The following is a 177,227-nucleotide window of genomic DNA, read 5'->3' on the forward strand; positions in this document are numbered from 1 at the left end:
GTCCGCTGTGGCTGGCCGCGCACCGCGCGATCGCCGAGGTGACCGCGTCGAAGCACGCCGACCCGGTGGGAATGACGGCACCGCTGGGCGCCGAAGCGACGCGCTTCGAGCGCGAGATCGAGCGAGCCGGGCGCGACCCGGAGGACTACGTCCTGGTGCCCGTCCACCCGTGGCAGTGGCGGGAACGCCTGGCCCGCGCGTTCTCCGCCCAGCTGTCCACCGGCGAGCTGATCCCGCTCGGCGAGGATCCGCACGAGTTCCGCGCGCAGCAGTCGATTCGCACGTTGAGCTGCCGGGATGAACCGGACCGGCCGTACCTGAAGCTGTCGATGTCCATCGTGAACACCTCCACCGGACGCGGCCTCGCCGCGCACACGGTGCGCAACGCGGCCCCGCTGACCGACTGGCTGCGCGAGGTGGTGCGCGGCGACGACTACCTGCGCGACGAGCTGCAGCCGGTGCTGCTCGGCGAGGAGTTCGGCGTGGCGGTCACCCCGGAGTCGGAGCTGCTGCGCGAGGACACCTACGGCGCGCTGGCCTGCATCTGGCGCGAGAGCCTGCACCCGCGGCTGCGCGCCGGGGAAGCGGCCATGCCCTTCACCGGACTGACCGCGGCCAACGACGGCGAGCTGCTGATCGCGCCGTGGCTGCGCGCCCATGGTGCCGAGCGATGGGTCCGGGACCTCGTGCGCGTCGCCGCGCTGCCGCTGGTGCACCTGCTGTGCAAGCACGGCATCGCCCTGGAATCGCACGCGCAGAACGTGGTGCTGCTGCACCGCGACGGATTGCCCAGCCGCGTGGCGCTCAAGGACTTCCACGACGGTGTCCGGTTCTCCCGCGAACACCTCGCCGATCCGCAGCGCTGCCCGCGCCTGGCGGAGACCCCGGCGCACCACACCAACCGGAACTCCTTCGTCGAGACGGGCGATCCCGGCCTCGTCGCCGACTTCCTGCTGGACGCCTTCTTCTTCATCAACCTCGGCGAGCTGGCGATCGCGCTGGACGACGTGCTGCCCGAACGACGCTTCTGGCAGCTGGTCGCCGAGGAGATCCGCGGTTACCAGCAGCGCTTCGGCGAGCTGTCCGATCGCTTCGACCTGTTCGACGTGTTCACCCCGACGATCGAGGTGGAGAAGCTCACCACCCGGCGCCTGCGGCCGGAGACCGAACTGCGCCTGCACACCGTGCCGAACCCGCTGGCGGAGGTCGCCGGATGCTGAGACCCAACACCGTCAAGGCCCGGCTGGCGGCGGGGGAGGAGGTGCACGGGCTGTTCTGCTCGATCCCGTCACCCCCGCTGGTGGAGATGATCGGCTGCGCGGGCTACGACTTCGCGGTCCTCGACAGCGAGCACGCGCTCGTCGACCCGCAGCAGCTGGAGAACCTCATCCGCGCCGCCGAGGCCGTCGACCTGGTCCCGTTCGTGCGGGTCCCCGAGGCCGATCCGGGCGCGATCCTGCGCGCCCTCGACGCCGGAGCGATGGGCGTGGTCGTGCCGCACGTGCGCCGGCGCGCCGATGTGGACGCGGCGATCCGCGCCGCCCGCTACGCCCCGGAGGGCATGCGCAGCCTCAACGGCGGACGCGTGCCCGGTTTCGGACGCCTGGAGCTCACCGAGTACGTGCGCCGGGCCAACGAGGAGACCATGCTGATCGCGATGATCGAAGACGCCGAGGGCGTCGAGGACCTGCCCGCGATCCTCGGCGGCGGGGGCATCGACATGATCTTGGAAGGCGCGGCCGATCTGTCCCAGTCCTACGGAATTCCCTGGCAGACCCGCGATCCGCGGGTGCGGGAGGCGCTGCGGCGGGTGCACGCCGAATGCGCGGCGCACGACGTGCCGTTCTGCGCGATCCCGCGAACCCCCGAAGACCACGCCGGATGGCGTGCGGCCGGGGTGCGCTCCTTCGTCCTCGGCGAGGAGCGCGGGCTGGCCGCACGCGCGCTGCGCGACCACCTCGAACGGCACCGGGAGGCGCCCGATGGATGACCGGCTGGAGAAGATCGTGCGCGAGCGCACCGGTGGCGAGCCGGTTTGCCTGTTCGCCTACGACCTGGATCGGCTCGCCGAGCACGTGCGCGCGGTGGTGGATTCGCTTCCGCCGCGCTGCCGGATGTTCTACGCGATGAAGGCCAACAGCGCCGACCCGCTGCTGCGCGCGCTCGCACCGCTGGTCGACGGGTTCGAGGTCGCCTCCGGCGGGGAGCTGGACAAGGCTCGCGCGGTGGACGCCGAGATTCCGGTGCTCTTCGGCGGTCCGGCGAAGACCCCGGCCGAGATCGACCGGGCGCTGCGGTGCGGCGTCACCCGCCTGCACGCCGAGAGCGCGCTGGAACTGCACCGCATCTCCGAGGCGGCCACGCGACTGGGCACCACGGCGGAGGTGCTGCTGCGGGTCAATCTCGCCGGCCCGTTCCCGAGCGCGACGCTGGCGATGGCCGGACGACCCACCCAGTTCGGCATATCCGAGCAAGACCTGCCCGCGGCTGTGGCGCGGGCACGCGCTCTCCCGGGGCTGCGGCTGACCGGATTCCACCTGCACTCGCTGTCGAACAACCTCTCCGCCGAGGCGCATCTGGAGCTGCTGGCGCACTACGGGCGCACGGTGGCCCGCTGGGAGGCCGAGTTCGGGATGCGTTGCGAGGTGGTCAACGTCGGTGGCGGCATCGGCGTCAACTACGCCGACCTCGACGCGCAGTTCGACTGGCCGCGCGTGGTCCGCGAGCTGCCCGCGGTGCTCGACGAGTTCCCGGAGCAGGTGCGCGAGATCGACTTCGAGTGCGGTCGCTACCTGGTGGCCGGCTGCGGTGCGTACGCCGTCGAGGTGCTCGACGTCAAGCACAACCACGGCGTCGACTACGCGCTGGTGCGCGGCGGGACCCACCAGTTCCGGCTGCCGTCGTCCTGGCAGCACAGCCACCCGTTCGACGTCCTGGAGGTCGACGAGTGGAACTCCTCGGCACCTCGCCCGGAGCTGCGCGACGCGTTGCTGACGGTGGTGGGCGAGCTGTGCACGCCCAAGGACGTCCTGGCCAGCGAGGTGCGGGTGCCCCGGGTGCGAGCGGGCGATGTGCTGGTGTTCGGCCACGCGGGCGCCTACGGCTGGGAGATCTCGCACCACGACTTCCTCAGCCATCCCCACCCGGAGCACGTCTTCCACACCGACGCGGGGTGAGGGGGCACTTCAGTTCGCCGTGCGGGTGGCGGGTTCTGCCGCGTCGTGCGGCTGCGGGATCCGCTCCTCGAGTAGCGGCCTGCGCGTCGTCGCGGCTGTGCTCGCCGCACGCCGCGGCAGAACCCGCGGCGGTGCGGGTTGAGTCCCGCACCTGGGACAGCGGTTCCGCCGCGCACTGCGAGGATCCCTGTAACCCGGCCGCCACGGCGGAACGGCGCCGTGGCGGCCGGGTCCGGGTCAGGCCGCTCGGATGTCCTCGGCCAGGACCCGGTCGATGTTGCGCTCGGCCAGGGCCGTGATGGTGACGAACGGGTTGACGCCGGTGCTTCCGGGGATCAGGGATCCGTCGGTGACGTAGAGGTTCCGGTAACCGTTGACCCGCCCGTAGAGGTCGGTTGCCTCGCCCAGGACCAGACCGCCCAGCGGGTGGTAGGTGAACCGGCTTTCGAACGCCCGGGTGTCGCCGAAGAGGTCGTAGCGGTAGCTCGTGCCGTTGACCTCGTTGATCCGGTCGAAGACCCGCTTCGCCGCGTCGATCGAGGGCTGCCCCTGGGATTCGCTCCACTGCAGCACCGCGCGGTCGGCACCGGGGTCGTAGCGGAACGTCCCGCGCTCCGGGTTTCGGGTGATCGCCAGGTACAGGCTGGCGAAGGTCTCGATTCCGGCCGGAACTGGAGCGATCTCGGCGAACACCGGGCTGACCGGGTCGTCCCAGTTGTCGATTCCCAGTGCGGGCATGCCCGATTCCAGCTCGCCCACCGGGTCCCAGGAGTGGTTCGCGCGCCCGAGCATCACGTTGCCGTTGGTGCCCCATCCCCGGCCGATCTCCTCGCCGAGATCGGGCAGCTTGCCGGTGTCGCGGGCGCGCACCAGCAACTCGGTGGAGCCCAGGCTGCCCCCGCCCAGGAACAGGTACTTCGCGGTCAGCTGCCGGACGCCGAGCACCGTGCCGTGCTCGTCGATGCGCCGCACCGACAACGAGTAGGTGCCGTCCTGCTGCTGGGCGATGTCGCGGACCTCGGTCAGCGTCTCGATGGTGACGTTGCCCGTGCCCAGCGCCGCGGCCAGGTAGGACTTGTCCAGCGAGCTCTTGCCGTGGTTGTTGCCGTAGATGACCTCCGAGGCCAGCGCCGAGCGCGGCACCAGCTGCTCCTCCTCGCGGCGCATGTAGTCGAAGTCGTAGACGCTCGGCACGAACGCGGTCTGGAAGCCCGCCTCGTGCGCGGCTTTCCGGGATACCCGGGCGAACTGGTAGGCGCGGCTGGTCTCGAACCACTCGGGGTCGATGTGGTTGGTGCCCAGCATCGAGTTGGCCAGCGGGAAGTAGCGCCCGTACATCTCGTCGGCGTCGACGCGCGGCAGGATCTGCTCGAAGTAGGAGCGCTTGGGCGTCACGGCCATCGCGCCGTTGACCAGCGAGCCACCGCCGACGCCACGTCCGACGTAGACCGACATGTCCCCGTAGTTGACCCGGTCGAGGACGCCGGCGTACCGATCGATGTCGCGGTTGACGAGGTCCAGCCAGAGGAAGGATGCCAGCGGCGCCTCGGTGCGGTCCTTGAACCACATCGCCCGCCGATCCGGGTTGAGCATGTCGGGGAAGATGTTGCCGTCTTCGGCCGGGGTGTTCCAAAGCTGGCCCATCTCCAGCATCACGGTCGGGATTCCGGCCGCGCCGAGCCGCAGCGCGGTGACCGCGGCGCCGTAGCCGGTTCCGACGATGACCGCGGGCGAGTGTTCGGCGGCACCGGCCGCGCGGGTGGAGACGGTGGTCAGGCCCAATGCGGCGGCCGAGCCGAGGGCGCTCATGCCGAGGAAGCGGCGGCGGGACAGTGCGGACAAGCTGGCTCCACTCGTTGGCAGTTCCTTGGGAGGTACTCAGTTGCGGTTGGCGTGGCGGAACCTCGGACGTCGCCGCGCTGCGGGATCGGCCCGGCGACGTCCGGGAACCCGCGGCGGTGCGGGTTGAGCCCCCACCGCGTGCGGCTGCGGCCGCGCACTGAAAGACCCCTTACAAAAACTGTCAACGATGTAAAGATCAGGAAGTGACGCCCAGCCCCGGAACCAGCCGACGGTGCAGGTAGGCGCGCAACTTCTCGTCCGAACGCGAGATGGCGCTTTCGAACATCACCAGCGAGATGAGGAACCGCAAGGTCGTTTCGGCGATCTCGTCGAGGTCGGCTTCCAGGCCCGGCTCGAACTCCAGCAGCGGTAGCAGGAACGACCGCGACAGCTCGAGCGCTTCGGGTCCGACCGGATCGCCGTCGAAGAGCACGGTGCCGCGCTGCGGGAACGCGATCGGGGCCAGCGCGGGCTGGTGGCGGAACTCGGTCCGCGCGGCGACGATGACCTCCACGACGTAGTCGGCCGCCGTGGCTGCCGAGCGCGCCCGCTCGACGACCCGCGAGATCACCTGGACCGCGGCCCGCTCGAGCGCTTCGGAGGCCAGCTGTTCGAGCGAGCCGAAGTGCGCGTAGATCGTCGGCCGCGACACGCCGGAGAGCCTGGACACGGCGCTGATGGACAGCCCGTCGTAGCCCGCGGTGGCGATCCGGTCGATCGCGGCTCCGACGATCTTGGTGTGGACATCCATCGGTCCAGTATCCGGCTTCACCCTTTCGGGGGTTCGACGGCCGGTTGACCGATGAGTTCTGCGTGCCCGGGTCGTCCTAACCGCAGGACACCTTCTCGTCAGCCGACGGGCACCGGGAGACGCAGGACATGCAGGACGTCGCAACGAAGGCCGCGCGCTTCATCGCTGCGCACGCCGAGGAAGCGATCACCTTGGGGGACGTGGCCGATCACGTCGGCTACAGCCCCTTCCACCTCGCGCGCTCGTTCGAGCGGACCTTGGGCCAGCCGCCCGGGCGCTTCCTGGCCGCGCACCGGTTCCAGCGGGCGAAGCGGCTGCTGCTCGACACCGACGACCGCATCGGTGACATCTGCTGCGCGATCGGCTTCAGCTCGCAGGGCACCTTCACCCGCCGGTTCACCGCGGAGGTCGGAGTGTCCCCGGGGGACTTCCGCAGGCTGCCCGACCGGCTCGCCGACGCCCCGCCGCGCTCGGTCGCGGTGCCCGGAGCGGCTCCGGCGGGCGGCACCGTCGCCGGTTCCGCTGCGATCGGCCCGGCGGCGCGCGCTGCCCTGGGCGGGCCCGCCGCCGTCTACGTCGGACTGTTCGCCCGTCGGGTTCCCGGCGGTGTGCCGGTCAGCGGAGCGCTGCTGGACGACGCGGGAGGGTTCCGGCTCACCGGGGTTCCGCCGGGGACCTACTGGCTGATGTCGACGGCTTTCGCCGCAGGCGCCTGCCCGAGCGCGCACCTGGTGCCGCCCTGGAACGTCGTCGGCGGTTCGCCCGAGCCGGTGCGGGTCGCGGCGGGCTCGTTCGAGCACCGCGAGATCGAGCTGGGCGTGGTGCCGCCGTGGTCAGCTCCGGTGCTGGTCGCACTTCCGCCGCTGGCCTCGCCGATGGCGCAAGATCGGAGAAGACAGCTCGCCGCAGCAGGCCTACCTTCAGGTTCACCAGTGCACGCAGGGTCACCAGGGAGCAGACAATGAGCAGCGTCCGAGTCCTCGTCGGCACCACCAAAGGTGCCTTCATCCTCACCGCCGACGGAAAGCGCGAGTCGTGGCAGGTGGAAGGGCCGCTGTTCGGCGGCTGGGAGCTCTACCACCTCAAGGGTTCACCGGCGGACCCGGACCGGCTCTACGCCTCGCAGTCGATGGGCTGGTTCGGGCAGCAGATCCAGCGCTCCGACAACGGCGGGCGGACCTGGGAACCGGTGGACAACCACTTCGCCTACGACGGCGACCCCGGCACCCACCTCTGGTACGACGGCACGTCGCGGCCCTTCGAATTCACCCGGGTGTGGCACCTGGAGCCCTCGGCGACCGATCCGGACACCGTCTACGCCGGGGTCGAGGACGCCGCGTTCTTCCGCACCACCGACGGCGGCCAAAGCTGGACCGAGCTGCCCGCGCTGCGCACCCACGAATCGGCGCCGAGCTGGCAGCCGGGCGCGGGCGGGATGTGCCTGCACACGATCATCCAGGCGCCCAACGACCCCGAGCGCTTCTACATCGCGATCTCGGCGGCCGGGGTGTTCCGCAGCGAGGACGAGGGCAAGTCCTGGACCCCGATCAACCGCGGTCTGCAGTCCGGCGAGATCCCGGCGCCGCAGGCCGACGTCGGCCACTGCGTGCACCGCATCGCGCTGCATCCGGACCGGCCGGAGGTGCTGTTCATGCAGAAGCACTGGGACGTGCTGCGCAGCGACGACGCGGGGGACAACTGGTACGAGATCAGCGGTGACCTGCCCAGCGACTTCGGCTTCCCGATCGCGGTGCACGCCCACGAGCCGGAGACGGTCTACGTCGTGCCGATCCACAGCGACGAGCAGCACTACCCGCCGGAGGGCAAGCTGCGCGTCTACCGCAGCCGGGTGGGCGGCAACGAGTGGGAACCGCTGACCGAGGGCCTGCCGCAGAGCCACTGCTACGTCAACGTGCTGCGCGATGCCATGGCCGTCGACCGGCTCGACGACTGCGGCATCTATTTCGGCACCACCGGTGGCCAGGTCTACGTATCGCCGGATTCCGGCGATACCTGGCGGACGATCGTCCGCGACCTGCCGCGCGTGCTGTCCGTGGAGGTGCAAACCCTGCCATGATCCGCATATCCGTGCCCGCGCACCTGCGCACGCTCGCCAAGATCCCGGATCACGAGGTGCTGGTCGACGTCGAGGGTGCTGCCACTCAGCGCACGGTCCTGGACGCGCTCGAGGCGCGGTACCCGGCGCTGCGCGGCTGCGTTCGCGACCACGACACCAAGAAGCGCCGGGCCTTCATCCGCTTCTACGCCTGCGAAGAGGATCTCTCCAACGAAGGCATGGACGACCCGTTGCCGGAGGAAGTCCTCTCCGGCAAGGAGCCCTACATGATCATCGGTGCCATGGCCGGCGGCTGAGCCGCGGAGGTGTCGCGCCGCTTCGGTGCCCCGCCCGCCGCTGCACTCGTGCGCGGTGCGGGCTGAAAGCCTCTGTCGACCGGGTGCTCGGCGGGCACATGCTGGTGTGGTCGGTCTCCTCTCGGAAAGGAGCGGATCATGGTCGCGAAGAGCGCTGGAGCCGTTGAACTGCGCGAGTTCGGCAAGCCCGACGACGTTCGCGAGTTCGAGAACGGGCGCGCCGAAGTCGTCAACATGGCCGGAGGAGCCATCGGCCGTCTGGTGCTGCACCCGGGGTGGCGGTGGAGCAACGACGTCAAACCCATCGCAGGCACCGATTGGTGCGAAGCACCCCACTTCCAGTACCACGTCTCCGGGACCCTGCACGTGCTGATGTCCGACGGCCGCGAGTTCGACGTCGGACCCGGCGCGGTCAGCTCGCTGCCCCAGGGCCATGACGCCTGGGTCGTCGGTGATGACGACGTCGTGCTCGTCGACTGGTACGGAGCCAGCGAGTACGCCAAGCAGGCCTGATTCGGGAGGGCGTTCGGTCCTGCCCGGAACCACCCAGCGTGGTCCGGGGCAGGACCGCGCTTGCACCCCCGGCGGTGGAATTCGTTTGACGTTGCGAACGATCCTGGCAAGACTGATCGACCGCGCGTTGAATCGATTCGACAACTGGGGGAATACCGTTGGTGCTGCACGCACGTCCGGAGCAGGTCGTGCTGCGGTCTCGCAATGCGGTGGCGGTCGTGTTCGCCCTCAACGGCTTCGCGGCGGCGAACTGGATGGCCCGCATTCCCGAGGCCCGCGACTCCCTGGAGATCAACCCGGCGCAGCTGGGCACGCTGCTGCTGGCCATTTCGTTCGGCGCGATCAGCGCGTTGCCGCTGGCCGGGGCGCTGGTGCACCGGTGCGGAGCCCGGGTGGTCATCACCGGCGGTGCCGCGGTCCTCGCGTTCGGCTTGGCGCTCTCCGGCTTCGCCTCGGCGGCGTTGGCGAACTATTGGCTGACCGGTGCGGGACTGCTGGCGGTCGGGCTCGGCTCCGGTGTCTGGGACGTGGCGATGAACATCGAGGCCGCAGCCGTGGAGCGGGAGCTGGGCCGCACGATCATGCCGCGCTTCCACGCCGGATTCAGCTTCGGCACCGTGCTGGGCGCCGGTTCCGGTGCGGCAGCGGCGGCCGGGGGAGTGCCGCTGGCGGTGCACCTGGCCATCGTCGCGGTCGTGATCACAGTGGGGCCGGTACTGGTCTCGCCGGCCTTGCCGCCCGCGCACGAGACCGCGGACGAGCCGCTCGGCCGGGCGTGGCGGGCTTGGGCCGAGCCGCGGACGCTGCTGATCGGCCTGATGGTGCTGGCCATGGCGCTCACCGAGGGCACCGCCAACGACTGGCTCACGGTGGCCCTGGTCGATGGCTACGACCTCCCGCACTGGTTGGGCGCGGTCGGTTTCGCGGTCTTCCTCGGCGCGATGACGGCAGGTCGCATCGCGGGCACCCGGCTGCTGGATCGCTTCGGTCGCGTCAAGGTCCTCTGGACCACCATGGCCACCGCCGGTTGCGGCGTGCTGCTCGTGGTGTTCGGCGGCTGGCCGCTGGCGCTGGTCGGCGCGGCGATCTGGGGAATCGGCGCGTCCCTGGGCTTCCCCGTCGGCATGAGCGCGGCCGCCGACGACGCCGAGAACGCCGCGGCCCGCGTCAGCGTGGTGTCGACCATCGGCTACACCGCGTTCTTGGCAGGCCCGCCGGTGCTGGGCTACCTCGGCAACCACGTGGGAACCCTGCACGCGTTGCTGGCCGTGGCCGTATTGCTGGTTCCCTCCGCGCTGGCCGTGCCCGCGGCCAGGCCGACCGGGAACCGGCGGTGACAACGCGACCGGTCGGACTCGGGGGACGCATGCCAGAGCACGTCGTCATCAGCGGAGGGGGCATCGCGGGCACGACGGCCGCGCTGGCGCTGCGCACCGCAGGCATTCCCGTCACGGTCCTGGAGAGCAGGCCCGCGCGGCACGGTGAAGGATCGGTCGTGCGGCTCAATCCCAACGGGATGGACGCCCTGCGCGCCGTCGGGGCGCACCAGCCGATCATCTCCGAGTCCTTCCCGCTGGTGCGCACCGAACGGGTCAGTCCCGACGGTGAGCGCATCGGCTACGCGCTCGCCGCCGATCCGGCCTCGGAACGCGGACTTCCCCGCGTGCTGCACTGGGCGGTGCTGTCGCGGTTGTTGCGCGAGCAGGCGATCGAGCGCGGTGCGACCTTCCGCCACGGCAGCACGGTCGTCGACGCGGACGACGGCCAGGCCGTTCTCGACAGCGGCGAGCGGGTGGAGGGCGACCTGCTCGTCGGTGCCGACGGTGTGCACTCCATGGTGCGCGACAGGATCGATCCGAACGCGCCGAAACCCGAACGCATCGGCACGCGAACGGTTTACGGCTTCGCGGCGCGGCCGAACTGCGAACCGCCGCCCCCGGAGATCCTGCGAGCCCAGCTCGGTGCCAAGGCGTTCTTCGCCGCCACCCGGGAAAATCGCTCCGGGGGCTGCTTCTGGTTCACCAGCCTGCCCGCGCCGGAACGCGGCGAATCCGGCGACGTCGAGCGCTTGCGCGCGGAACTGCTCGAGCTCTACGCCGACGACGGTGGTTTCGCGGCAACGATCGTGGCGAACTCGGACAGCATCCTGTCCTTCGACGACCACGCCCTGCCCAGCCTCCCGCGCTGGCACGACGGGCGGATGATCGTCATCGGCGACGCCCTGCAGTGGCTCCTCCCGCCTCCGAGCAGGGTGCCGCGCTGGCGGTGGAGGACGGGGTGGAACTCGCGCGCTGCCTGCGCGATCTGCCCGCCACCGAAGCGCTGAACACCTTCGAGGCGTTGCGCCGGGAGCGCGTCGAGGCGATCGTCGCCCAGGGCAGGGCGGGGACCAGCCGGGCTCATCAGCCCGAGCTCAGGAAGAAGTTCCGAGATCTGCGCAACAGGGCCGGGCGGCTGCTCGACTGGCAACGCCGTCCGCCGACCGGTGGAGGGTGGGCGTACGATCACCACATCGACTGGGGCGAAAAGCTTTCCGCGTCGCGATGATCCGCTGTGGGCACTTCGGGAAACAGGACCGAAATGCCGACTTCTGCGGGCGATGAACACGATCGGGGAGGTCACAGCCCGGTTGCGGTGTCGGCCTGTCTTGGACGACATGAGAGTGTTCGCGTACACGTGGAACGAACACAGCCGTGTCAACCCCAGGAAGGTGTTCATGACCTCTCCGAACGAGCCCGGTCGCGACGACGCTGAGCGGCAGCAGCGCGACGGGCAGGACTCCGCCGCCTCGACGCCCTCGGAGGAGCAGGCGGAGGCGCAGCCGAACGCGGAGACGCCGGAGCAGGCCGACGGGGCCGAGGCGGCCTCCGCGGAGCGGGCTGAGGACACCGAGGCGACCCCCGCGCAGGAGTCCGCGGAAGACGCCACGAAGACCGAGGCCGCTGCTGAGCGGTCCGAGAGCGCTACCGAGCAGACCGAGAGCGCCGCTGAGCAGGCCGAGCAGACCGAGAGCGCCTCTGAGCAGGCCGAGCAGACCGAGAGCGCTACCGAGCGGACCGAGGGTGCCGCCGTGGCGGAGGAGGCTCCGGCGGCTGCCGCGCAGGCCGATCAAGAGCAGACCGCGGTCGCCGGTCAGGACCAGGCCTCCGGGCTCGGTGAGGAGCTGGCCGGTGACGCCCCGAAGAAAAAGAAGACCGGCTTGATCGTCGGCGTCGCCGCCGCGGCCGTTCTCGTTCTCGCGGCCGCGGGTGTCGGGGCCTACATGCTCTTCTCGGGCCCTTCGGCGCAGAAGGTCGCGGAGGACTACGCGGCGGTGTCGAACCAGGAGACCCAGGACCCCGCCAGCGTGAGCGTCGATGACTACCGCTCGCTGGTGTGCAGCAAGGCGATGCCGCAGATCGAGCAGATCCAGAAGCAGAAGGAAGCCTTCCTCAAGCAGGCCAAGCCGCAGGACCTGGACATGCTCAAGCAGGTGCACACCTCGGTGAAGAACGTCCAGGCCGATGGCGACAAGGGCAAGGTCACCCTGGAGCAGACCGTTCCCGGTCAGCAGGCGCAGGAGCTCAACCTGAACCTGATCAAGGAAGACGGCTGGAAGCTCTGCGCGTGAGCGAACACCTCCGGTAACCGGGTGTCAACCGGGTGTGAATATGTTGATCTCCGGTTGGCGCCCGGCGCGGGTGTTGTGCGAGTTGGGAGTCATGGCGATGCGAGTGCCCAACCCTGCCGATGTGGTCGGCATGGCGAAGTCCGCGGCGGGGTGGGCTGTCGGCTCGGCGACGGCGGTTGCGGCCGTGCCCGGTCGCGTCTTCGGCATGCTCGACGACGTCGAGGCGGTGATCAGCCGCGTCAACGGCGCCGTCGATCGCGTCGAGGCGATCGTTGAGCGTGCCGAGCACGCGGCCCGCGGCGCGGAATCCACGGTTTCGCAGGCTCGCGCGGTCGCCGACGAGGCGGAGGTGGCGGTGGTCGACGCCCGCCGCGTGGCCGCCGAGGCCGCAGGCGTGGTCGGCGGCGCGCGGGTCGTCAGCGACGAGGCGAGCAAGACCGTCGCGACCGCTCGGCGCACCGCGGACACCGCCGACGAGCTGCTGGAGAGCTACGCGCCGACCGCCAAGCGCGCCGCGCCGCTGCTGGAGCGCTTCGTCGAGGAGTTCTCCGAGGACGAGGTCGACGCCGCGATCAAGCTGGTCGACGAGCTGCCGGTGCTCACCGAGCACATCCGCACCGACGTGCTGCCGATCCTGCACACCTTGGACCGCGTCGGGCCGGAGATCCACGAGCTGCTCGAGGTCACCTACGACGTCCGCCGGGCGCTCATCGGCATCCCCGGCTTCCAGTACTTCCGCCGCCGCGGCTCGAACCGCGTCGAGGAGCGCGAGCAAGCCGTTGAGGAGCCCGGAGGCTCCTGACGAACGGACCGGCGGGGCACGACGACGAGATCGTCGTGCCCCTTTTTTGCGCCCCGCTACTGCTAACGACAATCGTTTTCAAGTAGGCTTCGGCCGCGTCCAGATCGGGCGCGGACTCCGGAGGAGGATCGATGTCGTTGAGCAGGAGCCGCGCGATGACGGCGGCCGCGATGGCTCTCGGGCTGGCGCTGTCGGCGCTGACCGGGTGCGCGGTGAGCCGGTCGGCGCCGAAGTCCGGCAAGATCGAGGTGGTGACCTCGACGAACGTCTACGCGAGCATCGCGCGGGCGGTCGGCGGGGACGCGGTCGAGGTGCGGCCGGTCATCAGCGATCCGATGACCAATCCGCACCTCTACGAGACCTCCCCGCAGGACGCCGCGGAGGTCGCCGACGCCGACCTCGTGGTGTTCAACGGCAACGGCTACGACCGGTTCGTCGGCAACGTCCTGGAGTCCGCGCCGCGCGAGGGCTCCACGATCGAGGCGTTCGCCGTCGCGCATCCGGAACTAACGGCCGGAACGCAGCACGACGAGATCAACGAGCACTTCTGGTACGACTTCGATACCGTCGCCGGGGTCGCCGATCGCATCGCCGCCGAGCTGGGCGAACGCCGGCCCGGTCAGGCGGAGCGCTTCACCGCGAACGCCGAGCGCTTCCGCTCCGAGGTGCGCGGGCTGGCCGACCGGACCGAGCGGATCGCCGCGCAGCGGTCCGGGACCGAGGTCGTGGCGACCGCGCCGGTGGCCGACTACCTGATCGAGCGGGCGGGCCTGTCCGACATCACGCCGCCGAGCTTCGTGCACGCGGTGGAGGACGGCAAGGACGCACCCGCTGCCGCCGTCGCACGGATCCAGGACGCCCTCGACGGGCGTCGCGCCACGGCTCTGGTGTACAACCCGCAGACCGAGGACCCGCTGACCAAGCGGTTGCGCACCCGAGCCGAGCGGCTGGGCATCCCGGTGGTGGAGGCGACCGAGACCCTCACGCCGGGCGCGAGCTACCTGGAGTGGATGGGCGGCCAGGTCGACGCGCTCGCCCGCGCGGAGGGCGTGTCCCTCGAGAGCGATCCTGGGCGGTAGGCAGCTGCTCACGTCGCCGACCCCGCGCCCGCACGGCGCGCCAGAACGCGCCACCCGCGCTGCCACGCAAGCCCCGGACCGAAGTATCTCCTCAGGAACCGGGCGGGTTGATCGTTCGCTCGGCGCGCACCTGCTCGCGCACCGCGGGCGCCACCTCCGCGCCGAAGGCGCGAATCGCGTCGGGGTCGTCGGTGGCCAGGACGAAGGCGCTGATGCCCTCCTCCAATGCGAGTTCGGCGAGCTCGTCGGCGCGATGCGGGTCGCTGGAGGCGTTGACGTTGTACAGCCGTCGCACCGAGCGCGGGTCGCGGCCGGCGGCGACGGCGGCCGCGTCGATGCGCGCGTTGCCTTCGGCGAGCCGTTCCGGTGGCACGTACATCTCGCTGGGCAGCCAGCCGTCGCCGAGCCGTCCGGTCAGCGCCAGCATGCGCGGACCGACGGCACCGAGCCAGATCGAGATGTCGTGCGCGGGCGCGGGCCCGGTGCGCGCGCCGTCCACGCGATAGTGCGTGCCGCGCACGCGCAGCGATCGCTGCCGCGTGTCCCAGAGGCCGCGGATGATGGTGATGGCCTCCTCGAGCGCGGTCACGGCTTCGCCACCGGTCCTGCGGGGCCCGCCCGCCGCGGCGATGGCGTCCCAGAACGCTCCTGCGCCGAGACCCAGTTCCACGCGGCCGCCGCTGAGCAGGTCGAGGCTCGCCACCGCCTGCGCCAGGGGAAGCGGCGGGCGCAGCGGCAGGTTGGTCACGTTCGCCGTCGCCCGCAACGTCGAGGTGCGGGCGAGCACCGTGGCCACCAGCGCCCACGCGTCGAGGTGCCGCGCCTGGTACGGGTGGTCCTGGAAGGTCACGAGGTCGAGCCCGGCCGCTTCGGTGCGCGTGCTCAGCTCGACCACGCGTTGCGGGTCGGCGGCGTCCGGCGTCGGGAAGGTGCCGAAGAGCAGGTCGTGGCCGTAGTCGCTCATGGAACCCCGTGCGGTCAGGCGCCGACGTATTCGGCGAGGTGCCGGGCGGTGAGGGTGGAGCGGTCCGCGACGAGCTCGGCGGGCGTGCCCTCGAAGACCACCCGGCCGCCGTCGTGGCCCGCTCCGGGGCCCAGGTCGATGATCCAGTCCGCGTGGGCCATGACGGCCTGGTGGTGCTCGACCACGATCACCGACCTGCCCGAGTCCACCAGCCGGTCCAGGAGTGCCAGCAGCTGTTCCACGTCGGCCAGGTGCAGGCCGGTGGTCGGCTCGTCGAGGACGTAGATCCCGCCCTTGTCGCCCATCCGGGTCGCCAGCTTGAGCCGTTGCCGCTCGCCGCCGGACAGGGTGTTCAACGGCTGGCCGAGGTGCAGGTAGCCGAGCCCCACGTCGTCGAGGTTGCGCAGGATCTTGTGCGCGGCAGGTGTTCTCGCCGCGCCCTCGCCGAAGAAGCCCGCGGCTTCGGTCACCGACATGGCCAGCACCTCGCTGATGTCGCGGCCGCCGAGCTCGTGCTCCAGGACCTCGGGCTGGAACCGCTTGCCCTCGCACTCCGAGCAGGTGGTGGCCATGGTCTCCATGATCCCGAGGTCGGTGAAGATGACGCCGTTCCCGTTGCAGTTCGGGCAGGCACCCTCGGAGTTCGAGCTGAACAGCGCGGGTTTGACGCCGTTGGCCTTCGCGAAGGCCTTGCGGATCGGGTCGAGCAGCCCCGTGTAGGTGGCCGGGTTGGAACGCCGCGAGCCGCGGATCCCGCCCTGGTCGATCGAGATCACGTCCTCGGCCGGGATCGATCCGTGGACCAGGGAGCTCTTGCCGGATCCCGCGACACCGGTGATCACCGTGAGCACGCCCAGCGGGATGTCGACGTCGACGTCGCGGAGGTTGTTCGCATCGGCCCCGCGGATTTCGAGCGCGTCCCGAGGTTCGCGCACCTCCTCCTTGACCGCCGCCCGGTCGTCGAGGTGCTCACCGGTGATGGTGTCGCTCTGGCGCAGCCCGTCGACGCTTCCTTCGAAGCACACCGCGCCACCGTCGGATCCGGCTCCCGGCCCCAGGTCGACGACGTGATCGGCGATGGCGATGGTCTCCGGTTTGTGCTCCACGACCAGCACGGTGTTGCCCTTGTCGCGCAACCGCAGCAGGAGTCCGTTCATCCGCTGGATGTCGTGCGGGTGCAGGCCGATCGTGGGCTCGTCGAAGATGTAGGTGATATCGGTCAGCGAGGAACCGAGGTGCCGGATCATCTTGGTCCGCTGCGCCTCACCACCCGAGAGAGTGCCCGCCGGGCGATCCAGGGAAAGGTAGCCGAGCCCGATCTCGACGAACGAGTCGAGGGTGTGGCGCAGCTTGGCCAGCAGCGGTTCCACTTCGGGCCTGTCCAGCGAGGAGACCCATTCGGCCAGGTCGCTGATCTGCATCGCGCAGCAGTCGGCGATGTTCACGCCGTCGATCTTCGACGACCGCGCTTCGGCGCTGAGCCGGGTGCCGCCGCAATCGGGGCAGTCGGTGAACTTGATCGCCCGGTCCACGAACGCCCGGATGTGCGGCTGCATGGACTCGCGGTCCTTGGCCAGCATCGATTTCTGGATCTTCGGGATGATCCCCTCGTAGGTGAGGTTGATGCCCTCGACCTTGATCTTGGTGGCTTCCTTGTGCAGCAGGTCGCGCAGCTCCTGGTCGGTGAACTCGCGAATCGGCTTGTCCATGTCGAAGAAGCCGGAACCGGCGAAGATCCGCCCGTACCAGCCGTCCATGCTGTAGCCGGGGACGGTCAGCGCGCCCTCGCCGAGCGACTTCGAGTCGTCGTAGAGCGCGGTCAGGTCGAAGTCGCTGGTCTGGCCGCGACCCTCGCACGTGGGGCACATACCGCCGGTGACGCTGAACTCGCGCCGCTCCTTGACGGTTTGGCCGCTCTTCTCGAACTTCACCGCCCCGGCGCCGCTGATCGAGGCCAGGTTGAACGAGAACGCCTGGGGCGAACCGATGTGCGGCTTGCCGATCCGGCTGAACAGGATCCGCAGCATCGAGTTCGCGTCCGTCGCGGTGCCGACGGTCGAGCGCGCATCGCCGCCCATGCGCTCCTGGTCGACGATGATCGCCGTGGTGAGCCCGTCGAGCAGGTCCACGTCCGGCCGGGCCATGTTGGGCATGAACCCCTGCAGGAAGGCGCTGTAGGTCTCGTTGATCATCCGCTGCGACTCGGCGGCGATCGTGGCGAACACCAGCGAGGACTTGCCCGACCCGGACACCCCGGTGAACACGGTCAACCGGCGTTTGGGCAGCTGCACGCGGACGTCGGCGAGGTTGTTCTCCCGCGCTCCCTGGACGCGGATCAGATCGTGGCTGTCGGCGATGTGGGTGCTGGCCATGTCCTCGGAACTCCATCGTTCGGGGCGGGAATCGGTCGGTTCGTCCGGGGAGCAGTCTGCCGGTGCTCACCGACGCTGCTGGACGCGCAGCAGGTTGCCCGCCGGGTCGCGAACCGCGAAGTCGCGCACTCCCCAGGGCTGATCCGCCGGTTCCTGCACCACCTCGGCTCCGCCTGCCCGGACCCGGTCGAACGCGGCATCGACGTCGGAGGTGGCCAGCAGAACCCCGGCGTAGTTGCCCTTGGCCATCATCTCGGAGATGACGCGCCGCTCCTCGTCGGTGACTCCCGGGTCGGCGGCGGGCGGTTGCAGCACGATGGACGTGTCCGGCTGGCCCGCTGGCCCGACGGTGATCCACCGCATGTCTTCGTGCCCGACGTCGAGCCGGACCTCGAAGCCGAGCACGTCCCGGTAGAACTGCAAGGCCGCGTCCGGGTCGTCGTGCGGCAGGAAGCTCGAGCTGATGCTGATGTCCATGACGTCCAGGCTAGGCCCGCCTGGCCGGCGCTGCTTCTCGATTCCTGACCGGTCGGGTGGCGGCCTTGACCAGGCAGGACGGAACTCCGGCCAGGTCGAGGGCCCGTTTCCGGTACTCGCTCGGCGACATCCCGACGAGCTCGCTGAAGCGGGTGGAGAACGTTCCCAGCGAGCTGCAGCCCACCTCGAAGCAGACCTCGGTGACGCCGAGGTCTCCGCGCTGGAGCAGCGCCATCGCCCGCTCGATCCGCCGGGTCATCAGGTAGGAGTACGGGGATTCGCCGTAGGCGGCCTTGAACTGCCTGCTCAGGTGCCCGGCGGAGATGTGCGCGCCCCGGGCGAGCGCCTCAACGTCCAGCGGCTGCCGGTACTCGCGGTCGATCCGGTCCCGCACCCGCCGCAGCCGTGCGAGGTCCTGCAGCCGCTGGTCCGATGAGTTCGCCACGCACGAATCCTGGCACATCGACCGGGGCGCGGTCCGCTGGTCAGGTGTTCGAAGGCGAGCCCGCGAGTTCGGTCAGCGCCTCCCGGACGCACTCCGACCACGTCCGGTCCTCGAGCTCGGTGAATCCGGAACCGTCGGCCACCGCGCTGGAAACGATCACGTCCGGGTCGAGCTCGGCGAGCACCTCGAGCGTGTCGGTCAGCGCGTCCTTGTCGGAGTGCCCGGGTATGTACCCGGCGAACCAGTTGCCCTCGGCCGCGCGCACGATCGTGTCGCCGGTGAACAGGTACTTCTTGCCGTCGGAGGAGGGGACCAGGAAGCAAGCGCTGCCCGGTGTGTGCCCCGGGGTGGGGATCACCTCGAAGCCGTACTCGGCCTGGCGCCGGTCGAACGTGCCGTCGACGGCGCAGATCTCCTCGGCCACCGGGGCCTCGGCCGCCGTGATGTGCAGCGTCGAGCCGAACCTCTGCTTGATCGTCCGCAGCGACGGTCCGATCTCGTCGCGATGGCTGAGGTACTGCCGGTCGACGCCGCCCAGCTCGGCCAGCTCGTCGATCTCGCTCTGCTGCGACGTGTTGTAGAACAGCACGTTCCCGCGCGGCCCGGCCCACAGGTAGGCGCGGGTGCTGAGCCCGGGAATGGGGTGCTCGATCTCGGTCGCCCACAGGTCATGCCTGATCTTGCGCATCTCAAACCTCCGTAGTCGGTGATGCGCCGAGGCTAGGAGTTCTAGTTAACTCGAAGTCAATGATTCTGGCCGGGGCAGGGCGAGCAATCCCTCCGCGACCTCGACGAGGTCGGCGCCGGTGACATCTGCGGGGGTGAAGATGCTGCCGTAGCCGCCCTCCAGGCGGCTCGCCCATCCGGTGGTCAACCCGGCGCGGGCGGCGCCGTGGCAGTCCCAGGCGTGCACCGCCACGAGCGCCACCTCATCGGCGGGCAGACCGAGGACCTCGAGTGCGTGCTGGTACACCCGTGCGGGTGGTTTCCACGAGCTCACCGCGGCCGTGGGCACGACCTGCTCGATGTGCGAGTCCAGCCCGGTGCGCGCGAGGAACGACTCGGTGGTGGCCGCAGCGCCGTTGGTCAGGCAGATCATCCGCACCCCGCCGTCGGCCAGCGCCCGCATCGCGGGCGCGGCATCGGGGTGGGCAGGCAGCTCGCCGAACCCGGCGAGCACGTGGTCGACGTCGTCATCGGACAACCGATACCTGCCGACGCACCGGAGCGCCTCGGCCGCGGCCTCCGGAAACGGCGCGTAGTCGCCGGCGGCGGAGAGCCCGAAGCCGTACATCAGCGTCCGGGAGAACCACTCCCGCACAGCCCCGGCGGGCAGTCCTACGCGCTCGAACCGCTCGCCCAACGGCTCCAACGACATCAACGTCTCCACGACATCGAACGCGACGGCGGTAGGTCGCATGGACATCCCCACTCCCGCACAACCGAGACCCGGACTTCCCGCCAGGAGCCTAAACCAGCACATCCCCACCCAGCTCACGCCGCACCCGGGTGGCCGGTGACAGTTTTGCCTAAAACTGTGCATGATCAATGTCCGTTCTGCCGGGACAGTTTTAGGCAAAACTGTCACCACCCGAGCCGAGCCCGCGGGAGAGCGTCTTCGGGTGGTTATTCGTCCTCCTGCTGTCCGGTCTGATCGTCGCCGTCGTTCAGCTTGACGGCCCGCAGAGCAACCGAGAGGCTCCGACCACGTCCGGGCATATCGGGATGTTCCACCCCAACGCCGAGGCCGATTGACGCTGTTCCTGGCGGAACAGCGCATGAAGCCGGGATGGCCTGGGTATTGAGCTATTTCGAACTCGGTTCCGGAGCTCAACGCCGAGGTGACCGCTGAGCCGTCGGCGGCCAGCCATCGGCCATGATGACCTGGACAGCGAGGTGGCCTGGCTCAGCCGGGTCTCCCGCGCGTACGGCGCCCTGCAGAACGTCCCGGAGCCCAGCACGACATGAGCAACATGACCCCCCACGACACCCGGAACGCGAACGCGCGCGGAACTGCCCGGATCATCACCGAGGTACTGGCGCCGTGGGTGATCGTGCTGACCCTCCCTCTGGCCGTGGCCTGGGCCGCTACTCGCTCCCTGGCCTCCACCCTGGGCTGGGGCCTGATCGTGTCGCTGACCAGCAGCATCATCCCGATGGGAGTGATCGTCTGGGGCGCCAAAACCGGACGTTGGGACAGCCACCACGTCCGCAACCGCGCAGGGCGTCTCGTGCCCTTCATCGCCCTCATCGTCTCCAGCGGCCTCGGGCTCGCGCTTCTCCTGGTGCTCGGCGCGCCCTGGATGCTGATCGCGCTGGATGTGGCGATGCTGGTATCGCTGTTCGCCACCGGCGCGATCACCGCGAAATGGAAGATCAGCATGCACTCGGCCGTCGCGGCCGGCGCCGTGGTCATCCTCGCACTGGTCTTCGGCCCGCTCTGGTGGATCGCCGCGTCCGCAGTAGTCGCAATCTCGTGGTCCCGAGTTGAGCTCGGCGACCACACCGCCGCTCAGGTGGCGGTCGGCGTGGCCGTCGGTGCCGTGGTCGGCGGCACGGTCTTCATAGCGATGTTGTGATCCCGCTGATGGGATAGGAACGATGCCGTGGTGTAGCAGGGGCTCGACGATGCTTTCCAGGACCGAGGCTGCGGGCCCAGTGTCAGCGCCGCGTCGACGACCTCATCGCGCGCACGGGCTTCCGGCGCCGTGGTGCCATGGACCGCTGGCTGGATCGGCTGGAGCGTCACCGCGACCGCCCGATCGACCTCTGCGCCATCAGATGGGCCCAGGGCAACGCGTTCGGCGCCTAGCGCGCAACACGATCAGCCCGCTAGCACCACCACAACCCACGGGGCCCGCGCAACACTAGCGCGGGCCCCGCTTTGCGTCAGAGCCCAGCTTGCTGGCTCGCTAGCAAGCAACGTTGGTACTCAGCAGCAAGCAAGGACCCGGGCTCGATCTCAACTCGAGGCGTACGAACCTGATTCTCACTCGGATCCCCGATTACGCGCCGGGACTGAGGGGCCGTTTTCGTCCGTGCAGAGCGGTTTTCGCGCCCATGCCGGTGTGATGAATCGGGTGGTCGGAACGCTCCGTTGGTCCGAACGTAGGAAATAGGACCAAAACGGTCATACGGGAAACGGGTGCGTGGAAGGCTGCGCCGCGGATCATGCCACTGACGTGAGGAGATTCGCTCATGCGCAAGTTAGTTGTTGCTGGTCTCGCCGTTGTGGCCAGTGTGGTGTTCGTGCCCTCGGCCTATGCCGGCGATAGTTCCGCGGCGTGTACGACCGAGGGGCAGTGCAGCGGTCATGCCGCATTCGATCACAACGGCGACCACCTCTACGCGGCCGACACCGATAGCGATGGCTACGGGGTGTACGTCAAGTACTACCGCGCCGATGTGGACACCTGGGGTGAATTCACCAACCGCAAAGGTTCCGGAACCACGGTCGACCACAACATGAACATGCGCGAGGGAAGCAAGATCAGGTACAGGGTGTGCCGGCTGAGCTCCTCGGGCGGAACAATTAACTGTTCCGGGTGGACATACGGCACCGCCTGACCCCGGTTGCGGTGACGAAAGGCCTCACGTCGCCGGGACGTGAGCCCTTTCGTCACCAGCACGAAATCGCTGGGACCGCCTCGATCTCGCAGCGAAGGCGCTAGCTGTATGAGGGGCGTGCGGATCATCCGAACGAAAACTGGCGCTAAGCGGTATCTCTGCTGTTCCCGTGAGGTGCGTCCCGGAGTATGACGTCGACGACGACACGCTCGACGAGTTCCTGCGGCGCACGTTGCTGCCGAGTGTGAACGCGTCGCCCCACGCCTCACATGGGAAGGTCCCGGTCCCGTCTTTTACGACAGGGCCGGGGCCATTCTCATGTCCGTGTCCACTCGTTGAACAGCCGCTCGGTCTCACCGGGCCGTGCCGGTGTAGCCGAGCCCGGCGATCAGGTCGGCCACGGCGTGTTGCTGGTCCTTGGCGTAGCGACCGGTGTCGCCGCGGTGGGGCAGAGTGACCCCGGCGGTGTCGCGGGCGATCCAGCCGCTGTGGTCGAATCAGGGACGCGCGATCGTGCCCAACACGTCGCCGGCGACGAGCACGCGATATTCGAGGATCTGTCTCGTTGCGCACCTTCTCGAGCTGGTAGGCGTTGATCTGCTCGTGGGTGTAGCGCTGGCGTCGCTGCCCGCTGGACTTGGCAGCCGGTTTCGTGCGCGACGACGGGGTGCTCGGCCGCGGGGACGTGGTCCTGAGTGCTGAAGTCTGCTGGGCTGGCGGGGGAAGCCTGCTCGGTGGATTCGCCGCGGTCCGGCGCCCGGCCCGCGGCCTCGGGGTGGCTGGGTGTGGTGCCGGTGGTGAGGTGGTTGTAGAGAGTGGTGCGGGGCACGCCGTAGAGCTCGGCGATTTGGCCGACCGTCCACTCGCGGGAGTCGTACTTGGCCTGGGCATCTCGCACTTGAGCTGGGCTGAGTTTGGGTTTTGCGGCCGCCATTGCGGCCCCGGGCGCGGGCGGCGGACAGGCTCTCGTGGGTGTTGGTCTGGATGAGGTCTTTCTGGAACTCGGCGACGGCGGTGAGCATCCGGTAGAGCATGCGCCCTTCGGCGGTGGTGGTGTCGATGCCTTGCTCGAGGAACCGGAAAGGCGACACCGCGCTGGCCGAGTGCCTGCAAACAGCCATTTCTCGACGTCTGGTGGGGCTACGATCTTGCCGCCGGCGCGTGTTGATCAGCACGCCGCCGTGCATGGCGAGGCTGCGTCCGTGAGCGGTGGCCGTTTACTGCGGTTCAACAGCACACTGGCTCGCGAACGGGCGCGGTTACCAGAATGGGAGAGGGGCAGGAGCTAGAACACCAGACCGTGCTTCTCGACCAGCGCCATGGTCGATTCCATGTCCACCGAGCACCCGTACGGAGCTGCCTTCTGCTCGAGTTCCTCGGGACTGAGCTCGTCCGACAACTGGTCGAGCCATTCGAACAGCTCCTCCAGCCCTCCAGGAGAGATGATCTCCAGCAGGCGTGCCGGTGTCTCTCCCGCGTTCCAGAACGTGTGCCACTCCTCGCGTGGCTTGAACACCAGATCGCGTGGGCTGGCTACGACTTCCTTGTCCCCGAACCTCGCACCAACCGTTCCCTCGAGGATGAAGCTGAACTCGTCCTCGCGTGTGTGCTTGTGCAGCGGAGCCGCGAGCACCCTCGGGGGCAGGCGGTGCTCAACCAACGAGAAGCGCCCGCCCCACTCACGGCTGTTGATCAGGAACCGGTCACCACAGGCCCGCTCCGGCTCATAGAGATCGCCGTCCTCGGGACCCAGAATCCGATGCTTGGCCACTGTCCACACCGCCCTCGCCCTCCGCGGCTACCAGCGAACTGAGTCGACGATACGCCAAGGCCAGGCTCATCGCGGGTTGCCGAGGCGAGCTCTAGGGGTGCGAGCTGAACCTGAGCGTGATCGGTGGCAACGCCTACCTGGCCGTCGTCCTGCTGGACGGTCAGGGCAACGGTTTCGTGCCGGCGCAGGCATGGCGTCTGTGCTCGACGCCGCGATCGCTGCGGACCAGACGCCCACACCACGTCGCGAGTCCTCGTAATCGCAGCACACAACGCAAGAGGCGCTGATTTTCGCTGTGTGACCAGCACAGAAAGGTCTCCCGGTCCATCTGACCGGGGTGGTCGTCTCGTCGCGCCTGTAGGCATCGACATCATCGGGTCTCGACCGTGACTGCCCGTCCACGATGAGCCCACGGCATCCTCACTCGGCACGACGACGGCGCTGGGGTCGATGTCGGTGAAGACGCCACGTCACGAGGGAGCACGGAGGCGCCCGTCGCGGGTGAGTTCCTTTAGTTGACCTCGACTACCAGCGGCTGCACCCAGTGAGCGCCTCGTACGTGCTCGACCGGCGGGGTCGGATCGAACGGGCACTCGGTGATCTCCAGCGGCGGCAGTCCCTCGTCAAGAACTTGTCGATGCTTCTGGGCAGGCCGCTGGCGACGTGCCCGAGAAAGGCCAGGCCGGGTCGCGCTTCTTCGAACACCTCGGCGCCAAGCGCGTCGACCCGCTGGCCACTGTTCCGGCGATCCGGTTCCTGGAGGCCGATGGCTCGCTCGGGTCTCGACGATTCCACCTCGCCGACGATCAGTGGTACGAGATCGGAGAGCGTTCCCGAGGTCCGAAAGACCGTCGCGAGGGTGATCACCGCGGCGGCATCGGTGCGGCTGCCGTCCTGGCCCGCCGGTTACAACGAGGGTGACTACAACGACCGCGTCCCCCGCGACTGCCCGGAAGAGGGCTATGTGCGCCTGGACAAGCACAGCGTGGCGAACCCGCTCAAGAACAGGGACTCCTTCGAGGTCTGCGACCTGCTGGCCGCCGACGGCACGGTGGTCATGGTCGAGAAGGCCAAGGCATCCAGTTCGCTGAGCCACCTATTCTACCAGGGCCTGGTGTCCGTTCAGCTCTTGCTCAACGACGCCGACGTCCGGGAACGCTTCGCGGACGAGATCGCCGAGCTCGGCGGCCACGTCCCGCCGGACTACCGCCCCAAGCGCGTGGTCTTCGCGATCCTGCTCGAGCACGGGCGCGAGCTCACCCCGGACACGCTGTTCGCGTTCTCCCAAGCCGCTCTCGCCCGGGCGGTGAAGGCCCTCGAATCCTGGGACGTCGACGTCGAGGTGGTGGGAATCAAGACGGCCGAGGACGAGCAGCAGGCCCGGATCGCCCGGCGGCTACGTCACCACGCGGACCCGATCGCTTTCGCCGCCGGTGAGGAAGGCGACCAGCGCGCTGCCGTGCTCGCGCACAGCGGTGCGAGCGGAGCGCGAAAGTCCGTGCAGCGCGGTCACGATCAGCGTGCGTTCCGCGACGTACCAGGTACCGGCGACGCGGCCGTCGACGAGGACGACGCGGTCACCAGCGACCGAGAGCCCCCGGTTCTCCTGGTCGATGATCCGGCTGCGGTCGTCGTAGCCGAGCACGGCGTTGTCGAACGCGGGCAGGAACCGCACGGGAGCCGGGGTGTTGGGATCGGGTCTCGGTGCGTCGGGAAGGTCCAGGAGTTCCCGGCCACGCTCGTCGCGGAAGGAAACCAATTCTCCGCGAAGAGATTTGACCGCGCCGGGCAATCCGGCCAGTCCCGACCAGGCGCGGATGTCGGCGGTGGCTGCAGGCCCGAAAGCCGCGAGATATCGTCGCACCAGCTGCTTTCCCGCCTCGTCGTCGGCCGAACGCCCGTCGATCTCGCGCCCGAGCCAGGACGAGACCGTCAGATACCGCGCACCGCCACGCTGCCGCCACAACCCGCGTGGTGGCAGCTGCACAGCGGGGATCAGCGCACCGAGCAGCACTTCACCCAGCGCGCGCACGCTCACCCCGGGCCAGCGATCGCTGACCGCGCGCGCCAGCTCACCCATCGATCGCGGCTCGCCGTCGGCCAGCACCTCCCGCCCGGCGGCCGCGAGTTCGTCCAGGTCCACCTCGCCGAGCTCGCCGCGATAGACCCCGATGACCCGCTGCCGCAGCATCGCGTCGTGGCGCGACCGCCAGGCGAGGAGATCGTCCGCGGTGAGCAGATGGATGGTTCGGCGCATCAGATGGGTGCGCACGACCTGCCCGCCGGTCAGCAGCCCGGAGAGCTCTGCCGGGTCGAACGAGCGCAGCCTGGACCACAACCCGGTGAACGGTTCCTGCGGTTCCTGCGCCTGCAGGCCGCACAGGTGCGCCACCGCCTCCCGCGGGGCGAGGTCGCTCGGTTCGAGCAGCAGCTGCCGGGCCAGCGTCGCGCGGTTGAGCGCCCGTGCGTCCAGCACGGTCACGTGGACGTCTGCCCATCGATGGTTTCGCGGATGATGTCGGCGTGTCCCGCGTGCTGCGCCGTCTCGGAGATCACGTGCAGCAGCACGCGACGCGTGCTGTGCTCGGTGCCGGGCTCGTTCCAGGGCACGTCCGGCAGCGGATGCCGCGCGTCGAGGCCGGGGAGCGAGGCGACGATCTCCTCGGTGCGCGCGGCCACCTGCTCGTAGCGTTGCAGGATCCCGTCCAGCGTGTCGCCGGGCAGCATCCGGAAGTCGTTCTGCCGGTCGATGATCCATTGCGGGAGCTCGCGCGCGGTGCCTGCCATGAGGTCGTCCCAGCCGACCCCGTCGGGCAGCGCGAAGTCCATCGTCGAGTTGTCCAGCACGAACCGCAGCCACGCCTCCTCGGTGGAGGCCACGTGCTTGATCACCCCGCCCAAGCACAGCTCGCTGCTGGTCGGACGTTCGCTCAGCTGTTCGTCGGTCAGACCGCGCACGGTGCCGATGATCTGGGATCGGACGGTGGCGAGCTCGTCGAGCAGTTCGCGCTTCTCGGTATCGGTCATGGGTGGAGCATGACAGCAGTAGCGGACAGGTTTTGTCCGCTGCTCGCGGCATGATGGAACCCATGCGGAAAACCTCGGCGCGACTGCTGTCGCTGCTCTCGTTGCTGCAGGCTCGTCGCGACTGGCCGGGTGCCCTGCTGGCCGAGCGCCTGCAGGTCAGCGACCGCACGGTCCGCCGCGATGTCGACCGGTTGCGCGAACTCGGCTACCCGATCGGGACGATCAAGGGTCCCGATGGCGGGTACCGGCTGGAAGCTGGCAGCAACCTGCCGCCGCTGCTGTTCGACGACGAACAGGCGATCGCGCTGACCATCGCGCTGCGCAGCGCCACCACCGCGGGCGCGGGCATCGAGGAGGCCGCGGAGCGTGCCCTGGCCACGATCCGCCAGGTGATGCCGTCCCGGTTGCGGAACCGGATCGACTCCCTGCAGGTCACCGCCGTCGAACGACGTACCGCTCACCGAGTCGGCAGCGAGGTCCTGATGGCCCTGAGCGCGGCGGTGAACGCGCGCGAGCAACTGCGCTTCGATCACGCAGGTTCCGAGCACCCGCGCCGGGTGCACCCGCACCACCTGGTCACCTGGGGTGGGCGCTGGTACCTCGTCGCCTGGGACCTCGACCGCGGGGACTGGCGCACATTTCGCGCCGACCGGATCACGCCGCGAATCCCGACCGGGCCCCGCTTCGTGCCCCGCGAGCTGCCCGAGGGCGACGTCGCCACCTTCATCCGCAACCGGTTCCAGGGCGACGAGACCTGGCCCTGCCAAGGCGAGGTCGTGCTGGGGCTACCCGCTGCCGCGGTCGCGCGGTACAGCCACGACGGCATCGTCGAGGAGGTCGACCCGGAAACTTGCAGGCTCACCCTCGGGTCCTGGTCCTGGCGAAGCCTCGCGGCGGAGTTCGCCAAGTACGACGTGGACATCGAGGTCGTCGGTCCGCCGGAACTGCGGGAGGCCTTCGCCCAGCTCGCGGACCGCTTCGCCCGAGCAGCGGGCACTCCGTGACCGCGAGCGTTCGGCGCCGGTCCGCACGCAAAACGCCCCGACGCCGGACGCGTCAGGGCGTTCATCACGGCCGGTCCAGCGACCGTCAGAGGCGATCGAGGCGCGCCCGGAGCAGGCAGAACTCGTTGCCTTCCGGGTCGGCGAAGACCTGCCACGGTTCCTCGCCGGTCTGGCCGACGTCGGCGGGCTTGGCACCGGCGTCGAGCAGGCGTTGGCGCTCGGCTTCGTAGTCCTGGTCGGTGGGATTGAGGTCGATGTGCAGCGGCAGCGGACCGCCGGTGGGCTCGTCCCGGTAGCTCAGGATGATCGTCGGCTGCAGACCGCCGAAACCCTCGCGCGGTCCGACCTCGACACAACCTTCCTCGCGATCGAGCACGACGAAGTCCAAGATCTCGCACCAGAACTCCGCCAGCGCCTCGGGATCGCGGCACTCGAGCACGAGTTCACTGATACGACATGCCATTGCAAAACCTACTTTCAGCATCGGAGCGATCGGACTATAGCGGTCGAGTCGGACAGTCCGCGAGCGAATTTCCGTCGCCGCGGTTCGAGCGGCGAACAGCGGACCGTGCGGGCGGTCTAGACGAGGCGAGTCGCTCCGGCCGTGAAGAGCGCCAGCGCTTCCTCGACGGCGGATTCCATTTCGCCGGTGTCGGCGATGATTCCGGGATCGATGGAGGAAACCAGGAGGACCCGGTCCGCGTAGGTGTAGAGCGTGAACGCGACCGGACAGCCCACCGCCGGCGATACGGCGGTGAAAACCGAAACCTCGGCGCGGCCGACGTGCATCCGCTCGCCGCCGCCGACGTTGCTGGCGACCAGGTCGGACCTGCTGAACAGCCGAAGGTTGAGCAGTCGGCGAAGTTTTCCGGGCAGCAGCTGCATCAGTTCCGGGACGACGGGTCGGTAGGACGAGTCGAGCGCGTCGTCCCGAGCGGCCCTGGTCGCGTCGCCGATCCTGGTCAGTCGGCCAGCCCGGATGTCGTCGCGGTCGAGGACCACGACACCGCTGGCGAGCGCGATCGATCCGTCCTGCTCCGTTCCGGTGTCCGGGTTGGGCCGCATGCTGATCGGCATGATCGCGATCGAGTGCCCGTCCGGCCAGTCCCGGTACGCGGACTCGGCGTAAGACGCGATCAGCACGAAGAGGTCGTTGCGCCGCACGCCGTTCTCCCGCGCGATGCGCGCCCAGTCCTCGGTCGGGACGGTCCACATCGCGATTCGCTGTCCACTGCGCGTTCGGTCCATCCGTCCGGGAGGCGGGGGAGTGGACCAGATCTGGAACTCGTCGCGCAGGCCCGCGCGCCCGCTCGGTACGAGCGCGTGCGCGACCGCGCGTCCGGCTGCTGCGGTGGTTCGGCACACCTGCTCCGCCAGAGCTCGTGCGGCCCGCCCGAGGCCACCAGCTGCCTCGATCGCGGTGAGCCCGGCCTCGGGATTCCCGAACGCTTGTCGGAACGCGGCGACGTAGGTCAACCCATCGCCCATGCAGTGGTGCAAGCGCAGAATCAGGAGACTGCGCCCATCGGGCATGCCGTGGAAGTACAGCGCCTGCCACGGAGGCTCGCCGTAATCGAACGGCCGGTCCAGCAGAGCGGGTAGCTGGGCGAAGGCCGCGTCGAGACCGCCCTCGCCGACCGCGATCTCGGTGAGGTGGGACTCGACCCGGACGTCTTCAGCGGCCGACCAGTTGATGGCCCAGGGCGACTCGCGCACGATCCGCTGGCGGAACCTCGGAACGGTCGCGGCGAGCTCAAGCAGCTCCTCGCGGATCTCTTCCGGGCGCAGTTCGGTGTCCAGGACCAGCGGGAAGACCATCGAGACGTTCACGTCGTGAGCGCATCCCACAGTCAGGTAGGTGAGTTCCGCCGCGCTCATCTTCGGGTGGAAGACCAAGCGCAACTAGCCACTCCGTCCTGCTCGGTTCGCGCTGCGGGCGCTGACGACCAGAACGACGATCACCGTCGCGAATCCGAGCGCGTGGACCATCAGAGCAAGCGGGAACGCGGAGCCGGTGAACAGCTGCAGAACCGCGAGCGCGCCCATCGCGCAACCGACCCGCGCGGTGGCGAGCAGCCACGGCCGCGCTGCGCGGTGACCCGCTTGCCAGGCTCGCTCGGAAGACATCGTCACCTGAGCCCAAATCTTGCTGGGCTCTCCTGCGAACGGATTCGACGTGTCCCGGCCTGCGCGAGCGCCCGAGGCCTTGGCCCCGGGCGCTCGCGGGGCACGTCAGGCTCCGAAGGGCTTGAAGATGTTGGTGAACTCGTACTCGGTCTGCTCGATGCTGCTGCAGGTCGGCGAGACGGCGCCACCGGGGCAGCTGCCGTTGTCCCGGCCTGCCGACCAGAACGAGAGCATGCCGATGCGGTTGGCCGTGGCCCAGTCCACCAGCTGTCGGGCGTGGTCCTGGTTGAAGATCTTGCCGTTGTAGTTGGCGCCGATCATCGGGGTCACGCCCAGGCGTGCCTTGAGCTCGGCGTCGCCGAGTTCCGGCCAGATCTCGCTCATCTGGCCCAGCACGCTCTCGGCCGCGGCGATGACGGCGTCGCCCCAGGGCTTGTCCGAGCCGAACTCCATGGTCATCGGGTTGACCAGCACGTCGACGCCGTGCGCCGCGGCGCTCTCCAGCACCTGCACCGAGTACGGGTCGAGGCCGTAGTCGTCGCCCTGCACGCGCAAGGTGTAGCTGACCTGCGTCCCGCGCTCGTCCTGCAGCCTGGCCAGGGCCTCGTTGACCATGTCGTGCTCGATGTTGGATTCGACGTCGACGTCCAGGCTGTTGGAGCCGGTGACGTCGAGGATCGTCTTGTAAGCGGTCAGCAGCTCATCGGCGGAGCCGCAGGCGTTCTCGAGGTACGGTCCCATCGCACCACCGGTGGCGACGGTGACCGAACCACCCATGTCGCGAATCGTGTTGAACTGGCCGATGATTCCGGCGTCGTCGACGGGACGCTCGCCGCCCCACATCGGGGTGCAGCCCTGCGCGCTGCCGAGCACGAAGGCGGCGGTGTAGTGCAGCTGCCCGGTGGCCTCGGCGACCTCGGGCATGGTCGGCGCGTCCTGCATGACGTCGATGTAGGGCGCGGAATGCGGCTCGACCTGCGGCTCGGCGTTGGCCGAGGTGGCGGTCAGCGGCAGCATCGTCCCGGCCACGACCACTGTCAGGAGCTTGGGCAAGGCCCGCATGTTCGTTCTCCTCGCTCGGATTCGGGTGTTGACGACGTTCGCGGCCGCAGCGCTGCGTCGTGCGTGCGAGGAACCTACGAAGGGCTGCACTGGAGGGCAATGGGTCTGGACCTGTTTGGCGGGAACCCGCAAGCACTGGTTCGGCCGGAGCGGGGAAGGCCTGCCCTCGGGTGGTGCAGCGGGTTCGGGACAGGTGCGCTCAGCCGACCGCTTCCGCCAGAGCCGACAGGCCCCGGTGCACCTCGGCGAAGCTGGTGCTCAGCGGGGACAGGCCGATGCGGATCGCGTCCGGGCTGCGGAAGTCCGGGATGACGCCCTTCTCCCACAACCGGTCGTTGATCTCGCGGAAGTCCGCTCGCCGCAGCGTGATGTGGCTTCCGCGCAGCGTTTCCGCCCGGGGCGAGACGAGTTCCACACCTCGGTCCAGCAGCCAGGTGTCGGTGAGTTCGAGGGCGAAGTCGGTGAGACTCAGCGACTTCGCGCGCACCGCTTCGATACCCGCTTCCTCGAGCGCGTCCAGCGACGCCATCATCGGCAGCATCGCCAGGATCGGTGGTGTGCCGCTGAGCACCGACCGGATTCCGGCAGCGGGCCGGTAGCCGGGGCCCATGGTGAACGGCTCGGCGTGCCCCATCCAGCCCCAGATCGGCTGCTGGGCCTGCCCGTGGTGGGTGCGGTTGACGTAGCCGAACGCGGGGGAGCCGGGGCCGCCGTTGAGGTACTTGTAGGTGCAGCCGACCGCGAAGTCGACCTGCCACTCGTCGAGGTCGATCGGGACCGCTCCGACCGAGTGGCAGAGGTCGCACAGCACGAGCGCGCCCGCGGCGTGCGCGGTCCTGGTGATGGCCGCGGCGTCGGCGAGGTAGCCCGAGCGGTAGGCGACGTGGCTGAACACCACCAGCGCCGTGTCCGGGCCGGTCACCTCGGCGACCTGCTCGTCGGTGATCCCGCGCGCCGGGTCGGTGCTGATCCAGCGCAACCGCAGATCCCGCTCGGCCGCGATGCCCTCCAGCACGTAGCGGTCGGTGGGGAAGTTGTCGGTGTCCAGCACGATCTCGCTGCGGTCCGGCCGGAGGTCCACCGCGGCGCGGGCGAGCTTGTACAGCAGCACGCTGGTCGAGTCGGCGACCGCGACCTGGCCGGGCTCGGCACCGAGCGCGATGCGGCCGAGGCGATCGCCGACGTTCAGGGCCTGGTCCATCCAGCCCTCGCCCCAGCCCCGGATCAGCCTGCCGCCCCACTCGTCCTCGATGAACTCGGTCATCCGGTCGGTGGTCGTGCGCAGCGGGCGGCCCAGCGAGTTCCCGTCCAGATATGCCACCACGTCGCCGGCGTCGACGAACCGCTCGCGGAAGTGGCGCAGCGGATCGGCCGCGTCGAGTCCGCGGGCCCTGGCCTCGAAGTCCTCCATCACGCTCCGATCTCCGTGCGCACCGCGTACAACTCCGGGAAGAAGGTCAGTTCCAGCGCTTCGCGCAGGAACTCGACTCCGCTGGATCCGCCGGTGCCGCGCTTGTGGCCGATGATGCGTTCCACGGTCTTGAGGTGCCGGAACCGCCAGAGCTGGAAGTTCTCCTCCAGGTCGACCAGCTCCTCGCAGGTCTCGTAGGCGTCCCAGTTGTCCTCGCGGTTCTCGTAGATGCCGCGCAGCACCGGGACCAGCTCCGGGGTGAAGGTGTGCGCGAGGCGGACGTCGCGCTGGAGCAGCGATTCGGGGACCGGGTGCCCGCAGCGGGCCAGGTAGCGCAGGAACTCGTCGTAGATGCTCGACTGGTCGCGCAGCGCGGTCAGCATCGCGCGGGCGTGCTCGTCGTGGCCGAACACCTCGAGCATCTCGCTGTTCTTGTTGCCCAGGACGAACTCCACGGCGCGGTACTGCACCGACTGGAAACCCGAGGAACTTCCCAGGAAGTCGCGGAACTCCAGGTACTCCGACGGGGTGAGCGTGGCGAGCACGGACCACTGCTCGGTGAGCGTGCGCTGGATGTGCTTGACCCTCGCCAGCGCCTTCAGCGCGGATCGCAAGCGGTCGGCGGCCAGGTGGTCGTGGGCCGCGCGGAGCTCGTGCAGCACCAGTTTGAGCCACAGCTCGGTGGTCTGGTGCTGGACGATGAACAGCAGCTCGTCGTGATGCTCCGGCTGGCTGATCGGCTGCTGCGCCGCCAGCAGCAGGTCCAGCCGCAGGTAGTCGCCGTAGGTGAGCCTTCCGCGCAGGTCGCGAACGACCTGCTCCTCCACGGGCCGGGTGTTGGCCGGATCAGCCATGCGGCCGACGCTACCGCCGCGAGCGGCTCGGCGCGGGCTTTCGACACCGGACGTCGTGCCGGGCAGCGGAAGAATCGCTTGTGCTCAGTCAGTCGTGGTCGCCGTCGACGTAGTACCACTGCCCGTCTTCGCGGGCGAAGCGGCTGTGCTCGCTGACGGCGTGGTTCTCGCCGCGCAGGCGGTAGTGCGCGCGGAAGCGCACGGTGCCCCGGTCGTCGAACGGGCCGCCGCCGGTGTGCTCGAGGATCTCCAGTCCGATCCAGCGCTGCTCGTCGTCGAGATCGAGCTCGGCGGGCCGGGTGCAGGGGTGCCAGGTCGCCAGCAGGTATTCGGCGTCGCCGACGGCGAAGGCCGTGTAGCGCGAGCGCATCAGCTGCTCGGCGCTGGCCGCTCGCTTCTCGCCCGCGTGCAGCGGGCCGCAGCACTCGGCGAAGGGCTCGCCGAGCCCGCACGGGCAGTTGCGCGAGGTGCTCATCCGGCAAGCCTCTCATCGGTGGCGCTCGCCGACGTCGGGGAGCCCGCGAACCGAGGATGGCGAGCGGGCGGGCCGGTGGTACCGCCCGCTCGCCGATGGGTCACCCGGATTCCGGGAGTTGGTCGCGCAGGCGGTATTTGAGGATCTTGCCGGAGGAGCTGCGGGGGAGTGCCTCGGTGAACTCCAGGCGAAGCGGGATCTTGTAGCCCGCCAGCTTGTCCTGGCAGAACTCGCGCAGCTCCTCGAGGGTGAGGGTGCTGCCGGGTTGCGGAGCGACCACGGCGGTGACCGCTTCGCCCCAGCGCTCGTGCGGCGTGCCCAGCACGGCGACCTCGGCGATGGCCGGGTGGTGGTAGAGGACGTCCTCGACCTCGGCGGGGTAGACGTTCTCGCCGCCGCTGATCACCATGTCCTTGACCCGGTCGACCACCCAGACGTAGCCGTCCTCGTCGGCCTGCCCGATGTCGCCGGTGTGGAACCAGTCCTCCTCGTCGATCACGGCCGCGGTGGCCTCGGGGTTGTTCCAGTAGCCCGCCATGACCTGCGGCCCGCGCACGCAGATCTCGCCGCGCTCGCCCGCGCCGACCGGGCGGTTCGCGGCGTCCACCAGCCGCACGTCCGACAGCGGCAGCACCTTGTGCCCGGCAGCGCCGACCTTCACGTCCACCTCGTCGGTGCGCAGGATCAGCGCCAGCGGGGCGGTCTCGGTCAGGCCGTACCCCTGGGCGAACGGGACGCCGCGCTTGGCGTAGGCCTTGATCAGCGTCTCCGGCACCGGGGCGCCGCCGCAGATCAAGTACCGCAGGCTGGAGAGGTCGGCGGTCTCGAATCCGGCACCTGGGTCATGAACAGGAACATCGCCGGCACGCCGAACATCGTGGTCACCCGGTGCTCGGGGATGAGCCGGAGCACCCCGGACGGGTCGAAGCCGGGCATCAGCACCACGTGCCCGCCCTTCTGCAGGGTGATCAGCGTGGTGACGTTGAGCCCGCCGATGTGGAACAGCGGGGCGCACACCAGCGTCACGTCGTCCTGGCTCGGGTCGAAGGCCAGCATCGAGCCCACGTTGTTCCAGAACAGGTTCCCGTGGGTGAGCATGGCGCCCTTCGGGCGTCCCGTGGTGCCCGAGGTGTACATGATCACCGCGACCTCGTCGGCGCCCGGGAACACCGGTTCGGCCAGCGGCTCCCGTGCGGTGATCAGGTCCTCCAGCGACTCCCAGCCCTCGACCGGGGTCAACGCGATCGCGCGCCGCACGCCCGCGTTCGCGCGGACCGGGTCGACCGCGGCGGTGTGCTCGGCGTCGGCGACCAGGGTGTGCACGCCGGCGTCGGCGAGGATGAACTCGAGCTCGGCCGCGGTGAGGCGGTTGTTCAGCGGAACGAAGATGCCCCCGAGCCGGGCGGTGGCGAACAGGGTGACCAGGAAGTCCGGGTGGTTGAGACCCACGTAGCCCACCCGGTCGCCCGCGCCGATCCCGCCTGCGGCCAGCTCCGCGGCGAAGCGGTCGACGCGACCGGCGAGGTCGCGGTAGGTGAGCGTGCTTCCTCCGAAGGTGATCGCGGGCAGGGTCGGCGTGGCCGCGGCGCGGCGAGAGATCCAGGAGCCGAGGTCCATCGGCGGGGTCACGGTCATCGGTTGCTCCCTTGCCTCGACGATGCGGGACGCGAAGTGTGGCGCACGTCATAATCCGCGATGGTAGGCGGAATGCCAAACAGAAACAATCAAGCGTGCTTGATTTATTTTTGCTGGCTTGCCATGCTGAGCCGCATGCCGAAAGACGACGCCGTTCTCGGCGATCTCGCCGCCGAGGGCGCGGAGCTCGAGGCCCTGGTCGCAGGGCTGAGCGAGGAACGCTGGCGGCTGGCCACGCCAGCCGAGGGCTGGACCATCGCCCACCAGATCGCACACCTGGCCTGGACCGACGACGCGGCGTTGTGGTCGGCGACCGAGCCGTCGCGCTTCGCCGAACTGCTCGAGCAGGCAGCCCAGGACCCGTTCGGGTTCGTGGACGCGGCCGCCGAGGAGCGCGTCCGGACCAGCCCGCCGGAGCTGCTCGCCGAGTGGCGCGCGGGACGCGCCCGGCTGCTCGACGCGCTGCGGGACGTGCCGGAGGGACGCAAGCTCGACTGGTTCGGCCCGCCGATGAGCGTCACCTCGATGGCCACCGCGCGACTGATGGAGACCTGGGCGCACGGCCAGGACGTCGCCGACGCGCTCGGCGTGACACGAGCCCCGACGGCCAGGCTGCGCAACGTCTGCCACATCGGCGTGCGCACCCGCGACTTCGCCTACGCCGTCCACCAGCAGACCCCGCCGAGCGAGCAGTTCCGGGTCGAGCTGACGGGTCCCGCGGGCGAGGCGTGGAGCTGGGGGCCGGAGGACGCCGATCAGCGCGTGACCGGCCCCGCGCTGGACTTCTGCCTGCTGGTGACCCAGCGCAGGCACCTCGAGGATCTCGCCGTGGAAGCCGCCGGTGCCGAGGCCGCGCACTGGCTGACCATCGCGCAAGCGTTCGCCGGGGCGCCCGGATCCGGCAGGAAGGCGGGGCAGTTCGCGTGACCGAGCCCAGACCGCTGGCCGCCGACACCGAGGTCATCCGCATCGGCAACTGCTCCGGCTTCTACGGCGACCGGTTCTCCGCCATGCGCGAGATGCTCACCGGTGGTGACCTGGACGTGCTCACCGGGGACTACCTCGCCGAGCTGACCATGCTCATCCTCGGCCGGGACAAGCTCAAGGACCCGGATCGCGGCTACGCCAAGACGTTCCTGCGGCAGATGCGGGCGTGCCTCGCGCTCGCGCTGGAGCGCCGCGTGCGGATCGTGGTCAACGCGGGCGGCCTCAACCCCGCGGGTCTGGCGCAGCGGTTGCGCGAGCTGGCCACCGAACTCGGCGTCGAGGCCGAGATCGCCCACGTCGAGGGCGACGACCTCACCGCCCGGGCAGGCGAACTCGGACTCGGTCAGCCGCTCACGGCCAACGCCTACCTCGGTGCGTGGGGCATCGTCGAATGCCTCGGCGCCGACGCCGACGTCGTGGTCACCGGGCGGGTCACCGACGCGTCGCTGGCGGTCGGTCCGGCGGCCGCGCACTTCGGCTGGTCGCGCGAGGACCACGACCGGCTGGCGGGTGCGGTCGTGGCCGGGCACGTCATCGAGTGCGGTGCGCAGGCCACCGGCGGCAACTACTCGTTCTTCGGCGAGATCGACGATCTCGTCCACCCGGGTTTCCCGATCGCCGAGATCCGTCGCGACGGCACCGCGGTGATCACCAAGCACGCGGGTACCGGTGGTGCTGTCACCGTGGACACCGTTACCGCGCAGCTGGTCTACGAGATCCAGGGCGCGCGCTACGCCGGGCCCGACGTGACCGCGCGGCTGGACACGATCGAACTCGACCAGGACGGCGCCGATCGGGTGCGGATCAGCGGAACGCGTGGTGAGCCGCCGCCACCGACGCTCAAGGTCGGGCTCAACGCGGTCGGCGGGCACCGCAACGAGATGTCCTTCGTGCTCACCGGTCTGGACATCGAGGCCAAGGCGGCCCTCGCGCGGGAACAGCTCGAAGCGCACCTGACCCGGCGTCCCGCTGAGCTGACCTGGTCGCTGGTGCGGTTGGACCAGCCGGACGCGGCCAGCCAGGAGCAGGCCAGCGCGATCCTGCGCTGCGTGGTCCGCGACAGCGATCCGGACGTGGTCGGCCGGGCGTTCTCCGGCATCGCGGTGGAGCTGGCGCTGGCGAGCTACCCGGGCTTCAGCCTGACTTCGGTCCCCGGAAACGCCTCGCCGTACGGGGAATTCAGCTCCGGCTACGTCGATGTCGACCGGGTTCCGCACATCGCGGTGCTGCCCGACGGCGGCCGCGCCGACATCGCTCCCAGCGCGCGGACGCAGCAACTGCGGGAAGTGCCCGAACCCGACTTGCCGGCCCCACCGGTGGACGGGCCGAGCAGGCGGGAACCCCTGGGCGCGGTCGCGGCCGCGCGCAGCGGTGACAAGGGCGGCGACGCCAACATCGGCGTGTGGGTGCGCACCGACGAGCAGTGGAGATGGCTGGTGCGCGCGCTGACCGCCGACCGGGTGCGCGAAATGCTGCCCGAGACGGCGGAAATGCCGATCACGCGCACCGTGCTGCCGAACCTGCGGGCCGTCAACTTCGTCGTCGAAAGCGTTCTCGGTCGCGGCGCCGCTTACCGAGCGCGGTTCGACCCGCAGGCCAAGGGCCTGGGGGAGTGGCTGCGGTCCCGTCTCATCGACGTGCCCGAGACGGTCGTCGACACGACCTGCGAGGAGTTGCGGTGAACCCGTGGGAGACCGACGAACGGCGCGAACTGCGCGCCACCGTACGGCGATTCGTCGAAACCGACGTGCTGCCGCAGCTCGACGAGTGGGAACGGGCCGGTGAGCTGCCCCGGTCCCTGCACCGGCGAGCAGGCCGGCTGGGGCTGCTCGGAGCGGGCTTCCCCGCCGAGGTCGGCGGCGGGGGCGGTGATCTCATCGACGCCTCGGTGATCACCGAGGAGATGCATTACGCGGGCGCCTCAGGCGGTTTGTTCGCGTCACTGCTGACCTGCGGCATCGCCGTGCCGCACCTGGCCGCGGCGGGAAATCCCGAGCACGTCGAGCGCTGGGTGCGCCCGACGCTGGCCGGGGACAAGATCGGATCGCTGGCCATCACCGAGCCCGACGGGGGTTCGGACGTCGGCCACCTCAAGACCCGCGCCGAGCGCGACGGCGATCACTACGTGGTCAACGGCGCCAAGACGTTCATCACCTCCGGCTGCCGCGCCGACTTCGTGGTCACCGCCGTGCGCACCGGAGGTCCGGGGGCCGAGGGGGTTTCGCTGCTGGTCGTGGAGAAGGGCACGCCGGGCTTCGCGGTCACCGGCAAGCTCGAGAAGATGGGCTGGCACGCCTCCGACACCGCCGAGCTCTCCTTCGACGACGCCCGGGTGCCGGTGGAGAACCTGGTCGGGCCGGAGAACTCCGGGTTCCTGCAGATCGCGCAGGCGTTCCTGAGCGAGCGCCTGTCCCTGGCGGTGCAGGCCTACGCCAGCGCGCAGCGCTGCTTGGAGCTCGCCGAGCGGTGGTGCCGCGACCGGGAGACCTTCGGGCGGCCGCTGATCAGCAGGCAATCGGTGCAGAACACGCTGACCGAGATGGCGCGCAAGATCGACGTCGCCAGGGTCTACACCAGGAACCTCGCCGAGCGGTCGGTGGCTGGCGAGACCGACCTGGTGGTGGAGACCTGCTTCGCCAAGAACACCGCGGTCGAAGCGGGCGAGTGGGTCGTGAACCAGGCCGTGCAGCTGTTCGGCGGGCTGGGCTACATGCGGGAGAGCGAGATCGAGCGGCAGTACCGCGACATGCGAATCCTCGGGATCGGTGGCGGAACCACCGAAATCATGACGGGTCTGGCCGCGAACAGGTTGGGGTATCGGGCATGACACGACTTCGAAGCACGATGGACGCGGACGCACCGGAGTACAGGGAAGCGGCCGAGGCGATGAGCACCAAGCTGACCGAGATCGACGAGGAGCACGCCAAGGCCATCGCGGGCGGCGGGCCTGAGAAGGTCGAGAAGCACCGCAAGCGGGGCAAGCTGACGGTGCGCGAGCGCATCGAGCTGCTGATCGACGAGGACTCGCCGTTCCTGGAACTGTGCCCGCTGGCCGCCTGGGGCAGCGATTTCAAGGTCGGGGCCTCGATGGTGATCGGCATCGGGGTCGTCGAGGGCGTCGAGTGCATGATCGTGGCCAACGACCCGACCGTGGCCGGTGGCACCAGCAATCCGTGGACGCTCAAGAAGTCCTTCCGCGCGCACGAGATCATCGAGCAGAACGGGCTGCCGGTGATCTCGCTGGTCGAATCCGGCGGTGCGGATCTGACCACCCAGAAGGAAGTGTTCATCCCGGGTGGCAAGATGTTCCGGGATCTCACCCGCGCTTCCGCGAGCGGGATTCCCACCATCTCACTGGTCTTCGGCAACTCCACCGCGGGTGGTGCCTACATCCCGGGCATGTCCGACCACGTGGTGATGGTCAAGGAGCGCTCGAAGGTCTTCCTCGGTGGCCCTCCGCTGGTCAAGATGGCCACCGGCGAGGACTCTGACGACGAGTCGCTCGGCGGTGCCGAGATGCACGCCCGCACCTCCGGGCTGGCCGACCACTTGGCCGAGGACGAGTCGGATGCGCTGCGCATCGGACGCAACATCGTCAAGCGGCTGAACTGGCAGAAGCGGGGTCCGCGACCGCGCGCCGAGGTGGCGCCGCCGCGGCACGACCCGGAAGAGCTGCTCGGGGTCGTCCCGGCTGATCTGAAGGTGCCGTTCGACCCCCGCGAGGTCATCGCGCGCGTCGTCGACGACTCCGACTTCGACGAGTTCAAACCGCTCTACGGCAACAGCCTGGTCACCGGCTGGGCGGAACTGCACGGCTACCCGATCGGCATCCTCGCCAACGCCCACGGCGTGCTCTTCAGCGAGGAGTCGCAGAAGGCGACCCAGTTCATCCAGCTGGCCAACCAGAGCGACACGCCGCTGCTGTTCCTGCACAACACCACCGGCTACATGGTCGGCAGGGAGTACGAGCAGGGCGGGATCATCAAGCACGGCGCCATGATGATCAACGCGGTGTCCAACTCGACCGTCCCGCACCTGTCGGTGCTGATGGGCGCTTCCTACGGGGCTGGGCACTACGGCATGTGCGGGCGCGCCTACGACCCTCGGTTCCTGTTCGCCTGGCCCAGCGCCAAATCCGCCGTGATGGGTGCGGCTCAGCTGGCCGGTGTCGTCTCGATGGTCAGCCGCGCGGCGGCCGAGGCCAGGGGAAAGCCGTTCGACGAGGCCAACGACGAGGCCATGCGGGCGATGGTCGAGCAGCAGGTGGAAACCGAGTCATTGCCGATGTTCCTGTCCGGGATGCTCTACGACGACGGCGTCATCGACCCCCGGGACACGCGCACGGTGCTCGGCATGTGCCTGTCGGCGATCCACAACGCGCCGGTCGCGGGTACCGAGCGCTTCGGCGTCTTCCGGATGTGAGGCCGCAGATGAACTCTCCTTCCTCGTCCAGTTCGTCCAAGGGGTCAGCATGATCACGAACGTGCTCGTCGCCAACCGCGGCGAGATCGCCCGGCGGGTGTTCGCCACGGCCCGCCGGATGGGTTTGGCGACCACCGCGGTGTTCTCCGACGCCGACGCGGCGGCACCGCACGCGGCCGAGGCCGAGGCCGCCGTTCGGCTGCCCGGCAACTCGCCGGGCGAGACCTATCTGCGCGCCGAAGCCGTCATCGCCGCGGCGCGGGCGGCCGGTGCCGACGCCGTGCATCCCGGATACGGCTTCCTCTCGGAGAACGCCGCATTCGCCCGCGCCGTCGGTGAGGCCGGGTTGACCTGGATCGGGCCACCGGCCGCGGCCATCGAGTCGATGGGTTCGAAGGTCGAGGCCAAGAAGCTCATGGCGGAGGCCGGAGTGCCGGTGCTCGGCGAGCTCGACCCCGGATCCGTCACCGAGGACCAGCTGCCGGTGCTGATCAAGGCCTCCGCGGGCGGCGGTGGTCGGGGCATGCGGGTCGTCCACGATCTGGCCGAGTTGCCCGGGCAACTGGAAGCCGCCCGCCGCGAGGCCGAGTCGGCTTTCGGCGATCCGACGGTGTTCTGCGAGCGGTACCTGGCCACCGGCAGGCACATCGAGGTGCAGGTGCTGGCCGACCGTCAGGGCGCGGTGTGGGCGCTGGGCGAGCGCGAGTGCTCCATCCAGCGACGCCATCAGAAGGTCGTCGAGGAGGCGCCTTCGCCGCTGGTCGAGCGGATTCCGGGCATGCGGGAACGGCTCTTCGAGGCCGCCCGGCTGGCCGCGGGCGCCATCGGTTACGAGGGAGCCGGGACCGTGGAGTTCCTGGCCGACGATCGCGGCGATTTCTTCTTCCTGGAGATGAACACCCGCCTGCAGGTCGAGCACCCGGTCACCGAGAACGCCACCGGGCTGGACCTGGTGCGTTCGCAGCTGCGGATCGCCGACGGTCACCCGCTACCGGACGAGGAGCCCGAGTCGCGCGGCCACTCGATCGAGGTCCGGCTCTACGCCGAGGACCCGGCGCGCGACTGGCAACCGCAGAGCGGAACCCTGCGGCGCATCGAATTCCCAGGCGCGGCAACGGACTTCGCGGTGCTGCGCGAACCGGGGGTGCGGCTGGACGCCGGTGTGGCCGATGGCAGCGAGGTCAGCGTCCACTACGACCCCATGCTGGGCAAGGTGATCTCCTACGGCGAAACCCGCGCCGAGGCCGCGCGCCTGCTCGCCGCCGCGCTGACCCGGGCGCGCCTGCACGGGCTGGTCACCAACCGGGATCTGCTGGTGCGGGTGCTGCGTCACGACGCGTTCCTGGTGGGTGAGACCGACACCGCGTTCTTCGACCGGCACGGTCTGGAGGTCCTCGCGAGCCCGCTCGCCGACGAGAGCGCGACGGAGCTGTGCGCGGTGGCTGCGGCGCTGGCCACCTCGGCGGCCAACCGGCGCTCCGCGCGGGTGAACGCGGCCATCCCGGCCGGGTGGCGGAACGTCCCGGCGGAACCGCAGGTCAAGGTCTACGAAACGTCCTCGGGCGCGGACGTCGAGGTCCGGTACCGGTGGACCCGGCGGGGCATCGAGGTGCACGACCACCCGGGCCTGCGAGCCGTGGAGATCGCGCCGGACCGGGTGGTGCTGGACGTGCCGGGCGAGCACGGGCCGGTGCGGCGGATTTTCGAGGTCGCCGGCTACGGCGAGCTGGTCTGCGTGGACTCGCCGCTGGGACCGGTGGCCTTGACCCGCATGCCGCGCTTCGTCGACCCCGCCACGCTGGTCGCGGCCGGCTCGCTGCTGGCACCGATGCCCGGCAGCGTCATCCGCGTCGCCGCCGAGGTGGGGGACCGGGTGCGGCAAGGCGAACCGATCCTGTGGCTGGAGGCGATGAAGATGGAGCACACCATCGCCGCGCCTGCCGACGGAGTGCTCACCGAGATCGGCGTCACCGCCGGTCAGCAGGTCGACGTCGGCGCCGTTCTGGCCGTCGTCGACGACGGTGCGCAGTAGACGACCGCGCGGTCGGGAAGAGGAGAACGATGAGCTTCGTCGAAACCACCGAGCAGACCCAGCTGCGCGCGGCCGTGGCCAAGCTCGCCGAGCGCTACAACTACCTCGATTACGCCCTGCCCAAGGCGCGGGCCGGTGAGCCGCTGACCGAACTGTGGCGGGAAGCGAGCCAACTCGGCTTCCTCGGCGTCAACTTGCCCGAGGAGTACGGCGGGGGAGGCGCCGGTGTTTACGAGCTGGCGCTGGTGCAGGAGGAGCTGGCCGCGCAGGGCGCGGGTCTGCTGCTGGTGGTCGTCTCACCGGCGATCTGCGGCACGATCATCGCCAAGTACGGCACTCGGGACCAGAAGTCCGCATGGCTGCCGCGGCTGGCCGACGGCACAGCGAAGATGGCCTTCGCCATCACCGAACCGGACGCCGGGTCCAATTCGCACAAGATCACCACGACCGCGCGCCGCGACGGTGCGGACTGGCTGCTGAGCGGCCAGAAGGTCTTCATCTCCGGGGTCGACCAGGCCGATGCGGTGCTCGTCGTGGCGCGCACCGAGGACGCCAGGACCGGCAAGCTCAAACCCGCTCTCTACATCGTGCCGACCGACGCGGCGAACTTCACCGCGCAGCGCATGGAAATGGACGTCGTCGAGCCCGATCACCAGTACACCCTGTTCTTCGACGAGGTGCGGCTGCCCGCCGAAGCCCTGGTCGGGGAGGAGGACGCGGCGCTGGACCAGTTGTTCGCCGGGCTCAACCCGGAGCGGATCCTGGGTGCGGCGATGGCCGTCGGCATGGGGCGCTACGCCCTGGACCGGGCCGTGGAGTACGCGGGCAGCAGGCAGGTCTGGAAGTCCCCGATCGGCGCGCACCAGGGCATCGCGCACCCGCTGGCGCAGCTCAAGATCGAGCTGGAGATGGCCAAGCTGATGATGCAGAAGGCGGCCGTGCTCTACGACAGCGGAGACGACGGGAACGCCGCCGAGGCGGCCAACATGGCCAAGTACGCGGCCGCCGAGGCCAGCATCGGCGCGCTGGACCGGGCCATCCAGACTCACGGCGGCTCCGGACTGACCAGCGAGCACGGTTTGGCGGCGATGCTGGGCGCGGCGCGCATCGCGCGCATCGCACCGGTCAGCCGCGAGATGGTGCTCAACTTCGTCGCCCAGCACAGCCTCGGCCTGCCGAAGTCGTACTGAGCGGCTTCGGCCCCGCCGCGCAGCGTCGGGTTCGTCGCGAGGAGGAATCATGGATCGGATCGTGCGCCGCGTCCGAACCGCCGGCACCGCCACGTCGGTGCTCGGTCGCCCGCACGACCGGAGCACGCCGCCCAACGGGCTCGGCGATCAACGGGAACCGGTCGAGGCGTTGACGGCCCGCCGGCCGGACAGCTTCGCCGAGTCCCTCGGGCGACCCGCGGCGCCATCCGCTAGCCTGTTCGAAATCCCCGAAGCGCTGGAGGGCATGACGGCGTTGCCTGCGAAGCGAACCCGCCTGGGCGCGATGACCGCGGTGTCACGTGGGTGAGGAGTCGACCATGACGTCGAGAGAGCCGAAGCAGGACCGCAGCCGGGTCACCCGCCAGCGTCTGCTCGAGTCCACCGTGGACTGCCTGGCCGAGCACGGCTGGGCCGCTACGACCGTCACCGTCGCCGCCGAGAAGGCGGGCGTGTCGCGGGGTGCCGCTCAGCACCACTTCCCGACCCGCGAGGAGCTCATCACCGCCGCGCTGGAGCACATGTTCGACACCCGGATGGCCGAGGTGCGATCCGAGGTCAACGAGGTGCCGGTCGGTCCAGATCGGACCGAGGCCGTGATCACGCGGATGGTCGACTACTTCACCGGCACGTTGTTCAAAGCTGCGTTGCAGGTGTGGACCGCCGCGGCGGCCGACGAGGCGCTCAAGGCCAGGGTCGTTCCCCTGGAGGCGAAGTTCGGCCGGGCGGTGCATCGGGTCACCGTCGAACTGCTCGGCGCCGATGACACCGACCCGGCCACGCATCGCCTGGTTCAGGCGACTCTGGACATGGCCCGCGGCCTGGGTCTGGCCGACGTGCTCACCGACGACTCGGCTCGCCGCCGGGGCATCGTCGAGCAGTGGGCGACCACCCTCGATGCAGCGCTGCGCCGCACGCACTCGGTCTGAGTGCCTGCGGCGCAGCGGAACCGGCGCCCGCTCGAGACGGCGAGCCGATCGATCGGTGTCAGAGCTGTCCCGGGGTCTCGGGACGGTCGGACGCCACCGCGGCATCGCCTGCGCTCACCGCGGCGACAGCGGGCTCGTCCGACCGCGATTCATCGGGCCCGTCCGAGTCGATCTCCGTCGTTCCCGAGCCGGGCCCGTGTTCGTCGCGGAGCGTCTTGTAGAAGGCGATGCAGATCCCGACGAGGATGATCGCGAACGGCGTCCCGGTGAGCACCGAAGCCTTCTGCAATCCGCCGAGACCGCCGGATACCAGCAGCACGCCCGCGACACCGGCGAGCATGATGCCCCAGAGCAGCCGGACCCAGGTCTTGGGGTTCCGAGAACCGCCGGTCGACAGCTCGCCCAGCACGACGGTGCCCGCGTCCGCGCCGGCGACGAAGAACACCCACAGCACCACCAAGGTGATGATCGACAGGAGGAAGGGCAGCGGGTACTCCTGAATGAACACGAACATCCCGGCCGCTGGGCTCTCCTCCACGGTGCTGGCGATGTCGGAGGCCAGCCCGCTGCGCGCCAGCTGCAGCGCGGCGCCGCCGAACACGGCGATCCAGATCATGCTGACCACGCTGGGGACGAGAACGGTGGCGCCGACGAACTCGCGGATGGTGCGGCCGCGCGAGATGCGGGCCATGAACAGGCCGACGTAGGGCGCCCAGGCGATCCACCAGGACCAGTAGAAGACGGTCCAGCTGCCCATCCACTCGATCTCCGGGCTGAACGAGTCCAGCCGGAAGCTCATCGGGACGAGGTTCGTCAGGTAGCCGCCGATGCCCTCGGTGAAGACGTTGAGCTGGGTGATGGTCGGGCCCACGACGAAGTAGAAGATCAGCAGCAGCGGAGCGATCAGCATGCTGATGTTCGACAGCCACTTGATGCCGTGCTCGATCCGCGTGGTCGCCGATCCCATGAACGCGGCGGTGGTCAGCGCCAGCACGATCAGCTGCACGAGGATGCCGGTCGGCAGGCCGAAGGTCTCGCCGAGTCCCGCGGTCATCTGCAGGCCGGCCTGTCCCAGCGCGACTGCGATGCCGAACACGACCGCGAGGACGGCGAGGATGTCGATCGCCTTGCCCAGCGGGCCGTCGACGCGGTCGCCGAGCAGCGGGCGGAAGATGACGCTGAGCAGGCCCTTCTCGTTCTTGCGGTGGCTGAAGTAGGCCACGGCGAGCCCGGCGACCGCGTAGATCGCCCAGGGGTGCAGCGCCCAGTGGAAGAAGGAGTACTGGATGGCCACACCGGCGGCGGCGTCCGTGCCCGGTTCTGCGAGGCCGAACGGCACGTTCACGTAGTGCGAGAGCGGTTCGGCCAATCCCCAGAAGATGATCGCGGGTCCCATTCCCGCTTGGAACATCATCGCGAACCAGGACAAGCGCCCGAATTCAGGTTTGTCGTCCTTCTTCCCGAGTTTGATCCTGCCGTAGCGGCTCAACCCCAGGTAGATGACGAATACCAGGAAGATGTTGGCGGCGAGCAGGAAGAACCAGCTCAGATCCGTTACGACCTGGTCGAAGAGCTGCGTCGTGACGGAGGCGAAGCTCTCCGGTGCTGCCGCGCCCCACAGGACGATCAGCGCCGAAAGCGCAATGGAAACCGTGAAAACGGTACCGCCGGTTTGCTGTTTCGTTGTTAAAGTTTTCATGGGAACCCTGACTCGCGAGGTCGGAAGAGCGCACGAGATGCGCAGTTCTGGGCCGGTGTCGTGCTACTAGTGCGTGCACGACTGGCCGGCCGGTCCCCTCGCGGAACGTCTGGCGGATGTTTTCTGCTATCGATTTCGTCGGTTTTGGACGCGCGGCGTCGAATTGCTGGTCACGGCCAGATCGGTCCGGACGCCTGCGCATTTTCCAGCGCTACCGCGCGGACGGCGATGTGTTGCGCGTCCGTCTGCTGCTCCATTGCATTGCCCGGTAGCGGATTTCCAAGAATGCTCTCAGGCGTTCGCGCCCGGATCAAACCGATTGCAGAAATCGACCTAGATGAATTTTGAAAGGGTCCGATAGATTTGCTCTATAGCTGCTGCTGCCCGGGGTTGTGCAGCATCGCTGGAGGTGTGTAACGGACCCGGCTCGACGCCGCTTCCGGAAGGGCTCGCGGTGATGCGGCACCGAGCCCGTCAAGACGAGACGAGCCGCGCAGGACGCCGGGCCGGACCGCGAACACGTGACCCAGAACACCGCGCCAAGCCGCTCACGACCCCGTGCCCGACCTCACCGCCCCGACCCCGCCCAACCCGAACTCCAGTTCGACGCACCCAAGGTCGGACCGGAGATTCAGGTGTCCCGTCCCGAGGCGTGACAGTTTTGCCTATAACTGTAGGGCGCAACGGGCGTGCTCGCGGCACGGTTATAGGCAAAACTGTCGCTCCGGACTCGGGTCGGCCGGTTGCCTTGTCGGGTTCCTGGGGAACCGCCTGCTCGACCTCGTCGCTGTTGCCGTAGGTGCGCTCGGGGAGGGCCTCCAGCGCCTGCACCGTCTTCGGGCCCGCTCCGCGAGCCCGCGCGTAGTCGAGCAAGTACTGCTTGCCCGCGGGGAACTCCGCACCCTGCAGTGCCTTGGCCACGCGGCGTTCGTCCGAGTCGGTCATCCTTGCGCCTCCTTCGCGATGATCAGCTGGTTCACCGCTCGCCCGGACGGTCGGCCTTCGTCGGCGGTCAGCGATCGGATGCGGTGCTGCAGCGAGCCGACCGGCAGGTTGTCGCAATCGGGCAGCGGCAGGGGCATTTCGCTCCCTCGCGGATAGCGGGTGCACCCGACAGCCATACCCAGCTGCGCTCGCGGCAATCGCGCTCCCGGTCACGGCTTCCTCGTTCGAGGGACTTGGGGCCGCGACGAGTTTGCGCTGAAGGGCCCAGCGGGTACGCGATTCGCGGCCGTTGCGCGAGCTCTCGGCCGCTAACCCGCGGCGCGCAGGAAGGCGTCGCGGGCTTCCGAGCTGGTGTGCTGGGGCCAGAGCGCGTGCAGCGGCACGTGGACGGCCGGATCGAGTTCGATGATCCGGACCTGGCCGTGCGCGGCCGTTCCGGGGGCGGCTGTGACGAAGGCGGCGTGCTGCGTGCCGATCACGGCGGTCACCGGTGGCGTTCCCTGGATCGGGTTGCGGTGCAGCTCCGGTTCGAAGCCCGCCTGGCGGCAGTGCTCGACGAGCAGGTCGGTGTAGCCGGAACGTCCCGGCTGGCCCCAGACCACGATCGGCTCGCCCGCGAGGTCGCCGAGGCTCGCCGAGTCCCGGTGGGCGAGGTGGTGGTCGGCCGCCACGGCGACGTGCAACCGCTGGTGCAGCACCAGGCTGCGGCCGAGCCCGCGCACCGGGGGCATCGCCCGGCAGAGGCCGAGGTCGAGCTCGCCCGCCAGCAGCTGAGCGCTGAGCTCGTCCGGGTAGCGCTGGTTGACCTGAGTCGCCAGTTCCGGGTGCGCGGTGTGCGCCTGCCGGAGCAGCGTGGTGACCTCGTCACCGGTGACCGCCGGGGTGTGCCCGATGTGCAGGACCTCGGCCTCGCCCCGGCCGATGCGGCGGGCGCGCTGCAGGGCGGATCGGGCCACGCCGCGCAGCACCTGCGCATCGGTGATCAGCGCTCGTCCGGCGGGCAGGACGGTGACGGCGTTGCCGCTGCGCTCGAGCAGGTCCACGCCCACTTCGCGTTCCAGCGCGCGGATCGAGCTCGACAGGGCCTGTTGGGACAGGTTCACCCGCCGCGCCGCGCGGGTGAAGGTGCCCTCCTCCGCGACGGCGATGAGGTGTTCCAGTTTGTGCAGGTCCAGCCCCAACTCGTTCCTCGCCTTCGGTGTCCCGATCTCCGGGTGCGTGCGGAGCGCGACCAGGCGCCGAGGATAGCCAGGACGAGCTCCGCGATCAGTGCGCGGGGCGGCTGACCGCCCCGCGCACTGATCCCCCCATTTCCCTTACCGGGTGGTGTAGCCGCCGTTGGGGAACATGGTCTGGCCGGTGAACCACCAGCCCTCGGTGGCCAGGAACTGGATGATCGGGGCGACGTCCTCGATCTGGGTGAGCTGGTTGCCCATGGCCTGCGACTTGTGGAACTCGACGCGCTCCGCGGTCTCCTGCGGGTAGAAGAAAGGTGTGTCCATCGGCCCGGGTGCCACGGTGTTGACCGAGATGCCGCGGTCGGCGAACTCCTTGGCCGCGGCGCGGGTGAAGTGCTCCAGCGGGGCCTTGCCGCCCGCGTAGGTGGAGTAGCCGTCGGTGAACGCGGCGAGCAGCGAGGTGCCCAGGCTGATGATCTTTCCGCCGTCGTCGAGCCTGCGACCGGCCTCCTGGATGAAGAAGTACGCGGCCTTGGCGTTGATGCCGAACATCCGGTCGTACTCTTCTTCGGTGGTCTCCAGGATGGGCTTGCGCAGCACCATTCCCGTGGTGTTGACCGCGACGTCTGCCGCTCCGAAGGAGTCGATCGCCGCGTCGAAGACCCGCCGCACGTCGGCCACGCGGGTCAGGTCGGCTTGTACCGAGATCGCCTCCGAGCCGGCGTTCTGGACCGCGTTCACGGTCTTCTCGGCGTCCTCGGCGGACGCGTCGCCGTGGTAGTGCACCACGATCTTCGCGCCTTCGGCCGCGAAGTTCGCGGAGAGCAGGCCGCCCAGGTTCTTCGCGCCCCCGCCGATCACCGCGACCTTGTTCTGCAACGTCCGCTGCGCCATGGTTGGCTCCCCAATCGCCGTTGTCCGAGGTGGACGGCCGGTGTCGGCCTTGGCTCCGACGGTAGGTCGATGCCGCGGGCGCGGGGAAACGCGAAGCTCGGGTGAGCCCACAAGTGCGGCCGATAACCGCTGCTGAAAGCGGGGGAGAGGTCTCAGGTGGCCGCGTGCGCGGTGTGGCGGATCCGGTCGAGGAGTTCGTCCAGTGCGGCCAGATCCCGTTCGCTGAAGCTCGCGAAGACTTCGCGCAGGTTGCGCGCGTGCTCGGGGGTCGTCCGGTCGAGGATCTCCCGCCCGCTGTCGGTGATGCCGGTGTAGGAGACGCGGCGATCGTCCGGGCAGCGCCGGCGCTCCACGTAGCCCGCCTTCTGCATCCGGTCGACGAGGCGCGTGACGCCGCCGGTGGTGAGCGCGATCTCCTCGGCGAGCGCTCCCATCGTCAGCTGCCCTTCCGGGGAGCGGGCGAGCCGGATCAGCACCTCGAACCACGCGTGCGGCAGGCCGGTGTGCGCCTCCATCGCCGGGCCGAGTCGCTGTTCGAGCCGGCTGTATGCCTCCGCGAGGCGTCCGAAGGTGGTGATGAGGTGGTCATCGGTGACTGCTGGCATACGAACAGCATACTCGGCAGTATTTGATTGGTCAGTTGTTGCGAGATCAGACAATTGCTGGTTACCGTGTCAGTACCTGACAGTTCAACTACCTCTGCGCGAAGAGCCGATCACCGGTCGTTTCGATGTGGCGGGACGGCCCGCGACCACCAGGAGGGGACGACCATGACCATCCCGGCTGTGCGGCTCAATCATGCGGTGCTGTTCGTTACCGACCTGGAAGCCGCGGAGCGCTTCTGGACCTCGGCCTTCGACATGGAGGTCGCCGTTCGCGAGCCCCGCGCCAATGCCGCGTTCCTGCGGCTGGCCCGCTCCGGCAATCACCACGATCTCGGGCTGTTCGGCCTCGGCGAGACCGCCGCGACCCGGCCGCCGCGCAGCGTGGGCCTCTACCACCTGGCGTGGCAGGTCGACACGATCGAGGAGCTGGAACAGGCCCGCCGGACGCTGGCCGAACTCGGTGCGCTGCGGGGCGAGTCGAGCCACGGCGCCACGAAGAGCGTGTACGGCGCGGACCCGGACGGCAACGAGTTCGAAGTGATGTGGATGCTGCCGCGCGAGCAGTGGGGACCCTACGAGAACGCGGCTCCGGTGGACCGGCTGGATCTGCCGAGCGAGGTTCGTCAGTGGGGCGGTGTGCGCACCGCGGGCCGCGTGGTCGCCGAGGAGCAGGCGTGAGCCGCCGCGCGGCCGCGGGTCGCCTCGCACGTCAGTGATCGTGGTGTCCGTGCCCGCCCTCACCCTCGGCGGGCGGGGGCGGTGGCGGTGCCGGGAGCGTGCCGGAGGCCGGCGGCGGTGCGGCTGGCGCGTGGTGATCGGAGTGCCCGGGCTCGCGCGGTCCCGTCTCGTGGTGGCCGGCGTGCTCCCCGTGGCTGCCGTGGCTGTGCCCGAAGGCGGCGATCACGCCCGGTGTCGTGAGCGCGGCGATGGCCAGGACGGCCCCGCCCAGGGCGAAGCGATGACCGCCGCGGCCGAGCGCCGCGGGCTGCCGCCGGGGAACGAGCAGCACCAGCGCTCCGGCGGCAGCCACGACCTCCAGAACGACCGTCAGCACACCCGGAACACCGATGGCTTCCGGTGTTCCGGCATCCGGGCCGATCGGTGGCCCCCACGCGCGGGTCACGCCCCACAGCGCCGTCGCCGCGATGTTGGCGACCAGGCCCAGCGCGGGCACGACCGGATGCGCGACGAGCAGGACCGCTGCCGCCCAGATCACTTGAAAGAGCGCGATGCCGAGGAAGAAAACACCGTAGAGGGTCCACGCTCGCCAATGATCGGGCGTGACCGCCAGGTGAATGAAACCCGCGCCCAGCGAGGCGAGAGCGGCGATGAAACTCGCCAATCCCAGCTGAGTTCTCTTGGTGATTTCGTGCATCGGTCGGGCTCCTGGAATCAACGACGCGCCGCATCGCGAACACGGACAAAACGGCACTGCGCGCATACGAGTGGTGCATGGTAAGCAGAACTGAGCCGGAGTGTCGAGCTCGCCCATTCCGGGCAAAGCGGAGAAGCGGATTCCGCCGGATAGCACGAATGCCCGCGCCGGACGGCGCGGGCATTCGCACGAACTGTTCAGCTATCGGCGGTCGAGGATCGAGCCGCGCCCGGCGACCGGTCGCGGTCGTCAGCCCTGCTTCGTGGCTCCGGCGCCTTCGAGCGGCAGCAGCGGGTAGGCGACCTTGATGCCCTCCTGGTCGAAGCGGTGCTTGAGCTGGGCGCGGGCGGCGCGGCCGATCGCCCACTGCGCGCCCGGCTTGGTCTTGATGATCACGCGCATGGTCACGGCGCCGTTGCCGATGCCGACAACGCCGTTGACCTGCGGCTGCTCCAGAATCTGCGATTCGAACTCGGGGTCCGCGGCGAACTCGTTCAGCGCGGCCTCCATGGAGGTCTTCGCGGCGGGCAGGTCGACCGAGTAGTCCAGCGGGATCTCGATGACCGCGTTGGCCCAGTCCTGGTTCATGTTGCAGACGCGCATGATCTCGCCGTTGCGGACGTGCCAGAGGTTGCCGTCCAGATCGCGAACCCGGGTCACGCGCATGGTCATGGCCTCGACCGTGCCGACCGCGTCACCGACGTCGACGACGTCACCGACGCCGAACTGGTCCTCGACCATCATGAACAGACCGGACAGGAAGTCCTGCACCAGGCTCTGCGCGCCGAAACCGATCGCCAGGCCGAGCACGCCCGCGCTGGCCAGGATCGGGCCGAGGTTGATCCCGAACTCGCTCAGGATCATCATGAACGCCACGCCGAAGATCACGAACGAGGCGATGCTGCGGAGCACGGCACCGATGGTCTTGGACCGCTGCTCCTGGCGCTCCTGGCGCTGGGCCTCGCTCTCCTCGCCGTTCTTCATGACGACCCGGCTGGCCTTGCTCTTCGCGGCCCCGATCTTCTGGTGGGAGGCCACGATCCGCTTGATCAGCTGGGTGATCAACCGGCCGACGACGGCCCGAGCCAGGAACGCGACCACGAGAATGATGGCCACATTGATGATCCCGGAAATAAAGGCGCTGGCGTTCGTGGTGAACCAATTCACCAAGGGATTGAATTGTGTGATGGCGCCCGTGGGGCCAGCCGATGTAGCAACAGTTCCGGGGAGTGCGTCCAGCACGATTCGACCTCTCATCGCGACCCGCAGGCGTGACCGGTGACGTCAGGCCTGCTCCTGCCGCGAACATGCTCTCAACACGCCACTTCGAATCGCAATGCGGCTCCCGCGCTTCGGCGATCACAATGCGTGATAGAGTATGCGTGCGCCGTAGTTTACCTGGTGGGCGAGCTTTTCGGGTCCGGGAATTGCGCCCGCCGACGGCGGCCGCAATTGCACGAGGTATATCCCATTTGCGGCATCGCCGATCTCGGTCGACGCGCGGGATTGGTGGTGCGATCGGTCGCCGGTCGCGCGGGATTGATCGGAGGAGTCGTGGCGCTGACCGACCGCAAGCCCCGGGGCGCGCTTCGCGTGCTGCTACGCGCTCCGATCTGGCTGTACCGCGCTCGGCTGGGCGCGCTCGCCGGGCACCGCTTGCTCTACCTCGCGCACCGCGGACGCCGAACGGGTGCCCGCAGGGAAGTCGTGGTGGAGGTGGTCCGCTACCGGCCGGACGTGCCGGAAGCCGTCGTTGTCGCCGCCTGGGGGAAGAACCCGGACTGGTACCGCAACCTGCGGGCCGCGCCCGCGCTGGAGGTGCGGATCGGCGCGCAGCGCTGGACCCGGCCCGAGCACCGCTTCCTCGACGGGGAGGAGGCGCACGCGGTGCTGCTGGACTACCAGCGCGCCCATCCGCACGCCTGGAAGCGGATCGCGCCGGTGCTCGGTTTCCCGGTGGACCCGGCGGATCCGAGCTGGCCCGAGCGGGCCCGCGCGGTCCGGGCGATCGCTTTCACCCCGCGCGCGGAGGGCTGAGCTCAGGCGTTCTCGTACTTGGCGCGGTAGACCGGTTCCGGGCGCTGCTCGGCTTCGTGCAGGCCGAGCTGCACGGCCTGCCTGATCTGCTCGCGGTTCTCCCGGACGACCTCGGTGAAGAACTCGTCGGTGCGCGGATCGGTCAGCACCTCGTGGATGACCCGCATGGTGGTCTCCGTGATGGAGTTGACGATCTCGTCGTGGAAGGGCAGGTTCTTCAGGCGGCCCGCCTGCTGATCCTCCCTGAGCTTCTCGGTGATGATCTCGCGCAGCAGTTCGCGGTTCTCGTCCAGCGAGTGCGCGATGTTCTTCGGGTAGTTGCCGGTCTCGAGGACCTTGACCACCTCGTCGAGCACCGCGATGGTGATCGGCTTCTTGATGGCCAGCACGATCGGCCGGGAGAACCGCTCGATGAGCCGTTGCGTGAAGCGCTCGCCGAAGGCGCGGTCGGCGGTGCGGGCCATTCGCACCACCACCACGACGACGCGCAGCAGCCGGAAACCGCGCAGCGCGGGATGCGCGATGGGGATCATTCCGAGGATCTCGTACCAGCTCTGCAGCGGGAACCGGCCTCGCCAGCCGGTCGCCCGCCAGCGCCACAGGAACTCGACGAAGAACACGCCGCAGATCGCGGTGTCGGCGATGAACACCGCGTGCGCGGTTGCGGCCGTGTGCTCGAAGAACATCACGTAGCTGAGCAGGCCGAGCGAGAGCACCGCGAGCACGAGCATCGCGATGTCCACCGTGTTCGCGCCTCGCGGCGCCGCACTCGCGCTGGTCATGATCGTTCATTGAACCAGATTCGCGTTCGAGGCCGGTAGCAGCGCGCCCGGGAGCCGGCGTCGGGATCGTGCTCGCCCTCCACCGGCCGGACCTGCGCGAACGCGCGGTCGCGGAGCCGGGGCGTCGCGGGCTCGGGCACTCGCTGCTGACTGGCGGAGCGCGGTCCGCCGCGCAGCGCGGGCGCCGTTGGCGATCGAAGGCCCGCTCCGGTGAGCGCGTCGAGCCCGGCCCGCTGAGCTGGGGCGGGCGGTGCGGGGTGCCTAGTCGGGTGCGGCGCCACCTGCGGAGATGTTGCGGTGCGGGTGGCGGAACATCTGGGGCCGGACTGCGGGATCCGGGACTTGAGCATGTCGATGCGCGGCGCTGCGGCTCTCCTCGCTCGATGACGTCCGAGAACTCGTGGCGGTGTCGGCAGTCCCACACCGCGTGCGGCTACCGCTGCGTGCTGAAAGGACGCCTAAACTGCCGACGTGGTTACCGACGACATCGTGAAGCTGTTGACCGAGCGCACGCCCGTGCGGCCGATGACCGCGGAGACCGGGCGTTGAGCCGCGTGGTCCTGGTCGGGTGCGCCGATCTTCCCGAGGGCAAGGGCGACGAGGCGGGCGCCATGCGCGCGCTCGAGGACGTCGGCGTGGACACGCGCTGGGCGGTCTGGGACGACCCCGCCGAGGACTTCACCGACGCCGACCTGGTGATCCTGCGGGCGACCTGGGACTACGCCGAGCGGCGCAAGGAGTTCCTCGACTGGTGCGCGTCGGTGCCCGCGCTGCGGAACCCGGCCGAGGCGGTGCGCTGGAACACCGACAAGTCCTATCTCGTGGACCTGCGGCGCGCCGGCGTTCCCGTGGTGCCCACGACGCTCGTCGCGCCGGGTGAACACGTGGAATGGCCGGAGGGCGACTTCGTCGTCAAACCCGCCGTCGGCGCCGGTTCGCGCGGGGCGGCGCGGTTCACCTCGGCAGGGCACGAGGCGGCGGACGAACACCTGCGGGCGCTGCACGCCGCGGATCAGGTCGCCGTGGTGCAGCCGTATCAGCGAGCGGTGGATGCCGAAGGCGAGACGGCGCTGGTGTTCTTCGGCGGCCAGTACTCGCACGCGTTCACCAAGGGACCGATGCTGCGCGGTGCCGACCTGGACGATTCCGGGCTGTACGTCACCGAGGAGCTCGGCGTGGCCGCACCGGACGGCGCGTGGCACGCGCTCGCCGAGCAGGCCCTCGACGCGGCGGCCGCGCACCTGGGTGTGCATCGCCGATCGCTGCTGTACGCCCGCGTCGACATCCTGCGCGCCGACGCGGGCGATCCGGTGTTGCTGGAGTTGGAGATCAGCGAACCGAGGCTGGGCTTCCAGCAAGCCGATGAAGGCGCCGCGCTGCGCTTCGCCTCGGCGGTGCGGGGCGCGCTCACCTGACGGGTGCCCGTCCCGGAACGCACCGGGTGGTGGTGATCGCGCATCAGTGATGGGTGGAGCCGCAGCTCCACCCATCACCGCTCATCCCGAGATCACTTGGTCATCTCGTAGGTGCCGTCGAAGGCCATCGACTCGAGGCCGCTACCGGTGATCGCACCGCCCGCGCAGCCGCCCGCGACGCTGGACGGGTCGATCTTCGCCTTGCCCTCGTGCTTGGCTTCGGCGAACTCGCCATCGGTGGTCGAGCCGGTGAAGGCGCCCGTGACGGGCTCGCTCGGGTTGGTCAGATCACCCTCCATGTTGAGGTTGAAGTCGGCAGTGCTCGTCTTGGTGCTGCCGTCCTCGTAGGTCCAGGTGATCTCGACGTCGCCGCCGACGTCGCGCGGCAGCGAGGTGCAGGACATCTGGCCTTCCAGCGCACCGCTGAACTTGGCGCTCACGACGCCGTCCTGGCGCTTGCTCTGGCCCTCGCAACCGGTGGCCTCGCCGGAGACCTTCATCTGGGTGCTCGCGCCCGCCGGGTTGACCGACAGCGCCGGGGAGAACTCGGCCTTGCCGGACAAGTCGCAGGACAACAGCGCCTGCGGCGCGGGAGCTGGAGCGGGTTGCGGCGCAGCCTGCGCCGTCATCGTGGCGGCCAGGACAGGGGCGGCGGCCAGCGCCGCGGCCGCACCGAGAATGCCGGACTTCTTCCCGAGTTTCGAAACCATGCGGATTTGACTCCCTAAGCTCGCAAGGAATGAAGGACCTCTTCGTCTCATCCTTCGATTAAGGATGGGAGCACGATTCCGGACCGGCGGCAGGCTGCGTCGCACGATCGGGCGCTTTCCTGTCCGTATCCGTGCTCGCGTGCAGACTCCTTTGCCTGCAACGGATTTCGGAGGCTGCTAGCTTCGATCACGGCTTTCTCAGCGGGGCGTTTCGGCATCGGTCGCCCTGCGGGCCATCAGCAATCACCTCTCCACGGGCGGACCGTGGTGACCCATTGCGGAAAGGAAGTATGTCATGCGGATTCTGCGAACGGCCGCGGTACTGCTCGCCTCCGGTGCCCTGTTGGCGGGGACGGCGGGTGGTACCGCCGTCGCGCAAGCCCCTGCCGCGCAAGAGCAGAACGACCAGGTTCTGGTCTTCATTCTGGACAAGGCGGTTCCGGTGAAGAAGTTCAAGAACCCGGAGGGTTGCTACGAGCTCCCGGTGGGCACCCACGTGGTGATCAACGATACGCCGCGCGAGATCACGCTCTACGCGACTCCAGGGTGCGACGGGACCCCGGTCGTGCCCGGAGTCCCGCTCGAGCCGGGCCGCGGGGCGCACGACAGCCCGGCGTTCGGCAGCTTCAAGGCATGAACGCTCCGCTCGCACGATCCCGGGTGGAGCTCGTCGTGGTCGGGCTCGGCTACGTCGGGCTTCCGCTGCTCGCCCGCGCGTTCGAGAGCGGGATGAGCACAGCCGGTTTCGACGTCTCGGAGGCGGTGGTCGAGGGGCTCAACGCGGGCCGATCGCACGTGACGGACGTGCCGGACTCCGCGGTCGCCGACATGGCGGCCGCGGGGTTCCGCGCCAGCACCGACCCCGCCGTGATCTCCGAGGCCGAAACCGTGGTCCTGTGCGTGCCGACAGGGCTCGCCGAGGGGGTTCCGGACCTGAGCGCGGTGCGGGCCGCGGTGCGGACCGTGGGCGAGCAGCTGCGCCCGAACACGTTGGTGGTGCTGGAATCGACCTCGTATCCCGGTACCACCGAAGAGCTCGTCCGGCCGTTGCTGGAACGGGCCAGCGGGCTGGTCGCGGGCGAGGAGTTCCACCTCGTCTATTCGCCGGAACGCATCGATCCCGGGAACGAGTTCTTCGGCGTGCGCAACACGCCGAAGATCGTCGGCGGGATCACGCCGCTGTGCGCGAAGCACGGCGTCGCCTTCTACGGACGGTTCGTGGACACGCTGGTGGTCTCCCGCGGAACTCGTGAGGCCGAGATGGCCAAACTGCTGGAGAACACCTACCGCTACGTCAACATAGCGCTGGTCAACGAGGTCGCGTTGTTCTGCGACCGGACGGACATCGACGTGTGGGACGTGCTGCACTGCGCCGGGACCAAGCCGTTCGGGTACGCCCCGTTCCAGCCCGGTCCCGGCGTCGGTGGCCACTGCATCCCGGTGGATCCGGTCTACCTGGAAACCATGGCCGACGGCGCGGGATTCTCGTTCCGCACGCTGGCGGCCGCGCGGGCGGTGAACGCCCGGATGCCCGAATACGTCGTCGCTCGCACCGAGCGGTTGCTTCGCGACCGGGAGCAGCCGGTCGAGGGGGCTCGCGTGCTGCTGCTCGGGGTGAGCTACAAGCCGGATATCGCCGACACCAGGGAATCCCCGGCCTACCCGGTGGCGAGCGGGTTGCTGCGCAGCGGAGCCGACGTCGTCTACCACGATCCCGGTGTGCGCGCCCTGGAGGTCGACGGCCGCGAGCTTCCCCGGGTGGATTCGGCGGAGGAAGCGCTGCGCGCGGCCGACATCGCGATCCTGCTGCAGGATCACTCGTGCTACGACCCGGTCCGGCTGGTCGCCTCGCGATGCCTGCTGCTGGACACCAGGGGCAAGCTCGCCGGGGAGAACGTCCGGCATCTCTAGGAGTTCGTCCGGTGCGAGGTCGTCCGGCGGTGCGGGCCGAGCGGGTCCGCGATCCGGACGGCTCCTCGAGCACGCCGAACGCGGCCTCGCGGCGCGTTCGCCACGAGGCCGCTGCGCAATCCCCTGCTGTGCGGGCGGTGTCCCGCGCTGGAAGCAACGGACCCGCCGCGTGCTCGTACGTCGTTCACCCCGCCGGGGGTGGGGTGAACGACAGCTCCGCCTCCGGTCGCAGCCCCAGGTCCGCACCGCTGACCGGGACTTCCGCGCGCACGAGGATGTTGTAGTGGTTCGGGAAGTGGCACGCGTCGAACCCGAGCACGGTTCCCACGTGGCGGGCACCGATCCGGAGCCGGTCGCCGCGGTCGAGCACACCGCCGTGGTCGAACTCGGCGAAACCCAGGAAGGCCACCCGGTCGATGCGCGCGTCCGCGTCGGTCTCGGCGTGATCGGTGGTGACCAGCTCGTGCACCTCGCCCGCGCGGATGCAGCGGCTGGCATGCGGTTCCAGGGACATTCCGCGTTCGGCGCGGTGATGGACCAGCACCTTGACCACGCGGGCCGACAGCGAGCGCTTCGGTCCGTCCTCGTCGGGGTTCAAACGGGCTCCTTTCCCGGCACCGCTCGCGCGGGTGCTCGGTAGCTTCCGCGGACCAGTTCCAGCGCCGCGAGCCCGCCGTCGGCCCGATGGGTTCCCGCGTCGATCGCGCCGGCGAACTCGTCCAGAACGCCGTGGTACTCGTGCCACAGCGAGGACTTGAAACCCGGGAAACCAGCCAGCATGTCGGCGCGCAGCCGCGTTCCGTCGGCGAGCAGCACCTCGACGTCCTTGGTCTCACCGGAGTGCGACCAGTCCAGCTCGACGACCGCGGGTACACCGGACGGTGACTCCAGCTCGATGGTCGCTCGCCGGTCGGTGCCGTGCTCGTCGCGATCGATGGTGGCGTGCTTGAGCGCGGCCTCGCCGAGGAAGAGCCGCACGAGATCGAAGGCGTTCGGCCCGTTGTCGGCCACGCAGCCGCCGCCGCAGCGCTGCGGGTCGAGGTACCAGGTGTCGTCGCCGATGTGCTCCTCGATGCGCTCCAGGTAGCGCACCCGCATCGCCGCCGGGCCGCCGCGCGCGGCGACCTCGGTCAGCAGGCGGAGCACGTTGGCGTTGTACCGGCGGTGGAACGAGGTCAGCAGCGGAACTTCCCGCTGCGCGGCCAGCGCGGCCAGTTCCCGCGCGTCGTCCAGCGAGACCGCGAGCGGCTTTTCCACGCACACCGCGACTCCGCTGCGCAACGCGTCCCGGCACACCGCGGCGTGCACGTCGTTGGGCGCGGTCACGACGACGGCTTCGAGGTCCACTTCCGCGAGGAGTTCCCGGTGATCCCGGAAGCGGGCGACATCGGGCGAGCGCCCGCCGAGGGCGTCGGGGCGCACGTCGCAGACCGCGCTCAAGTGCCAGTCCGGCCGGGTTTCGATGGCGTCGAGGTAGTAGGCGGAGATCGCCCCGAGCCCGATGACCGCGACGCGGCGCATCAGCGGGCCACCGCTTCGGCGTCGCGCAGGCCGAGCTCGACGAGCTCCCGGTGCAGTCGCGGGCGAATCGGGACTCCTTCGCACCTGCGCTGCCAGGAACGCTCGGCCTCCCACCAGCCGGGATAGCGAACCACGTCATCGCCGGTGGCAGGCGGGCAGTCCAGCACCGCGCCGAACATCGCGCGGGCGGCCTCGGCGAAATCCGGCCGCAGCCGCTGGCCGTCGATGGCCAGCACGAAGTAGCCGATGTCGTCGTCGCGCCCGGCTTCCCCGCGCAGCGCCTCGGGCGCGGGTCCGATGCCGGATCCGGAGAGCAGGGCTGACAGCACCTCGACGGTCAGACCCAGGCCGAAACCCTTGTGCGAGCCGGTTTCCGGGTCGCCGCCGAGCCAGCGCAGGTGCGCGGTACCGCCGTCGAAGGCGTGCGGATCGGTGACCGGGCGGTCGGTGTCGTCGGCGATCCAGCCGTCCGGCACCGACGCGCCGTCGCTGGCCGCCAGCCGCACCTTGCCGGTCGGGACCACGGTCGTGCTCATGTCCAGGACGAACGGGTGCTCCGGCAGCGCGGGCGCGGCCACCGCCAGCGGGTTGGTGCCCAGCATCGCCAGCGCTCCGCGGGGCGGCCGGGCGATGCGCTGACCGCCGCAATTGCTCGCCACTACCCCGATCATTCCGGCCTCGGCGGCGCGCGCCGCGTGGAACCCGGCGCAACCGAGGTGCGTGCCGCCGCGCACCGAGACCAGCCCGAGGCCGTGCGTTCCGGCGCGCTCGATCGCGTGGTCCATGGCCTCCGCCGCGGCCCACAGGCCCAGTGCGCGCCCTGCGTCCACCGTCGCGCAGGCGCCGAGATCGGTGCGGGTGACCGGTTCGGCGCCGGGATCGACTCGCGCGGAGTCGAAGAGCGGCAGGTACAGCCGCGTCAGGTTGAACGCGCCGTGCGACTCGAACCCGCACAGATCGCCGTGGCACAGGGCCGACGCGGCGAGCCGGGCTCGTTCGGTGGGCACCCCGCGCCGGGTGAATTGACCGCTGATCAGGTGGTGCAGCTGGTCGTAGGGGACGTGCACGGGGTCAGGTTGCGGATTCGACACGGTGCTCCTTTCCGGTGCGATGCTGCGCGAAGCCGGTCAGCAGCGCGGAGACGACGGAGGCGAACTCCGCGAGCTCGGTGCGGTCGGCGTACTCGCCCTCGGCGTGCGCCTGATTGGCGTCCAGCCGACCGGGGCCCAGCACGGCGGTGAACGACTCGGCGAGGTCGTGCAGCCAGATGGCGTCGCAGGTGAAGGCGGGCTCGTCATCCGGCCAGCGGGCGGCACCCGCGCCGGACAGCAGGGCCTCGGCCCACGGGTCGGTGCCGTTCAGGCAGGGAAGCCCGCGCTTGAGCCACTCCACGCGGGTGATCGCGGGTGCGTCGAGCGCGGTGCGGGCGAATTCCCGCGTGCCCGCGAACAGCTCCCGGAAGTGGCGGAGCCCGCGGTCGATCTCGGCGTTGAGCGCCGCCTCGGCCGCCGCCGCTTCTCGCGCGTCGGCGTAGGAGAGGTTGAGCTGCAGTTCCCCGGATCCGTACACGCGGTTGTGCCGGTCACCGGTGCGCAGCCCGCCGACGCACAATCGTCCGGGGCGGTCGGCCGGGTCGAGGCGCGTGGCCAAGTGCTGAGCGAGGAAGCCGAGCAGCACGGTGGCGTTGTCGCCCGAATCCGGCGCGTCGTCGATGGCGCCGCGCCCGTCCACGAGCAGGCGCGCGGTCATCGACGCGGTGGATCGCGGCAGGTAGCGCAGGCCGGTGGGCTCGCAGCAGATGTTGATCCTGCCGACGTGGCCCTGCTCCACCAGGGGCCGGGTGCCGAAGGTTCCCATCGCTCCGCCCTCTTCGCCGGCGACGGCCTGCACCAGCACGGAAACATCCTGGCCCAGAGCGGTTTCCGCCTCGACAGCGGCGCGGATCCCGGAGAGCAGGGCGACGGCGGGTCCTTTCGCGTCGATCGCACCGCGTCCGGTGAACCGGCCATCGCGCAGCCCGACCGGCTCCAGCCCGGCGACGGTGTCCAGGTGCACGTTGAACATGACCGTCGCGGAGCGCGGGAGCTCCGGACCCAGTCGCAGCAGCAGGCTCGGCTGCTCGGCGAGGAAGTCCGGCCCGGCTCGCCGCACGGCCGCGGGCACGTCCGCGCGGTCGAGCACGTCCGCGGGCGGGGGCGCGTGCTGCAGCACCTGGAAACCGAGCCCCTCGGCCGCGCGCGCGTAGGTGCGCTGGGCCTGCCAGAGCCGCGGTGGCTCCGAGGTTTCCAGCGGGTTGACGGTGGGCGTGGCCAGCAGATCGAGCAGCAGTTCGCAGTCGTCGTCGGTGAACGGCATCAGACGACACCGGCCGTCTGCGCGGTCGTTTCCCGCAGCAACTCCTCGAGTCGCCGTCCGGCCAGCACGAACGGGGCGGAATCGGTGGCCGCGACGCCCTCGTGCGGGCGCGTGGCCAGGTGCGGTTCCAGCGAGAGCGCACCGGAGTAGCCGTGGTCGAACAGCACGCGCAGGCAGTCGCGCACCCGAGCCCGACCGTCCCCGGGTAGCACGTACCCGGCCCGGCCGGGATCGCCGACGGCGTCCTTGACGTGCACGTGCTCCACGTGCGGCAGGATTCGCTCGAGCAGGTCCACGCTGTCGTATCCGTGGTCGACGCCGTTGCCGGTGTCGAACAGCAGCCGCAGGCAAGGCCCGCCCGCGTCGACCAGCCGCAGCATCCGGTCGGGATCGGAACCCGCCCAGCCCGAGCAGTTCTCGTGCAGCAGCACCACGCCGTGGCAGGCCGCGCGGTCGCTCAGCAGCGCGACGCGGTCCAGCACCCGCGCTTGCCACTCGGCTTCGGCGAGCCCGTCGGCGCAGTAGGACATGATCCGGATGAAGCGGGTTCCCAGCGCCGCGCACCGCTCGGCGAGCACGTCGAGTTCGCGCAGGTCGTCCTCGGGCGGCGCGGTGATGCGCCGCGACCAGTCGCCGATCCGGGAAGCCAGGCAGACCACGCGCAGCCCCGCCGCTTCGACCGCGCGGCGCACGCGGAGGAACCGCGAGTCGTCGAGATCGGCCAGCGCCACCCCGTCGACCGAGCGCAGCTCGATGCCGGTCCAGCCGAGCCGGGTGACGGCATCGATCTGATCGGGCAGCGCCACCGCCGCCTCGTCCCCGATCCCGGCGAGCAGGTCAGTGCGCATACTCGAAGGTCCTCTCCTTGGCGGCGGTGAGCAGGCGGATGATGTCGCGGTGCAGCTCGAAGGTGCCGTGCTCGGCACCGGGTGCGTGGAAGTGGCGGTAGGCGCGCAGCACGAACCGGGTGAGCGCGTCGTCGCGGAAAACCCGCCGCAGGCCGTCGACCTCGAGGTGCGCGTGGTCGTCCTCGGCGCTGATGGGGTAGTGGCCGACGACCTGCTCGTCGTCGAACTCGAGCACGATGCGGCGCCGCCGGATCGGCGCGGTCAGGTCCGAGCGGATCTCGCTGCGGACTCCGCCGGGGTGCGTCAGCGTCAGCCGCGCGCTGCCCAGGCCGGGCAGGACCGCGTCCTCGCAACGCATGTCGCCGCACTCGGCTGCGGTCAGCTGCGCCGCTCCGGCCAGCCGCAGCACGACGCCGAGCGAGTGCGGCAGCTCCACGTCGAAGGCCGTGGGATGTCCGCCGGTGGTCGTCGACCGGGCGAAGCGGGGCTTGTCCTGGTCGAACGCGATGCTCCGGAGGCCACCGCGGGAGATGAGCTCGGCCAGGTGCTCGGTCAGCCGGGAGTCGAGCCAGTGGCTGACCACGACCAGGTCGAGCCCGTGCCGGTCGCGGAGGGCCTCGATCGTCTCGAGCTCGGCCGGGTCGGTGGCCAGGGGCTTCTCCACGACGATCCGGCGGAAGCCGTGTCCGACCAGTTCGGCGAGCACCTCGGCGCGGCTCTCCGGCGGGGTGCACAGGTGCGCGACGGTGCGCTGCGGGTCCAGCAGCGCGGTGGCGGCTTCGATCGAGCCGGTGGCGATCACGTCCGGCCGGTGCTTGCTCCCGTCCGGGTCGCTGGCGATGACCGGACCGGGCGCGAACAGCTCGCTCGCGGCCGCGCGAACCCGTTCCAGCACCCGCAGATGCAGATCGGCGCCGGCGCGACCGAGTCCGATCACGAATGGCTGCAGCATGATACGCAAATGTCCTCTGTGGACTGATAAGTGGATGCGAATGGGCGGGCGGAGCGCCCGGTCGCGACCTACTGTACCGATCTTTCGCGGGTCTGGAATGCGGAGTTCTGCCTGAAAAAGCGTCTCTCACCGAAAGGGGTGAAGATGTCCTTTTCGCATGTCGAGCGGGGTCGGTGGTGGTTAGGTTCGATCTCGGCCGGGTTGAATTCGGAGCGGTTTCAGGGGGTCGGATCAGGTTGTCCCGTGGGGCGGAATTCGCCGGGGGAGCGGCGGGTCGAGAACAAGTTCCATTCTTCTCCCAGGCGAATACCTTCGAGCGCCTCTGGCCCGAAATCAGCGCGCGTGTAGACGATGTCTTCGACAACGGCAAGTTCTCGCACGGAAAGCAGGTCGGTGAACTCGAGCGCGCGCTCGCTGGCTACACCGGCGCTCGGCACGTCGTGGGCGTCAACAGCGGAACCGACGCGCTCGTGCTGCTGCTGCGCGGACTGGGAATTCGCCCCGGCGATGAGGTGGTGGTGCCCGCCTACTCGTTCATCGCCACGGCCACCGCGGTGGTCCTCGCCGGTGGTGAGCCGGTCTTCGCGGACATCGACCCGGTCAGCTACGCGCTCGACCCGGCCGAAATCGATCGGGTGGCCGGGCCGCGCACGCGCTTCGTGCTGCCCGCGCACCTGTTCTGCCAGATGGCCGACATGTCCGCCATCGACGCCGTCGCCAACGATCGCGGATTGACCGTGGTCGAGGACAGCGCCGAGGGGATCGGGATGCGGCAGCGGGGTTTCCACGCCGGGCTGCACGGAGCGGGGGGCGTGCTGTCGTTCTTCCCCAGCAAGACGCTCGGTGCGCTCGGTGACGCGGGCGCCGTGCTCACCGATGACGCCCGCGTCGCGGAGGCGGTCGCCGCGCTGCGCCACCACGGGCGATTCAGCAACACCCTGGACAACTTCCCGGGAATCGCCACCGAAACCGGTGCGGCGGGAACCAACAGCAAGATGGATGACATCCAGGCGGCCGTGCTGCTGGCCAAGCTGGAACACCTCGACGAGGAGATCGTCCGGCGCGCGGAGCTGGCCGAGCGCTACCGGCAGGGGCTGGACGGCCTCGTGCGGCTGCCGCAGGCCCCTGATCCGGAATCGGCGGTCTTCTACGTCTACCTGATCGAGGTCGACGACCGGGACGGGCTGGTCGACTTCCTCGCGCGCCGCGGCATCGGCACCGAGACCTACTACCCGGTCCCGCTGCACCTGCAGCCCTGCTTCGCCGGACGCGGCCACCGGTGGGGTGCGTTCCCGCGCGCCGAGGCCGCCAGCGAGCGCGCGGTGGCACTGCCGCTGTACCCCGACCTCGAACCGGAGCAGGTCGACCGAGTGTGCGCCGCCGTGCGCGAGTTCGTCACCGGGAGGGTCTGATGACGACGATTCCGTTCTTCCCGCCGGACCTGTTCGAAGGCGATCGCAAGGTCATGCTGGACCTGATTCGCGAGATCGGTACCGCTCCGGAGCAGAAGTTCATCCTGGGCGAGCACACGCGAGCCTTCGAGCGGATGCTGCGCGAGGCAACGGGTGCCGCGGACGTGGTGGCCTGCGGCAGCGGTACCAGCGCGCTGGGCCTGGTGCTGCGGGCGATGGAGATCGGGCCCGGAGACGAGGTCGTGGTCCCCGCCTTCGGCTGCGCGCCGCTGGCTTCAGCCGTGCTGGAGGTCGGCGCGCAGCCGGTGTTCGCCGATGTCGATCGGCACGCGATGGTTCTCGACCCCGAGGACGCCGCCGCGCGGATCACCCACCGCACCAAGGCGATCCTGCCAGCCCACATGTTCTCGATCATGGCCGACATGCCTCGGTTCGCCGAGCTCGCCGCCGAACGCGGGCTGCGGCTGCTGGAGGATTCCGCCGTCGCTCAGGGCGCGGTCCTGCGGGACACGCCTGCCGGGCTCTGGGGAGAGGCGGGCGTTTACTCGTTCGTGCAGGTGAAGTCGTTCGGGATGCCGGGCGAGGGTGGCGCTGTGGTGACGCGGGACGCCGAGCTGGGCCGCCGGGTGCGGGTGTTGCGCAACCACGGGCAGAACGGACAGCGGTTCGTGCACGAGGTGGTGGGCACCAACAGCCGCTTCGACGAGATCCAGGCGGCGTTCCAGACCTACCGCTTCGCCGGCTTCGCCGAGCGCTTGGAGCGCCGGGCGCGCATCGCCGAGCGCTACACCGACCGCCTCGCCGGGCTGCCCGGTGTCCTGCCGCCCCCGCCGGGACGGGAGGGGCGGTGCTACTACGTCTACTGCCTGCAGGCCGAGCGGCGCGACGAACTGCGGGACTTCCTCGCGGCCCGCGGGATCGGCTCGCACGTGTACTACCCGAAGCCGTTGCCGCAGCAGTCCGCCTTCGAGCCGCACGCCCCGGCGGACGACGAGTGGCCGAACGCCCAGCACGCGGCGGACCGGATCCTGGCGCTGCCGATCTACCCGCACCTCAGCGACGGCGAAGTCGAGTTCATCGCCGATGCCGTGCGCGAGCACTGCGAGGTCGCCGATGTCCACTGAGTTCGCAGCAGCGGAGCCGCGATCCAGGTTCCGCGGCTACCTGCGGTTGGGCAAGTTCGACGTCTACGACTACTACCTGGGCATCCTGATCGTCGCGGCGGCCGTGCAGCAGTCGCCCGCGACGCTGGTGCTGTTCCTGCTCGGCGAGATCGCGGTGATCGTGGCCGGGGTGGCGCTCGACGACATCACCGGCTACCGCGACGGCAGCGACCTGGTCAACTACGGGCCGGACAACAGGCTGCGCAAGAAGCTCCGCAAACCGCTGGTCGCCGGAACGCTGACCGAGGCCGAAGCGATCCGGTTCGCCTGGGGCGCAGCGGCGTCGGGGGCGATGCTGTGGGCGGCGGCGATCGTGACCGCTCCGCACCGGCCGATGTGGGCGATCGTGCTGCTGGCCGTCGTGTTCGTCGCGGCGCTGCAGTACTCCTACGGGCTCAAGCTCAGCTACCACGGCCTGCAGGAGGCGTTCCTGGTCGTGCTCGGCTTGACGCTGGTGCTGGCGCCCTACGGCCTCATCGCCGGTGAGTTCTCCGGGTTCGTCCTGGTGCAGGCGGTGCTGTTCGGCATGGGGCCGCTCATGTTCGGGGTGTACTCCAACACCAACGACGTGGACGGTGATCGGGCGGTGGGCCGGCCGACGGTGGCCGCGCTGACCTCGGAGCGAGGCAACGCCGCCTTCATCGGTGCGCTGTCGGCCGGTGAGTTCCTGCTGGGGGCGCTGGCCTCGCTGACCGGGGTCGCTCCGGGCTGGTTCGTGCTGCTGGTGCTGCCCGCCACGGCGCTGCGGGCCAGGCAGTTCCACCTGGGCTTCGCCCGCGGCGACATCATGCGCGCCCGCAAGCTCGGCTTCACCGTGCACCGGGTCTACGTGCTGCTGGTGGTGCTGGCCAACCTCCTGGTGGTGGCGGGATGAGCCCGGATCTGGACGTGGCGGTCGTCGGAGCCGGGATCGCTGGTCTCACAGCGGCTTTCGAGCTGCAGCGCGCCGGCTTGCAGGTGCGGGTCTACGAGGCCGCCGAGCAGGTCGGCGGCCGCATGGCCACCGCGCGGACGCACGGCTTCCAGGTCGACACCGGCGCCGAGCAGATCTCTCCCCGCGGATATCAGGCGACCTGGGAACTGCTGCACCGACTCGGTCTTCGAGCATCGGACGTGCCGCCGATCGGGCGGCCGATGTCGGTGTGGCGCGACGGCGAGCCCCGCTCCGGTTTCGCCTCGGCGCGCGGGCTGCTCACCGGCGCCGGGTTGTCCCCGCGAGCGAGGCTGGAACTGCTCCGCCTCGGGGAGAGCGTCGACGCCGACCACCCGGAGCGCTCGGCCCTGGGCGGGACCACGGTGGCCGAGTTCGCCCGCTCGCACCACCGCGACCTGCACGACTACCTGCTCCAGCCGGCCGCGTCGTTCTTCTTCTGGGACACCGCCCGATCCTCGGCGGCGGCGCTGCTCGGCCTGCAACGAGCGGTCGGCGACGCGGCCGCCTGGCGGACCTACCGCGACGGCATGGACGTCCCCTGCCTCCGGATGGCCGCGTGCCTGGACGTGCGCACCGGTCAGCCGGTCCGGGAGGTCGTCGACGACGGCTCCGGGGCGCGGCTGCGGATCGGCGACGACGTGGTGAGCGCACGGCAGGTGCTGCTGTGCGTGCCCGCACCGATCGCCGCCGAGCTGCACGCGAATCCACCCGCCGAGGAGGCGGAATTCCTGGGGGCGTGCACGTTCACCTGCGCGCTGAAGGTGGGGCTTCCGCTCGACGCACCGCTGGAACTGCCGGGGCGGCCGTATCTCTTGGTGACCCCGCGCGCGGAGGAGGACGTGCTGGCCGGTGTCGTCTTCGACGACGTCAAGAATCCCGCGTGCGTTCCACCGGGCAAGGGGCTGTTGACCGCCTACACCAACACCGGGACCACCCGGGAGCTGTTCGCCGCGGGGGACGACGAGGTGACCTCGCGAGTCGCCGCGGCGGTGTCGCGGTACCTGCCCGGATTCACCCACCGCGGGGGCCTGGTGCACCGCCACCGCAACGCCCTGCCCGAGTGCACCCCGGCCGCGCTGGCCGCGCTGCCGCGCTTCCGGACCCGGCCGATCGGCCCGGTGGACTACGCCGGGGACTGGACGATCCTGCGTCCGCACAGCGAGGGAGCCGTGCGCACGGCGGCGCTGGCCGCCTCCCGCACCTTGAGCCGGCTCGGCTCCCCGCTGCCGGTCTGACATCGACGAAGGAGTTCGCGTTGCGACCACACGACATGGGCGCGCTCTTCGACGAATGCGCCGAACGGGGACACCGCACGACGGTGCACCTGGATCGGCCGTTCGACATCGCCCCCGGTGGCGGGACGGTTTACGGCGTGCCCGCGCTGGCCGAGCTGGTGCGGGCGGCCGCGAGCTGGTGGTCGGCAGCCGGTGCCGGGCCCGGAACCCGGGTGGCGATCCTCAAGGACAACCACTGGGACATCGACCTGCTGGCCTGCGCGGCCGTGCGGACGGGTGCTGTCCCCGCGAAGCTGTCCGCGCACCTCCCCGCGGAAACCGCCTCGGCGTTGCTCGAACGCCTCGGACCCGAGGTCCTGATCACCACCGCGGCGGTGATCGAGCGGGCGCGGGCCGACGGGGTGGATCTGGTCGCCTTCGCACGCCGCACGATCTGCATCGACGGCCAGGTCCCGGGCGCCGCGCACCTCGATGGCCTGCGCGGGCACCCGGTACCTGCGCCGCGCCGACGCAGCCCGGACGATCCTCTGGTGATCACGCACAGCTCGGGCACCACCGGCGTGCCCAAGCTGGTGGTGCACTCCACGCGGACGATCATCGACAGGCTCGCCGGGTTCGAAGCGCTCCCAGCACCGGTGGTGGGCATCCGCCGGGACGACGTGCTGGCGACGGCGAGTTCCTACGCGCACGGGCGCACGTTCTGCTGGACCGCGGTGGCGCTGAGCACCGCGCCGAAGGAGATCGTGCTGCTCAGCGGGCAGGATCCGGACCGGGCCGATCCGCTGCTGCGGGAACACCCGCCGACGGTCGTGGAGGGAGTGCCCGCCGCCTTCGTCCGGCTGAAGCCGTTGACCGGGCGGCTCGCCAACCCGTTCCGGCGCGTCCGGCTGTTCGTGAGCACCTACGACGCCGTGCACCCGCCGACGCTGCGCGCCTACCTGAACGCCAGCAGGCGGCGCCGTCCGCTTTGGATGGACGGCTGGGGGCAGACCGAGACGGGACCGCTCACGTTCCGCCTGCACCGCCGGAGTTCGGTGGTCCGGCGCCGCGCGCAGACGCACCACGCGGGACATCCGGTACCGGTGAAGACCCGGCTGAAGCTGGTGGATCCGGTGACCTTCCGCCCGGTGCGGCCGGGGAAACCGGGCCTGGTGCTGGCGCGCACCGGCGCCCTGTGCCTGGACTACCTCGGCGAATCCGAGCGGTTCGCGAGCAAGCGGCTCGGTGCGTGGTGGAACACCGGCGACATCGGCGTCCGCGGGCGGGACGGAAGCGTGCGCCTGGTGGATCGGGAGGTCGATCGCGCGCCGGAGGGCAGTTGCCTGGCGACCGAGGACGCGCTGGAGGAACGACTTCCGCAGGCCCTGGAGTGCGTGCTACTCGCCCGTGCCGAGCGGCTCCCGCTGCCGGTGGTGGTCACCGCCGATGGCGCGCTGTCCGAGCGCGCCTGGCGGCACGCCTGCCACGGCCTGCCCGCCATGGCCGAACCGGTGGCGCTGAGCTGGGACGAGGTTCCCCGCACCGGAACCGGCAAGGTCCGCAGGCTGGAGCTGCTCGACCGGCTCACCGGCAAGACCGACACCTACGGAACCGGGCGGTGGACATGACGGCGCAGAGCTACGTATTCACCAACGAGAGCCCGCACAGCCGCGAACAGCACCGCTGCGTCTCCGCGGCCTACGACGCGATCACGACGGCACGGCTGGCCGAGACCGGTGTCACCGACGGATGGTGCTGTCTCGACGTCGGAACCGGGCACGGGACGGTCGCGCGCTGGCTCGCCGAGCGCGTGGCACCCACCGGCAGCGTGCTGGCCACCGACATCAGCCCGGGAGCCATCGAGCCGCACCCGAACCTGACGGTCGCGGTGCACGACATCACCGCCGACGGGCTGCCCGCCGAGCGGTTCGACCTGATCGCGGTTCGCCTGCTGCTGCAGCACTTCCCGCAACGCGCGGCGGTGCTGGACGAGCTGGTTCGCGCGTTGCGGCCCGGCGGCGTCTTGCAGGTCGACGAACTGGACGCCGGGTACGAACCGGTGCTGCTCGCCTCGGACGAGCGGCTGTACGAGCGGTTCCTCCGGGCGAAGAAGACGCACATGCGCTCGCGCGGGGGAAATCCCGAATGGGGGCGCGAGGCCGCCGGTGCGCTGCGCGCGGCCGGGCTCGTTGACGTCGACCCGCAGCCGTACATCGGCTCCCGCCACGCGGGATCGCCGGAGCTGGACCTGCAGCTGCACCACACGCATCAGCTTCGCGACGGGCTGCTCGCGGCGGGCATGACCGAGGACGAGCTGATCCGCGTGCGAGAGGTAATGCGCGAGAGCGGTTTTCGCGCCGCTTCCGGCGTTCTCTACTCGGTGCAGGGAAGGAAGGCGGACCGGACATGACGGCCACCGTTCGCCGGGCCGAGCTCGCCGACCGGGTGGCCGCCGAGCTGCTGCGCGAGCTCGGCGCGAGTCCGTCCGTGCGCTGCGAGATCGACTGGGCGGGTCCGGTGGAGCTGCCGCTGGCCGACGAGACGGCCGTGCAGGCGGCGTGCGGGATCATGCACGTGCACGGCCGGGCGTCCGGGACGCCGCAGCGCCTCGGGCTCGACTACGCTTCGACGGTTGCCGGAGTCCTCGCCGCGCAAGGGGCGTTGGCCGGTTCGCTCGCCCGCGCGCGCGGCGCGCGCATCGATTCGGCGCGCACCTCCGTCGCTCAGTCGGCGCTTCTGATCGTGGGCCAGTACCTCGCGGTTGCCACGAGTGATGACGAGTGGGCCGAGAGCTGGGAACCGGGTGGCCGCCCGCCTTTTCGAAGCCGCGAGGGAATCCGCTTCGAACTCGAGACGCTGCGCCCGGAGGGCTGGCAACGCTTCTGGCAGCAGCTCGGGGCAGACCCCGCGGACATCGCCACCGGGTGGTTGCCGTTCCAGCAGCGCTTCGCCACCGCCGCGGCGCGGTTGCCCGAGCGGCTGCACACCCGGCTGCGCCAGCTCTGCTACGCCGAGATCGCGCGGGCCGCCGAGGAGTCCGGGGTGAGTGCGCTGCCGGTGCGGGATGATCCGGCGCAACCGGTGGAGGTGCCCGCGTGCACCTTCCTGGACCTCCCGGGGTCGGCCACCGCCCGGTCCTGGACGGGTGGCGGCCCGCTGGACGGGATCGTCGTCGTCGAGTCCACCCGCCGAATCCAGGGCCCGATGGCCGGACACGTGCTCGGCATGCTCGGTGCCGAGGTCATCCGGGTGGAACCGCCGGGTGGTGACCCGATGCGCGGCGTTCCGCCGATGTCGGGGGAGTGCTCGGCGCGGTTCCGCGCGCTCAACGACGGCAAGCGCGTCGAGGAGCTCGATCTGAAATCGGCCGCCGGTCGGCGAGAGCTGCGCGAACTCGTCGCCGGAGCGGACGCCTTCGTGCACAACTGGGCACCGGGACGTGCCGAGCGATCCGGTCTCGACGCGGATGACCTCGCCCGCACGCGCCCGGGACTGGTCTACGCGTGGTCGTCCGGGTGGGCCCCGCTGGATTGGCCGTACCCGCCGCTGGGAACGGACTTCCTGGTCCAGGCGCACAGCGGCATCGCGGCGGCGGCCTACCCGCAGCAGGAACCGCCCGCGCCGTCGCTGCTGACGGTGACCGACATCCTGGGCGGGCTGGTGTGCGCCACCGGCGTGCTCGGGGCGCTGCTGCGGCGCGAGCGCACCGGGCTCGGGGCGCGAGTGGACAGCTCGCTGTACTCGGCCGCGGGAGTGCTGCCGCGCCCCGACCGGCGGCGGGCGCGCGCACCGAGGGACCGTCCGCTCGCCACCGCCGACGGGTACCTGGCGCTTTCCGAATCCCCCGGCCTGGATCCGGCCCTGCTGCGCGAGGACACGACCGAGAACTGGCGGAATCGGCTGGCCGAGCGCGGAATCCACGCCACGCCCGTGTGCGTGGACCTGCGCGAACTGGCCGCCGATCCGCGAGTCGGGAAGGCCCTGCACCACAGCACGCACGTCGCACCGACGCCTGCATGGGAGTTCGCATGACCTGGACGTCTCGCAACGGGATCGAAGTTCGCGACCTCGTACCCGGTGAGCTGCGTCGTCACTGGATCGACCGAGGGCTGTGCCCCGGCCGCGCGGTCTACGAGATGTTCACCGAGCGGGTCCGAGAGCACCCGCGACGGGAGGCCGTCATCGACGGGGACGTGACGCTCGACTACGAGGGCCTCGACCGGGAAGTGCGGCGCACCGCGTCCGCGCTGAACGCCGAGGGCCTCGGCGAGCGGGACATCATCGGGATCCGGCTGCGCAACGGGTGGCGCATGGTCGTCGCGGAGCTGGCGGTCGCCGCCGTCGGGGCGGTCGCCCTCCCGTACCCCGCGAGCGGGGGAACCCGGGACACGACGAGCTTGCTGGGACGGTCCCGCGCGGCCGCCGGGATTTTCGACGATCCCGCCGACCTGGAGGCCGCGGCCCGGATCCCGACCGCGCGCGCCCTGCTCTTCGACTCGCTGCGCGGTTCCGACGACTGGTCGGCACCCGAACTCGACCCCGAAGCGCCGGTCCGCATCCTGGTGACCTCCGGCTCGCAGGCCGAGCCGAAGATGATCGCCTACTCGCACAACGCGATGGCCGGTGGCCGCGCCAACTACGTCCGCGCGCTGCACGACGGCGCGGAACCGATGCGCGGGCTGATGCTGATGAAGTTGTCGTCCTCGTACGGTTCGCTGGTCACGCACGTGAGCATCGCGGCGCTGGGCTCGACGGTGATCCTGCGGGACGGCTTCGACGCGGAGGAGACCCTGCGGGCAGTCGGCAGGCACCGGCCGACCCACCTGTTCGGCGTTCCGACCATGCTGCGCAGGCTCGCGGAACACCCGCGCGTGGCCGGTGAGGACCTCTCGAGCCTGCGAACCGCGGTATCCAGCGCCGCACCGCTTTCGGACGTCACGGCGCGGGCGTGCGCGCAGCGGTTCGGCACCCGCGTGATCACGATCTACGGGTCCTCCGACGGGATCAACTGCCACACGGCGCGCACCGGCACCGGTGACGGGGCGGGCACCGGCATCCCGGATCCCGCGGTCGCCCAGATCCGGATCGTCGACGAACTCGGGAACGACGTCGCCGCGGGGAACAGCGGCGAGATCTGGGCGCGCGGGCCGATGACGCCGCTGTGCTACGTCGCCGACCCGGACCTGGACGCTCGGTATCGCACCCGCGGTGGATGGGTGCGCAGCGGAGACCGGGGCGTGCTCGACGAGTCCGGCCGGTTGCACGTGCTCGGCAGGCTCGAACAGGTCGTCTCACGGGGCGGCCTCAAGATCAGCCCGGCGGAGGTGGAGCGGGAACTGCGCGCGCACCCGGACGTCGTCGATGTCGCGTGCGTCCCGATCCCGGACGAGGAGCTGGGCGAGCGGTTGTGCGCCTGCGTCAGCCCGTCGGCCGGTTCTCCGGAGCTGTCCCTGGACGTGCTCACCGACTACTTGCAGCGCGATCGAGGGCTGGAACGGCGCAAGCTCCCGGAGTTCCTGCTGACGCTGCCGGAGCTGCCGCTGGCGCCGACCGGGAAGGTCTGCAGGCGCACGGTCACCGCGCTGGCCACCGAGCGCTTCCGGCCGGAGGGTCAGCCCGCGATGAGCTCCACGTCGAGCAGCCCGTAGTGGTAGTCGCGGATGGCCGCGAGCAGCTCGTCCTCGGACAGCGCGCCGCGGCCGTCCGCGTCGACGCGCTCGAAGGCCTCGGCGGCCTTGACCTCGTCCATGCCGAGCGCGGTCAGCCAGCACGTGAACTCCGCGCGGTCGAGCCGGCTGTCACCGTCGCCGTCGCAGAGCCGGACCACGCCCTGGACCACCGGACGCAGCGCCCGGTTGAACGCGGCCTCGCCCCGCTCGAAGATGAGGCCCTCGGCCGCCTTCTGGAACTGCACCTCGGTGATCGGCCCGTTCGACGAGACGCCGGCCTGATCGGCGCAGAGCTCGAACAAGCCGACCAGCGCGGCCTTGAGTCGCAGGGCGGTGCGCGTGGTGGGTTCCACGCCGAAGGCCCGCGCGATCCGGTCGGCCTCGTGCTCGAAATCCGTGCGCTGCAGATCCCCGCTGCCGTCGGAGTCCCACCGGTCGAAACGCGCCTTGATCCGGTCCTGCGCGACGACTCGCCCCACTTGACACCGTCCACTGTTGACTGACGTTTCGGTTGGCGTGCCGACAGATTAGTGCAACGTAGGTCGTCGCGCCCGGTGTGCGCACTGCGCGGCCGGGAGGTCGCAGCAGGTCAACCCAGCGGGCTGGAGCGCTGCCGGTGGGCACGGCCGATAGGCTCATCGCATGGCCATGTCAGTTCGTCTCGCCACCGAGGAAGACCACCCCGCGATCCTCTCGCTGCTGCGGTCCGCGCAGGAGGACGCGGTGCCCGAGGAGGAACGCGACAAGCAGGGATTCATCTCGGGCGGCTGGGACGAGGAAGCCCTCGCCGTCGCCGCGGAGGGCCCGGGCATCTTCCTCGCCGAGGAGAAGGACAAGCTCGTCGCGGTGCTGCTGACCGCGGACGGCAGCGACCCGGCGGGCTTCGACGGACCGGCTCGCCGGACCATCGAGATGACCAAGAGCCTGGAGGGCCCGGTGCTGCTCTGCGGACCTGTCGTGGTCGCCCCGAAGTTCCGCGGCCGAGGGGTCGTTCGCACGCTGCTCTCGGCGATGGCGCTGATGCTCGGCGACCGTTATCCCACCGCGGCCCTGTTCATCGAGAACTCCAACGAGCGCGCGCTCAAGGCCCACCGCGGGCTCGGGATGAAGAAGCACTCCAGGTTCACCCTCGACGACCGCGCCTGCACGGTCTTCACCTTCCGTCCCAAGGACTTCAGCCCCAAGCCCGTGAAGTAGCCCCGCCGGACTCGCGCCTTCGCGATCGGGCCCGGTGGTGTTGGGAGATGTTGCAGCGCGCCGTGTGCGTGGCGGTGCGGGTGGCGGGTACCTCGGACGCCGCCGGGCTCCGGGGTCCGCGACGCGAGCAGCGACCTGCGCGGCCGTCCTCGCCCGGCGACGTCCGAGAACCCGCCGCGGTGCCGGTTGAGTCCCACACCGCAGGTGGCTCCGCCGCATGCTGCGAGGACTCGTTTACGCTCGGCCGGAGCCGTACCGCACCCGCGCACAACGGAGATCGCCGTGTTCAGCATTACCGTTCGCGACCACGTGATGGTCGCCCACAGCTTCCGGGGCGAGGTCTTCGGCCCGGCGCAAGGCCTGCACGGGGCGACGCTGATCGTGGACGCGACGTTCAAGCGCGCCGAGCTCGACGCCGACAACATCGTGGTGGACATCGGACGCGCCACCGAGCAGCTAGGTGCGGTGCTCGGCGAGCTCAACTACCGCAACCTCGACGACGAACCCGCGTTCGCCGGGGTGAACACCTCGACCGAATTCCTGGCGAAGGTCGTGGCTGATCGCCTCGCAGAGCGGGTGCGCTCGGGGGCTCTCGGGGACAACGCGCGAGGTCTCAGCGGGATTCAGGTCACGCTGCACGAGTCGCACGTGGCTTGGGCGGGCTACGAGCGCGCGCTATGAGCGCGCACGTCGTCCTGCCCGGCGACGTCGACGACCCGAACGCGCCGAGCGGGGGCAACACCTACGACCGCCGCGTGTGCGCGGAGATCGCGCGGCTGGGCATCGAGCTGCGCGAAACCCGGATCCCGGGGAACTGGCCGCAGCCGGACGAAACCGCTCGCGCCCTGCTGGCCGATGCGCTGGCGACCGTGCCGGACGGGGGCGCGGTGCTGCTCGACGGTCTCGTTGCCTGCGGTGTCCCGGACGTTGTCGGCGCCCACGCCTCCCGCCTGCGGCAGGCGATCCTGGTGCACCTGCCGCTGGCCGAGGAGACCGGTCTCGACCCGGCGCTGGCGGCGCGGCTCGACGCGGCCGAGCGGGAGGTCCTGCACGCCGCGGCCGTCGTGGTGGCCACCGGCCCGCGGGCGGCCCAGCGGCTCGTGCGGCACCACGATCTGCCGCCCGAGGCCGTGCGGACCGTGGCTCCCGGAACCGACCCGGCGCCGAGCGCTCCCGGGACCGACGGTTCCTCGCGCCTGCTCTGCGTCGCCTCGGTGACCCCGCGCAAAGGGCACGACCTGCTGGTGACAGCGCTCGCCCGCCTGCGCGACCTGCCGTGGACCTGCGACCTCGCGGGCCCGGTGGCCCGCGATGGTGCGCACGCGCGACGGGTCGCCGAGCTGATCGAGCGGCACTCCCTCGGCGACCGGGTGCGGCTGCTCGGGCCGCTGTCCGGCGCGGCACTGGACGACGCCTACGCCGCCGCGGACCTGGTCGTGCAACCGTCCCGCGCCGAGACCTACGGGATGGCCGTCACCGAAGCCCTGGCGCGCGGGATCCCGGTGATCGCCAGCGCCGTGCCGGACGCGCTCGGCGACGGCGGTCTGCTGTTGCCGCCCGGCGATGCGGACGCCCTCACCGAGGCGTTGCGGCGCTGGTCGCACGACGAGCGGTTCCGGTCCCGGATGCGGGAGGCTGCGCGGCAACGCCGCGAGCAGCTGCCGACCTGGCGCTCGAGCGCGCGGCAACTGGCTGCGGTGCTGGCTAGGCTGGAGACATGACCGCCACCGGTTTCGCCCCGGAATGGCTGGCACTCCGCGAGGAGGCCGATGCCAGCGCTCGCGCGGAGGAGCTGCTGGCCCCGCTGCGCGAGGCCCTGCGCGGCCGGGCGGAGCCGGTCATCCGCGATCTGGGATGCGGAACCGGATCGATGGGCCGGTGGCTGGCCCCTCGGCTGGACGGGCCGCAGCGCTGGGTGCTGCAGGACCGCGACCCGGAGTTGCTGGCGCTGGCGGGCGCGGCGATGCCGGGCGGCGATCCCGGCGTCGAGCTGCTGGAGGCCGACGCGACCGCGCTGGACGACCGCGAGCTGCGCGGTACCTCGCTGGTGACCGCGTCCGCGCTGCTCGACCTGCTCACCGCCGAGGAGGTCGGCGCGATCGCAGCCGCGTGCGTGCGGGCGGGCTGTCCCGCGTTGCTGACGCTCACGGTCGCCGGGCGGGTCGAGTTCGACCGCCCGGATCCGCTCGATTCCTCCTTCGCGCGGGCGTTCGACGCGCATCAGCGCCGCGTCACCGGTGGCCGCCGACTGCTCGGGCCGGACGCCGCACCCACCGCCGTCGCGGCCTTCGAACGCCTCGGCGCGTGGGTGCTCGCGCACCCGAGTCCCTGGCGGCTCGGGCCGGAGAGGCCCCGGCTTGCCGAGCAGTGGCTGCGCGGCTGGGTCTCCGCCGCGTGCGAGCAGCAGCCGGAACTGGCCGAGCACGCATCCGGCTACCTGCAGCGGCGGCTCGGCGACGGGCCGTGCGCGATCGTCGGTCACACCGACCTCCTCGCCGTCCCGGGAGACCCGGTGTGATCCGGCGGTGGTGGCCCTGGCTGCGGGGACTCATCGCGGTCGGGATCCTGGTCGTGCTCGCCTGGCGGCTCGGCACCGGCGCGTTCCTGGACGGGTTGCGCGCGGTCGGCCCGTGGTCGATCTCGGCGGCGCTGGGAATCGGGCTGCTCACCACGGCGCTCTGCGCCTGGCGGTGGTGCGTGATCGCCCGCGGCCTGGGGCTTTCCCTGACGTTCGGGGCGGCCGTGGCGGACTACTACCGCGCGCTGCTGCTCAACGCGGTGCTGCCCGCCGGAGTGCTCGGCGATGTGCACCGGGCGGTCAGCCACGGTCATCGCTGCGGAGCGCTCGGCAGCGGCGCGCGTGCCGTGGTGCTCGAGCGCTTCGCGGGCCAGCTCGCGCTCGTCGCCGTCGGCGCGGGCACGATGCTGGCCGGACCCGCCGTTCCCCTCGACCTCGCTCCCGGCCGTGCCCTGGCCATCGGCCTGCTGCTCGCGGGCGTGCTCGGCGGGTGCCTGCTGATCCCGTTCGTGCGCCGGGCGGTTACCGCGCTGTGGCGGGACGCCCGCACCGGCCTGTTCTCCCGTCGCGCGCTGCTGCCGGTGGCCGTCTCATCGGTCGCCGCGGTGGCGGGACACCTGGCCCTGTTCCTGCTCGCGGCCCGTGTGGCAGGCGTGCAGGTGCCGATCGGCGAGCTGCTGCCGCTGCTCGTGATGGCGCTGCTGGTGATGGCGCTGCCGATCAACATCGGCGGTTGGGGGCCCCGGGAGGCGTTCCTGGCGGTGGCCTTCGCCGCCACCGGGTTGGATCCCGCGCGCGGACTGGCTACCTCGGTGGTCTACGGGGTTCTCGCGATGATCGCGGCGCTGCCCGGCGCCGTGCTGCTGCTCCGGCGCAGGCGTTCGGCTCGGAGACCGTCGCCTGACCCGACCCCGGACGGCGTGGGCGAGGCCGGTCGCCTCACGGGCGGTCGTACTCGATCCGATGGCACAGCGGTGACAACTCACCGCTGACCAGATCCGACATCACCCCGGGGAGGTCGTCGAAGCGGCTCTGCCCGGTGATCAGCGCGTCGAAGACCGGATCGGCGAGCAGTTCGAGCGCCAGCGACATCCGCTCGGCGAAACCGCGGTCCGCGCGCCCGACGGCGCCCACCTGACTGCTGCGCACCGCGAGTCTCCCGGAGTGGAAGAACTCGCCGAGCGGCAGGCTCACCTTCCGGTCGCCGTACCAGCTCAGCTCGATGACCCGCCCCTCGGCGGCGAGCAGCTCCAGCGATCGCACCAGGCCCCGCTCGCTGCCGCTGGCGTGCACCACGAGGTCGCAGTCGCCGCGCGCCCCTTCCGGGGAGGCGAACGCGACGCCGAGCGCGGCGGCGGTGCTCTCGCGGGCGGGGTCCACGTCGACCAGTTCGACCCGGACGCCCGGGAACCGGGCCAGCACGGCGGCAACGCTGCACCCGACCATCCCGCCCCCGACGACCGCGATGCGATCACCGATCAGCGGCGCCGCGTCCCACAGCGCGTTGACCGCGGTCTCCACCGTCCCGGCGAGCACCGCGCGCTGCGGCGGAACTTCCGGCGGGACGACCGAGACCGCCGCGGCCGGTACCACGTAGCGGGTTTGGTGCGGGTAGAGGCAGAACACCTCGCGACCCTCGAGTTCGGCCGGTCCGCGTTCGACCACGCCCACGTTGAGGTAGCCGTACTTCACCGGCCACGGGAAGTCGCCTTCCTGGAACGGCGCCCGCATCCGCGCGTGCTGTGACTCGGGTATCCGGCCGCGCAGCACCAGCTCTTCCGTTCCCCGGCTGACCGCCGACCACAGCGTGCGCACCTGCACCTGATCCGGCGAAGGCTCGGGCAGCGCGGCGGGTCGAATCCCGCATTCTCCGGCCGAGGTGACCCACAATGCCCGTGTCGCGAGTGCCATCTACAACCTCCGAGGAGCACCAGGGTGGCGATGATCGAACTGCGCCGCAACACCGCGGAACACCTGGTGTGGGGCGGTCTCCAGGTCGTCGAGCTGGGGGTGCTCGCGGGCACCGCCGGGCTGGGAGCGCTGGGCTGGCTCGCCGGGATCGCGCACGCGCTGGCCACCGGTGTTCTGCTGCGGCGCGCGATGCAGCGCCATCGCAGGACCGCCCTGGGGCCGGCCGATCGGGTCACGCTGGCCCGCAACGTGCTGATCGGCGGCATCACGGCGCTGGTGGCCGAGCACGCGGGGACGGCGGCGCCGATCGTCGTCGCCCTCGGGGTCGTGGCGCTGCTCGGCGATTTCCTGGACGGCAGGGTCGCCCGGCGCACCGGCTCGGTCTCCGCGTTCGGCGCGCGGCTGGACATGGAGGTCGACGCCTTCCTCATCCTGGTGCTCAGCGTGCACGTCGCCTTCGCCTTCGGTCCGTGGGTGCTGATGATCGGGGCGCTGCGGTACGCGTTCGTCGCCGCGTCGTGGGTGCTGCCGCGGCTTCGCGGTGAGCTGCCGCCGAGCTTCGCCCGCAAGGCCGTGGCAGCGCTGCAGGGGATCGCGCTGGTGGTGGCCGCGTCCGGGCTCGTGCCGCACGCCCGGATGCTGGTCGCGCTCGCGCTGGCCGCCCTGGTGTGGTCGTTCGGCCGCGATGTCGCGTGGCTCAGCCGCTCGCGGACGTAGTCTTCGGGAAGTAGCGCAGCACGGCGACATCGCCGAGCCTGGTCACCTCTTCCAGGTGGAATCGGCGCTCGGGGCCGCCCGGGAAGTCGGCCGGGTTGAGGAAGCGCGGAGCCGCCGCCTGCCCGATCAGCAGCGGTGCGATGGCCATCCGGACCTCGTCGGCCAGTCCCGCTCGCAGGAACTCGGTGTGGATCTGCCCGCCGCCCTCCACCATGAGCCGCTCGACGCCGCGGCTCGCGAGGTCCTCCAGCAGCTCCCCGAAGACGACCTCGGTTCCCAGGTCGACGACCTCGGCCAGTCCGCCCAGCCTCGCCGAGACGACCCGGCTGCCCGCGCTGGTCGTGTAGACCAGCTTGTCCGCGCGGTCGTGCCAGATCCGCAACGAGGGGTCGAGATCGCCCGTTCCGGTCACGGTGACCTTCAGCGGGTGTTCCGGCAGGCCGCGCGCGACTCGTGCGCAGCACCGCCGGTCGCTGCGCACGAGCAGGCGCGGATCGTCCCGGCGCACCGTCCCGGCACCCAGCAGGATCGCGTCCGACTCGGCGCGCACCTGGTCGACGTGGTCGAAGTCCGCTTCGTTGGACAGCGGAAACCGTTGCGAGCTCGCGTCATCGATGTAGCCATCGGCGCTGACGGCAACGCTGAGGAGAACGTACGGCCGCGTCACGCCTGCCACCGTACCCAGAGTTGATGAAGAGCGCGGCCCCTCGGTGCGCGCGCTGCGCCCCGGGCGAGTCGCCCAGCGGTGCGTCGAATTCCGGGTGGCTCAGGCGCGGGACTGCTCGGGTTCCGGTGGAGCGCTCCGGTTCGGCGAGCGATCTCCCCGCCCCGCTTGGTGGAACGTGTGGCGGTAGCGCTGCGGCGAGACGCCGACGTGGTCGAGGAAGTGGCGTCGCAGGTTGGTTGCGCTGCCGAGCCCGGACTGGTCGGCGATGTGCTCGACGGGAATGTCCGTCGTCTCCAGCAGGTGCTGCGCGTGGCGGACGCGTTCTCGCTGCAACCAGCGAAGCGGGCTCAGCGCGAGCGCGTCGTGGAAGCGCCGGGCGAGCGTGCGGCGGCTGAGGTGGCTCTGCTGCGCGAAATCGTCGAGGGTCAGCGGCTCGCGCAGGTGCGCGCGAGCCCAGTCCAGCAGCGGCGCGATCCCGGTGTCCTCGGGCGCCGCTGCGGGGAGGCGCACGTACTGGGCCTGACCGCCGTCGCGGTGCGGCGGCACGATCAAGCGCCGCGCCAACGCGTTGACCACGGCGGTTCCGTGATCCCGGCGGACCAGCTCCAAGCACAGATCGATTCCCGCGGCGGTGCCTGCCGAGGTGAACACCCCGCCGTCCTCCAGGTAGAGGACGCTGGGGTCGACCTCGACGGCGGGGTAGCGGTCGGCGAGTTCGTCGGCGTGCATCCAGTGCGTGGTCGCCCGCCGGCCGTCGAGCAGCCCGGCGGCGGCGAGGACGAAACTCCCGGAGCAGATGCTCGCGATGCGCGCGCCCGCCTCGTAAGCGCTGCGCACCGCCTCCACCAGCCGCTGCGGCGGTTCGTGCATGCTGACGCAGGCGGGCACGATCACCGTGTCCGCCTGCGTCAGCTCGGTCATGTCCGCGGCAGTGCCCGCCACGAACCCGGCCGCCACCGTGGTGTCCGGCTCGACGCTGCAGACCCGCATGTCGTACCAGGGGTCGGCAAGCTCGGGCCGGTCGATGCCGAAGATCTCGCACGGCACCGCGAGCTCGAAGAGCGGCGCCCGCTCGGTGACCGCCACCGCGACGCGATGAGCGGTGGCAACATCCGTTCGCATGTTGGCAATCGTGCCACTGTTTTCCTCCGCGCGGAACCCAGATGCTCGGACGCGGAACCGCAAGTGCCGGGCGGCGAGCTCATCGCGAGAGGGGACATGATGCGAACAACAGCGGCTTCCGGGGCGGCCGAGCGGGCGTTGCGCCCGACAATCGGCCTGGGGCATGCCGTGGCGCTCTACGTCGGTGCGGTGCTCGGGGCGGGAGTTCTCGTGCTGCCCGGTCAGGCGGCGAGCCTCGCGGGGCCGGCATCGCTGCTGGCGTGGGCGTTCGTGGGGTTGCTGGGCCTGCCCCTGGCGCTGACCTTCGCCGCGCTGGCCACCCGGTTCCCGGACGCGGGCGGGATCGCCACCTACGCGACTCGTGCCTTCGGCGGCCACCTCGGCGGGATCGCGGGCTGGTGGTACTTCGTGGCGGTCGCGATCGGACACGTCATCGTGCCCCTCACCGGGGGCTACTACGTGGCTGCGGCCCTAGGCGCGGATCAGCGATTCGGCTACGCCTTCGCCGCCGTGATCCTGCTGCTGGCGCTGGCGTCGAACCTCGCGGGATTGCGGCTCAGCGGGCGCGCGCAACTGGCGTTGGCGAGCGGTGTGGCGGTGCTGCTGCTGGTGGCCGCGGTGGCAGCCGTCCCGCACGCCGCGCCCGCGGACTTCACCCCGTTCGCCCCGCACGGGCTCACCGGAATCGGCGGCGCGGCGGTGGTGCTGTTTTTCGCCTTCGCCGGGTGGGAGGCCATCGCGCACCTGGCAGGCGAGTTCCGCGACGTGACGCGCGATCTGCGGCGGGCCACGACGATCACGGTTGCCGTGGTGGTGACGCTGTACCTGGGCGTGGCCTTCGCCGTCGTGGTCACCGGCAGTTACGGGACGCCGCAGCTGGACCGCGTTGCGGTCGGTGGAGTGCTGGGAACCGGACTCGGGGTCAGCGCCTCGACCGCTGCTGGCGCGCTGGCCGTGGTGATCAGCCTCGGCACCACCAACGCGTTCCTGGCGGCCGGTTCCCGGCTGGGCTACGCCCTGGCCCGCGAGCGCTGGATGCCCGCCGCGATGGCGCGGCTGTCCGGCAGGGACGTACCCGCGGTGTCCGCGTGCACCGTCGCCGCGATCGGGGGAGTCGGGCTGCTCGCCGCCGCTCTGGGCGGGTGGGGCACCGAGGACCTCGTGACCGTGCCTTCGACCCTGGTGCTGCTCACCTACCTGGTCGGAATGGCCGCAGGAATCCGCCTGCTGACCGGCCGCACTCGGATCGCCGCCGTCGTCGCGTTCGCGCTGACGGCCGCAGTGGCCCCGTTCGCGGCGTCCTACCTGGTTGTTCCGGTGGTGATTGGCGCGATCGCCCTCGGCTACCGCCGGTCAGCCCGGATGCGGGCCTCGAACGCGGCCGGGCACGGCTGAGCGGCCCGGTTCGCGCTGCACCCGTCCCTACGGGCCGGTCCGCGCCGGAGCGAGGTCGGCCTCGGGTTCGGCCGCGAATCCCAGGAAGTGCGTGAGCGGTCCGTCGTGGGTGAGGTGGAGTTCGTGCATGGCCCTGGTGCAGGCGATGTAGAGCATGCACCGGTCGATGTCGCTGGTGTAGTTGTGCTGGTCGGCCTGCGGGACGATGACGGTGTCGAATTCCAGTCCCTTGGCGATGTGCGCCGAGGTGATGATGACGCCGCTGGCGAAGGTGGTGCTGTCGTAGTCGAGGAAGGTGAGTTCGACCCCGGCGCGCGTGAGGTGGTCGTGGAGTGCTTCGGCTTGGGCGACGGTTTTGCAGATGATGCCCAGCGAGCGCTGGTCGCTGTCGCGGTGCTGCTCGATGAGTTTGAGGATCCGCGCCTGCTGGTCGGCCGGATCGGCGCAGCCGATGACCTGGGGCGGTGGTCCGTGCCGCTCGATCGGGACGAGTTCGTCGTTGCGGGAGATGTTCTGGGCGAACTCGGTGATCTCGGTGGTGGAGCGGTAGCTCTTGCGCAGCTCGAGGCAGTCGGCTTCCGGGAAGATGCTGCGGATGATCGGCAGCGATGAGGAGCTGAACGGGTTCACCGACTGGTTGGCGTCGCCGAGGATGGTCATCGTGCAGGAGAACAGTTCGCGCAGCACCGCGTACTGGACGGGCGTGTAGTCCTGCATCTCGTCGACCAGGAGGTGGCGGATGTGGTTGTAGTTGTCGTGCCGGGCGGTTTTGATCATGGTGTAGATCAGCGGGAAGACGTCGGCGTACTCGATCTTCCTGCGTCCGGCCGGCTGGTACATGCTGCGCCGGGACGGGTCCTGGTAGAACGCCTTGTACAGGGCGAAGGCGTCCTTGTGCGGGAACATGGCGCGGACCTGCTTGCGCACGCCGGAGGTGTCCGAGGCCGCCCACTTGCCGCCGCGGTCGCGGACCTGCTGCTTGAGCACGTGCACCGCGCGGTTGGCCAGGTGGTCGAGTCGGGTGAACAGCGGGAGGTTGCTCGCTTCGGCGAAGGTCTCGGTGACCCAGTCGATCGAGAGGCGGTGGTACTTCTGCTTGATCTCGGCGGGGGAGAAGTCCTCGTCGGCTCGCGAGGTGATCCACTGGTCGAGCTCGGCGACGAATTCGGGGGTCGCCTTGTAGCGGATGCGTGCGGCGAAGGCGTCGTCGACGCGGTCGATGAGCTTGCCGACCTGTTCGCTGAACTGCTCGTAGTCGGTGACCTTGTCCAGGAACGCGCTCGCGATCCGGTCGAAGTCGGTCTCGGCGACCTGCTCCTCGCCCAGTTCCGGGAGGACGTCGGCGATGTAGTCGCCGAAGACCTTGTTCGGGGACAGGATCATGACGTTGTCCGAGGACAGGGTGTCCTTGAAGCGGTAGAGCAGGAAGGCCACCCGGTGCAGCGCGATCGAGGTCTTGCCGGAGCCCGCGACGCCTTGCAGGATCAGCACCTGCGCGGTCTCGTTGCGGATGACGGCGTTCTGCTCGCGCTGGATGGTGGCGACGATGTTCTTCATCCGGTTGTCGGCGGACTGGCTCAGCTCCCGCTGCAGCACGTCGTCGCCGATGTTCAGGGTGCTTTCGAGCATGAACTCCAGCTGCCCGCCCTGGATCTTGTACTGGCGCTTGCCGGTGATCTCGCCGCGGCTGGTGCCGTCGGGGGTTTCGAAGAAGGCTTGCCCGGATTCGAAGTCGTAGAACAGGCTGGAGACCGGGGCGCGCCAGTCGTGGATGAGGATTTCCTGCGTCTGCGGGTCGGAGAAGTTGTGCACGCCGATGTAGTGCCGACCGGGCTGGTCGTCGCCATCGGGGTGGAAGTCGACGCGGCCGAAGTAGGGGGTCTCCAGCAGGCGCGCGACGCGCTTGCGGCGCGTCGCGGCGTGCTCGACCGAGCGCACCGAGTTGTCCACGTCCTGGCGGAAGTTCGCCTTCTCGGCGAAGTCCATGTCCCGCAGGTTGTCCCAGAGGTGCTGCTTGCGCTCGTCGATGGTTCGGGCGGACCTGTCGATGTAGCCGTCCAGCGATTCCAGCTCCGCGCGCAGCCGCTGCACCGTTTCGGCCAGATGCCGGCGCTCCTGTTCCTCGTCGCACGTCTGCACGTCGGACAACGCCACCTCCGCCTCGGACTACCTTCCGCTGAAACGAGCTGGACGGGCCACGCCGAACCGCGACTGCCATCTCGCTCGCGCGGGTCGGGGGCACCTCGCTGCCATTCTACTATTACGTTAGGGAAGGTTTGGGTGGGTGGGGCTCGAGCAGGCCAGATGTGACGAGGGCCGCTCCCCGGCAGTGCAGCGGGGGGAGCGGCCCTCGTCGAACCGTCAGTGGCTGCCCGCGAGTTCGCCGGTGAGGCGGTCGTGCATGGCGGCGCTTCGCGTGTTCAGGCCGATGATCTCGACCTCCTTGCCGCGCGCCTCGTACTTGGTGGTGATCGCGTCGAGGGCGGCCACCGTGGAGGCGTCCCAGATGTGCGCATCGGTGAGGTCGATGACGACCTTGTCCGGGTCGTTGGCGTAGTCGAACTGGTAGACGAGGTCGTTGCTGGAGGCGAAGAACAGCTCGCCGGTGACCTGGTAGACGACCTGGCTGCCGTCGGGGTCGGTGACCGCGGTGACGTCGACCAGGTGGGCCACGCGGCGGGCGAAGATGACCATCGCGGTGATCGAGCCGACGACCACGCCGATCGCCAGGTTGTCGGTGGCCACCACGACGACCACGGTCACGGCCATCACGAGGATCTCACCGGTGGGCATCCGCTTGAGCGTCTTCGGGGCGATGCTGTGCCAGTCGAAGGTGCCGAAGGCGACCAGGACCATCACCGCCACCAGCGCGGCCATCGGGATCTGCGAGACCAGCGGCCCGAAGGAGATGCACAGGATCATCAGGAACACACCGGCCAGGAACGTGGACAGCCGGGTGCGGGATCCGGCCGTCTTCACGTTGATCATGGTCTGGCCGATCATCGCGCAACCGCCCATGCCGCCGAAGAAGCCGGTGACGATGTTGGCGACGCCCTGGCCGATCGACTCGCGGGTCTTGTTCGAGTGGGTGTCGGTGATGTCGTCGACCAGCTTCGCGGTCATCAGCGACTCCATCAGCCCGACCAGCGCGAAGGCCAGCGCGTAGGGCGCGATGGTGGTCAGCGTGTCCACGGTGAAGGGCACGTCCGGGATGCCCGGCACCGGCAGCGAGGAGGGCAGCGTGCCCTTGTCGCCGACGGTCGGCACGGCGATGCCCGCGGCGATGGTCACCGCGGTCAGGGCGACGATGGACACCAGCGGAGCCGGGACGACCTTGGTCAGCTTCGGGAACAGCACCATGATGACCAGACCCGCCGCGAACAGCGGGTAGACCATCCACGGCACGTCGATGAGCTCGGGGACCTGGGCCATGAAGATCATGATGGCCAGCGCGTTGACGAAGCCGACCATGACGCTGCGCGGCACGAACCGCATCAGCTTGGCCACGCCCAGCGCCCCCAGGACGGCCTGGAAGATCCCGCCCAGGATGACCGCGGCGATTAGGTAGCCCAGGCCGTACTGGTGCGAGAGCGGAGCCACGACGAGCGCGATCGCACCGGTCGCGGCGGAGATCATGGCGGCACGGCCGCCGACGATGGAGATGACCACGGCCATCGTGAACGAGGCGAACAGGCCCACGCTGGGATCGACGCCGGCGATGATGGAGAACGAGATCGCCTCCGGGATCAACGCCAGCGCGACGACCAGGCCACCGAGGATCTCGGTGCGGGCCACCTTCGGCGACAGCCACGCCGGTCGGCGCAGCGGGAGTGAATCAAGCACAGATCAACCAGACATGCTCGGGCGCCGCAGCACGGCGCAGGGCGATCGCCGCGTGGCGCGGCGGTGCACAGCAAAGGGGGCGGGGCGCGTCGCGTCCCGGGAGGAGCCGTCGACGGTGGCGGCTCGCCTAGATCGGGTTGGTCACCACATCCCGTGCGACAGACAAGGGCGCTCCTCGGCTCAGGGTGCAAGCCGGGGGCGTCGGTGACCCCGGGGCCGACCGGCGGTGGGTGCACCGCGGCGGCCGCAACTCTCTCCTTACGTTAGACGAGGGAGTGGGTCGCGACCGAATCGCGCGGCGAAGATGAGTCCGGGATCACTTCCGGTTCGCCGACCGGCGCTCGGGCGAGTCGAGGTGGTCGCGCAGCATGGCGGCGAACTCCTCGGCGATGCCCAGCTTCTTGCGCAGGTCCGCGCACGCCTGCTCGGCGGTGTCGCTGAACTCGACCAGCCGCTGCTCGGGATCGTCGATCTCCGGGCTGTCCGGGGTGGGGTCGAGGATGGCCAGCAGGTCGCGCATCGCGTCGAGCTGGAAGCCCAGCGGCTTCATCCGCTTGATCAGCTGCAGCCGCTCGACGTCGGGCTCGGTGTAGAGCCGGAAACCGCCCTGGCTGCGCGCGCTCGGCACGACCAGACCGACTTCTTCGTAGTAGCGGATCGTGCGCAGCGACAGCCCTGTGCGCTCGGCAACCTCACCGATCTGCATCCGCTCGCCCACGCCGAAACCACTCCTTGATCGCACTGCCGCCGGGCGCGCTCGCGTGCGCCCTGGATGGCATCACGATACGCAAAGTGAGGGGTCGCCCGACCGTCCGGCCGCGCGCAGCGGGGGTGGACGGCCGGGTTCGGGTGCCCGGCTCGCCGGGGCGGCCCTCCGCGTCCGGCCCGACATTACGCTCACGTTAGTGTCGGGTGCGGCGGCTCTTCCGCGGCGGGCGAGCAGATCTGTTCTCTGGAGGTTCACGACTTGACGGGGCTGGCTTCTCCGGAAGCGCACCAGGACGGAGCGGTGCGGTGAGCGCCGCGTCGACCACCGGCCAGATCGCCGATCCCGTCCGGGAGGCGCACCGGCGCCGGACGTTCGCGGTGATCAGCCACCCGGACGCGGGCAAGTCGACGCTGACCGAGGCGCTCGCGCTGCACGCCAAGGTCATCTCGGAAGCCGGCGCGGTGCACGGCAAGGGCGGACGGCGCGGTGTCGTCTCCGACTGGCTGGAGATGGAGCGCACCCGCGGCATCTCGATCACCTCCGCCGCGCTGCAGTTCGAATACGACGACTGCGTGATCAACCTGCTGGACACCCCGGGTCACTCGGACTTCTCGGAGGACACCTACCGCGTTCTGTCCGCTGTGGACTCCGCGGTGATGCTGCTGGACGCGGCCAAGGGCCTGGAGCCGCAGACGCTGAAGCTCTTCGACGTGTGCAGGCACCGCGGCATCCCGGTGATCACCTTCATCAACAAGTGGGACCGCCCCGGGCGCGAGGCGCTCGAGCTCTGCGACGAGGTGCAGGAGCGGATCGGCTTGCGGCCGATGCCGCTGACCTGGCCGGTCGGCGAGTCCGGCCGGTTCCACGGCGTGCTGGAGCGGTCCTCGGGGGAGTTCGTCGGCTACGAGCGCACCACCCACGGCGCCACGATCGCCGCGGAGAACCGGCTTCCCCCGGACGAGGCGCAGGCCGAGGTCGGGGAGGACTGGGACCGCGCGGTCGAGGAGGCCGAACTGCTGTCGGCCTCCGGTGGCGACTTCGACGCCGAGGCCTTCTACGCCGCGACCGCCACGCCGGTGCTGTTCGGCTCCGCGGTGCGCAACTTCGGCATCGGGCAGCTGCTGCAGCAGCTGGTCGCGCTCGCGCCGCGGCCCGAGCCTCGCGCGGACGTGCGCGGCGAGCCCCGCGAGTTGGACGCGCCGTTCTCGGCGTTCGTGTTCAAGGTGCAGACCGGCATGGACCCGTCGCACCGCGACCGGGTGGCCTTCGCCCGGGTGTGCTCCGGTGCGTTCGAGCGGGGCATGGTCGTCACGCACGCCGCGACGGGCAAGCCGTTCGGGACCAAGTACGCCCAGCACGTCTTCGGCCAGCAGCGCGACACCCTCGACCTGGCCTATCCGGGCGATGTCGTCGGGCTGGTCAACGCGACCGCGCTGCGGGTGGGCGACACGCTCTACACCGGCAAACCCGCGGTCGAGTTCCCGGGCATCCCGAGCTTCGCGCCGGAGCACTTCGCGGTGGTGAGCACGACCGATCCGGGCCGCTCCAAGCAGTTCCGGCGCGGGATCGAGCAGCTCTCGCAGGAGGGCGTCGTGCAGGTGCTGCGCTCGGAGAAGCGCGGCGAGTCCGCGCCCGTGCTCGCCGCTGTCGGCCCGATGCAGTTCGAGGTGGCGATGCACCGGATGGAGAACGAGTTCCGCGCTCCGGTCCGGATGGAGCGGTTGTCCTACAGCGTCGTCCGGGTCCTGGGAGACGACTCGCAACGATCGATGGCCGACAGCCGACGCAGCGAGGTCCTCGACCGCGACGACGGCACTCCGCTCGTCCTGTTCGCCAACGAGCACGAGATGCGAACCATGCAACGCCTCCACCCGGAGCTAGAACTACGCCCAGTAGTGGGCGACGACTCCTGACCTCACGCCTCCGTGGCGGCGCGGGCAGCGGAACCTCGGACGCCCGAAAGCATCCCGAAAACCGCGAGGGGTGTATGTCCTTTTTGTCCGGACAGTTTTAGGCAAAACTGTCGCCGCCCCGCCCTCGCCGGCGCGCGGTGTACGGAGTGGTGGGGTTGGGGGTTCGATGTGGACGTTCCGGCTCTGGCCTTGTGCCGTTCGTTGCTGCAGGCTCTTGCCGAACTCGGTGACGTCGGACACAGCCAGGGAGAGCGATGAGTAACAGCCGGCAGGACGGCTTCGCCCGCACGCTCGGTCGTTGGGACGTGCTCGCGGTCGGATTCGGCGCCATGATCGGTTTCGGCTGGGTGGTCAAGACCGGGGACTTCCTCGAGGCCGCCGGACCGCTCGGCGCCGCCCTGGTGTTCTTGGTCGGCGGGGTGATCGTCGGTCTCGTCGGGCTCACCTACGCCGAGCTGGTCTCCGCCATGCCGCACGCCGGCGGCGAGCACAACTACGTGCTGCGCGCGCTGGGCGGGCGAGCCGCGTTCGTGACGTCCTGGATGCTGTCCCTGGGCTACATCTCGGTGGTGGCCTTCGAGGCCGTTGCGCTGCCGCAGAGCCTGCTCTACATCCTCCCGGACCTGCCCGCGGGAAGGCTGTGGTCGGTCGCCGGTGAGGACGTGTTCGCCAGCGTGGCGGCCGTGGGCATCGCCGGCGCGATCCTGGTGACCGCGCTGAACTACATCGGGGTGCGACCCGCGGCGGTGTTCCAGGCCATCGCGGTGCTGTTCCTGCTCGCCGTCGGTTTCGCCCTGCTGTCCGGCGCTTTCGTCGGCGGGGACGTGGCGAACATGCGCCCGCTGATCTCGGACGCGGGGCTCGGGGGCCTGTTCACCGTGCTGGTCGCGGTGCCCTTCCTGTTCGTCGGGTTCGACGTGATCCCGCAGTCCGCCGAGGAGATCAAGCTCCCGCCCCGGCTGGTCGGCAGGCTGCTGGTGATCGCGGTGGCCATCGCCGCGGTCTGGTACGCGCTGATCATGCTGACGGTGGGTTCCGCGCTTCCTGCCGCGACGCTGGCCGATTCCGAACTCGCGGCGGGCGAGGGCATGGCGGCGCTGTGGAACAGCCGCACGATGGGCAGCGTGCTGGTGCTCGGCGGCATCGCGGGCATCCTGACGAGCTGGAACGGCATGCTCATCGGCGCGAGCCGGCTCATCTACGTCATGTCTGCCTCGGGGATGCTCCCGCGCTGGTTGGGCGAGCTGCACCCGCGGTACAACACGCCGGGCAACGCGATCCTGTTCATCGGCGCGCTGTCGCTGCTCGCCCCGCTGTTCGGCGAGGCGATGCTGACCTGGCTGGTCAACGCCGGAGGACTGGCCATCACGGTGGCCTACCTGATGGTCGCCGCGAGCTTCCTGGTGCTGCGGCGGCGCGAGCCGGACATGCAGCGGCCCTTCCGCGTTCGCTACGGCCGGACGGTCGGGGGTCTGGCCTTCGCGCTGAGCCTCGGGCTGGCCGCGATGTACATGCCGGGCATGCCCAGCAGCCTGACGTGGCCCTACGAGTGGATCATCCTCGGCGGCTGGGTGCTGCTGGGCGTCGCGTTCTTCGTCCGGCTGCCCGCGGTGGCTCCGGGGCCGGATGCCGAGCACCAGCTGCGGTCCGCCACCCGGCGCGTCGACTCCTGATTCGCGGCGCCGCTGGTGGCGGATCGCCTGTTCGTGGGGCGGCGCACGCCGATGCACAGCGATGATCGTCGGCGCCGTCCACTCGAACGGGGAAAGGTCAACTTTTCCGCCGGGGCGGGGTGGCCGAGGTGGAGCACGGCGTGTAGTGTTCAGGGTGGTCGTTGTTTCTGGGTTTGTGTTTCGCACGCTCGCAGGATTTTGAGGCGGGCGAGCTGCTTGTCTTTGGTGATGCTGGAGTAGGCCGCCGTCTGAGATCCCCCGGCCCGGACCACCGCGAAGTGTGGTGGCTCGTTACTTTCTCTGAGCTCCCGAAGGAGACACACATGACTCACGGAACCGTGAAGTGGTTCAACGCCGAAAAGGGCTTCGGCTTCATCGCACCCGACGGTGGCGGACCGGACGTGTTCGTGCACTACTCGGCCATCGATGGCACGGGCTTCCGCACCCTCGAGGAGAACCAGCAGGTCTCCTACGACGTCACGCAGGGCCCGAAGGGCCCGCAGGCGGAGACCGTCCGCGCTCTCTGAGTTGCGCATCGCCGGATGCCTCCGGGGGCCTTGGGGGGCTCTCGGAGGCATCCGGCGCTCAGCTCGGCACCGCTCCCGCCTGTCATGGCAGCCGGTCGAGATGCGCCGAGCGAACCACCACCCGCGTCGCGAAGCAGCGCAGGTGCTTGATCTTCCAGGTGCGCTGGCTCGTTCCCCGCGTGATCCTGGTTCTTCGCCCGGTTGAGCCGAGCCGGTCGCCGATAGTCGGCGCCAGCCGCTCCCGGACAGTTCGCACTACCAGCCCGAGCCGCGACCCATTTGCGTCCGCGCCGGACTGCTCAAACCGAAAAGCATTGGAATCCCATCCTTCCCGATATGATCAACTCTCCTTCGGTGTTCGCAGTGGACAGCGAACTCACCGGACCCGCGGCCGCCGCGCTGGCCGGGCGGCTGTGGCCGGACCTGCTGACCGCGCCGACGGCCACCGTCGTCGACCTCGCCGCGGCCCGGACGATCGACAGCACGGGCGTGGACCTGCTCGCGGCCGCGCACGCCTACGCGCTGCATCGCGGATGCGAGCTGCGTATCGTCAACGCGGCACCCGGCGTGCACCGCGCGCTGCGCGCCGCAGGTGTGCGCTCGTGGCCCGCGAAGACTCGTGGCGCTTCGACGTCGCCGGAGTGCCGGACTGCTGCGTTGGCAGTGATCGCTTGATGCGCAGCAGGTACGTCGCGCGGACGTTGTCCGACGACGCGTGGCAGATCACCGACGGCGAAGGCCAGCTCACGGCGCGGCTCAGCGGCACCGAGATGGACGCCGTCGCCCGCGCTCACCACCAACTTTCCGCCTACGGCGGGGGCAGCGTGCTCGTGACCGACCGCGGCTGAGGCCGGGTCGACCCACAGCACCCCTGCGGTCCCGCAGGCGCCTCCGCGAGCGCTTCATCCGTGAAGCGGTTGCGGAGAACCCGTTTTCTGAAAGGATTTCCAAATGAACGTTGCTACTCCCACCCGCCCCGGCACTCGCCAGCGTCCCGGCGTCGCGGCCGCGGGCAGGCAGATGCGTCACATCCAGTCGGCCGCCGCCGGTCAGCAGCCCGGCCGCTCGGCACCGGTGGACCACGTCGCGTTCGTCGAGCCGCCCACCTCGGAAGAGGCGCCGAGCCCGGTCAGCTTCCACGCGGACCGCAGCGACGACAACATGGATCGGCTGTGCACCCCGTTCGACACGGAAGCCGCCTGATCCTCTCGCTCTCGCCCGGCCCGTTCGCTGGGCCGCTGCTGAGCGGAAGCGAGGCGGGTGAACGCCAAGAACCGCGCGGAGCCGCCGAGGCGACTCCGCGCGGAGTTCGTCGCGGGCTCAGTGCTGCGGTGCCGGGGTGGCTTCCGAGCTGAGATCCCGCTTGTAGGTCTCGGTCAGCAGGTAGGTCGACAAGAACGAGATCAGGCACAGCACCACGACGTAGCCCGCGATCGCGAACGACGTGCCGGTGGCCCCGTACAGCGCGGCGCAGATCATCGGGGCGATGCCGCCGCCGAGGATCGATGCGAGCTGGTAGGCCAGCGAGGCGCCGCTGTAGCGCAGCCGGGTGCTGAACAGCTCCGAGAAGAAGGCCGACTGCGGTCCGTAAACCGCTGTGCGGCAGGCTTGCACGACGATCCCGGCGAGCAGGAACAGCCCGATCATCCCGCTGTCCACCAGCATGATCCAGGGAACCGCGAACAGCGCCAGGGCCGCCATGCCGCCCAGCGACATGCCGCGCCTGCCGATGCGGTCCGACAGCAGGCCGAACGCCATCATCAGCGGGATGTCGATCAGCGCCAGCAGCGCGTTGGCGTTGAGGATCGTGGTCCGCTCGTAGTCCAGCGACTCGGTCGTGTAGGAGACCATCCAGGTGGTGCTGACGTAGAAGGTCGCGTTGGTGGCGAGGAAGGACCCCGCCGCCAGCAGGATCGTCTTCGGGTGCCGCTTGAGCACCTCGACGACCGGGACCCGCTCGGCTCGCTCGTGCTCCTTCTGCTCCATGGCCTTCTCGAAGACCGGGCTCTCGCTGATCTTGAGCCGGATCGCGAAGCCGACCACGATCAGCACCGCGCTGCACAGGAACGGAACCCGCCAGCCCCAGGTGAAGAACGTCTCGTCGGACATGCTCGCGGAGATCGCGGAGAAGGTCAGGTTGCCCAGCAGCAGGCCGGCCGGCACACCCACCTGCGGCCAGCTGCCGTAGAAGCCGCGACGGTTCTTCGGGGCGTGCTCCACGGCCATGAGCGCGGCGCCGCCCCACTCACCCCCGACTCCGAGGCCCTGGGCGAATCGCAGCAGCGTCAGCAGGATCGGCGCCCATACCCCGATCGTGGCGTAGGTGGGCAGCAGGCCCATCAGCAGCGTCGCCACGCCCATGAGCATCAGCGAGGTGATCAGCATGGGCTTGCGGCCGACTCTGTCGCCGAAGTTGGCGAACAGCACGCCTCCGAGCGGGCGGGCGAGGAAGCCGACGGCGAAGGTCGCGAACGCCGCGACGGTACCGACGACCGGGTCGAACTCGGGGAAGAACAGCTGGTTGAACACCAGCGCTGCGGCAGTGCCGTAGATGAAGAAGTCGTACCACTCGATGGTCGTGCCGATGAGGCTGGCGAATGCTACTCGTCGCGCACTTGTCGCGTTAGCGGCCATCTCGGTCGTCCTCCGATGTCCGGAACGGCTGTGGTCCAGATAACTAACGGTGTAAGTTTTAGGGACCGTAGTCATCGGAACGGGACGGGACAAGAGGTGCGTGCGGCCCTTTCGGTTCCGCCTCCGCGGCCCGCGGACCGGTGCTGCCCGCGGTGAAGTTGCGGGCGTTCCGCCGAGGTGTGAACAACGTTCATCCGAACGGGTGTGCGACTGTCATGTAACAGTGTCATATACCGGCCTGGCCCGAGTGGATGCCGGATCGGCACGAGCCAGGAGGCACGCTGCATCGGAAGCTGGGGTTCGGGTCGCTGGCCGAACTGTCCATGTTGGACCCGCGTAGCTACCGCAGCGAGCAGGTTGCCGCGCCGCTGGACCCGGCGATCGGCGGCCACCTGTCGCGCACCATCACCGGCGATGCCCAAATGCGTTGGCTGGCCGCGGTCTCGAGAACTCGCAGGCGCAGTGGAAGTTCGTCGGCAACCCGGTGACGATCGCACCGGTGCGGTTCCCGTCGACGCTGCCGATTCAGCAGCGGGAAGCGCTCGGCGAGCTCGTCTCCTCGGCTGAGCGGGCGTGGCGCGACGAAGCCCGCGCCGCCGATGTCGAGCAACCGCGTGGCCGGCCGCTCGGCTTCAGCGCGCGACTGCGGGTGGTGCACCCGGGCGCTGAGCGCGAAGAGCTCTCCCGCCAAGCCACTGAAAGTTTCGTAGTGCGGCTCCAATTGTGTGACCGTTCGCTCGAAGGCGATCACTAGCGCTTTTCGTGACGAGGATGAAAAGCGCTGGCAAATGCGGTTAATGAAAGCAGCGGTACCGCCATCTGAACGATCCGCGAACGAAACAGTTTCAAAAAGTTGCCGTTGACGCAGTGGTGCGAGCGGAACATACTCGGATTCACCGATCGATCGGTTTCCCCGCCAGCTTTGACGAGAGGAAGCACAGATGAACGACGGTTTCACGCGCCCTGTCGGTCGCCGGGGCGTTCTGCTCGGTACCGCTGCGACCGCCGTTGCCACCGCGGCCTCGGCATTCCTGCCCCGCACCGCGTGGGCGGACCAGACGATCACCGAGAACCAGACCGGAACGCACAACGGCTACTACTACTCGTTCTGGACCGATGCCCCGGGCACCGTGTCGATGACCCTGTCCGCAGGCGGTTCCTACAGCTGCAATTGGTCCGACACGGGCAACTTCGTGCTCGGGAAGGGATGGGCCAACGGTGGACGCCGAACCGTGAGCTACAACGGTTCGTTCCGGCCCTCCGGCAACGGATACCTCTGCCTCTACGGGTGGACCTCGAATCCCCTCGTGGAGTACTACATCGTCGAGGACTTCGGCACATACCGGCCCGAGGGCGAGTACCAGGGAACCCTCGACAGCGACGGCAGCACCTACGACGTCTACAAGACCACCCGCTACGACGCCCCGTCGGTGGAAGGCACGAAGACCTTCGACCAGTACTGGAGCGTCCGGCAGCAGACCCGCACGAGCGGAACCATCACCACGGGCAACCACTTCGACGGGTGGGCTTGGCACGGGCTGCAACTCGGCAGCTTCGACTACTACATGATCATGGCGACGGAGGGGTACCAGAGCAGCGGCAGTTCGAGCATCTCGGTCAGCTGATCCCGGTGGGAGGACGTGCCTCGATGTTCACCCGAACACCACTGCGCCGCTTCGCCATCGCGGTCACCGCGCTGGTGGCCGCGGCGATCGTCCCGGGAGCCGCGACAGCGGCCGCCGCACCGCAGCACCGGGAGTGCTCCGGCTACGTCGGGCTGACGTTCGACGACGGGCCCGGCGAAACGACGCCGCAGCTGCTGAAAGCCCTGCAGGACAACGGGTTGCGCGCCACGATGTTTAACCGGGGCGGGTACGCGGCTGCTGATCCTGTCGGGGTGGAGGCGCAGGTGGCCGCGGGCATGTGGGTGGGCAACCACAGCTACACCCACCCGCACATGACCCAGCTGTCCCGGGAGGAGATGGAAGCGGAGATCTCCCGCACGCAACGGGCGATTTCGTCGGCGGGTGTCCCGGCGCCCGAACTCTTCCGCCCGCCCTACGGCGAGACGAGCGCCGCGCTGCGCTCGGTCGCGCGTTCGCACGGGCTCGGCGAAGTGCTCTGGGACGTCGACTCGCAGGACTGGAACGGTGCCAGCGTCGACGAGATCGTGGCGGCCAGCGGTCGGCTGACCGACGGCCAGATCATCCTCCTGCACGACTGGCCGGCCAACACCCTGGCCGCGATCCCCCGAATCGCGGCGACGCTGGCCGGGAATGGGTTGTGCTCCGGTGCGATCTCGCCGGTGACCGGTCGCGCGGTCGCTCCGCACTAGGCGAGGAGGAGCGCGCTGTGGCGGTGGCGGTGAACGCCACCGCCACACGCGTGTCGCGGGTTCCGCGATGTCGCCTCGGGTTCGCCGGACCCCGCGGGACACCGGTGGAGGCGCTCGGCGCCCGGGCGGTGGGCTACTGCGCGGGCAGGACCGCGACCGGGCAGCTCGCCCGGTTGACGACGCCGTGACTGACCGATCCCAGCAGCATGCGGCGCACCAGGCCCCGGCCGTGGCTGCCGACGACGAGCAGGCAGGCGTTCGCGGCCTCGCCGAGGAGGGTCGAGACGGGTTCGGAGGCGGTGACCGACTGGCGGACCTCGACGTCCGGGTACTGCTCCTGCCAGCCCGCGAGGGACTCGGAGAGCACGACCTGCGACTTCTCGCGGATCTCACCCCACTGCAGCTCCCACTCGTCGAGGTAGTCGAAGGGGTTGAACGGGACGTCGCTCCAGGAGTGCACGGCCACCAGCGGGCGGCCGCGGCTCGAGGCGGCCTCGAAGGCGAACCCGATGGCCCTGCTGCTGACCGAGGAACCGTCCACACCCACGACAACGGGTGCGTCATCGCTCGGGGAGCCGTCGCCGCGGACGACGACGATCGGCACTCCGGAACGCCGGGTCAGCAGCTCCGCCGCGGTGGCGCCCAGCGGGTGGACCTGCGCGCCCACCTTCGGACCGCCGAGCACCAGCAGCTCGGCGTCGGCGGAGAGCTCGGTCAGCGATTTCGCCGGATCGCCGAGCGGCAACTGGACTTCCACCTCGAGGTCCGGATAGGTGTCCTGGAAGCGGCCGCGCAACGCTTCCATCTCGCGCTGGAGCGCACGTTGCAGCGGCTCGGTGACCTTCTCCTCGCCCGGGACCCGCACCGGCAGGAAGTCTTCGAACGGCCAGGACAGCACGTGCAACAACACGAGCGGCCGCTTCCGGCGCGAGGCCTCGTGGGCGGCCCAGTACGCCGCCCGGCGGGAGGGCTCCGACAGGTCGAACCCGGCGACAACGGCGTTGCGGAGCCCATCAGTCATCTGTTCCACCTCACGACGTGTCTTCGAGACTCGCCTCTCGATTACCCGCCGGTGCGCTCGGTCATGCAACCGGAGCCATCGCCCGAACGCGTGGTGGTCGCGGTTGCTCGGAAGCGCGATCGGTGATCAGGCCTGGTGCTTCTCCGAGACGCCGCACCAGGCGAACGGCCGCATCTTCTCGGCCTCCGCTTTCGCATCCGAGTCCGAGATCAGGTCCGGGCGCCAGTCGGGCAGGTGCGCGACACCGGGGTCGAGCAGCTTCCACTGCTCGCCGAGCCCATCGAACCAGCCGGTGATCGTCTCGCGGTCGCGCAGCCACAGCGGGTTGGGGGTGACGTCGCATTCGGTCCGGAACCGCTCCATGGCGACCCGCGCATCGGGGTCGGGCACGTCCGAGGCGAAGTGCGAGACGGCGATCCGGGAGCCCGGGGCGACCCGCCTGCCGTACCTGCGCAGCACCTCGGGGATGTCGCCGTCGGGGCCGATGAACTGCAGGACCGAGATCGCGAGAACGCACACCGGCTGCTCGGGGTCCAGCAGGCGCCGCGTGGTGTCGTGGGTGAGGACCTCGTGCCAGTTCAGCAGGTCGGCCTGGACGATTCCGGCCCAGTCGGTGTCCTGCAGGTTGATCCGGGTGTGGGCTGCGGCGACCGGTTCGGAGTCGACGTAGACGACCCGTGCGGGCTCGTCGATGTGCTGCTCCACGATCTCGTGCACGTTGCCCATGGTCGGGATGCCCGAGCCGAGGTCGAGGAACTGCCGGATGCCGGCGTCGAGCGCGTCGGTGACGACGCGCTGCATGAGCGCGCGGTTCTGCCGCGCCACCCCGGCGATCTGCGGCCACATGCCGAGGAGTCGTTCGCCGAAGACGCGATCGATCGCCCAGTTGGAATCCCCGCCGAGGAACCAGTCGTAGATTCTTCCCGGGTTGGGGCGCTGCACGTCCACCCCAGCGGCCTCGCGGGGAGCTTGCTCGGCCATCTACGTCCCTCTCGTCTCGACTGCGGATCACCCCATGATCTCATCGATGGCGGGTCCCGTGTGAGCGGGAACGGAATTGAGAGAACCGGACGGATGACCGTCGTTCGGGAGCGCCTGGAATGCGTTCGGCGCCGATCGCTTCGCCGAAGCGAGGATTCCGCGCATTCCCGCGCTGCCGTGCGAATCGCGGGTCCCGGTCGCCAGCCCGCCGCATCCGGATGGCCTGGGCTCAGGTTCCGTCCCGCGCCTCTCGGCCGACGGTCTCCTGCTGGTCGTGCTGGAACCGCAGGAGGGCGTCCAGGGTGGCGGTGCGGTGCCTGCGGGCGGCGAGCTCGACGTCGATCGGGTCCGCGCCGCCCTCGATCAGGTCGAGGATGTGATCGTGCTCGTCGACGGACTGGACCGCCCGTCCTGGCACGAAGCTGAAGGTGGAGTCGCGCAGCATCCGCAGCCGGCCCCAGCCGCGCCGCACCAGGTCGGTCATGTGCTCGTTCGGGCAGCGCAGGAACAGCACCGAGTGGAACTCCTCGTTGAGCTCGGTGAAGCGGCGCGGGTCGAAGTGCTCGAGGCTGTCCCGCATCCGCTGGTTCACCGCGCGGGCCTTGGCGAGGTCCTCACCGGCCAGCAGGGGAGCGGAGAAGCCGGTGGCGGCGCCCTCGACGACCGCGAGGGTCTGCATGGTGGTGACGTACTCGCTCTCGTCCACCAACGCGACCTGAGCACCGACGTTCTTCTCGTAGGTGACCAGCCCCTCGGCTTCCAGCCTGCGGATCGCCTCCCGGACTGGGACCGTGCTGACGCCGAGTTCGGCGGCCAGCTGGCTGAGCACCAACCGGTAGCCGGGCGTGAAGCGGTGCGAAACGATCCGGTCGCGAAGCCACTCGTAGGCGAGCTGGGACTTGCTGGTGGTGGCGTCATCGGCAGGCGCGTCGGTGGTCATCGTTCCTCGTTTCGCTGCTGCGGCACTCGATCCTGCCCGAGCCGCGATCCGCTCCCGGATCCGCCGTGCTCGGCGATTGTAATCAGATATGGGATCATATACGATCCAGCGCCATGACGTACGATGCCGTTCGTTCTCCGGCCGAAGGCCTCGCGCACCACCCGCTGGTGGGGCGGCCCGGCAAGGTTCTCGCGCTGCACCTGAACTACCCGTCGCGGATCGCCCAGCGCGGCCGGACGCCCGCGAAACCGTCGTACTTCCTCAAGCCGGTGACCTCGCTGGCCGCCACCGGCGAGACCGTCGAGCGGCCGCCGGGCGCCGAGCTGCTGGCCTTCGAGGGCGAGGTCGCGTTGATCATCGGCAGCCGGGCCCGGCGGATCGCGCCCGAGGACGGGTGGTCGCACGTGGCCGCCGTGACCGCCGCCAACGACCTGGGCGTCTACGACCTGCGGGTCGCGGACAAGGGCTCGAACCTGCGCTCCAAGGGCGGCGACGGCTACACGCCGCTGGGGCCGGCGAGCATTCCGGCCGCCGAGATCGACCCCGCCGTGCTGCGGGTGCGCACCTGGGTCAACGGCGAGCAGGTCCAGGACGATTCGGCGGGCACCGTCGTCTTCCCGTTCGGCGAGCTGATCGCCGACCTCTCCCAGCTGATCACGCTGGAACCCGGCGACGTGGTGCTCACCGGCACGCCCGCCGGGTCCTCGGTGATCGAGCCGGGCGATGTCGTCGAGGTGGAGGTCGACGTGCCCGGCACCGAGCACCGCACCGGCAGGCTGCGCACGTCCGTGGTCGAGGGCACCGAGCCGCTGCCGGAGTACAGCGCTCAGCCCGCGGTCGACGACCGGCAGCGGGCCGAGGCGTGGGGCAGCCGCGAAGCCGCCGGGCTGGAGCCGTCGTTCGAGCTCACCGAGGACCTGATCGCCAAGCTGCACCGGGTCGGGGTCGCCACGTTGTCCGCGCAGCTGCGCAAGCACGGCTACAACCAGTTGTCCATCGACGGCCTGCGCAGCAACAAACCGGGCAGCAAGCTCATCGGGCGGGCCCGCACGCTGCGCTTCGTGCCGCATCGCGAAGACCTCTTCCGCAGTCATGGTGGCGGCTACAACGCCCAGAAGCGCACCTTCGACTCGCTCGGCTCCGGTGATGTGCTGGTGGTCGAGGCGCGCGGCGAGCGCGGCAGCGGCACCGTCGGCGACATCCTGGCGCTGCGCGCGCAGGTGCTGGGCGCGGCGGGCATCGTCACCGACGGCGGTGTGCGCGACTACAGCGCCGTCGGGGAGCTCGACATCCCCACCTTCTCCGGCGGCCCGCACCCGGCTGTGCTCGGTCGCAAGCACGTGCCCTGGGACAGCGACATCACGGTCGGCTGCGGCGGAGCGACCGTGCAACCAGGCGACGTCATCGTCGGCGACGACGACGGCGTGCTGGTCATCCCGCCGGCGCTGCTGGCCGAGGTGCTGGACTCCGCCATCGAGCAGGAGGCCGAGGAGGCCTGGATCGCCGCCCGCGTCGCCGAGGGAGCGGCCGTGGAAGGTCTCTACCCGCTGACCGGTGAGTGGCGCCGCCGCTACGAGGCCGAGCGCGAGGCATGAACCCCGCAGGAAGGATCCACATGACGAACCAATCGGGCGCCTGGCGCACCCGTCCCGAACAGCTCACCGGATCCATCGCCCCGGTTATCACCCCCTTCGCCGAGGACGGGGAGGTCGATCACGAGTCGCTGGCCAACCTGGTGGAGTGGCAGCTCGCGCAGGGATCCGACGGGGTTTCGATCGGCGGGTCGACCGGTGAGCCCAGCGCGCAGACCATCCAGGAGCGGGCGGCGGCGATCCGCACGGTGCTCAAGACCGCAGACGGCCGCGCACCGGTCGTGCCCGGCACCGGATCGGCCAAGCTCGACGAGACCATCGAGCTCACCGGCGCGGCCTACGAGGCGGGCGTGGACGCGGCGCTGATCATCACGCCGTACTACGCGCGGCCGACGCAGGAAGCGCTCTACGTCTGGTACAAGACGGTGGCCGAGGAGTACCCGGAACTGCCGATCATCGCCTACAACGTGCCGAGCCGGACCGCGGTGGAGATCGCCCCGGAGACCGTCGCGCGGTTGCACCGCGACGTGCCGAACTTCGTCGGCATCAAGGAGACCACCAAGGACTTCGAGCACTTCTCGCGCGTGATCAAGGCGGCCGGGCGCGATCTGCTGGTGTGGTCGGGCATCGAGCTGCTGTGCCTGCCACTGCTGGCGCTGGGCGGCACCGGGTTCGTCAGCGCCACGGCCAACATCGCGCCCGGGGCGACCAAGAAGATGTACCAGGCGTTCCGCGAGGGGCGGCTCGAAGACGCCCTGGACATCCACTACGGCCTGCACCCGCTGGTCGATCTGATCTTCGTGGAGACCAACCCGGCGCCGGTCAAGTGGGTGCTGGCCGAGCGCGGGCTGATCCGCTCCGGGCACGTCCGCCCGCCGCTGATCGGGCCGACCGATCCGGGCAAGGAGAAGATCCGCGCACTGCTCGCGGAGGGCTCCGAGCACCTCTCGCCGGTCCGGGAAGAACACACCATCGCCGGAGGGAACCGAGCATGACGATCCAGCACGTGCCCTCAGATCTGCCCAAGCGCATCCAGCACTTCATCGACGGCGAGTTCGTCGACAGCCTCGACGGCGACACCTTCGAGGTCCTGGACCCGGTGTCCAACGAGGCGTACCTGGAGGCCTCGGCGGGCAAGCCCGCCGATGTCGACCGCGCGGTGGCCGCCGCGAAGAGGTCCTTCGACGAGGGCCCGTGGCCCGGAATGCTGCCGCGCGAACGGGCGCGGGTGCTCAACCGCATCGCCGACATCGTCGAGACCCGCAACGAGCGGCTGGCCGAGCTCGAGACCTTCGACACCGGGCTGCCGATCACCCAGGCGCTCGGGCAGGCCAAGCGCGCCGCGGAGAACTTCCGGTTCTTCGCCGACCTGATCGTCGCTCAGTCCGATGACACCTACAAGGTGCCCGGAAAGCAGGTGAACTACGTCAACCGCAAGCCCAAGGGCGTCGCCGGGCTGATCACGCCGTGGAACACGCCGTTCATGCTGGAGAGCTGGAAGCTGGCGCCCGCGCTGGCATCCGGTTGCACGGTGGTGCTCAAACCCGCCGAGTTCACGCCGCTTTCGGCCGGTCTGTGGCCGGAGATCTTCCGCGAGGCCGGAGTTCCCGACGGCGTGTTCAACATCGTCAACGGCATCGGGGAGAGCGCGGGCGACTCGCTGGTCAAGCACGAGGACGTGCGGTTGATCTCGTTCACCGGCGAGTCCGACACCGGAAAGCTGATCTTCGCCAACGCCGCTCCGACGCTCAAGGGCCTGTCGATGGAGCTCGGCGGCAAGAGCCCGGCCGTGGTCTTCGCCGACGCCGATCTGGACGCGGCCATCGACTCCACGGTCTTCGGCGTCTTCTCGCTCAACGGCGAGCGGTGCACCGCGGGCAGCCGGATCCTGGTGGAGCGCAGCATCTACGACGAGTTCGTGCGTCGCTACGTCGAGCGCGCCGACAACGTCAAGGTCGGCAACCCGCACGATCCCGCCACCGAGGTCGGCGCGCTGGTGCACCCGGAGCACCACGAGAAGGTGCTCGGCTACATCGAACTCGGCAAGACCGAGGCGAAACTGGCGGCGGGCGGCGGACGTCCGGACGGCTTGGAATCCGGCAACTACGTGCAGCCGACGGTGTTCGTGGACGTGCCGCCGACGGCGCGGATCTTCCAGGAGGAGATCTTCGGCCCGGTGGTGGCGATCACGCCGTTCGACAGCGACGAGGAAGCGCTGCGGCTGGCCAACGACGTGAAGTACGGCCTGGCGGCCTACGTGTGGACCTCCGACCTGGAACGCGCGCACAACTTCGGCCAGCGCGTCGACGCAGGCATGGTCTGGCTCAACTCGCACAACGTCCGCGACTTGCGCACGCCCTTCGGCGGCGTCAAGGCGTCCGGCCTCGGGCACGAGGGCGGCTACCGCTCGCTGGACTTCTACTCCGATCAGCAGGCGATGCACATCTCGCTCGCCCCCGTGCACACCCCGAAGTTCGGTGCCTGACAAGGCTTTTCCAGCGAAGGAACGTTCAACGATGAGTGCTTCCCGGTCCGCTACCACCCCGCCCGACATCGTGCGCTGCGCCTACCTGGACCTGGTGGTCACCGATCTGGCCGCGGCGCGCGAGTTCTACGTAGACGTGCTCGGCCTGGTGGTCACCGCCGAGGACGACGAAGTGATCTACCTGCGCACCCTCGAGGAGTTCATCCACCACAACCTCGTGCTGCGCAAGGGCCCGGTCGCCGCGGCGGCGGCGTTCGCCTACCGGGTGCGCACCCCGGAGGACGTGGACCGCGCGCAGGAGTGGTTCACCGCGCGCGGTTGCCGCGTCGAACGTCGCGCCGACGGGTTCGCCAGGGGCATCGGCGATTCCGTCCGGGTCACCGATCCGCTGGGCTTCCCGTACGAGTTCTTCTACGAGGTCGAGCACGTGGAGCGGCTCGCATGGCGCTACGACCTCTACACCCCGGGCGCGCTGGTCCGGCTCGACCACTTCAACCAGGTCACCCCGGACGTGCCGAAGGGCCGGGAGTACCTGGAGGACTTGGGCTTCCGCGTCACCGAGGACATCAAGGACGAGGAGGGCACCACCTACGCGGCCTGGTTGCGGCGCAAGGACACCGTGCACGACACCGCCCTGACCGGTGGCGACGGCCCGCGGCTGCACCACATCGCCTTCTCCACCCACGAGAAGCACAACGTGCTCTCCATCTGCGACAAGCTCGGCGCGCTGCGGATGTCGGACGTCATCGAGCGGGGGCCGGGCAGGCACGGCGTGTCCAACGCCTTCTACCTCTACATCCGCGATCCCGACGGGCACCGCATCGAGATCTACACCCAGGACTACTACACCGGTGACCCGGACAACCCCGTCGTGACCTGGGACGTCCACGACAACCAGCGGCGCGATTGGTGGGGCAACCCGGTCGTGCCGTCCTGGTACACCGAGGCCTCGCCGGTGCTCGATCTCGACGGCGAACCGCAGCCGGTGCAGCAGCGCACCGAAGCGGAGGAGATGGCGGTGACCGTCGGCGCGGACGGGTTCTCCTACACCCGCAAGGGCGACGTCGAAAAGGGATTCAAGCTGGGCACCTCGCTCTGAGGCGGGGAACGCGGGCGGGTGCGCATCGGCCCGCCCGCGGCGACCACCGAAACCACGTGCGCAGAACTCACGATGAGGTGAGGAGAGCCCGTTGCAGTTCCACCACCACGGATATGTCTCCGGTGATCCGCGCGTCCAGCCGCCGGCGGGCGTCGGGCTGGACCGTCCCGAGGAGCTTCCCGGCGAGGTCGATGTCCTGATCGTCGGCAGCGGCCCGGCCGGCATGATCGCCGCCGCTCAGCTGGCGCAGTTCCCGAACGTCGTCACCCGCGTGGTCGAGCGCAGGCCGGGCAGGCTCGAGGTCGGGCAGGCCGACGGGATTCAGGCTCGCAGCGTGGAGACCTTCCAGGCGTTCGGCTTCGCGGGCCGCATCACCGAGGAGGCCTACCGGATCACCGAGATGGCCTTCTGGAAACCGGACCCGGAGAACCCGAAGAACATCGTGCGCGCCGCGCGCGCTCCCGACGACCCGACCGGGATCAGCGAGTTCCCGCACCTGATCGTCAACCAGGCGCGCGTGCTCGACTACTTCGCGGAGGCCGCGCGCAACGCGCCCGCCCGTCTGGTGCCGGACTACGGCTACGAGTTCGTCGGCCTCGAGGTCTCCGAGGGCGCCGAACGCCCGGTCGCGGTGACCCTGCGCAGCACCTCGGGTGCCGACGAGGGGGCCGAGCGGACGGTTCGGGCGAAGTACGTGATCGGGTGCGATGGCGCGCGGAGCAAGGTGCGCGAGTCGATCGGGCGCGAGCTCGCGGGAGACCGGGCCAATCACGCGTGGGGCGTGATGGACGTGCTCGCCGAGACCGATTTCCCGGACATCCGCACCAAGTGCGCCATCCAGTCGCACGACGGCGGCAGCATCCTGCACATCCCGCGCGAGGGCAACCACCTGTTCCGGATGTACGTCGACCTGGGCGAGATCTCCGAGGAGGACCACGGCTCGGTGCGCAGCACAACGCAGGAGGAGGTCGAGGCCCGCGCCAACCGGATCCTGCACCCGTACACGCTGACGGTGAAGCACGTGGCCTGGCGCAGCGTCTACGAGGTCGGGCACCGGCTCACCGACAAGTTCGACGACGTGCCCGAGGATCTCGTGGGCGCGCGGACACCGCGGGTGTTCATCACCGGCGACGCCTGCCACACGCACAGCGCGAAGGCGGGGCAGGGCATGAACGTGTCCATGCAGGACGGGTGGAACATCGCCTGGAAGATCGGGCACGTGCTCGACGGACGCGCGGACGAGGCGCTGCTGGACACCTACTCCGCGGAACGCCGGGTGATCGCCCAGGACCTGATCGACTTCGACCGCAAGTGGTCCAGCCTGATGGCGGCCAAGCCCGAAGAGCTCGACGACCCCAGCGAGCTCGAGGACTTCTACGTCAAGACGGCCGAGTTCCCGGCCGGTCTGATGACGCAGTACCAGCCGTCGATGATCACCGGCTCGGACGCGCACCAGGAACGCGCGACGGGATTCCCGGTCGGCAAGCGGTTCAAGTCCAACGCGGTCACCCGGGTCTGCGATGGCAACCCGGTGCACCTCGGGCATCACCACCGAGCCGACGGGCGGTGGCGGATCTACGCGTTCGCCGACCGGCCGCGGGCGGGCGAGCCTTCGAAGGCGACCGACTTCGCGGAGTGGATCGCGGGTTCGCCGGAGTCCCCGGTCGTCGCCCGGACGCCGGAGGACCGCGACATCGACGCGTGGTTCGACGTGAAGGTGATCTACCAGCAGGACCACACCGGTGTTGATCTCGGTTCGGTGCCGCGGGCGTACCTGCCGAAGGTCGGCCCGTACGAGCTGGTCGACTACGAGAAGGTCTACGCGGCCGACCCCGCGGACGACATCTTCGAGGCGCGCGGCATCGACCGCGACGGGGCGATCGTCGTGGTGCGCCCGGACCACTACGTGGCCACCGTGCTGCCGCTGCGGGCCACCGGCGAGCTGGCCGCCTTCTTCGCGGGAGTCTTCACCCCATAACCCCCGACGCCACCGGGTGGGACGCGCACGCACACCCCGAAAAGCCTGGAATTCCGGGTCGCGTTTTCGAGGGTTTTCGGGGTGGTGGACGCCCGCGCGCCGACGCCGCCGGCAAAGCTCAGGTCCGGCGGAGGCGGGTCAGGAACTCGTCGAGCTGGCGGAGTTGGCGCTCCGGCGTGGCCTCGCAGGGGGAGAGCACGCCGAGTATCTGCAGGCCCGTGAGCATCGAGAGCAGCTCGTCGGCGGTGGCGTCGATGGCGACGGAGTCGGCCAGTTCGCCGTCGTGCCGGGCCTCCTCGAGCCGCGTGGTCAGCTCGGATCGCCAGTGGTTGGTGAAGCCCGCGTGCACGGTGGCCTTGTCGTTCGAGTTGAGCGCCTGCTGCCAGAAGGTGATGGCCAGTCGCGCCTCGACCACGCGTTCCTCGTCGAGCGGCATGATCTCCAGGCACAGCGTGCGCATCCCGGCGAGTCCGCGCCGTTCGGGAGCGGCCTCGTCGGCTCGGGCGTTGGTGGCCTCGAAGATGTGCTGGAACGCCGCCGTGAGCACGGCGTCCTTGTTGGGGAAGTAGTACAGCAGCGCTCCGTTGGCGAATCCCGCGGCCTCGGCGATCCGGCGGGTGGTGACCGCCTGGATCCCCTCCTCGGCGATCAGCCGCCACACCACCCGGATGATCTCGCGCCTGCGGGCTTCGTGGTCGACGATTTTGGGCACGGCGGGCACTCCTCTCCTCGCCGACAGAGTAGAGGTCCGCTGCGGTGACCGGAGGAGACCTCGATCCCTTGTTTTTGTACAAGCGCTCAGTAAACTGGTCGGCACGCAACGCCAGGGAGGCCCACGTGGTCAAGCATCCGCTCGAACTCGTTGCCGTTGGAGAGATTCGCGAGGCCCGCAGCATCGCGGCGCAGGCCGGGCTGGTCGCCGAGAGCACCCGCTTCGTCTACGTCGGGCTCGACGAGCCGGACAAGGATCGAGTCCTCGCCCACGCCGGGGGAGCTGCGGTCAACCGCCGGTTCCGGCTCCTGCTGCTGGACCTGGCCACCCGGGTCTCGCGCGACGTGCGCGTGGACGTCACCGAACGGGAAGTGCTCTCGGTCACCGAGATCGACACCGCGGTGGCTGGCCAGCTGCCGGTGCTGGATTCCGAGTTCGGCCTCGTCGAGGAGATCCTGTCCACCGACGAGCGCTGGGTCGCGGCGCTCGAGGCGCGCGGCCTGGACGTCGCGCAGGTCCGGGTCGCGCCCCTGTCCGCGGGCGTCTACGCCGACGAGTACCCGGACGAAGCCGGACGCCGGATCCTGCGCGGTCTGGCCTTCTTCCAGGAGGAGGAGATCGATTCGGCCTGGGCGCACCCGATCGACGGGCTGGTCGCCTACGTGGACACCATGAACCGGGTGGTGGACCGGGTGATCGACACGGGTCCGGTGCCGGTCCCGCGCGAATCCGGCAACTACGACGATCCCGAGGTCACCGGGCCGCAGCGCGGCACCCAGAAGCCGATCGAGATCACCCAGCCCGAAGGCTCCAGCCTGGAGCTCGACGGAAATCTCCTCAGCTGGGAGAAGTGGTCGCTGCGCGTGGGTTTCGACGCTCGCGAAGGCCTGGTGCTGCACCAGATCGGGTTCGACGAGGGTGACGGGGCCCGGCCGATCGTCTACCGCGCGTCGATCGCCGAGATGGTCGTTCCCTACGCCGACCCGTCCCCGGTGCGCTCGTGGCAGAACTACTTCGACACCGGTGAATACCTCGTCGGCCGGTACGCCAACGCGCTCGAGCTGGGCTGCGACTGCCTCGGCGAGATCACCTACCTCGACGCCGTGATCGCCGACGAGAACGGCGAGCCCAGGACGCTGCCCAACGCGGTGTGCATCCACGAGGAGGACTTCGGGGTCCTGTGGAAGCACACCGACCTGTGGTCCGGCTCGGCGCAGACGCGCCGCCAGCGGCGGCTGGTCGTCTCGTTCTTCACCACGATCGGCAACTACGACTACGGCTTCTACTGGTACTTCTACCTCGACGGCACGATCGGCTTCGAGGTCAAGGCCACTGGAGTCGTGTTCACCTCCGCGCACGACGGCGGCGAGCACCCCTACGCCTCGCCGATCGGGCCGGGGCTCGGCGCTCCGCTGCACCAGCACCTGTTCAGCGCCCGCCTGGACATGGACGTGGACGGCACCCGCAACCGGGTCGAGGAGGTCGAGGTGCGACGCGTGCCGATGGGCGAGGGAAACGCCCGGGGCAACGCGTTCACCACGCGCAGCACGGTGCTGGCCTCCGAAGCGGCGGCCCAGCGCGATGCGGATCCGTCCGGCAATCGGGTGTGGCACGTGGTCAACCCCGACCGGCACAACCGGCTCGGACGTCCGGTCGCGTATTCGCTGCTCCCGGAGGGATTGCCCACGCTGCTGGCAGACCCGGGTTCGTCGATCGCCCGCCGAGCGGCCTTCGCGACCCGGCACCTGTGGGTCACCCGGGCCGACCCCGCCGAGCGATACGCCGCGGGCGACCTGGTCAACCAGCACGCCGGCGGTGCCGGGCTGCCCGCCTACGCCGCGCAGGACCGCGCGCTCGACGGCGAGGACGTGGTGCTCTGGCACACCTTCGGGCTCACTCATGTCCCGCGGCCGGAGGACTGGCCGATCATGCCGGTCGACCGCACCGGTTTCACGCTCAAACCGGTCGGGTTCTTCGACCGCAATCCCACGCTCGACGTGCCGCCGCCGTCCGGGCATTGCCACCTTCAGGAAGGAGAGCGGTCATGACTCCACCAGCGGACCTGATCGTGACCGGCGGGCGGATCTGGACGCAGGATCCCGGCAGACCGTGGGCCGAAGCACTGGCCGCACGCGGCGGCGAACTCCTGGCCGTCGGCGCGAACACCGAGGTCGAGGCGCTGGCCGGTCCGGAGACCCGGGTGCACGAGGCCGACGGGGCCATGATCATGCCGGGCCTGGTCGACGGGCACGTGCACCTGCACCTCGGCGGGAGCCAGGCCGCCTTCGAGCTGCCGCTGCTGCCCACCGACGACCTGGACGCGATCCTCGGCAAGGTCGGCGAATGGGCGGCGCGCCTGGAACCCGACGACTGGGTGGTCGGCGGGATCGTGGGCAGCACCGTGATGGACGGTCTCACCGATGCGGACGCGCTCGCGCGCCTGGACGAGGCCGGGGGAGGCCGTCCGGTGCTGCTGCGCGACGACACCATGCACAACCGCTGGGTGAGCTCCCGGGCGCTCGAACTGATGGGCGTGCGCCCGGACAGCCCCGATCCGGACGGCGGCAGGTACGTGCGGGACGCGCGGGGTCGCTTGACCGGGGTGCTGCACGAATCGGCCTCCGGCGCGGCCGAAGCCGCCTTCGCCGGCTCGATCACCGACCCGCGGGCGAGGACGGCCACCTCGGTGGCCACCGCGATCGAGGTGCTCAACTCCTACGGGGTCACCTCGGCGCAGGAGGCGGCCACCATGCTCGACCCGGCCCGGGCGCTCGCCGCGCTGGAGTCCTCCGGAGAGCTCAACGCTCGGGTGGTGCTGTCGCCTCCGGTACGTCCGTTCATCGAGGACGGCGTCGTGGGCGAGGATCTCATCGCGGAGGTGGCCGAGCTGCGCGGTGAGCTGGTCCGGCCGGATTTCGTGAAGATCTTCCTGGACGGCGTCCCGATGACCCGGACATCGGCGCTGCTCAACCCCTACCGGTGCGCGCACGGCGCGGCACCCTTCCGGGGCGAGATGTACTGGGAGTTCGAGGATCTGGTGGCGCAGCTCGAGCGGTGCGCCGAACTCGGGCTCGGTGCTAAGCTGCACGCGACCGGAGATGCCGCCGCGCGCCTCGTTCTCGATGCGGCGGAGCGGATTCGCAACGGCGGCAGCGGAAATCCACTGCAGATCGCGCACGCCGAGTTCATCCACCCCGACGACATCGCCCGCTTCGCGCAGCTCGACGTGGCGGCCGACCTGTCGCCCGGGATCTGGTTCCCGAACGTGATCCAGGACAGCATCGCCGCGCAGGTCGAGCCGGAGCTCGTCGAATCGTCCTGGCCGGTGCGCGATCTCGTCGACAGCGGAGCGGTGGTGGCCGCGGGGTCGGACTGGCCGTGCGCCGTCCCGACCCCGGATCCGTGGACGGGCCTGGAAACGCTGGTGACCCGCCGCAATCCGGACGAGCGCTTCCCGGGAACGCTCAACCCCGGGCAACGGCTCACGCTGGAGGAGGCGATCACCGCGTTCACCACCGGCCCCGCCGAGGCCATCGGCATCGGCGGGGTGGCTGGCAAGCTCGCTCCCGGCTACGCGGCCGACTTCATCGTGCTGGACCGGAACCTCTTCGAGATCGACCCCGGCCAGATCCACGACACGCAGGTGCTGCGCACGTACTTCGCTGGCGAGCTCGTGCGCGAGGGCCGCTGAACGTCCCTTCTCACGTCGTGGCCGCGCGTTGGTCCCGGGCGATCAGCGCCAGGCAGCCGAGGCTGATCAGCGCGACCACGACGAGATAGGCCGTGACCGGGGTGGAGGTGCTGGTGGTGGCGTAGAGCGCGGTCGCCAGGGTGGGCGCGATGCCGCCGCCGAGGATGGAGCCGATCTGGTAGCCCAGCGAGGCGCCGCTGTAGCGCACCCTGGCCGCGAACAGGTCGGAGAACAGCGAGGCCATCGGCCCGTAGGTGACGCCGAGGAAGAACGCCGTGCCCAGCATCCCCACGATGATCAGACCCATGTTCGCGGTGTCCACCAGCGGGAACAGCACGAACATCCAGGCGGCCAGCCCGACCGAGCCCAGCAGTAGCACCCGCTCGCGACCGTGCCGGTCGGCCAGGCGGGACGCCCACGGGATGGCCAACAGCCACGCGGCCGCTCCGATCAGCGTGGTGGTCAGCATGGTGGCCCGGGAGAGCTCCAGCGTCTTGGTGCCGTAGGACAGCAGGTAGGCCATGAAGATGTAGCCGATGGTGTTGTTGCCGAGGAAGGCGCCCGCCGCGAGCAGCACCTGACGGGGATGCTCGCGCAGCACCACGACCAGCGGAAGCCGCTCCTCGGTCCCCTTGTCCTTGACCTCCGTGAACTCGGGGCTCTCGCTGACGCTGACGCGGATGATCAACCCGACCGCCACGAGCAGGGCGCTGAGCAGGAACGGGATTCGCCAGCCCCAATCGGTGAAGGCATCGCCGGGGAACAGCCCGGAGGTGGTCAGGAACACGACGTTGGCCAGCAGCAGACCGCCCGGCACGCCCATCTGCGGGAAGCTGCCGTAGAAGCTGCGCTTCTCCGGCGGTGCGTGCTCGACGGCCATGAGCACGGCGCCACCCCACTCGCCGCCGACGCCGATGCCCTGCACGAACCGCAGCGTGACCAGCAGGATCGGTGCCCACACCCCGATCGTCTCGTAGGTCGGCAGCAGACCCACCCCGGCGGTGGCAATGCCCATCAGCAGCAGCGAGGTCACCAGCATGGACTTGCGGCCGATCTTGTCGCCGAAGTGACCCATCACCACGCCGCCCAGCGGCCGGGCGAGGAACCCGATGGAGAAGGTGGCGAACGCGGCCAGCGTTCCGGCGGTGGAGGAGAAGGCGGGGAAGAACAGCGGGCCGAAGACGATTCCCGCCGCCATTCCGTAGATGAAGTAGTCGTACCACTCGATCGCGGTGCCGACGAAGCTCGCCGAGGCGACCTTCAACGGGCTGATCGGTCGATCCTGTGCGCTGCGTTGGCGCGTCGTTGCTGCCACGCGATGCTCCTGAGGTTTGGGACCGCACGGCCCGTCTGACCGGTGCGTCCGGGTCGAATTGGACTCACTGTGCCACCGGGTCGGCGTGCGGAAAAGAAGTAAAAACCTCGGATCCATCGAAGCTGAGCTGATGAATGGGCAGTCTTCGCGGGGCGTCCTGGGTGGTCATTCGCGCCCGCCGGCGGGCTCCGGGATGGTGATGAAGCCGCCGTCGACGAAGCCCAGGCAGTCGCCGCGGCGGTAGTCGAAGTCCTCGACCCTGCCGAGGAAGAGCGTGTGGTCGCCGCCGTCGTGCTCGGCCCAGGGCGTGCACTCGAACCAGGAGGCCGGCCCGGACAGCCGGGGCGCGTGCGCGCCCTCGACCCATTCCGGTTCCGCGTTCGGCTTGCCCGCGAAGTGCATCGCGAGGTCGCGCTGCTCGGCACCGAGCACGTTCACGGTGAAGGGCCTGCCCGCCAGCAGCGCGTGCGCGCGCACGGACCGCTGGATCGCGACCAGCACCAGCGGCGGGTCCAGCGAAACCGAGGTGAACGAGTTGACCGTCAGGCCGTGCCGCTTTGTGGTGCCGTGGTCGAGGCCGTCGAAGGTGACCACGACGACGCCGGTGGCGAATCGGCCCAGGCAGCCGCGCAGCACCTGCGTCAGCGGCCGGGGAGGGGAGGTGTCGGTGGTCGCCCGGGCGTCGTGGTTCGTGGAGGGTGCGGTCATCGTCGATCGCTCCTGGGGTGTCGTGGCCGCCGACCGTCCGGAAGGGCGCGGCGCCAGGTGGAAGCCGACGTTATGGACCGGCCGGAACCCGCGGCAACGGCCGGAACCGGCGATCCGAGCGCCGTGCGGTGGCTGCACAGAGGCGTGCAGCCGTGGGACAGCGGGCGGTGGCCCGCACCGGTGCCCCGGGTAGCAGGAGCGGAAGCGGAGTTGACAGCCAGTGCAGCGGTCCTGCACCAGAGCGAACACGGGGCGGCCGCGGCTATCCGCGATCGGGCCGGGCGGTTCACGATGACCGTGCCGACGACGTCGGCACGCCGACCGGCACGCCTCAACGAGGAGACGCAGATGCCAGACATCGGGATCATCGGAGCGGGCACCGCGGGCTTGCACCTCGCGCTGCTGCTCCAGCAGGCCGGGGTCCCCACCCGGATCTACACCAACCAGACCGCCGAGCAGATGGCGTCGGGGCCGCCGCAGAACAGCGTCTCGCACCACGCGCCGACGATCGCCCGCGAGAACGCGATGGGGGTGAACTTCTGGCCCGCCGAGGAGTACGGCTACCAGGTGCACTTCCACCACCTCAACGCGCCGGGCGGGCCTCCGGTGTTCCGCGGTGACTTCCTGCGGCCCTCCCGGGTGCTCGACTACCGGATCTACCTGCCGCGGTTGATGGCGGAGTACGAGGAGCGCGGCGGCACCATCGAGCAGCGCGCGATCGAACCGTCCGACTTCGAGCAGCTGGCTCGCAGGCACGACCTCGTCGTGGTCGCCGCCGGGAAGCGCTCGTTCGCCGAGTACTTCGGCGAGCGCCCGGACGTGTCGCCCTACGCCAAGCCGCAGCGGCACCTGGCGGTCGGTTTCTGGGACGGCGTCGCGCAGACCGAGCCGCGCTCGGTGACGATGAGCATCTCGCCGGGGCACGGCGAACTGCTGGACCTGCCGATCACGACCTTCGACGGCTGGGCGAGCGCGCTGCTGTGCGAGAATGTTCCCGGCGGCGATCTGGAAGCGCTGATGACGCAGAAGGAATCCGACGATCCCGAGGCGTACCGCAAGCTGACCCTGCAGAAGCTCAAGGAGCACCACCCGTCGGTCTACGAGCGCATCGACGAGTCCCGGTTCAAGCTGATGCGCCCCGGTGACGTCCTGCAAGGCGCGGTGCGCCCCGTCGTGCGCGAGGACTACCGGCTGCTCGACGACGGAACCGTGGTGCTGGCGCTGGGCGACGCGCACTGCACCGTCGACCCGGTGACCGGCCAGGGCGCCAACTCCGCGTCGTTCGAGGCGCAGGTGGCCGCCGACGCGATCATCGAGGACGGCGTGGTCGACGAGCGCTTCGCGCAGAAGGTCGCGCTGCGCCGCCGGGAGCGCGTGGACGGGCTGAGCACCTGGGTGAACACCATGATCGCCACGCCCACGCCGCCGCACCTGCAGAAGCTGATCGGCGCGATGTCCGAGATGCGCACGCTCTGCGACGAGTTCACCGAGAACTTCAGCTACCCGCACCGCAACGGCGACATGGTGGCCACCCCGGAGCGCGTGGACGCCGCGATCGCCCGGCACGCCGCGATCGGCAACGACCCGACTGACCGGAAGGCCTTCTGATGCACAAGCTCCTGGTCCTGTACCCGCACCCGAGAGACCCGGAGGCGTTCCGGGAGTACTACGAGACCACCCACCTGCCGCTGGCCGCGCAGCTGCCGGGCGTGCTCGCCTGGCGCTACAGCTTCGACGTGCACGGCGAGCCGGAGAGCCCGTACTTCGCGATCTTCGAGGCCGAGTTCGCCGACGCCGAGGCGCTGGCGGCCGCGATGGCCTCACCGGAGGGGAAGGCCGTGCAGGCCGACGTGCCCAACTACGCCACCGGCGGAGCCGTCGTGCTGGACTACCCGCTCGTTACGCGCTGACGGAGTTGGACGACTCGCCGCGCCGCGTCTTTTCCAGCGCGGCGCGGCGAAACGCGCTGGGAGCCATGCCGACCTGCTGGCGGAAGGTCCGCGAGAAGTGCGAGGCGTCCGGATAGCCCCAGCTGGTGGCGATCTCGGCGATGGGCCGGTGCGCGTGCATCGGATCGCCGAGCTCGCGGCGGATGGCCTCGATCCGCTGTTCCCGGATCCAGGCCGAGACCGTGGTGCCCTGCTGGTGGAACAACCCGTGCAGGTGCCGGGTGGAGATGTAGGCGGCGCGCGCGATGTTGTCCGGGTTGAGCTCGCTGTCGCCGAGGTTGTCCAGGATGTGCTCCCGGATCCGCAGCATCAGCGACAGGTGCTCGCGGTCTCCCTCGGTGGTGCGCGAGAGCGCGGCCGTGCTCAGCAGGGCGGAGATGAGCTCCACCGCGGTGCGAACCACCCGCGCGGCGGCGGGCCCCTCCAGCGAGGCGAAGTCGCTGGAGATCTCGGTCAGCAGCGGGGTGACCAGCCTGGTCAGGCATTCCTCCGGGCCCAGCGAGATCGCGGTGATCGCGCGGACGTGGTCGGGGCTGGCGTCGATCAGATCGCGCGGGAACATGATCACCACGGCGTCCACCGGATCGGCGAAGCGCAGGTCGTAGGGCCGCGCGGTGTCGTAGACGCTGATGCTGCCCGGCAGCATCAGCGCCCGGCGGTTGTCCTGCACCAGCTCGCCGGTGCCCTCCAGCATCAGGGTGATCTTGTAGAACAGCCGCTCGGAGGCGTCGATGAGCGCCCGGGTGCGGTGCACCTCGTGCGGGGTGACCCGCAGCCGGGAGAAGAAGACGTCGTCGACGACCCGGCCGCGGATGTTGCCCGCGAACCGCCCGTCGCTGAGATCGTCGACCACCAGCGGGACGAACGAGGAGGACGTCACCCGCTGCCAGGCGAGCACCGACTCGGTCGCGAACGCGACCGGGGGCAGGGCGGTCCCGGCCCGAGGCCCGGAGACCGGTGGTGATGCGGTCATGCGCCCTCCTTCGACCTCGGCGGCGAGAATTGCCCTGCATTAAAACCGCCCGCGCCCGTCCTTGGCCAGTACCGACCCGGGCCGCACCCCCGGCGAGCGGCCCGGGCCCGGACCTCAGCCGCTGATCACCTTCGGCACCGATACCGCCTTGAGCCCTTCGGCGCCGAACTCCAGGCCGTAGCCGGAGCCCTTGATGCCGCCGAACGGAACCATCGGGTGGATCCCGCCGTGCTGGTTGATCCACACGGTGCCCGCAGCCACGCGCTTGGCGACCTGCCTGGCGCGCTCGGGATCGGCCGACCAGACCGAGGCGCCGAGTCCCGCGTCCAGCGCGTTCGCCCGCTCGATCGCCTCGTCGAGATCGGTGTAGCGCACGACGGGCAGCGCGGGCCCGAACTGCTCCTGCACGACCAGCGGCTGCCCCGGGGCGATGTCGGTGACCAGGGTGGTCGGGTAGAAGTTGCCCGGCAGCTCGCGGTCCGGATCGCCGCCGAGCACCACGCGCGCCCCGGCGGCCTTCGCCCGCTCCACCAGGTCGTCGACGATGCCGAACTGCTGCCGGGTGGTCAGCGGTCCGAGCACGTTGCGCTCGTCGATGCCGGGCCCCATCGGAGTCTTGGCTGCGAGGTCGGCCAGCGCCTCCACGACCGCGTCGTGCACGTCGTCGTGGACGTAGAGGCGCTTGAGGCAGGCGCAGGTCTGACCGGTGTTGATGAACGCGCCCCAGAACAGGTCCTCGGCGATGGCCTCCGGTTCGGCATCGGGCAGCACGATGCCGGGATCGTTGCCGCCGAGCTCGAGGGTGAGCCGGGGGAGGTGCTCGGCGCTGCCGCGCACGATCGCTTTCCCGGTGCGGGTGGAACCGGTGAACATGATCTTGCCGAAGGCGGGGTGGGCGGTCAGCGCCTCGCCCATCGCGCGGTCGCCGGACAGCGCGGTGAGCACCCCGGGCGGCAGCACCCGGTTCACGATCTCCACCAGTGCCAGCACCGACAGCGGGGTGTGCTCGGAAGGCTTCATGACCACCGCGTTGCCCATGCGCAGCGCGGGCGCGAACTGCCAGGTGGCGATCATCGCGGGCCAGTTCCACGGGCCGATCGCCCCGACCAGGCCGACCGGTTCGTAGTCGAGGGTCGCGCTGCCGTGCTCGCCGTCCAGCAGCTGCTCGGTCTCCAGCGGTGTCGTGGCCGCCGCGCGCAGCCAGGTCGACACCGCGCCCGCCTCGAAGCGGCTGCCCGGGCCGTTGAGCGGTTTTCCCTGCTCGCGAGTGATGATCCCGGCGAGCGCTTCGGCGGACTCGTCGACGGCGTCGGCGGCCGCGCGCAGCAATCGGGCCCGCTCGTCGTGCCCGAGCGCGGCCCACTCGGGCTGGGCGGCTCGCGCGGTTTCGATCGCGCGGTCCAGGTGGCCGACCCCGTGCTCCGGTGCGTGGCCCACGAGCTCCCCGGTGGCCGGATCGGCGATCGGACGCCCGCGGCTGTCGGTCACCGTCGCGAGCAAGCTGTCGTAGCTGTGCATGTGTTCGCTCCTTCGTTGAACGGGCCGCGATGATTCTGGCCAGTGGCGCGCTTTCGGGCCTTGTCCTGGAACGCACGTGATTGAGCTGTGCGCGCAGACTTGCCCGCTCAGGCGCGGTTGCGCGGGTCGAGCCGGTCGGCGTTGCCGGTCGCGAACTCCACCAGCGCCGCGGCCCGGTCGTTGAGGCGCACGTCGTGCGGCCACATCATCAGCACGTTCGCGGCCGGATCCGGGGGAACGATCTCGCGCAGCGCTAGCGGCAGGCCCTCGTAGGACCGGTTGACCGCGGGCCGCTGGATGAGCACCGAGTAGCCGAAGCCGCGGGCGACCAGCGAACGGGTCAGCTCGAAGTCGGTGGTCCGCTGGACCACCCGCGGTGTTGCCCCGGACTTCGCGAACAGCTGCAGGGTGTGCTGCGCCGCGGGCGGCAGGTCCAGCATCACCATCGGTTCGGCGGCCAGGTCGGTGATCGACACGCTCTCGCCCTGCGCGAGGTGGTGCTCGGCGGGCAGCAGCGCGTAGGGCGGCGCGCTGTAGAGCAGCACCGAGTCCAGCCCTTCCGGCAGCCCGATGTCGTAACCGATGGCCAGGTCGAGCCCGCCGGTGAGCAACCGGTGCGGCAGCTCGGCCTGGCTGCCGGTGACCATCGTCAGCTCCACCCGCGGATGGTTCTCGCGAACCCATTCCATGAGGGTGGGGACCACCGTCGGCGCGACGGTGGAGTAGCAGCCCAGCACCAGCGGCCCGACGAGCTCGTCGCCGCCGCCCGCGGCCGCCAGTTCCAGCTCGTCGGCCTCGTGCAGCAACCCGGCGATCCGCTCGTGCAGGTAGCGCCCGGTCGGCGTGAGCGTGATGCCGTGGGCCTTGCGGCGAACCACGAGCTGGGTGCGCAGCACCCGTTCCAGTTCGGTCAGCGCCGAGGCCACCGCCGTGGGCGTGACGTGCAGGTCGGCCGCGGCCGAGGAGATCGACCTCGCCTCGGCCACGGCGGCGAAGTACTCCAGCTGCCTCAAGGTGTAGGTCGGCATGGATCTGAACCTCGGTTGTGCTTGGTGGAAGGTTATTTGAACTTTACGTGCGGAGGTGGTTCGGATCACTCTGGAGCCATCCGGCGAGGAGGTCAACGATGGCTGCGAACACGACCGAGGCACGGACGATCCCGACCGCGGATTGGGTGGAGATCCCGGCCCTGCACGCCGACCCTTACCCGATCTACCGGCGACTGCGGCAGCAGGCCCCGGTCCACTGGGTCCCGGCCGTCAACCGCTACCTGGTAGTCGGGCACGAGGCCTGCCACACCGTCGAGCAGGACCAGGAGCGGTTCTCCGCCGACGAGAGCGAGTCGTTGATGAAGCGCGCCATGGGGCACAGCATGCTGCGCAAGGATGACCCGGAGCACGATGCCGAGCGCAAGGCCTACGGAGGCGTCCTGCGGCCCAAGGCGATCAAGCAGCAGTGGGAAGCGATCTTCCAGCGCAACCACCGCACGCACGCGGCCCGGTTGCGCGCGGCCGGGCCGGGAGCGGATCTGGTCGCCGAGTACGCGGCGCCCTGCGCGGCCGAGAACCTGCGGATGGTCCTCGGGCTCGCCAACGCGACCCATCGGGATCTGCAGCGCTGGTCGCAGACCATGATCGACGGGACCGGCAACTACGCCGACGACCCGCAGGTGTGGGCCGAGGCCGAGCGCTCCTCGCGCGAGGTCGACGAGGCCATCGACGAGATGCTGCCCGTGCTGCGCGGCGAACCCGACGGCAGCCTGCTGGCTACCCTCGGCGCCTCCGGGATGCCGCTGGAATCGCTGCGCGCCAACTTCAAGATGACCATCGGTGGCGGTCTCAACGAGCCGCGCGACGCCATCGCCACGACGACGTGGGCCCTGCTGTCCCACCCGGAACAACTGGCGAGCGTGCTGGCCGGGCAGCGCTGGTCGGAGGCATTCGAGGAGTCCATCCGCTGGGTGGCCCCGATCGGCATGTACCCGCGCCAGGCGACCCGGGACACCGAGCTGGCCGGTATGGCGGTGCCCCGCGGAGCCCGCCTCGGGGTCGTGGTCGGGGCGGCCAACCGCGATCCCGAGGTCTTCGAGGACGCGGAGTCCTACGACATCGACCGCCCGCGCAAGCCGCACCTGGCCTTCGGCGGCGGCAACCACTTCTGCGCCGGGGCCTGGGTGGCCCGGTCCTCGGTCGTGCGCGTCGCGCTGCCGCGGTTGTTCGCCGAGTTCCCCGGGCTGCGGCTCGACCCCGCGCAGCGACCCGCGGTGGGCGGCTGGGTCTTCCGCGGCGTGCTGAAACTGCCCGTGCACTGGGACTGAACCCAGCCGTGGCCGCTCGAGCCGCGGATCCCGCAGCCCGGCGGCGTCCGAAGTTCCGCTCCCGGCACCGCCACGCAAACCCCGAACTGAAACATCTCCTGGAGGAGCACCGATGCCGAAGGTCACCTTCCACCACGGCGGCAACACGCGCACCGTCGATGTCCAACCGGGCGGTAATGTCATGCGCGCCGCCGTGCAGCACGGCGTCGCGGGGATCGTCGGGGAATGCGGCGGTCAGGCGATGTGCGCGACCTGCCACGTCTACGTCCGCGAGCCCTACCAGGACCTGCTGCCGCCGATCGGGGAGGACGAGGAGGAAATGCTCGAGTGCACCGCCGCGCCTCGCGACGAGGCGCGCAGCCGTCTCGGTTGCCAGCTGCGCCTCGGCGACGGCCTGGAGGAGGTGGCGGTCGATGTCCCCGAGTCCCAGCTCTGAACCCCGGGTGGTGGTCGTCGGTGCCGGGCACGCCGGAGTGCAGGTCGCCGACGCGCTGCGCGGGAACGGGCACACCGGACCCATCACCATCCTCGGCGAGGAACACCACCCGCCCTATCAGCGACCGCCGCTGTCCAAGGAGCAGCTGGCCGCGGAGGAGGTCTCCGACCAGCCGCTGCGCGGGCGGTCGCACTTCGCCGAACACGACATCGAGCTGCGCACCGGCGTGGCCGCCACCGCGCTGGACCGGCGCGAGCGCGCGGTCGCGCTCTCCGACGGCGGCGAGCTCCGCTACGACGCGCTCGTGCTCGCCACCGGAGCGGACAACCGGCGGCTCGACGTCCCGGGCGCGGAACTGGGCGGCGTGCACACCTTGCGCACCCGCACCGACGCCGATTCGCTGCGCGCCGCGCTGCTCGAGGCGAGCTCGGTGCTCGTCCTCGGCGCCGGGTTCATCGGACTGGAGTTCGCCGCGGTGGCGCGCGAGCAGGGCAAGGCCGTGACGGTGCTCGAAGCCGCCGAATTGCCCCTCACCAGGGCGCTCTCCCCGGACGCGGCCTCCCACGTCGCCGCCGCGCACCGCGGCGCGGGAACCGAACTGCGCTGCGGCGAGCCGGTTTCGCGGTTGACCGGCGAGAACGGACGCGTCTCCGGTGCGATCGGCGCGTCCGGAACGCACTACCGCGCGGACCTGGTGCTCGCCGGCATCGGGGTCGCACCGCGCGTGGAACTCGCCGAGCGGGCCGGGCTGGAGGTGGCCGACGGGATCGTCGTGGACGAGAACCTGCGCACCTGCGATCCGGCGATCTACGCGATCGGCGACTGCGCGAACCACCCGAACGCGCAAGCGGGCATCCGCACCCGGCTGGAATCGGTGCAGAACGCCATGGACCAGGCCCGGCACGTCGCCTCGGCCGTCCTCGGGCGGGAGGGCGCCTACCGGGACCTGCCCTGGTTCTGGAGCGTCCAGGGCGACGTCAGGCTGCAGATCGCCGGATTGCGGATGCCCGGAGACGACGACGTCGTCCTGGGCGATCCCGCCGATGGGCGGTTCTCGGTGTGCTGCTTTCGCGACGGCAGGCTCGTCGCGGTGGAATCGGTGAACCGGCCCGCCGATCACGTGGCCGCCCGCCGACTGCTGCCCGCCGATCGTCTGCCGACTCCGGAAGACCTCGACGACCCGGACTTCAGCCTCAAGGGGTTCGCGCGCGAGGTCGCCGCGGCTCGGTGAAACCGGTTCGTGCGAAACCGGTTTCACCGGTGAATCAGCTCGCGAGGAACTCGAGGGCGGCGTCCTTGAAGCGTCGGCTGGACACGGCGTTGAGGTGGTTGCGGCGGCCCAGGGAGACGAACGGCGCGCCCAGCTCGCCCGCGAAGGACTCCGCGTCGTGGGCGATCTCGTCGAGCTCGCCCGCCGCGAACAGCGCGGGTGCGGGCGGTTCGCCCTCCAGTCCGTGACCGGCCACGCCGTCGATGCAGGCGTCGGGCTGGTCGCCGGAGAGGGCCTCTCGCACGCGCAGCATGTTCTCGCGCGCAGCGCGGGAACCGCCGATCCCGCCCAGCACGAGCCTGCCGACGCGGCCGGGGGCCAGCCGGGCCAGCGCCCAGCCCACCAGCCCGCCCATCGAGTAGGTCACCACGTCCACCGGCGGCACCTCGGCGGCCTCGAGCGCGCAGAGCACGTCCCGCGCGAGCGCGTCCGGCGCGTACCCCGACGAGGCCCGCTCGCTGTTGCCGTGCCCGCGCAGGTCGACCAGGACGTGCCCGCGCTCGCCCACCGCGCGCACCCACCCGGTTCGCTCCCACGTCGCCTCGTGCTCGGAGGCGAAACCGTGCAGGAACAGCACCGGGCGCGGACCCGGTGCGCACTCGTACCAGATCTTGGCGCCGTCGGCCGCGGTCGCGAACACGATCAGTCCTCCGGCGGGGTCAGGCGCACGCGGCGCTGCGGCTTCGCGTCCTCGGGCACGGTTCCCACGATCCCGGCCCGGTCCTCCACCTCGAAGGTCACCAGCGGATCGCCCACCGAGAGCTCCTCGCCGTCGCCGACGTGCAGCTTCGCCACGCGCCCGGACCGCGGCGAGGGGATCTCCACCGACGACTTGGTGGTCTCCAGCTCGACCAGCGGTGCGTTGCGCTCCACCCGATCGCCCTCGGCGACGAGCCATTCCAGCACCTGCGCGCTGATCAGGCCCTCGCCGAGGTCGGGGAGCGGAAAGGTCTCTTCAGCCACGGCGGTACTCCAAGGTGGTCTGCACGGCGGTCAGGATGCGGTCGGCGCTGGGCAGGTACTCGTCCTCCAGCGCTCCGGACGGGTAGGGCACGTCGAACCCGGTCGCCCGCTGGACGGGCGCTCGCAGCTCGCCGAAGCAGTGCTCGGTGATCAGCGCGGAGACCTCGGCGCCGAGACCGGCGGTCAGCGGGGCCTCGTGCACGACGACGGCGCGGCGGGTGCGCGCGATGGACTCGGCGAGCCCTGCGGTGTCGATGGGTTTGAGCCACCGCAGGTCGAGCACCTCCAGCTCGACGCCGTCCTCCGCGGCCAGCTCGGCGACCTGCTCGCAGCGCGAGACCATGGCGCCCCAGGCGATGAGCGTGGCGTGCTTGCCGGACCGGACGATCCGGCTGCGGCCGACGGGCGCGGGAGCGACCTCCTCGGTCGGGTCGAACGATTCCCGCTGCCAGTAGCGGGACTTGGGCTCCATGAAGATCACCGGGTCCGGGTCGGCGATCGACTGGCGCAGCAGGTGGTAGCCCTCGGACGGCGTCGACGGGGCGACGACCTTGAGCCCGGGCACGTGCGCGAACAGCGCCTCCAGGCTCTCGCCGTGGTGCTCCGGCGCGCGAATCCCGCCGAAGCTCGGCAACCGCAAGGTGATCGGCATGCTCAGCGCGCCCCGGCTCCGGTAGTGCATGCGCGCCACCTGGTTGACGATCTGATCGATCGCCGGATAGCTGAACCCGTCGAACTGGATCTCCGGAACGGGACGCCAGCCGGCCATAGCGAGCCCGACGGCCGTCCCCATGATGGCCGATTCGGCGAGCGGGGTGTCGAACACGCGTTGCGCGCCGAACTTGTCCTGCAGTCCGTCGGTCACGCGGAACACGCCGCCGAGCGCGCCCACGTCCTGACCGAAGATCAGCACGCGATCGTCGTCCTCGCAGGCGTGACGCAGCGCGGTGTTGAGCGCCTGCTGCAGCGACAGCTCAGGCATCCTGCGACTCCTTCCAGGCGCGCTGCTGCTCGAGCAGGGCGGTCGTCGGCTCGCGGTAGACGAAGGTGAACAGCTCCGCGGCGGGTGGCGCGGGCAGGCCGCGCAGCTTCTCGGCGGTCTCCCGCGCGACCGCGACCGCGTGCTCCTCGGCGGCGGACACGTCCTCGGCGGCGAGCGAGCGCGCGGCGCGCGCGATCGGATCCGCCTCCGCCCAGGAGCTCTCCTCGGCAGCGCTGCGGTAACGGCCGGGATCGTCCGATGTGGAGTGCGGACCCATGCGGTAGGTCATCGCCTCGATGACCGCCGGGCCACCGCCGGTGCGCGCGCGTTCGAGCGCGGCCAGCGTCGCCTCGTGCACGGCCGCGACGTCGTTGCCGTCCACGCGCACGCCTTCGATGCCGTATCCCGCGGCGCGGTCGGCGACGGATCCGCCCGCCACCTGCTCGGTGGTGGGCATCGAGATCGCCCACCCGTTGCTCTGGCAGAAGAACACCACCGGAAGCCGGTAGACACCTGCGAAGTTCATCGCCTCGTGGACGTCGCCCTGCGAACTGGCGCCGTCGCCGAAGTAGGCGAGCGCGGCGCCGCCGGTGTCGTCCAGCTGCGCGCCCATGGCCCAGCCGACCGCGTGGGTCACCGGTCCGCCGACGACGGCGTTGAACGGCGCGAGGCGGGTGGCGCTCGCGTCGTAGAGGCCGCCGTGCCAGATGTTGAGGTGGGTGGCCATGTAGGCGACGAGGTCGACGCCCATCGCGACGGCCGCGCCCAGCTCGCGGTAGGTGGGGAAGGCGAAGTCGCGCGTCAGGTCCAGCGCCGCCGCGCTGCCGACCTGAGCGGCCTCCTGGCCCCTGGCCGGTGCGTACGCGGGCAGCACCCCCTGCCGCTGCAGCGCGGTCGCCTCCTCGTCGAGTCGGCGCGCCACCAGCATCAGGCGAAAGAGCTCGCGGAGGTCTGCGTCGTCCATGCCCAGGAGCGTGCGCACGGGGGACCGATCATGCAACAGTGCCGTTTCGTGCTGGGCACTGTGCCCACTTTGCCGCACCCCGCCGGTCCGGAGCTGGGCAAGTTGTACAGCGCTGGGACGGTGTTCCTCCGTCCGTGGGCGATGCCCCTCCAGTCCGGGCAGCCGGCCACGTCTGGGATCCGAGACGGCGTGCGCGGCTGTGGTGTTCCCCGTCGACGCACCTGCTGCAACGCTTCCTCGCCAACGGAGGTGGTGCACATGGCGAACGAGCAGGGCGACGAATTCGTGGCGGCGTCCGGAACGGAGGTGCCGATGTGGAGGTTCTTCGTCTACAGCCCGTTGGGGGCGTTCGCGTTCTTCGTGCCGCTCGAGATCGGCGGTGAGCGTTCGATTCTCCTCGATCACCTGGTGACGGCGATCGAGTCCGGAGTGCCGAGCGCGCTGCCGTACTACGCGCTCGTCGTGATCCTCGCCGGTGCCGTCCACCCGTTCGTCAGTGGAACGTGGCGGAAATCCCCTGTTTCCGTTGTTTTCTCGCTGTTCAAGGTGATCGGGTTCGTGGTGGGCGCGATGCTCGTGCTGCGCGTCGGACCGGCGTGGCTGCTCGCGGAGAACATGGGCCCGTACCTGTTCGACAAGCTGGTCGTTCCGGTAGGGCTGCTGGTGCCGATCGGCGCGGTCTTCCTCGCGCTGCTGGTCGGCTACGGCCTGCTCGAGTTCGCCGGTGTGCTGCTCCAGCCGGTCATGCGGCCGATCTGGAAAACGCCCGGGCGTTCGGCGATCGATGCGGTCGCCTCGTTCGTCGGCAGCTACTCGCTCGGACTGCTGATCACGAACCGGGTGTACAAGGAGGGGAAGTACTCCGGACGGGAAGCCGCGATCATCGCCACCGGTTTCTCCACGGTCTCGGCGACGTTCGTGGTGGTCGTCGCGAGCACTTTGGACCTCATGGGCAGCTGGAACGTCCTCTTCGGAACATCCCTGGCGGTGACGTTCGCGGTGACCGCGGTGACCGTGCGCATCTGGCCGCTGTCGAGGATGCGCGACGAGTACTTCGCGGGCGCCGTTCCGCGGAGCGAACCGGACGACCGAGGCCGGCGGCTCGCGCGAGCCTGGGCCGAGGCGAGGGCAGCGGTCGCCGCGGCTCCGCCGCTCGGCAGGAACATCGTGCGCAACCTCAAGGACGGGACGCTGATGGCGATGGCGATCCTGCCGTCGATCCTGTCCATCGGTCTGCTTGGCATGGTTCTGGCGACCTACACGCCGGTGTTCGACTGGGTCGGCCACGTCTTCTACCCGATCACCTGGATCACGCAGGCGCCTGAACCGATGCTGGTCGCCAAGGCCGCGGCGGTGGGCGTCGCTGAGATGTTCCTGCCCGCGCTGCTGGTGACCGGGTCGTCGGCGGCGGTGAAGTTCATCGTGGCCGTCGTGTCGGTGTCCCAGATCGTCTTCTTCTCGGCCCTGGTGCCGTGCGTGGTCGCCACCGAGATTCCGATCTCGGTGTTTCGGATGGTGGTGATCTGGTTCGAACGCGTGGCGCTGTCGCTGCTCTTCGCGACCCCGGTGGCCCTGGTGCTGTTCTGACCGGTGCGCGGCATTGCCGTTGGTGCATGTGGGCTCGTATCGTTCTTCTGCTGAACGATCGGTCGGCAGAGGGACGGACGATGATGTCGGTCGGTTCCCAGGAGCAGGTCGAACCGTTCGAGGCATCCGCGTCGGCGTTGTTCGCGCCATTGCGGATCCGGCCGCTGCGGCCCGGTCCGCTCCCGAACTCGCTGCGGGCCACGATCGCGGGCGACGTGGTCGCGACGCGCATCAGGTGCGCGCCCTGCCACGTGCGGCGCTCGCCCCGGTTGATCAGCTCCGGCGACCGCGATCTCGTGAAGATCACCTTGATGACCGCCGGGCGCGCGGAGATCGAGCAGGACGGCCGGCGGAGGGGTTCCGCGGCGATGGGGCGAGCATCTCGTTGACGCGCTGGTGTCCACGGTGCTCACCGAGCTCGTGCCGGAGAAGGGCGCGGACTTCGCGGACCGGGTGCTGGCGCATTGCCTCGCCCGGCTCGACGATTCGGGGCTCACCGTCGAATCGGTCGCGCGGGCGCACCGCGTGTCCGTGCGCTACCTGCACAAGCTGTTCGCCGAGCGGTCGATGACGCCTCTCGGCGTGGATTCGCCGCCAACGGCTGGACCGGATCCGCCGGGAGCTCGTCGATCCGGCGTTCGCCGACCGCACGGCCGCGGCGATCGCCGCGAGGTGGGGCGTCTTCACCCCACGCACCTGGGTCGCGGTCTGAAGGCGGAGTTCGGGCGCACCGCGGCCGAGGTCCGGCGGGAGGGATAGCGCCCCACCCGCCGGAAGCCGCTGCCGGTCAGTCGAAGACGACGACGCCGCGCAGGTTGCGGCCCGCGTGCATGTCGTCGTAGGCCTCGGCGACCTGGTCGAGCGTGTAGGTGCTGGTCACCAGTTCGTCGAGCTTGAGCTGGCCGGCCTGGTACATGCGCAGCAGGTTCGGGATGTCCTTGCGCGGGTTGGACTCGCCGAACAGCGAGCCCTGCAACCGCTTCTGCATCAGCGTCAGGTCGCCGAGCGCGATCGGTGCTCCGACAGCGGTGATGTCGCCGAGCCCGGTGACCACCACGGTGCCCGCCTTGCGGATCGAGGCGAGCGCCTCGCCGATGTGCTCGCCCTCGACCACCCCGACGGTGACGATCGTGGCGTCGGCGCCCTGACCGTTGGTGATCGAGCGCGCGTGCTCGGCAGCCTCCTCGATGGAGGTGCAGAAGTGGGTCGCGCCGAACTGCTTGGCCCAGTCCTCCTTGGTCGCGACCGGGTCCACCGCGATGATCGTCGTCGCGCCCGCGTGCGCGGCGCCCTGCAACGCGTTGACGCCGATGCCGCCGATGCCCATCACGATCGCGGTGTCGCCGGGCTCGAGGTTCGCGGACTTGACCGCCGAGCCCCAGCCGGTCGGCACGCCGCAGCCGATCAGCGCGGCCGAGCGCAGCGGAATGCTCTTGTCGATCTTCACGACGGAGTCGATCGACACGGTCGTGTGCTCGCTGAAGGTGGAGATGCCGCACTGCTGACCGACCGGCTCGCCGTCGAGGTGCATCCGGAAGCTGGACGGATCGTCGGCGCGGGCACCGGTGAGCAGCGACGCGCCGAGGTCGCACAGGTTGGACATGCCGCGCGCGCAGAACTCGCACCTGCCGCAGGCGGGCAGGAAGGAGAACACGACGTGGTCGCCCACCGCGAAACCGGGCGTGCTCGGCCCGACGGCCGTGATGACACCGGAGCCCTCGTGCCCGCCCGCGTACGGGTAGACCCCGACCGGCACGTCACCGGTGGCGACGTGGTCATCGGAGTGGCACAACCCGGAGGCGGCGAGCTTGACGGTGACCTCGCTCTGGCGCGGGTCGTCGAGCTCGACCTCGACGGTCTCGTAGCGGCCGGGCGAGGAGCGGATGATGGACGTACGGGTGGTGATCGGCATTGATACCTCCGTTGAGACCTGCGTCGGCCTCAGTAGAGCCGCGCGGGCCGACCGCGGCAACACCGGTCGGCGGCCGGTGCTCGCCAATTCGTGCACGCGAGCCGCTGTGCTGGGGCGCGGCCCGGGAACCGGATTCGCGCGATCCGCTTCGGGTGCCGTCAGGTGAACAGCTGCAGCGTTGCGAAAGCGGTCGTGCCGATCAGCAGCGTCGAGCACAGGCCAAGCAGGACCGCTCTGCCGCCGGTGCGCACCAGGTCGGGGATGCGCACGGCGGTGCCCAGCGCGAACAGCGCTCCGGTCAGCAGCAGCGTCGTCAGCGTTCCGGCTCCGGCGAGCACCGCCTCCGGCACTTGCCCGGTGCTGCGCGCGGCGATCATGACCAGGAATCCGGCCAGGAACAGCGGGACGATCGGTGGCCGCGCGCCCGCGGTGCCAGGAGCGCGCCGGCGCTGCACGACGCCGACGGCGGCGACCATCGGCGCGAGCAGCACCACGCGGCTGAGCTTCACGGTCACCGCCGTGGCCACGGCTGCCGCGCCTGCGGGGGAGGCGGCGGCGACGACCTGGGCCACCTCGTGCACCGACAATCCGGCCCAGGCCCCCAGCGCGGGTCCGGACAACCCGAGCCGGTCGCCGAGGAACGGAACTGCGGCGATGGTCAGCCCGCCGTAGAGGGTCACCAGGGCGACTCCGGTGGCCACTTCGCGTTCGTCCGGGTCGGCGACTCCTTCCACCGCCGCGATCGCGGACGCGCCGCAGATCGAGAAACCCGTCGCCACCACGAGGTTGAGCCCCCGGGAGACGCCGAGCAGCCCGCCGATCGCGAGGGTGCCGAGGAACGTGACCACCACCGTGGTGACCACCGCCAGCAGCGATCCCGCGCCCAGACCGGTCAATTGCCCGAGGGACAGCTGCAGGCCGAGCAGGACCACCCCGACGCGGAGCAGTTTGCGCATCGCCCAGGTCAGCCCGACCCGAGCGGTGGACGGCAGGAACGGCAGGTGGCTGGTGATGACGCCGAGCACCACGGCCACGATGAGCGCGCTCAGGGCCGGTAGCGCGAGGCTGATCGCGTACGCCGCCGCGACGCCGAGCGCGGTCACTCCGAGACCGGGCGCCAGCCTGGCGAGGGCCGGTGGACGGGGCGGTAATCGTCGCGCGAGCCTCGAGGTGGTGGCGGTCATGCCGGTAAGACTGGTCGGCATGGCCCCGGCGCGGTAGCCGTCGTCCGGCGAGGTGCTCATACCCTGTGGTTATGACCGTTGACGTGGAATCCCTGCGCCTGCTCGTGCTGGTGCGCGATCTGGGCAGCCTCGGGCGAGCCGCCGAGGAGCTGGGCATCGCGCAGCCGTCGGCGAGCAAGCGGATGTCCACCCTGGAGCGTCAGCTCGGGCTGGTGCTGCTGGAACGCACGCGGCGCGGTTCCGAGCTCACCGGCTCCGGGCGGGTGGTGGTCGGCTGGGCTCAGCGGGTGCTCGACGAGCTGGAGGGCCTGCGCACCGGTGCCGAGGCGCTGCGGGCCGAGCGGGACGCCGAACTGCGCGTGGCCGCCAGCATGACCCTCGCCGAGCACTTCGCGCCGGTGTGGGTCGGCGAGCTGCGCCGCCTGCGGCCCGACGTGTACATGGGGTTGCAGGTGAGCAACTCCGAACACGTCGTGGAGCTCGTCACCGCAGGCGAAGTGGATCTCGGATTCATCGAGTCGCCGAGCGTCCCGAAGGGACTGTCCAGCCGGGAGGTGGCCGCGGACCGGCTGGTGGTCGTGGTCTCCCCGCAGCATCCGTGGGCGCGGCGCCGGCGTTCGCTGCGCCCCGCCGAGCTCGCGGCGACGCCGCTGGTGGTGCGCGAGCCCGGGTCGGGCACCCGCGAGACCGTCGAGCTGGCGCTCGCGGCCGCCGGTGCGGGGAGCTTGCAACCGCACGTCGAGCTCGGATCATCAGCCGCGGTGCGCAGCGCGGTGATCGCGGGGACGGGGCCTGCGATCATCAGCGAGCTCGCCGTGGCGACCGACCTGGCGGACGGCAGGCTCGTCCGGGTCCTGGTCGACGGTGTCGATTTCTCCCGGACCTTGCGCGCCGTCTGGCCGGGCGGGCATCGCCTGCTCGGACCTGCCGCCGAGCTGCTGGCGCTGACCACCCGCGATGGGTCCGCGCGAAACGATCCCTGAGCCGCGTCAGCGCAGCAGCGCCACCAGGAAGTTCGAGTCCTCGGCGAAGGGGCGCAGATCCCAGGTGGACAGCAGCAGGTCGGGCTGGAGATCGGCGGCCGCGGCGTCGTCGAGGAACTCGCTGAAACCGTAGTCGCGGTCGGCGCCGAAACCGATGGCGGCGCGGCCGCCTCGGGACAGGTGCGCGCGGAGCCTGCGCAGCACCTCGCGGCGGGTGCTCGGGGCGAGGAAGGGCATCACGTTGCCCGCGCAGACGATCGCGTCGAACGAGCCGGTGATGCCCTGCGCGGGCAGGTCGAGCTCGGCGAGATCGCCGACGAGCCACTGCGGTCCGGGGTGATCCTCCCGGGCGGCCTCGATCAGGGTCGGGTCGACGTCCACCCCGACGACGTCGTGACCGGCCCGGGCGAGCGCCCCGCCGATGCGGCCGGGACCGCAGCCCGCGTCGAGGATGCGGGATCCCCGCGCCACCATGGCGTCCACGAGCCGGGCCTCGCCGACGATGTCCTCGCCCTGGCGCGCCATGGAGCGGAAGCGCTCGACGTACCAGGCGGAGTGGCCCGGGTCGGCCGCGACCTTGCTCATCCAGATGCTCTGCTCAGCCATGCCTCGCATTGTCCTCGACGGGACGGGCGGAACCGACGCGGCCTGCCGCGGACGCGGGGCCTCGCGAATCGCGAGATCGCGTTCGCGCTGTGACAGTGGCGCGAGACGCCAGTGCTGCCACGACCGACGACGTGAGGTGCGAGCTGTGTCCGATCAGCGCGTCGAGTTCTTCTTCGACCCGATCTGCCCGTTCTGCTGGGTGACCGCGCAATGGGTGCGCGGCGTCGCCGCCCAGCGGCCGCTGCGGGTGCGCTGGCGGCCGCTGGCGCTGAAGGTGCTCAACGAGCCGATCGGTTACGAGGGCAAGCCCGCGGCCTACCCGGAGGCGCACGAGCGCGGGCTGGAGATGCTGCGCGTGGTCGCGGCGGCCCGCGCCGAGCACGGCGAGGACGTGGTCGGGGAGCTGTATCGCGCGCTGGGCGAGGCGGTCTGGAACGTCGCGCCGCCGGAGGAGGCGAGCTTCGAGGCGGTGCTGGCCAGCACCGCCGCACCCCGCGACCTGATGGCCGCGCTGGACGCGGCCGGCCTGCCCCGCGGACTCGCCGATGCCGCGCACGACCCGGCGTGGGACACCGGTCTGCGCAGCGAGACCGAGGAGGCCGTGCAGCGAGCCGGGGGCGGCGTGGGAACGCCGATCCTGTCCTTCGACCCGCCGGACGGCCCGGCCCTCTTCGGCCCCGTCATCGACCGCGCGCCGGACGAGGCGGAGGCCGTGCGCCTGTGGGACGCGGTCGAAACGCTCGCCCGCTGGCCCGGATTCGCCGAGCTCAAGCGCAGTCTGCGCAACTTCCCGGACACACCGCTGAGCTCCCGCATCGCGGGGCGGGACACCCAGGTGCGGTGACCCGCTCGCCGAGCGCTACCCACCGGGCCGGAGCTGCTTGGTGAGCAGGTGCGCCTCCTTCAGCAGCAGCGCGCCGAGGTGGGGCCTGCGGTTCGAGCGGAAGCGCGACTCGACACCGGTGATGGTCAGCGCCCAGGAGGGCTTCCCGTGCCGGTCGAACACCGCCGCGGCCATGCCCCAGCTGTCTTCGACGACCAGGCCGGGGTTGACGGAGTAGCCGCTCCGCCGGGTGCGGTCGATCCGCTCCCGGACGGCGTCCTGGGCGTGCTCCTCGCCCCAGCGGGCCGCGAGGTCGGTGCGGGCGAAGTAGGCGTCGATCTCGGCGTCGGTGAGCATGGCGAGCACGACCAGGCCCGCGGAGACCACGCCGAGCGGGAACCGAGCGCCCTCGTGGAGCACGAACGACCGGATCGGGAAGTCGCCGTCCTCGCGGAGCAGGCAGACCGTCTCGTCGCCGCGGTGCGCGGAGAAGAACGCGCTCTCGCCGGTGGCCTCGGCGAGGCGCCGCACGCTGTCGCGGGCCAGTGCCGTGACGTCGTAGCGCTGCGCCGCGACCTCTCCCAGCAGGTACAGCTCCGGTCCCAGGAACCAGCGGCCGTTGGCCCGGTCGCGGTCCACGTACCCCTGGGCGTCGAGCGCGGTGAGCAGGCGGTGCGTGGTGGGGCGCGCGAGCTCGGTCGCGCCCGCGATCTCGGTGGTCGTCGCGCCGCGCTGCTGGAACCCGGACAGCGCTCGCAGCACCGCCGCGATGCGGCCGGTGACGTCTCCGGGAGGCGAATCCATACCGCGAAGCATACGTCCGCTCAGTGAACGCCGTGACCGGTCGCGTTTGAACACCGAGAACTTCCGCGGGCCGAAGTAGCTGCTCGTTGACTGGCAGGTGCGGATCGCATGGACTTCCGGAACTGCTCGTTCAACGGACACCTGGAGGATGATTCGTGCCGGTTCTGCACAGCGGAGCCGTCGCGGCGCTCGCCGGAGCGCTCGCGGACGGCCAGACCATCGCCGTCGGGGGCTTCGGTCTCAGCGGCATCCCGAGCGATCTGATCGAGGCGGTGCGCGACTCCGGCGCGCGGGAGCTGACGATCGTGTCCAACAACATGGGCGTCGACGGCAGCGGTCTGGGGCTGCTCCTGGAGAAGGGGCAGGTGCGCAAGGTCGTGGCGTCCTACGTCGGGGAGAACAAGCTGTTCGCGCGCCAGTACCTCGACGGCGACCTCGAGGTCGAGCTGGTGCCCCAGGGCACGCTCGCCGAGCGGTTGCGCGCGGGTGGTGCGGGCATCGCCGCGTTCTACACCCGCGCGGGGGTGGGCAGCCCGATCGCCGAGGGCAAGCCGCACGCCGAGTTCGACGGGGTCGCCCACGTGCAGGAGCGCGCGATCACGGCGGACGTGGCGCTGGTGCGCGCGCGCACCGCCGATCCGGCGGGCAACCTCACCTACCGCCGCGCGGCGCGCAACTTCAACCCGCTCGTGGCCACCTGCGGCGAGGTGACCGCCGTCGAGGCCGAGCACCTGCTCGACGAGTTCACCGACCCGGATTCCGTGGAGACCCCCGGAGTTTTCGTGGACCACTACGTCGCGGCGCGGCCGCGCGTCAAGGAGATCGAGAAGCGCACGGTACGACCGAAGGCGGAGGTGCGGGCATGAGCTGGTCGCGGGAGGAGATGGCGGCGGTGGCCGCCGCCGAGCTGCGGGACGGCGACTACGTCAACCTCGGCATCGGCATTCCGACCCTGGTCGCCAACCACGTGCCGGACGGCGTCCGGGTGACGCTGCAGAGCGAGAACGGAATCCTGGGCCTCGGCCCGTTCCCGCTGGACGGGGAGGAGGACCCGGATCTGATCAACGCGGGCAAGCAGACCGTCACGGTCAACCCCGGCGGCAGCTTCTTCGACTCGGCGACCTCGTTCGCCATGATCCGCGGCGGGCACATCGACATCGCGCTGCTCGGCGCGCTGCAGGTCGGGGCCAACGGCGACCTCGCGAACTGGAACGTGCCCGGGGCGATGGTCAAGGGCATGGGCGGTGCGATGGATCTGGTCGTCGGCGCCAAGCGCATCGTCGTCATCACCGATCACCTCGCCAAGGACGGCAGCCCCAAGATCGTCGACCGCTGCACGCTCCCGCTGACCGGTTCGGGCGTCGTGGACCGGGTCATCACCGACATCGCCGTTCTGGACGTCACCCCGGAGGGCTTCCGGCTGGTCCGAACCGCTCCGGAGGTCACCGCAGACGACGTGCGCCGCGGCGTCGACGCTCCGGTGCTCCTGCCCGGCGGAGAGCCCGCGGCGCGGTGAGCTCCCGAAGCCCCGGGGACGCGGACCGATGTCGGCGTCCCCGGGGCGGTTCAGGCCGTGGGCAGGTCGGCGAGGCCGGGCAGGATGCCGGTCGGCCGGTGCCGCTCCAGCTCGGCCCGGGTCTGCGCGCCGGTGAGCACGCCGACGACCCGGCCCGCGCTCGCGGCGTGCCCGGCTCGGACGTCGAGCGCGGTGTCGCCGGCGACGAGGACCCGGGCCGGGTCCTGGACGCGGGTCAGCTCCATCGCCCGGTGGATCATGTCCGGGGCGGGACGTCCGGCGCCGACCTCGCAGGCGCAGACCACCGCGTCGAGCTGCAAACCGACGTGCCAGCCCACCTGGGCCAGCAGCAGATCGGTGATCTGCCGGTCGAAGCCGGTGGTCAGCACGACCCGAGCGCCGGTTTCGCGCAGCTCGGCCAGGGTCTGCGCGACGCCGGGGAACGGTGCGGGCGGGTTCTGCGCGTAGGCGGCGCCCAGGCGCGCAACGAACCGGTCGTGCAGCCGCTCCGTGGCCCGGGGGTCGCCGGTGAGCGCGCTCAGCGCGGCGCGCTTGTCCGCACCCATCCAGCGGCGCAGTTCCTCGTCCGAAGGGGCCGGGCCGTGCTCGGCGACGACCTCGGCGAGGACCCGGTAGACGGCACCGCCCTCGTCGATGGTGGTCCCGGCGATGTCCAGTGCGGCCAGAGAGATCACGGTGCGCTCCCGAGAAGTCGGCGGGCGAGGGCGGAGAGCTGGTCCACCGCGACGATCAGCACGAGCACCACGAGGATGTGGGTGAGCATCTCGTCGAACTGGAAGAGCTGGATCGACTGGTTGATCAGGAAGCCGATCCCGCCGGCGCCGACCAGACCGAGCACCAGCGAGGAGCGGACGTTGACGTCGAAGCGGTAGAGCAGCAGCCCGACCAGCTGCGGTTTCACCACCGGCAGCAGCGCCTGGGCGGCGACCTGGATGCGTCCGGCTCCCGCCGAGCGAAGCGCCTGCGCGGGACCGGGATCGGCTTCCTCCAGCGTCTCGGCCCACAGCTTGCCCATCACACCGATGTTGTGGCACAGCAGCGCCAGCACGCCCGGGAACGGGCCGAGCCCGACCGCGGTGACGAAGATCAGCGCGAAGACGACGTCGGGCACCGCGCGCAGGAAGGACAGCAGTCCTCGTGCCGTCTGGTAGATCCAGCCGGGTGCGGTGCCGCGGGTGGCGAGCAGGGCGAACACGAGCGATCCGGGCACCGAAAGGGTCGTGCCCAGCAGGCCGATCCAGAGCGTGACGATCGCGGCCGAGGCGCTCTCGGCGAGGACCTCGGAGCCGAACTCCGGGGGCACGGCTTCGGACAGGAACTCCCCCATCCCCGTGACGCCCTCCAGGAGGGCGCCCATCGACATCTCGGTGGCGTTCCAGGCGGCCACGTGCGCGGCGAGGATCAGCGCGACGACGCTCCAGCCGATGATCCGGGCGCGCAGGCGCGGCGGCTTCGGTGGAACGGGGCTGCGCGCGGGCCGTCGGACGGCGGTGGTCACGATGCGCTCTCCAGAAGTGGGTGCGGGTACAAGGATTCGACCGGCTGGTCCGCGTCGCCGTCGAGCACGACCGCGCCATCGCGCAGGCCGACGATGCGGTCGGCGTAGCGGCGCGCGAGGTCGGGCTGGTGCAGCACCGCCAGCACGGCCAGCCGCTCGGCGTGCGCGAGCTCGGCCAGCAGATCGAGGACCTGCTCGGCGGCCGCCGGGTCCAGCGCGGAGACCGGCTCGTCGGCCAGCACCACCGGCGCCCGCTGGCACAGCGCCCGCGCGATGGCCACGCGCTGCTGCTGACCGCCGGACAGGCCGGCGGCGCGGTCGTGCGCCCGGTCGGCGAGGCCGACGCGTTCCAGGCAGGCCATGGCCTCCTCGCGCAAAGCTCGGGGGAACAGCGCGGGGGTGAGCGAGCGGTGCAGCGGCAGCCTGCCCAGCGCGCCGGTGCAGACGTTGTCCAACGCGCTGCGGCTGCCCACGAGGTGAATTCGCTGGAACACCAAGGCGATGTCCAGCGGTCCGCGACCGCGGCCGTCGACGGTGACCGCGCCCTCCGCCGGGACGAGCCCGGCGGCCGCGCGCAGCATCGTGGACTTGCCCGAGCCGTTGGCGCCGAGCACGGCCAGCAGCTCGCCGGAACCGACGGTCACGTCGACCTCGTGCAGCACCCGGCGGGATCCGTAGTGGACGGTGAGTCCGGTGGCGGAGAGCATCAGGCGTCGCCTTCGGAGAGGTTGAGCGTCTTGGCCAGGTCGAAGAGCGGCTGGTAGGTGGAGCGGTCCACCGGCACCAGCGGTCCGGGCGGCGAAACGTCCAGCAGCGCCCCGATCTCGCCGATGGTGGCCGGGTCCAGGTTCAACAGCGCGTCCCGGACGGCTCGCTTGAAGGCCGGGTCCATGTCGCCGCGGACGGTGATCGGGTCGTTCGGGATCGGCTTCGAAGTCCAGATCTTGCGGTATTCGGCCGGGTCGAAGGTGCCTTCGGCCGTGGCGCTGGCCAGTTGCTGCGAGTTGATCTCCGCGGCGTCCACGGCTCCGTTGGTCAGCGCGAGCAGCGCCTCCGGGTGGCCACCGGCGTAGTCGATCTTGATGTCGTCCTCCGCGACGCCCGCGTTGGCCAGCGCCTGGCGGGGCAGGGCGTCGCCGGAGGTGGAGCCGACCGAACCGAGTGCGAGGGAGCGGTTCCGGAGTTGTGCGACCGAGGTGATGTCCGGTTTCTTCGGCACCCAGATGCCCGCGGTGTAGGTGGAGAGCCTGCGATCGGCATCGGCGAACGAGGCGACCGCTTCGGCATCGGCGCGCTGGCTGGCGAACACGTAGCCGAGCGGGCCGAAGATCGCGATGTCGAGTTCGTCGTTCTGCATCGCCAGGACCTCCGCGGAGTACTCCTGGGTGACCTGGACCTCGACCGGGCAGTCGAGCGACTTCGACAGCGCGTCGCCGAGCTTCTCGGCAGCCGGGGTGAGCCGGGCGGGATCTTCGAAGGGCTCCACGCCGAAGCGGATCTCGCCGTCCGGGCAGGTGGGCGATCCGGCGGCGGAGTCGTCCCCGCTGCCGCAGGCGGTCAGCGAGAGGGCGGCGCTCGCGACGACGGCGAGCGCGACCGGGCGGTGGAACAGGCGACGTAACGACATGGGGTCTCCCGGGATTGTTCAGGCGAGGGAATCGAGAACGCTTGGAGCGAGCCCGAAAGCGGTTGTCATACCGATTCCGGAGGTCACGGCGACGGCGGTGACGCCGGGGGAGATGCGGGTGCGGAGGAACTCGCCCTCGGCGGAGGCGTAAACGCCTTGCCAGCGGCGCACCACGGTGAGGTCGTCGCGACCGAGCAGGTCGCGGGTTTCGGCGAGCAGCAACCGGTCGAGTTCCTCCGACGACCAGGGCTCGGGCGTGCGGGAATAGGTGTGCGTGTCGCCGACGACGAGATCGCCGCCGGGTAGCCGGGTGAGCATGTGGTTGACCGAGGCCTCCAGCAGCTCCGGGCGTTGCTCGCTCCAGCGCTCGCGCAGTGCGCGGGCGCCTTCGGTTCTCGCGAGCGCGGGATAGCGCAGCATCGACGTGCCGGTCAGCAGGGCGGGATCGAGCCGCAGCTCGGGGGCGCGCACCTGCAGCATCTGCAGCACGCAGCGCCGCATCCCGGCGGCATCGGCGGTTTCGGGCAGGATCCGGTCGAGGTCGTGACCGACGCAGAGCACGACGCGCCGGCCGCGCAGCGACCCTCGGCCGGTGCGCACGAGCCCTTCCTCGACGCCCAGTACCGGAGTGGACCAGAGCATGCGCACCCCGGGCTGGGCGGCGAGCCACTCGGCGATCGCCGCGGCAGCGCGCTGCTGGTCGACGCGGAGGTCGCGGGGGAGGAGCGCGGCGCCGTGCAGACCCTCGGCGGACACCGGGGCGGCGGCGGTCGCCTCGGCGGGGGCGAGCAGCCGGACCTGGTCCGGGCCTCGGTCCTCGGAGAGTTCCTCGAGAGCCGCGATCTCCTCGGCGGACCTGGCGGCCACGACCGTGCCGCATTCGGCCACGTCGAAACCGGCTTCGCCGCCGAGCCGCAACCAGGTCTCCCTGGCCTGCTCGGCGAAGCTCAGCGCCTCGCCGGTCTGGGCGGTGATGCAGGCGTGCCCGAAGTTGCGGACCGAAGCGCCGACGGCGCGTTCGTCGCGCTCGACGACCGTGACCGACATTCCGCGCCGCACCGCCTCGACGGCGTGGGCCAGTCCGACGATCCCGGCGCCGACGACGACCAGATCGCTTGCAGTGCTCGAATCGCTCACGGCGAGTACTTTCGCAGCGGCCGGAAAGCCAGGTCAACGACTTGTATGTACAAGTCATCCTGCGTTCATCAAGGCCTTTCCGCTCATACACGTGCCGTCGGCCAGGGCTTGTATAGTCCAGTGCGTGACGACTCCACTGCACCTCGCACTGGCCGGAGAACTGAGGCAGCGGATCCGGGAGGGCCACATCGCCGTCGGCGAGTCGCTTCCCTCGGAAGCGCAGCTGTGCCAGGAGTTCTCGGTGTCCCGCGGCCCGATCAGACAGGCCCTGGCGGCGCTGCGCGACGAGGGCCTGATCGGTGGCGGCAAGGGCAAGCGCCCGGTGGTGCTCGACGCCGTGCCGAGCCAGCCGTTCGAGTCGTTCCTGTCGTTCACCCGGCGCGCCGAGATCACCGGGCACGTTCCGGGCCAGCGGCTGCAGGAAATCGCGCTGCGCCGGCCCGATCCCACCATCGCCGCGGCGCTGCAGCTCGACCCCGACGCCCTGGCCGTCCAGCTGCTGCGGCTGCGCCTGCTCGACGGCAGGCCCGCCATGCTGGAGCGGATGACCTACCGCGAGGAGATCGGCAGGCCGTTGCTGGGCGCCGACCTCGACGCGGGATCGATCTACGCCTACCTCACCGAGCAGGGCGTGGACCTGCACGCCGCGCGGCACACCTTCGACGCGGTGGCCGCCGATCCCACCGACGCCCGGTTGCTGGAGGTCGCCGAGGAATCGCCGCTGCTCCGGGAGCGCCGGGTGACCACGGATTCCGTCGGCACACCGCTGGAGTGCTCCGAGGACCGCTACCGGCCCGACGTCGCCACGGTGACCGTCAGCAACACCCGCAGCTCGCGGGCGGACCTGACCCGCACCGGTTCTGCTTGGACCGGGGAGTTCGCGCCGTCGTCAGCGGCCGAGGTCGCCGGCGCCTGAGCAGTCACGGCACGATGGCCTGCCGGGGCACCTCGCCCCGGCGCGCGGCCGCGAAGGCCGACTCCAGCTCGTCGAGGCGGTAGCGGCCGGCGACCAGCTCGGCGAACGGTCGCGCGCGGTGGTTCTCGGTGCTGAACTCGACCGCCGTCCGCAGGTCGCGCGGGTGGTAGTTGTGCACGCCGACGACCCGGTGCAGACCGCGGACCAGCTGCTCCGGATCCAACCGCGCTGCCGGGCCGGGGGACACCGATCCGGCCAGCACCGCCACTCCGCCCACGGCCAGCGAGTCCACGCAGGACTGCACGGCATCGGGCGCTCCGGAGAGCTCCAGGGCGACGTCCGTTTCGGCGATCGCCGATCCGACGGGTCGCGCCTCGACCGCGCCGAAGCGCAGGGCCTGCTCCCGGCGTCGCGCGTGCGGGTCGATCGCCAGCACCTCCGCGCCGGACGCCGCGAGCATCGCCACGGCGGTCTGCCCGAGCATTCCCGCACCGTTGACCAACGCCCGGGTCCCCGGGCCGATCGGCCCGGCAGCACCCACCACAGCGGCGACCGTGGCCGTCGCGCAGGAGATCGGCGCCGCGACCTCGGCGGGCAGCCCCTCGTCGACGGCAGCGATCGCCGTGCCCGGCAGCAGCAGGCAGTGCGTGGCGAAACCACCGCGCAGCGGGCTCTGCTCGTCCCAGGTCTCGTGGCCGTACTTGCGCAGGTGCAGGCACTTCTGCGGCAGGTCCGCCCGGCACCGGGTGCAGCTCTGGCAGGAGGCGGTCACCGACCAGACCACGCGCAGGCCGGGTGCCACCGGTGTTCCGTCCAGGCATTGCGGCTCGTCCGGCCCGACCTCCACCACGCGCCCGACCTGCTCGTGCCCCAGCACTCCGGGCGACGGGGCGGGCCGGCCGCCGGTGACCGAGTGCAGATCGCTGCCGCACACGGTCGCCATCTCGATCTCGACCAGGACCTCCCCGGTGCGCAGCTGACCCGGTAATGGCGACTCGACGACGGTGAACGGTCCGCCGACTCCCTCCCAGCGGGCGCATCGAGCGGTGCGGCGAGCGGGAGCGGGTGCAGCCATGCCGACCACGTTGCCAACCGCGCGGTTGCCTGTATAGACATGTGGCGAGCTGTTCATCGACAGGTCACGTCCGTTCCACCGCAGGGCGGCCACCGCGGGTTTTCGTCGTAGGGTCGCGGGATGTCCTCGGGAGCGGTTCCGGTGACCCCGGTGCTCGGCGGCGTGGTCGCGCTGCTGCTGGTGACGGCGACGATCGTGGTCCGGCTCGGTGGTTTCGCGCGGTACCGGCGGGTCGCCGTCGCCGGTGTGCGCGGGGCGGTGCAGCTGCTGGCGGTGTCGCTGGTGATCACCTACATCGTGCGATCGCCCTGGCTGGTCGCCCTGTTCATCGTCCTGATGTTCGCGATCGCGGCGCGCACCGCCGGGCGGCGCGTCGTCACCGGCCGCGCGTGGTGGTGGGCGGCGGTGCCGATCGCCGCCGGAGTGGGTCCGGTGGCGGCGCTGGTGCTGGTGACCGGCGCGGTGCCCGCCACCGGACTGGTGCTGATCCCGCTGGTGGGCCAGCTGATCGGCGGTGCGCTCACGGCGACCGCGCTCGCGGGTCGTCGGCTGCTCGACGAACTCGGCCAGCGTCGCGGCGAGGTGGAGGCGGCCCTGGCCCTGGGCCTGACCGAGCGGGACTCCCGGCTCGAGATCGCCCGTCCGGTGGCGGGAACCGCGTTGGTTCCCGCGCTCGATCAGACGCGGACCGTCGGCCTGGTGACCCTGCCCGGCGCGTTCGTCGGCATGTTGCTGGGCGGCGCCGATCCCGTGCAGGCCGGGGTGGTGCAGCTGTTCGTGCTCGTGGCGCTGTTGGCGGTCCAAGCAGTGGCGATCCAGGCCGTTCTGGAGATCGTCTCGCGCGGCCTGCTCGCGGAGCCGGACGCTCAGCGGCGCTGAGCAGCGAGCCGCGGAGCACCTGGTGCGCGACCACCGGGGTTCAGCGCTCGGCGCGGTCCTGCTCCAGCATCGGGTACTCCGCGCCCAGGTCGTCGGCGCTTCGTAAGCGCCCGCGTGCGATGTCTCCGACCTGGCCGGACGTCCGGCACGCGGCCCCGGCCCGCACACGGCGGCGCCGCCGCGCGAGTTTCCCCTAGGGGAGGGGCGGCAGCAGCTCCGGGATTTAACCGGATGTTCGATTTCCGCATGATCCGTAGGGTGTGGTCCGTACCAATTCGGGTCTCAGGACCGGGTCGGGACGTGGTCCGCAGCGTGGGGGCGTCGGGCGCGGCCTGGGGGTGTGTCGACTGGAGGGATCCATGAACGCCAAGGCCGTGGCGGCGGAATATCAAGGCGCGCTCGCCGCGCTGTCGGTGAACGCCTCGCTGGACGAGGTGCTCGAGCAGGCCGAACGGCACGACGCCGCCGCCGCGACGCCCGCCGAGCGCGCGGGCGCGTTGCTGGCCATCGCGGAGGCCTGCAGACGGCTGGGGCGCATCGATCGCGCCGAGCGCTCCTGGCGAGCCGCCTACCGCAACGCGCGGGACGCCGAGGACGCCGCGGCGATGGCGTGGGCGTTGTGGAGCGGCGGCACGCTGGCGCGCCAGCGCGGCCGGTACGCGTTGGCGCGCCGGTTGCTCGGCCGCGCCGCCGACGCGGCCGAGCGCGGTGCCGACCGGATGGCTCGCGGCTACGCCCTCGCCGGGTTGGCCGAAACCGGCCGGGTGCAAGGAGATTTCGCGGGAACGCTGCGATTGCACGAGCAGCTGCTCGCCGAGGCCCGCGCCGACGGGCAGCCGCGGCACGTGGTGTGGGCGCTGGAGGGGATCGCGCAGATCCACCGGCACGCGGGCGACCACGACACCGCCCTGGCCATGTTCACCGAGGCCCGCGACATCGCCACCGAGGGCGACGACCAGCGCGGCCGGGCCTGGGCGCTGCGCGGGATCGCCGACCTCACCTCGTTGCGCGGTGAGCCCGACCGGGCGCTGGGGCTGCTGACCGAGGGGGAGGAGACCTGCCGGGAGATGCGGCTGGAGGCGGCCCTGGCCTACAACCACAAGATGCGCGGCAACGTGCTCTACCGCGCAGGCCGCTACGCCGAGGCCGAACGCGTCTACCGGGCGACGATCGAGGAGTTCACCGAGATCGCCGAGCCGCGCGGGGAAGCGCTGGCCCGCCTCGGTCTGGTCAAGAGCCAAGCCCGCCGAGGCGCTCCGACCGCCCAGGTCGACGAGGAGCTGCGCTCCCTGCACGCCCGCTTCACCGAAGCAGGCCTGCACCACGCAGCGGAAATGGCCCGAACCGCCCGAACCGAGCTGCTCTGACCGCTCCCAGAGCACGCCCCCGACACCCGCTCCCGCAGGGGAGGTGACAGTTTTGCCTTAGGAGACATTTCGGTTTGCCGTGTGCGTGGCGGTGCGGGTGGCGGAACCTGACGCGTCGCGTGGCTGCGGGATCCGCTCCTTGAGTAGCGGCCTACGCGGTATCGCGGCTGTCCTCGCCACACGCCGCGGCAGAACCCGCGGCGGTGCGAGCTGAGTCCCACACCTGAAACAGCGGCTCCGCCGCCTACTGCAAGGACCCCTAAACTGCAAGCCTCCCGCGCCCGAAACATCCGCGCAGTTTTAGGCAAAACTGTCACACGGCCGGCCTTGGGGTGGGTCGCGGCGTCGTTGGGTCGGGCTCGTTGTTGTGGCAGATGGCGTAGTGCGGGCGAGAATTGGACAAAACGCGGCGAAGTCTAGACCAATTGTCCGGATCGGCGTCTACTTCTCATCGGTGTGTTTCCTGCTCTGCGGAAGGGATTTCCGATGCGTCGAAGAGTTGCGCTGGTTCTCGGTGGGGTCGCCACGTTGGCCCTCGGTCTCACCACCACGGTGCCTGCCGGTGCCGCCGAGGCGCAGGCCTCCCCAGGTCTGCTGACGGCGATGCAGCAGGACCTGGGGCTGACCGCCGAACAGACCAAGGCCCGGCTCAGCGAGGAGGAGAAGGCCACCGACGTGCTGCCCGCGGCCAAGCGGGCGGCGGGAGAGGCCTTCGGCGGCGCGTGGTTCGACGCGGAGCGCGGCGAACTCGTCGTCGGGGTGACCGATCCGGCGGTGGAGGCGGAGGTCGAGAAGGCCGGCGCCGAGCCGGTTCCCGCGCGCGTCACGGCGACGGCGCTCGCCGAGGCGAAGAAGTCGCTGGACGGCTCGCTGAGCGAACAGCCCGCACCGGACTCGGTCAGCAGCTGGCGCACCGATTCGCGCACCGGCGCGCTGGTGGTCGCGGTGCAGCCCGGCGCGCAGGGCGCCGAGGTCGAGGCCTTCGTCGATCGGGCGCGGGAGACCGGGGTTCCGGTGGAGATCGAGACGGCCCCGCGGCCGAAGACCACGGCGGCGGGCGTCGTCGGCGGCGATCCGTACTACATCAACGGCAACGTCCGGTGCTCCATCGGATTCTCCGTGCAGGGCGGGTTCGTCAGCGCCGGGCACTGCGGGGCCACCGGCTCGCCGACGACCGGCTGGGACGGCTCGGCACTGGGCACGTTCGCCGGATCCTCGTTCCCCGGTGATGACTACGCCTTCGTCGACATCGAGAACGGTTGGTGGACGGAGCCCGTCGTGCTGGGGTGGGGCACGACGAGCGATCGGATCGTGCGCGGTTCCTCGGTGGCCGTACCGGGCTCGTCGATCTGCCGCTCGGGTTCCACGACGCAGTGGCACTGCGGTGAGGTCCAGGGCCTCAACGAGACGGTCAACTACGAGCAGGGCGCGGTGCACGAGCTGACGCGGACCTCGGTGTGCGCGGAGCCGGGTGACTCGGGCGGCTCGTTCATCTCCGGCGACCAGGCTCAGGGCGTGACCTCGGGTGGCAGCGGTGACTGCACCTCCGGCGGGACGACCTGGTTCCAGCCGGTGAACGAGATCCTCGACGCCTACGGTCTGACGCTCGTCACGGGCTGAGCTCCGGCGGTGCGCGCGAGAGGCCTTGCGGTGCTTCGCAGGGCCTCTCGTGCGGTGACTCTGGAACGCTGATGTGCTGCCGGAGCCCGCGGCCGCCTCGAAGCGCATCATCCGACCTCCAAGGTTGGTGACGCGTCAACTAGCGCGGAAGAGTGCCGAGGTGACGCGATGGCTCGACGAACGGGAGCGCCGCGCCTGGCGCGGATACCTGGCGATGCACGCGCAGCTCAACGCCCGGCTGCACCGCCAGCTGCAGGCCGGTTCGGGCCTGTCGCTGACCGACTTCGACGTGCTGGTCCGGCTCACCGACCAGCCGGAACCGCGGATGCGGATGGGCGAGCTGGCCAAAGCCCTGCAATGGGAGAAGAGCAGGCTCTCGCACCACCTCGCCCGCATGGAGAAGCGCGGGCTGGTGGGGCGCGAGGAATGCGCCGGCGACGCCCGCGGTTCCTACGTCGTGCTGACCGCGCGGGGACGCGAGGTGATCGAGCAGGCGGCGCCCGCGCACGTCGAATCCGTGCAGGAGTACGTCTTCGACCAGCTCAGCGACGAGGAGGTCGACGCGCTGACGGCGATCACCGACCGCGTCCTGCAGCGCCTGCACGACGCGGGATGATTCGCGCGGCGCGCCTGCTGATCGACGCGGGTCCGGCGATCAGCAGCAGGGCACGGCGCGGAACGGGCCGCCCGCGCGCAGGATGTTCTCCAGCACCGCGAGATGGCTCTCGATGACCCGGTAGCGGCTCCAGGTGCCCTTTCGCTCGCGTTCCAGGATCCCCGCGTTGACCAGTATTTTCAGGTGGTGGCTCAGCGAGGGTTGGGGCATGTCGAACTGGTCGGCCAGGTCGCGGAAGCACACTTCCCCGCCGACGGACTGCGCCACGAGCGACAGCAGGCGCACTCGGACCGGTTCGCCGAGGGCTTTGAACAGGCGGGCCGCGCAGGTGGCCCTTTCGTCGCTGACATCGGTCGCGCTGTCCAGCATCGTGCGCAGCTCCGGGTCAAGCGTCGAGGTAGCGGGCTCGTTCACCACTTCAGCACCATCCTCGTCCGGACGGGCGCCGGTCGCTCGTGCCGAACGACCGGCGCCGACTTGCCGAGCAGCGCGGTTGGCTATCCGATCGCCAGTACCGGGGTGAACCGGGCCAGGGCCACGACGGAGAACAGCAGCACGGCCGCGCCGAGCAGGCCGGCGTCGGCCGCGTCGACGCGGCCCAACGTACTGGCGGGACGGCGTTGCGAGAAGGAGAAACCGCGCAACTGCAGGGTGGACATCATGGTCCCGGCGCGGCGGGCCAGGATGATGATGGCGGGCACGAAGAGCTTGGCGGCGTTGCCGACGGCGCGGATCGGTCGCTTCGGACTGAGCTCGATGCCCTTGATCTTCATGGCGTCGACGGTGCGGAAGATGTCCGCCAGGCTGGCGTACATCAGCAGGAACGCGTAGCCGACCAGGAAGCACAACGGTTCCGGGATGCGCAGCCCGCGCATGCCGTCGGTGAGCTTGTCCGGCGACATCGTCGACAGCAGAGCCAAGCTCAGGAAAAGCGCGGCCGACCACGCGAATCCGAGTTTCAGGCCGAAGTCCAGATCGCCGTCGAACGGGGCGAACTGCCCTGCCGCCAGATCGCGCCACAGCGGAACGATGATCAGCCCGATGAAGTTGGGCAGCTGCAGCGCCCACAGGATCAGCAGCGCCAGCGGTGGAACGCGGGCGACGAAGCTCAGGGCCAGCCCGGCGAAGGTGGCGGCGAGCATCCACGGCCAGCTCGGGGCGGTGTAGAGGAAGGCGATCACCAGCGCGAACAGCACCAGCTTGATGCGGGGGTCGCGTCGGTGCAGGACGGTGTCCTTGTCGGTGTGGAACAGGGGGACGCGCACGGTCAGGCCTCCTGGGGGACCGGGTCGAGCTGAGCGGCGAGTTCGGCGACCGAGAACGCCTCGAAGCCCAGGTGGCCGGCGATCTGGGCAGCTCGCGGAGGCAGCAGGGAGGTGCGGGCGAGCGTTTCCGCACCGCGAGAGCCGAAGACCTCCCGGGGACTTCCGCTGGTGAGCACGCGGCCCGCGTCGAGCAGGGTGATCGTGTCGGCGGTCTCGGCGACCAGGTCGAGGTCGTGCTCGACCAAGACGACGGCGGTGCCCTGCGCCCTGAGCTGGTGCAGCAGGTGGCGCAGCGCCGCGCGGGCCGGAGCGTCCAGCGAAACGCGGGGTTCGTCGAGGACGAGGACCGCCGGTTCCAGCGCGAGGGCAGCGGCGATGGCCACGAGTTTGCGGTGCCCCTTGGAGAGCTGCGTGGGGTCGTTTTCCATCAGCTCGCTCGGCAGACCGACCAGGGACCTGGCCCGGTCCACGGCCTCGGCGATGTGCTCGTCGCTGAGCACCTTCTCCCGGCGGAACCAGCCGCTCCGCCGGAACTGGCGCTGGCGCAGCGGAAAGGCGATCTCCTCGTGCACCGTGCGCTCGGTGATCTGCTCGTCGGGGTTCTGCAGCGCGGTGCCGACGACTCGAGCCAGCTCGGCCGGGGAGTGCTCGCGCGTGTCGAGTCCACCGATGACGACTTCGCCGGTGCTCGGGCGAAGCAGTCCGCAGAGCATGCGCAGCAGGGTCGACTTGCCCGCCCCGTTGCCGCCGACGACGGCGTGCACCTGACCGGGTGCCACCCGCATCGAGACGTCGCGCACCGCGGCCGTGCCGTCGCGGTAGCGGAAGTCGGCCCCGCGGATCTCGACGGCCGGTGCGGAGACCGGCTGCGCGGTATCTGCGGCCGAGGCCGCCTCGCCGGACCGATCGCCGGAAACCTCGTCCTCGAGGGGGCGGCTCGCGATCGTGAGCTCGTCCACAGTCAGGGGGCTGCTGCCGATGTCGGCGGCCCTGGCGATCTGGGCGACGGTGGGAGGCTCGACCTGGGCGTCGGTGAGGAGGTCGACATCGCGCAGCAGGTCGTCAGCTCGCCCGTGCGCGTGCACGCCGCCGTCGCGCAGCACCAGGAGCTGGTCTGCGATCCCGACCAGCAGGTCCACGTCGTCCTCGACGACCGCCAGGGTCATCCTGGTGGACAGCTCGCCCGCGAGCCTGCGGATCTCCTCCTTGCCCGCGGGGTCGAGCAGACCCGTCACGTTGTCCAGGATGAGCACCTGCGGGTCGCTGGCCAGCGCTGCGGCGATGGCGACGCGCTGCTGCTGCCCGCCGGAGAGCTCCCAGGTGCGCTTGTGCTCCACGTCCAGGTGGCCGAGTCCGAGCTCGTCGAGCAGCTGCAGGGCGCGCAGGCGGGCCTCGGCGACGGGAGTTCCCTGGTTGATCAGCGGGGCCATCACCTCGGCCACTACGGTGATCTGGGTCAGCTGCGAGGCGTAGTCCTCGAACACGAGGCTGACCCGGCGGGCCACCTCGGTGATCGCGGAATCCCGTGGGTCGAGGTCGACCAGGTTCAGCTCGCCCTCGGAGGAACCGCCGCTGCTGCGGGGCGCGAGCCCGGCCAGCGTCATGCACAGGGAGGTCTTGCCGGCCCCCATCGGGCCGACGACCCCGAGCACGTCGCCTGCGGCGACGTCGAGGGAGACCCCGGTGAACGCGGCGCGCGGCTGGTCGGGGTAGGTGAGTTCGAGGTTCTTGGTGTGGATCACGGCATCTCCTGTGAACGAAAAGCGGCCGTCGCGCGGCCGAAACCGGCCGCGCGACGACCGCCTGACTACCGTGCCGGGCTCACTTCGAGACCGGGGCGAATCCGAGCAGGCGCTCGATGCGTCCGTGCAAGGCGTAGGCCAGCGGCACGGTGACCAGCGCACCCATGACGAGGCCGTGGGTGACCGTGTTGCCCAGGGCGCTGTAGACGGTGACCCCGAGCCCTTCCTCGCCGAAGGCCAGGAAGGCCGAAGCCTCGATGACGGCCTGCACCAACGAGCCCACCAGGCAGGCGACGCTGATCCGGGCCCAGTTCAGCGGCTTCCCGCTCATCAGGTACCCGGCCAGTGCGAAACCGATGAAATATCCGGCGAAACCGAAGGGGTCGTCGACCTCGTAGCCCTCGATGATGTCGCCGATGGCCTCGCCGACGGCCGCGCCCAGCGGGATGGCGATGGTCGGCAGACCGCGCGGCAGCAGCGCCAGGAACACGAACGGGATGAAGAACGGCTTGAAGTCGATGTCGACCGGGATCTCCGGGACCCGCTCGAAGATCAGCAGGCCGAAGAAGAACAGCACGGCGACGAGTGCGGCGACCACCATGGCCTTCGACGTCGTCGGCTGTCCTCCGGAGGGCGCTGCAGTGGCTCTGCCCTGTTCGTTCATCTTTCTGCTTCTCCCAGCGGTCGAGCGGTGAAGTGCGCGTGCTTGCGCGGTTGGACGTTTCGATCCGCAGCTCGCATGCGTGTCTGCGACGGCGCGGCTCCACGTCCCGTGTTCGCGGTACACCTGCATTCAAAATCTTCGATCTAAATGCCGGGTGAACCGAAGGAGTCCGTCGGGAGTTGGATCGAAGACCCTCGATTCAATGCTCATTTCGTCACGCGTCAACCACGGTTGGTGATCAACCCGCTAATGCCTGCGATTTCGAGCGGCTCGCTCATTTCATTTCTGCACCTAAATATTTGCGTCGGAGGTGGCTCCAGGAGAGCGGAGAGGTGCGGTTGCGGCGTCGTCGCCAGGGGAAAGGCGTCCTCGGGGTATTCGCTTGGGAGGCGTTGCGCGACCGCATCTCTGGCCGAGTGCGCGCTGTCGTGTAATCGGATGGCTTCCGACGCTCCGGGCTGCTCGGGGGTCCGGGTTCGGAATTGAGCCGTCCATTTGTAGGCGCGCCCTCGCAGTGGCCTTCCCGTCCGATCGGGTTCGCACCGGAAGCGGAGCATTCACTTCCGCCGAGCGGCAATCGTTCCATTGTTCGCGAATGCTCTCGCGGTGCGAACCTCCGCGCGGGTGGGAATTCGGCCGCGTTCGCGGCTGCATCGGAACTCCGGCGGGATTCTCCCGGCTGCTGATCGGCGAGTTCGGCGAAACGACGTCGCCGCGCGTGGTGGTGCGGTGACCCGGGGTGTCATCGGGGCCCAGGTGCGCGCGTCCGAACCTACGGTTGCGTAGCCTGACGTCGTGGCAGAGATCGTGTACCCGCCTGTCGTGCTGGCGGCCAAGACCATGTTCCGGGTGCTGGACAACCGACTGCAGGTGACGGGAACCGAGCACATCCCGCGCAGCGGCGGGGCGGTGATCGCCTGCAATCACGTCAGCTACCTGGACTTCATCTTCTGCGGCTTGGGCGCGCAGCCCGCCAAGCGGCTGGTGCGGTTCATGGCCAAGAAGGAGATCTTCGACAACCGGATCGCCGGCCCGCTGATGCGCGGCATGCACCACATCCCGGTGGATCGCGCGGCGGGCAAGGGCTCCTACGACGAGGCGGTGCGGCGCTTGCGCGGCGGCGAGGTCGTCGGGGTTTTCCCGGAGGCGACCATCAGCCGGTCGTTCACCGTCAAGCCGATCAAGTCCGGCGCGGTCCGAATGGCCGCCGACGCGGGCGTGCCGGTCGTGCCGATGGCGTTGTGGGGCACTCACCGGTTGTGGACGAAGGGAAGGCCGCGCACGCTCACCAAGCGGCACGTGCCGATCCACATCCACGCTGGCGAGCCGTTCCACCCGGGGCCGGACGACGACCCCGACGTGCTCAGCCGCGACCTCCGCGCGCGCATGTCGACGATCCTCGACGACCTGCAGGCCGGCTATCCCGACCAGCCCGCGAGCGAGGAGGACCGCTGGTGGCTGCCCGTCCACCTCGGCGGCACCGCGCCCACGCCCGAGGAGGCGGCCGCGCTCGACGCCCGCGGCTCCGGCGACTGAACTCCGGCGGGCGGAGGAATCGGCCTGCTCACGTCCAGGCGCGCTGGTGCCAGCGCCACGCCTGGACGGTGAGGAAGTCGTCCAGGGTGCGCGGTGCGCGGCCGAGCAGGTCGGCGAGCTCGTCCGTGATCGGCTGGTTCTTGCCGAGCCGCGTCAGGGTGTAGACGGTCGTCATGAATCCGATGCTGTCCCAGCCCGCACCGCGTTCGCGCAGCCGCGCGGCGAAGCGCAGCGCGCCGGGACGGCTGTAGCGCACCGGGTGGCCCAGGTGCCGGGTCAACGCCGCGGCGACCTCGGACATGGAGAGCGCGGCCGGGCCTGTCAGGTGGTGCACGCGGTCGCGTGCTGGTGCCGGGCGCGCAGCAGCGCGTCGCCCGCGACGGTGGCGACATCGCGGGCGACGATGAAGGTCGTCCTCCCGCGCCCGGCGGGGATGAACAGCTCGCCGCGCTCGGCGATGTCGACGCCGTGGGTGGAGATCTGCCGGTGCAGGTTCTGCATGAAGAAGCCGCACCGCAGCACCGTGGCGGACATCGTCGACGCGAACAGCTGTTGCTCGACCTCGTGGTGCGGGATGAACGCGGCCTTGTCCGCGCCGAACACGGAAACGTAGACCACGTGGCGGCACCCGGCCCGGTCGGCGGCTCGCAGGAACGGCAGCATCGCAGCGCGGGCGGCCCGGTTGCCGGGCAGCGGGAAGAGGAGGAAGAGCTCCCCACGTCAGCCAGCGCGTCCGGCCAGGTGGAGCGGTCGAAGAAGTCAAGTCGGGCGACTCGCCGCCGCGGCCCGCGATGCGTTCGGCCTGGGACTCGGGGTGGCGGCAGGCCACCCGCCACCGACCGGCCGCGCGGTCGGTCAGCTGCTCGACCAACTCGGCGCCGACGTTTCCCGAAGGACCGGTCACGACCAGCATTCCAGCATCCCCGGTTCGCGTCCTCGTGGAGTGGTCGGTGCAGCACATCGTCAGGGCGCTGCGCGGTCCCATCGTCCTACTGAGCTTCGGACGCGACCGCACCCGGACCGCCGAGGTGTGTCCAGCCGGGGATCCATGCCCGCAGCACGGTGGGCGAGCCGGGAGCGGCCGGCGCTGCCCGCAGCACGGACCGCGCCGGGAGCGTGCTGGGATTCGTGCGGGGACTGTTCGGCTCGACGCCCGGCTGGCGCGGGAGGCGGTGCCGAGCAGTACCGCTGAAGCCGCTCCTCCTGGGCCGAATGGGGTATTGCCGCGCTCGCGGCGAGCGGTTCCGGCTGAAAACCCTTGGCGCGGGGTGAGGGGTGTCGTAACCTCCCGGCATTCGTTGGACGTGAACGTCCTTCACATTCACCGGAGGGAGTGCCCTCGCATGCCCGTTGCCAGAAGACGGCTGCTGGCCGCCGCTGCTGCCGCGCCGGTGGTCGGTTCGGTGTGGGGTTCCACAGCGTTCGCCGAGACTCGCGACGGCGGGCGGTTGCTCGTCGGTCGCGGGGTATCCGACGTGACCGGACCAGCGGCCGAGAACGGCATGATGGGCTACTCGATGCCGCAGCAGCAGACCGCGGGCGTCCACCTGCGCACGCTGGCTCGCGCGTTCGTCGTCGACGACGGGTGGCGGCGGCTGGTCTTCGTCACCGCGGAACTGGGAGCGCTGTTCCAATCGGTGCACCTGGAGGTGCTGCGCCGCCTCGCCCGCACCCACGGGGAGCGCTACACCGAGCAGAACGTGCTGCTCAACGCCACGCACACGCACGCGGCCTGCGGCGGTGACTCGCACTACGCCGCTTACGACCTGGCCACCCTGGGGTTCCAGGAGCAGGTCTTCGAAGCGGTGGTCTCCGGCATCGTGGAAGCGATCGACCGGGCGCACGCGGACCTGAAACCCGGCACCGCGGCGGTGGGGCGCGCGGAGCTCACCAACGCCAGCGTGAACCGCTCCCGAGAGGCCTTCGACCGCAATCCCCGCGAGGATCGCGCGCACTTCCCGGACGCCATCGACCCCGGCGTGACGGTGCTGCGCTTCCGCCAGGGCGAGCGCGATGTCGGTGCGATCGCGTGGTTCGCCACCCACGGCACCTCGATGACCAACACCAACCGGCTGATCAGCTCGGACAACAAGGGCTACGCGGCCTACGCCTGGGAGAGCACCGACACCGGCTTCGTGGCCTGCTTCGCGCAGACCAACGCGGGCGACATGTCGCCGAACCTCGCCCTGAGCCCGGGAACCGGCCCCACCGACGACGAGTTCGACAACACCCGCATCATCGGCGAACGTCAGTTCCGGGCCGCCAAGGCGGCTTTCGACGCCGCCACCGAGCCGATGCGCGCCGGGGTGGACCACCGGCTGTGCTATGTGGACATGTCCGATGTCGCCGTGGACGGTCGATTCACCCCGGACGGGAAACGACACCGGACCTGCACGGCCGCGATCGGGGCGTCCATGCTCGCGGGCAGCCGCGAGGACGGTCCGGGCGCTCCGATTCCTGAGGGCATGCGCAACCCGTTGCTGGAATGGCTGGGCGGGGCCAATGTGCCCGTCCCGCCGGAGCTCTCCGACGAGCAGTCACCCAAGCTGGTCGCCGTCCCCTTCGGCGCGATGCGGCCGTACCCGTGGTGCCCGCAGGTCCTACCGGTGCAGCTGGTGCGCATCGGGGAGCTGTACCTGGCGGCCGGACCGGCGGAGTTCACCATCGTCGCCGGGCTGCGAGTCCGCCGCGCGGTGGCCGCCGAGCTCGGCGTGCCGCTGGAGAGCGTGCTGGTGCAGGGCTACGCGAACGGCTACAGCCAGTACGTCACGACGCCCGAGGAATACGACAGCCAGCAGTACGAGGGCGCCTCGACGCTGTTCGGCCGCTACACCCTGCCCGCATACCAGCAGGAGTTCAGCAGGTTGGCCGCCGCGATGCGCTCGGGGCGGCAGGTGGGCATCGGGCAGTTGCCGCCGGACATGTCCGGCACGATGCCCAGCTTCCAGCCGGGCGTGCTCTTCGACGTACCGCCTCCGGGGCGATCCTTCGGCGACGTGCTCGTCCAGCCCCGCGCTCGCTACCGCGCGGGCGAGCGGGTCACCGCGGAGTTCGTCACCGGGCACCCGAAGAACGATCTGCGCCGCGGCGGCACGTTCACGGAGGTCCAGCGACTGCTGGACGGCCGCTGGGTGACCGTCGCCGACGACCGGGACTGGGCGACGAGGTACCACTGGAAGCGCAGCGGCACGGCGTCCTCCACGGCGACGTTGACCTGGGACGTACCGGCCGCCGCGCCGAGCGGCCGGTACCGGCTGGTGCACCACGGAGACTGGAAGGCGGGCAACGCCGTCACGCCCTTCACCGGGGCGACGCGCGAATTCGTCGTCCGAGCGGGAGTCCGGTAGCGGGGATCGGTGCGGCCGGTTCACCGGCTCGGGAACGGCCCCGCTCTGCCGAGCAGCGCGGGCACCTCCTTGCCGAGCCGCTCGCCGATCCAGGCCCCGGTGCGGGAGAGCTCCTCCAGGTCCATGCCGGTGCGAATCCCCATGCCGGACAGCAGGTACTCCAGATCCTCGGTGGCGATGTTGCCGGTCGCGTTCGGCGCGAAGGGGCAACCGCCGATGCCGCCCACGCTCGCGTCCAGTGTGGATACTCCGGCTCGGACGGCGGCGAACGAGTTGGCGTACCCGGTGTTTCGCGTGTTGTGGAAATGGCAACGCAAGCCGGCGTCGGTGACCTCGCGGACTCGGCCGACCAGCTCGTGCACCTGGGTGGGCACGCCCACGCCCACGGTGTCGGCCAGCGCGAGCTCGTAGGGGCCCGAGTCCGCGATGCGGCGGGCCAGCTCGGTGACGTGATCGCTGCTGACCGCGCCCTCGAACGGGCAGCCGAACGCCACCGCGATCGTGGCCACGGGGCGGATTCCGCTGGCGTGCGCGCGTTCGGCGATCTCGGCCCAGACCCGCAGGCCCTCCTCGGTGGTGACGCCCTGGTTGCGCTTGCTGAACTCATCGGTGGCCACCACGACCACGTTGATCTCGCGCAGCCCTGCGGCGAGCGCGCGGTCGAAGCCGCGACCGTTGAGCACCAGGCCCGAGTACTCCACGTCGTCGCGTTGCGGGAGGGCGGCCAGCACCTCCTCGGCGTCGGCCATCTGCGGGACGAGTCTCGGGTGCACGAACGAGGCGGCCTCGATCCGGCGCGCCCCCGCCGCGATGGCCCGCTCGACGAGCTCGACCTTGGTCGCGGTCGGCAGCAACGTGCTCTCGTTCTGCAGGCCGTCGCGCGGTCCGACTTCCACGATTCCGACTTCAGCAGGCAGTCCTGCGGTCACGACGCCTCCTCGTTGTGCACAATCTGGCTCCTTGCGCATCATCGGCTCCCGAAATGGCAGGTGCAAGGTCTGTTCAGCCGAGGGTCGCGCTGCTAGATTGTGCACAATTTTTCGAAGGAGTGGGACATGTCACAAGCCGCCGCGCGGGCTTACCGGGCACTGCGCGAGGACATCCTCAACGGGCTCCGCCCTGCGGGAACCCGGCTGCGCGAGGAGCAGCTAGCGGAGGAGTACGGCCTCAGCCGCACGCCGGTGCGCGAGGCCATCCGGCGGTTGCAGGCCGACGGTCTGGTGCAGGTGGTGCCCAACCGCGGGGCCGAGGTCGTCTCGCTCAGCCCCGAGGACACCGAGGAGATCTTCGGGCTGCGCAGCATGCTGGAGAGCTACGCGGCCCGCAACGCCGCGCTGCGCGGTGCCGACGTGACGCGGCTGCGCGAGCTGTGCGAGGCGATGGAGCAGCAGATCGCGCGCCTCGACGAAGGCGCGGCCGACGAGGCGCACGACGAGATCACGCGGCTGAACATGGAGTTCCACCGGGTCATCCACGAGGCGGGAGGGCGACGGCTGCTGCCGGAGCTGCTTTCCCGGGTGATCGAGGTGCCACTGGTGCGGCGCACCTTCCACCAGTACTCGACCGCCGAGCTCAACCGCAGCTTCACCCAGCACCGCGAGCTGGCCGACGCGATCGCCGCGGGCGACGGCGATTGGGCGCACGCGGTCATGCAGTCGCACGTTCTAGCGGCCCGGGCGACCCTGCTTCGCTCGGAGCCGGACGAGGAGGAGACCCAGTGACGCACACGTCGAGCGGACCGCTCTCGGACATCCGCGTCATCGAGGCGGGCACGCTCATCGCGGGTCCGTTCTGCGGCCAGCTGCTGGCCGACTTCGGCGCGGAAGTGATCAAGGTCGAGGACCCGGGCGTCGGTGACCCCATGCGGGAGTGGGGTCAGCAGAAGCACGAGGGCCGATCGCTGGCCTGGCCGGTCATCGCTCGCAACAAGAAGTCGGTGACGGCCAACCTGCGCGCCGAAGAGGGCCAGCGGATCCTGCGCGAGCTGGTGGCCACGGCCGACGTGCTGGTGGAGAACTTCCGCCCGGGCACCCTGGAGCGCTGGGGCTTGGGCTACGAGCAGCTGCAGGAGATCAACCCGGGGCTGGTGCTGGTCCGGGTGACCGGGTACGGGCAGGACGGCCCGTACGCCTCGCGCGCCGGGTTCGGCGCGATCGGTGAGGCGATGGGCGGCATCCGGCACGTCACCGGTGAGCCGGACCGGCCGCCGAGCCGGGTGGGGGTCAGCCTGGGCGACTCGCTGGCGGCGACGTTCTCCGCGCTGGGCGCGGTGATGGCGTTGCACGCGCGGCAGCGCACCGGTCGAGGCCAGGTCGTCGACACCGCGATCTACGAGGCGGTGCTCGCCTTCATGGAGTCGTTGCTGCCGGAGTGGGAGTTCGCGGGTTATCGGCGGGAGCGGACCGGCTCGGTGCTGCCGAGGATCGCGCCGAGCAACGCCTATCCGACCGCCGACGGCGCCGAGATCATCATCGGGGCGAACCGGGACACCGTGTTCGCGCGGTTGTGCGAGGTCATGGGCGAGCCGGAGCTCTCCTCCGGGGAGCACTACGGCACCCACGACGCGCGGGGCGAGAACCAGGAGGAGCTCGACGAGCGCATCGCCACCTGGACCCGCAAGTTCGACGCCGACGACGTGCTCGGCCGGTTGCACGAGGCGGGCGTGCCCGCCGGGCGGGTCTACACCGCCGAGGACATGATGGCCGACCCGCACTACGCCGCGCGGCAGGCGATCGTGCGGCTGATGCATCCACAACTGGGGGAGTTCCCGATGCAGAACGTGGTGCCCCGGCTGTCCGAGACCCCGGGCGAAGTGCATTCCGTGGGGCCGGAACTCGGGCAGCACAACGAGGAGATCTACGGAGAGGTTTTCGGCGCGGACGCCGAGCAGCTGCGCCGGTGGCGCGAGCAGCAGGTGATCTGACCGGAAGCGGGCGAACCGGCCGACTCGCGCGGTAGCGGTGCGGCGCGGCCGGTTTCGCCATCACGCGGTGGCATCCCAGTGCGGTCCGGCCCGGCAGAAGGGCGGAAGACCGCAACGGACAACTCGATTCGGAGTCCCCCATGGATCAACGACGATCTCAGGACAGCCCAAGACGCGAACCGATCCGCAGCCCGGGGTTGTGGATCGGCATGGCGGTGATCGTGCTGGCGGGCGTGCCGTTCTACCTGCCGGCCGGTTCAGTGCACCCGATGTTGCTCGGCCTTCCCTACTGGATGGCGATCTCGGTGCTGTTCACCGTGCTGTTCGCCGCGTTCGTCAGCTGGATCTGCCTGCGCCGCTGGAACGTCGTCGAGCCCGAGGAGCAGGCGGCCGCGCGCGACGGGGGTGAGATGCGATGACCGGGCTGAGCTTCGGTGGCATCAGCGGCATTCTCGTACTCGTCGCCTACGCGACGGCGATGCTGCTGATCGGCTACTTCGCCGGGCGCGGGCAACCCAAGGGCGAGCAGAAGACCGCGCGCGGCTACTACCTGGGCGGCTCCGGGCTGGGGTTCGTCGCGCTGTTCTTCACCCTCTACGCCTCGCAGTACAGCGGGAACTCGATCGTCGGCTACGCCCCGGAGGCGTACCGCTCCGGGTTCGTCTGGTGGCAGTCGGTTCCGTTCATGATCGCGGTGATCGCGGGGTACCTGCTGTTCGCGCCCCGGCTGTACGCGATCGCCAAGCGCGAGTCGTTCGTGACCCCGACCGACTGGGTGCGCTACCGCTTCCGCTCCTCGGCGGTGTCGTTGCTGGTCGCGCTCCTGATGCTGTGGGGGCTGGCGAACTACCTGCTGGAGCAGCTCGTGGCGATGGGCCAGGGCATCTCGGGACTGACCGGCAACACCGTGCCCTATCAGGTCGGCGTGATCGGGTTCGTCGTGGTGATGCTGGTCTACTCCTGGGCGGGCGGGATGCGCGCGGTGGCGCTCACCGACGTCATGCAGGGGATCGCGCTGCTGCTGGGAGTGGCGGTGCTGCTGGCGGGTGCGCTCTACCTGTCCGGCGGCGGGATCGGGGACCTCACCCGGCACCTGGCCGAGAGCGCGCCGGAGAAGGTCGGCGTGCCCAGCGGTGAGGAGTCGGTCAACTGGCTGTCGATGATCATCATGATCGGCATCGGCGCGGCCGTGTACCCGCATGCCATCCAGCGCATCTACGCCGCGCGCAGCGAGCGAACGCTCAAGCGCTCGCTGGCGACCATGGCCTGGATGCCGCTGGTGACCACCGGCGTCGTGTTCGTGGTGGGGATCGTGGGCATCGAGCTGTTCCCGGGGTTGTCCGAGGACGATTCGGAGCAGCTGGTCGGGATGATCGCCAACGAGGTCGCGGGCATCAACCTGTTCTACTACGCGCTGATGATCCTGCTCTTCGGCGGCGTGGTCGCCGCGATCGTCTCCACCGCGGACTCGGCACTGCTGAGCTTCTCCTCGGTGATCTCGCAGGACCTCTACGCGCGGCACATCGCGCCGAACACCTCCGAGCGCAAGCAGGTGCTGGTCGGCAAGATCGCCGCTGTGGTGGCCGTCGCGATACTGCTCGCGGTGGCCTGGAACCCGCCGAGCACGTTGTTCAACATCTTCGTGCTGAAGTTCGAGCTGATCGTCCAGATCGCGCCCGCGTTCATCCTCGGCCTGTACTGGCGAAGGCTGTCCGCGGGGCCGGTGTTCTGGGGGATGCTCGCAGGCGCGGTGTTCGCCGGAGCGTGGACGGTCTTCGACGTGGACAAGCTCTACGGCATCCCGGCAGGGCTCCTCGGTCTCGCGCTCAACGTGGCGATCTGCCTGGTCGGCTCGCTGCTGATCAGCCGACCCGACGCGGAGGTGCCGAACACCGACCCGCACCTGGCCCCGCGAACCGCAACGACCCGCGACTGACCGACCCGGCCCGCGGCGCCGGCCCGACCCGGCCCGCGGGCGCGGTCGACCTCACCCCGCGCGGGGTGACAGTTTTGCCTAAAACTGTGCGGACACCTCGGGCGCCGAGGGCTGACAGTTCTAGGCAAAACTGTCAGGTTCGGGCAGCATCCAAGCGGCAACCGCCTCGTCCTGCAGGGCCGCACCGTAGGAGGGCACGACAGCGTCGAGATCGGCGACTGCCGGGACAACGAGGTGCGCGGCGGTGCGGTTCCCCGGTGCGGCGAACCGGACCTTCGGTGACTCGGAGCGGCTGTGCCGCCAACCGCGCCATTCACGAATGTCGATTCCGCGAAAGATGTTTTCGGAATTCCGGGCCGCCGTTCGTGATCCCATTCCGGCCCTTCGTGCGGGTTTGGAATCCACTAGTTTGCGAATCATTGTCCAGCGCTGCAGCGGCATGTCATGTTGCTTTCGAACACGCCCATCTGGAGAGAGCCCGCTCCGGGATTCTCGCGGTGCAGGATCCGCGTCCGCTCGGAGTTCGCACGTCGCTCCGGATCTGGATGGCAGCGCGAACCCGCGTCCCGAACACCGCAAAGGAGCGGATTGTGATCGCATCGGATACTGCAACGAGCCATGAAAGACCCGCGCAACCCGAACCCGAACCGACGCCCGGACCGCTGTCCGGAGATCCCGCGCTCATCGGCGTTCCCACGTTCATCGTGGGCTCGATCGCACTCGGTCTGACTCTCGTGGGATTCGTGCCTGCCGCGGCGGTCGGAGCACCGGTGGCGATCATCCTGGCCGCCACCGGGATCGGTCAGCTCGTCGCCGCGCTCTGGGCGGCCGGGATCGGACAGAGCGCGGTCGCGTCGATTTTCGGCACCTTCGCCGGGTTCTGGCTCAGCTACGGCTTTCTCGTGCTGGGTTTGACCCACGGCTGGTTCGGCGTTCCCGCCGAGAGCGCCACCGCCACGCAGGCCCTGTTCCTGACCTCGTGGGCGGTCGTGGTCGGGCTGCTGACCCTGGCGACCCTGCGCCTCCCGGTGGCCTACACCCTGCTGTTCGGGTTGATCGCCACCGCACTCACCGTCGTCCTGTTCGCGACGCTGCAGGACTCGGCGGGATTGCAGACCTTGGGCGGGTACGTGGTCTTCATCTTCGCCGCCCTGGGCTGCTACCTGTTCCTCCACGTGATGTCGCTGGCGACAGGGGGTCGCGGACTGCCGCTCGGTCGTCCGCTGCTGAGCGGGTGACACCCCGGAAGGGTGGGGGCGACCACGATCGCCCCCACCCTTCCGGATCGTTGTCCCGGATTTCCCGCTGATCGCCGATCGGCGGCCGCGGATCGTGGGAGGGCGAAGTATCTCCGCGCTCCGGTGTGTTGAACATCGAGCCAAGGGACCGCGAAATGCGTCTCGTTCTCACCGGGCCCGATCTCGCCCGGTGAATACGTCGTGGACCGTGGAGGCCGAGGAAAATCGGTTGCCGCAGAGCCCTCGGGGTCAGTAGCTTGGCCGCCATGTGCGCGATCGCAGTGACCAGGACCCGCCGCGCCTAGCGGCGGATTCTTCGCGTTCCAGGAGGAAGCCGCCGCCTGAGCTAGCCAGTGCCGGGCGGTCCGTTCGTGCTGCCCGGCTCACCTCGGAGCTGCGGAGTTCTTGTGCACACGCGTCATCCTGGCCGTCATGAACTGGGCCAGAACTTTCTCATCGATCACACCATCATCAACGCGCTGGTCGGCGCCGTCGCCGACACCGCCGGGCCGATCGTCGAGATCGGCGCTGGAGACGGCGCGCTGACCTTCCCCCTGGAGCGGTTGGGCAGACGCTTGACCGGTATCGAAATCGACGAGCGGTGCGCTGAGCGGCTCGCACGCCGCGTCCGTCCGACGACGGAAATCGTGCAGGCGGATTTCCTGGACTTCAGGCTTCCCACGACACCCCATGCGCTGGTGGGCAATCTGCCGTTCCACCAGACCACCGCGATGCTTCGCCGCATCCTCCGTTCCCCGGGTTGGACCGAGGCCGTGCTGCTGGTGCAGTGGGAGGTGGCGCGCCGCCGTGCCGGGGTGGGCGGTGCGACCATGATGACCGCGCAGTGGTGGCCGTGGTTCGACTTCCACCTCGCCACCCGGGTCCCGGCGGCGGCATTCCACCCCCGGCCCGGCGTGGACGGCGGGGTGATGACCATGACCCGTCGGAGAAGCGCTCTGGTCCAGCACGAACACCGCGAGGACTACCAGGCGTTCGTGCACCGGGTTTTCACCGGCAGGGGAAGGGGGTTGGTGGAAGTCCTCACCACCGCCATCCCCGGTTCTTCGCAGCGGCGAGTCCGGCAATGGATGCGTCGGAACCGGGTCGCCGCGAATGCTCTCCCGAAGCACCTCGCCGCGGAACAGTGGGCCGATCTGTATCGGCTCTAGCGCCAAGCGGGGGAAACACCCCGCGCCGCATCGAGGATCGGAATCCTCGCGGTGAAACCGATGTGGCGCGGGGTGTTTCGCGGACGACTCAGTACCCCCGGGCGACCCACTCGTCGAACTGCGGGATGACCTCGCCGACCGTGGTGCTGGGCCCGTGGCCGGGGTGCACGACGGTGCTCTCCGGCAGCTCGAGCAACCGTTCCCGGATCGACCGGACGATCACGTCGAAGTCGGAGAACGAGCGCCCGGTCGCGCCGGGGCCACCGGCGAACAGGGTGTCGCCGGTGAACACCACGCCCAGCTCGCTCGAGTACAGGCACACCGAGCCGGGAGCGTGCCCGGGCGTGTGCAGCGCCCGCAGGCTCACGCCCGCCACGTCGAAGACCTGCTCGTCGGCGAAGTAGCGATCCGGCAGGCGTTCCGGGTGGGTCATCTTCCAGAGCGGGAGCTCGTCCGGGTGCAGGAAGATCGGGGCTCCGACCACGTCGGCCAGCTCGGGTGCCTTGCGCACGTGGTCGTCGTGCGCGTGCGTGGCCAGGACCGCTCGGACGGTGCGCCCGCCGATCAGCTCCCGGATGGCGTCGACATCGTGCGGAGCATCGATGACGGCGCACTCGTTGTCGTCGCCGACGACCCAGGCGTTGTTGTCGACCTCGTGGGTCTGGCCGTCCAGGGAGAACGTGCCGGAAGTCGTCGTGTGGTCGATCCGGGTCGCCATCACATCACCACCACCTTTCGATAGTCAGCATCGCGCCGCTCCATCTCGAACAGCGCTCCTTTCCGCACGCAGGACGATCTCATCGCGGGCTGACCGCTCCACCGGCAGCCGCCCGCTGGGACTCGAACCGACCGACGATCAGCCGCGCGGCAGAGCGGGTGGCGTGCCGGAGTGCTCGTAGTCCGCCAGCTGATCCAGCCTGCGCTGGTGGCGGCCGCCTTCGAACTCCGTGGTGAGGAACGCGTCCACCATGAGCTCGACCTCCTCGACCGGGTGCATTCGAGCACCGATTCCGGCCAGCAGCGCGTTGTTGTGCCGCCGGGACAGCTCGGCGATCTCGACGTTCCACACCAGTGCGGCGCGGACCCCGGGAACCTTGTTCGCCGCGATCTGTTCCCCGTTCCCGGAGCCGCCGAACACCAGTCCGAGGCTGCCCTCGTCGGCGACGACGTGCCGCGCCGCGTGGACGCAGAACGGTGGGTAGTCGTCCTCCGCGTCGTAGACCGCGGGGCCGACGTCGGTCACCTCGTGGCCGAGGTCGGCGAGCCTGGCGGCGAAGTGGTTCTTGAGCTCGAAGCCCGCGTGATCGGAGCCCAGGTAGATGCGCACGGGAAGGTCCTTCGCGGTCGTGGTGCGGATGGTGTCGGGGGCCGGAGCGCCGTCCGCCCGGAGGTCAGTCCGAGCGAGCGGCGCGCAACGCGCGGCGAGCGGCGTCGGTGACCGCCTCCGCGGTGATGCCGAACTCGGTGAACAGCGTCCGGTAATCGGCGGAGGCGCCGAAGTGCTCCAGCGAGACGATCTCGCCCGCGTCCCCGACGAAGCGATGCCACGACTGGGCCACGCCCGCCTCCACGGCGACCCTCGCACGCACCGACGGCGGCAGCACCTCGCGGCGGTAGGCGTCGTCCTGCGCGTCGAACCACTCGACGCACGGCATGGACACCACGCGGGTGGCGACGCCCTCGGCCTCCAGCGCCCGCCTGGCGGCCACGGCCAGCTGCACCTCGGAGCCGGTCGCGATCAGCACCACATCAGGGCTGCCGGACGTAGCCTCGGCGAGGACGTAGCCACCGCGAGCGACTCCCCGCGGGTCCGTGCCCTCCAGCGTCGGGACTCCCTGGCGAGTCAGCGCCAGTCCTGCCGGTCCGTCGGAGTTCTCCAGCACCGCCTTCCACGCCGCGGCGGTCTCGTTGGCATCGGCCGGTCGCACGACCGCGAGGTCCGGGATGGCCCGCAGGCTGGACAGGTGCTCGACCGGTTGGTGCGTCGGACCGTCCTCGCCCAGGCCGATCGAGTCGTGCGTCCAGACGTAGATCACCGGCTGGCGCATCAGCGCGGCCAGCCGCACTGCCGGTCGCATGTAGTCGCTGAAGACCATGAAAGTGCCGCCGTAGGGACGCGTTCCGCCGTGCAGCGCGATGCCGTTGAGGATCGAGCCCATCGCGTGCTCGCGCACGCCGAAGTGCAGGGTGCGGCCGTAGGGCTGGGCGCGCCACGCGTCGGTGGAGATGCCTTCCGGGCCGAACGAGTCCGCGCCCTTCATCGTGGTGTTGTTGCTCTCGGCCAGGTCGGCCGAACCGCCCCACAGCTCCGGAAGCACGTCGGACAGCGATGCCAGGACCTCGGCCGAGGCCTTGCGGGTCGCGACGCCCTTCTCGTCGGGCTCCCAGCTGGGCAGCTCGTCGGCCCACCCGGCGGGCAGCTCGCGGTCCCGCATCCGGGCCAGCAGCGCCTTGCGCCGCGGGTTTTCCGCCGCCCAGGCGTCGAAGGCGATCTGCCACTTCTCGTGCGCGGCCCTGCCGCGCTCGGCGACGGCGCGGGTGTGCTCCAGGACGTCGTCGTCGACCTGGAACGACCGCTCGGGGTCGAAGCCCAGCAGCTTCTTGATCTCGGCGATCTCGTCGGCGCCCAGCGCGGCGCCGTGCGCCTTGCCGGAGTTCATCTTGTTCGGCGCCGGGTAGCCGATGACCGTGCGCAGCACGATCATGCTGGGGCGCGCGGTCTCGGCCCGGGCGGCGTCGAGGGCGCCGAGGATGCCGGTGATGCACTCGCCGCCGTCCACGGTGACCACGTGCCAGCCGTAGGCCTCGTAGCGCTTGGCGGTGTCCTCGGACAGCGCGATCAACGTGTCGTCCTCGATGGAGATGTCGTTGGCGTCGTAGATCACCGTGAGGTTGCCCAGCTGCTGGGTGCCCGCCAGCGAGGACGCCTCGGAGGTCACGCCCTCCTCGATGTCGCCGTCGGAGGCGATCACGTAGATCTGGTGGTCGAAGATGCTTTCACCGGAAGCGGATTCGGGATCCAGCAGACCGCGCTCGCGTCGCGCGGCCATCGCCATGCCGACCGCGTTTGCCAGACCTTGCCCCAGCGGCCCGGTCGTGGTCTCCACTCCCGCGGTGTGGCCGTGCTCGGGGTGTCCCGGCGTCAACGAGCCCCAGCTGCGCAGCTGCCGGAGGTCGTCGAGTTCCAGCCCGTAACCGGCCAGGAACAACTGGACGTAGAGGGTGAGGCTCGAGTGCCCGGCCGAGAGAACGAACCGGTCGCGCCCGATCCAGCTCGCGTCGTTCGGGTCGTGCCGCATGACGTGCTGGAACAGCGCGTATGCGGTGGGCGCCAGGCTCATCGCGGTGCCCGGGTGCCCGCTGCCGCACTGCTCGACCGCGTCCGCGGCCAGCACCCTGGCGGTGTCGATCGCCCGGGTGTCCAGGTCGGTCCAGTCATCGGGAACGTGGGCGGTGGTCAAGCGGTCGATCTGGTCGCTCACGCGGTAGCTGGAGGTGCTTTGGTTCGCGATCATGGACGCGCACTCCTGATGTTCTCGGTTTCCTGTGAGGGTTCTGTCGTCGGGACGCGCCTCGCGGTCCTGGTGTCGCACGGCCGTCGAGCGGGATCACGTCGGCGCTCCTGGTCGTCTGCGGGAGCGGCCGGTCCGCTACGCGGGCCACATCCGCGAGTTCTCGGGATGGTCGTCGTCGATCAGGCGGTGCGCCAGGGCGATCGCCTCGTCTCGATCGAGCTTGTCGAGGGCGGGTTCGGCCCTGGCCAGGCCCTCTAAGATGTTCGCCAACCGTTCCGCCGCCTCCGGGGCCAGGCTGTGGTCGCCGCCGGCCGCGCGCACGTACCGCCGCCGCACCAGCGATGCGGCGTCCAGCAGCAGGGCGCGCTGAGCTTCGTACAGCGCCGTCTTGCAGTTCGGGGCCTTCATGGGATCCTCTCCCTTGCAGTCAGTTTCGGCGCAGGCACCGGAGGTCCTCCCGATCGGCGGCCGCCCTCGGGTGCCGATCGGGGCATCGCCGTGCGAGGCCGGTCGTTCCGCGGGTGGCACCGGAGGGATTCGGCCGATCAGGAAGCGGGCACCGGACTCGTCAGGACGCGGTGGAGCTCGGCCACCGCGGCTCGCTTGCCGTCCGGGTGCGAGAGCACGGCTCTGCCCGCGACGAGCAGCTCGGCTCCCGCGTACCAGGCGGCCCTGGCGGTGCGGGTCGAAATGCCTCCGTCCACCTCGATCTGCACCGGTACCCCGGCGCGCTCGACCAGTGCGCGCACCTCCGAGACCTTCTCCTCCATCGCCGGGATGTACTTCTGCCCGCCGAACCCGGGATTGACGGTCATGACCACTACCTGGTCGAGCCCGCTCAGCACGTGGCGGAGGAATTCGGCCGGTGTGGACGGATTGAGGGCAACACCGGCTCGGGCGCCGAGCTCGCGGATCGCGGACAGCGTGCGCAGCAGGTGCGGACAGGTCTCGGCGTGCACGATGATCGTTTCGCAACCGGCCGCGACGAAGTCGGCGAGCATCGGGTCCGGGTCCCGGACCATGAGGTGGGCTTCGAACGGAACATCGCTGTGCTCGCGGCACGCGCCGACGACGTCCGGCCCGAACGTCATGTTCGGGACGAAGAGCCGATCCATGACGTCCCACTGGATGCGGCCGACTCCTGCGCCGGTGAGGTCGGCGACCTCCGCGCCGAGACGCGCGTAGTCGGCGCCGAGCACGGAGCCCACGACCGCGGGCTCCTTCAGCGACCAGCTCGCCGCGGAATGCTGCGGTTCCTCGTGCGGTGCCTTGCCCGATCCGTCGACCATCGAGCGTTCCTCCAGATCACTAGTGGTTCGGCGTCCCGCGGAGATCGGTGCGCGAATCGGAGCAGCACGCCTGAAATCGCCGTTGCGGATCCCGGACCGCTCCGGGCTCGTGATGGCTCGGCAGGGCAGCGGGACTTCGAGAAGCCGGTCCGCTGGCGAAGAACGGCCGATGCGAGCGCGAATCGCTCCGCGTCCGAACGGATGTCCCACGAGTGGAAGGGGCCACCGAATGACGCCGGCCCCTTCCACCACCTGCCGAATGGTTCGCGGTGGGCTGTCAGCGGATGCGGGTCCGGAGGGCCTTGGCGGCCGCAGCCGGGTCCTTGGCGCTGCGGATCGCCCCGCCTGCCACCGCCACGGTCGCCCCGGCGTTCTGCACCGCGGCGATCGAGTCGCTCGTGACACCACCGGCGATCGAGAACGGAACACCGGCCTGGCGCCCGTCCTCGAGCAGCGTGTCGATCGTGTAGCCGGGCCTGGCCTGCTCGTCGAGACCGGCGTGGATCTCCACGAACGAGACGCCCATCTTGGAGACCTCGCGGATCCGGGGGACCCGGTTCTCCACGATCGTGATCATGTCCGCGACGACGTCCTTGCCGTGCTTCTTGCCCGCGGCGACGGCGCCCTTGACGGTGTCGTCATCAGCCGCGCCCATCACGGTGACCAGGTCGGCTCCGGCGGAGAACGCGAGGTCGGCCTCCAGCTCACCGGCGTCGGCGGTCTTCATGTCCGCGAAGACGAGCTTGTCCGGGTGCGCGGCCTTGATCGCCGTGATCGCGTCCAGCCCTTCGGCCTTGACCAGCGGTGTGCCCAGCTCGAGGATGTCCACGTAGTCCGAGGTCAGACGCGCCAGGGTGAGCGCTTCGTCCAATTTGGCGACGTCCAATGCTACCTGCAGCTTCACTGTTCTCTCCTCATCGGTGATTCCCAGCGGCTTCCGGGATTTGGGGATTTCGGTTCGGGATTTGCGTGGCGGTGCCGGGGGGCGGAACCTCGGACTCCGCCGGGCTGCGGGAGCCGCGACTCGAGCAGCCACCTGCGCAGCGCTGCGGCGTCCTCGCCCCGGCGACGGCCGAGAACCCGCAGCGGTGCTGGCTGAGTTCCACACCGCATGCGGCTGCGCCGCGCACTGCAAGACCCCTCAGGCAGGGATGGCTTGCGTAGCGACCCGCAACGCGACCAGCGGTACAACCGTTCGGATCCGGGTTTCCGTTTCCGGAAGAATGGTTAGTAGATCACGAAGTTGTTCGGCAGGTACCGTTCGTTGATTCCATCGCGCTGCCCGTTGGGGAGTCCTGCGGCAATCCGCGGGATCGGAACGAGCAACGGCCTGTGACACTGCACGGATCTGTACGTCTAGTCAATCTGTGCGGAACGAACGGATGCCGGAGTAGCACGGACGGTTAGAACGCACTTCCAAATGGCATTCTCGAAGAAGTGCCGCAGTGGTGTTGCGATTCTGCTGGACGTCGAAGTACGATCCGTCCTGGCGCTGGCCCGAAGCTGTCCGAACGATAGACGGCAGCAGTCGTGAAGCAGCCGGATCTCGACCGTTGAAGAGCGCGAACGGCGAGTCGGGTCTTGGATTCCCGGTCTTGCGAAATCTCTTCCGATCATCCCCGTTCACCGGGGGAGCGGGCCGACCGTCAGCGGGGAAGCGTCGCAGCTCTCGGCCGCCATCTGCGAGCAGGGTGTTCTGCCGATGGATCCGGCGGCCGTGCGGACCCCTGGGGTCGAGTCAGGACCTCGTGTCGAATCTCGAAAGGAGGTGTGGCCATGGAGTCCGGAACCCCGCAGTGGGAACCGCCGCGATTCGAGGAAATCGGGTGCGCGGCCGAGGTGACGATGTACGTCGCCCAGGTCGAGGACTGAGCCGGCCCGCCGGTCGGCGGACCCGAACGCTCTCGCGGTGACCGCGGGCACCGGGCCTTCCGGTGCCCGCGGTATCGCGCGCACCGGGTTCCGCGTTCGTGCCGGTCGTCGCGCGATCTCGCGCGGGCGAGCGGTGCGACGGACCGCGAGACCCCGGCCGGGTCGTCGCCGCACCGCCGGAGCGCTCCACCGGCGCCGAACCCCGCGAGGTGCGGGACTTCCTGGACCACCTCGCGGCCAAGCGATGTGGAGATCGTTATGACCAGCACTGATGCCCCGGACACGTCGCCGAGCCCGTTAGGCCTGCTGGCCGAGCTGACCTATGCGTGTCCGCTGCACTGCGGCTACTGCTCGAACCCGCTCAACCTCTCCGAGTACCGCGATGAGCTCTGCACCGAGGACTGGTTGCGCGTCGTCGGCGAGGCGCGCGAGCTGGGCGCGCTGCAGCTGCACCTGTCCGGTGGGGAACCGCTGCAGCGCCGCGACGTCGTCGAGATCGTCCGCCACGGCAGCGAGCTCGGGATGTACACGAACCTGATCACCAGCGCGCTCGGGCTGTCCCGCCGCCGCGCCGAGGCACTCCACGCCGCCGGGCTGGACCACGTGCAGATCAGCGTGCAGGCGGACGAGCCGGTCGGCTCGGACCGCACCGCGGGTACGGCCTCCTTCGCGCGCAAGTACGAGGCGGCGCGGATGGTCAAGGAGATGGGCTGGCCCCTGACGGTGAACGTGGTGCTGCATCGGCAGAACATCGACCGGATCCGGGAGATCGTCGAGCTGGCCGAGCAGCTCGGCGCCGACCGGGTCGAGCTCGCGAACACCCAGTACTACGGCTGGGCCTGGCTCAACCGGGATGCGCTGCTGCCGAGCCGCGCGCAGCTGGAACGGGCCGAGCGCATCGTGCGCGAGCGGCGAGAACAGCTGCGCGACACCGACATCATCCACGTGCTCCCGGACTACTACGCCCAGTATCCCAAGGCCTGCATGGGCGGGTGGGCGCAGCGCCAGCTCACCGTCGCGCCGAACGGGGACGCGTTGCCGTGCCCGGCCGCGCAGTCGTTGCCGCTGCCGAGGGCGAGCGTGCGCGAGAGCTCGCTGCCCTGGATCTGGCGGGAGTCCGCGCTGTTCAACGCGTTCCGCGGGGTGGAGTGGATGCCCGAGCCGTGCCGCAGCTGCGATCGCCGGGACGTGGACTTCGGCGGCTGCCGCTGCCAGGCCTTCCAGATGACCGGGGACGCTGCGCGCACCGACCCGGTGTGCCACCTCTCGCCGGACCACGAGCTCGTCGAAGAGGTCGTGCGCCGGGTCGGTGCGACCGAGGACGCCGTGGTCGACGAGCTGGTCCCGCGGCCCCATCCGCGCGACCAGCGGTGACCCGCGCTCACCGCGCGGCCGCGCGGCGAGGCGACTTCGCGGGTCGCGCCCCGTGCGGCACGAGACTGGTGGCGGCCCTGGACGGACGTACGAGCCGGCCGGGCCGCCACCCTTCCAGCCTCGACGACGGCCGGCCGGTCGGGCCTCGCGCTCGCGCCTCGAGGACGAACGAGGCGGCCGCGGGCCGTGTGCGGGTCCGCCCCGGCCCACGCTGACGCACGCCTTTCCGGGTGCGCGACGCCGTGGTTTCGCGCGCACGACAGCTCGTCCCGCGCCAGCGGTTCTCGCGCGATTCTTCCCCGTAACGGGTGGTTTCGGGGTGAGATTCTGCTGTGGGGTGATGCCGAGATGGAGATCGATCGCGTTCTAGCCGGATCGCGATCACGATCGCGGTGATGATTCCCGCAGATCCGTTTGAGCGGATTCCGAAGCCGTTCGTGCCGCGCCCGTGTCATTTCGTGATGGCCATGTTGACTGGACGTACAGATCCGTGCAGTCTCACAACCCGGTACGCGTCCTTGCCGCGGTTGAAAACCGCGGGGTCGAGGAAGGGGCGGCATGGAGCGATCGAGGAACTGCATTCCGATCAGCGCGTGCAACGCGCGCTGTTCGGCAATTGTCTGACCCGAGTCGCCGTCAATCGCGCCGACCAGGTGCGTGCGGGGATTGACCGGTGTGCGTTCGCGAGTTCCTTCGGTGGAATCCGGGCGTTGCTGGTGGAGTCCCGCCAACCGCCTCGGCGGACGTCGAGTTCAAGGATTCGCCCGATGGCCTCGCGTTTTTGCTCGCGGGCCGCACTCGCGAATGATCCGAACGAATAGTGGAGCGTGCTCAAATGACCGACACCGCCAATCCGGAGCTCGGGGAAAAGCTGAATCCGCCCCATTTCAACTACGCCACGCTGGCCATCAGCGGTGAGGTGGACCAGGTCCGCAAGAACGTTCAGCCCGCGGCGTGGGCTCGAGCCGGGGCGCTGCTGCTCAAGGCCCCGACCGTGTTCACCATCGGCACCGGGCGCAGCGGGCTCGCCCTGCAGATGGCCGCGATGCGGTTCATGCACCTCGGGCTGCCCACCCACGTCGTGGGTGAGACGACCGCCCCGGCGATCGGTTCCGGCGACGTCCTGGTGGCGGCTTCGGGATCCGGGTCCACGGCTCGGGTCGTGCGGGCGGCCGAAACCGCGCGCAAGCAGGGCGCGAACGTGGTGGCGCTGACCACCGCCGCGGACTCGGCCCTGGCCAAGACCGCCACCGAAGTTCTCGTGATCCCCGCCGCGGACAAGCAGGATTTCGACGGGACCACCTCCACGCAGTACGCGGGGAGCCTGTTCGAGCAGTCCGTCCTGCTGCTCACCGATGCGCTGTTCCACGCGCTGTGGCGCTCCAGCGGTGCGCAGGCCCGCGAGTTGTGGCGCTTGCACGCGAATCTCGAGTGAGCGACGCACCGGGGAACCCCCGGCGCGATGCGCGAGCGGTGGTCCCGAGTTCATCTCGGGGCTCGCCGATTCCGAAGTCCCGCTGCCGCAACCGAGGCGTAGCGACAAACCCGAGGAGCCCGAGATGCAGACCGGAACCGAGCTCGCGCGGCGAACTCGCACCGATATCAACACCCTGGAGGCCGTGGCGCTGGCAGCCACCCGCAGCGCGGCGCTGGCCAGCCACGCCTGGGTCGGCCGGAACGACAAGAAGGCCGCCGATGCGGCGGCGACCGAGGCGATGCGCCGGGTGCTGGCCGACGCTCCGGGCCGGGGAGCGGTCGTCATCGGCGAGGGCGAGAAGGACGCGGCCCCGATGCTGTACAACGGCGAGGCGGTGGGCAACGGCCTCGGCCCGGATTTCGACATCGCCGTGGACCCGCTCGAGGGGACCTCGTTCTGCGCGAAGAACCTCCCGGGCGCGATGGCCACCATCGCCCTCGCGGAGCCGGGAACGCTGTGGTCTCCCGGGCCGGGCTTCTACATGGACAAGATCGTGGTCCCGCCCGCGGCGAAGGGCGTCATCGATCTGACCGACAGCCCGGAGCGCACCTTGGAGAAGGTCGCCGGGGCGCTCGGCAAGCGAGTCGGCGAGCTGCGCGTGGTCATCATGGACAAGCCGCGTCACCGGGACCTGATCGCGCGGGTGCTGCGGGCGGGCGCGGCCGCGCACACACCGGCGGAGGGCGATGTCGGGGGGAGCCTCGAGGTGCTCCTGCCGACCGGTGATGCGGACCTGCTGCTGGGAACCGGTGGCACGCCGGAGGGGGTGATGACCGCCGCGGCGGTCCGCGGTCTCGGCGGTGACATGCTCGGCCGCCTCGCTCCGCAGTGCGAGGAGGAGGCCGCGGCCATCCGAGCGGCGGGGATGGACCAGGACCGCATCCACACCTGCGACGAGCTGGTGGGCGGCGACGCCCTGTTCGTCGCCACCGGTGTCAGCGGCGGGTCGCTGCTGAGCAGGCCGAGGGAATCCGACGGCACGGTGCTCGCGGACTCCCTGCTGATCTCCAGCGGCGAGGTTCGCCGCGTCACCCACACGACTTTCGGCTCCATGCCTCGGGTTTCCGAGGTCGCGAGCTGATCCCGCATCCAGCGGTGGGCCGGTCGCGTCCCGCCGACGACGTTTCGAGGTACCGCAGAAACCGCTCCGCCGACCACGTCACGCGGACATCACGTTTGAGGAGATTCGGTGACATTGCACCTGGACGATCTGAGCGTTCGCCACCTCGGTGAGTGCCACTACGACTCACCGCTCTCCGAGATGCTCGCCGCCAAGCGGACTTCGCCGCACTACGTCGCGGAGGGCGATCGGGTTCTGCTCGAGGACACCGTGTCCATGCTCGCCGAGCACGACCTGCCGTCCGAGCAGCTCCCGAGCTTCGAGGCCGCCGGCCCGCGGCGAAAGATCTACTTCGACCCGGCGGAGGTCACGGCGGGAATCGTGACCGCGGGCGGGCTGTGCCCGGGGCTCAACGACGTCATCCGCGGCCTGGTCCAGGAGCTCACCGTGCTCTACGACGTGAAGCGGATCCTGGGATTCCGCAACGGTTTCCGCGGCATGACCGCCGAGCACCGCAACGACACCATCGAGCTCACACCCGATCGGGTCCGCGACATCCACAACGCCGGCGGCACCATCCTGGGCAGCTCGCGCGGGGCTCAGGACGCCGACGAGATGGTGGACAGCCTCGTCCTGCGGGACATCAACGTGCTGTTCGTCATCGGCGGTGACGGGGGCATGAAGGCGGCGACCAATCTGGCCGCGGCGATCCAGCGGCGCGGTCACGACATCGCCGTGATCGGCGTCCCGAAGACCATCGACAACGATCTGCCGTACACCGACCAGTCGTTCGGGTTCCAGAGCGCTTTCGCGCAGGCGGCCAACTTCATCTCCTCGGTCTCGGTCGAGGCGGCGGCCAGCCCGGACGGCATCGGAATCGTGAAGCTGATGGGCCGGCATTCCGGATTCATCGCCTGCTACGCGTCGTTGGCCCGCAACGCCGCGGACATCGTCCTGATCCCGGAGGTCCCGTTCGCCCTGGAAGGCGAGGACGGGCTGCTGGCCCGCGTCGAGCAGCACGTTCGGGCCAAGGGGTACGTGGTGATCGTGGTCGCCGAGGGCGCGGGGCAGGACCTCCTCGAGGAGCGCGGCCTGCTCGAGGCCGATGCCACCGACGCCTCCGGCAACGCCAGACTCGGGGACATCGGCGCGCTGCTGCGGGAGAGCATCACCGCGCACCTGACCGAGGTCGGGCTGGCCCCGACCGTGCGCTACATCGATCCGAGCTACGCCATCCGCAGCGTCACCGCGAACGCCTACGACAGCGTCTACTGCCTGCGCCTGGCCCACGCCGCGGTGCACGCGGCGATGGCTGGCCGCACCGAGACGGCGGTCGTGCGCTGGCGACGGCGCTTCGTGCACGTGCCGATGTCGCTCATCACCAGCAGGCGCAATCAGGTCGACCCGGACGGCGACCTGTGGATGTCCGTGCTCGAAGCGACCGGACACCTCGTCCCACCGCCGGCGCGCAGCCCCGGCTCGGCCGAGGTGGTCGACCGCGGCGGCGCGGGCGCGTGTCGGTCGACGAGTTGGGAGGGCGGTGCTGCGACCCGGCGCGGCGTCGAGTTCTCCGGCGGCGGATCGCAGAGGGGGTCGCTGTGCTAGCGAGCGTTCAGTTCGTCCTCGGCGTCGCGCTGCTGGTATACAGCGCGGAGAAGCTGATCGGCCATCTCGTCGGTGTCTCCAGCAGATGGGTGGTCTCGCTGTTCCTGGTGGCGGTGGTGTTCACCGGCATCGAGTTCGACGATCTCGCCTACGGGATCGTGCTGAACGTCGATTCCCTGCAGCACGCCGCCCTGGGCACCGTGATCGGCACGACGATCGCGCTGATGGGAATCGTGCTCGCGCTGGCGGCGCTGATCTCCCCGTGCGCCGTCGACGTTCCCAAGGACTACCTCGTGCTGTTCGTCGCTTCCCCGGCCATCGTGCTCGCCGTGGCCGCGACGGGTGGGCTGACTCAGGTCACTGGTATCGCGCTGGTGGGGCTGTTCGTCGGCTTCGTCGGCTGGATCGGGTACCGCGAGCACGCGGCTCGACGCCCGGTGTTCCGCAACGCCGAGCTCTACGAGCAGCTCGAGAAGGTCGGCGCGATCGGAGGTGGTGCGTCCGCCTCGACCGGCGGCAGCTCCGGTGGCGGCGGGGCGCAAGAACCGCCGGCAGGCGGGCCCGGCAGGTGCGGAGCGTTCGAGCTGCCCGGCGATCTGCGCATCGACCAGGGATTCCTGCGGGCGCGGCAGCACCCCCTGTGGCTGAGCTTTACCTTCGCGGCTCTCGCGCTGGTCGGCCTCATCGCGGGTGCCGCGGTCGCCGGGCAGGGAACCGCCGGGGTGCTCGAGACCTTCGACATCGAGGACACCGTCTTCGGGGTCACGATCGCGACGCTGGCGCTCTCGCTCGAGGACGTCTTCCTGACCGTGGAACCGGCCCGCCGGGGAGCGCCCGAGATCGGTGTCGCCAACGTGATCGGCAGCGTCGTGTTCTCCTTGACCGGCAAGCTGGGGATCATCCTGCTCGTGGGCGGGACCATCGCAGTCGACGACAGCGTGCTCTCCTGGCATCTGCCGGTCCTGCTGGTGCTCACGGCGATCTCGGCGACCTTCCTGGCCACCGGGCGGCTGCGTCGCTGGCACGGTGGTCTCCTGCTCGGCGCCTACGCCGGCTACTTCGCGATCAGCCTGCTCGTCTTCGGCGCGGTTCCGCTCGACGACGACTAGCGCCCGGGGCGCCGTTCCTGCTGTTCGTCAGGTGCTCGCGGGGAGAGGTCGGTTCGCGCCGGTCGGTCTGGCGGGGCGCGGACGTCGCTGCGCGGCGGCCTCGCCATCGCGGGGCGCCTCGACGTGCGCGTTCAGGATCGGCCGGTCCGCGAACGATCTCGTCGACGCAGCGGGATGCGCATCGGCGAGCGCTGCGGTGGTCGCCCGCTGGTTGTCGCGTTGGCGCCGTTCGTGCGCCGTTCGCGAGCGGTCGTCGCGCTGTCCTTGTCCCTCGAATCCCGGACCGCGTAGCTTCCGGCGCGATGTCATGAGCTGGCGCGCGGAAGGCCGCTGATTTCCCGGACGGTTGCCCGCACACCGCGAGTCGTGCGGGCAACCGCTGGGTTTCGCGGCCGTTCCGAGCTCCAGCTCGCGACGAGTTCTCAGCGGTCGAGGAGGCCGCGTGCAACGCCCGAGCGGTGACGCGGTCCGGCCCGATACGTGAAGACATGAGCTGTTGCGATCACCGGACGTGCGGTCCGGGTGGTTGAGGAGTTGTTGCAGTGTGCCGTGTGCGTGGCGGTGCGGGTGGCGGGTTCTGACGCGCAGCGTGGCTGCGGGATCCGCTCCTTGAGCCGTCCTGCGCGGCGTCGCGGCCGTCCTCGCCGCACGGCGCGGCAGAACCCGCGGCGGCGCGAGTTGAGTCCCGCACCGCGTGCGGCTCCGCCGCATTCCGCAAGGAACCCGAAGACCAGAGGCGGTCTCAGATGGCAGATGTGCACCGGATGGAGCAGGCATCCCGGAAACCCAAGTCGACGGTGCACGGGGCGTGGGAACGCTTCGTGCGGGGCGAGGACGACATCCGCGGCGTTCGGCCCGAGGTCGCCCTCTCCTGGCAGCGGTGTCGCGATCAGTACCGCGTCGACCCCTATCTGTCGGAAGCGCCGGTGGCGATCACCGACGTCGATCACACGCTCGAGCACGACGTCGTGTTCGCCGAGCTCGGCTTCCGCGCGGCTTCGGTCGTCGACGAGGTGAGCAACGCGGGCGGCGTCGTGACCGTCACCGACGCCACCGGCCGCGTGCTGGCCGAGTGGGGCGACAAGGCGACCCGCGATTACGCGGCCAAGGCGAACTTGGCGCCGTGGTTCTGCTGGGCGGAGGGCGCGACCGGGACGAACGGCATGGGCACGGCGCTGGAGTCGCACTCGCCGGTGGTGATCCGCGGTGCCGAGCACTGGTGCCAGGCCTTCCACGACTGGAACTGCGCGGGTGTGGCGGTGCGCGACGTGGTGACCAAGGAGCCGGTCGCGGTGCTCAACATCTCCTGCTGGCGCAGCGAGCTCCCGGTCTCCGCGGGAGCCTGGCTCAGCAACGCCGCCAGCAGGACCCAGTTCATGCTCAGACGGCGCGCTCGGGACGCCGGGGCCGAGCTCATCGCGGCCTACAACCACGCGCGCTCGCGCGCTGGGGTGTCGCTGGCGGCCGTGGACCCGGCCGGCAGGGTCGTGATCGCCGACGACGCGGCGAGCGTGCTGCTGGGCGTGCCCGGTTCGACGCCCGCTCCGGACCCCGCCGTGCGCTGGAACCCCGGCCTTCCGGAACTCGCTCGCGCCGCCCGGTACGCCGCCAAGCAGGCCGCGCACAACCCATCCTGGGTGGGGTCCACGCAGATCTTCACCCACCTGGCCGATGAACCGACGCCGGTGAGCATCCGGCCGGTGTTCCTGTCCGGGCACCTGGCGGGAAATCTCCTGTCGTTCGGGGTTTCCGAGGGCGAGCAGTTGCCGCGGGCCGACGGCGGTGCGGGTTCCGGGCAGGATCGCGGTCCGGCTTCGCGGATCGTGGCGACGCGGGAGAACCGGATGGTGCTGCTGCGGCAGCCCGAGGTCTGCTTCGCCGAGTCCGAGGGGAACGACGTGTGGCTGTCCACCGACCAGGGACGCCTGCGAGCGGCTTCGCCGGCGCTCGACAAGCTCGAGAAGGAGTTGGGCGATACCGGCTTTCTCCGGGTGCACCGGCAGTACGTGGTCAACCTCGGTCGCATTCGGGAGGTGGAGCGCGGTTTCAAGGGCGAACTGGCCCTGGTGATGGACGACGACGCGAACACGATGGTGCCGGTCTCCCGGCGCAACGCTCCGGCGGTGCGCCGGGCCCTGGGCATCTGAGGATGCCGGGAGTCATCGGAAGGAGCTTCCATGCCCGAGAACCCCGACGCCGTGGCGATCACCAAGAACTACGACCAGAGCGTGCGGACTGGCCGTGCGAGCGATCGTGGTCGGAGTCATCCGGTGGCTGGTGGGGATAATTGTGATTGGTGGCCTGGCCGGTTGAGTCTGCGGATCTTGGCCAAGCATCATCCGGCGA

At 70.3% G+C, this 177,227-nt stretch carries 178 protein-coding genes and 1 pseudogene (1 of these 179 cut by a window edge); 96 read left to right on the forward strand and 83 right to left on the reverse strand.

Going from position 1 to position 177,227, the window contains the following annotated elements; translation table 11 throughout:
• The 3 genes in view from ABD289_RS21980 to ABD289_RS21990 are tightly spaced (each overlapping or abutting the next) and all read left to right on the forward strand, a layout consistent with a single transcriptional unit that may run on beyond the window.
• A protein-coding gene (locus ABD289_RS21980; RefSeq protein WP_344136200.1) for an IucA/IucC family protein crosses the window boundary here: on the forward strand, positions 1-1,220 show its 3' portion. It extends 526 nt beyond the left edge of the window; 1,220 of the gene's 1,746 nt are visible here — the last part of the coding sequence; the start codon falls outside the window, past its left edge; it ends in the stop codon at positions 1,218-1,220.
• Entirely contained in the window at positions 1,214-1,990 is a 777-nt protein-coding gene (locus ABD289_RS21985) for an HpcH/HpaI aldolase family protein (RefSeq protein ID WP_344136202.1), read from the forward strand. The genes ABD289_RS21980 and ABD289_RS21985 overlap by 7 nt, the downstream gene beginning before the upstream one ends.
• A complete protein-coding gene (locus ABD289_RS21990; protein WP_344136204.1) occupies positions 1,983-3,176 on the forward strand; it encodes a type III PLP-dependent enzyme in 1,194 nt (397 codons plus the stop codon). Before ABD289_RS21985 ends, ABD289_RS21990 begins: the two co-directional genes overlap by 8 nt.
• Before the next feature lie 237 nt (positions 3,177-3,413).
• Here the strand turns inward: ABD289_RS21990 and ABD289_RS21995 are convergent, their stop codons facing one another.
• Complete coding sequence (locus ABD289_RS21995) at positions 3,414-4,985, reverse strand: GMC oxidoreductase (protein WP_344136752.1); 1,572 nt, start codon at positions 4,983-4,985, stop codon at positions 3,414-3,416.
• Positions 4,986-5,214: 229 nt separating this feature from the next.
• Positions 5,215-5,769: a TetR/AcrR family transcriptional regulator gene (locus ABD289_RS22000; RefSeq protein WP_344136206.1), complete on the reverse strand. Its 555-nt coding sequence runs from the start codon at positions 5,767-5,769 to the stop codon at positions 5,215-5,217.
• A gap of 128 nt (positions 5,770-5,897) precedes the next feature.
• Here ABD289_RS22000 and ABD289_RS22005 point away from each other — a divergent pair, with 128 nt between their 5' ends.
• The 10 genes from ABD289_RS22005 (at position 5,898) to ABD289_RS22050 (ending at position 14,146) form a co-directional block, all read left to right on the forward strand.
• A complete protein-coding gene (locus tag ABD289_RS22005) occupies positions 5,898-6,734 on the forward strand; it encodes a helix-turn-helix domain-containing protein (protein WP_344136209.1) in 837 nt (278 codons plus the stop codon).
• Complete coding sequence (locus ABD289_RS22010; RefSeq protein WP_344136212.1) at positions 6,731-7,846, forward strand: WD40/YVTN/BNR-like repeat-containing protein; 1,116 nt, start codon at positions 6,731-6,733, stop codon at positions 7,844-7,846. The genes ABD289_RS22005 and ABD289_RS22010 overlap by 4 nt, the downstream gene beginning before the upstream one ends.
• Positions 7,843-8,142 carry a MoaD/ThiS family protein gene (locus ABD289_RS22015; RefSeq protein WP_344136215.1) on the forward strand — a complete coding sequence of 100 codons (300 nt, stop codon included), beginning with the start codon at positions 7,843-7,845 and terminating at the stop codon, positions 8,140-8,142. The genes ABD289_RS22010 and ABD289_RS22015 overlap by 4 nt, the downstream gene beginning before the upstream one ends.
• Before the next feature lie 138 nt (positions 8,143-8,280).
• Positions 8,281-8,655 carry a cupin domain-containing protein gene (locus ABD289_RS22020; RefSeq protein ID WP_344136218.1) on the forward strand — a complete coding sequence of 125 codons (375 nt, stop codon included), beginning with the start codon at positions 8,281-8,283 and terminating at the stop codon, positions 8,653-8,655.
• Between the two features lie 161 nt (positions 8,656-8,816).
• Positions 8,817-9,992: an MFS transporter gene (locus ABD289_RS22025; protein ID WP_344136221.1), complete on the forward strand. Its 1,176-nt coding sequence runs from the start codon at positions 8,817-8,819 to the stop codon at positions 9,990-9,992.
• A gap of 29 nt (positions 9,993-10,021) precedes the next feature.
• A complete protein-coding gene (locus ABD289_RS22030) occupies positions 10,022-10,981 on the forward strand; it encodes an FAD-dependent oxidoreductase (protein WP_344136224.1) in 960 nt (319 codons plus the stop codon).
• Complete coding sequence (locus ABD289_RS22035; protein WP_344136227.1) at positions 10,933-11,202, forward strand: hypothetical protein; 270 nt, start codon at positions 10,933-10,935, stop codon at positions 11,200-11,202. The genes ABD289_RS22030 and ABD289_RS22035 overlap by 49 nt, the downstream gene beginning before the upstream one ends.
• A gap of 169 nt (positions 11,203-11,371) precedes the next feature.
• Positions 11,372-12,265: an Rv0361 family membrane protein gene (locus ABD289_RS22040; RefSeq protein ID WP_344136230.1), complete on the forward strand. Its 894-nt coding sequence runs from the start codon at positions 11,372-11,374 to the stop codon at positions 12,263-12,265.
• Between the two features lie 97 nt (positions 12,266-12,362).
• Positions 12,363-13,067 carry a hypothetical protein gene (locus tag ABD289_RS22045; protein ID WP_344136234.1) on the forward strand — a complete coding sequence of 235 codons (705 nt, stop codon included), beginning with the start codon at positions 12,363-12,365 and terminating at the stop codon, positions 13,065-13,067.
• A 131-nt stretch (positions 13,068-13,198) separates the two neighbouring features.
• Positions 13,199-14,146, forward strand: a complete 948-nt coding sequence (locus ABD289_RS22050) for a metal ABC transporter solute-binding protein, Zn/Mn family (RefSeq protein ID WP_344136237.1) — start codon at positions 13,199-13,201, stop codon at positions 14,144-14,146.
• A gap of 91 nt (positions 14,147-14,237) precedes the next feature.
• Here ABD289_RS22050 and ABD289_RS22055 read toward each other — a convergent pair whose 3' ends face one another.
• The 6 genes from ABD289_RS22055 to ABD289_RS22080 form a co-directional block, all read right to left on the reverse strand.
• Complete coding sequence (locus tag ABD289_RS22055) at positions 14,238-15,110, reverse strand: LLM class flavin-dependent oxidoreductase (protein WP_344136240.1); 873 nt, start codon at positions 15,108-15,110, stop codon at positions 14,238-14,240.
• Positions 15,111-15,124: 14 nt separating this feature from the next.
• Positions 15,125-17,482 carry an ATP-binding cassette domain-containing protein gene (locus tag ABD289_RS22060; protein ID WP_344136243.1) on the reverse strand — a complete coding sequence of 786 codons (2,358 nt, stop codon included), beginning with the start codon at positions 17,480-17,482 and terminating at the stop codon, positions 15,125-15,127.
• Between the two features lie 66 nt (positions 17,483-17,548).
• Positions 17,549-17,959 carry a VOC family protein gene (locus ABD289_RS22065; protein ID WP_344136246.1) on the reverse strand — a complete coding sequence of 137 codons (411 nt, stop codon included), beginning with the start codon at positions 17,957-17,959 and terminating at the stop codon, positions 17,549-17,551.
• A gap of 10 nt (positions 17,960-17,969) precedes the next feature.
• On the reverse strand, positions 17,970-18,404 hold the full coding sequence (locus ABD289_RS22070; RefSeq protein ID WP_344136249.1) for a helix-turn-helix transcriptional regulator: 435 nt from the start codon (positions 18,402-18,404) through the stop codon (positions 17,970-17,972).
• 40 nt (positions 18,405-18,444) lie between these two features.
• Positions 18,445-19,092, reverse strand: coding sequence for an MBL fold metallo-hydrolase (locus ABD289_RS22075; protein ID WP_344136252.1), 648 nt, complete (start codon positions 19,090-19,092; stop codon positions 18,445-18,447).
• Positions 19,093-19,137: 45 nt separating this feature from the next.
• Complete coding sequence (locus ABD289_RS22080) at positions 19,138-19,830, reverse strand: haloacid dehalogenase type II (RefSeq protein ID WP_344136255.1); 693 nt, start codon at positions 19,828-19,830, stop codon at positions 19,138-19,140.
• Between the two features lie 547 nt (positions 19,831-20,377).
• On the opposite strand from ABD289_RS22080, the gene ABD289_RS22085 reads away from it, so the two are divergent.
• The gene (locus ABD289_RS22085; protein WP_344136755.1) at positions 20,378-20,983 is read left to right on the forward strand and encodes a hypothetical protein; all 606 of its coding nucleotides are present in this window, start codon (positions 20,378-20,380) and stop codon (positions 20,981-20,983) included.
• Positions 20,984-21,602: 619 nt separating this feature from the next.
• Positions 21,603-21,971, forward strand: coding sequence for a hypothetical protein (locus ABD289_RS22090; RefSeq protein WP_344136258.1), 369 nt, complete (start codon positions 21,603-21,605; stop codon positions 21,969-21,971).
• A gap of 497 nt (positions 21,972-22,468) precedes the next feature.
• Here the strand turns inward: ABD289_RS22090 and ABD289_RS22095 are convergent, their stop codons facing one another.
• Both ABD289_RS22095 and ABD289_RS22100 read right to left on the reverse strand, forming a co-directional pair.
• Positions 22,469-23,158, reverse strand: coding sequence for a recombinase family protein (locus tag ABD289_RS22095; protein WP_344136261.1), 690 nt, complete (start codon positions 23,156-23,158; stop codon positions 22,469-22,471).
• A 98-nt stretch (positions 23,159-23,256) separates the two neighbouring features.
• Positions 23,257-23,742 carry a cupin domain-containing protein gene (locus tag ABD289_RS22100; RefSeq protein ID WP_344136264.1) on the reverse strand — a complete coding sequence of 162 codons (486 nt, stop codon included), beginning with the start codon at positions 23,740-23,742 and terminating at the stop codon, positions 23,257-23,259.
• Positions 23,743-24,405: 663 nt separating this feature from the next.
• Here ABD289_RS22100 and ABD289_RS22105 point away from each other — a divergent pair.
• Positions 24,406-24,663 carry a hypothetical protein gene (locus tag ABD289_RS22105; protein ID WP_344136267.1) on the forward strand — a complete coding sequence of 86 codons (258 nt, stop codon included), beginning with the start codon at positions 24,406-24,408 and terminating at the stop codon, positions 24,661-24,663.
• Positions 24,623-25,036: pseudogene (locus ABD289_RS25405) on the forward strand (TIGR04141 family sporadically distributed protein); the annotation flags it as partial. The gene ABD289_RS22105 and the pseudogene ABD289_RS25405, both read left to right, overlap by 41 nt.
• Positions 25,037-25,138: 102 nt before the next feature.
• On the opposite strand, the gene ABD289_RS22115 reads toward ABD289_RS25405, so the two are convergent.
• Positions 25,139-26,224 (reverse strand): winged helix DNA-binding domain-containing protein, encoded by a 1,086-nt coding sequence (locus ABD289_RS22115; protein ID WP_344136273.1) that lies wholly within the window; start codon positions 26,222-26,224, stop codon positions 25,139-25,141.
• The gene (locus tag ABD289_RS22120) at positions 26,221-26,769 is read right to left on the reverse strand and encodes a DinB family protein (protein ID WP_344136276.1); all 549 of its coding nucleotides are present in this window, start codon (positions 26,767-26,769) and stop codon (positions 26,221-26,223) included. Before ABD289_RS22120 ends, ABD289_RS22115 begins: the two co-directional genes overlap by 4 nt.
• 62 nt (positions 26,770-26,831) lie before the next feature.
• Here ABD289_RS22120 and ABD289_RS22125 point away from each other — a divergent pair, with 62 nt between their 5' ends.
• The gene (locus ABD289_RS22125) at positions 26,832-27,773 is read left to right on the forward strand and encodes a helix-turn-helix transcriptional regulator (protein ID WP_344136279.1); all 942 of its coding nucleotides are present in this window, start codon (positions 26,832-26,834) and stop codon (positions 27,771-27,773) included.
• 85 nt (positions 27,774-27,858) lie between these two features.
• Here ABD289_RS22125 and ABD289_RS22130 read toward each other — a convergent pair whose 3' ends face one another.
• From ABD289_RS22130 to ABD289_RS22170, 9 genes are all read right to left on the reverse strand, one after another.
• The gene (locus tag ABD289_RS22130) at positions 27,859-28,236 is read right to left on the reverse strand and encodes a VOC family protein (RefSeq protein ID WP_344136282.1); all 378 of its coding nucleotides are present in this window, start codon (positions 28,234-28,236) and stop codon (positions 27,859-27,861) included.
• Between the two features lie 116 nt (positions 28,237-28,352).
• Positions 28,353-29,675, reverse strand: coding sequence for a wax ester/triacylglycerol synthase domain-containing protein (locus tag ABD289_RS22135; RefSeq protein WP_344136285.1), 1,323 nt, complete (start codon positions 29,673-29,675; stop codon positions 28,353-28,355).
• A complete protein-coding gene (locus ABD289_RS22140) occupies positions 29,676-29,900 on the reverse strand; it encodes a hypothetical protein (protein WP_344136288.1) in 225 nt (74 codons plus the stop codon).
• Positions 29,901-30,005: 105 nt separating this feature from the next.
• A complete protein-coding gene (locus ABD289_RS22145) occupies positions 30,006-30,962 on the reverse strand; it encodes a chitinase (RefSeq protein WP_344136291.1) in 957 nt (318 codons plus the stop codon).
• A 199-nt stretch (positions 30,963-31,161) separates the two neighbouring features.
• Positions 31,162-32,373 (reverse strand): kynureninase, encoded by a 1,212-nt coding sequence (gene kynU, locus ABD289_RS22150; RefSeq protein WP_344136758.1) that lies wholly within the window; start codon positions 32,371-32,373, stop codon positions 31,162-31,164.
• The gene (locus ABD289_RS22155; RefSeq protein ID WP_344136294.1) at positions 32,373-33,227 is read right to left on the reverse strand and encodes a tryptophan 2,3-dioxygenase; all 855 of its coding nucleotides are present in this window, start codon (positions 33,225-33,227) and stop codon (positions 32,373-32,375) included. Before ABD289_RS22155 ends, kynU begins: the two co-directional genes overlap by 1 nt.
• Positions 33,228-33,315: 88 nt before the next feature.
• A complete protein-coding gene (locus tag ABD289_RS22160) occupies positions 33,316-33,702 on the reverse strand; it encodes a YchJ family protein (RefSeq protein WP_344136297.1) in 387 nt (128 codons plus the stop codon).
• A 100-nt stretch (positions 33,703-33,802) separates the two neighbouring features.
• Positions 33,803-34,498 carry an AMP-binding protein gene (locus ABD289_RS22165; protein ID WP_344136300.1) on the reverse strand — a complete coding sequence of 232 codons (696 nt, stop codon included), beginning with the start codon at positions 34,496-34,498 and terminating at the stop codon, positions 33,803-33,805.
• The gene (locus ABD289_RS22170) at positions 34,495-35,337 is read right to left on the reverse strand and encodes an AMP-binding protein (protein WP_344136303.1); all 843 of its coding nucleotides are present in this window, start codon (positions 35,335-35,337) and stop codon (positions 34,495-34,497) included. Before ABD289_RS22170 ends, ABD289_RS22165 begins: the two co-directional genes overlap by 4 nt.
• Before the next feature lie 135 nt (positions 35,338-35,472).
• Between ABD289_RS22170 and ABD289_RS22175 the strand changes: the two genes are divergently transcribed.
• The 8 genes from ABD289_RS22175 to ABD289_RS22210 are packed head-to-tail and all read left to right on the forward strand — an operon-like array spanning position 35,473 to position 44,915.
• Positions 35,473-36,264, forward strand: coding sequence for a TIGR03084 family metal-binding protein (locus ABD289_RS22175; protein ID WP_344136306.1), 792 nt, complete (start codon positions 35,473-35,475; stop codon positions 36,262-36,264).
• Positions 36,261-38,006: an acyclic terpene utilization AtuA family protein gene (locus tag ABD289_RS22180; RefSeq protein WP_344136309.1), complete on the forward strand. Its 1,746-nt coding sequence runs from the start codon at positions 36,261-36,263 to the stop codon at positions 38,004-38,006. The genes ABD289_RS22175 and ABD289_RS22180 overlap by 4 nt, the downstream gene beginning before the upstream one ends.
• Entirely contained in the window at positions 38,003-39,151 is a 1,149-nt protein-coding gene (locus ABD289_RS22185; protein ID WP_344136313.1) for an acyl-CoA dehydrogenase family protein, read from the forward strand. Before ABD289_RS22180 ends, ABD289_RS22185 begins: the two co-directional genes overlap by 4 nt.
• On the forward strand, positions 39,148-40,746 hold the full coding sequence (locus ABD289_RS22190) for an acyl-CoA carboxylase subunit beta (RefSeq protein ID WP_344136317.1): 1,599 nt from the start codon (positions 39,148-39,150) through the stop codon (positions 40,744-40,746). Before ABD289_RS22185 ends, ABD289_RS22190 begins: the two co-directional genes overlap by 4 nt.
• A gap of 49 nt (positions 40,747-40,795) precedes the next feature.
• Positions 40,796-42,778, forward strand: a complete 1,983-nt coding sequence (locus ABD289_RS22195; RefSeq protein WP_344136321.1) for an acetyl/propionyl/methylcrotonyl-CoA carboxylase subunit alpha — start codon at positions 40,796-40,798, stop codon at positions 42,776-42,778.
• Between the two features lie 29 nt (positions 42,779-42,807).
• A complete protein-coding gene (locus ABD289_RS22200) occupies positions 42,808-43,968 on the forward strand; it encodes an acyl-CoA dehydrogenase family protein (protein WP_344136324.1) in 1,161 nt (386 codons plus the stop codon).
• A 49-nt stretch (positions 43,969-44,017) separates the two neighbouring features.
• Entirely contained in the window at positions 44,018-44,296 is a 279-nt protein-coding gene (locus tag ABD289_RS22205; RefSeq protein WP_344136327.1) for a hypothetical protein, read from the forward strand.
• A gap of 10 nt (positions 44,297-44,306) precedes the next feature.
• On the forward strand, positions 44,307-44,915 hold the full coding sequence (locus ABD289_RS22210; protein WP_344136330.1) for a TetR/AcrR family transcriptional regulator: 609 nt from the start codon (positions 44,307-44,309) through the stop codon (positions 44,913-44,915).
• 58 nt (positions 44,916-44,973) lie between these two features.
• Here the strand turns inward: ABD289_RS22210 and ABD289_RS22215 are convergent, their stop codons facing one another.
• The 6 genes from ABD289_RS22215 to ABD289_RS22240 form a co-directional block, all read right to left on the reverse strand.
• Positions 44,974-46,614 carry a BCCT family transporter gene (locus ABD289_RS22215; RefSeq protein WP_344136333.1) on the reverse strand — a complete coding sequence of 547 codons (1,641 nt, stop codon included), beginning with the start codon at positions 46,612-46,614 and terminating at the stop codon, positions 44,974-44,976.
• Positions 46,615-47,088: 474 nt separating this feature from the next.
• Positions 47,089-47,559 carry a DUF2795 domain-containing protein gene (locus ABD289_RS22220; RefSeq protein ID WP_344136336.1) on the reverse strand — a complete coding sequence of 157 codons (471 nt, stop codon included), beginning with the start codon at positions 47,557-47,559 and terminating at the stop codon, positions 47,089-47,091.
• Positions 47,556-47,696 (reverse strand): hypothetical protein, encoded by a 141-nt coding sequence (locus ABD289_RS22225; protein WP_344136339.1) that lies wholly within the window; start codon positions 47,694-47,696, stop codon positions 47,556-47,558. Before ABD289_RS22225 ends, ABD289_RS22220 begins: the two co-directional genes overlap by 4 nt.
• Positions 47,697-47,867: 171 nt before the next feature.
• Positions 47,868-48,740 carry a LysR family transcriptional regulator gene (locus ABD289_RS22230; RefSeq protein ID WP_344136342.1) on the reverse strand — a complete coding sequence of 291 codons (873 nt, stop codon included), beginning with the start codon at positions 48,738-48,740 and terminating at the stop codon, positions 47,868-47,870.
• Positions 48,741-48,875: 135 nt separating this feature from the next.
• On the reverse strand, positions 48,876-49,631 hold the full coding sequence (locus ABD289_RS22235) for an SDR family oxidoreductase (protein WP_344136345.1): 756 nt from the start codon (positions 49,629-49,631) through the stop codon (positions 48,876-48,878).
• A gap of 152 nt (positions 49,632-49,783) precedes the next feature.
• Positions 49,784-50,236, reverse strand: a complete 453-nt coding sequence (locus tag ABD289_RS22240) for a MarR family winged helix-turn-helix transcriptional regulator (protein WP_344136347.1) — start codon at positions 50,234-50,236, stop codon at positions 49,784-49,786.
• Positions 50,237-50,401: 165 nt separating this feature from the next.
• Here ABD289_RS22240 and ABD289_RS22245 point away from each other — a divergent pair, with 165 nt between their 5' ends.
• Positions 50,402-50,914: a VOC family protein gene (locus ABD289_RS22245; RefSeq protein ID WP_344136350.1), complete on the forward strand. Its 513-nt coding sequence runs from the start codon at positions 50,402-50,404 to the stop codon at positions 50,912-50,914.
• 31 nt (positions 50,915-50,945) lie between these two features.
• Here ABD289_RS22245 and ABD289_RS22250 read toward each other — a convergent pair whose 3' ends face one another.
• Positions 50,946-51,611, reverse strand: coding sequence for a hypothetical protein (locus tag ABD289_RS22250; protein WP_344136353.1), 666 nt, complete (start codon positions 51,609-51,611; stop codon positions 50,946-50,948).
• A 249-nt stretch (positions 51,612-51,860) separates the two neighbouring features.
• The gene (locus ABD289_RS22255) at positions 51,861-52,778 is read right to left on the reverse strand and encodes a mechanosensitive ion channel family protein (protein WP_344136356.1); all 918 of its coding nucleotides are present in this window, start codon (positions 52,776-52,778) and stop codon (positions 51,861-51,863) included.
• A gap of 387 nt (positions 52,779-53,165) precedes the next feature.
• Here ABD289_RS22255 and ABD289_RS22260 point away from each other — a divergent pair, with 387 nt between their 5' ends.
• Positions 53,166-53,648 carry a nitroreductase family deazaflavin-dependent oxidoreductase gene (locus tag ABD289_RS22260; protein WP_344136359.1) on the forward strand — a complete coding sequence of 161 codons (483 nt, stop codon included), beginning with the start codon at positions 53,166-53,168 and terminating at the stop codon, positions 53,646-53,648.
• A gap of 2 nt (positions 53,649-53,650) precedes the next feature.
• Here the strand turns inward: ABD289_RS22260 and ABD289_RS22265 are convergent, their stop codons facing one another.
• Positions 53,651-54,430, reverse strand: coding sequence for an ion transporter (locus ABD289_RS22265; RefSeq protein WP_344136363.1), 780 nt, complete (start codon positions 54,428-54,430; stop codon positions 53,651-53,653).
• 545 nt (positions 54,431-54,975) lie between these two features.
• Here ABD289_RS22265 and ABD289_RS22270 point away from each other — a divergent pair.
• Complete coding sequence (locus tag ABD289_RS22270; protein WP_344136366.1) at positions 54,976-55,845, forward strand: ATP-grasp domain-containing protein; 870 nt, start codon at positions 54,976-54,978, stop codon at positions 55,843-55,845.
• Between the two features lie 92 nt (positions 55,846-55,937).
• On the opposite strand, the gene ABD289_RS22275 is transcribed toward ABD289_RS22270, so the two are convergent.
• The gene (locus tag ABD289_RS22275; RefSeq protein WP_344136369.1) at positions 55,938-56,555 is read right to left on the reverse strand and encodes a hypothetical protein; all 618 of its coding nucleotides are present in this window, start codon (positions 56,553-56,555) and stop codon (positions 55,938-55,940) included.
• Between the two features lie 295 nt (positions 56,556-56,850).
• On the opposite strand from ABD289_RS22275, the gene ABD289_RS22280 reads away from it, so the two are divergent.
• Both ABD289_RS22280 and ABD289_RS22285 read left to right on the forward strand, forming a co-directional pair.
• On the forward strand, positions 56,851-57,192 hold the full coding sequence (locus ABD289_RS22280) for a hypothetical protein (RefSeq protein ID WP_344136372.1): 342 nt from the start codon (positions 56,851-56,853) through the stop codon (positions 57,190-57,192).
• Complete coding sequence (locus ABD289_RS22285; RefSeq protein ID WP_344136375.1) at positions 57,189-58,466, forward strand: nucleotide sugar dehydrogenase; 1,278 nt, start codon at positions 57,189-57,191, stop codon at positions 58,464-58,466. Before ABD289_RS22280 ends, ABD289_RS22285 begins: the two co-directional genes overlap by 4 nt.
• A gap of 184 nt (positions 58,467-58,650) precedes the next feature.
• Here the strand turns inward: ABD289_RS22285 and ABD289_RS22290 are convergent, their stop codons facing one another.
• The 7 genes from ABD289_RS22290 to ABD289_RS22320 all read right to left on the reverse strand — a co-directional run bounded on the left by ABD289_RS22290 (position 58,651) and on the right by ABD289_RS22320 (position 64,579).
• Positions 58,651-59,064, reverse strand: coding sequence for a DUF6917 domain-containing protein (locus ABD289_RS22290; RefSeq protein WP_344136378.1), 414 nt, complete (start codon positions 59,062-59,064; stop codon positions 58,651-58,653).
• Entirely contained in the window at positions 59,061-59,987 is a 927-nt protein-coding gene (locus ABD289_RS22295) for a Gfo/Idh/MocA family protein (RefSeq protein ID WP_344136381.1), read from the reverse strand. Before ABD289_RS22295 ends, ABD289_RS22290 begins: the two co-directional genes overlap by 4 nt.
• Positions 59,987-61,078, reverse strand: coding sequence for an Ldh family oxidoreductase (locus ABD289_RS22300; protein ID WP_344136385.1), 1,092 nt, complete (start codon positions 61,076-61,078; stop codon positions 59,987-59,989). Before ABD289_RS22300 ends, ABD289_RS22295 begins: the two co-directional genes overlap by 1 nt.
• Positions 61,059-62,342, reverse strand: coding sequence for a M20/M25/M40 family metallo-hydrolase (locus ABD289_RS22305; RefSeq protein WP_344136388.1), 1,284 nt, complete (start codon positions 62,340-62,342; stop codon positions 61,059-61,061). The genes ABD289_RS22300 and ABD289_RS22305 overlap by 20 nt, the downstream gene beginning before the upstream one ends.
• Positions 62,342-63,190, reverse strand: coding sequence for a sugar phosphate isomerase/epimerase family protein (locus tag ABD289_RS22310; protein WP_344136391.1), 849 nt, complete (start codon positions 63,188-63,190; stop codon positions 62,342-62,344). Before ABD289_RS22310 ends, ABD289_RS22305 begins: the two co-directional genes overlap by 1 nt.
• Complete coding sequence (locus tag ABD289_RS22315) at positions 63,180-64,142, reverse strand: Gfo/Idh/MocA family oxidoreductase (protein WP_344136394.1); 963 nt, start codon at positions 64,140-64,142, stop codon at positions 63,180-63,182. Before ABD289_RS22315 ends, ABD289_RS22310 begins: the two co-directional genes overlap by 11 nt.
• A 218-nt stretch (positions 64,143-64,360) precedes the next feature.
• A complete protein-coding gene (locus ABD289_RS22320) occupies positions 64,361-64,579 on the reverse strand; it encodes a hypothetical protein (protein ID WP_344136773.1) in 219 nt (72 codons plus the stop codon).
• Between ABD289_RS22320 and ABD289_RS22325 the strand changes: the two genes are divergently transcribed.
• Genes ABD289_RS22325 through ABD289_RS22360 form a run of 8 tightly spaced genes read left to right on the forward strand, consistent with a single transcriptional unit; the run spans position 64,475 to position 74,513 of the window.
• Positions 64,475-65,554: a DegT/DnrJ/EryC1/StrS family aminotransferase gene (locus tag ABD289_RS22325; protein ID WP_344136761.1), complete on the forward strand. Its 1,080-nt coding sequence runs from the start codon at positions 64,475-64,477 to the stop codon at positions 65,552-65,554. The two genes, ABD289_RS22320 and ABD289_RS22325, sit on opposite strands and share 105 nt — an antisense overlap.
• Complete coding sequence (locus ABD289_RS22330; protein ID WP_344136397.1) at positions 65,554-66,678, forward strand: DegT/DnrJ/EryC1/StrS family aminotransferase; 1,125 nt, start codon at positions 65,554-65,556, stop codon at positions 66,676-66,678. The genes ABD289_RS22325 and ABD289_RS22330 overlap by 1 nt, the downstream gene beginning before the upstream one ends.
• A complete protein-coding gene (locus ABD289_RS22335; RefSeq protein ID WP_344136400.1) occupies positions 66,668-67,591 on the forward strand; it encodes a UbiA family prenyltransferase in 924 nt (307 codons plus the stop codon). The genes ABD289_RS22330 and ABD289_RS22335 overlap by 11 nt, the downstream gene beginning before the upstream one ends.
• Positions 67,588-68,886, forward strand: coding sequence for a protoporphyrinogen/coproporphyrinogen oxidase (locus ABD289_RS22340; RefSeq protein WP_344136403.1), 1,299 nt, complete (start codon positions 67,588-67,590; stop codon positions 68,884-68,886). The genes ABD289_RS22335 and ABD289_RS22340 overlap by 4 nt, the downstream gene beginning before the upstream one ends.
• 20 nt (positions 68,887-68,906) lie before the next feature.
• On the forward strand, positions 68,907-70,493 hold the full coding sequence (locus ABD289_RS22345) for an AMP-binding protein (RefSeq protein WP_344136406.1): 1,587 nt from the start codon (positions 68,907-68,909) through the stop codon (positions 70,491-70,493).
• Positions 70,490-71,275 (forward strand): class I SAM-dependent methyltransferase, encoded by a 786-nt coding sequence (locus tag ABD289_RS22350; RefSeq protein ID WP_344136409.1) that lies wholly within the window; start codon positions 70,490-70,492, stop codon positions 71,273-71,275. Before ABD289_RS22345 ends, ABD289_RS22350 begins: the two co-directional genes overlap by 4 nt.
• Positions 71,272-72,897: a CoA transferase gene (locus tag ABD289_RS22355; protein WP_344136412.1), complete on the forward strand. Its 1,626-nt coding sequence runs from the start codon at positions 71,272-71,274 to the stop codon at positions 72,895-72,897. The genes ABD289_RS22350 and ABD289_RS22355 overlap by 4 nt, the downstream gene beginning before the upstream one ends.
• On the forward strand, positions 72,894-74,513 hold the full coding sequence (locus tag ABD289_RS22360; protein WP_344136415.1) for a class I adenylate-forming enzyme family protein: 1,620 nt from the start codon (positions 72,894-72,896) through the stop codon (positions 74,511-74,513). Before ABD289_RS22355 ends, ABD289_RS22360 begins: the two co-directional genes overlap by 4 nt.
• On the opposite strand, the gene ABD289_RS22365 is transcribed toward ABD289_RS22360, so the two are convergent.
• Positions 74,477-75,013 carry an EF-hand domain-containing protein gene (locus ABD289_RS22365; RefSeq protein ID WP_344136418.1) on the reverse strand — a complete coding sequence of 179 codons (537 nt, stop codon included), beginning with the start codon at positions 75,011-75,013 and terminating at the stop codon, positions 74,477-74,479. The two genes, ABD289_RS22360 and ABD289_RS22365, sit on opposite strands and share 37 nt — an antisense overlap.
• Positions 75,014-75,176: 163 nt before the next feature.
• On the opposite strand from ABD289_RS22365, the gene ABD289_RS22370 reads away from it, so the two are divergent.
• The 5 genes from ABD289_RS22370 to ABD289_RS22390 all read left to right on the forward strand — a co-directional run bounded on the left by ABD289_RS22370 (position 75,177) and on the right by ABD289_RS22390 (position 79,241).
• Entirely contained in the window at positions 75,177-75,731 is a 555-nt protein-coding gene (locus ABD289_RS22370) for a GNAT family N-acetyltransferase (protein WP_344136421.1), read from the forward strand.
• Between the two features lie 282 nt (positions 75,732-76,013).
• Complete coding sequence (locus ABD289_RS22375; RefSeq protein ID WP_344136424.1) at positions 76,014-76,412, forward strand: 6-pyruvoyl trahydropterin synthase family protein; 399 nt, start codon at positions 76,014-76,016, stop codon at positions 76,410-76,412.
• Positions 76,409-77,452 carry a glycosyltransferase family 4 protein gene (locus ABD289_RS22380; protein ID WP_344136427.1) on the forward strand — a complete coding sequence of 348 codons (1,044 nt, stop codon included), beginning with the start codon at positions 76,409-76,411 and terminating at the stop codon, positions 77,450-77,452. Before ABD289_RS22375 ends, ABD289_RS22380 begins: the two co-directional genes overlap by 4 nt.
• Positions 77,449-78,249, forward strand: a complete 801-nt coding sequence (locus ABD289_RS22385) for a class I SAM-dependent methyltransferase (RefSeq protein ID WP_344136430.1) — start codon at positions 77,449-77,451, stop codon at positions 78,247-78,249. The genes ABD289_RS22380 and ABD289_RS22385 overlap by 4 nt, the downstream gene beginning before the upstream one ends.
• On the forward strand, positions 78,246-79,241 hold the full coding sequence (locus ABD289_RS22390; protein WP_344136433.1) for a lysylphosphatidylglycerol synthase transmembrane domain-containing protein: 996 nt from the start codon (positions 78,246-78,248) through the stop codon (positions 79,239-79,241). Before ABD289_RS22385 ends, ABD289_RS22390 begins: the two co-directional genes overlap by 4 nt.
• On the opposite strand, the gene ABD289_RS22395 is transcribed toward ABD289_RS22390, so the two are convergent.
• Positions 79,189-80,160 (reverse strand): zinc-dependent alcohol dehydrogenase, encoded by a 972-nt coding sequence (locus tag ABD289_RS22395; protein ID WP_344136436.1) that lies wholly within the window; start codon positions 80,158-80,160, stop codon positions 79,189-79,191. The genes ABD289_RS22390 and ABD289_RS22395 overlap by 53 nt on opposite strands.
• A gap of 30 nt (positions 80,161-80,190) precedes the next feature.
• On the opposite strand from ABD289_RS22395, the gene ABD289_RS22400 reads away from it, so the two are divergent.
• Entirely contained in the window at positions 80,191-80,877 is a 687-nt protein-coding gene (locus tag ABD289_RS22400) for a CDP-alcohol phosphatidyltransferase family protein (protein ID WP_344136764.1), read from the forward strand.
• Here the strand turns inward: ABD289_RS22400 and ABD289_RS22405 are convergent.
• Positions 80,858-81,544 (reverse strand): RibD family protein, encoded by a 687-nt coding sequence (locus tag ABD289_RS22405; protein ID WP_344136439.1) that lies wholly within the window; start codon positions 81,542-81,544, stop codon positions 80,858-80,860. The two genes, ABD289_RS22400 and ABD289_RS22405, sit on opposite strands and share 20 nt — an antisense overlap.
• Positions 81,545-81,643: 99 nt before the next feature.
• Positions 81,644-82,666 (reverse strand): GlxA family transcriptional regulator, encoded by a 1,023-nt coding sequence (locus ABD289_RS22410; RefSeq protein WP_344136442.1) that lies wholly within the window; start codon positions 82,664-82,666, stop codon positions 81,644-81,646.
• 96 nt (positions 82,667-82,762) lie between these two features.
• Between ABD289_RS22410 and ABD289_RS22415 the strand changes: the two genes are divergently transcribed.
• Positions 82,763-84,061, forward strand: coding sequence for an APC family permease (locus tag ABD289_RS22415; protein WP_344136445.1), 1,299 nt, complete (start codon positions 82,763-82,765; stop codon positions 84,059-84,061).
• Between the two features lie 27 nt (positions 84,062-84,088).
• Here ABD289_RS22415 and ABD289_RS22420 read toward each other — a convergent pair whose 3' ends face one another.
• The 3 genes from ABD289_RS22420 to ABD289_RS22430 form a co-directional block, all read right to left on the reverse strand.
• A complete protein-coding gene (locus ABD289_RS22420; protein WP_344136767.1) occupies positions 84,089-86,200 on the reverse strand; it encodes a HelD family protein in 2,112 nt (703 codons plus the stop codon).
• Positions 86,201-86,422: 222 nt separating this feature from the next.
• Entirely contained in the window at positions 86,423-87,904 is a 1,482-nt protein-coding gene (locus ABD289_RS22425) for a SulP family inorganic anion transporter (protein ID WP_344136448.1), read from the reverse strand.
• A 316-nt stretch (positions 87,905-88,220) separates the two neighbouring features.
• Positions 88,221-88,622, reverse strand: coding sequence for a MerR family transcriptional regulator (locus ABD289_RS22430; RefSeq protein ID WP_344136451.1), 402 nt, complete (start codon positions 88,620-88,622; stop codon positions 88,221-88,223).
• A 296-nt stretch (positions 88,623-88,918) separates the two neighbouring features.
• Between ABD289_RS22430 and ABD289_RS22435 the strand changes: the two genes are divergently transcribed.
• The 6 genes from ABD289_RS22435 (at position 88,919) to ABD289_RS22460 (ending at position 93,929) form a co-directional block, all read left to right on the forward strand.
• The gene (locus tag ABD289_RS22435) at positions 88,919-90,526 is read left to right on the forward strand and encodes a peptide chain release factor 3 (RefSeq protein ID WP_344136454.1); all 1,608 of its coding nucleotides are present in this window, start codon (positions 88,919-88,921) and stop codon (positions 90,524-90,526) included.
• Between the two features lie 254 nt (positions 90,527-90,780).
• Positions 90,781-92,199 carry an APC family permease gene (locus tag ABD289_RS22440; RefSeq protein WP_344136457.1) on the forward strand — a complete coding sequence of 473 codons (1,419 nt, stop codon included), beginning with the start codon at positions 90,781-90,783 and terminating at the stop codon, positions 92,197-92,199.
• Positions 92,200-92,522: 323 nt separating this feature from the next.
• Positions 92,523-92,726, forward strand: coding sequence for a cold-shock protein (locus ABD289_RS22445; RefSeq protein WP_344136460.1), 204 nt, complete (start codon positions 92,523-92,525; stop codon positions 92,724-92,726).
• A gap of 336 nt (positions 92,727-93,062) precedes the next feature.
• The gene (locus tag ABD289_RS22450; protein ID WP_344136463.1) at positions 93,063-93,401 is read left to right on the forward strand and encodes an STAS domain-containing protein; all 339 of its coding nucleotides are present in this window, start codon (positions 93,063-93,065) and stop codon (positions 93,399-93,401) included.
• Positions 93,401-93,574 (forward strand): hypothetical protein, encoded by a 174-nt coding sequence (locus tag ABD289_RS22455; protein WP_344136466.1) that lies wholly within the window; start codon positions 93,401-93,403, stop codon positions 93,572-93,574. The genes ABD289_RS22450 and ABD289_RS22455 overlap by 1 nt, the downstream gene beginning before the upstream one ends.
• A gap of 103 nt (positions 93,575-93,677) precedes the next feature.
• Entirely contained in the window at positions 93,678-93,929 is a 252-nt protein-coding gene (locus tag ABD289_RS22460) for a hypothetical protein (protein WP_344136469.1), read from the forward strand.
• A gap of 117 nt (positions 93,930-94,046) precedes the next feature.
• Here the strand turns inward: ABD289_RS22460 and ABD289_RS22465 are convergent, their stop codons facing one another.
• Entirely contained in the window at positions 94,047-95,360 is a 1,314-nt protein-coding gene (locus ABD289_RS22465; protein WP_344136472.1) for an MFS transporter, read from the reverse strand.
• A gap of 251 nt (positions 95,361-95,611) precedes the next feature.
• Here ABD289_RS22465 and ABD289_RS22470 point away from each other — a divergent pair, with 251 nt between their 5' ends.
• The 4 genes from ABD289_RS22470 to ABD289_RS22485 all read left to right on the forward strand — a co-directional run bounded on the left by ABD289_RS22470 (position 95,612) and on the right by ABD289_RS22485 (position 97,695).
• Complete coding sequence (locus tag ABD289_RS22470; RefSeq protein WP_344136475.1) at positions 95,612-95,848, forward strand: alkaline phosphatase D family protein; 237 nt, start codon at positions 95,612-95,614, stop codon at positions 95,846-95,848.
• An 11-nt stretch (positions 95,849-95,859) separates the two neighbouring features.
• Positions 95,860-96,114 (forward strand): hypothetical protein, encoded by a 255-nt coding sequence (locus tag ABD289_RS22475; protein WP_344136478.1) that lies wholly within the window; start codon positions 95,860-95,862, stop codon positions 96,112-96,114.
• A gap of 187 nt (positions 96,115-96,301) precedes the next feature.
• Positions 96,302-96,985, forward strand: a complete 684-nt coding sequence (locus ABD289_RS22480) for a glycoside hydrolase family 11 protein (RefSeq protein ID WP_344136481.1) — start codon at positions 96,302-96,304, stop codon at positions 96,983-96,985.
• A 23-nt stretch (positions 96,986-97,008) separates the two neighbouring features.
• The gene (locus tag ABD289_RS22485) at positions 97,009-97,695 is read left to right on the forward strand and encodes a polysaccharide deacetylase family protein (RefSeq protein ID WP_344136484.1); all 687 of its coding nucleotides are present in this window, start codon (positions 97,009-97,011) and stop codon (positions 97,693-97,695) included.
• 133 nt (positions 97,696-97,828) lie between these two features.
• Here ABD289_RS22485 and ABD289_RS22490 read toward each other — a convergent pair whose 3' ends face one another.
• The 3 genes from ABD289_RS22490 to ABD289_RS22500 form a co-directional block, all read right to left on the reverse strand.
• Positions 97,829-98,716 (reverse strand): universal stress protein, encoded by an 888-nt coding sequence (locus tag ABD289_RS22490; protein ID WP_344136488.1) that lies wholly within the window; start codon positions 98,714-98,716, stop codon positions 97,829-97,831.
• A 126-nt stretch (positions 98,717-98,842) separates the two neighbouring features.
• Positions 98,843-99,697 carry an SAM-dependent methyltransferase gene (locus ABD289_RS22495; RefSeq protein ID WP_344136491.1) on the reverse strand — a complete coding sequence of 285 codons (855 nt, stop codon included), beginning with the start codon at positions 99,695-99,697 and terminating at the stop codon, positions 98,843-98,845.
• Between the two features lie 229 nt (positions 99,698-99,926).
• Positions 99,927-100,637, reverse strand: coding sequence for a GntR family transcriptional regulator (locus ABD289_RS22500; RefSeq protein ID WP_344136494.1), 711 nt, complete (start codon positions 100,635-100,637; stop codon positions 99,927-99,929).
• Positions 100,638-100,750: 113 nt separating this feature from the next.
• Between ABD289_RS22500 and ABD289_RS22505 the strand changes: the two genes are divergently transcribed.
• From ABD289_RS22505 to ABD289_RS22525, 5 genes are all read left to right on the forward strand, one after another.
• Positions 100,751-102,232, forward strand: coding sequence for a fumarylacetoacetate hydrolase family protein (locus tag ABD289_RS22505; protein WP_344136497.1), 1,482 nt, complete (start codon positions 100,751-100,753; stop codon positions 102,230-102,232).
• A 20-nt stretch (positions 102,233-102,252) separates the two neighbouring features.
• On the forward strand, positions 102,253-103,224 hold the full coding sequence (dapA, locus tag ABD289_RS22510) for a 4-hydroxy-tetrahydrodipicolinate synthase (RefSeq protein WP_344136500.1): 972 nt from the start codon (positions 102,253-102,255) through the stop codon (positions 103,222-103,224).
• Positions 103,221-104,714, forward strand: a complete 1,494-nt coding sequence (gene hpaE / locus ABD289_RS22515) for a 5-carboxymethyl-2-hydroxymuconate semialdehyde dehydrogenase (protein WP_344136503.1) — start codon at positions 103,221-103,223, stop codon at positions 104,712-104,714. The genes dapA and hpaE overlap by 4 nt, the downstream gene beginning before the upstream one ends.
• 31 nt (positions 104,715-104,745) lie before the next feature.
• Positions 104,746-105,813: a 3,4-dihydroxyphenylacetate 2,3-dioxygenase gene (gene hpaD, locus ABD289_RS22520; protein WP_344136506.1), complete on the forward strand. Its 1,068-nt coding sequence runs from the start codon at positions 104,746-104,748 to the stop codon at positions 105,811-105,813.
• Between the two features lie 91 nt (positions 105,814-105,904).
• Positions 105,905-107,791, forward strand: coding sequence for an FAD-binding monooxygenase (locus ABD289_RS22525; RefSeq protein ID WP_344136509.1), 1,887 nt, complete (start codon positions 105,905-105,907; stop codon positions 107,789-107,791).
• Between the two features lie 118 nt (positions 107,792-107,909).
• Here the strand turns inward: ABD289_RS22525 and ABD289_RS22530 are convergent, their stop codons facing one another.
• Positions 107,910-108,503 carry a TetR/AcrR family transcriptional regulator gene (locus tag ABD289_RS22530; protein WP_344136512.1) on the reverse strand — a complete coding sequence of 198 codons (594 nt, stop codon included), beginning with the start codon at positions 108,501-108,503 and terminating at the stop codon, positions 107,910-107,912.
• 74 nt (positions 108,504-108,577) lie between these two features.
• Here ABD289_RS22530 and ABD289_RS22535 point away from each other — a divergent pair, with 74 nt between their 5' ends.
• Complete coding sequence (locus ABD289_RS22535) at positions 108,578-110,551, forward strand: primary-amine oxidase (protein WP_344136770.1); 1,974 nt, start codon at positions 108,578-108,580, stop codon at positions 110,549-110,551.
• Positions 110,548-112,194: an amidohydrolase gene (locus ABD289_RS22540; protein WP_344136515.1), complete on the forward strand. Its 1,647-nt coding sequence runs from the start codon at positions 110,548-110,550 to the stop codon at positions 112,192-112,194. The genes ABD289_RS22535 and ABD289_RS22540 overlap by 4 nt, the downstream gene beginning before the upstream one ends.
• A gap of 10 nt (positions 112,195-112,204) precedes the next feature.
• On the opposite strand, the gene ABD289_RS22545 is transcribed toward ABD289_RS22540, so the two are convergent.
• On the reverse strand, positions 112,205-113,509 hold the full coding sequence (locus tag ABD289_RS22545; RefSeq protein WP_344136518.1) for an MFS transporter: 1,305 nt from the start codon (positions 113,507-113,509) through the stop codon (positions 112,205-112,207).
• A 165-nt stretch (positions 113,510-113,674) separates the two neighbouring features.
• On the reverse strand, positions 113,675-114,217 hold the full coding sequence (locus tag ABD289_RS22550; RefSeq protein ID WP_344136521.1) for a flavin reductase family protein: 543 nt from the start codon (positions 114,215-114,217) through the stop codon (positions 113,675-113,677).
• A 348-nt stretch (positions 114,218-114,565) separates the two neighbouring features.
• On the opposite strand from ABD289_RS22550, the gene ABD289_RS22555 reads away from it, so the two are divergent.
• Entirely contained in the window at positions 114,566-115,825 is a 1,260-nt protein-coding gene (locus tag ABD289_RS22555) for a styrene monooxygenase/indole monooxygenase family protein (protein WP_344136524.1), read from the forward strand.
• Positions 115,825-116,127 carry an EthD family reductase gene (locus ABD289_RS22560; RefSeq protein ID WP_344136527.1) on the forward strand — a complete coding sequence of 101 codons (303 nt, stop codon included), beginning with the start codon at positions 115,825-115,827 and terminating at the stop codon, positions 116,125-116,127. Before ABD289_RS22555 ends, ABD289_RS22560 begins: the two co-directional genes overlap by 1 nt.
• Here ABD289_RS22560 and ABD289_RS22565 read toward each other — a convergent pair.
• The 3 genes from ABD289_RS22565 to ABD289_RS22575 all read right to left on the reverse strand — a co-directional run bounded on the left by ABD289_RS22565 (position 116,117) and on the right by ABD289_RS22575 (position 119,685).
• Positions 116,117-117,139: an AraC-like ligand-binding domain-containing protein gene (locus ABD289_RS22565; protein WP_344136530.1), complete on the reverse strand. Its 1,023-nt coding sequence runs from the start codon at positions 117,137-117,139 to the stop codon at positions 116,117-116,119. The genes ABD289_RS22560 and ABD289_RS22565 overlap by 11 nt on opposite strands.
• Before the next feature lie 114 nt (positions 117,140-117,253).
• Positions 117,254-118,657: an aldehyde dehydrogenase family protein gene (locus ABD289_RS22570; RefSeq protein WP_344136533.1), complete on the reverse strand. Its 1,404-nt coding sequence runs from the start codon at positions 118,655-118,657 to the stop codon at positions 117,254-117,256.
• A gap of 107 nt (positions 118,658-118,764) precedes the next feature.
• On the reverse strand, positions 118,765-119,685 hold the full coding sequence (locus tag ABD289_RS22575; protein WP_344136536.1) for a LysR family transcriptional regulator: 921 nt from the start codon (positions 119,683-119,685) through the stop codon (positions 118,765-118,767).
• 98 nt (positions 119,686-119,783) lie between these two features.
• Here ABD289_RS22575 and ABD289_RS22580 point away from each other — a divergent pair, with 98 nt between their 5' ends.
• The 3 genes from ABD289_RS22580 to ABD289_RS22590 all read left to right on the forward strand — a co-directional run bounded on the left by ABD289_RS22580 (position 119,784) and on the right by ABD289_RS22590 (position 122,641).
• Entirely contained in the window at positions 119,784-120,974 is a 1,191-nt protein-coding gene (locus tag ABD289_RS22580) for a cytochrome P450 (protein WP_344136541.1), read from the forward strand.
• Positions 120,975-121,086: 112 nt separating this feature from the next.
• Positions 121,087-121,410: a 2Fe-2S iron-sulfur cluster-binding protein gene (locus ABD289_RS22585; RefSeq protein ID WP_344136544.1), complete on the forward strand. Its 324-nt coding sequence runs from the start codon at positions 121,087-121,089 to the stop codon at positions 121,408-121,410.
• Positions 121,388-122,641, forward strand: coding sequence for an NAD(P)/FAD-dependent oxidoreductase (locus ABD289_RS22590; RefSeq protein ID WP_344136547.1), 1,254 nt, complete (start codon positions 121,388-121,390; stop codon positions 122,639-122,641). The genes ABD289_RS22585 and ABD289_RS22590 overlap by 23 nt, the downstream gene beginning before the upstream one ends.
• Positions 122,642-122,675: 34 nt before the next feature.
• On the opposite strand, the gene ABD289_RS22595 is transcribed toward ABD289_RS22590, so the two are convergent.
• Genes ABD289_RS22595 through ABD289_RS22610 form a run of 4 tightly spaced genes read right to left on the reverse strand, consistent with a single transcriptional unit; the run spans position 122,676 to position 125,589 of the window.
• Positions 122,676-123,320, reverse strand: coding sequence for an alpha/beta fold hydrolase (locus ABD289_RS22595; RefSeq protein ID WP_344136550.1), 645 nt, complete (start codon positions 123,318-123,320; stop codon positions 122,676-122,678).
• A gap of 2 nt (positions 123,321-123,322) precedes the next feature.
• Positions 123,323-123,643: a biotin/lipoyl-containing protein gene (locus tag ABD289_RS22600; protein WP_344136553.1), complete on the reverse strand. Its 321-nt coding sequence runs from the start codon at positions 123,641-123,643 to the stop codon at positions 123,323-123,325.
• A complete protein-coding gene (locus ABD289_RS22605) occupies positions 123,636-124,625 on the reverse strand; it encodes an alpha-ketoacid dehydrogenase subunit beta (protein WP_344136556.1) in 990 nt (329 codons plus the stop codon). The genes ABD289_RS22600 and ABD289_RS22605 overlap by 8 nt, the downstream gene beginning before the upstream one ends.
• Positions 124,618-125,589 carry a thiamine pyrophosphate-dependent enzyme gene (locus tag ABD289_RS22610; RefSeq protein ID WP_344136559.1) on the reverse strand — a complete coding sequence of 324 codons (972 nt, stop codon included), beginning with the start codon at positions 125,587-125,589 and terminating at the stop codon, positions 124,618-124,620. Before ABD289_RS22610 ends, ABD289_RS22605 begins: the two co-directional genes overlap by 8 nt.
• A 258-nt stretch (positions 125,590-125,847) precedes the next feature.
• Here ABD289_RS22610 and ABD289_RS22615 point away from each other — a divergent pair, with 258 nt between their 5' ends.
• The 3 genes from ABD289_RS22615 (at position 125,848) to ABD289_RS22625 (ending at position 127,935) form a co-directional block, all read left to right on the forward strand.
• A complete protein-coding gene (locus ABD289_RS22615; protein ID WP_344136562.1) occupies positions 125,848-127,176 on the forward strand; it encodes a YjiH family protein in 1,329 nt (442 codons plus the stop codon).
• Between the two features lie 80 nt (positions 127,177-127,256).
• The gene (locus ABD289_RS22620) at positions 127,257-127,565 is read left to right on the forward strand and encodes an AraC-like ligand-binding domain-containing protein (RefSeq protein ID WP_344136565.1); all 309 of its coding nucleotides are present in this window, start codon (positions 127,257-127,259) and stop codon (positions 127,563-127,565) included.
• Positions 127,566-127,572: 7 nt separating this feature from the next.
• Positions 127,573-127,935: a helix-turn-helix transcriptional regulator gene (locus ABD289_RS22625; RefSeq protein ID WP_344136568.1), complete on the forward strand. Its 363-nt coding sequence runs from the start codon at positions 127,573-127,575 to the stop codon at positions 127,933-127,935.
• Between the two features lie 28 nt (positions 127,936-127,963).
• Here the strand turns inward: ABD289_RS22625 and ABD289_RS22630 are convergent, their stop codons facing one another.
• Positions 127,964-129,088: an NDMA-dependent alcohol dehydrogenase gene (locus tag ABD289_RS22630; RefSeq protein ID WP_344136571.1), complete on the reverse strand. Its 1,125-nt coding sequence runs from the start codon at positions 129,086-129,088 to the stop codon at positions 127,964-127,966.
• 158 nt (positions 129,089-129,246) lie between these two features.
• Complete coding sequence (locus tag ABD289_RS22635) at positions 129,247-130,272, reverse strand: YeiH family protein (protein WP_425564763.1); 1,026 nt, start codon at positions 130,270-130,272, stop codon at positions 129,247-129,249.
• A gap of 71 nt (positions 130,273-130,343) precedes the next feature.
• On the opposite strand from ABD289_RS22635, the gene ABD289_RS22640 reads away from it, so the two are divergent.
• On the forward strand, positions 130,344-131,255 hold the full coding sequence (locus tag ABD289_RS22640; RefSeq protein WP_344136577.1) for a LysR family transcriptional regulator: 912 nt from the start codon (positions 130,344-130,346) through the stop codon (positions 131,253-131,255).
• A 6-nt stretch (positions 131,256-131,261) separates the two neighbouring features.
• Here ABD289_RS22640 and ABD289_RS22645 read toward each other — a convergent pair whose 3' ends face one another.
• Positions 131,262-131,861 carry a class I SAM-dependent methyltransferase gene (locus tag ABD289_RS22645; RefSeq protein ID WP_344136580.1) on the reverse strand — a complete coding sequence of 200 codons (600 nt, stop codon included), beginning with the start codon at positions 131,859-131,861 and terminating at the stop codon, positions 131,262-131,264.
• A gap of 145 nt (positions 131,862-132,006) precedes the next feature.
• Between ABD289_RS22645 and ABD289_RS22650 the strand changes: the two genes are divergently transcribed.
• A complete protein-coding gene (locus tag ABD289_RS22650) occupies positions 132,007-132,705 on the forward strand; it encodes a mycothiol-dependent nitroreductase Rv2466c family protein (RefSeq protein WP_344136583.1) in 699 nt (232 codons plus the stop codon).
• Between the two features lie 15 nt (positions 132,706-132,720).
• Here the strand turns inward: ABD289_RS22650 and ABD289_RS22655 are convergent, their stop codons facing one another.
• Positions 132,721-133,488: an IclR family transcriptional regulator gene (locus ABD289_RS22655; protein ID WP_344136586.1), complete on the reverse strand. Its 768-nt coding sequence runs from the start codon at positions 133,486-133,488 to the stop codon at positions 132,721-132,723.
• A gap of 155 nt (positions 133,489-133,643) precedes the next feature.
• Between ABD289_RS22655 and ABD289_RS22660 the strand changes: the two genes are divergently transcribed.
• Both ABD289_RS22660 and ABD289_RS22665 read left to right on the forward strand, forming a co-directional pair.
• Positions 133,644-134,354, forward strand: coding sequence for a CoA transferase subunit A (locus ABD289_RS22660; RefSeq protein WP_344136589.1), 711 nt, complete (start codon positions 133,644-133,646; stop codon positions 134,352-134,354).
• Positions 134,351-135,004 (forward strand): 3-oxoacid CoA-transferase subunit B, encoded by a 654-nt coding sequence (locus ABD289_RS22665; RefSeq protein ID WP_344136592.1) that lies wholly within the window; start codon positions 134,351-134,353, stop codon positions 135,002-135,004. The genes ABD289_RS22660 and ABD289_RS22665 overlap by 4 nt, the downstream gene beginning before the upstream one ends.
• Positions 135,005-135,054: 50 nt before the next feature.
• On the opposite strand, the gene ABD289_RS22670 is transcribed toward ABD289_RS22665, so the two are convergent.
• The 5 genes from ABD289_RS22670 to ABD289_RS22690 are packed head-to-tail and all read right to left on the reverse strand — an operon-like array spanning position 135,055 to position 139,287.
• Positions 135,055-135,699: a phosphonatase-like hydrolase gene (locus ABD289_RS22670; protein WP_344136595.1), complete on the reverse strand. Its 645-nt coding sequence runs from the start codon at positions 135,697-135,699 to the stop codon at positions 135,055-135,057.
• The gene (phnE, locus tag ABD289_RS22675; RefSeq protein WP_344136598.1) at positions 135,696-136,523 is read right to left on the reverse strand and encodes a phosphonate ABC transporter, permease protein PhnE; all 828 of its coding nucleotides are present in this window, start codon (positions 136,521-136,523) and stop codon (positions 135,696-135,698) included. The genes ABD289_RS22670 and phnE overlap by 4 nt, the downstream gene beginning before the upstream one ends.
• Positions 136,520-137,230, reverse strand: coding sequence for a phosphonate ABC transporter ATP-binding protein (locus tag ABD289_RS22680; RefSeq protein WP_344136601.1), 711 nt, complete (start codon positions 137,228-137,230; stop codon positions 136,520-136,522). The genes phnE and ABD289_RS22680 overlap by 4 nt, the downstream gene beginning before the upstream one ends.
• Positions 137,230-138,150 carry a phosphate/phosphite/phosphonate ABC transporter substrate-binding protein gene (locus ABD289_RS22685; protein ID WP_344136604.1) on the reverse strand — a complete coding sequence of 307 codons (921 nt, stop codon included), beginning with the start codon at positions 138,148-138,150 and terminating at the stop codon, positions 137,230-137,232. Before ABD289_RS22685 ends, ABD289_RS22680 begins: the two co-directional genes overlap by 1 nt.
• 18 nt (positions 138,151-138,168) lie before the next feature.
• Positions 138,169-139,287, reverse strand: coding sequence for a TIGR03364 family FAD-dependent oxidoreductase (locus ABD289_RS22690; RefSeq protein WP_344136607.1), 1,119 nt, complete (start codon positions 139,285-139,287; stop codon positions 138,169-138,171).
• Between the two features lie 124 nt (positions 139,288-139,411).
• On the opposite strand from ABD289_RS22690, the gene ABD289_RS22695 reads away from it, so the two are divergent.
• Complete coding sequence (locus ABD289_RS22695) at positions 139,412-140,203, forward strand: GntR family transcriptional regulator (protein WP_344136610.1); 792 nt, start codon at positions 139,412-139,414, stop codon at positions 140,201-140,203.
• Positions 140,204-140,207: 4 nt separating this feature from the next.
• On the opposite strand, the gene ABD289_RS22700 is transcribed toward ABD289_RS22695, so the two are convergent.
• Positions 140,208-141,278, reverse strand: coding sequence for a zinc-binding dehydrogenase (locus tag ABD289_RS22700; protein ID WP_344136613.1), 1,071 nt, complete (start codon positions 141,276-141,278; stop codon positions 140,208-140,210).
• Between the two features lie 120 nt (positions 141,279-141,398).
• Here ABD289_RS22700 and ABD289_RS22705 point away from each other — a divergent pair, with 120 nt between their 5' ends.
• The 4 genes from ABD289_RS22705 (at position 141,399) to ABD289_RS22720 (ending at position 145,760) form a co-directional block, all read left to right on the forward strand.
• A complete protein-coding gene (locus ABD289_RS22705; RefSeq protein ID WP_344136616.1) occupies positions 141,399-142,157 on the forward strand; it encodes an ABC transporter permease in 759 nt (252 codons plus the stop codon).
• A gap of 359 nt (positions 142,158-142,516) precedes the next feature.
• Complete coding sequence (locus tag ABD289_RS22710) at positions 142,517-143,524, forward strand: tetratricopeptide repeat protein (RefSeq protein ID WP_344136619.1); 1,008 nt, start codon at positions 142,517-142,519, stop codon at positions 143,522-143,524.
• A 486-nt stretch (positions 143,525-144,010) separates the two neighbouring features.
• Positions 144,011-145,144, forward strand: a complete 1,134-nt coding sequence (locus tag ABD289_RS22715; RefSeq protein WP_344136622.1) for a S1 family peptidase — start codon at positions 144,011-144,013, stop codon at positions 145,142-145,144.
• 160 nt (positions 145,145-145,304) lie between these two features.
• Positions 145,305-145,760: a MarR family winged helix-turn-helix transcriptional regulator gene (locus ABD289_RS22720; RefSeq protein WP_344136625.1), complete on the forward strand. Its 456-nt coding sequence runs from the start codon at positions 145,305-145,307 to the stop codon at positions 145,758-145,760.
• A gap of 39 nt (positions 145,761-145,799) precedes the next feature.
• Here the strand turns inward: ABD289_RS22720 and ABD289_RS22725 are convergent, their stop codons facing one another.
• The 4 genes from ABD289_RS22725 to ABD289_RS22740 all read right to left on the reverse strand — a co-directional run bounded on the left by ABD289_RS22725 (position 145,800) and on the right by ABD289_RS22740 (position 149,431).
• Positions 145,800-146,174 carry an ArsR/SmtB family transcription factor gene (locus ABD289_RS22725; protein ID WP_344136628.1) on the reverse strand — a complete coding sequence of 125 codons (375 nt, stop codon included), beginning with the start codon at positions 146,172-146,174 and terminating at the stop codon, positions 145,800-145,802.
• 83 nt (positions 146,175-146,257) lie between these two features.
• The gene (locus tag ABD289_RS22730) at positions 146,258-147,025 is read right to left on the reverse strand and encodes an energy-coupling factor transporter transmembrane component T family protein (protein WP_344136631.1); all 768 of its coding nucleotides are present in this window, start codon (positions 147,023-147,025) and stop codon (positions 146,258-146,260) included.
• Between the two features lie 2 nt (positions 147,026-147,027).
• The gene (locus ABD289_RS22735; RefSeq protein WP_344136634.1) at positions 147,028-148,767 is read right to left on the reverse strand and encodes an ABC transporter ATP-binding protein; all 1,740 of its coding nucleotides are present in this window, start codon (positions 148,765-148,767) and stop codon (positions 147,028-147,030) included.
• 79 nt (positions 148,768-148,846) lie between these two features.
• Positions 148,847-149,431: a hypothetical protein gene (locus tag ABD289_RS22740; protein ID WP_344136637.1), complete on the reverse strand. Its 585-nt coding sequence runs from the start codon at positions 149,429-149,431 to the stop codon at positions 148,847-148,849.
• A 795-nt stretch (positions 149,432-150,226) separates the two neighbouring features.
• Between ABD289_RS22740 and ABD289_RS22745 the strand changes: the two genes are divergently transcribed.
• A complete protein-coding gene (locus ABD289_RS22745) occupies positions 150,227-150,967 on the forward strand; it encodes a lysophospholipid acyltransferase family protein (RefSeq protein ID WP_344136640.1) in 741 nt (246 codons plus the stop codon).
• Between the two features lie 28 nt (positions 150,968-150,995).
• Here ABD289_RS22745 and ABD289_RS22750 read toward each other — a convergent pair whose 3' ends face one another.
• Together ABD289_RS22750 and ABD289_RS22755 are read right to left on the reverse strand one after the other, a co-directional pair.
• Positions 150,996-151,301 (reverse strand): Rossmann-fold NAD(P)-binding domain-containing protein, encoded by a 306-nt coding sequence (locus ABD289_RS22750; RefSeq protein ID WP_344136643.1) that lies wholly within the window; start codon positions 151,299-151,301, stop codon positions 150,996-150,998.
• A complete protein-coding gene (locus ABD289_RS22755; RefSeq protein WP_486374885.1) occupies positions 151,289-151,585 on the reverse strand; it encodes an SDR family oxidoreductase in 297 nt (98 codons plus the stop codon). Before ABD289_RS22755 ends, ABD289_RS22750 begins: the two co-directional genes overlap by 13 nt.
• A 725-nt stretch (positions 151,586-152,310) precedes the next feature.
• On the opposite strand from ABD289_RS22755, the gene ABD289_RS22760 reads away from it, so the two are divergent.
• Positions 152,311-154,314, forward strand: coding sequence for a neutral/alkaline ceramidase (locus ABD289_RS22760; protein ID WP_344136649.1), 2,004 nt, complete (start codon positions 152,311-152,313; stop codon positions 154,312-154,314).
• Positions 154,315-154,334: 20 nt separating this feature from the next.
• Here ABD289_RS22760 and ABD289_RS22765 read toward each other — a convergent pair whose 3' ends face one another.
• Positions 154,335-155,243 carry a hydroxymethylglutaryl-CoA lyase gene (locus ABD289_RS22765; RefSeq protein WP_344136652.1) on the reverse strand — a complete coding sequence of 303 codons (909 nt, stop codon included), beginning with the start codon at positions 155,241-155,243 and terminating at the stop codon, positions 154,335-154,337.
• Positions 155,244-155,369: 126 nt separating this feature from the next.
• Here ABD289_RS22765 and ABD289_RS22770 point away from each other — a divergent pair, with 126 nt between their 5' ends.
• The 4 genes from ABD289_RS22770 to ABD289_RS22785 all read left to right on the forward strand — a co-directional run bounded on the left by ABD289_RS22770 (position 155,370) and on the right by ABD289_RS22785 (position 159,173).
• Positions 155,370-156,035 (forward strand): GntR family transcriptional regulator, encoded by a 666-nt coding sequence (locus ABD289_RS22770; protein ID WP_344136655.1) that lies wholly within the window; start codon positions 155,370-155,372, stop codon positions 156,033-156,035.
• Positions 156,032-157,237 carry a CaiB/BaiF CoA transferase family protein gene (locus ABD289_RS22775; RefSeq protein ID WP_344136658.1) on the forward strand — a complete coding sequence of 402 codons (1,206 nt, stop codon included), beginning with the start codon at positions 156,032-156,034 and terminating at the stop codon, positions 157,235-157,237. The genes ABD289_RS22770 and ABD289_RS22775 overlap by 4 nt, the downstream gene beginning before the upstream one ends.
• Before the next feature lie 140 nt (positions 157,238-157,377).
• Positions 157,378-157,656, forward strand: coding sequence for a hypothetical protein (locus ABD289_RS22780; RefSeq protein WP_344136661.1), 279 nt, complete (start codon positions 157,378-157,380; stop codon positions 157,654-157,656).
• Positions 157,653-159,173, forward strand: a complete 1,521-nt coding sequence (locus ABD289_RS22785; protein WP_344136664.1) for a sodium:solute symporter family protein — start codon at positions 157,653-157,655, stop codon at positions 159,171-159,173. Before ABD289_RS22780 ends, ABD289_RS22785 begins: the two co-directional genes overlap by 4 nt.
• Before the next feature lie 120 nt (positions 159,174-159,293).
• Here ABD289_RS22785 and ABD289_RS22790 read toward each other — a convergent pair whose 3' ends face one another.
• Positions 159,294-159,614 carry a hypothetical protein gene (locus tag ABD289_RS22790; RefSeq protein ID WP_344136667.1) on the reverse strand — a complete coding sequence of 107 codons (321 nt, stop codon included), beginning with the start codon at positions 159,612-159,614 and terminating at the stop codon, positions 159,294-159,296.
• Between the two features lie 104 nt (positions 159,615-159,718).
• On the opposite strand from ABD289_RS22790, the gene ABD289_RS22795 reads away from it, so the two are divergent.
• Both ABD289_RS22795 and erm read left to right on the forward strand, forming a co-directional pair.
• Positions 159,719-160,411: a GPR1/FUN34/YaaH family transporter gene (locus tag ABD289_RS22795; RefSeq protein WP_344136670.1), complete on the forward strand. Its 693-nt coding sequence runs from the start codon at positions 159,719-159,721 to the stop codon at positions 160,409-160,411.
• A 407-nt stretch (positions 160,412-160,818) separates the two neighbouring features.
• On the forward strand, positions 160,819-161,580 hold the full coding sequence (erm, locus tag ABD289_RS22800; RefSeq protein ID WP_344136673.1) for a 23S ribosomal RNA methyltransferase Erm: 762 nt from the start codon (positions 160,819-160,821) through the stop codon (positions 161,578-161,580).
• An 88-nt stretch (positions 161,581-161,668) separates the two neighbouring features.
• Here erm and ABD289_RS22805 read toward each other — a convergent pair whose 3' ends face one another.
• From ABD289_RS22805 to hxlA, 6 genes are all read right to left on the reverse strand, one after another.
• Positions 161,669-162,298, reverse strand: coding sequence for an MBL fold metallo-hydrolase (locus tag ABD289_RS22805; RefSeq protein ID WP_344136676.1), 630 nt, complete (start codon positions 162,296-162,298; stop codon positions 161,669-161,671).
• Positions 162,299-162,436: 138 nt separating this feature from the next.
• Positions 162,437-162,907, reverse strand: a complete 471-nt coding sequence (locus ABD289_RS22810; RefSeq protein ID WP_344136679.1) for a ribose-5-phosphate isomerase — start codon at positions 162,905-162,907, stop codon at positions 162,437-162,439.
• A 64-nt stretch (positions 162,908-162,971) separates the two neighbouring features.
• Positions 162,972-165,095, reverse strand: coding sequence for a transketolase (gene tkt, locus ABD289_RS22815; RefSeq protein WP_344136683.1), 2,124 nt, complete (start codon positions 165,093-165,095; stop codon positions 162,972-162,974).
• Between the two features lie 135 nt (positions 165,096-165,230).
• Positions 165,231-165,503: a hypothetical protein gene (locus ABD289_RS22820; protein WP_344136686.1), complete on the reverse strand. Its 273-nt coding sequence runs from the start codon at positions 165,501-165,503 to the stop codon at positions 165,231-165,233.
• A 137-nt stretch (positions 165,504-165,640) separates the two neighbouring features.
• On the reverse strand, positions 165,641-166,384 hold the full coding sequence (rpe, locus tag ABD289_RS22825; protein WP_344136689.1) for a ribulose-phosphate 3-epimerase: 744 nt from the start codon (positions 166,382-166,384) through the stop codon (positions 165,641-165,643).
• A 277-nt stretch (positions 166,385-166,661) separates the two neighbouring features.
• Positions 166,662-167,288, reverse strand: coding sequence for a 3-hexulose-6-phosphate synthase (hxlA, locus tag ABD289_RS22830; protein ID WP_344136692.1), 627 nt, complete (start codon positions 167,286-167,288; stop codon positions 166,662-166,664).
• A gap of 872 nt (positions 167,289-168,160) precedes the next feature.
• On the opposite strand from hxlA, the gene pqqA reads away from it, so the two are divergent.
• The 8 genes from pqqA (at position 168,161) to ABD289_RS22870 (ending at position 177,028) form a co-directional block, all read left to right on the forward strand.
• Positions 168,161-168,256 (forward strand): pyrroloquinoline quinone precursor peptide PqqA, encoded by a 96-nt coding sequence (gene pqqA / locus ABD289_RS22835; protein ID WP_344136695.1) that lies wholly within the window; start codon positions 168,161-168,163, stop codon positions 168,254-168,256.
• A 62-nt stretch (positions 168,257-168,318) separates the two neighbouring features.
• Positions 168,319-168,528 carry a hypothetical protein gene (locus tag ABD289_RS22840; protein WP_344136698.1) on the forward strand — a complete coding sequence of 70 codons (210 nt, stop codon included), beginning with the start codon at positions 168,319-168,321 and terminating at the stop codon, positions 168,526-168,528.
• Positions 168,515-169,630, forward strand: a complete 1,116-nt coding sequence (gene pqqE, locus ABD289_RS22845) for a pyrroloquinoline quinone biosynthesis protein PqqE (protein ID WP_344136701.1) — start codon at positions 168,515-168,517, stop codon at positions 169,628-169,630. Before ABD289_RS22840 ends, pqqE begins: the two co-directional genes overlap by 14 nt.
• An 835-nt stretch (positions 169,631-170,465) precedes the next feature.
• Positions 170,466-171,065, forward strand: a complete 600-nt coding sequence (hxlB, locus tag ABD289_RS22850) for a 6-phospho-3-hexuloisomerase (RefSeq protein WP_344136704.1) — start codon at positions 170,466-170,468, stop codon at positions 171,063-171,065.
• Positions 171,066-171,189: 124 nt separating this feature from the next.
• Positions 171,190-172,188 carry a fructose-bisphosphatase class II family protein gene (locus ABD289_RS22855; RefSeq protein ID WP_344136707.1) on the forward strand — a complete coding sequence of 333 codons (999 nt, stop codon included), beginning with the start codon at positions 171,190-171,192 and terminating at the stop codon, positions 172,186-172,188.
• Positions 172,189-172,296: 108 nt separating this feature from the next.
• The gene (locus ABD289_RS22860; protein WP_344136710.1) at positions 172,297-173,772 is read left to right on the forward strand and encodes an ATP-dependent 6-phosphofructokinase; all 1,476 of its coding nucleotides are present in this window, start codon (positions 172,297-172,299) and stop codon (positions 173,770-173,772) included.
• Entirely contained in the window at positions 173,766-174,881 is a 1,116-nt protein-coding gene (locus ABD289_RS22865) for a sodium:calcium antiporter (protein WP_344136713.1), read from the forward strand. Before ABD289_RS22860 ends, ABD289_RS22865 begins: the two co-directional genes overlap by 7 nt.
• A gap of 746 nt (positions 174,882-175,627) precedes the next feature.
• Positions 175,628-177,028, forward strand: a complete 1,401-nt coding sequence (locus tag ABD289_RS22870; RefSeq protein WP_344136717.1) for a DNA-binding protein — start codon at positions 175,628-175,630, stop codon at positions 177,026-177,028.
• The last annotated feature ends 199 nt before the right edge of the window (positions 177,029-177,227 follow it).

It is taken from the genome of Saccharopolyspora halophila (assembly GCF_039531955.1).
GTDB lineage: Bacteria > Actinomycetota > Actinomycetes > Mycobacteriales > Pseudonocardiaceae > Saccharopolyspora > Saccharopolyspora halophila.

Excerpts from the sequence above, each read along its gene's own strand:
- ABD289_RS21985 (WP_344136202.1), top strand. The coding sequence starts at position 1,214 with ATGCTGAGACCCAACACCGTCAAGGCCCGGCTGGCGGCGGGGGAGGAG.
- ABD289_RS21990 (WP_344136204.1), top strand. The coding sequence starts at position 1,983 with ATGGATGACCGGCTGGAGAAGATCGTGCGCGAGCGCACCGGTGGCGAG.
- ABD289_RS21995 (WP_344136752.1), bottom strand. The coding sequence starts at position 4,985 with ATGAGCGCCCTCGGCTCGGCCGCCGCATTGGGCCTGACCACCGTCTCC.
- ABD289_RS22000 (WP_344136206.1), bottom strand. The coding sequence starts at position 5,769 with ATGGATGTCCACACCAAGATCGTCGGAGCCGCGATCGACCGGATCGCC.
- ABD289_RS22005 (WP_344136209.1), top strand. The coding sequence starts at position 5,898 with ATGCAGGACGTCGCAACGAAGGCCGCGCGCTTCATCGCTGCGCACGCC.
- ABD289_RS22010 (WP_344136212.1), top strand. The coding sequence starts at position 6,731 with ATGAGCAGCGTCCGAGTCCTCGTCGGCACCACCAAAGGTGCCTTCATC.
- ABD289_RS22015 (WP_344136215.1), top strand. The coding sequence starts at position 7,843 with ATGATCCGCATATCCGTGCCCGCGCACCTGCGCACGCTCGCCAAGATC.
- ABD289_RS22020 (WP_344136218.1), top strand. The coding sequence starts at position 8,281 with ATGGTCGCGAAGAGCGCTGGAGCCGTTGAACTGCGCGAGTTCGGCAAG.
- ABD289_RS22030 (WP_344136224.1), top strand. The coding sequence starts at position 10,022 with ATGCCAGAGCACGTCGTCATCAGCGGAGGGGGCATCGCGGGCACGACG.
- ABD289_RS22040 (WP_344136230.1), top strand. The coding sequence starts at position 11,372 with ATGACCTCTCCGAACGAGCCCGGTCGCGACGACGCTGAGCGGCAGCAG.
- ABD289_RS22045 (WP_344136234.1), top strand. The coding sequence starts at position 12,363 with ATGCGAGTGCCCAACCCTGCCGATGTGGTCGGCATGGCGAAGTCCGCG.
- ABD289_RS22050 (WP_344136237.1), top strand. The coding sequence starts at position 13,199 with ATGTCGTTGAGCAGGAGCCGCGCGATGACGGCGGCCGCGATGGCTCTC.
- ABD289_RS22055 (WP_344136240.1), bottom strand. The coding sequence starts at position 15,110 with ATGAGCGACTACGGCCACGACCTGCTCTTCGGCACCTTCCCGACGCCG.
- ABD289_RS22060 (WP_344136243.1), bottom strand. The coding sequence starts at position 17,482 with ATGGCCAGCACCCACATCGCCGACAGCCACGATCTGATCCGCGTCCAG.
- ABD289_RS22065 (WP_344136246.1), bottom strand. The coding sequence starts at position 17,959 with ATGGACATCAGCATCAGCTCGAGCTTCCTGCCGCACGACGACCCGGAC.
- ABD289_RS22075 (WP_344136252.1), bottom strand. The coding sequence starts at position 19,092 with ATGCGCAAGATCAGGCATGACCTGTGGGCGACCGAGATCGAGCACCCC.
- ABD289_RS22080 (WP_344136255.1), bottom strand. The coding sequence starts at position 19,830 with ATGTCCATGCGACCTACCGCCGTCGCGTTCGATGTCGTGGAGACGTTG.
- ABD289_RS22085 (WP_344136755.1), top strand. The coding sequence starts at position 20,378 with ATGACCCCCCACGACACCCGGAACGCGAACGCGCGCGGAACTGCCCGG.
- ABD289_RS22090 (WP_344136258.1), top strand. The coding sequence starts at position 21,603 with ATGCGCAAGTTAGTTGTTGCTGGTCTCGCCGTTGTGGCCAGTGTGGTG.
- ABD289_RS22095 (WP_344136261.1), bottom strand. The coding sequence starts at position 23,158 with ATGCACGGCGGCGTGCTGATCAACACGCGCCGGCGGCAAGATCGTAGC.
- ABD289_RS22120 (WP_344136276.1), bottom strand. The coding sequence starts at position 26,769 with ATGACCGATACCGAGAAGCGCGAACTGCTCGACGAGCTCGCCACCGTC.
- ABD289_RS22125 (WP_344136279.1), top strand. The coding sequence starts at position 26,832 with ATGCGGAAAACCTCGGCGCGACTGCTGTCGCTGCTCTCGTTGCTGCAG.
- ABD289_RS22130 (WP_344136282.1), bottom strand. The coding sequence starts at position 28,236 with ATGGCATGTCGTATCAGTGAACTCGTGCTCGAGTGCCGCGATCCCGAG.
- ABD289_RS22140 (WP_344136288.1), bottom strand. The coding sequence starts at position 29,900 with ATGTCTTCCGAGCGAGCCTGGCAAGCGGGTCACCGCGCAGCGCGGCCG.
- ABD289_RS22145 (WP_344136291.1), bottom strand. The coding sequence starts at position 30,962 with ATGCGGGCCTTGCCCAAGCTCCTGACAGTGGTCGTGGCCGGGACGATG.
- kynU (WP_344136758.1), bottom strand. The coding sequence starts at position 32,373 with ATGGAGGACTTCGAGGCCAGGGCCCGCGGACTCGACGCGGCCGATCCG.
- ABD289_RS22155 (WP_344136294.1), bottom strand. The coding sequence starts at position 33,227 with ATGGCTGATCCGGCCAACACCCGGCCCGTGGAGGAGCAGGTCGTTCGC.
- ABD289_RS22160 (WP_344136297.1), bottom strand. The coding sequence starts at position 33,702 with ATGAGCACCTCGCGCAACTGCCCGTGCGGGCTCGGCGAGCCCTTCGCC.
- ABD289_RS22170 (WP_344136303.1), bottom strand. The coding sequence starts at position 35,337 with ATGACCGTGACCCCGCCGATGGACCTCGGCTCCTGGATCTCTCGCCGC.
- ABD289_RS22175 (WP_344136306.1), top strand. The coding sequence starts at position 35,473 with ATGCCGAAAGACGACGCCGTTCTCGGCGATCTCGCCGCCGAGGGCGCG.
- ABD289_RS22190 (WP_344136317.1), top strand. The coding sequence starts at position 39,148 with ATGACACGACTTCGAAGCACGATGGACGCGGACGCACCGGAGTACAGG.
- ABD289_RS22195 (WP_344136321.1), top strand. The coding sequence starts at position 40,796 with ATGATCACGAACGTGCTCGTCGCCAACCGCGGCGAGATCGCCCGGCGG.
- ABD289_RS22200 (WP_344136324.1), top strand. The coding sequence starts at position 42,808 with ATGAGCTTCGTCGAAACCACCGAGCAGACCCAGCTGCGCGCGGCCGTG.
- ABD289_RS22205 (WP_344136327.1), top strand. The coding sequence starts at position 44,018 with ATGGATCGGATCGTGCGCCGCGTCCGAACCGCCGGCACCGCCACGTCG.
- ABD289_RS22210 (WP_344136330.1), top strand. The coding sequence starts at position 44,307 with ATGACGTCGAGAGAGCCGAAGCAGGACCGCAGCCGGGTCACCCGCCAG.
- ABD289_RS22215 (WP_344136333.1), bottom strand. The coding sequence starts at position 46,614 with ATGAAAACTTTAACAACGAAACAGCAAACCGGCGGTACCGTTTTCACG.
- ABD289_RS22220 (WP_344136336.1), bottom strand. The coding sequence starts at position 47,559 with ATGACCGACTCGGACGAACGCCGCGTGGCCAAGGCACTGCAGGGTGCG.
- ABD289_RS22225 (WP_344136339.1), bottom strand. The coding sequence starts at position 47,696 with ATGCCCCTGCCGCTGCCCGATTGCGACAACCTGCCGGTCGGCTCGCTG.
- ABD289_RS22235 (WP_344136345.1), bottom strand. The coding sequence starts at position 49,631 with ATGGCGCAGCGGACGTTGCAGAACAAGGTCGCGGTGATCGGCGGGGGC.
- ABD289_RS22240 (WP_344136347.1), bottom strand. The coding sequence starts at position 50,236 with ATGCCAGCAGTCACCGATGACCACCTCATCACCACCTTCGGACGCCTC.
- ABD289_RS22245 (WP_344136350.1), top strand. The coding sequence starts at position 50,402 with ATGACCATCCCGGCTGTGCGGCTCAATCATGCGGTGCTGTTCGTTACC.
- ABD289_RS22250 (WP_344136353.1), bottom strand. The coding sequence starts at position 51,611 with ATGCACGAAATCACCAAGAGAACTCAGCTGGGATTGGCGAGTTTCATC.
- ABD289_RS22265 (WP_344136363.1), bottom strand. The coding sequence starts at position 54,430 with ATGACCAGCGCGAGTGCGGCGCCGCGAGGCGCGAACACGGTGGACATC.
- ABD289_RS22275 (WP_344136369.1), bottom strand. The coding sequence starts at position 56,555 with ATGGTTTCGAAACTCGGGAAGAAGTCCGGCATTCTCGGTGCGGCCGCG.
- ABD289_RS22280 (WP_344136372.1), top strand. The coding sequence starts at position 56,851 with ATGCGGATTCTGCGAACGGCCGCGGTACTGCTCGCCTCCGGTGCCCTG.
- ABD289_RS22285 (WP_344136375.1), top strand. The coding sequence starts at position 57,189 with ATGAACGCTCCGCTCGCACGATCCCGGGTGGAGCTCGTCGTGGTCGGG.
- ABD289_RS22295 (WP_344136381.1), bottom strand. The coding sequence starts at position 59,987 with ATGCGCCGCGTCGCGGTCATCGGGCTCGGGGCGATCTCCGCCTACTAC.
- ABD289_RS22305 (WP_344136388.1), bottom strand. The coding sequence starts at position 62,342 with ATGCCGTTCACCGACGACGACTGCGAACTGCTGCTCGATCTGCTGGCC.
- ABD289_RS22310 (WP_344136391.1), bottom strand. The coding sequence starts at position 63,190 with ATGCGCACTGACCTGCTCGCCGGGATCGGGGACGAGGCGGCGGTGGCG.
- ABD289_RS22315 (WP_344136394.1), bottom strand. The coding sequence starts at position 64,142 with ATGCTGCAGCCATTCGTGATCGGACTCGGTCGCGCCGGCGCCGATCTG.
- ABD289_RS22330 (WP_344136397.1), top strand. The coding sequence starts at position 65,554 with ATGACGACGATTCCGTTCTTCCCGCCGGACCTGTTCGAAGGCGATCGC.
- ABD289_RS22335 (WP_344136400.1), top strand. The coding sequence starts at position 66,668 with ATGTCCACTGAGTTCGCAGCAGCGGAGCCGCGATCCAGGTTCCGCGGC.
- ABD289_RS22340 (WP_344136403.1), top strand. The coding sequence starts at position 67,588 with ATGAGCCCGGATCTGGACGTGGCGGTCGTCGGAGCCGGGATCGCTGGT.
- ABD289_RS22350 (WP_344136409.1), top strand. The coding sequence starts at position 70,490 with ATGACGGCGCAGAGCTACGTATTCACCAACGAGAGCCCGCACAGCCGC.
- ABD289_RS22355 (WP_344136412.1), top strand. The coding sequence starts at position 71,272 with ATGACGGCCACCGTTCGCCGGGCCGAGCTCGCCGACCGGGTGGCCGCC.
- ABD289_RS22360 (WP_344136415.1), top strand. The coding sequence starts at position 72,894 with ATGACCTGGACGTCTCGCAACGGGATCGAAGTTCGCGACCTCGTACCC.
- ABD289_RS22370 (WP_344136421.1), top strand. The coding sequence starts at position 75,177 with ATGGCCATGTCAGTTCGTCTCGCCACCGAGGAAGACCACCCCGCGATC.
- ABD289_RS22380 (WP_344136427.1), top strand. The coding sequence starts at position 76,409 with ATGAGCGCGCACGTCGTCCTGCCCGGCGACGTCGACGACCCGAACGCG.
- ABD289_RS22385 (WP_344136430.1), top strand. The coding sequence starts at position 77,449 with ATGACCGCCACCGGTTTCGCCCCGGAATGGCTGGCACTCCGCGAGGAG.
- ABD289_RS22395 (WP_344136436.1), bottom strand. The coding sequence starts at position 80,160 with ATGGCACTCGCGACACGGGCATTGTGGGTCACCTCGGCCGGAGAATGC.
- ABD289_RS22400 (WP_344136764.1), top strand. The coding sequence starts at position 80,191 with ATGATCGAACTGCGCCGCAACACCGCGGAACACCTGGTGTGGGGCGGT.
- ABD289_RS22410 (WP_344136442.1), bottom strand. The coding sequence starts at position 82,666 with ATGCGAACGGATGTTGCCACCGCTCATCGCGTCGCGGTGGCGGTCACC.
- ABD289_RS22415 (WP_344136445.1), top strand. The coding sequence starts at position 82,763 with ATGATGCGAACAACAGCGGCTTCCGGGGCGGCCGAGCGGGCGTTGCGC.
- ABD289_RS22440 (WP_344136457.1), top strand. The coding sequence starts at position 90,781 with ATGAGTAACAGCCGGCAGGACGGCTTCGCCCGCACGCTCGGTCGTTGG.
- ABD289_RS22445 (WP_344136460.1), top strand. The coding sequence starts at position 92,523 with ATGACTCACGGAACCGTGAAGTGGTTCAACGCCGAAAAGGGCTTCGGC.
- ABD289_RS22450 (WP_344136463.1), top strand. The coding sequence starts at position 93,063 with ATGATCAACTCTCCTTCGGTGTTCGCAGTGGACAGCGAACTCACCGGA.
- ABD289_RS22455 (WP_344136466.1), top strand. The coding sequence starts at position 93,401 with ATGCGCAGCAGGTACGTCGCGCGGACGTTGTCCGACGACGCGTGGCAG.
- ABD289_RS22460 (WP_344136469.1), top strand. The coding sequence starts at position 93,678 with ATGAACGTTGCTACTCCCACCCGCCCCGGCACTCGCCAGCGTCCCGGC.
- ABD289_RS22465 (WP_344136472.1), bottom strand. The coding sequence starts at position 95,360 with ATGGCCGCTAACGCGACAAGTGCGCGACGAGTAGCATTCGCCAGCCTC.
- ABD289_RS22470 (WP_344136475.1), top strand. The coding sequence starts at position 95,612 with ATGCCGGATCGGCACGAGCCAGGAGGCACGCTGCATCGGAAGCTGGGG.
- ABD289_RS22480 (WP_344136481.1), top strand. The coding sequence starts at position 96,302 with ATGAACGACGGTTTCACGCGCCCTGTCGGTCGCCGGGGCGTTCTGCTC.
- ABD289_RS22485 (WP_344136484.1), top strand. The coding sequence starts at position 97,009 with ATGTTCACCCGAACACCACTGCGCCGCTTCGCCATCGCGGTCACCGCG.
- ABD289_RS22490 (WP_344136488.1), bottom strand. The coding sequence starts at position 98,716 with ATGACTGATGGGCTCCGCAACGCCGTTGTCGCCGGGTTCGACCTGTCG.
- ABD289_RS22495 (WP_344136491.1), bottom strand. The coding sequence starts at position 99,697 with ATGGCCGAGCAAGCTCCCCGCGAGGCCGCTGGGGTGGACGTGCAGCGC.
- ABD289_RS22500 (WP_344136494.1), bottom strand. The coding sequence starts at position 100,637 with ATGACCACCGACGCGCCTGCCGATGACGCCACCACCAGCAAGTCCCAG.
- ABD289_RS22505 (WP_344136497.1), top strand. The coding sequence starts at position 100,751 with ATGACGTACGATGCCGTTCGTTCTCCGGCCGAAGGCCTCGCGCACCAC.
- dapA (WP_344136500.1), top strand. The coding sequence starts at position 102,253 with ATGACGAACCAATCGGGCGCCTGGCGCACCCGTCCCGAACAGCTCACC.
- hpaE (WP_344136503.1), top strand. The coding sequence starts at position 103,221 with ATGACGATCCAGCACGTGCCCTCAGATCTGCCCAAGCGCATCCAGCAC.
- hpaD (WP_344136506.1), top strand. The coding sequence starts at position 104,746 with ATGAGTGCTTCCCGGTCCGCTACCACCCCGCCCGACATCGTGCGCTGC.
- ABD289_RS22540 (WP_344136515.1), top strand. The coding sequence starts at position 110,548 with ATGACTCCACCAGCGGACCTGATCGTGACCGGCGGGCGGATCTGGACG.
- ABD289_RS22550 (WP_344136521.1), bottom strand. The coding sequence starts at position 114,217 with ATGACCGCACCCTCCACGAACCACGACGCCCGGGCGACCACCGACACC.
- ABD289_RS22555 (WP_344136524.1), top strand. The coding sequence starts at position 114,566 with ATGCCAGACATCGGGATCATCGGAGCGGGCACCGCGGGCTTGCACCTC.
- ABD289_RS22560 (WP_344136527.1), top strand. The coding sequence starts at position 115,825 with ATGCACAAGCTCCTGGTCCTGTACCCGCACCCGAGAGACCCGGAGGCG.
- ABD289_RS22565 (WP_344136530.1), bottom strand. The coding sequence starts at position 117,139 with ATGACCGCATCACCACCGGTCTCCGGGCCTCGGGCCGGGACCGCCCTG.
- ABD289_RS22570 (WP_344136533.1), bottom strand. The coding sequence starts at position 118,657 with ATGCACAGCTACGACAGCTTGCTCGCGACGGTGACCGACAGCCGCGGG.
- ABD289_RS22575 (WP_344136536.1), bottom strand. The coding sequence starts at position 119,685 with ATGCCGACCTACACCTTGAGGCAGCTGGAGTACTTCGCCGCCGTGGCC.
- ABD289_RS22580 (WP_344136541.1), top strand. The coding sequence starts at position 119,784 with ATGGCTGCGAACACGACCGAGGCACGGACGATCCCGACCGCGGATTGG.
- ABD289_RS22585 (WP_344136544.1), top strand. The coding sequence starts at position 121,087 with ATGCCGAAGGTCACCTTCCACCACGGCGGCAACACGCGCACCGTCGAT.
- ABD289_RS22590 (WP_344136547.1), top strand. The coding sequence starts at position 121,388 with ATGTCCCCGAGTCCCAGCTCTGAACCCCGGGTGGTGGTCGTCGGTGCC.
- ABD289_RS22605 (WP_344136556.1), bottom strand. The coding sequence starts at position 124,625 with ATGCCTGAGCTGTCGCTGCAGCAGGCGCTCAACACCGCGCTGCGTCAC.
- ABD289_RS22610 (WP_344136559.1), bottom strand. The coding sequence starts at position 125,589 with ATGGACGACGCAGACCTCCGCGAGCTCTTTCGCCTGATGCTGGTGGCG.
- ABD289_RS22615 (WP_344136562.1), top strand. The coding sequence starts at position 125,848 with ATGGCGAACGAGCAGGGCGACGAATTCGTGGCGGCGTCCGGAACGGAG.
- ABD289_RS22620 (WP_344136565.1), top strand. The coding sequence starts at position 127,257 with ATGATGTCGGTCGGTTCCCAGGAGCAGGTCGAACCGTTCGAGGCATCC.
- ABD289_RS22630 (WP_344136571.1), bottom strand. The coding sequence starts at position 129,088 with ATGCCGATCACCACCCGTACGTCCATCATCCGCTCCTCGCCCGGCCGC.
- ABD289_RS22635 (WP_425564763.1), bottom strand. The coding sequence starts at position 130,272 with ATGACCGCCACCACCTCGAGGCTCGCGCGACGATTACCGCCCCGTCCA.
- ABD289_RS22640 (WP_344136577.1), top strand. The coding sequence starts at position 130,344 with ATGACCGTTGACGTGGAATCCCTGCGCCTGCTCGTGCTGGTGCGCGAT.
- ABD289_RS22645 (WP_344136580.1), bottom strand. The coding sequence starts at position 131,861 with ATGGCTGAGCAGAGCATCTGGATGAGCAAGGTCGCGGCCGACCCGGGC.
- ABD289_RS22655 (WP_344136586.1), bottom strand. The coding sequence starts at position 133,488 with ATGGATTCGCCTCCCGGAGACGTCACCGGCCGCATCGCGGCGGTGCTG.
- ABD289_RS22665 (WP_344136592.1), top strand. The coding sequence starts at position 134,351 with ATGAGCTGGTCGCGGGAGGAGATGGCGGCGGTGGCCGCCGCCGAGCTG.
- ABD289_RS22680 (WP_344136601.1), bottom strand. The coding sequence starts at position 137,230 with ATGCTCTCCGCCACCGGACTCACCGTCCACTACGGATCCCGCCGGGTG.
- ABD289_RS22685 (WP_344136604.1), bottom strand. The coding sequence starts at position 138,150 with ATGTCGTTACGTCGCCTGTTCCACCGCCCGGTCGCGCTCGCCGTCGTC.
- ABD289_RS22700 (WP_344136613.1), bottom strand. The coding sequence starts at position 141,278 with ATGGCTGCACCCGCTCCCGCTCGCCGCACCGCTCGATGCGCCCGCTGG.
- ABD289_RS22705 (WP_344136616.1), top strand. The coding sequence starts at position 141,399 with ATGTCCTCGGGAGCGGTTCCGGTGACCCCGGTGCTCGGCGGCGTGGTC.
- ABD289_RS22710 (WP_344136619.1), top strand. The coding sequence starts at position 142,517 with ATGAACGCCAAGGCCGTGGCGGCGGAATATCAAGGCGCGCTCGCCGCG.
- ABD289_RS22715 (WP_344136622.1), top strand. The coding sequence starts at position 144,011 with ATGCGTCGAAGAGTTGCGCTGGTTCTCGGTGGGGTCGCCACGTTGGCC.
- ABD289_RS22740 (WP_344136637.1), bottom strand. The coding sequence starts at position 149,431 with ATGAACGAACAGGGCAGAGCCACTGCAGCGCCCTCCGGAGGACAGCCG.
- ABD289_RS22760 (WP_344136649.1), top strand. The coding sequence starts at position 152,311 with ATGCCCGTTGCCAGAAGACGGCTGCTGGCCGCCGCTGCTGCCGCGCCG.
- ABD289_RS22770 (WP_344136655.1), top strand. The coding sequence starts at position 155,370 with ATGTCACAAGCCGCCGCGCGGGCTTACCGGGCACTGCGCGAGGACATC.
- ABD289_RS22780 (WP_344136661.1), top strand. The coding sequence starts at position 157,378 with ATGGATCAACGACGATCTCAGGACAGCCCAAGACGCGAACCGATCCGC.
- ABD289_RS22785 (WP_344136664.1), top strand. The coding sequence starts at position 157,653 with ATGACCGGGCTGAGCTTCGGTGGCATCAGCGGCATTCTCGTACTCGTC.
- ABD289_RS22790 (WP_344136667.1), bottom strand. The coding sequence starts at position 159,614 with ATGCCGCTGCAGCGCTGGACAATGATTCGCAAACTAGTGGATTCCAAA.
- ABD289_RS22795 (WP_344136670.1), top strand. The coding sequence starts at position 159,719 with ATGGCAGCGCGAACCCGCGTCCCGAACACCGCAAAGGAGCGGATTGTG.
- ABD289_RS22805 (WP_344136676.1), bottom strand. The coding sequence starts at position 162,298 with ATGGCGACCCGGATCGACCACACGACGACTTCCGGCACGTTCTCCCTG.
- tkt (WP_344136683.1), bottom strand. The coding sequence starts at position 165,095 with ATGATCGCGAACCAAAGCACCTCCAGCTACCGCGTGAGCGACCAGATC.
- ABD289_RS22820 (WP_344136686.1), bottom strand. The coding sequence starts at position 165,503 with ATGAAGGCCCCGAACTGCAAGACGGCGCTGTACGAAGCTCAGCGCGCC.
- rpe (WP_344136689.1), bottom strand. The coding sequence starts at position 166,384 with ATGGTCGACGGATCGGGCAAGGCACCGCACGAGGAACCGCAGCATTCC.
- pqqA (WP_344136695.1), top strand. The coding sequence starts at position 168,161 with ATGGAGTCCGGAACCCCGCAGTGGGAACCGCCGCGATTCGAGGAAATC.
- pqqE (WP_344136701.1), top strand. The coding sequence starts at position 168,515 with ATGACCAGCACTGATGCCCCGGACACGTCGCCGAGCCCGTTAGGCCTG.
- hxlB (WP_344136704.1), top strand. The coding sequence starts at position 170,466 with ATGACCGACACCGCCAATCCGGAGCTCGGGGAAAAGCTGAATCCGCCC.
- ABD289_RS22855 (WP_344136707.1), top strand. The coding sequence starts at position 171,190 with ATGCAGACCGGAACCGAGCTCGCGCGGCGAACTCGCACCGATATCAAC.
- ABD289_RS22870 (WP_344136717.1), top strand. The coding sequence starts at position 175,628 with ATGGCAGATGTGCACCGGATGGAGCAGGCATCCCGGAAACCCAAGTCG.